The sequence below is a fragment of the Alteromonas sp. PRIM-21 genome (assembly GCF_027563165.1).
Classification (GTDB): Bacteria; Pseudomonadota; Gammaproteobacteria; order Enterobacterales; family Alteromonadaceae; genus Alteromonas; species Alteromonas macleodii_A.
Genome location: NZ_JADOEK010000002.1, coordinates 115,343 through 346,028 on the forward strand (window position 1 = coordinate 115,343; position 230,686 = coordinate 346,028).

The following is a 230,686-nucleotide window of genomic DNA, read 5'->3' on the forward strand; positions in this document are numbered from 1 at the left end:
GTTTATCAGTTTTTTTAGATTTTTTCATATTTGTTTAATCTCTTTTTGCGTTCGCTGCCATCTAATAAAACCGATAATAACGCTTGCTTTTACTGGTCGAAACAATGAGTAGTTTCTCCAAGTGCTGTGGTACTAGCACTGCTGTAGCGAGGCATTACGGGCAGCGAGTACGAGTTTTTACAAGTATTAATTCGTGCTCGCCAATTTAGTTACTTCATGTAGAAGTAAAAGAAGGCGTTGAATATGAAAAAAGTAAGAATGTCACTGACAGCAGTTGTCATTGCCATCAGTGCCTGTAGTTCTGATGAAAACAATGTTAATACACCCCCTGTAGTAGAAGCAGGGGAAAGGCAAATATTAGATGAAAGGTCTATGGTAGTGCTGCAAGGTAATGCTAGCGATACGCAAGGTAGCGTTAGCGTTCAATGGGAGCAAATCTCGGGAGAGGCGGTTGATATCGAAGACGCAAACACCTTAACGGCGAGCTTTCGTGCTCCATCTACTTCAGATGATGAGACCCTAGTATTTCGTCTTACCGCGACAGATGGCGAAGGAGTTACGGCTTCTGATGATGTAACCGTAGTGGTTAACGACCGAAGAGCATCGTCTCAGGGGATAAACGAAGATGCTAACGAGCGCAGAGAGCGGGTTAATAACAATAGGGATGACGACAACGACTTTGTTGATAACAGAGAAGTGAGAACCATAGATGGCTCTTTAAACAATAATGCAAATCCACTTTGGGGCGCAGCGTTTACCCAATTAAAACGTTGGGGTGAGCCAGACTATGAAGATGGCGTTTCTACTATGTCGGGAGAAAATAGACCTAGTGCTCGCTTAATTTCCAACAATATTCATCATCAGGAAACTGGCGAAGTTGTTCCCAACAATTTCGGTACGTCTGATTTTGTTTGGCAGTGGGGGCAGTTCATCGATCACGACTTCGGGTTAACTGATGGTCTTGAGGAAGTAGCAGATATCTCGGTTCCTATCGGAGACCCTTTTTTTGACCCGCAAAGTACCGGTTCCGCTACTATTTTGTTCTCAAGAGCTATTTTCGACCATGATACGGGCACGTCTACTCGAAACCCGAGAGAGCAAGAAAATGAGCTTTCCGCGTGGATCGATGGAAGCATGGTCTATGGCTCTGACGAAGAACGTGCGTCGGCGATAAGGGTGGGGGAAGATAGCCCTTACCTAGCGACAAGTGAAGGTAACTTATTGCCTTTCAATACCAGCGGTCAAACCAACGGTAACGCGTTTGGTGTGGAAGACAGCGAGCTATTTTTAGGTGGCGAAGTGCGCGCCAACGAGCAGGTTGGGCTTACCGTAATGCACACTTTGTGGGTAAGAGAACACAATCGACTTGCAGCTATATTGGAAGAGCAGTTGTCAGGAGCATCTGGTGAAGAGATCTTTCAAGCCGCTCGCCGTTTGGTTATCGCTGAAATTCAGGCTATCACTTACAATGAATACCTGCCCGCGCTTATTGGCGATAACGCGCTGTCTCGCTATCAAGGTTATGACAACACGGTAGACCCTGGGCTTTATAATGCGTTCTCTGTTGCAGCATTTCGTCACGGTCATTCAATGATAAACGACCAAATATTACGGCTCGATGCACAGGGAAATACGATTGACGAAGGTAATCTGTCAGTCCGTGAAGTGTTCTTTACTGCGCCTAGTATTCTTACCAATGAGCAAAGCATTGAGCCTATTTTAAGGGGCCTTGCAAGTCAGTTGCACCAAGCCATCGACGTGAAAATCACTAGTGAACTGCGTAACTTTTTATTTGGTTCACCCGGTCAAGGAGGCTTAGATTTGGTCGCGCTGAACATTCAACGGGGACGAGATCACGGTGTGCCTTCTTACAACGATATGCGGGAGCAGTTCGGTCTAGAGCGTAGGCAGTCATTTAGTGAAGTAACCTCTAATACTGAGTTACAACTTGCGCTTGAGGCGACCTACGACAGCGTTGACGATATTGACCTGTTTACTGGCGGTCTTGCAGAGGACCCAGTAGCGGAAGAAGGCTCCCAGTTAGGACCTTTGTTTCGCGCAATGGTCACGGAGCAATTTGAAGCCCTTCGAGATGGTGACAGGTTCTGGTACCAAAATTATCTAACAGATGAAGAGTTAGACATGATTGAGGGGGTGACGCTAGCCGATGTTATTCGTAACAACACAGGCATTGGAAATGAAAAACCAGACAATGTGTTTTACGTAAGTGACTCGACTAACTAGCTACAATTTCGATACCGCTATATGATTTGTGTAGCGGTATTTTCACTACCTATTTATCTTTTAGAATGGGGTTAGCATTTCTTAAAATAAGAAGTGGTGACTTTTCTTTCAGTTCAGCTTTTTGTTTTTCTTCTGTTCACTTCCGCATGTTTTCTATTCCATCCCTATGAATTAAGATCAGCAAGACGCGATGCAGCTTATCTTGCAGCACAAAGTAGGTGTTAACATTGAAGCGCCGATAATGCACAGCGTATTTCCAGAAGGCATGCATTGCGGTACAGAAAAGCAAACTTGGTTTATCCCTTTTGAGGTGCTATGCGTGTCTTCAACAGACGTACGAAAAGCGTTAGTGAAACTGACCAATGACGCACGGCATGCGCTTAATGTTCCCAAAGCGGTGTCGTAGCCTTTTCACTGCATAATGCGACATCCATACGGGGCTGCTTATAAAGTGGGGGGCTCTTGTAAAAAAGGTATAGGGTTGCAGCTGTCAACATGGTCCGTTTGTTATAGATAAAGCGTTGTTCTGCAGTAGTGAGCCAGCTAAGAGGTTCACTGTGTATAAACTTACGCCTCTCCTTCAACTATCGTTTTTTTAGCCATCAAAGCATCGGTTAAAAACTGCATTAGCAATTTTACTTTAGGCTGTTCATACAAATCAGGGTGGGTGAGAAGCCAAATATCGTATTTCAAAACGGGCGCGCTGCCCGGTAATCGTACTAGGTCCGGGTGTGGGTCTCCCATGAAACATGCAGCTCTTCCCATACCCACGCCGTTTAATATAGCGTGATATCGAGAGATGATGTCATCTATTGCTATTCCAATTGGTACCTCTGGGTAAGGCGATTGTGCTAGCCATTGGGGCCAAACTTCATTCTCTAACGGCGCAATCCATCGCCAGTCTTTACGGGGCGTATTTTCACAGTAATCTTTGTGTGCATAAAAGCACAAGCCTAGCTTGTAAAGTCGCCTTCCAATTAAATGTTCAGGTAATTTAGGTGCTCCCCGAATTACGACATCCGCTTCACCTTTTTCTAAATCGGCGAACGTTGTTGAGCTTTTCACTTTTAATTGGATAGACGGATAAAGTCGAGCGAACTCACCGAGTTCTTTGGCCAATAAAAACTGCGACATGGGCTCGCCCAGTGAGAGCGTTATTGGGCCTGCGAGTTTTTCATTGCTTGCGCAGTAAAGCCGTTCTGACTCGCGAACAACATTTTCAACCTGCATTGCGGTGGCGACAAGCTGCTCGCCAAAAGGGGTAGCGCGGTACCCGCCTGGAATACGCTCGAAAATACTGGCGCTATATTGTTTTTCCAATAATGCCAAGCGTCTTGCCACCGTGGTATGAGTGGTTCCCAAAGCTACAGCGGCCGCTCTTAAGGTTGTCGACCTGTGAAGGGCGAGAATTAATGCGTAATCGTTCCAATCTTTCATGGAACAATAATGCACCATTGTGAATAAAAAACAAACCGTGTTTTGGGGTGCTTCAGTTGCTAATGTATTTGCATAACCACAAAGTTAACTATCACAGAGAGAGTTTAAATGTCACTTAATTCGATGAAATTCATGGCTTTAAATTTTGGGTTGTTGAGTGTTTTGTTTGCATCACCCGTAATAGCTAATGAGAAAGAGAAAATGCTGCCGGTGCATTTTTATCCAGGTGCGGTGATGCAGCTTATCGCACCTGTGACTGAAGCGGAAAAACGGCCGCTGCGTGATAAGTATTTTGAATTAGGAGCATCAACAGCACGGGAATATGGATATACCCAAAATGGGGTGCTTGTCGTTGAAAAAACGCTAATAGGAACGTTTAGTCCTAATGTATTTGTGGTAAGTCAGTGGTCTTCACTTAACGCGCAAAAATCATTTCAATCGCTACCACTTTTTAGCGAAATAAAGGCGTTAAGAAGAGAGGCATGGGAAGCATTAAGGCTTTATGACTATGAGGTAACTAAGCCTACCACGCTGACATTTTCGACAGACAAGATATATTCAGTTTCATTGGCCTGGGTGAACCCAAAAGCACCTAACAACTATTATGATTTTATCGACAGTTTTGCGAAAAAAGCGCAAGCGTTGGGCGGTAAAGTGATATCCATAACTCAGGATATATCACTAAGTGATCATAACCCCTATGCTGTAGCGCCACAGCAGATTGTGATTCTAGAGTGGAATAGCGCGAATGATATTGAGGCGGTTCTTGCTTCATCAGAATATGCAGCGCAGCTCGAAAAGCTTAAAAATGGCACAGTAAATTTTGAACTGCATGCGGTGCGCCCACGGGTGTAGTAGTCTGCGTAACGCGGTAGCCCGAAATAGTTGCTTCGTTTTCATCATAGTGCAATGGTAGGTAGACCTTCGATAAAGCGCATAACCATGGAGCATCAAAGATGACAGATATAAAACGTAGACAGTTTGTAACGAGTGCTGGCGCACTGGCTTCTTTTGCTGTATTACCTGCTAGTGCCAGCTCTTCAAGTTCTTTACCTTCAGCCTCTGCTAAGCCTTCGAGCATGAAAAATAGTATGCTTCCCCCCATACTTCATATGGTTTATTTTTGGCTTAATAATCCGGGCTCTAATGAAGATAGAGCTAAATTGATAGCTGGCTTAGAGTCCTTAAAAGCTATACCGCAAATTCATTCCCTTCATATTGGTGTACCCGCCAATACTTTAAAGCGCGATGTTATCGATAATTCCTTTGATGTTTCTGAGCTCATGTTTTTTGAAAGTATCGAGGCGCAAAATGAATACCAATCTCATCCAATTCATAAAGAGTTTGTTGAGCAGTGTTCGGGCTTATGGCGCAAGGTCATAGTGCGAGATTCTGTTTCGGTGTAGGGCTTATTGATTGCTTCTTTTTGTCAATAAAAGTTAGGTTTTGTATTTTGTTGTCGATACCAAGGTGCTAAGTAAGATTATGTATTGAAGTGCCAATGATTGTTTTAAGAGTAACTTCCGAAATACATTTTTGAGGCTAGTTCTATCTTTTTGATACCTATAAACAGTGGCTGGAAAAATAGAAGCTGCGTAATGTAAAGTTTCATCATTAAGCATTGAATTTCGCTATACTCCCGTTTTTTTCCAAGGCACCTTTTATGTTTTTAACTCGTTTTCTAAAGCTATTTGTACTTGTTGCTGTTGGTCTTTTTTCTTATGAAGCTGCCGCAGGTGTATCTATTGAAAATCGAGAGCTTGTGTATGAAGGGCCCATTTCCGCAAAAAACAATGAGCGTGCAATTACGCTTTATGAAGCAGCGGAAGATAACCCATCGACCCTAGTGATTACTAGTGGGGGCGGCAATGTGGATTTAGGAATGGACTTAGGCGAGTTTATCCTGGAGCATGATTTAGATGTCAAAGTGAACACATTTTGCTTTTCCTCATGCGCAAACTACGTATTCACTGCGGGCAAAAACAAATGGCTAGGTGAGAATGCAATATTGGGCTGGCACGGAGATGCGGCTTCTGCGTATTGGCGGGATAGCGATATTGACGCAATGGTAAGTCATTTAGAAGGTGAAGAGAAAAGCAAAAAATGGCAAGAACTTCGACAACACTATGATGACATCACACGAAAATCTGTTGTCCGCGAAAAGCAATTCTTTAAGCGTATTTCAACCGACCATGCGTTGCTCACAATTGGTTTATCGAAAGATCTAGTCAAAGCAGCGGTTAAACAAAAGGCAAGAGGGTGGACGGTTACTCCCGCACTGTTAGAAAAAATGGGGGTTAGTAATATCAAGTTTATATCATCTCCTTGGCAGCCTAAGAACAATCCTCGTTTCCCACTTTTGATTCTCCAATAAAGAATGTAAAGATTTGAACTTGTTTCAAATGAGAATTGATATCATTCGTATTATTTATTAGTATGCGCTTCCTTTTTGTTGGAGTTGGCATACATGGCACTTAAGTTCGTTCAAAACAAAGAAAATAAAATAAGAATAAGTGGAAAACTGGCGTGTTTAGCTACGTCCGTTTTAGCGTTGTCTGCATGCGGTGGCGGAAGTGGCGGTAATAGCGCACCTAGCTTAAGCCAAGCTAGTCTATCCATAACTACCCTTGAAGATAATGCTGTAACAGGAACTGTGGTGGCGTCCGACTCAGACGGTGACACACTAGGCTATTCGGTTGGGGCAAGCCCGACTAATGGAAGTTTGACGGTAAACCAGGATGGAAGCTTTGTTTATACGCCGAGTGCCGACTTCTTTGGTGAAGATACAGCAAGTATTACAGTATCTGACAGTATCGAAGCAGTAACTGCAACACTTACTTTTAGCGTTTCCAATGTAAACGATTTACCTGTTATTCAAACCTCATCACTTGTTGTTGGTAGCAATGGTGAAACAACGGGCGTTATTGATGCCACAGACGTTGATGGCGATGCATTAACGTTTACTGTTCATACCCAGCCTGAACAAGGTCTGGTGGAAATTGATAGCGACACTGGGGCGTTTACTTTCGTCGCGAATGAACTTGCTACGGTTGACGATAGCTTTATAGTGAGTGTGTTTGATGGCATTGGTGAGCCAGTATTAGGCACTATCGATTTAGGCGCCTCTTATGTGAGTAATGAAGACAAACTGACTTACTATTACGCTTCCTCTCACTCACACATTGCCAACGCCGAAAGTTTGGTTGAAAGCGATAGCGCTGACGATGAAGTTGTTATTACCGACGCAGAAGTAGCAGAAGATTCTTATATCAATATTGCCGTTGGTTATGCACTCGCTGGCTTCGCAGACTTAAGTTTGCAAACCATCAACGAAAAAATTATCACCCGCCCAGGTAAAGCAGAAGCGTTTCGCTTAAGTGCAAACGAATTAGAAAGAATCGGTGAAAGCGATACTGCAAAAACTTTCAGAACCGAAGCCGTAGTTCAGCAAAATGCGTATGTTGCTGAGCTTGGTCTAGACAATCTAAGCTCAAGCGACGCTAACTTTTATAGAGAGCTTGTAGAAGACTATATAGCGGCGAATGATTTTGACTCTGCAAAGGTTGTGCTAAACATAACCCAGGCCTACGCCGATGAATTGTCAGATTTGACGCAAGAGCGTACCACCGCACACGGCAGGTTTGGAGTTCTAGCAACCGACTTGTTGGCAAGTCGCATTGAAGCCTATGCTGAAGAACAGTCTGACATAAACTACGAATCAGTTATTACCGCAATAGATTATGCTACGCATATTGCAGAGACCACAAGTTTTAATGAAGTAGGTGGAAACAACTACTTTACCAATCGAACCTACCTTCTAGTCGAGGCAACGCGTTTTGCCTACGCAGCTAGCTTGATTGGTGATGATAATCAGCAAATAGCACTTACTGACAAGGCAAAAACCTTATTAGCACAAGCCATATCCATGTATGTTACCGCTGATTACGACGATGATTACCGCGTTAACGTGGCCGATTATGCAGAAGAAACCTTGCGTCGTTACCCAACCGGCCTTAGCTTCCTCGCTGGTCCTTTTGCAGCACTGTATCCAGACTATATTGCGGCAAACTCTACCGAGACTACTATCGGCAATTTACCGTTAATGTTAGTTGAAGAGGAAGAAGGATCTACAGACCCTGACACTAAAAGAGCCTATCGCGATCACTATGCTTACAGCATTGTAACTAGTGCATTTAACGGCGAAGATATTGCCCCACTTATTGATGCACTTACTTACACCTTTACTGAAACCTACAGTGATACCGAATACGTGGTTGAAGCGTTAGTAGAGCAGGACGATGTTGGTTTTCTAGATAAGCGTGCAGCATGGTTTTTACACTATGCAGGTCTAAATGCCGAAGCTCAACAAGTTACCACAGCGGCTATCAACGTGCTATCTACACAAGCCTATTTTGACGATGTTGGTTTTAACGTAGACAAGCTAGTAGAAAACTACGGCTGTAGCCGATTCGTAGAGCTTTTTACAGAGTTTGGTGGTGATAGTGAGACAACAGACTCCCTTTACGGCACGTGTTTGAACATTGTGGATACGTATTTTGGTGAAGACAGTCAAGCCTCTGAATCGCAAAAAATGAACGCCTATATCAATGCTGCGTTAATTTATCGTACCTTGGGTGACGATGAAGGTATGCAAAGCGCTATGAATACCGCACAAGAGAATGTAGCGGCCCTAGCCGAAGGTGGCGAAGATATTGATAGTTTATTCGAATACCGAATATATATTGCCAATACTTTCGCGTCGGTAGGCGAGCTTGAAACCGCTGCTTCTCTATTTTCTACTGTCGCAAACCAAGCGCTAGATGCTGTAGCCAGCGCTGCCACAATTGAAGACAAAGTCGATGCGGTAGACGATATTCTTGGTGAACTTGAAGCGGTGTTCGAACCAGATGACAGCAACGCCTTTTTAAACATCGACCACCTACTACTTGCCACTAAAAAACATGCTGGAACAAATGAAGAATACGCACAGGCTATAGGTAGTATAAAAGCCACGAGCACTTCCTTACTAGAAAGTTTGCTGGCAACAACATCTGAGTTCGCAGACAGTGAAAACGTCGATTTTTACGAGTCATTCATTGAGCAATTTGCATGGTTAGGCAATTACGAAAATGCCCAGTCGCTGGCGCTTAACGAGATTTACACCACCGCAGATAGCGAAGCCTTATTTGCTGTTATAGCTGAAACAATGGCGACGCAAGATGACTTCCCGGCATCGACAATAGCCAATGTAGATACTGACTACGACGGTCTTCCTAACTTCTTCTTATTAAATGCAAGTGATGACGCTATCTCGCAGTCTGGACTTAGTACGGACAATGACGCTGATAACGATAGCATTGAAGATCCCAACGATCTTAACCCTTTAGATCAAGATTAAGCATAAGGTAACTTCCTATGAAATATGCAGCCCCTAGCGGGCTGCTGTTGTCGTTATTAGCAAACGCCCCGTTTGTTAATGCCCAACAGCAGCAAGATGTAGTTGCGCCTAAGAATGATGTTTGCATTTCTGAAGACGCGTTGAACAGGATGACCGATGCTGAACGTTTGGCGTGTGTGGAAGAAAAAGAACACGCTAAAAAAATGGAGCGTATTTTAGTTGAAGGACGTTTTATCGGCCTGCAAGTGCCAGAAGTGGAAGGACGTTTTACGCTCGATAGAAACTTCATAGAGTATACGCCGCGAACGGGCGGTGATTTTACCGAGTTACTTGGCTTATTGCCTGGCGTAGTGTTGGGCGGCGAACAATACGATGCATCAGAGCAAGGTGAAATTAAAGCGCAACGGGTATCTATTATGGGCGCTGAGGCATGGCAAACCGGTTTTTTTCTAGATGGTATGAACTTCAACAGCCGTCAAGATCCAAGCTCTTACCGTTCAAATACAACACTTATAAATGATGTTGAAGGTACAACGCAAACCTTCAACATTAATCAGCAAATTATAGATAATATTACGGTCTACACGAACAATGTGCCGGCTCAGTACGGCAGTTTTAGTGGAGGTGTGGTTGATGTCGAGACGCGCGAAAGCTACAAAGAAACGGAGTTTGGTTTTAACTACCGGACGTCTCGAAGCGACTGGAATAACTACGAAACTTTTTTAGCTGAAGATGTGATCGAAGGTAATGAAGAAGCGCCTGATGAGCCCGCTTTCGAAAAACAGATATTAAACGTTAATTTTGCCAAAGCGCTTAACGAATACTACCACTTGCTGGTGTCGGCAAATTACACAACCAGTGAAATATCAAAACTAAGTCTAAACCAACCGGTTGCCACTGAACGTGAAAATGCGAACGTTCTCGTTAAACTGACCCAACGAAACCTATGGGTGGACAAGCTTACGCTAACGGCTAATTATTCGCCGTATACAAGTAACGACATTATAGCCAATGCTATAGATAGCGACTTTGAAATAGAGGGCGGGGGCTTCAGCAGTAGTATTAAAGTAGAGCATGGTTTTGATAAATTTGCCCTTGAATCGAAGCTTAGCTTTGCAGAGAGTTACAATACGCGTTCTGCCAACCCACATTACTATCCATGGGCTAAAGCTATCGGAAGAGAGTGGGGGATAGGTGATCCCACCCAAGAAGCGGCAGTGTCTAACCAAGGTGGATACGGAGATTTAGATAAAACGCAACAAACCTTCTTTTTTGATAATTTAGTCAGGTTTAATGCGTTTAATTGGTTGGATATTGAACACAGCATAAAAGCTGGATTTCAATATAATAATGAGTCGCTTGAGCGTCAGCGATATTACGACACCTATGTGTATAACTCGCCGATTACAGGGGTGAGTAATCTAAACTGTAACGGCGGGGTATTTGACTGCGTAGCGCTAACCACATCAATGACTATAGAGGATTTAGAGGCACAGCTTGGCGAGTCTTTAGATTTTACAAACCCCGATCACGTATTGGCGTATTCAAATATTGTCACTGCGTCACCTCAGTATTTTGCGTTGCGAAGTGTTTACCCTGAAGAATACATAGATGTGAATGTGCAAAATATTTCATTTCACGTTACCGACAGTATGGATTTGGGTGATGTCACATTGAATGCTGCACTGCGGGCTGACTACGATGATTTTCTTCAAAACTTAAACATTGCTCCTCGAATTAGTGGTGGTTACCGATTGTTTGGCGATGGGGATAAACTTATTACCTTTGGTGCAAACCGCTACTACGATACCAATTTGCTTTCTTACGCAGTACGAGAAGCACAGTTGCCCTATCAACTGGAGCGCCGAAGCATTTCCTTAAATGGTGAGCTTCAAGGTTGGTCGCCTTTATCTGGAGGCAGCGACTATCGTTATCGTTTTGATAACTTAGATACGCCTTTTAACGATGAGATTGTACTTGGTTGGAAACAGGCTACCGATTGGGGTAACTATGCCATTGAGTATGTGAAACGCTGGCGTCGCGATCAGACTTCCGTTAGCGGTGACCCCGTTTATAACCCGGAAGACGGTTACTACTATCGTACTCAAACTAATAATGGTAAAGGTCAGAACGACCGTATTTCGCTTTCGTGGGCATGGCAATTTAATACCAGTAGTTTTTGGTTTAATACCACCTACCAAATAAGTGAAGAAGTTAGTTTCGATGAAGAAGACGTAGATGTTGCGCCTATCGATGAGCTTATCTTCTTACGTAGCGGAGATGAAGAAACCGGCTATACCTATGTCGAAACGACGCTTAACAACTTAAGTCTTGCTGAAACTGAGTTTTCACAGCCTTTGGCATTTAACGTTGGGTGGACCACAGGGTGGACAGACACGTTTACCACTAGCTTAACAGGTTCCTATCGCCAAGCGTTTGATGATTATGTGGCTACTGACGATGTACAGTCTAGCGGACAGCTTTTGCGTGTTTGCTCTATTTGTGACGGTGAAGAGGTGCTCAATGTTCCGGTGTATCAGTTGGTTAACGTTCCTAGCCGCTTCTTAGTTAATGCATCTGCTACTTGGGTGCCTGAGGTAATTGGGGACCATGCGCTTCGATTTAGAGTAGATGTTCAGAATCTTTTAGATTCGCGAACCTATTCAGTGGCGCCTGGTGAATCAGGTATTGAAACTGGTCGTTCAATTTGGTTTGAAGTAGGTTATCAATGGCATTAAGGGTTATCCCACTAATTATTTGTGCTCTTTTGGCGTTTTCGGCGTTCGCCAATGACAACTTAAGGCACATGTACGGAAAGCCGATAAAAAGTTGGCCAACAGCAGAAACCGCTGACGGGCAGCCCGCTGCTGCCCTAGCTCCATTAAAACCCAAAGCCCCTCTGGCCACCTCCCAGCAGATTGAATTGGGCGAAAGGTTATTCAACGACCCGCTGTTATCTCGTGATAACAGCGTAAGTTGTGCTAGTTGCCATTTTAGCGAGCGTCACTTTCAAGATGGCAGGCGAAGTGCCACTGGAGTTAGAAAGCAAGTAGGTAAACGGAATACACCACCTATTTTTGGTATTGACCACTGGGAAAGCTTTTTTTGGGATGGGCGGGCCCAGAGCGCCACTGAGCAAGCGTTAAAGCCTATTGAAAACCCCATAGAAATGGATTTACCTATTGCGGTCGCATTAAAGCGGTTAAATGAATCTCCAATATACCCAAGTTTGTTTAAAAACGCATATGGAAGAGAAGATATAACATCGCCTATGCTTGCAATGGCGTTAGTGGCGTTTGAAAGAACCATTCCACCGCCTAAAAGTAAATACCAGCACTTCATTACTTTGGCTGAAACGTCGCCAGAGAAAGCGCAAAGCATGCTCTCTGACTCCGAACTTCAAGGGTTACATCTTTTCAGAACCAAAGCGCAATGCATGACGTGCCATGAAGGTGCGTTACTTAGTGATAACGAGTTCCACGTTACAGGGTTTCATCTATATGGCAGGCGCTTTGAGGATTTAGGAAGAAGCGAATTTACCCAAGATGTTAAGGATATCGGAAAATTCAGAACACCTTCCTTACTTGGTGTTTCCAATACAGGGCCTTGGATGCACAACGGGTTATTCACACAGTTTCGCCCTATGATTGAGCAATATAATGCAGGCGGATTTAGACCGAAGGCTAGAGGAAGTAAAGCCAGCGATCCTTTTTTCCCTGTAACAACACCACTTATCGAACCACTTAACTTAACGGAAGAAGAAGTTACAGCATTAGTAGAGTTTTTAAATATTCTTTGACTTTAATTAGAGCAGATACTGGTATAAAAACACTTCGCAAAAGAAAAGCGATATAGCGAAAACCCTTACTCAAACACTCTGTTATCAGGTAGCAGTGGGTAAATAGGCGAGTTCTTACTACAAAAAACAGCGTTAAATTTAAACGTTCTTTACATTCACTTTATAGCTCCAGAAGCAATCTTTCACTATCATTCATATGTGAGCCTTCAAGTTTTCAACCCTCTTCTTTTCAAACATCAGTTGAACTAAAAATGACACTACCGACGTCTTTTAGCAAAGAAAAAGCAATACTAAATCTTCAGTGCCTGTGCGTAATTTTTGCCTTATTTATTGCATTTCCTGCATTCGCCCACCACGGAAGTAGCGGACAGTTCGATACCAATGCAACGGTCGAGTTTAGCGGCAATATCACTAGGGTTCGTCTTGTTAACCCTCACGCTTACGTGTATTTCGACTCAATTGATGAAGCAGGTAAGGTTACGAACAAAAGATGTGAATTACAGTCTGGTTCTTTGTTAAAGCGAAGGGGCTGGACCCAGTCGCTCTTTAAAACGGGTAGCTTCATTTCCATCAAAGGTTCACCTGACAGAACCGATCCTACTACCTGTTACATGAAAGAAATCACGTTTGAAAATGGTGTTGTCGCATTTCGAAACAGCGAGTTTGATGAAAATGGAAACGTTCTTGTAACAAGTGAAGGCGCTTTGGATGGCGAGCCCTCAAAAGAACATCACGCTGAAGAGCACGAAGAAGACTTCCATCATGACGACGAGCATCATGACGAGGACGACCATCTTAACACCGCGTCATTAGAACAGACCGTAGACCTGAGTTCGCGTGAGCGTCTTCACGAAGATGGTTCTTTGAATATGGCTGGAAACTGGGTAATGGTTCGTTCGGGAGAAGGCCCTCCTGGTGGAGGAGGCAGTAGAGCTATGCTTACACCTGCAGGGCAGAAAGCAGTGGAAGGCGCGACATCAGCCGATAACCCACGGTACCAATGTAAGCCGACTAACATCATTATGGATTGGTGGTTCGATATGATGGTCAATCATATTGAGCAAACAGATAAACGTATTACGTTGACTTATGGCTTTATGAATTTAAAGCGCACTATCTATCTAGATGGCACTACGATGCCCGCTAATTACCAGCCCAATCGTGCAGGTTTTTCGACAGGAAAATGGGAAGGTGATGAATTAGTTGTGACAACCACAGGGTTTGATGAAGGGTGGATCATGGCGCCTCTTGGAGGTAATCCAGGTGGGCCGCCGCCGGGGCAAGAAAGAGCAAAGCGACCACCTCGTCCGTCTGGTGAACAAGGTATGCCTAGAGCAGGAACAAGAGGCCCCGAGGGAAGACCAGGCCCTCCTTCTCCAGCTAAGAACAGTGCTCAAATGACGATTGTAGAGCGCTTTACATTAAGTGAAGACGGCACTGTTTTGTCCCGAAAATATACGATAACAGACCCACTGTATTTAGCGTCACCAATGGAAGGGCAAGACGAGGTAACCTTCACCAACGACAAGTACATTGATTATGAATGTGAAGATCTTACTGCTGAAAGAGGGTCTGACAGTTTAGGTGGGGTAGGCGTAACGCGAGCCACCAAAAATAACATTGAATCAGATGATGTTGCAAAAGGGTTTCTGTATTCGCTGGAAGATTCAACAATTGGAACAACCATATCTAGCACACAATGGGGCTATCCCATTGTGTTGTCGCTACACGCCATAGGTATGGCGATTATGGTGGGCGTTTCACTAATGTTGTGTGCGCGCGTTATAGGGTTTGCTTCAACCATACCTCTTTCGTCCTTTGCTCCCTATTGGTCGATAGGGCTTATAGGCCTCGTAATTAATTTTTTATCTGGAACCGCGCTATTCTTCGGTAACGCCTCTGAGCTTTATTTTAATCTGGCTTTTCGGATTAAAATTGGCCTAGTAGTTCTTGGCCTTGTTCTGACTAAAATGATGGTGAAAAGGGCAATTATTTCAGGAAACGACAGCGGAAAAGGCCATAAGCCCTTGGCTATTGCTACGCTATTGTGTTGGGTCGCCGCTATTATTGCTGGCCGATTAATTGGCTATATGAGTTAGAGGGCTAAAATGATGGAAGCTTTTTTATTTAGTGTCATCGACACACTTCAAACAAGCCAGCTAAACCATTTTGTTATGGATAACGCTGTAGTATTTCCAGTATTAGAAATGGCGCATTTTTTAGGCTTAAGCATGCTGTTTGGGGCCTTGCTCGTAGTTGATTTACGGCTTATAGGTGTTGCTAAAAAAATTCCAATAAACCATGTTGAATCATTTCTTCGCTTTGCCCTTATTGGGTTTGCTATTAATGCGATAACTGGCGTTTTATTTGTAATTGGCGACCCCGGACGGTACTTAGTTAACATCGCTTTTGGCCTTAAGATGCTAGTTATTGGGTTAGCAGGCGTCAACACACTTTATTTTGTAAAAAGGGTAAAACCGCAATTAGACAATGCTCACAAAGTGCAGACAGCGGGCGCTGAGGCAGCGATAGTTGCCTGGTTATCTATCGTGCTATGGTTGAGCGTTATCGTATTGGGGCGCTTCATTCCCTATGTAGAAACGCCTTAGTTTCCACTTATTCTTTCACCTTTTATTCTTGCACCTTACTGGATGGAGCATTGCGTAGCGGTTATTGATTTAAATCGCTATGCAATACTGGCTTTGCGTGTATCGTTAAGCAACTGAGGTAACACCTAACCTCAACGATCTTCAGCGTATACGACCTTACTAAGCTTGGTATTTACTCTCTACCTACCTCACTAGCCACCGAATTTACCAAGCAATGTGTAAAAACTACGGTAAAAAATGATGACTATGTAAAGCTCAATAAAAATAGCCCTCACTTTACATGGACTTGGCGGTTTTCATTATTGGCACTTCAGTTGCACAACTAATGGACTCTATTAGAGTCGTCGCTAATAACGCGATGCAATCCTCTTTTTTATTCATTCCTTCGCGTTGGAGCGCTAATAAAATGTGTGAGAATTCAATAGGCCCAGGTGTAGTAAAAACACAAACTGGGTATCGTTTTTCCGTATGGGCGCCTAATGCACAAAGCGTCTCACTAACCGGAGATTTTAATGACTGGAATCGCCCTGGTATCAGTATGCAGAGGCAAGATAACGGTGTGTGGTGGTGTGAAACTGATGATGCTAAATGTGGCCATGAATACAAGTATGACGTGACTAATGCTAAAGGTGATAGCGTTCTAAAAAACGACCCTAGGGCACGGTTGATGACCAATAGTGTAGGCAATAGCGTTATTTATGACGATGCCTTTAGATGGGAGGTAGAAGACTTTAAACCTGCTCCAATTCATCAACGAATAATCTATGAGCTTCATATTGGCACATTTCACCGCAAAAATGGCGAGCAAGGTACATTTGACTCGGCCATAGAGAAACTTGATTACTTAGCTTCGCTAGGCGTAAATATGATAGAGCTTATGCCAGTAAATGAATTTGCTGGCGATATCAGTTGGGGGTACAACCCTGCATGCCCATTTGCCGTTGAAGAAGCTTATGGTGGGCCTGATGGCCTAAAACGCTTTATCGACGCCGCGCATAAACACGGCATAGGCGTAATAATGGACGTTGTATATAACCATTTCGGTCCTAGCGACTTGGACATTTGGCAATTTGACGGCTGGAGCGAGAACGACAAGGGGGGAATTTATTTCTACAACGACGAACGCTCCGCTACCCCATGGGGAGACACGCGACCTGACTATGGCCGTCAAGAAGTACGAGATTATATTACCGACAATGCCTTGATGTGGCTTAAAGAGTTTAAAGCAGATGGGCTGCGTATGGATATGGTACCTTTCATGCGTACCGTCTCTGGTGCAGACTCAGGGGAAGATGATATTCCAGAAGCTTATGAGCTAATTAAGGGAATAAATGGGTTCATTCAACAAGCATGCGCTGAAAAAATGACAATTGCTGAAGACCTCCACCAGCACGATTACATTACAGATCCCTTAGAAGGTGGAGGCTGTGGTTACACTGCGCAATGGGACGCTGCATTTGTACACCCAGTACGTGAAGTGCTCACTCAATCTGATGATGAAAACGTCAATCTTGATGTACTCGTCGATGCGTTATGCAAACAATACAGCGCTAGCCCCTTTGCTAGAGTTGTCTATACCGAATCTCATGATGAAGTGGCTAACGGTAAAGCTCGTCTTGTCGAAGAAGTTGCGCCTGGAAATGTAGATGACGATTATTTTGCGCGTCAAAAAGGCATGTTAGCAGCCACCTTGGTGCTTACAAGCGCCGGTATTCCCATGTTGTTTCAAGGGCAAGAATTTAAAGAGACGGGGTGGTTTAACGATACAAAAGACCTAGATTGGTCACGGCGCAATAGTTTTGATGAATACTTAGGGGCAATCACGGAACTGGTTAACTTACGTAAAGGTGAAGATAAAGCTACCACCGGGCTAACTGGCGCAAATACAGAGGTTGTTCATCGAGACAGTAAAAACAAAGTCTTGGGTTATCGCCGTTTCAATGACATCGCCAATGAGTCGGTGTGGGTGTATCTGCATTTGGGGGGCGAAGACATAGATGATTATCAGTTATCAGGGTTGCCGGCCGACCCTCATTGTTTATTTGCATGGTCAGACGGGTTGTGTACGCAGTCTGTTCATATAAATAACGGGAAAGTAAGGCTTCCATCATTCGGTATTTTTATTTTGACCGAGCGGGGTAACCTAGACTAATTCTTAAAACAGGAAAGTAGTTTCATTCGCAGAGTGATAACGTTTTAGTTAGCACTTGATGGCAATATAAAAAGGCCTAACGGAGCATAAAATGTCCATTAGGCTTTTATTGTTGATAAGGAGCGTAAATAACAGCTAGTGGTCTAAGGTTTCTCTATTCTACGAACGACAGGAAAATTATTTCGACTCAAGAAGCCTTATCCAGTGGTCAAAAACGCCTAGATTTTCCAAAATGATTTTAACGCACATCAATATTGGCACTGCGAGTAAGACGCCCACCACGCCCCATAGCCAGCCTGTGATAGCTATCCAAATTATGATTATCAGCGGGTTGAGCTGCATACTGCGCCCCAATACGGCTGGGGTAATCAACTGAGACTCAATAATATTTAAAAACAAAAAGACACCGGCTGGCAGAAATGCGCTGCTGGTAAGTCCAAACTGAACAACCCCTACTACTAGCAACACCATGCTACTTGCGATACCGCCCAGGTAGGGAACAAAATTCATCAAAGCAACAAGGGCGCCCCACAAAAGCGCGTCTTCAATATTCAAATAGTAAAATGCACCAGCTGTAGCCAGCCCTAAACAGGTGTTTATGATACTGATTGTGACTATATATGCTGAAAGTTCTCGCTGAATTTGATCGACTAATACCAGTGCTCGTCTTTTGTCGGTAACCACCGGAAAATCTCTGATGAAAACGTGAAACAGATTAGGGCCAAAAACCAATAAGAAAAAAATCAACACAACACATGCCATGACTTGAGCCAATAAAAATGGCGCGTTGCTAAACAAGGTTATTCCCATATCAATACCGCTTTGTTTAATCTTGTCGGTAACCGAATTTGAGGTATCAGGTTGAGCTACGGGCAGCTTTGGGGAATCGTCGTCGCCAAACCAGTTGAAAATAGAGGGTTCCTCTTCAACTGGTTCAGCTGCAGGAGGTGTAGTATAGGCATCAATACTACTGCTAATTTCTTCTATTTCTTCGCTAATTTCGGCGGCTATTTTTGGCAGAGAATGCATCCAACGCTCTGCGGGTTCAGCAAGTTCTACAGTGAGCAATGTGAAAGGGGCTATCAATAAAACAATTAATGCGCCTGCCGAAATAGTCCGCGGTACAAATACTTTCCTAGCAATGGCGACGAGTGGGCTTAGCAGTAAGGCAATAAAAGCGGAAAAGAACAATGGGATAAGTAAAGATTTCGCCAAATACATGGTGTAAATAAAAGCAAAGATTACTAGGGTGTTCAGCAACTTAGTCTGCTTGGCTATTTTAGGGTATGCGCCAGTTAAATTCTTTTTTTGTTTTTCAGTAGTAGAGCCAGCGTTATCCATGTCTTAGCCTTGGGTGAGAAGCGAAATATACGCGATTATTCGTAAACGTGATGAATTATGAATACAAATATTACGAAAATTTCATATTTAAAGTTCAGTACTTAGTATTATGAAACGAAAGAACAAACTTCAACAGATAATGTTTTAAGGCAATAGCGAAGAACTAATTACCTTTTAAATATTCTTAGTCGAAATCCTGAGCTTTCTTATCCTTCTCGGTAATCTTTGTGTGATCTGTATAGACAAGTAAAGCACTATTAAAAGCATACATGGATTATTGTCTTATGGAGAGGGCTAATGCCTCGTATTACTCGTCGTCATTTTCTTCAAATAGCGGGTTCGGGTTTACTCGTTGCTCACAGCCCTTTTTTACTCGCTCAGCCTGCTAAAAAGAAACTAGGTATAGCTTTGCTTGGTTTGGGCAACTACAGCACCAATTTATTAGCGCCTGCGCTACAGCACACCGAACATTGCGAGCTGCGAGGTATCATCACAGGTAGCGAGGAAAAAATTCCTAAGTGGCAAAGAAAGTACGGCATTAAAGACGCCAACGTATATACATACGGCTCTATGGCTGAAATAGCCAATAACGACGATATTGACGTTATCTATGTGGTAACCCCCACAGGTACGCACAAGGACTTTGCAGTTCAGGCTGCAAATACAGGAAAGCACGTGTGGTGTGAAAAACCAATGGCCATGGATAGTGAGGAGTGCCAGGCAATCATTGATGCTTGCCATCGAAATAACGTCACTCTATCCATTGGTTATCGCATGCAGCACGAACCCAACACACGCACTTTTCATCAGTACCTTGAAACTAAACCCTATGGAGATATAACCGCGGTATCGAGCTTTGCGGGTTATGCCGGGCAAGGAAGGGCGGCAGACAACTGGCGTATGCAGAAACATATGGGAGGCGGAGCTCTTTATGACATGGGCGTTTATGCAATAAACAGTGCGCGCTTTCTAACGGGGCGAGAGCCTTTGTCTGTTACCGGCAGCCATCCTCCACAGCGCTTCCCAAACAAGTTTACTGAAGTCGATGAAACGACCTTATTCACCATGGACTTTGGTGACGGGCTGGTGGCAGATTGCGGCACAAGCGTAGTAAAAGGGTTTAATCATTTCAAAGCTGACTGTGAAGACGGTTGGTATCAGCTAAAACCAATGCAGAGCTACAACGGAGTAACGGGTACAACCTCTGATGGGAAAACACTGCCACCTATTAACGGTATGCAGCAAACACTTCAAATGGATAACGACGCTTTAGCCATAATAGCCGGGCGACAGCCAATGGTACCCGGTAGTGAAGGACTTGCTGATATCAAAATCGTGAACGCGATATTTGAAGCAGCGAAAACTGGTCAAACGGTTAGGCTGTAAGGTTTTACCACCAAGCTCAACAGGGGCAAAAGCGAAGCATCAACAATTAGTTGTTCATGTAATGCTACGTTTGGCGTTCGCTTCGTTTTGATTATACGAAGCTTCACATTACGAAGCTTTTCCCTTAAGTCATTCAACGCCTAGAGAATCGATTAGCGAGTTTAGCTTTTTCGAGTCGGTTAACTCGCTAAACCATGGGGTTATCTCTGCCCCGTGCATTAAACCTAATATGGCCCCTAAAACAAAACCGCGATGCACGTTGTCACCACCCACGTTGGCGTTTGCCATCAGTGCTTTTCTCGGGTTATCAGCATAGCGATAAGCGAAGTATAATACGGCGGGCCAGGCGTCTGAGATATAACAGGCTGGCGAATACATACGTCCAACAACTTCAATATCGCTTTTGTTCTTTGCCGTAAGCTTAGCCAAGTTCAGCCCTGCTGACTTACCCGCCACCTCTTCTAAAATATCCCTGGATAGTTCATCTTCGCGGTGAACCAATTTGTAAATCAACTCTACATAGTAATCGCATACTGAAGCTAACGACTCATCGGGATGAGTTAAATAAAGGTGCTCACGACACACACATTTTATATCTTCAAGCGCAGTGTTCTTAGCTGCTTCTACTACCGCTAATGGTGTTACTGATACAAAAGCCCCTATCGAAGCTGTATCGTGGGTAACCGCTCCACATTTATCCGCAGGACGGCCTTGCTCAAGGTTCGCGAAAAAACCTCTGTGATAAGACTCGGCATACGTGTCAGGGTGTTTTGGCACATCGGCGCGCATAAAGCTAATGTACTGGTTTAAAAACTCATTTTTTTCATAACCTTTAAGTGCGCAGGTCAGAACAATGCGGGCGCAATGGGCATTAAGCGTATTTTCACCAGCTTTCATTCCCTGATGGTAATGCACATTGTCTTTGCCCCAATACTGCCTTTTCCCTTTAAGAATGACCTCGCCCACTATTTCTTTTTGGCTAGCTGATGCTTTGTTTGCGCGGCCACCTTGTTGTGTGGAATGCAGCGACATTATTGAAGAGGGATGAAAGGATGGCGCATCCTCAAACTGCTCTATTCCTAACGGAAACGCCTTGTAGATATCAGCAGGGTTGTAAAACCAGTGCACCGGCATAGCGAGTGCGTCGCCGACAAATGCGTTTTTAAGTGCTGCTCTTGCGCGTTCTACGATTAATGAAGCCATCTTTCCTCTCGCCTGCCAACTAATTTATTTGGATGGGAATGCGTGTATTACCTCATTTAAATTACGCGTAAATGGCCAAAAATGATCGTTTTAATGCTCGTCAAACAGTGACTTGTTGCGGATATATTTTCGCATGTAGTGGTAGGTAATAGGGCGCAACAACCAACTTTGAAGCGACATAAAAAAGCGCTTATGTGTAGGTGTGTTTTCATATATTTTGTCGTCGTGCAGCCAAAGCATTTTACCTACGTGCCAAAAGTAAAAAGGAAAGGGCGGCATAAAGGTGATTACGTCAAGATCGCAACAAATACGGTAGGTCCTATGGTGTAGCGTGTAATGTTTGTACCACGAGCGCGTGCCTACCGCAGGTTGGCCAAAAGTCACCACTCTTTTTACTGACTTCGGGAATCGCCTTTGGAAATAATCGGCCATGAGCACAGCAACCGCTCCGCCTGATGAATGGCCGATAAACGAAAAGCGTTTACCTTGGGCGCGAAGAGGCTCTAGTACTTTAACGAGTAACTCTCTAAGCGGTAAGGCGTCCTCTGAGGTTTTTGTACTTGAATACATCGGCTGAGCAAGTAGTCTCGCAAAACCCCAGTGAACAAAAAAGCTTCTGTTCAATTGACGCAATCTATAGGGTATGAAAAACAAATTAGCGAACCAGTCTTTAAAACCCAACGAACCGCGAAAAACAATAATGACTTCTTTTTTGTTTTCTACCCACAATATTCTTACGCTCATTCTGCCGTATTTGTCGACCAGTTGGCGTTCATGAAATGGGTCTAATATTTTTTTGTATTGCGCGTCGGCATCGGGGTAGGCGAGTTGACAGAGGATGGCATATCGTTCGTATTGATAGCGTTTCAATTTCTTCATGAAAACTCATATCGGAGCAATGTGCATTTTGAAATAGTGCTTTTGACGGCACTTTCAGAGAACCTTATACGCTATAGGATATTTATTTCAGAGATATGACGGCGAGGAAAATTCGGATAAATTTATCATAGTTGGCTCTATGAATGACGGCATACCAATAACCATAGAGCCTAAAATCAGTTCTTGCTTTCTATACTTATTCTGCAATCTCAGCAGCAACAACAGAGATTTCTACAAGCAGAGCGTCGCGTGCCATATCGGCAGTAACGCAAGCTCGCGCGGGTGCGTAACCTTCTGGAACCCAGTTATCCCATACCTCATTCATCTTCGCAAAATCATCCATGGTTTTAAGATAAATGGTCGCTGAAAGCATATGCTTTCTATCGCTTCCCGCTTGAACAAGTAAGCTATCTACTTTATCAAGCATGGTTTGAGTTTGATGAGTAATATCTTGCGTGGCATCTGCGCATACTTGCCCGCATAAGTAGATGACGCCATTGTGCTTCACAATGCGGCTCATGCGCTGCTTGGTTTCCATTCGTTCAATGTTCATTAATTAAAGCCTTTTAGGAAGTGAGAAGAACTTGTGTTGAGCGACTTTAATTGGTTTGTTGGGCTACTTCAATTGTTAGTGTGTTGCGAAAAAGGCGACGCTGCACTTTTCCAATAAATTAAGGAAGGAAAGTGTAGTTTCATTGAAAACCACTACTTTTGACAGCTATTTTGCTTTTAACGTTCTAATAATCAAACTGCCGAGTTGCCTCGTATTAAAGGGGTTACCGTTACTATTTAAAATACTCAGATTGAGCTGCTCTGCCACTTCTCGAAGGATAGGCTTTGCGGGCGTTATGTGGTTAGCTCCTTTGTAGACTTCGATAGTACCGTTTTCAAGTTCCTTAATTGTGTAAGGTGCTTTGTGTACAGTATTAACAGTAGATACATCTTTCTTTAGTTTATTGGTATTAAGAAGTCTAGAGAGCGAAATGATTAACTTTCCACTATTTCCGCTAGATTCACGCATAAACGTTTTTGCTTTATCTGTTTCTTCGTTTAGCAATGTTTCTATTTGCATTTCTTCGGTATTAACTTTTAACACAATTACACGGTCTACGAATTGTAATGTGTTAGGGTTAAACGCGATGTGACCGCTGGCGCCCATCATAGCAGTGGTTTTTACTGATACCCGCTCACCATCTGCGCTAACAACATCATAACCTTGTTGATTTACTTCACTCGCCATTTGTCCATTGGTGATTAAAGCCGCGTATAATTCACCAATCCTTCCTATAAGATGACGCAACTCTGTAGGCGGAACGCCCCATGTGATTTCCCTTTCAAACCACGACATTGCTTCGCCTAGTGACTGAATGATTTGCATTTGTGTCAGGGCCATTTTAACTCCTGTAGTGCTCTCAAATTATTTTGTATTTAATTCAATAAGGAACGGTTGAAAATTCGAGCAAGACAAAAGCAACTCCTGTAATAAACTAATTGAACAAATAAATTCATTAAGCTGCTCTGGGGAATCATGTAATTCAGAGAAAAATGCATCCATGCGCATCAACACAGCGAAAGGATGATAAAGGTTAACTTCGGCATTTGTATCAGCGCTTAAATTATCAATCACTTTCCACTTATTATCATGGGGCGAATAACTAACGTTCGATGCATTTAACTCGTTAACTCTTTCTGCGATCTCGCTTCTAAGCCCTTTAAAAGTAGTGCTTGATTGGAGCGAGTTATGTAACGATTTTTGAAAGTCGAAGATTAATCCGACGTGCATGTGTTTGCCCGTTATGTGTTCAAATTTATGGTCAGCACCATCAGCCAAAAAGCCGCAGAAAATACTTGGCTTCCAATCAAACTTCTGCTCATTTCCAAAACTACAAAACTCTATTCCAATTCGACGCTCAACAGCGGAAAGTCGATCTTTTACAGTAGGCGCCAATAATTGGGCTAAAGGCCAAGTGATATGTTCAAGAGAGGCTTGCTTAATAAGCAAACGCATTTGTTCTTCAAGCTGTTTAGCTTCAAGGTAATGCGTAATAGCCAATTGATTGATAGGAGATATCTTACCCAATCCCTCTGCTTGAAGAAGCCCTTTGAAGGACTCCAAGTACCATTTGGCTATTTCATTTTTTAAAGGCTTAATTTTACCCAAAAGTTCGTGAATATCATGCCAACAAATAGCGCAGTCGGGGTTTTGTTTATGCTGATACTCTCGTGCAGTTATAAGAACAACGTAATGATAATTGAAATTTTCTTCAGCATAGGCTCTGTAATTATCGAGCTGAGAATAACTCAATTCAGAATAGACTTTATGCTCGAAAACTATTACCACATCGTCCCACTTGACCAGCATGTCAGGAAATTTCCCATCGAAGTTTGCTTGGGTTGAGACCTCATAACTACTGGCATTGAAAGCTTTTGGGAGCGCTGATTTTGAATTAATCTCTTCTAAGAGAGCTACCATAACCTCGCTGCTATTTTTCAATAAGTGCGCAAATGCCTCTGTTAAAAAGTTCTCTAATGGATCTGATTTATCTCTAGGTCGATACTTTCTTAAGTTTACGAGTAGGTTGTCTTCCATGCTCAGGTCTCTTCCACATTGATCGGTTTTATTTATTTAGTTATCAAGTAACTCACAGAAAACACCATTTTCATAAGTGCTTTCACCTCGCTCGCGAATACTTATTGCAACCTAACGATAGTAGTTAATGTATACAGTAAATTGATTATGCATCTGAAAGGTTAGATAAAAGTCATTAGTAAGCGATTCAAAAGACCGCATAGTGAGTATCTCTTTTCCATTTACATTTTTCGTCCTGTAATGAAAAAGTGTCGATAATGAGTTTTCTACTGCACTTATTTTTAATAATAGTGCTATCAGCAAAAATTTTAAACGTAGCACATCTCTTCTCAAAGAGAACTCGTCCACGAGGGAACATCTGATACTCAGAATTCATAAGTGCAGGAAATTCAGGAAGGTAAGCTTTTTCGGTTTCCCAAACACTTATATGGCTAAAACATGTGTCGGCAATACCCAGACTACTGTACTTTGCTTTCGACAATAATATAGACCTAGATATTAGCCTTTCATGGTAAACCCAAAAGATACCAATACGTGAATTCGATGCTGTCATTTAAGTTGTCTTAATTTAGTTTTACACCCCACTGACACTTTTCATTTTTAGAACCCTCTTTAGATGTTGCGTTTTGAAAGCCCCAAAAAATGTTAAAACCGATACCCCAACATAAAAGATGCGCTAGATTCATATTCATCGGCAACTTTCTGTATATTCACTTCAAAGTCTAACGCGATGTTTTCGAAACCATATTGGTGCAAGCTCAACGATACAGCATCGATTGGCTCATCACTTCCATATTGGTTGTAGGTCCTACTTAAGTTAACCGCCAACTTACTATTCAGTTTTGTATATGCATATAGCCCAACAACGGGTTTGGCGTACACAAATGCATCTTCCTTGTTAGCGCCTGCACCCACAATGATGTCGCTATACACCCCTAACCCCTGCATTACTTCACGTGTAAAGCCTAAACCAAACTCCGATTGCACAATGAGTTTGCGTTTTCGCTCGCCAGTTAGCACCCGATTTATTCCAATGTTAAATGATGATGACCAGTTGCTTATATTTTGTGTAACAGGTACTCGCGACACCATTTGGTAAAGCATGGCTTTATCCACATAGATATCACCTAAGTTGCTTTGCTCTAAACCGACTCTGAGCTCAACGTCGGCCAAGATAAGCTCGGTTTCACCAATCATGCTCCTGTTGTCATCGGCGAGCCTTCTTGCAACAGGAAAGGCACGAAACGCCATGAACGAACGGCTGTCTTGATGAGTGAAACCGGCAGCAACATAACCTTCCTGCTGGCGAGTGGAAGGAACAGGGAATTCAGATACGTCTAAAGAAAGGTGCTTATATTTAGCATCAAACGCTGCAATTTCAGCGGAGTTCTTTTGATATTGTTGTTCTGAAATTGTTTGAGCTGACCTAAAGTATTGATTAAGCGCCAATGCGTATTTGGTTTCAACAAACGAAAGTGATAATGAATCGAGCTGAGCATGGGCTAAATGCGATGATATGGCAGACGCGCGTTTACTGCCGATACTTTCTTCTAACGTCGTTATTTCCCACTTATTAGAAGGTACAAATTGGGTCGATGAAACGAGAGAGTTTGCTTGAGCAAACTTAACGACATCAAGAGGCGTTAGCCAGCTCGCAACCCGATTTAGATGAGCAGGGCGAGCAATATTTACCAATAACTGAGTTACGGTGGCGCAGTTGAAAATATGAAAAAAATAAGCGGGGCTCTGCTGTCCCAACTCCCATATGTAGTCTTGTACGAAGTGACGTTGTTGCTCGTTGAAATCTAGCGTGTATCGCCAAATGTTTCTTTGCTCTTCATAGAGATAAAACTGCTCAAATTCTTGGTAAGGAGCAACCTTAAATACGCCTTCTTTTCCTGTCATCAATGTTTCGTACATGATGTGAGGAACGTTTAAAGAGTCTAGTTCTGTGAAAAACGTAATACCGTGCTTAACGGGAATGCCTTTATCGTTAGTACCATCTAGACGAAGCATAATATGCCCCATCATAGAGCTCGCAGATGTAACGTTTTCTGAGGCGTAAATTAGCTTGATACTATCGGCCGGAACACTTTCTACAAATTTGCGATATTCTGTGCAGTGCTCGGCAGGGGAAATAGATTCAAATTCGGGAAAGTAGCGCTTGAGCAGCCGTAAACGGGCCGGGTAGTTGCAAATGTTTTGGGTATTACGCTGAAAAAGGTCTATGGTAGCTTGCGCTTCGGCCAACGGACTGAGAAACGACTTTGATATATAAATAGAGGTGTCGTTAGTAATTGGCTTCCCATTTTTAAGTTGTAACAATAGGTGCCACAAAGGGTCGTTAGCTATTTGCTGTAACGTTGCGCTATTAACTTTTGAATAGCTAGTTTGAGTAACGTCACTGGCCGTAGAATTAGCTGCGAAAATCAAAAAAAAGGAAGCAAGAATGCTTCCTTTTAGAATTCGTGTAAACATATCTTATTTACAAGGTACGCTTACTGAATCTTGGTATTTCCACATTTTGTCTGAGCCGTAATCGGTAGACGAACCGAATACACCGCCACTAATGATGTTGATGAAAAACGCAGATTCAACTTCTTTGTTCAGGTTAACGTCGGTACATTTTGCATCGTCAGCAACTAGCACTTTATCTTTGTTCTCTTTCTTAACAGTAACTACACCAGGCACTGTTTGAGACATGCCGTCAACAGTCACTGTAGTCGTTTCACCGCTAGTTGTTGTAACGTTTATTTTGTGTGTTTCTTCGGTAAGAATGGTGGCACAACCTGAGGTAAGAATAAGGCTTGCAGCAGCTAGTCCAATTATTTTTTTCATTATATTTCCCTTTCTGATTTTGAATGTCGAATTTTCGACGAGCGTTAATATAATCTTTACGCTATAAAAATCAAATAAAGATTGTTTCTAAATTGGTCTGCTGGTGGGAGAGGGCAAATATAAGTGAGCGTATGCGCCAAGATAATGAAGTTAGTGCCAAGTAACCCTGACACTAACTTTAAACGCGTTCCTATCACTTACCATAATCGAAGGCTTGGTTATTTGGCTTCCACAATTATTGCAGTAATTGTGGAGTCGCCGATGTTTTTAACTTGATGCTCCCATTCGTCATGCCACATGACATAACCATCAGGGATTTCCAAGGTCATTGCTTTGTCAGCTGTTTTGATGATAGCTTTTCCGCCATCTTCAAAATAGACGGTTTCAGCATTGTGTTTGTGCCAAGTGTCTTCCTCGCCAGGCTGAAGCGTCATCTTTAAAACGAGCACGTTTTCGTTTTCTAAAAGAAGAGTGTAGTGCTTTGGCGATACAATATGGGCGTGTCCTGTATTGTCATGGTTCGCCATAGCACACCCAGATAACATAGCACCCGTTGCCAAAAGGGCTGCTACGAAATTAGCCACTTTTTTCATAGAAGCTCCTATTTGTGCATACCGCGAATAGGGTAGTTGTTATCAGGATTACGAATCCAGCCCAAACCACTTACTAATGTCTCTAACTCAGGTCTAACAAATGGGTTGTTAGAAATATCAGCGACGTGCACATTACCTTCATTGTTAACAACAAACAGCGCTGGCTCAGAAAACGGGTGATCAGTTTCTTGAGGAGATCTTGGATCAGAGATATATACGCCTAATTCTTCCATCTGCTCCACCGTTAAGCCGTACGCAATTGGAAAGTTAATGTCCAACCTAGGAAGGTGACTTTCAAGCTGCGCTTTACTGTCGCCAGATACTGCAATAAGGTCTACGCCAGTTTCGGCAAGATAACCCCTAACACTCTCAAGTTGATTGAGGTATCGAGTGCAAAGTGGGCAATGTTGCCCTCGGTAAACCACTACCATTTTCCAATCAAGACCGTTCTCAGGTGTCGCTAGCTTTACAGTGTCGCCATTTAACAGCTTTGCTGAAATATCTGGAAAAGCAGAACCTGCATGTAACTTATTGGTGTATTCAGTACTCATGATAAATCCTTAAAAATGCTTGTTGATGTGGGCTTCAAAACGTTTGAAATCGTTTTCTACATCGGCGTTTTTCATTACGTCAAAGCTAGCGAAAGTTTCCATTGGCTTCATGCCAAAGAACTTGAAGTTCATATGCATTGGAAACAGTAAATCGTCTACAGATTTACCTTCGAAAAACTCTTCGCTGTCGTTAAATGACTCTTCTGGAGCATTGAAGGTTAAAGACATCATATATTTAACGTCGGTAAGGGTACCGCCTGTGCCGTAGTTTTTCTTCGGCGCTTCTTCAACGCGACCGTCGCCGGCACATAAGGCGCCACCCATACCTGCAGTGTAGATTTCATCCATATACTTCTTGAATGACCATGGCACACCCATCCAGTTAATTGGTGCCTGTAGAAATACGATGTCAGCCCACTGATGATGGGCCAACTGTTCTTCAACGTTGTGTTCTTCGGCCATTGTCACTACCCGAGTGTTGTAGCCTTTAGCTTCAAGCAGCGTTACTGCTTTATCGACGAAAGATGCGTTTAGCTTGCCTTCTGAGAAAGGGTAATACTGGTGTGCATTAATAATTAGTACATTGCCGGTTTTTGTCGTAGTCATCTCAAAACTCCAAAAGGTTTAAATAAAGCTCATTGGTTTGGGTGGTTTATTTTAGTAACCTTATAACTGTTTTCAACTAGTGGTGTTTTGGTGACCATGCTGATTTTTCTATTAATTTTATTGTGAACAAATAGTTAGATAATCAAAAAATTGATCTGACGTAACGGAGTTGATGACGCAAGTTACGAAGAGTTATTCATTAAAGAAAAAAGTTGTGCAGGAGGCTTATATTTAAGGCTTTACGCTAGATCGATGTTTGGTAGCGCAATACTTATAGAAAACACTTTCTTCCAGACACAAAAAAACCGACTCAAAGGTCGGTTTCAGTATCTACTTCTGTAACGAAGAAGATGGTACCAGTGGGCGGACTTGAACCGCCACGCTATCGCTAGCAGCGGATTTTGAATCCGCCATGTCTACCAATTCCATCACACTGGCATTGTGTATAGATATCAACGTGGTGTTGATGCTTGGCATTATAGCGATGCATCGCGCCTATACAACAATTTTTTGTGCTTTTTATGGTTAAGTGCCGAAAGATTGTCCAAAAGAAGGGGCGAATCTATTTATCACATTAGCAATAACGTATTTCTACCAACGTTAGGCTGTGTGTTTTATTGCTATAGCGGTGTCTATTAAAGCCGGCAATTCTTCAGCGTCATTCATACTTGCTTAAAAAAGCCGTCCTTGGCTTTACGGTTGACACTGGTTATGTGCTAACAAACTCCTGTTATTTGATGCGTGTTATTGGTCTATCAATAAGTCATCAAATGTAGAGTCGTCAGCATCTTGGGTGAACTCGCGCCCATTTATTGGTAATGGTTCATCCGTTGCTGCTTGATTGAAGGCGTCGCGGGTATAGCTAGAGAATGATACCTGCTGAGCTTCTATGGTTACGCTAACAGAGGCCGTGACTTCTGAATTCACACCATCAGATACGGTAAAGGTAAAGCTATCGCTTCCTGTTACCTGAGCGTTAGGTGTGTAAGTAAAGCTGCCATCTGCATTAACTTCAGCATTACCGAGACTACCGTTCTCACCAAGGCCAAAAGTCAGTGTGTCGCCATCTTCATCGGTTGCTGTTAACGTTCCATCAAATGCAATATCTGCTTGGGTTGTTAGCATTTGGTCAACGGCTACTGGCGCTGCATTTTCTTCAGGAGCTTGATAGTCGTTATCGTCGTCGCTATCGAAACAACCTGAGAGTGCTAACACCAATCCTGAAGCAATCCACATACGGTGCTGTTGACGTTTCACTGACGTTTGCTTTTTAGGCGCAGTGGTATCACTGCGCTCATTTGATAACCTAATCTTCATAGACATGATGGATCTCCTTATTCAGAGCCAGCAAGTGGGGTTTTTAGGTATGGAAATGACGTATCAATCATGCTTGCATCTACAGGCGCACCATCAGTGAAAGGTACATTACCCACGCTGGCGTCCTCTGGTGTACAAAGGCCAAGGTCTGTATCTTCACCTGCTACCGGGATGGGATAGCACAAACGGCCCATAACTACGCGAAGGGCTATATCAACTACGTCATCACCAGGGCGGCGGCCATTTGGGAAGCCCGCTAGGTCATCACCTGCTACACCAAATGCAGACTGTGATTCGGCAGGTGTCGCTGGAATACCCGTGTTTAGACGCAGCATTTCTGATGCAGTTACAGTGGCTTGCTGGTTAACGCCTGGGAAGCCAGTAAGGAAGGCTGTTACTAAGTCCATACGCGGGAAGTTAGTCGGCGCAAGGGTATCAATATCCGTACCCAGTGTAGTATTCACTGCATCTTTAAACAGAATGTTTAGTAGCTCTGGCAAAGAAGGGTGGGTGACATAATCTGCAAATTGGCCGTCAGCGCTTGGATGAGAGCTAGAGAATTTGTCTTTATCGCCAATACCAATAACAAGCTCGTTAACTAGCGGGCTACCTAAGCGAGAAACTTGCGTCATAGCGCCGCCATTGGTTTCTGGCTTCTCGAAAGTGGCATCCGGGTTTAGAATGCGAGCCTGAGGTAAACTTGCCGTGGTCCAGCTACCAATTACGCCATTGCCTTCACCGGTAACGCACGTTTTTGGTACTTCAATAGATAGGGCTGTTACGTTTTTGTCTACTAAGTCATCATTCATTGCGCTTTGCGTAATGCCGCCAGGGAAGCCCTCGCCGTCCCCTGCACCCGGTGCGCTGTCGCCTTCAACAGGTACATAGTTTACAAGATCGAAGGTTTTGCCAAGGTTAACCACGAAGGGGTCTTTACGCTGGCCAACAAACACTTTGGCCATGTCATCGCACCCAGGGATACTGAATGAGTAAATGAAGCTTTCAGCATAGCGAGCGTATTCTGTTTCACTGGTAAAAGTTTTATTACCAATGTAATCAAGGGGCTTTTTAAACATATCGCCCATTGCCGGGGTAAGCGTAGTGCGCGTGCCCGTTTGCATGTCGCCGCTAACCATAGTTAGGCTATACATCTCAGAGAAATTCGCTGCGCTTGAATCATCGGCGCTTATACCACCTACATTTTTAAGCGGTACTTTCACCATTTTCTGTTCGCCTTCAGGCCCAATTGGCAGGGCAATGCCTTCGTTCTCGGCAGCAAGCATATTGTTGAATTGGAAAACAAAGCTTAAGTCTTCAACCGCGTCGCCGTCGCTGTCGATATGAATGGCGTAGTGCGCGTTCGGATCCATCGCAAAATAATTAGGACCACCGTACGCATCTTGCAGTGGAATGTAGTTTGCGATGAAAGTCACATAGTCTTCACGACCTTCTTCATAACTGTTAAAAGCGTAAAAATCGGTGCTATCTAAAGCTGGGTGACGAGTAATATTCGGTGCTTCTCTGTGGCTTGATGCTATTGCGCCTGCGGTTACGGCTGCACATGTCACGGCAATTGCCAGTGACCAAGTTTTGCGTTTGAATTGGATCATGTTGGGTCTCTCTGTTTTTATGAGTTCAAAAGACCAAACGACTGAGCTTTCACCTTGGATGCAAAAATGTTTAAAAAACTAAAATAAAGTTTTTGTTAAGTGTTAAAAGTCGGCGGGGCGAAAAAGGAATACGAAAAAGCGGTAGCAGTTAAAGGAACGGAAGAGTAATTAGAGATTACAGATAAAACTATGATAGAAATGAGAGAGCACCAAGAGATAAACAAAAGGCCACGAATGGTGGCCTTATTACAAGAGATTAGATGTGTAAATTTACACAGACACAATTGGGGCTATATAAAGTACCTCGGTCGGTGCCCCCGTTACCGAGCCACCAGGCGCTTCCAAACTCACTGCCAATGCCATGATACTTTGGTCAAGCAATATATCCGGTGTTGCCCTTGTATCTCCATTCGCTTCTGGCATTAAGCCAAGTGATATTGGTGCTTCACCGTTAGCGGGCACCATCCAAAGCTCATAGTCTTTGCCTGCTAAAGCCACGAAAGCATCGGTGACCTTAACATTCATGGTTGTGTCAGACACCTCTATTACCCACAAGGGCGCGTTGTCCGCATTGTTGACGACGGCAATACGCGACACGTCTGGTGCCGGCACGGGTTGCATAACAAAAAGTAATACGGCTAACACCATTGCAGCAGCCGTAGATATGAACGATAAGCTTTTCCAGCGCTTCTGCTTCTCTTGTTCAAAATCGACGACATTTCCGCTAGCTGGGGTAGTATCGGTAACATTATTTGCGAATGCAGTATCATCGGCCGCCTTGTGACCTAGTTTTACTTGAATATTTTCCCATACGCCTTCGGGCGGTGCGACTGGAGGCAAGGTTTCTGCAAACCCCGTTAGGTATTGCTCCCACTGAGCGGTTGCGTCACTCACAGCTTGGTACTGCATCATTAACTTTTGATAGCGGGTTCGCGCTTTACCGCGAAGCGTTCCAACCACATACTCTGCGGCAAGTGCGTTTAATCTCTCTTCTTTTAAATAGTTCATAGTGATAGGCACCTCTGCAAACTTTGCAAGCCCCGTCTTATCCAGCTTTTTATGGTTCCAAGTGGTGATGCCAAATGAGTAACAACCTCTTGATGCGACATACCGTTGACATAGGCAAGATGAATAGCCTGACGCTGCGGGCCGTCTAATTCATCTAAACACGCAGCCAATTTCGCTTGTTCCGCACCTAGTTTTATTGTTTGAGTGCTTTCTTCTCCCGCTGGCGCGTCATCGTTTAGCTCAACTTCATTTCGTACGTTGTGATAGCGAATTAAATCGAGTGCGCGATAGCGAGCAATACTGACCATCCAAGTGAGGACGGTGCCTTTTCCTCGTTGATAATTGCCGGCGTTATGCCAAATTTTTATGTAGGCATCTTGGGTGGCTTCATCGGCTAACTCTGGCCTTTTCAAAAGCTTTAAAGCAACAGCGTAAAGCTGACCACTTGTTAGTTCATAAAGCTTTGCGAAAGCTTCTTTGTTTCCCTCTGCTGTTTTACACAGCAGTGGAAACAGGGTTTCATGTTCCATAGGTGCTCCTATTATTATCATTATGGCGCGGCCGTTTATGTGCTGCTTTTAAATATTAGGTGGCTACTTTTAAAGTAGCATGCTTTATGTACAACTGCCTGAATGGTCGCTCAATTGAGACCGAAGCTTTCTTAACAGTCATTAAACAAGAACGAGGTACCCTAGTATTTCACTGAAACAGTAAGGCGCACGTTTCTTGGTTCAACAGGGTGGTAATGTAAGTCCTCAACACCATCATCGGGTTCACCCGGTAGACGCGATGCATAGAAGTAGTCAATATCGTGATCGTCGCTATCCAGAACGTTGAGCACTTCTAATGTTACGTCCCATGAGGGCTGGCGATAGGCAATTTGCGCATTCAACAAAAATGTTGAAGGTGGTGAAATTTCATCGAAGCTTTCAACGGTACGAGAACTCAAATAGCGGCCACGTAAGGTATAGCTAAAACCTAACTGATTACTTTGTTGGTAATAGGTTAGACCTGCGCTGACTACTCCCGGTACTGTTCCGTCTATGTGGCGGCCTTCGCCTTCCACGCTGTCACTAAACCTTGCTTTCGTCCAAGCAGTTTCAATGTCTGTGGTTAGGTGATGGCTGATCCAGTAGTAGGCACTTACTTCGATACCGTGCCTTTCAGAGGGGCGGCTGGCCTCTGTAAAACCGGCGTCGCCCACGTATACCAGTTCGCTATCTAGCTCTAGGCGCCATAGCGCAGCAGATAGGTTGTACGTTTTATTATCGGTATAATTAACGCCCGCTTCATAGCCAAGACTTTTTACTAACAAGGGAGCAGCTTCGGTGGCGTCACCGCTTACTGGGTCTATGGTAATAGTTGCTCCTCGAGCGTCGTTAGAGTGAAAGCCCTGACCAATATTGGCAAACGCGGTAAGTTCGTCAGAAACGCTATATTTTAAGCCTGCCTTTAATGTAAATAAGCCATCGCTCTCATTACCTGAATTAGCATCAAGGTTACTCGTTACATCAACATCTAAGTAATCGTATCTACCACCCAATGACAGACTAAGTGCATCACTTAATACAATATTTGACTGAGCAAAAAGTGCATAGCTATTGCTGTCTATTTCGTCTTCTCGGACGGTGCCAAAACGGGTTAAGTTTTGGGTGCGATATAAGCCTACATTATCGATATCATCAAAACGCCACTGGCCGCCAAAGGTAATGCTACTACCATCGGTAATGGCTAAGGGCAGGGTAGTGAATATTTCGCCACCGTATATTTGTCTGTCGTCTGCTTGTTCAAACTGATCGCCTCGCTCAGGCTTATCAAGGAAATAGGTAAAATTTGAAAATAAACTTAGTTCAGTGTCTATGGCATAAAACGAAGCGTTCCATGTATCGCTAGTGTAGTTTGCAGATAAACTATAGCGAGAAGATTCGCCGCCAACTTGGGTATCGATAGAGCCAAGTCGGTCTATTAAGCCGCTTTGAATAGCGCGCTCGGGAACCTGGTCGGCGCCATTCCAGCTATTGTCGTAAGCCATCCCTGTTACAGTGAGTTGGCCGTCTAGTAAGGGCGTAATATAACGGATGTGAGCGTTTTTCTTTTTAACGTCTTCGTCTACGTCAGTCCACGGGCCATCATAGGTTTGATATTCTAATGCGGTAACGACTCGGCTCTCTCCAGCCTCAAAATGGTTTAATGCAACAGCGCGTTTGAATCCATATTCACCTAGGCCTAGGAACAATTGGTTCTGTTCAAGAGAGTCGCGCAAGTTGAAGAACGCACCACCAGCACTCGAAAAATCGCCAATGTTGGCGTAATAGGTGCCTTTAAAATAGCTAAGGTTGTCGACAAATTCAGGAATAATGAAGTTAAGGTCACTGTAGCCTTGGCCGTGCCCATGGCTTCGCATGTTTACTGGCATGCCATCTACGCTGACCGTGAAGTCAGTACCATGGTCAAGGTTAAACCCACGCAGGAAGTACTGATTAGCTTTACCCGAGCCGCTATGCTGGGTCACCATCATACCCGGAATAAATTCAAGTATTTCACCTGCGCGAAGCATAGGGCGCTCAATCAATGTGTCACCAGACACCCAGCCCTGCGAAGCAGAGATAAACTCTCCGTCTTTTACCGATGAATCGCCACGTACTCGAATGTGCTCAATATCACCCTCAGGGTCGTCTAATGCTAACGCAGGTGAAATGCTAAACGCGATTGAACTTGCTATAAGTGTTTTTGCTAAGGTTATTTTTGTCACCGTAAATTACTTCCATCATCCGTTTGTAATTGTAATAACGCTTAACTATGACGGTTAGATGCAAAAGCCAGGAAATTTTCTTGAAGGCAAATCGGGCTGTTACCACTTAATTAAAAGACAGTAAGTGTCATTTATGTTGTTTAAGCTACCTGCGGCTTGTGTCAAAATACGCATCGTTATTTATTGAAGCAAAGAGAAACCTGTGGCGCGTCACGATAAAAAAGCTAAGAAGAAGCCCTCATCACCTAACCGCCAAAATAGTAAGGATGAGTTAAGCACAAATAACACAGAATCTGATAGCTCGGCGCTTCAGCGAGCAGGATTCGTTAGACGTTTATTGGCAATGATTTACGATACGCTCGTGGCTACTGCCGTCGGCATGTGCGCAGCTATGGTGATGATAGTAACCTTGGTGGTTATGTTGAAAAATGGTGCCCTTGATTTGCAAGGTTATGCGGAACCCGCAGATTTAATTCAAGCTTCCCCTGGCTATAAACTGCTTATTCAAACTTGGGTAGGCTTGTGGATAGCGGGGTTCTTCTTGTGGTTTTGGCGCAGGGGCGGGCAAACGCTTGGTATGCGCGCTTGGCGGTTACGAATTTACAGCACAGTTGAAGAGCCTATGACATGGCCGCGCTTATTAATTCGCCTTGTCGCATCATTAGGCGGTTTAGGGACCTTGCTTGTTTTGTTTGATTTTAAAAATAAGCAATCACTACAGGACCGCTTAGCACAAACAGAAGTGTTGAAGCTGACCAAAGAAGCGAACGACCACAAAAGTTGGTGATGACGCATTCTAGGCCTTGCAGGGCGCTAAAAAAGTATAAAAAAAAGAGGCTGCAAAATGCCTCTTTTTTATATAACTTGACCGTGAAACTATTCGAACGCTGATAGCTTATTTATCGCTTAAGCATTACACCTGCGATAGCAGCAAACAGCAGACTAGGCAGTAAGGCGCCCAAAAACGGCGGCAGCTGATATACCAAACTGACTGGCCCAAACACTTCATTAAGTATAAAGAAACCAAAGCCTGTGAGTACGCCCATAATCACTCTTGCGCCCATAGTAACGCTACGTAGCGGGCCGAAGATGAAAGACAGAGCCATTAATAGCATCACACCTACCGAGATAGGCTGAAAGATTTTTCGCCACAGCGCTAGTTCATAGCGCGCGGGGTCTTGGTCGTTGTTTTCTAAATAATTTACGTAATCTAGCAAACCAGTGATGGATAAAGCCTCCGGCTTAACTGCAACAATGCCTAACTTATCGGGGGTTAGCGTTGAGTTCCATCGCATACGTTCGTTTTCTTCTACCGACACCTTGGTCTCTGAAAACTCGGTTACTTCAACGTCGCTTAACCACCAGCCATCGCCATCGAAAGCACTGTTTTTCGCGTAGGTAATACTTTCAAGAGATAAGTCTGGGTTAAAGCTAAAAATGCTTACGTCTTTAAGTGAATCTTGGCTAAGCACCTGACCGATGCTTACAAATCGGTCGCCATCTTTTGCCCACACCAACTTATCGGAAGAAAATAAACTACCGCCTGAAATGGCTTCGGTTCTTATCTGTTTGGCCTTGGTTTCGCTGTATGGAGTAACCCATTCACCAACGGCCATCACCAATAAAATCATGACAAGGGTGGATTTCATGGCCGAGTTGATAATGTTCCAACGGCTCATACCCGCGGCCTGCATTACTACCAGTTCGCTGTTACTGGCCAGTACGCCCATACCAATAAGGCCGCCAAGTAATGTGGCCATAGGGAAGAACTGCTCTAAGTCACGAGGTAAGCTCAGTAAAACGTAGATAAAGGCGACAAGCATGTCATAGTCACCTTCGCCAATTTTACGCAGCTGTTCTACAAACTTTATAAGTGCGCTTAAGCCAATAAGTACGCTAAGCGTAACGGTGATAGTACCTAACAGCGTACGGGCAATATATAAATCGAGGATTTTAAACATCTACTTTTTCCCCAATATCCAAGCACGAAGCTCAGTGCCGGTCTTTCTGTCCCGCACGATTAACATGACACCAATGATCAGCATGATGGTATGTACCCACCATAAGCCTAATTGTGGCGGCATTTTTCCATCTTCTAGTACGCGTCTACTTGCAAGCAGCAGCAAGAAGTAGCCTAGGTAAAGCAGAATGGCCGGAAACATTTTACCAAAGCGACCCTGACGTGGATCTACGGCGCTCAGCGGAACCGCAATCAGCACTAAAAAGGGTATCGATAGCGGTATGGCAATACGCCACTGAAGTTCGGCTCTGGCCTCAATACTGTCGTCTTCCCAAAGCTCGCTGGTGGGCAATACGCTCACCTTGCGTCGGGTTTCATCCGCCGGTTTATCGGCAATCTGAATTTGGTATTCGTCAAACTCTACTTTGCGATAAGCCTTTTCAGATTGTTTGCCTTCGTACTGCACACCTTCTTTTAATACAAGGTTTCGGGTTCCGTCGGGGTTGTTTGCCACTTCACCAGTTTGTGCATATACAACGCGAACATCGCCTTCGCTGTCGTCCGTTTGATTCTGGGATAAAAACACACGTTGCAGCTTATCGTTGCTGTCTACATCGTGCACAAATATTACCGCTTTTTCGTTACCCGTTTGCTGGAATCTACCTGGCATAAGGGCAGAAAGCCCAGCTTCGTTACGGGCTTTTTCTCGTAGTTGGTATTCGTTTTCAGCGGCCAGTGGCGCGAAATAAAGGGTAATTGCGCCTGTAACTATCATAATGATTACGGATAAAAACAGCATTACCCGTGTGACGTACCATTCACTGATCCCACAAGCCCGCATTACGGTCATTTCGCTGTCTACATACAGTCTGCCGTGTGCCAGCATGATGCCCAAATAAGCACTGATAGGCAGCACCAAAGATGAGAGAATAGGGGCGTATAAACCTAAGAAGCCAAGCACTAGCCCAGCGGGGATATCACCGTCTGATGCGTCGCCCAAAACGCGCACAAACCTTAGGGTGACAAAAATTGCCATTAGGATAAAGAAAATCGCTAACTGAGATTTCAGCGTTTCCTTAAGTAAATAGCGGAATATCAGCATCTCAGCCCTTCCGGAAAATTAGGAATTTTAGTGAAAGAAAGCACAATTTTGTTTAAACTTACCGTTTTTACAAGTTTTGCCTGCAATCATAAACCGTTTGCATGGTGTTTTGACGCAAATTTAACCTATATTCAATAGGTCTGTAAGCGTGAATTGCAGCGAACTAAAAAGTTATGCTGCGTATTAAAACATAAAGCAGCGCGAAACGTTACGTGATTTTAGTCATCGTGCAAACCATAAACGACGAAAAGCGAGGTGATATCGTGGAGTTTAGTGTAAAAAGTGGCAGTCCTGAAAAACAACGCAGCGCATGTATTGTTGTGGGTGTCTTCGAGCCGCGCCGCCTTACGGCAGTGGCTGAACAACTAGACGAAATCAGTGAAGGTTATATCAGCAACTTGTTGCGCCGTGGCGACCTTGAAGGTAAAGCGGGCCAAATGTTGTTGCTACACAACGTGCCAAATGTACTAAGTGAGCGCGTGCTTCTTGTCGGTTGTGGTAAAGAGCGCGAATTAGACGAGCGCCAGTACAAAAATATAATCGCCAAAACCATTCAAACATTGAATGAAACCGGCTCAATGGAAGCGGTGTGTTTCTTAACCGAGCTTCACGTTAAAGGTCGCGATACCTATTGGAAAGTGCGTCAGGCTGTAGAAGCAACTGAAGATACACTTTACACCTTCATGCAGCTTAAAACTAAGAAAGGTGAGCCTCGCCGCCCGTTACGTAAAATTGTATTCAACGTGCCTACTCGTCGCGAACTTACTGTTGGTGAGCGAGCAGTTGAGCATGGTTTAGCTGTAGCCCGTGGTTCGAAAGTAACCAAAGACGTAGCTAACATGCCGCCAAACATCTGTAACCCAGCGTATTTGTGGCAGCAAGCACAAGAATTAGCAAGCCAGTACGACAGCGTAACCGCTGAAGTGGTAGATGAAACACAAATGGCAGAGCTGGGTATGCAGTCTTACCTTGCCGTTGGTCGCGGTTCTGCAAATGAAAGCATGATGAGTATTATGCATCACCGCGGTGGTCCATCTGATCAAGCGCCAATCGTGCTTGTAGGCAAAGGCCTTACCTTCGATTCAGGTGGTATTTCAATAAAGCCTGGCGAAGCCATGGATGAAATGAAGTACGACATGGGTGGAGCAGCAGGTGTACTAGGTACAATGCACACTATCGCGGCGCTGAATCTGCCAATTAACGTTATTGGCGTATTGGCAGGCTGTGAAAACATGCCAGATGGTAAAGCTTACCGTCCGGGTGACATTCTTACGACTATGTCGGGCCAAACCGTTGAAGTACTAAATACTGATGCAGAAGGCCGTTTGGTATTGTGCGACGCGCTAACCTACGTTGAACGTTATGAGCCAGAGTTAGTGATTGATGTTGCTACCCTAACGGGGGCAGCTATCATCGCGCTTGGTCACCATGCAACTGCAGTAATGAGCACGCATAACCCACTAGCTCACGAGCTACTTAATGCATCAGAGCAAAGTTCAGATCGCGCATGGCGTTTACCGCTATGGGACGATTACCAAGAGCAGCTTGAAAGCCCGTTTGCAGATATGACAAACCTTGGTGGACGCCCAGCTGGGTCTATCACGGCGGGTTGTTTCTTGTCGCGCTTCACTAAGAAGTACAACTGGGCTCACCTTGATATTGCCGGTACGGCATGGCGCAGTGGTAAGAACAAAGGCGCAACAGGCCGTCCAGTGCCTATGCTGTCTCAGTTCTTAATGAACCGCGCTGATATTAAGTTAGAGGACTAATCATTCATGCCACAAGTGATATTTTATCAACTTACCAGCAGTGACAATGGTGTGGCAGGCCGCGCCAGCGAAGTCATTGCCTCAGCGTTTGCTAATAAGCAAAAAATTAGCGTGCTGTGTGATACACAGGCGCAAGCTGAAGACGTTGATGAATTGTTATGGCAACTGCCGGCAGACCGTTTTGTTCCCCATAACCTGTATGGTGAAGGGCCGCAATCGGGAACGCCGGTGGAAATTTGTTGGCAGCCAGAGCAGGTAGCCAGACGACAAATGGTGGTGAACGTGGGTTCCGGTATGGTGCCTTCACCCAATCAGCATCGTCAAATCATCGATTTTGTACCCGTGGACGAGAACGCCAAACAGGCTGCGCGGGTAAGATACAAAAACTATCAGCAAGCTGGATGCAACATGCAGTTTAAATCTGCATAAGTCATTCGCGTTTAGCTTCAATTTGAGAGTGTGTAATGGATAAAACCTTCGAACCGCAGTCCATCGAGCAGCAATGCTATAAGTCATGGGAAGAGGCGGGTTTATTTAAAGCTTCAGGCAGCGGCGACCCATATTGTATTCTGCTTCCGCCGCCGAACGTTACCGGTAGCCTTCATATGGGCCATGGTTTCCAGCAAACCATTATGGATGCCCTAACTCGCTATCACCGCATGAAGGGCGACAACACCCTTTGGCAAGTGGGTACCGACCACGCAGGTATAGCTACCCAAATGGTGGTAGAGCGTAAGCTTAACGCTGAAGGCAAGACGCGCCACGATTTAGGCCGTGAAGACTTCATCAAAAAAGTGTGGGAATGGAAAGAGCACAGCGGCGGTACTATTACCGGTCAAATGCGCCGTTTAGGTACTTCTCCTGACTGGTCTCGTGAAGTGTTCACCATGGATGAAGACCTATCCAAAGCCGTAACTGAAGTATTCGTGAAACTACACGAAGAAGGCCTTATTTACCGCGGTAAGCGTTTGGTTAACTGGGATCCAGTGCTTCACACTGCAGTATCTGATCTTGAAGTACTAAACGAAGAAGAAGACGGCCACATGTGGCACATGCGCTACCCGTTAGCTGACGGTAGCGGTGAGCTAGTGGTTGCGACAACGCGTCCTGAAACCATGCTAGGTGATACAGCGGTTGCGGTTCACCCAGATGACGAGCGTTATCAAAACTTCATCGGCAAAGAAATTAAACTGCCTATTACTGGTCGTTTAATTCCAGTTATTGCCGATGACTATGTCGATCAAGAGTTTGGTACAGGCTGCGTTAAAATTACGCCTGCTCACGACTTCAACGACTACGACATGGGTAAGCGTCACAACCTACCTATGATCAACATTCTTACCGACGATGCGAAAATAAACGATGAAGCGCCAGAAGCGTACCGTGGTTTGGATCGCTTCGACGCGCGTAAGCAAATTGTTGCTGACCTAGAAGCCCAAGGCTCTTTGGTTAAAATTGAGCCGCACAAGCTTAAAGTTCCGCGTGGCGATAGAACCAACGCGGTTATTGAGCCATACCTTACTGACCAATGGTATGTAGCGGTTGAGTCTCTTGCTAAGCCTGCTATTGAAGCTGTGGAAAGTGGTGAGATTCGTTTTGTGCCAGAGAACTGGAACAAAACCTATTACCAGTGGATGCACAACATTCAAGACTGGTGTATTTCTCGTCAGCTGTGGTGGGGACACCGCATTCCAGCGTGGTACGACGAAAACGGCAAGGTTTTTGTTGGCCGCACTGAAGAAGAAGTGCGTGAAAAGCATGGTCTTGGCAGTGATGTAACGCTTTCACAAGACGACGATGTATTAGATACCTGGTTCTCAAGTGCACTATGGCCGTTCGCGACCATGGGCTGGCCAGAAGAAACGCCAGATCTTGAAACCTTCGTACCGTCTTCGGTACTTGTAACTGGCTTTGACATCATCTTCTTCTGGGTTGCCAGAATGATCATGATGACCAAGAAGTTCACTGGCAAAATTCCGTTTAAAGATATCTACATCACTGGTCTTATCCGTGATGAAAACGGCGATAAAATGTCAAAGTCGAAGGGCAACGTGCTAGACCCAATCGATTTGATTGACGGTATCGATATTGAGTCGTTAGTTACTAAACGTACAGCTGGCATGATGCAGCCACAGTTGGCCGAGAAAATTGCTAAGCGTACCCGTAAACAATTCCCAGAGGGTATTCAGGCATACGGTACAGATGCACTGCGCTTTACGTTTGCAGCCATGGCGTCAACCAGCCGCGATATCAACTTTGATATGGCCCGTGTTGAAGGCTACCGCAACTTCTGTAATAAAATTTGGAACGCATCGCGTTTCGTATTGATGAACACAGAAGAGCACGATACAGGTCGTGACGGTGGCGAAATGGTACTTAGCATGGCCGATCGCTGGATTTGGGCGAAGTTCCAACAAACCCTGGTTGAGTTTGAAAAGGCCCTTGAAGACTACCGTTTCGATATTGCTGCGCAAACCGTATACGAGTTTACCTGGAACCAGTTCTGTGACTGGTATCTAGAACTTACTAAGCCAGTGCTTAATAATGACGCCAGCACTGAAGCTGAAAAGCGCGGTACCCGTCATACGCTTATTAACGTGCTTGAAAGCCTGCTTCGCTTGTTGCACCCGCTTATGCCATTTATCACCGACACTATTTGGCAGCGCGTTGTGCCACTAAGTGCGCTTAAGGTGGAAGAGGGCGCAAGCATTATGGTTCAGGCATTCCCTGAAGTAGATGCAGCGAAGCAAGACGACAAAGTGCTTGCTGATATCGAGTGGGTGAAGAAGTTTATCGTGGGTATTCGTAATATCCGTGGTGAAATGGATATCTCACCAAACAAACCGCTTAACGCACTGCTTAAGAACGTAAGCGACGAAGACGCTCGCCGTCTTGATGCCGCTAAAGCGTTCCTTGATAAGCTCTCTAAGCTTGAAACCGTCACTGTATTGAAAGACGGTGAAGAAGCGCCAGCCAGTGCAACAGCGCTTGTGGGTGAGATGGAAATTCTTATCCCAATGGCAGGGCTTATCGATAAAGACGCAGAGCTTGCTCGTATCACTAAAGCCATGGAGAAGATCGAGAAAGATGTTTCTCGCACTCGTGGCAAATTGGGTAATGAGAAGTTCGTAAGTAATGCGCCAGAAGCGGTAATTGAAAAAGAACGCGGTAAATTGGAAGAGGGTGAAAAAGCCCTAGCCAAACTTAAAGAGCAGTTCGAGACCATTAAAGCGCTTTAAGTGCAGCCCCTAAAACGGGATTTATCGATACAAATTAGAAGGGTTACCGAAAGGTAGCCCTTTTTATTAGCAATCAAACGAAGCGTCTTAATAAATTATCTATGCGGACTGGTATCACATGCGGGCTAATACATTAAAGCGCTAGCTCACATTAGAAACTAATTTAAATGAATACTGACTGACATTAGGACTTTGTGCTGTTGCCTTCTACCAAAAGCACGACTAAACATTTACCTCAACCGATTTCGCCCAATGGAACCTAGTCTTGCTTACCCAAGTATTGTCTTAGCATGCCTATCAACGACCTTTGCTTAATAGGTTTGGTCAAATAGTCGTTCATGCCAGATTTTATAGCGCTTTGCTTGTCTTCTTTCATCGCGTTTGCGGAAAGGCCGATAATGGGTAATGCTGTAAACCCCTTTTCTCGAAGCTGAGTTGTGGCTTCATATCCGTCCATAACTGGCATTTGTACATCCATCAGTACGAGGTCGTATTGAGGCGAGTTTTCTATTTTTTGTACGGCCTGTTTACCATCTTCTGCTATATCAAAGGTTAGCCCAAGGTTAGTGAGCATCTCGCCAGTAACAAGCTGATTTATATTATTGTCTTCAACCAGCAGTACGTGCCCCTCAAGTGCAGTAATTAGCGATTCGTCTTTAAAGTGCTGACCTTCAAAGCTGGCGTCTTTCGAGATAACCTGATTAACAAATCGCTCGAATTGGGCCGGTGTAAAGGGGTGCATAATTAATGGGCCCTTCCAAAGCGAATCATATTTAGATTGCAAAGCGCTGCCTGCGCTTTCCATCACCAAACCCACAGATTTTCCGCTTTCCAATAAGCTATTTAGCCAGCTAATATTCTTTCTAAAGAAGCTAAACTCATGAACATCGACAATAATGTGGTCTGGGAGCGACGAAGCATTTTTAGCTTCATCTATTGGCATGCCCGATATTGTCGAAAGCTGAATTTGGGTGCAATAAGCCTCAGGAAGCAATGGTGACTCGGTAATGTAAAGGCTATTACTCGGTAGCTGAGGCGAGTTCTCTAATACCCCAGGCTGGTTTTTAAAGGCTCGTAAGGGAAGTTCAACTTCAAACGTGCTACCTTTACCCATGGTCGAGGTCGCATCTAGTCGACCATTCATGAGTTCGGTAAGCTGGCTTACGATAGCAAGTCCTAAGCCCGTACCTCCGTATTTTCTGTTGGTTGAACCGTCAGCTTGAGTAAAAGGTTTGAATATTTTATCAAGCTGCGCAGGACTCATTCCAATGCCAGAATCGGTTATTCTCATGGAAAGATTAAGCAGGTTACCTTTTTCATTTAAACTACCGTCAAACTCAATTTCTATACGGCCTTGTTCTGTGAATTTTACGGCGTTATTGCCAATGTTCATGATAATTTGAGCTATACGAAGAGGGTCGCCAATGACCTGAGGCGGTATTTTGGGATTTACCGTAAAATGAACCGACAGGTTCTTCTCTTTTGCTCGTAACGCAATTACCGCAATCAAGTTGTCAAATAGCGAGTGTAGTGAAAAGCTCACTTCTTCTATCTTAAGCTTACCTGCTTCAATTTTGGAGAAGTCGAGGATATCGTTAATTACGCTTAGCAGAATCTGCCCAGAGTACGCCGCTTTGTCTAAGTAACCTCTAACCGTAGAAGAAAGCTCTTGCTGCTGAGCTAGTTCTATCAACCCAATAATGCCATTCATAGGCGTGCGTATTTCGTGGCTCATATTGGCCAGAAACATACTTTTCGATGCGGTAGCTTGCTCGGCTTTAACTTTAGATTCGGTGATAACTTTATTTAAGTCTTCCAACTGAGAGTTCATGGTTCGCGCTTCATTGAGCAGCTTTTCTGTCTCACGGTTTTTATCGCTAAATACAAGAGCGGCTTTCGCTAGCTTGCCTATTTCATCTTTTCGATTACTGCCTGGAATATTAGAGATTTGTATGCCTTGAGCGAGCTTATTGAAAACTTCAGTGATAGAGCGGATAGGCCCAAGAATACGCAAGGTGGAAAACAATGCCGCCGACAAAGCAAGTAAAATGGCAAACAGAGAAAAGAGCTCACCATTGCGTTGTGTACTTTCTGCTATTTGGTAAGTGCGCTGCGTTATAACCTCAGAGTCGGTACTGACCTTTTTCGCCAGTTCTCCACTTAGATAGAGAAATTCGTTTGCAGAGCCTGCCATAACAACATTAACCAGAAAAAGGTTGCCTTGTGTTATTTGCGTTAGCTTAAAGAAGTCGTTTTTTATCCTATCTGTGATGCGTTCAATACGCTGTTGCAATTTAGGGGGAGCAGAGGATGGTAAGCGTTTTAAAGCGTCTATGGCATCATTAAAAGACTGGATGAATTTCATATCAGGCTTCATCAAGTATTTCAGCATCGCATTTTCTGTACGTATAAGAATGACCTTGGCATCGTCTACGAAAGCAGCAGAAATCTGCCCTTGTGCTAAAGCCTTATCAAGCTCACTTCCTAGCAACGTAATGTCAGACATTGTGCCTTGATCGATAAGGTTATCTCTTTCTGAGCGAGCCTCAACAACTTGAGAGAAGTTTTCCTGGTAAGCGTGTAAATGCTCTCTCATTCTATCGAGGATTTGATTGCTGTCATCTTTTGAATCGGCAAGCTCATTTACCGCCGCTAGTTTATCTAGCTTGCCATTTATCGTAACCATTAGGCGGCTAAAGCGAGTTATGGCTGACTTACTTGCATTTTCCTTAAAAATTAGAACATTGCGCTGAAGGTCGACAACGTCGCGCTCAAGTTCTTTAACTGTACTAACATCAATGACGGCTTTCGAAGCAGATGCAATGCCTTCATTCAAAACCTCTTGGTTTTTTCGCGCTACAAAACCTTGGGCAAGGATCAGTGCGATTAGCGCAACTAACACTGTTATAAGCTGTATCCGTATTGACGATAACATATAAGCCTAAAGAACCTTCTTCCATTTAAGATGTGGTATTACACTGTTTTATGCGGTGATAAATTCGTACCACTTTTGTAAGCTATATTCATAGCTTGGCATAACCGTATTCCAAACTGCAACGTTACTAAAGCGCTCTTCATAACTGCCGCCGGTACGCTGGGCGCCTTTTTGTACACTCACCTTGCCATCTGGGCCTTTTAGCGGAGTGGAGGCAACTTTACCCTTATACCAATAGTCCCATTCAGCCTGCGATAAATAATCGGCAGAACGCTTAGGGTTTGAAATGTAATAGCCCTGTCTTGCTATAAATGCGCCAGGCCAGCCTGAAAGCCACCAGTTCATATATTCGTAAGCTACATCTTTCATTCTTCCTTGGGTAGCTGAAGAAAGGCACATTACGCCGTGCCATCCTCTATAACCTTCCTTGGGAGCTGCAAATGTGACGGGAATATTCTGGCCGTTAAGTGCTGAGACCGCAGGGGAGAACATACTTTCAATGGCAACTCGGCCGCTTTTCATAAATTCGACAGACTCGGGAACCGATGTCCAAAACCCGTTAAAATGATTCAACTGGGTTAATTCAATGAGCAGGTTGAACAAGTCATCTAGCTCGTACTCGGTGATGGCACCAATATCTTTAAAAGTAATGAACCCTTTTGCTTGTGCTGCTAATGCTAAATCGAATAGTCCGATTGTGGGGTCGTTCACAATACCTACTTTTCCAGAAAAATGACGATCTAACAGCCATCCCCAACTTTCTTCTTGCCCCTGCAGTTCAGCGGGTAGCTTTGAGGTGTCGTAACCAAAGGAGTCTACATTGTGTACATAGGGTAAAAAGCTAATGGTATCGGTGTGCTGTTCGCCTAAAGAGCCATCGCTTTGAACATTGAGGATCTTGTGGGGTGCATCACCCGCGCCCATGCGCGCATTCTCAGTGAGCGTACCGGTTTTACTTAAATTGTTTATTTCATCCCAATATTGAAGGCGCGTTTTCTGTATAGGTTGGATAGCTTTTGCTCGCCACAGAACGTTAATGCTATTTGACCATTGCTCGTATAAATCAAAAGAGTGGGGATTCATCGAGGCTTTTTGTAGCACAGTTGCGCTACCGCCAGGTTCAAACACAATATTGATACCTAAGTCTTCAATAGCCCGCTGCCGAATAGCCTCCTGTAAAGTCACGTGGGTTCCCATAACCCTAAGCGTCGGCTTAGATTTACCTATAGCAAAAGGTGTCACGCCCGCTGTTAGCCCAAACGCTAGTCCGCCTTTTAGTAAAGTTCGGCGTGATGCAGAAGAAACATTTTTCTTTGAAGGCTTAGTAGACATTGTGAAATTCCGTATAAAGGGATGTCCTCGTTACATTCTGGCACTTATTTCATAGTGTTACCAAAAAAATGTTAGAAGATTGTTGAAAAGGTGGTGGTGGAAGTTGAAGAAATTCAAACGTCGAAGAATGACGATTAATAAGGCTCACTAATAGGCCATTGCGTTAAGCAGCTCAAGCATGTTTAGGCTAAGCGGCGGGCTTTTTTTCTAAGTCAGTTAAAGCGCCTCCCGCGACTCATCGTCTAAAGGCTCTTGAGCTGAAATTGATGAAATTTTTGCACCTTCCTGAATGCACTCCACCGTATTTCGCCCATTGTTTTTGGCCTCGTAAAGCGCTTTGTCGGCATAGGTGAGGAGCTGTTTAGCGCTTTTGTGCTGAAGCTCCTTGGTTTGTACTGCACCAATGCTTACCGTAATTTTATGCCCTTTTAAACGCGGCTGGGTTTCATGTAATCTGCTCACTTTCAATCTTAGCCTATCCAGTATTTGGTGCGGGGAGACTTGGCTTAGAAGCACAATACAAAAAGCAAATTCTTCCCCTCCAATTCTGCCTATTGCGTCTTCGGCGCGAAAGAATCTCTGCATTGTTTGCGCAACGATAGTCAGTACTTCATCGCCAAACCCATGGCCGAAGTTATCGTTTATTGATTTAAAGTGATCAACATCTGCAATTCCTACCAGAACTTCATGGTTGTTGCGCTTGGCAAACATTAAAGATTTAGAGAACGCATCAATAAACGCTCGCCTGTTGGGAATATTGGTTAAGGCGTCAAAATATGCCAGCTTTTCTAATTTCAGGTTTGCATCTCGCAGCTCACTTGTACGTTCGTGAACCAAGTTTTCTAAATCTCGTTTTATTCTTTTTAGCTCTGAATTTCTTTTATCCAGTTGTTCAGACTGAAACTTCATCTCGCTTACATTGCGCTGAACCGCAGCAAAATGCGTAACTTCACCAAAATCGTTGGTTAGAGGGAATATATTCATTTGTACCCAGAACGGTGTACCGGTTTTTGTATAGTTCAGCAGTGTCTCAGTACACGGAATTTGTTCAACAAGGGCTTGGCGAATACGATCAGTGGGGGCTTTGTCTGTTAGGGTTCCTTGAAAAATCCTGGGTGTTTCGCCAATTAGCTCTTCGAAGTCATACTCAGTATGCTTACAGAGGGCTTCATTGGCGTAAATTATTTTAGGTGAGAGTGGGGCATTGATGTTTTTGGCTTCTGTCACCAAAATCATGTCTTGTGAATTCTGCACAATATCTCTATAGGAAAAGTCGTTTATTTTCGCTGTAATGTTTGTAAAGTAAACGACTGCAAAGGGCGGTGTAATTTCGTTCCCGCTAACTTTATCTGGGTAGGCATTAACACTAAACCAAGCGGTTTTTTCTGTTGTTTTGTCAATAATGCCTAAAATTTGATTAGTTACAGATTTGCCTGTCGATAGCACTCGAACTACAGGTAATTCATCGTAGGAAAGCCGCCTGTTTTGCCTATCTATGAACTCCCATGTCTCTGCATCTAAGCTTTTGTCCTTAAGCTCTTCAAGACTTAATTTAAGCATCAACAACGCAGCGGGGTTGGCGTACTCCACTGCGCCAGAAGCATTGTGAATAACCACACCAATTTCTGTGTTTTCTAAAAGATTGAACAAGTTAACATTGTTGAAGCTCATTGCACTACACCACTTGAAAGCGTCAGTATGTACTGTTTTTCCTTGTACATTGGCGAATCAACGTTAATTAAAGAAAGGGTTCAACCTATATATTAGACTTTAGTTTAAAAAATAGCCAAAAGCTGTGTTTAAAACAGCTTTTGGCGAAGATAAATTTAGAAGGAAAATTAATGGCGAGAAGATTTGCTCAAGCGTCTCGTAAGTACAATGCCTCCAAGTAGAAACAATGGAAGTAGCGACCAGGTACCGCCATGCTCTTCTACGATAACCACCGTATCTTCTACAACGTACTCATTGTTCTCACTTTCAAGAGGAAGATAGGCAAGTGCGTTGTCGTCATAAGCATCGGTAAATGCCACTAGCTCTTCAGTATCTGCATCGTAAAGTTCTAGCAGTATGTCGTATTCGCCAGGAGGAAAGCCAGATACTAATGAACTTTCGATGGTGAATGTATCGGTTGAATCTTCAGAATAAATATAAAATTCAGACGACACGTGAATTGCATCGTAGAGACCGTCTTTACCTAAATACAATACTGCGTAGACAGGCGCTCGTGTGAAAATTGTGTCAGTGTCAAACTCAATCGAGAATGTAGAGTGATATCCATCGTAGTCAATGTCTTGTAGCAGCGTTACCCAGCTTTCATAAATCCAAAATTCATTAACGCTGCTAACCACAATATCGCTTGATGACTTGTTTACACCTAGGTGTTGTTGATGCTTATTAGTCTGGCTGAGCGTGCTTTGTTGAGCGTTGGCCTTATCGGTAGATTGCTCGACAATACTGTCATTGGTCAGCCCTTTTGTGGTTTTCGGCTGTAGTGATCCAGTGGCTAAAAATGGTTTGTCGTAACGGAATTCAGTTGAGTTAACCTGTTTTACTTCTGAACTACTATCGGTATTTGCATGTACAGGTGACAAAAACGCAAGCTGTAATGCGGCGATAGCAGAATATGCTGTAAGTGCTGATACTAAGTTTTTCATCTGTCCACCCTTTTCCAATCGATAATGACAGAGTCATTGTTGACGAAAAAAGATGAACAAAAGCTGAAGAGTAACTTAATATCCCTTCAGCTTTATAGGAAAAATTAAGGGTTAGTCGTCGAAGTGATGGTCTTCTTCTTCGTACTCGCCTTCTTCGCGTGGCTCGAAATACGTGCCCCATCCGTCGTAGGTCACATCGTGTTTGTCAGCGATTTTTAAAAGAGCGTCTGAATCCGCATTAAGCTTTTCAATATTAAGCTTTCTTTCTACCACGGCGTCGAAGCAAAAAATGGTTTCGCCGTCATCAAGAATTAGCTCTTCGGCGTCAGTTACTTCAAAGCCAGCTTTAAACGCATCAACAGCGGCTTTTTCTAACACGTCAAAGTCGGTACTGGCGAAATGGTGCTCAATGGTATAGTCGGCATCTGCTTGACTGCCATCTTCTAGAAGGGCATCAATAGTTTCTTGGTTAAACTCGTACCACTCTTCTCTTTCATCGAACTGGGTCATAATAAACACTCGTTAGCAATTTAGGCGCAAGTTTACCTGCTTTTTTCCAGTTCATCGACCTGTGTATTAAGCACATCAAACTTTTGTTTCATTTCATCATTAAAGTGCACCATCCACTCTTTAATTGTGCGTTCTTCGGTCAGTGATTGAGGTGCTGCGATATCAATCAGCACAATCCCGTTATTCCAGCGGTTCCATTTAACCTTTTTATGCAGGTTGCTCGCTGTAACCATAACTACAGGTTCATTCGTGGTTTTGGCTAAACGAAAAGCCCCTTGCTTAAACGGTAGAATGCCTCTGCCGTAACTTCTGGTACCTTCAGGGAATAACCATACAGACGTTTTCTTTTTAGCTATGCGGTTAGCGGCAATATCTAAGGTGTTTCGCGCTTTTCCTGAATTTTTTCTATCGATCATGATATTCCCCGACAGCCAATAAATTTGGCCGAAAATGGGGATCCATTTCAAACTCTTTTTTCCAATTGTGACTACGCCGGGAAGCGCAGCCTTACAAATAGTAATAACGTCGAAGCTGTTTTGGTGATTTGCAATGAAAACATAAGGCTCGTTCGTTTTTACAGCGAGGTCTCTTTTTATGATAATTTTAAGGCCCACTATTTTAGCCATAAGTGAATACAAACTACCGGCAGCATGCACGTTGTCCTTGTGAAAAGGGCGCACAATACAAATGATCAGCAAAAGAATGTTGATTAATAAAAAGGCGATAAATAGTGCCGGTATGCGAAATAAAGCGATCAAAACAACTCCTAGATACAATTGACGCGCGCAGTATAGATGAAGTTTCAGCGTACACTTGTCCGATGAGTTTTTACAGTGTTTAGATTTAATCGGGTCATCACTTGTGAAAGTTCCTTCTTTATCACCTTTAGTATGAGGAAATTTTGCCGATACCGAATTACAATAATAGAAAGCTTAATAGAACCTAACTCGGTATTCATTACATGCAGACATTTACTCCAGACGACCTAGAAGAAGATATTCTTGCTGACCTTATGGAGGAAATTAACGAACTCTATGAATCAAGTGAGCAAACTTTGATTGAATTAGAGCTTCGGCCGGAAGACAACGAGTTGCAACGAGCCCTGTTTCGTTCAATCCACACTATTAAGGGCGATTTAGGCTTAGTTAATTTCTCTCCGATGATCCCCCTTTTACAGCATGTCGAAGATTTGCTCGATTACTTACGCAAAGGGCAGGTGGCATATACCAGCACTATGAGTGACTTGGTACTTCTTACTATGGACAGAGTAAAAGCCTTTGTCGAGGCTGTAATGGCTGACGGTAAGGCTGAGTATGATGACAACCTTCACAACCAGCTAGTGCTGGCTATCAGTCGTGTAACACCTGACAATTCTGCTGAACATGAAAAACGTCTTACTGAAGCTGTGTTGTTACTCAACCCTGCATTAGACATTGTCGCTGACGGCGACGACCCTGAAAACGTGCAAATAAAGCCGCCCACATTAGCTGCGACAGGTATACCTAAAGACATTAGCAGTGAGAAAAAACAAGACATTTTGTTTTTCCGCGATCTTATGCAAACCATTGAGCGGCGTTCTAACTATTGGGTTGGACGAGGTGATCGCATTGCTAAGTTGGCCATGTACATTAACGATGTGGCTGAAAATCCAATTGACGAAGACCAGCTAGCGGTAGCCAGTTACGTTCATGATTTTGGTATGGCGTTCATGCCGTTAAAGCTGTTGCATAAAGGCGATGAATTAAGTGATATTGAGTTCAATCTGATGCGGTCTCACGTTTACAAAAGCGCTCGTTTGTTAGAGCACCTAGACCAATGGGACATGGCGCGTAAAATTGTGATGCAACACCATGAGCGCACTGATGGAACTGGATATCCGCTAGGCATAAAAGAAGACGATATCTGTGAAGGCGCTAAGCTGCTTGCAATTGTTGACACTTACGACGCAATGACACACCCAAGAGCGCACAATGAAGACAATGTGCTTTCCAAAAAAGAAGCAGTGATCGAGATTAACCGCAGTGCCAAAGGCCAGTTCAGTATGAAGTGGGTAAGGCTGTTTAATCAGGCTATGACGGCGCTTTTAACTAAAGGGCAGTAAACACTGCCCTTTTCTTGCTATGTAGTGTTGGCTGAGAGCCTAATTCAGCTAAAGGCTTGCCAGCAACTTCAAAAAGCGAAACAGGTTTAATTCACACCTAATTCCTTTAGCTTACGGGTAAGCGTGTTTCTTCCCCAACCTAAGCGTTTAGCCGCATCTTGTTTGTGACCGTGTGTGTGCTGGAGTGCTCGCTCAAGCATTACGCGCTCGAAAGTTAGCATAGCGTCGTTAAGGATATTGTGGTGACCATCGCGTAGTTGTTTGTCGGTCCAACTTGCAAGTAAATCTGGCCAATCACCCGATTCGGCACTCGGTTTTTCAATACTGCTATCGCTGTGAATTTCTGGCGGCAGATCGCTCGGTAAGACTTCTTGTCCACTTGCCATCACTGTTAGCCAGCGGCATACGTTTTCTAACTGTCTTACGTTACCAGGCCATGGTAACTGAGACATAACGCGCTCAGCTTCTTTAGAAATGCTTTTTGCCTCCACATCAAGTTCTTTGGCTGCTCGGCGAAGGAAGTGGCGTGTTAACAACGGAATATCTTCACGACGTTCGTTGAGTGATGGAAGATGCACGCGAATAACGTTCAGGCGGTGAAATAAATCTTCCCTGAATTTTCCTTCAGCAACACGCTGCTCTAAGTTTTGGTGAGTGGCTGCAATAATGCGTACATCAACGCTTACCGACTGATGACCACCTACGCGATAAAACTGACCATCCGCGAGTACTCGCAATAGACGGGTTTGCACATCTAACGGCATATCGCCTATTTCATCTAAGAAAAGTGTACCGCCGTCAGCTTGCTCAAAACGCCCTTGGCGTGCTGCTTGTGCACCGGTAAAAGCGCCTTTTTCATGCCCGAACAGCTCAGACTCAACCAAGTCAGCCGGGATTGCCGCCATGTTAAGCGCAATAAAAGGCTTGCTCGCTCTAGGGCTGTGTCTGTGAAGTGCGTGCGCTACCAGCTCTTTACCGGTACCCGATTGGCCATTAATAAGCACGCTTATCGAAGAACGTGAAAGTCGACCTATAGCACGGAAAACTTCCTGCATAGCAGGCGCTTCACCAATTATCTCGGTTACAACGTCTTCAACTTGTGATTTGGATACCGTCGACTGCTCTCTTGCATGAGCAAGGGCGCGCTGAGTTAAGGTTACTGCTTCGTCAATATCAAAAGGTTTTGGCAAGTATTCAAATGCCCCTTTTTGATAAGCGTTTACCGCACTGTCTAAATCCGAATGCGCCGTCATAATAATAACGGGAAGCAGCGGATGAGAAGCGTGTACTTCGTTCAGTAATGTCATGCCGTCCATTTGTGGCATTCTTATGTCCGAAATGATGACTTCGGGGGCTTGACCGCTTTGAAGTTGAAGCAATAAATCTTCAGGGTTTTCAAAACTCAAACAGCTGATATCAGCGGCTTGTAAGGCCTTTTGCAGCACCCAACGAATAGAACTGTCATCATCGACAATCCACACAGACTCATTCGTCATCGTCTGTCTCCTTACGATCTATTGGTAGATAAATTACGAACTCAGTGTGACCAGGGTAGCTGTCTACATCTATTTTGCCGCCGTGGTGGTTAATAAGGGTTTGCGAAATAGACAAACCCAGCCCAGAGCCATTTTGCTTACTCGTGACCATGGGATAAAAAAGCGTGTCTTTTATTTCAGGGGGAATACCCGGGCCGTTATCTATAATTTTTATTTTTGCTACCAGCGCATGACGTTTCGTTTGAATCGTCATCTGGCGCTCTATTCGCGTAACTAGCCTAATCTCTGGGTTAGGGGTTTGGCTCTCGGTTAAAGCTTGAATGCTATTTCTGACAATATTAAGCACAGCCTGCTGAATCATGTCAGGGTCTAATAAAAGCGGCGGTATACTAGGATCATAGTCTCTAACTATGGCTATAGGGTTATCTGAATCAAAACGCATTAGGCTACGTATTTTTTCAAGAGCCTGATGCACATTGCTTTCTTCGAATCGAGGCAGTGAATTAGGGCCTAGCAAACGGTCCACCAGATTGCGCAGACGATCAGATTGCTCAATGATCATACGCGTGAATTCTTTGTGCTCTTCCGACAGCTCTTTTTCTAAAAGCTGGGCTGCGCCTCTAATGCCACCTAATGGGTTTTTTATCTCGTGCGCTAGGCCACGTACTAGCTCTCGAGCCGCATAATGTTGTGCATTTTGTAAATTCTCTCGAGAAATCCGTTTTTGTTGGTCAATTTTTTTGACTTCGAACAGCAGTCGAGGGCCATCGTCAAAGTGTAAGTTGGTAACGGTTAAATCTGCAGAAACATAGCGGTTGTCTCTGAACGCTAGCTTAATTTCGTTCTCGGTAAAGTCTTCACCTTTTCTAATCGCCGCTTTTAGTCTGGTAGTTTCTATTGTTCCCGGTAAGAAAAAGTCTTGAAGCGGGTGCCCGATAAGTTGCTTTAGCCCAGTCTCGAACAAGGCTTCACCCGCATGGTTAGCGTAAACAATGGTAAGTTTGTTATCTACCATTACCAATGCTGTGTTTAGGCTATTTATAAGCTGTTGTGTTTCTAACTCGGTGGAATGCATCCGAGCTCGTCTCCTTTGCACCATAATTGTGCATTGTAGCTTGCAATGATGCGATACGCGAATAAGAGGCTAAGCAAACATAGCTTACTGAACCTCGGTGGTGCGCTTACAGAACAATGGTTGCACGCTATTAGTTATTAATTAACGCCGATGCCTGATGTAGGTAAAGGGTTTGTTCTGGAGACGATGCAAGAGTCTTGCCCGTATTGTTAGTTAACTCAACTTTGTAAGTATGTGCTCCACGATGGACACCTGAGAGTTTAAATACGCCCGAACTATTGCTAGCAAATGGGGCGTTATCGAATATTAAGCGATAGATAGGTGCTTTGGGTGCACCAGTTTGCGCCGCAGAAATAGTTAGCTCACCTAAATTATTTCGGATTGTTGCTTCTGGTGCAGGGGACTTAATGACTACGCGATAATTTGGTTTGGGCGCATCAGGCTTAAGCGGTGGTGGGGGAGGTACTTTGGCTGCTGTGACTACATTTTGCGTTTTATCATCGAATGCCAGTGGTTCAGCATTTTTTTGCGGCTTATCGGTGAAAGTAATAGAGCCATCTTCTCCTACCACTTTATAGATTGTTGTAGTTGAAGAAGAAAGGGGAGTCGTTGCCTCGGCGTCACGCTCTGTCTCATTTATTTGTGTTTCTTGCTGCGAATTGTCTTGCTCTAGGCCAAGCATAGCGGCTTGCAGGGGTAACACCCCATTGCTGCTAATCAATAGCAGTGAAGTTAAGCAGATGTATCGCATCATGTTTTGCACGGTTTGTTACCTAATCATTATATTTGGAAAATGCCAGCATAATACTTTTGTCACGGGAGGCCTGTAGCTACATCTTTTAAGCGGTACTCAAATAAGGCGGCCCTTAGTTTACTGCCCAAGGTAAGCAAACGTATAAGCCACTTTTAGCGCAGACACAAAGACATAGTAGTTAAATTGCAAACATAAAAAAAGCCCGCAAAGCGGGCTTTAGTATATATCGCTATACAGTGTGTTATTACACGCTGTAGTACATGTCAAACTCAACTGGGTGAGTTGTCATGTTAAGTTTAGTTACTTCTTCTGACTTAAGGTCGATGTATGCATCGATCATGTCGTCAGTCATTACGCCACCCGCTTTAAGGAAGTCACGATCGTTATCAAGTGCTTCAAGTGCCATTTCAAGCGAGCTTGCAACAGTTGGAATTTCAGCCGCTTCTTCTGCAGGTAGGTCATACAAGTCTTTATCCATAGCATCGCCAGGGTGAATCTTGTTTTTGATACCGTCAAGGCCAGCCATTAGCATTGCAGAGAATGCAAGGTAAGGGTTAGCTGTTGGGTCAGGGAAACGTACTTCAATACGACGCGCTTTATCGCTTGTTACGTGAGGAATACGAATTGATGCAGAACGGTTACGCGCAGAGTATGCAAGCATTACCGGCGCTTCGAATCCAGGAACTAGACGCTTGTAAGAGTTAGTAGAAGCGTTAGCGAAGGCGTTGATTGCACGCGCGTGCTTGATGATACCACCGATGTAGTAAAGTGCTTCTTCAGAAAGACCTGCGTATTTGTCACCTGCGAAGATGTTAACGCCGTCTTTAGAGATAGACTGGTGACAGTGCATACCAGAACCGTTATCGCCAACAAGAGGCTTAGGCATAAAGGTAGCAGTTTGGCCGTATGCATGTGCAACATTATGTACAACATACTTATACACTTGAATTTCATCCGCTTTCTTAACTAGCGTGTTGAATTCACAAGCGATTTCGTTTTGACCCGCTGTCGCTACTTCGTGGTGGTGAGCTTCAATAACAAGGCCCATTTCTTCCATAACCATACACATAGCAGCACGAATGTCGTGAGCAGAATCTACCGGAGGTACTGGGAAGTAGCCGCCTTTAACGCCAGGGCGGTGAGCCATGTTGCCGCCTTCGAATTCTTCACCTGAGTTCCACTTTGCTTCTGAAGAGTCAATCTTGTAGAACGAACCTGCCATATCTGTATGGAAACGCACGTCGTCGAAAAGGAAGAACTCTGGCTCTGGGCCGAAGAAGCATGTGTCGCCGATACCTGTAGATTTCAAGTACTCTTCTGCGCGACGTGCAACAGAACGTGGGTCACGCTCGTAACCTTCCATTGTTGAAGGCTCAACAATGTCACAACGGATGTTTACTTGTGTTTCTTCTGCGAAAGGGTCTACTACGCAGCTGTCTGCGTCTGGAAGAAGAACCATATCTGATTCGTTGATGCCTTTCCAACCAGCAATTGAAGAACCGTCGAACATTTTACCTTCTTCGAAGAATTCTTCATCAACAACACTTGCAGGAATTGATACGTGTTGTTCTTTACCTTTAGTGTCGGTAAAACGTAAATCTACAAACTTCGCTTCACTTTCTTTAATCAGTTCTAATGCCTTATCTACTGACATCGTGTCCTCCAGGTTTAATGTAAAAATGCGGAATGATCAGCTTCACTCCAACAGTGGCAAAAGTGAAAGCGATTATCATGCCATTTACAAGCAAGCCGAATTTTGCGGCATGGACAGGCATCCATCACTTCCATTTGAATAGTGATGCACCAGTAAGGTGCGTTAATGCTCCATAGTGGTGCTTAATTGTTACTTTTATGTCATCTAGACTAGATCACTTTGTATCACACCACCACTGTATATGTTCAATTCGGTGCAAAAGGGATGGTTATTTTTTAAACTGAAGAGGTAATTCTAATAAAAGTGACTTCTTATCAAAAAAAGGTGCGCAAACGTCGTGGTTTTTCTGTACAATCCGCGCAAATTTCTCTATCTGCATTTTTTTGCAACAAATCTAATGCAGACTAATTCGATTCCCGAATTAAGTTGGCATCGATTTACACAGGCTCTATATAAGCATGAATACCACTGATATTAGTAAATTGCGTAACATCGCAATCATCGCCCACGTTGACCACGGAAAAACCACCCTGGTAGACAAACTGTTACAGCAGTCTGGCACCCTTGAATCTCGAGGCGAGCAAGAAGAGCGCGTAATGGACTCGAACGACATCGAGAAAGAACGTGGCATTACCATCCTAGCTAAAAACACAGCGATTAACTGGAAAGACTACCGTATCAACATCGTAGATACTCCAGGACACGCTGACTTCGGTGGTGAAGTAGAACGTGTAATGTCAATGGCCGACTCTGTACTTCTACTTGTAGATGCACAGGAAGGTCCAATGCCACAAACGCGTTTCGTAACGCAAAAAGCATTTGCCCAAGGCCTTAAGCCAATTGTTGTTATCAACAAAATCGACAAGCCTGGCGCACGCCCTGATTGGGTAATGGATCAAGTATTCGACCTTTTCGATAACCTAGGCGCAACTGACGAGCAGCTTGATTTCCAAGTTGTTTACGCTTCTGCCCTAAATGGCTGGGCATCACACGATGCAGACGAGCCTCAAGAAGACATGAATGCACTATTTGAAACTATCGTTGAGCAAGTTTCTGCACCTGATGCAGACGTAGACGGTCCTTTCCAAATGCAGATTTCTCAGCTTGATTACAACTCATACGTGGGTGTAATTGGTGTGGGTCGTGTTAAGCGCGGTTCAGTTAAGCCAAACCAACAAGTGACGGTTGTTACTGCTGATGGCGAAAAGCGCAACGGTAAAGTAGGCTTGGTTTACGGTTACCTTGGTCTTGCACGTCATGAAGTTGAATCAGCACATGCTGGCGACATCATTGCTATTACAGGTCTTGGCGAACTTAAGATTTCTGACACTATCTGTGACCAGAACACGGTTGAAGCGCTTCCTCCACTTACGGTTGATGAGCCTACTGTAACCATGACCTTCCAGGTAAACACGTCTCCGTTTGCGGGTAAAGAAGGTAAATATGTAACCTCACGTAACATCCTAGAGCGTCTTAACGACGAACTAGTGCACAACGTTGCGCTTCGCGTTGAAGAAACTCAAGACCCTGATAAGTTCCGCGTATCAGGTCGTGGTGAACTTCATCTAGGCATTCTTATTGAAAACATGCGTCGTGAAGGTTACGAGCTTGCTGTATCTCGTCCAGAAGTAATTCTTAAAGAAGTTGATGGCGAAACACAAGAACCTTACGAAACACTAACGATTGACTGTGAAGAAGAGCACCAAGGCTCAATCATGGAACAGCTTGGTCTTCGTAAAGCCGAAATGACCGATATGTCTCCAGATGGCAAAGGTCGTGTACGTATCGACTTCATTATTCCAAGCCGTGGCCTAATTGGTTTCCAAACAGACTTTATGACAATGACATCTGGTTCTGGCTTGCTTTACCACACGTTCGATCACTACGGTCCGTACAAGGGCGGTATCATCGGTAAGCGTAAAAACGGTGTACTTATCGCAAACGCAAACGGTAAAGCATTGACTAACGCCCTGTTTAACCTGCAAGAGCGTGGTCGCCTATTTATCGGTCACGGTGTTGAAGTTTACGAAGGTATGGTTATTGGTATTCACAGCCGTGACAATGACCTAACTGTAAACGCACTTAAAGGTAAGCAGCTTACAAACGTTCGTGCCTCTGGTACTGACGAAGCGCAAACCCTAGTTCCACCAATCAAGATGTCACTAGAGCAAGCGCTTGAGTTCATCGATGACGACGAACTAGTAGAAGTAACACCTGAGTCTATCCGTATTCGTAAGAAGCTTCTTACAGAAAACGAACGTAAGCGTGCATCACGCGCACCTAAGTCTTAATATCCTTTAAGACTACATCGATTTTAAAAATGCCAGCTTTTGCTGGCATTTTTTAATTAGTGATTGAACTTTGTTAACCTAATAGTTGCCGCCAGCCTTCCCTATTTTTTGTAGGTTTAAAGTTTTCCTTTCGAACTCTCCAACTTAGTTATTTAACTGTAATGGTTAAACACCCAAAAGCTTAAATATCGACCAAAGGTTAGTGGTCAAACATGCTTAGAACTTCTATGCTTAAGAAAGAAAAAGTTTACGCATTAACACGTAAGCTAAGTCGCTGTAATATAAACGACTAATGACCTAACTAAAGGGGAAGGGTAGTGTTTTCTGTAGCCGTTGTTGAAGATGATCCTATTACGCTAGACCTTATTACTGATGCGTTAGAGACGCAGTTAGACGCTACTGTTTTTCCATTTACGCGTAGTAAATTTGCGAGAGACTTTTTGCTACAACAAACTTCCGACACCATAAGCTTGATCATAAGTGACCAAGTAATGCCGGATTATGACGGGCTTAGCCTTTTAAAAACTTGTCAGTCATCTGGTTTAAACGTCCCTTTTTTGCTTATTACTGCCGACCCTAACAAAGAGCTCGTTATTGAAGCACGTAAGCTTCAAGTATCAGGCTTTTTAGCTAAACCCCTGAATATGGAGGAGCTGGTTCAAAAGTCGAAAGAAGCAGTAACACAAGCAAGTTAGCCTTAAAGCTTGTCTTACATGTTACGGTTTTATTGACGACGCCACTTTGTAATGAACACCTAGTAACGAAAGTAAGCAGGCTTTCACCGTAACAAGGTATAAAATGAAAAAGTCCACCTTGCCACTGCTTGTTTAACGCCTTAACTTTACCTCTATAAAAGTACATTTCGATATAGCAAATCTGAGTTAATTCATCTTAAGCCCCTAGTTTATGAGGCGCTAAAATTCTACACTGGTGCTATAAGTTTTTGAGCAACAGGATGTAATGTGAGCGCCTTATTCGATAATACCCCTTCTAGAAAAGATACGTTTTCGTTCAAATGGCAAAAGTACAAAGGAAAAGACATCATTCCTGCCTGGGTGGCTGATACAGAGTTTCGTTGTGCTCAGCCAATCTTAGATGCCATCTCTGGTCAAGTTGAACATGGAAATATGGGGTATATACTGCCTGCCCATCACAACGGTGCTATTCAGGCTGTAGTGCGATGGCTTAAAGATAAGCACAATTGGGAAATCCAGCCCGAGTGGTTAGTGTGGACACCAGGCGTTGTACCTGCGTTCAACGTAGCATGCAAAGCGTATTGTGAACCCGGCGATAAAGTTCTTATTCAAACGCCAAATTATCCGCCACTGCTGGCAGCACCAAAGCTTAACGGCCTAGAGCGAGTAGATATAGGTACGGTTGTTGAAAGCGCGAACGGTGAACGTTTAGATAGTATCAGTGAAGTCGATGGAGCGCGCTATACACTGGATTTTGACGCGTTAGAAAAAGAAGCTGCGGACCCTAAGTGCAAGCTGTTTATTCTTTGTAACCCAATGAACCCTGTAGGTTCGGTACTTTCTAAAGCGGAGCTGGACCGCATTGCTGAAATCTGTAGTGCGAACAACGTTAAGCTTTGCTCTGATGAAATACACTGTGACCTTATTTTAGAAGACGGAAAGCAGCATATCCCAGCAGGCCGCGAGGCTAACCTTGCTGAAAATAGTGTAACGCTTATGGCTGCCAGCAAAACATTTAATATTGCGGGTTTAGGTACGTCTTTTGCCATTATTCCTAATCGTCAACTACGTCAGGCGTTTACTAATGCCGCAGCAGGCATAGTGCCGTGGGTAACCGTACTTGGCTTAGCCGCAACAGAAGCGGCATTCACTCAGTGTGACGATTGGCATCAGCAGCAGCTTAGCTACTTACGTGAAAACAGAGACATGGTGTTTAACACCATCAACAGTATTGACGGGCTTAAAATGCTAAAAGCCGATGCAACGTTTCTTGCATGGGTAGATGCCAGTGGGCTAGGCGTAGAAAACGTTCAACAGTGGGCGGAAGAGAAGGGCGTTGGGCCATCTCCGGGTATTGATTTCCACAAAGCGGATCATTTCAGAATCAACTTTGGCTGCAGCAAATCTATGCTTCAAGACATACTCCAACGTCTCGCCAGCTAAAAAAATCTGTGGGGTCAGAGTACTTTTTGTTACTACGCTCTTTATTAAAAAGGGCCAAAGTATTACTTTGGCCCTTTTCATATAGTTAATTTGTTAGTCACTTAGTTTCTTTGCTATCTGTTATCTGCGATTACACACTACAACGGCATACAAAGGGAGCAAATTACTCTGCCATCATTTTTAACGCTAGCTAAACACACCGATAAGTTTGTATAAGCCCAAACCAATCACTGTGCCTACTACCACAAAGCCTGCCAGATTACTTTTCCACGTATTTCTAAACTCACCTAGCGCTGTGCTTTTGTTCATAACGACCAGCAAAAATATCGCGATAATAGGTAGCAGTAGGGCATTAGTTGCCTGCGCAAATAAAATAGCAGGTAGGGGCTTAAAGCCAAGTGCAGCAACACTTACACCTACAACAATGATAATGAGCCAAACAGCTTTAAAGCTTTTACTTTGCATATCATCAGATAGTCCAAGCGCGCCGGTTACAGCATAAGCAGCGGCTAGGGGAGCGGTAATGGCACTGGTCAAACCGGCTGCGAACAATCCTAATGCAAAGAACCACTGCGCCTTGTCACCTAACACCGGTTTTAGCTGCTCGCCCATATTGGACGCGTCCATGGTGGCTGCTTGGTTGAAAAACGCCATCATAGCTGTGGCCATAACAATTAGCGTAATAAGCCCTCCCATACTGATTGCTCTAGCCGACTGGTTTCGACAGGCTATTACAGCGTTTTGTTTATCCTGTCCTTTTGATGACTTCGCAACAAGGCTGGCGTGGAGGAATAGGTTGTATGGCACTATGGTTGTGCCAATAAGGGCTAGCACGGTGGTAATGGCATCGGCATCTAATCGCGGTGACATTAATTGGCTAAACATTGCAGTAATATCAGGTTTGGCTACTAGCAGCGTCACTAAAAATACCCCCGCCATGATAAATACAAGATACACCAATACTGTTTCTATCCACTTGTAGCTACCTGACCATAGCAACACAATTGCGATAGTGCCTAATATGCTGGCCCACGGACCAATGCCTATATTGATAAACGCGTCTAGTCCGATTGCTGCGCCGGTTAGGTTGCCCGACTCATAGGCTGCGTTACCAATGCCAATAGCGCTAACAATGAGTACAATGAAGGCGTTTTTAAGCCATGGCTTATACGCCATGCTTTTCATTGCGCTTGCCAGGCCTTGGCCACTTGCTACACCAAGACGTGCCGCCATGTCTTGCAATACTATGGTTGCGAATATGGAAAAAAGTAGCGCCCATACTAAGTGAAAACCAAAGTTTGCACCCGCCAAGCTTGCTGTAGTTACTGTTCCAGGGCCAATGAAGGCGGCCGCGATGATATATCCTGATTTATCTTTTGCCATTGCAACGACTCTTAGTTAAGTTTTGCTATCATGACAATAGGTGGGCGAGCACGCAACAGTACCGCTAAACCAATACAGTAACAGATTGGTTTTAAACCTATTGTCGCGTACCCAGTGCAAAGGACCTATTTTTCTGTGTGCCCAACCCCATCTATGTGGGAGAGGTATAGTGTTAGAAAACATGCCCTCTGCAAAGTGGCCGCGCAGACTACCGTTTCGAGAAAGAGAACGCAAATTAAAAAAGGAAGGTAATGATGAAAGACGGGTTTCCAGTACACATCATCAGCGATATCGTTTCGCATCCCAATTTCAAAAATGTACTTCCGAATGCTTATCAGGTTGATGGGATGATCTTTGCGGTTGCGGCCGCACCAGAAATCCCCATGCCCGAGCAGTGGATGCCTTGGCTCATTCAATCTCGTGACAGCAAGTTAGTAGATAAAGATGTCGATAAGCTTGCAGATACCTTGATGAACGGCTTGCGCGCCCATTTAGATTTAATGCGCCAGAGTAAATCACCTTTATCTAGTGAACTCACCGAAGCGATAGAAGTGAAAAGAGTGATGAGGCCTTCAAAGGAATTAGAAAGCTGGCTGAACGGGCTTTTACAAGTACATAAACAATTAGAGCCAGTGTGGCAAAATGCTTGGAACCATCTTGATAAGCGCTCTGCTCAAAATACAAATGACGACGAGGAGCATTTAGAAGAGGATAAACTACCTGAACCTGCGGAGGCGAGGTTGTCCCGTTGTTTAAAACTTTTTTCAACGCTTGCCAACATAGAATTGGCTTTGTCCTACAGAAACGAAACGCAAGTTGCCCAGCTGGAAAGTAATATACGCATGCTTGTTAAGCAGTTGCCATCTGTACTCGCAGATTACACAAAGTTATCCGGAGAGTTGGCGCAGGCATTACCCAATCAATTCGAAACCTTTAGCAAAGTTACTTAGGGCTTTATTCAATCGACTTCACTGTATTTGGTTAACGTTGCCGTTGCTGCTGGTGACGTTGGTTTAACGTATGTTTAAGCGAAGCCGTGTAGCTATCTAGCTCAAGCTTCGCTTTTTCATATTGCTCGTTTAATAGTGTTGAGGCAGGCTCTCTCATTAGAGCCTTAAACGCAATATCCGTCTGCTTTAGTAGGTATTTGAGGTGTTGATTACTGTCATCCATGGTAAACATTCCGATAAAAACAATTCAATAAACCCTATACATGGTGAGTTTCGGGCGGCTATGTGTGATGTTTACAACACGCTCTACATTAAGTTTTAAAAACTTTTTACATCACACTGTAGTACTGATTCCTTGAGTACTGACTTCCTTACTGTCTATAAATGCCAACGCGTGTAGTTAAACCTAAAAGGGTTTAACTACAGCTAAGCATACAATTGCGAGAATAATTAACACTGGGGCTTCATTCAAAAAGCGATAAAAGCGGGGAGTGTGCCTATTTTCATCTCGTGCGAACTGCTTCATCAACTTAAACAAATAGAAGTGGTAGCCATAAATAGCAAGTAGCAACAATAATTTTATATGGAGCCACCCGGACATTTTAAACCAGGTGCCACCATAGCTGACAATAAGCGCTACGCCGAATGCCAGAGTTAATAAGGCGAATGGAGTAACGAAGAGCCACAATCGGCGCTCCATGACTTTAAATTCATCTTTAACTATTTGAGACTTAGTTGTGGCGTGATAAACGAAAAGTCGTGGTAAATAGAAAAGTCCTGCCATCCATGCCAGCATGAAAAAGATGTGCAGTGCTTTAAACCATAAAATGTACATATTAGTAATGTGCCTTTTGTAAGAAGCTTTGCAAGATATTCCAGGTTACTACGCCAATGATATCGTTAAGCTCCTGATCGTAAATATAAACTGCGCCAGAGCGCGAATTTTTAAGATGTTCGTATACTTCGTGCAGCGTAGACTGCGCGCTAATGCCTTCCATTTCATAATAGTTTAACGCGGATGCATCGTGTTCCAAACTTACATTGTATTGGACCAGTTTATACTGCACATCTATTTCAAATTTTGATTTCTGAATGACAATTTTTGTCGGATCGCCTTCTAAATAGTTGATTAGCGCTTGTTCTGGGGCATCGTGAAAAAGCTTATAATCTGTATTCATTGCCGCTAGCACCCCCGTCTTTTCAAGGGCCTCTCGGATAGATGAAATAGCGTATGGAAGATTTTGATAGTCAAGCTGGCGTATAAAAATAGAGCGGTTGCCAAAAAACTGGGTGGAAGTTACGTAAGCAGGCACTATCACCAGCATGGCTGGCAGAATAATTTGAGGGCTATAAGAAAGCTCCATAACCGCAGAAAGTGCAGCGAGAGGCGCGTGTAATACCGCCGTCAGCATTCCCGCAATACCTAGCAATGCAAAGCTGTTAGTGAATTCAGGCACGTTGATAAAGTACGACAGCGGCAATAAAAGCACGGCTCCGGCGAGCATACCAATAACCATTACCGGGCCTATGATCCCCCCAGGAATACCAAGGCCAATAGCGAATACCGCTAAGATAACTTTAAATACAAGGGTAGATACCAACAATAGCGCGCCAGGGGAGCTATCGAATAAGTGCTCTACATCGATAAAATTCGCCCCAAGTGCCTCAGGTATAAACATACCTATAGTACCTGTAATTAGCGCTGCAAGTATTAAGCGCCACACCATAGAAACCGGTCTAAACCAAGTCATAACACGCATAAGCTGGCTATTAAAAAGCACGGCCAACATACCCAGTAAAATGCCTAATAGCACAAGATAGAAATACATCCATTGGCTAAACGCATTAAACGATAAGAAGGAAAGTTCATTGACCTCTCCAAATACAATACGGGTAAGAACAGAGCCACAGGCTGCGGCCAGCATGATAGGTACAAATATGTGAATTTTGTATTCTCGAAGCACGACTTCCATTACAAAGATAACGGCAGCGAAGGGAGTATTAAACGATGCAGAAATGCCTGCCGCAATGCCACAGCCAGCAAGAATTCGAATACTGTTATAGGGTAAACGAAGCCATTGCCCGAGAAGACTACTGCCCGATGCTCCCATATGGACAGAAGGGCCCTCTCGCCCTACGACAAAACCACCAGCTAATGCCAGCATGCCACCAAAAAATTGGTTTATGGTTGTTCTGAAAGGCACATAACCGTAATAGTATTTTACCCGGTGAATAACGAAAGGAATACCCAAGCGGTAGTGTTTAAAGCCGGTGAGAAAAGCAATGAATAGTATTAAGCCAACACTAATAAGCGGCATAATCAGCCACACTAACCAGTCGTAAGCAAGAACTGACTTAAGCGACGATACTCCTGTTTCTTGAAGCCATTCAACGCATAGCCGAAACAAAATGATAATAAGCGCCGCGCAGGTTCCCCCTACAATGCCCAGCATGCACAACTGAATAGTAGTGCGTGGATGAGCTAACTCCTCTCTTAAAGCCTGCAAGCGCATGTTGTGGTACAGTAGATTAACGTAGCTAGCAGCTTACCATAAACACTTAAAATTCATAATATTTAGAACGCGTTAGCGTTTTGTAGTTTTTTAATGAAGAAATTATGACAACAGACCAATTAAAAGAATTATTAGGCAACTATAAATGGACCTTGATGGTAGCGTTCATCATGTTCGTCATGATTGGATTCGGTTACAAGCTAGCGCGAATTGTTGACGAAGGCGACAGCAAGAAAGTGCAGGCTCAAAAAGAAACTATTGCTATTTTGTCTGAAGAAAATAATGCGCTAACGACGAAAGTAAATCAGCTTGAAGTAGCCGTGGAGCTCGCCACACTAGAGTCTGAAAATATCGCAAAAACGTTAAGTGAACAGAAGAAAGAGCTAGAAGCACAACAAGAGCTGTTAAGCTTTTATGAGCGTGTTATGGCGCCCGAGAAAACCGATGACGGCTTTGCTATTGAAGGGGTAGAAGTCTTTAAATTAAGTGATACATCATATCAACTCAGGTTAGTTTTACTGCAATCTAAACAAAGAAAGGCAGTGATAAATGGCAACATAGACATTGCTATTGTGGGCAAAAGAGATGGAAAGCCTGTTAGGTTAGAATCCGGCAAATCAAGCTTACTTGATGAAGACGTTAAGTATCGTTTTCGTTTTTTCCAGGCGGTTAACGTAACACTTACTATCGAAGAAGATATAGACGTAGAATCTATTGTTTTCACTACTCGGGTTTATCAGTATAAGACTCGCAAAGGCAACTATGAGGTAAGCGTGCCGTGGAGCGAAGCGCTTTCAGTTGACGTAGAATAAGCCCCTGAAAACTATGGTTTAGCCACGCCCGTGGTTTTGATGTGTAAAACCTTAATAGTTTTTAGGATTATGGCCTTGTTATTTCATTCAAAGAGATACCAGTAGCCATAGCCTACAAGAAAAGCTGGAATGGCAGAGTATACCGTAGCGATAAGGGCTGCCTTTGGCGAAAGCGCGATAGCGGGAAACAAGGCGTCGCCATCGTTACTAATCGCGTTGCCTAATTGAGCTGAAAAAGGAACTGCGCCATTTAAATACAAACTGGTGACCAATATTTGAGGGCCGCAGCCGGGTAAAAAACCTATAACAATAGCCAAGCCGACCAAGCCAGGTCCCATAGCTTCAAGCATTCCAGCTATGTCTAGTCCAAAGAAGACAACAGAAAGCTCGAATATCAAAAATGCGAGTATCACCCATGCCAATACAAATTGCGTATCTAACGCGGCTTTTTCCTGCCACTTAGGAGGGGGAGGGATAACGTCTTCTTTGGTGACTGAGGCGTATCCGCTTCCCGAACCACACAGTGACCAAAGCACCAAACTTGCTATACACAAACAGGCGCCAATTAGTGTTAGTGTATTCTCACTAATAGCCAAGTAACTGTGAACGGGGAGTTGAAACGCCAGAGCTAGGGCAATTGCTAGAGACGGTAAGCTCACAATCATCCAGAATACTTTAGATAGTGATGCGGCTTTATGGCTTAGTGCTTTTGGTTTATCGGTGTTCTGGAGCTCTTCATTCGAATCAACCGTTTCAGGTGCTCGATAATTATGGAATTTATTAACCACTAATCCCGTCGCGGCACCTACAGTGACACTAACCGCCATAACGGTTAACGCATCTAATGGCGCCTGAGCTAGCAACAAAAAGGCGGCATCTCCCATGGTGCTGGTTAATACCGCTACCACCGCGCCAAAGCTGGTAACACCTCGTGTGTACTGGGTCACTACAATAATTGCACCACCGCAGCCGGGTAAAGCACCAAGCAGTGCCGAAAGGCCTACCTCGTGGACGGGGTGCGTTTTCATGTAGTTGCCAATAGCATCAGCTGAGACCCGCAATGTGGCCAAGTAATAAAGTGCGAGCGATGCATAAACAAATGCTGCTACTTGGAAGTATGCGTCTGATAAAACTGAAAGCGTCACCGAGCGGGTACTGTTATAAGTGAGTAGAGTGATAACTAAAAGCGGCATAAGCAGCCGCTTGTTAGCTAGCAGCGGGTAAAGAGTGCTTTGAATTAAACCTTGAGTAAAGCCACCAAGAAAACGTGGTCGATAGTTATCGCGCTCCAACGCTTTTGCATTTTTCGATGTGTGGGACGCTGTACTCATTACAACTTCACTCTCAGATTACTGAACACTTATTTGGAGGCACACGATTGAATGTGCGCCTGTCGTTTGCCTATCGGCAAATTGCATACGCTTAGCTAGAAAGGGTAACCGTACCTTGCATAACTCCGATATGACCGGGGAATGAGCAGAAGAACATATATTCTTTGTCTTTACTTAGACCTTCAACAGAAAACGTAGTAGAAGTTTGTTCGCCACCACCAATTATCTCTGTAGCGCCAATAACACGCTCATCACCAGGCTTAATATAGTCATTATCGAGTCCAGCACTCATGCCGTCTGTTGCTACCGCTTGCCCATTAGCCTTGGTGGTCATTACCCAGTTATGACCCATAGATTGCTTTGGTAGTTGACCTGTATGCTTAAGCGTTACGGTAAATTCGCTGCAGCTTGCAGGAATCGTTACGTTTTTCGTATTGAACTGCATCGCGTCATTTGATTCCACAGTCGTTTCACACTCGTTAGCAAATGCACTGGAAGCTAAAAGGAAAAGCGCTGTGCCGCCAAGTAGTTTCTTGATCATAAATAATATCCTTTGAATATAGATTAATCGCACCTTTCGGTGGAATTAGGAGATTCTATTTTCAATACGAAAAAGCATAACACTGGATCATTATAAATGCTAATAATTATCATTTGAGTTTTTGTGGTGAGTTTGCTATCAATAGTTCTCGCCTATTCACTGCGTTATTTTTTGATGCACTCTTGATAAACGATAAAAGCTAATGTCATTGATACGAAATGCACGTAAACAAATTCGTTTTGGACACAACGGTGGTGAACTGGATGTATTGGTTAACTATTTAGATAGTGTGACCTGCATCGCTAATTTACTACCACAAAAAAGCGACAAGTTTGCGATTTATAAAAATGCAGTTGAATTGCTGTATGAAGTCATTTGCGACCCGCTAGTTAGTAAGCAGTGGCGTTATGCCTGTTTAGACCACTTATACAAGCCTTTACTTAACGCTGAGCGCTACGCCTGTACCGAGAGTGATCGAATTACGCTTGCAAGATTAAAAATAGATATGCATGTGCTAGTCCCACATTTTTTATGAGCGGCTAACGAGGGAGATACCTACTGAGTACTCTTAGTTTGCACTTAGTAGCCCGAGTAGACCTTTGATGACAGCGTGATAAACACGCCAAAAATTCAGTTACATCAACGCAAGGATACGAGTTATGACAGCAACACGCACAGAACGCGACAGCATGGGTGAGTTACAAGTGCCTGAAGATGCACTTTACGGCGCACAAACTCAACGTGCTATTCAAAACTTTCCGGTGAGTGGGCAGCGCATGCCTGAAGCTTTTATACGCGCGTTGCTCACTGTAAAAAAAGCCGCAGCGCAAGCAAATATGAAGCTGAAAGCACTAGATAGCGATCGCGGTTTGGCGATAGTCAAAGCCTGCGATGAACTATTAGCCCTTGAAGATGTTATGCAGCACTTTCCGGTAGATGTCTTTCAAACGGGGTCCGGTACCAGCACAAACATGAATGCTAACGAAGTAGTAGCCCGTTTGGCGTCTCGTTATTCAAGTGAAGAGGTTCATCCGAACGATCATGTAAATTATGGGCAAAGTTCAAATGATGTAATACCAACAACCATTCACGTAAGCGCGGCTATTGCCTTATCAAATGAGCTAGTGCCTGCTGTGGAAGGTTTGGTTAGCATTATTGAAACAAAAGCAAAGTCTGTCGCGCAATATTGTAAAACGGGGCGCACTCACCTGATGGATGCGATGCCAGTAAGAATGGATCAAAGTCTACTAGCTTGGGCATCTCAGCTTAAGCAGCAGTTAAAAAATCTTCGTGCTGTGCAACCTGCTATCCAAACCCTTGCTCAGGGAGGTACAGCAGTGGGTACGGGTGTAAACGCCCATGCTGACTTTGCAACAACATTTTCAGATACGCTAGGAGAGTTGACTGATATCGCGTTTAAACCAGCAGATAATTTCTTTGCGCTCATTGGCTCTCAAGACATCGCGGTAACGCTTTCAGGTGCGACGAAAAACTTGGCCGTAACCTTAATGAAAATTGCCAATGACCTGCGCTGGATGAATTCCGGCCCGCTAGCTGGTTTGGGCGAAATAGCTTTGCCAGCATTACAGCCCGGCTCATCGATAATGCCGGGCAAGGTTAACCCAGTTATTCCTGAAGCGGTGGCAATGGCGTCAGCACAGGTAATAGGCAACGACGCGGCAATTACCGTAGGCGGGCAGTCTGGAAACTTCGAGCTCAACGTCATGCTGCCTATGATTGCCAGTAATTTGTTATCAAGCTTGTCGCTAATGACCAACAGTGCGACGCTTATCGGCGAACAGGCAATTGAAGGATTCACGGTCAACAAAGATAACATTGAAGCGCCTCTTTACAGAAACCCTGTCCTCGTTACCGCGCTCAACCCTGTCATTGGCTATGCAAAAGCTGCGGAAATTGCCAAAGCAGCTTATAAAGAAAATAAGCCTGTTATCGATGTGGCTGAAGCAATGACAGATATCCCTAGAGACGAGCTGGAAGCCCTACTAGATCCTAGAAATCTCACTTAGCTGTAAAGGGCTTACCCAAGGCCTAAACTATTTGTTAGAAACAGATGTGGACTGAAAAAAGTGCGACTTACCATCGCACTTTTTTTGTGGTTTGGCTCGAAGGATGTTGAGTAAAAAAATCGCAGAGCAGCTGCTTGCCTAAAAACTATGCGATGGTTGGCACGTTCCTAGCTAATAGCTTAGGTAAAACCTGTTTTAACCGGTATACAGTTGCTGTATGTGAACAGGAATTTTGGTACAGTGATGATATAAATAATTTGTATAGCTGCGTAAGACAGCGACAGACATTAGCGCTAATAGGTTTTACTTATTTTGATGGCGAATTGCTAGGAAAAAAGTAACGCCTTTTCGGGATGAAAAAATGACAGAAACTTGCTTTCGCATGAAGGGCACTACGCTCACCAGTATTGTGTTAGAAGTAATAGATTTTGAGCCAGATAACTTCGAAGCTCAGTTATCTAAGAAAGTGGCGAGCGCGCCGCAGTTCTTTACCCGTTCCTCACTGATTTTGCATTTGATAAAGCCTTTGTCTGCTACCGAGTTCGAACTGCTAGTGGCACTTTGCCGTCGTTTGCAATTGCAGCCTATGGCGGTGAAAGGTGAAGTGGCAGAGCTGAAACCGACTATTAATGATTTGGGATTAGCTGATGTAAGCCAAAGTAAATTTACAGATAGCGCACTTCGTTCACAAAAAGAGAGCGCTAATAACGGCACTGAAAGCGGCAGCAACAAAGCCCATAGCAACGAGCGCGCGTCGCAAGCACAGCAGCAAGCACCTGCAGAGCCTCCTAAAAGCGAGCCTGCTCCTACAGTAGCTCCAGCACTTAAGCCAGCTAAAGTCATCAATCGTCCTGTACGTTCTGGCCAGCAAGTTTATGCTGAAGGCAGTGACTTAGTAGTCACTGCGTCGGTGAGCGAAGGTGCTGAGCTTTTGGCTGATGGCAACATTCATGTTTACGGTACGTTGCGCGGACGCGCGTTAGCTGGCGTTAAAGGCAACACGGGGGCTCGTGTATTTTGTCAGTCATTAGACGCAGAACTCATTTCAATTGCTGGGCAATTCATTATGCACGACACCGTAAAGGGTGATTGCTGGAAGAAGCCTGCACAAGTGTATTTAGAAGAAGAAACATTACGTATAGAGCCGTTAGCTTAATGCTTTGTACGCACTAATAGGAAAGAATAGATGGCAAAGATTATCGTAGTAACCTCAGGAAAAGGTGGTGTAGGTAAAACTACATCGAGTGCAGCAATAAGTACGGGGCTTGCGTTAGCAGGTCATAAAACGGTAGTGATAGATTTCGATGTTGGCTTGCGAAACCTTGACCTTATCATGGGTTGTGAGCGCCGCGTTGTTTACGATTTTGTTAACGTTATCAACAAAGAAGCGTCACTAAAACAAGCGCTAATTAAAGATAAGAGAACGGAAAATCTTTTCATTCTTCCCGCTTCTCAAACTCGCGATAAAGATGCACTCACTGTAGAGGGTGTGCAAGCCGTATTAGACGAGCTTAAGAAAGACTTCGAGTATATCATTTGTGATTCGCCAGCAGGTATCGAACAAGGTGCTCAAATGGCGCTTTATTTTGCTGATGAAGCCATTGTAGTAACCAATCCGGAAGTATCGTCGGTACGCGACTCAGATCGTATTTTAGGTATTTTACAAAGCAAATCGATGCGCGCAGAAAAAGGCGAACCGGTTAAAGAGCATCTGCTTCTTACGCGCTACAACCCAATGCGTGTAGAAAGTGCGGAAATGTTGAGTGTTGCCGATGTGGAAGAAATTTTGGCGATCCCACTTTTAGGGGTAATTCCAGAATCAGAATCAGTGCTTAAAGCGTCAAACCAAGGGCAGCCAGTTATTCTTGACGAAGAAGCTAATGCGGGACAAGCTTATGCTGACGCCGTTAAACGTCTGCTAGGCGAAACTGTTCCACATCGTTTCCTTGAAGCAGAAAAGAAAGGGTTCTTTAAGCGTCTTCTAGGAGGGAAGTAATGGGAATTTTCGACCTGCTCAAAAAGAAGCAAAAGCCGAGCACTGCCGCTGTAGCTAAAGAGCGGTTACAAATTATCGTCGCACATGAACGTAAAAAGCGTACCGAACCTGATTACTTGCCCATGATGCAGCAAGAAATTATCCAAGTGATTAGAAAATACGTTTCTATCGCGGATGATCAGGTTTCAGTTCAGCTTGATAATAATGACGAATGCAGCGTACTAGAGCTAAACGTAACGCTTCCGGAAAACTAGTTGGTAATTGCTGATAAAAAATAGTGACACATTATTCTTTATCAGTGCTTCTTAGTTTTTCCTCATTAACGTCTAGCTGTTTTGAAGCCATAGCGATGAGCTTCTCATCTAAAGGGGGAGGGGTAATATCTACCCCTTCACTTAATGCTTGAACGAGGGTTTCGAGTACGTCAACTCTCGCCTGCCATTTATACTCTCCATTTATAATATGCCATGGAGCGTAATCAGTATGAGTCTTCTCGAACATATCGTTAATAGCTTCAACGTAATGTTCGCGCATGCGACGATTGTGTAAATCCTCTTCAGTGAGCTTCCAACGCTTAAAAGGGTTGTGTAAGCGCTCTTCAAATCTTTCGCGCTGCTCGTCTGCGGAGATATGCATAAACAACTTTATGATGCGAACGCCATTATCGCTAAGCGTTTTTTCAAATTCGTTTATCTCTTGATAACTACGCTGCCAGTCAGTGGCGGGAGTTAGCCCGTCAACCCGCTCAACCAGCACTCGTCCATAGTGGGAACGGTCAAAAATTGTGAGCTTTCCAGGTGAAGGGATCTGTTTCCAAAAGCGATAAAGAAAGTGTTTTTCACGTTCTTCTTGTGTCGGCGCAGATACCGGAAACACGTTTACGGAGCGAGGATCTAATTTTTCTGTGATACGTCGTATGGCTCCACCTTTGCCTGATGCATCCCAGCCTTCAAAAACGATAAGCGCGCGTCTTTTTTGGTGATAGTAGGACTGCTGAACATGAAAAAGAGATTCTTGGCATGCACTTAACTGATTTTTGTATTCTTCTTTCTCATTAAATCGAGAGCGACCGAAATCGTCAAACAAGGTAACGATAGTTTTTTGATGAGAAGAGCTCATATAAATAACCTATATTTCAAATAGATATCAGTATGTTAACCGCGAATTATTAATTTTTAAGAAATCTCATGCAGAATTGAAAAGAGCGTCTACACTTACCTGTCAAATTACGCTAACAGGATTTAAGTATGCAGTTCAACGTTTATTCGTTGGTTCTTTTGACGGCAATTTTTCTTTTTTCTTTTAATACCCGTAGTGCCACATGGAGTGAAAACGAGCTCCATATCCAGCACGGGAAGCTCAATCAGCCTTTTGCCGAGGCCTCGGGTACTGAACTTACTACGACAATTTTTACATTCCAGCACGCCAGCGGGTGGGAGTATGGCGGAAACTTCTTTTTTGCTGACTATTCAAGCACCTCCGCCGGTGATGAACTATATGCAGAGTGGTACCCCACTTTCAGCTCTAAAGCTCTATTTAATGCTAATTACAGCGGCGTTTTAAGCGATATCAGTTTTGTCATGGGCGTAAATATGGCGCCAGAGTCAGACGTTTTAAAATATCTGCCAGGCATTCAACTTCATCTCAACGTTGAAGGCTTCCAGTTTTTGAATGTACTTGTCACCGCGTATTTAGATGATAGCGAGGGGCTCAGTGCTGGTGGAGCACCTAAAGAAGACGACAGCTGGATGGTCGATATTGCTTGGCGGTACCCCTTAAGTCTTTCTTCACAACAATTTTATATAGAAGGACATGCAGAGTACATCGATGAAAGAACCTCTGAAATACCTGGCGCTGTAGTCGAGTCGTGGGTGTTGGCGCAAATCCAAGCGCGATGGGACGCTGGTCAGGCTTTCTTCAATGTGAAGGACAGATTATTTCTTGGGGTAGAGTATCAGTATTGGAACAACAAGCTAGGAACGCAAGAAGAAGACAGCGTTGTTCAAGCGCTGGCAGTATGGCGTTTTTAAGCCACACTTAGTGTTGATAGTTATTTAATTAATTTGGAGTAAATAAATATGCAATTAAAGCGTCTGCTTTTCATTGCGTTAATTTCCGCGCTTATTGTACCTGTGGTTATCACCACGGCCGTATTTGCAACGTCTATTTTAAGCTTTCTTACTAATAAGGTAGAGACATCAGACCTACCTACCGCCCTTGAAGAGGTCAAGAATGCTGTTGAATTAGATTTGCAGAGTACAATACTCCCAAGCCGTTCATTGGCTAACAATATGTACATAAAGCGTTGGATGCAAAATGGTGAGCCTTCAGAAGGCGTCAACGTACTTACTAGCCACCTTGCTGAAATAAAGCGAGAAAGTAATGCTATTAGTGCTTATGTTGTGTCGAGAAACTCTAATAATTACTATACCCATGATGGTATAGATCGCCAGATCACACCTCAAGGCGACACGTGGTTTCAAACCTTTATTAATAGTAGCCAGCCTTTTGAAATAGCTATTGATATCGACAAGTCGAACGGCATTGCTTCGGCGTTTATTAATTATGCGATAAAAATTGAAGGTGAGCGCGTAGCGCTGGCTGGCGTGGGTTTATCGTTAGATGCCATGTCTAAGCTGATAGCTTCCTATAAAGTTGCTGAGAGTGGCATTGTTTATCTAGTTGACGACACTGGCAGTATTGCTTTGCACCCAGATATGTCGAAGCGTGGCGAAAAATTGAATGCAAGTGCATTTGTGAACAATCCCAGTGAACTAGAAGTGTCTGGCAATGATGTAACACGTCTTGCAGTGAAACTGAATTCCTTGGATTGGTATTTGGTTACAGAAGTTCCAACCGATGAGCTTTACGGTGCCATTAACACGGCTGTTTTAACTAACATACTCATCGCTCTTGTTATCATAGCGCTAGGTTTGGTGGGAATGAGATTCTTGTCGAACAAAATATTTGCGCCTATTGATACTATTACCGCCGCTGTTACTTCGTTAAACGAACGAGATGGCGATCTTACTGCTCGCTTGAATATCAATGAAGATAACGAGGTTGGCGCTTTATCCGCTCAAATAGATTTATTTTTAGAGAAGCTTCACGCTATGTTCCTCCAGGTTTCGGAAAGTGCACAGCACGTTAAAGGCATAGCTGCACAAGTTTATGAACAAATAGAGCTTTCTCAAAGTTATTCTTCAAGACAAACCGACAGCACAAACTCGGTAGCCGCAGCAATTGAAGAAATGGACCTGACCGTACGAGAAATATCAAACAGCGCTCAGGGTGCATCTGAAGTAGCAAATACTACCGAAGAAAACGTCAGTGCTAGTGCTAACACGATAGACAAGGCTATGCAAAACATGAGTGAGCTTAGCGGTGTTATGACGAAGTCGGTAAACTCAGTTAACGAGCTCTCTAGCAGTATTAATTCTATTTCTTCTATTTTGGATGAGATCAGAGGCATTTCTGAGCAGACTAATCTACTTGCGTTAAATGCAGCTATTGAAGCGGCACGAGCAGGAGAGCAGGGACGAGGTTTTGCTGTAGTGGCTGACGAGGTTAGAAACCTTGCAAGTAGAACAAACGAGTCTACGACAGAAATCAGCCAGCTTATGGATGAACTAAATAAGCGCACGTCAGACACAGTAGCGGATATTCTGCGGGGTAACGAAAGTACGCAAGCCACGTCTGAGTTCTTATCAACCTGCGTGCAGGCTCTCTCTAACATATCGGCAGAGGTTAGTAAGCTAACCGAAGCTAATACCCATGTAGCTTCAGCAACAAGGGAGCAATCTGCGGCTACCGGTGAGATCAGCGAGAATATTTCTGTCATCTCGCAAACGGCAGAAGAAACTTCTCGCAGTATGGAAAGAAGCTATAGCTTGGTAAATGAGCTAGATGATGAGGCGAAAGCGCTGGATAAAACTATCAGTAAATTTACGCTTTAAGGCGGGTTAGCCACAGTCGTTGTTTAATAGTTCAGTGCCTACTACATGGTTCAAGTGCTGTCACATGGTTTGATTGTTATCTCTTGGCCCAATTTTTACCTCCTGGCTCAAGGCCGAGGTTGATTCGTTAAGTTTTGCCCCAATAATTGCTAACTATCCGCAAGTATTAGATAATTGCGGTTAAGCAGAAAGTGCGCTAGCACGAGATTATTGTAGAGGTGGGTATGTCTGTAGAAACGGCGTTGCCGATTGAGTTTTCAGACGCTGCAGCAGCGAAAGTGAAAGCCCTTGTTTCAGAAGAAGAAAATCCTGATTTGAAATTACGTGTATACGTAACAGGTGGTGGTTGTTCAGGCTTTCAATATGGTTTCACATTCGATGAGAAGGTGAACGAAGGCGATATGACTATTGAAAAAGACACAGTGACTATGGTTGTCGACCCAATGAGCCTACAATATCTAGTAGGTGGTATTGTTGATTACGTGGATGGCCTGGAAGGGTCACGCTTTTTAGTTCAAAACCCTAATGCCACGACTACCTGTGGCTGTGGCGCAAGCTTTAGCGTTTGAGTAACTTCGTTTGAAGACAAGCTAAACGCCGTGCGCTTTAAACGTTAAAGTCTGCATTTTTAACCATTTGCAGCTGAAGCGATAGGCATACATCGCATCATTTTGTATGCCTGTCGGTTGTTCTGCTTACGGTACTTCCTTTTAATTTCAAATTCTGGCTACACTGATTTCAACAAACGACCATAGTTTAGGACAGCGTTTATGAAATTATATGGCTCTACCACGTCTCCCTATGTACGCCGCATTCGCATTGTATTAGCGTCTACAGAACACGAATTTTTAAATCTTCAAATCTTTTCAGGTGAAGATCGCGAACTGCTAGCTTCGCGCAACCCAACTTTAAAAGTACCTTGCCTTGAAGATGATGGACAAATGATTTTCGATTCTCGCATTATCTATAATTATCTTGCCGACAAGCTTGACCATGATGGGTTAAGTTGGGAAGAAGAGAATCAGCTAACGCTAATTGACGCCGCTAATGATTCCTTTGTTCAGCTTATGCTTCTAAAGCGTTCAGATTTTGATATCAGCGAAGATAAAATGTATTACCGACTTCAAAATGAGCGGATTGAAGCAGTATTGGATGCGTTGTCAGAACAACTAGATGCGGGTGGCTTTAGTGGATGGACTTACCCGGAAATCTGTTTGTATAGCATGATCGACTGGGTGCTTTTCCGCGAATTACACAGCATGAAAGACTACCCACAATTATTAGCGTTCCATGAAAAGCACCATAACAGAATTGAAGTAACCGCAACTGACCCGCGTAGTTAGATGTAGTCAGATATCATGGCCAGGTAAATATAGGTAAATTAGGTATAGATAGGTAGTGTTGTCCTAACTAAGAATTAACACTCTATATTTAAGCTCAACCAAGTTTTCGACTTTGCTAAAGAAAGGGCTGCGAAAATAAGGGCTGTTAAACAATTAATAGCCCTTATCAAAATCAAACTGGTATTTGAGCGGTTCGCCTTTAATATAGCGCAGCGCATTGTCTAAAAATACATCTGCCACATCGCTTGGTTGAGATTCTGCGGCCGTGTGAGCAGTTACTGAAATATTAGGGTGCTGCCAAAACGGGTGAACGGGGTCGAGGGGTTCGCTGCGAAACACATCTAAAACCGCATGAGCCAACGCACCGCTGTTTAAAGCCTGTATAAGAGCATCATCGTCAACAGCACTACCTCGGCCAGCGTTAATGAACACACTATGAGGTTTAAGAGCGTTGAAAAAGCCGTGAGATAGTAAGTTTTGTGTTGTAGGAGTATCAGGCATTAAATTCACTACGTGGTCACATGCACTGGCAAACCCTTCGATGTCATCAGGAGTATAAACAGCATTAGCGCCTTCCACTTCTTTCCCGCTTCTCGTTAGACCTACAACCTGCATACCAAACGCGTGAGCAACTGGAATAAGTGCTTGCCCGATACTGCCAAGTCCGACTATGCCCAGCGTTTGGCCATTTAACGGTACCCGTTTTGATGCCTCCCACTTTGGCTGAGCGGCTCGCTGATTTTGCTCAAATGCTTTTGTATTTCTGGCATGCCCTAATAAGTAGGCAAAAACGTATTCCCGCATTAACTTACCAAAAATTCCTTTTAATCCAGTAAGCGTGTAGTTTGTTTTATTCGCGTTCAACAGTGGGGCATTGCCTGCCCACGTTGATTGACACCAAGTAATCGCAGCACAGTTATTGATGATACTAGAAGCGAGATCAGGGTCTGCGAGCATCACGCTGACGTCTTTGGTATCTACATCTTCTGAACGTGTAGTTATTTGTTTAAGCGTTATAAGTGGGCAGCCATCCGCTCCGATAAAGCTATCGCTATCTGCTATTTTTTCTCGAAGTGCGTCTGCAATATCGTTAGCTTCATTGCTTAAAATAGTAAGTTCAATCACCTTCGAACTCCTTACTGTCATTGGCCTAACACTCCTAAAGTAAACTTTTCTTTCCTCTGCCTGAATGCATTATCGTTAAGCTGATTGTTCTAAAAATGTGATTTAGGTTTTACATTTTTGTAAACAGTGTCGGTGTTATGTATTTGCACCTGAAGTTAAATTGCAACGGAATCGCTATGCAGTCAGAAAACAAATTCCAAAATTCAATAGATGTCGATGTAACGCACGCAAAAGTGCTATCACCTAAGCGTAACACGACCCAAGCCGAAACATCGCAGGCTTTAGTTGAGGAGCAACTTTCACATTTCGGCATAAGCGCCGAAAGCGACTATGGCAAGGCACTCGCCAATACGGCTCATCACTTGTATGGCGCTCAGGCCAGCGTTATGCAGCTTTGGGATATTACTAGTAACACGTTGCAAGAACTTGATAAAGAAGACAGGCTTGCCTATTTCAATGCTAAAAAGTTTTTGTCTTTTCAAATTGCTAAAATATTAGATACGCTGCAAAACCCGTTTAGAGCCACATACCAAAGCTTGTCGAGCGGCAACGGCTCACAAGGGCACTATCCGCTATTCGACAACGTCACAGCACTTTTTTCAGCAACGCCCGTGGTCGTAAGAACTGCAACCTATGTGTATGCCTGTACTGAATGGGTAGACGATGCTTTTCAAGGAAAAGAGTTCACCCATCAAATTTATTCGCGATTATTGAACCCTACCAACATCTCCCTTGCTAACGCAATTGTAGATATGGAAGCGGGCCCTTACGCCGCTGAATACTTGGCTTGGAATTTCAATTCGGGCATGGCGGCAATAGATGCCTGTTTATCGAACGTGCTGAGTCATGGCGATGTGCTCATTGTTTCTAGAAATGTATATGGTGGGGTGTATCAGCTGCTGCATGACTACTTTGCTCGCAGCAACCGCATGGATATTCAAATTGCATGGTTTGATGGTTATGACGCGCAAAGCTTTGCGTCATTTATGCAGCAAACAAAGGCCGAGCATGCCTCACGCTTAAACAATGGCGCAAGAATGCATGTGTATCTAGAGTCTCCATGTAACCCACATGGTTACGTACTGGACGTACCCGGAATATGTGAGTTAGCACACGCACAAAATGCGTTAGTTATGTTGGACTCTACGCTGGCTACGCCTGTGTTGCACCAACCGCTACAGCATAAAAACAAAGCCGCACGGCCCGATTATGTAATCCACAGCTATACCAAAGATTTGTGTGGTAGTGGCGCAACCACAGCGGGCGTTGTAATAGGCGAGGGGCATCGCATGTTCCAGCCAAAAGGCAGTGCAGCAAACGGTGTGGACTGGTCCGAAACCATGTTCTGGGATGTGTACTACATCAAAGGTGCATTCCTAGATTCTGAAAAGGCGTTTGATGTATTGAACGGTATGAAGACCTTGGAACAGCGCATGATGACTAAGGTTATCAACACTCAAGTTTTTACCTCATTTCTAAATGCCCACGACCAAATTCGCGTTAACTGTCATGCGTTGCCTGAACACAGCAATGCAGGTTTGCGCGAGAAACAGCATACGCACGGCTGGCCTTGTACCTTATTCACCGTAGATATGGCGCCTGCGAATTTACCTCGCGACGTGTTTGTGCGCTTTTTCGATGCCCTAGAGCCGGCCTTTAGCCACCAGGTAAGCATAGGTCAAAACAATACGATTGTTTTGTGCCCCGCGTTGACGTCTCATTCAGAACTCAGTGGCGACGAACAGAAAAAAGCCGGAATAGAATTAACGACTATGCGTATTGCAATGGGTACAGACAATGTTAAGCAGCTTATTGCTCACTTTATGCTGGCCGCCAAGCATTTTATAGAGCCTCATGCGCCAGGTTTTTGTGAGAAGTTTATGGCACACGCAGACATAGATAACTTGTATTTATCAGTAAGTGAGAGAGTAAGCTCACAGCATTTTGGCAGCAAGGCCAGTATGGATTCACTGATGAAAAGGGGGTAGGTGCACTTTTAGTTTAAGAAATTGTCTTGAACTGTCGATAAAACATATTGAGGATGTTCTCCTTCTCCCGGGCCTTTCCTTACGCGGGCTCGGGATTTTTTATTTTTGGCGAAGCTTATTAGTGATGATGAGCGATTCTCTTTGCTATAAAGTAAAAAGACACTAAAACCCTTACCTTCACAAAATAACTAAGGCGGCTTTATGCACGAGTTTAAAATTGATGTAACGCTAGATGCATCATTGCCCTTTATTTTTGCAGCATTTCACGAACCTGAGTATCTTTCTGAGTGGTTTGCACCTGGCGATTGTTCAGTGACACAAATTATGAGTGATTTCAAAGAGGGCGGGCGCTATCGGATAAAAATGATGGATCCAAGTGGCATTGAAATGTCATTGACCGGTGAATACGTAAAGATTTTAGCTAACGAACAGTTATCGTTCTCTTGGGCGTGGGAAGATGATATGGAAGAGTCGGTGATGACATCCGTAGACATTCACTTCGAAAAAACTGAAGAAGACAACGTAAGACTAGTTCTTATCCAACAGGGCTTTTTAAACAAGCAAGAATGCGATCAGCACAACTTCGCGTGGATGTCGTGCTTGGAAAAACTTGCTGTTTTCGCCGCTAGAACAAAATCGTTTAATTAACCACACCTCTGCTTTCACCAGCTTTTTGCAAGTTGGGAACAAGTTAGGCATAGGGTTAGGCAAAGTTTAGGCCTGGTTTGGGAATAGTACCAAGAGCGACGCGAATACATGGAGCACACTGTTTGATAAGAATTCAGTGGGCGCCAGACAAGGGCAGAGTGGTTCGCTCTGCCCAGAGCCAATCTAGGTCAGTGATGTCATCGCGTCTTTTCCGCTTTTTTCTCGGTACGTGTCAAAGTCGTTATAGCCTTCTTCGCCCCCGCCGTACCATGCCGACGGATCGTCAAACGACGCCAGTGGGTAATCGTGCTTAAAACGAGTAGGTAGATCTGGGTTGGTGATCCAAGGTCTTCCAAAAGCAATCATGTCACCATCACCATCAGATAAGCGCTGTTCCGCTTCTTCTTTTGTATAGCCGCAGTTACCTATTAGCATACCGTCAAAAAGGGCTCTGAATTCTGCTAACGTCATGGCTTCACCACGCTCATGAAAGCCGAATGCTAGGCCATCCATTACATGTAAATAGCCTATCTCTAGCTTATTTAGCTGCTGCGCCACATAAGTAAAGGTTTCTCGAAAATCGTCGGCACCCATGTCGTTAAATGCGCCATTTGGCGATAACCTTACACCGACATGCTCTTTTTCCCATACGCTCAATACGGCGTCCATCACCTCGCTTAAGAAGCGATATCGGTTGTCTAGGCTACCACCGTAATTATCGTCACGTTGGTTGCTACGGCTATCTAAGAATTGGTTTATAAGGTAGCCATTTGCCGCATGGACTTCCACGCCATCAAACCCTGCAGCTTTGGCGTTAATAGCTGCCTTCTTGAAGTCTTCAACAGTGCGCTTTATATCATCAAATGTCATGGCTTTAGGCACTTCGTAGGGCTTTTTGCCCTTAGGCGTGTGAATCTCATCGCCTTCAATTTTGATAGCAGATGCTGAAAGAGGTAAATTACTGTTGTGAAAGTCGCTATGTGATGCACGCCCTGTATGCCAAAGCTGTAGAACAATTTTTCCGCCGGCTTCGTGCACACGGTTGACCACCGAGCGCCAGCCTTCAACCATCTCGTCAGTATAAATTCCAGGAGTATCAACCCAACCAATGCCTTCTTCTGATATGGTCGTTGCTTCAGTGATAATAAGCCCTGCATCTGCGCGCTGAACATAGTGATCGCCCATGATTTTATTAGGTATGCGATCAGCGCCCGCTCTACCTCTTGTCATCGGTGCTAATACCATGCGGTTTTGCAATGTGTTACCTGCCCAATCGAACGAGCTGAAAAGTACTGAGTCTGTCATTCGTAATCCTTGTCCTGGTTTAATTAAACTATGATGGAGACGGGTAAATTTTCTAGCCTTAATAATTCAACAAACAATTAATAGGGCTTTTTAAACACCGAACTCATCAATGGTTTTGAATAGTAGTGAATACAGGTATGGTAGGGATTTGGTTTGATCAACTAATCGCTTTTAGAGGCGTTTTTGTATCAATTGGCGCGCTCTGTATTATTGCCCTTTGTAAAGCGCGCCTAAAATTGTTGCTTTTGAAGCACCAGTCACCTCAGGCACATTACCCGGAATGTCATTTAAAAATGCATACGCAAACCAGGCAAACGCGGCGCCTTCTACATGCTGTGGATGTATGCCTAGCGCATAACTGTCTGCTACGGCATAGTCGCTCAAAGCGCTGTTCAAATAAGACATTAACGCTTTATTGAACGCGCCGCCGCCGCACACAATTACTTCGCTTTGTAAGTTGGCATCACTCATTTTAGGTAGGTGTTTAATGATTTCTTGAGCGATACTGCTGCCGGTAAGTGTGAGCAAAGTGGCTTGAACATCTTCTGGATCTAAATTGTTGTTTTCTTCTTCGCTTTGCAAGTCTGCACTAGAGGGAAAGTAATCAGCAAGGGCGTTGCTTAACCAATCAATATTGAAATGCTCTCTACCTGTACTTTTGGGCGCGGGTAAAGAAAAGTAATTATCTAATAAAAACCTGCCTAGTAAGCCGTTATGGCATTGCCCGGACGCGGCCCATTTCCCATCTTTATCGAAACTTTCATTTAAATGCAGGCTTATCCATTGGTCCATCAAGGTGTTACCTGGCCCGGTATCAAACCCTCTAGGTGGTATTTTATCTTGCTTTGGCGCAAGCAATGAAATGTTTGCGATGCCGCCAATATTTACCAGTGCTCGATGTTTATTTTCAGTGGCGAAGACCGCATTGTGAAAAGCGGGCACCAGCGGCGCACCTTGTCCGCCCAACGCAATATCTTTACGCCTAAAATCGGCGATAACATCAATGCCGGTTAGCACGGCGATAGTGTTAGGGTCGCCAATCTGACAAGTGAAGCCCCGGATAGAAGGGCTGGAAAAATGGGCAGACATCACATCAGAGTTGGGGTAATGACGTACTGTTTGACCATGGGAGCCAATGGCAGTGATATCTGACGCTTCAAGATTGTTTTTATCAAGTAACGCTAAAGTAACTTCTGAAAAGGCTTCAGCAACGAGTCTATCTGCAATGCCAAGCGTGTTGAGTTCGTCAGGGCCTTCATTACACAAATCATTAAGCGCGTGAAGTAGTTCGCTAGGGTAGGGGATTGTATGTGCTGAAAGCGTTTCACATGAAGTTGCAGTGATGTCGCATAGAACGGCGTCAACGCCGTCCATGCTTGTACCTGACATCAAGCCAATATATTTTGCCATAGCGCAACTATTTCATCGCGAGCATAATACGTTTGTTGTTATTGAGTTGCTGCTGACGAAGTTTTGCAATTTCCATAAATCTTTCTCGCTCTTCCTTTGCTATTGGTAAAGCTTTTGGCAGCTCTACAGTGCGTGGATTTCTATGCACGCCGTCTACCAAAAATTCATAGTGAAGATGTGCACCTGTCACCATGCCAGAACTTCCAAGGTAACCTACCGTTTGGCCCTGTTTAACGATGTCGCCCACTTTGACCGCACGTTTTTTAAAGTGAAGGTACTTAGTGGTGTATTTCTCGCCGTGCTGGATAAATACATGATGACCGTTATATTTATCATAGCCTGCTTTGATAACTTTTCCATCACCGGCGGCCATAATCGGTGTACCAACGGCTGCTACGTAGTCGGTACCTCGGTGCGCTTTCCAGCGTTTTTGTACGGGGTGAAAGCGTGCCTTAGTGAAATTAGAGCTGACGTATCTGAAATTAACTGGCGCACGTAAAAAGCTCTTACGCATGCTACGCCCTTCCGGGGTGTAGTAAGTACCATCCTCGTGAAGGATCGCACTAAACTGTTCGCCCTGGTTAGTAAACTCCGCTGCTACGATATCGCCGTAGCCCACGAACTCCCCATCAATGTATTGCTCTTCAAAAACAACGTTGAACGTATCGCCGGAGCGTATTTCCATTGCGAAATCTATGTCCCAGCCAAAGATACCTGCCAAATTCATAATTTGGTTGCTGGTAAGCCCAGCATCTCTCGCGGCATTCCAAAAGCTTGAGTGAATTTCACCTTGCGCAAAGTTGTAGCGAATATCTACATCGCGTTTTTCTAATTCAGCGACAAGACTACTGTTCTCGTCAGTCGAATCCGGACGAACGAAAAGAGTTTCCGTTGAAGATAGCTTGTACTTTAACTCGCCGAAGCTACCGTCTTTGTTCGCTTTAAACGATAATTCGTCGCCAGGCAATAAAGTAACAAGTGTTTTTGTTAGTTCACCAGCCTGAGTCACATTGTAAACATCGCGCGATGTGAACCCTGCACGCTTGAACAGCTTTGCTAGGGTATCGCCACTTCGCACTTTATACGTTTGCCAAGTAGACTCTTCTTCATTCGAAAAAACGTCGGTTGACGGTGTAATGTTAAGATCTACAGGGTAGCGGACACCTGCGTCTAAAATATGTGCCTCTTGATGACGGCTAGCCTCTACAGACTCCGACGGCAAAAGGATAAGCCCGCCAAGAAACAAGCTTGCGATAGCAATGCCGGTTCTATGTTGCTTAGGTAAATTTTTATATAAATGTAGCGCTTTTGAAGCGTCTAATTTCTTTCTCATACTACAGCCCACCTGAGAAATGTTATGTGCACAACACTATTTCACATACGTTGCTTAAAAATGCAACTTTTCTCATTTTTTTGTTAGCGCAAATTGTTACACCCAATAGCTCTTAAACTCGCAATTACATAATGCGCTATCTAAATATCTCTGAATGTGAGGGGGAGGGATGGAGCAAACCCTCCACCGCAGGGAAGCGGTGGCGGAGCGCCCATGGATGGGTTTACCGCGTGTTTGCGAAAGCCCTCTCCCCTCACATCCAGTTCAGCTTTATTCAATACACTAATTTCGCGTTCAAAGCTGTTGGGTTTAACAACATGACTGTTTGTAATCCGTTTTTTGACGCGCAAAGCTTTTAATGGTTCCGTTGTACGCGTAAAATGCCCGCCAATATTGAATGTACTGTTATGTAGAGTGTGATTAACAAATGAAAGATTGGCAAACAGCGCTAGCTGAGATTAAACGGGGCGTCGATGAAATACTCCCCGAAGAGGATTTAATTGAAAAACTAAAATCCGGCAAAACCCTAACCATTAAAGCGGGTTTTGATCCAACTGCGCCTGATCTACATCTTGGTCACACTGTGTTGATCAACAAGTTGCGTACATTCCAGCAACTAGGCCATAAAGTTGTTTTTCTTATTGGTGATTTTACTGGCCTAATTGGCGATCCTACAGGTAAAAATGTCACACGCAAGCCTTTAAGTAAAGAACAGGTATTAGAAAACGCTAAAACGTATCAAGAACAAGTGTTCAAGATCCTAGATGAAGATAAAACAGAAATTCGTTTTAACTCAGAATGGATGGACGGTCTTGGTGCGGCGGGCATGATCAAACTGGCGGCAAGCCAAACCGTGGCTCGTATGCTAGAGCGCGATGATTTTAAAAAGCGCTACAACAACGGTCAGCCTATCGCTATCCACGAATTCCTTTATCCGTTGGTGCAAGGTTGGGACTCTGTAGCCCTTGAGTCAGATGTTGAACTAGGCGGTACTGACCAGCGCTTTAACCTGCTAATGGGCCGTGAGCTTCAAAAAGAGCAGGGACAAAAGCAACAGTCAATTGTGATGGTTCCGTTACTTGAAGGTTTAGACGGCGTTCAAAAGATGTCAAAGTCTTTGAACAACTACATTGGTATCACAGACGCGCCAAACGATATGTTTGGTAAAGTGATGTCTATCTCTGATGACTTGATGTGGCGTTACTACGACCTTATCAGCTTCCGTCCGTTAGAAGAGATAGCAGAGCTTAAAGCGCGCGTTGAAGGCGGTGAAAATCCGCGTGATATCAAAATCATGTTGGCAAAAGAAATTATCGCTCGTTTCCACGACGATGCTGCCGCTGAAGGCGCGCACCAAGACTTTATTCAGCGCTTCCAGAAAAATGCTATCCCTGATGACATGCCAGAGCTTGAAATAGCGCTAGGCGAGGAAGGCATCGCTATCGGCAATTTATTAAAAGAAGCAAAGCTTGTTGGTTCAACGTCAGATGCCATGCGCATGATCAAACAAGGCGCAGTTAAAATAAACGGCGACAAAGTAGAAGACACCCGTCTAGTAATTACTGAAAAAGGTGAAAACGTTTATCAAGTAGGTAAGCGCAAATTTGCCCGTATTACGCTATCTTAACGCTTCACTAAGCTAGTTTTGGAAAGCCCGCTTATTTAAGCGGGCTTTTTTGCTTACAATTCCAACATAGGAACGAAGCCCCCATAAATAAGGCGCTTACCGTCAAATGGCATGGGGTTTTCGCTTTCCTGCATTCTGGGGTCTTCCATCACTTTTTGCCATGCGGTATCACGTACTTCTTTTGATGGCCAAAACGCAATGGAAAACACCACGGTTTCATTTTCTTTGGCTTTTACCGCTAAAGGAAAAGAGGTTATCTCACCATCGGGTACATCGTCACCCCAAGCTTCAAGAATTTTAGTGGCGCCATACTCTTTAAAAATATCGCCAGCGAGTTTGGCGTGTTCAATGTATAAGGCTTTATTTTCTGTGGGAACGGCTACGGCAAAGGCATCAATGTATGACATGAGGTGGCTCCGTCAGTGATTAGAATACTAACATAGCCTAAATAATGAACAGTGTGCAATGGTGAATACGGTAGACTTCCGTAAAAACTGAATAAGACTAACGCTCTGCAATTTTAGCCCACTGATATAAACCGTGCAGCGCTAGTCTTCTTGCCTTGGAAAACGGGTATGTTTTAAGTGGCGATTGATAAATAGGAAGAGATAAATCGACCTCGCTTGTGCCCATCATTCGTTGAGCGAGGCGCTGGCCGGCAAAGGCGGCAAAGGAAACCCCTGAACCACAATAGCCCATAGCATAACCGATAGAATAAGCAGAACGGTTTGCGTTATTACTGCTCGCTTCACTGTTTACGAATATACGTGGCATGCTATCCAGCGACACGCTCACCCAACCACTCCAAAAATAATCCATGGCTATACCGCTAAGTGAAGGGAAGCTTTTTACCATAGCGCGGTATAAGCGCTTTTTCTCTGAAGTTTTATCTGCATCTTTGCCTTTTACTGCCCCACGACCGCCAAATAACAACCTGCCATCTGGTAATACCCGATAGTAGTATTTCATCATCCGCGTATCCATAAAGCTCATGGGGATGGTCAACCCGGTCGAAGCGCGTTGTTCCTTATTTAAAGGAGCGGTAACAAAAATGCTCGACTGTACTGGGAATTGCTTATTGTCTACGCTGTCGTGAAAGCGTTTGGGAGTATAGGCGTTAGTAGCAATGAGTATATGCTTAGCTGATACTGAGCCGCTTGGCGTGGTGACAAGGAACCCTGTTTTTTGCTTTTCGATGCGAATGGCAGGTGAGTCGTAGAAAAGCGTGGCACCAAGTTCTTTAGCTACTCTTGCATATTCACTTGCCAGCTTTAAAGGGTGTAAACATGCACCTTCAAGTTCAACGCCACCGTAAGCCCCGTTTATACCAAAACGGGCGGCAAGGTCTTTTGAAGAGAGGGTAGTACTTGGTACATTGAAGTTTGATGCTAGATGATTAGCACTGGTGCATAGTTGCTCGGCTTGCTTTACATTATGGGCCAATTTTAAATAAGGCCCTTCTACTAAATCGACCTGCATATCAAAGTCTGTAATACGCGTTTTAAGCAAATCCACGGCGCCGTCAAACTCGGCCTGCATGCCCGTGGCAACTGTATGACCCCATTTATCTTCTATAGCGCTTAATGACAGTCTACCGCTTCCCGAAAGGATAAAACCGCCATTGCGGCCTGCACAGCCAAATCCAAGTGAGTTTGCGTCAAGTAGCGTAACGTCCTGCTTAGCTTGAGCAAGCGTAATTGCAGCAGACAAGCCGGTATAGCCACCACCGATAACCAGGTATTCGGTATTTACCTTCTTGTTTAAAGGCGGCAGGGTTGGCACCTTATGCGTAGCATGCCAGTAGCTTTTGGGCGCGGGAAGCATTGATGAAACGCCGCGGGAAATAAGAGGATCGTAGGTCATAGAATAAGATGGCTGTAAGCGTTTAGGTCAAGTTGGGCATTAGAATTGTAGTAGCATTTCCGCACCTTCGCATTCACAGTAGCCCTCACAAACTGGGCAATCATAGCCCTCGTGAATAGATGCGTAACGCCATTTGTTGGCGTGTTTCTTTATCAATTGGCCACCATTTTTGGTGAAGTATTTAAATGCACTATTGCCCGGGCTTGCCAACCAAATATGCGCTAGACCCGCTTCTGCACCTTGCGCTTTCGCACATTCTATAGACTTGCTCAATAGCATACTGCCAATGCCACAACCCTGCATAGCGGGGTCTACGGTATTGCATTTGAAATAGCAAACTGTATTTGAATCTACCGGCCACAAAGAAGGGCTGCACCATTCATCTGCTTTCAATTGAGTATGTGCAAAGGTCAGTCTGAAACCTACTACCTTATTTTGGTATAGCGCTACCCAACTAGCATTAATGTCGCCAATAAAGCTTTTAGCATAGTAGTCAGCGAGTAACTCGTTAGTGAGGTAGTTGTCACCATGTACGTAATTACCAAGAGAAATCACGCCTTGAAAAAACTCAGGCGCTAACTGCTCGTAAGTTATATCGCTTTGAACTAAATGATTCATGTGCGTGGTGGGCGTCATGTTTTTTCTTTATGAGGGGTATTTTTCATCCCATCAAGGTGAACATCTAACGCTTCTACAGAAATCAAAATCTCTCTTACCGACATCCACAATGAATACAGTAGTGACACTAAACTTGCCGCGAAAACCCAGTTTCCCACTTGTTGATAGGTGAGATAAATGGCCAACATTGAGACCACACAAAGAAAAAAGCTGCCCACCCCGGCTATCTGCATACGCTTAATTAGTTGAATGCGCAACCGGAGGTTTTTTATTTGCGCTTGAGTATTGTCATCTCTCTCTTCTTTTGAAAAGTTTCGGATGATGGTCGCGAGAGTTAAAAAGCGATTGGTATAGGCTAGAAGCAATAAAGAAATTGCCGGAAATAACATAGCCGGAGTAGCAATATCTATTTTCATAGGTGTTTCATGCAATCGTCGAATAAAAGAAGTGTATCACAGGGGATGAGTTACACACAGTTATCAGCTAAGCCCTTGGTTTATAGAACATTGCGTAGTTTCTAGGGGCAAACTGCTAGGCTACATTCTGTCTACTGTCATGCCTGCTGCGCTCCAGCCTAACATGTCGCCTTCTAAATGCATGACTTCAGAGAAGTCGAGTTCTTCTAATACTTTCATGGCGAGTTTAGCTCTTCTGCCAGAACGGCAATAAATAATGATAGGTTTGTTTTTATGGTCTTCCAACTCACTAAGATATTCATTGATGTTCTCGTGGGGCATATTTACCGCGCCAGGAATGTGACCATCGGCAAACTCTTTAGGTGAGCGAACATCAATAAGCAGCCAGTCGTTGTTAGCGACCCGTTCAATAAGATAAGGAGAAGCGGCAACAGAAGCTTGTGCCGTCGCTTTCGCTGTGCACTGAAGCGAAACAAATAATGCAACACTAACAACAACTAGAAAACCCGCAACAACAATCCGCATGAAAAGATGCTCTTACCTTCTTACTGATATTTTAGACTTAAGTATAACGCTTATGCGTTTTATTTTATACCTTCACATAATGATTTTAGTTCATTTATTAATCGTAGTGAAAAGCGGCTAGTGACATCCGGGTCGACCACAATAAGCGGAGCATCAAGAAACCCGCGATGAGCGCGCCAGAATACTTCTAGGTTTTCGTGTGAACTCTTGGAGGCGGCAATGAGTGCATGAGGTTGGCGAACTAGCACGTCTTTAACCGCTACTTGAGGGTAATCTATCGGGCTATCGTGAAATAGCGTTTGCGCCCCGCAAACATTTAATAGTTTATTGCCCCAGGCATTAGGGCCAATAGTCATAAGTGGCGCCGTCCATGAATAGTAAAACACCGGTTTACGTGGCTCGGTATCGTATTTTAGTCTTAGATTTTTTAACTCGCTGAGAAAATCATTGGTGAGCTGGGTAGCTTTTTTTTGCGTGTTAGTAAGTGCGCCAAGCCTTTTTATTTCACCAGCAATATCTGTGATATTTCTGACCTTGCTGGTAAATACATTAAGCCCCATTGAAGAAAGTTTATGTATATCTTGAGGTTTGTTACCTCCATCCCAAGCAAGTATTAAATCTGGTTCTAACGCCACTATTGCCGCAATATCAGCACCTTGAAAATCGGCTATGCGTTGAATATTCTTGGCAGCTTCTGGATAGTCACTGTAGTCGCTTACACCTACAAGGTTTGAACCTAAACCTAAACTAAATACCCATTCTGTAAGGTGTGGAGCAAGGCTAATTATTTTTAAGTCAGTAGTATTCGCCTTTGAATGTGCTGTTAAATCGGTAGAAGAAAGTTGATCTTCGTTGGTTACTTTTTTTAGCTCAGGGGTAGGCTCTGCTGCTGTGTTAGCATGCGTGAAAATAGGCGTTGAGCACAGCAATAAAAAGGAAAAAGCGCTTAGTGCGCGTAATGTATTCATAGCGCAACGGCCATAGCTAACAGGGTTAATGATGCAAGTGCACTAGTTGCTATCATAGCTAATGTAACCGTGCTTTTAGCTTTTAACATATGGGAATACTTAACCTCATTTGCGCCTCCTACGCGGGCATGTCGAATTTTCTTATTGGCATAAATTGCTGGTCCACCCAATTTTACATCTAACACACCACCCATAAGCGCCAGAAGTAGTGACGTTTTATCTTTTACTGGTGAGCGTTTTATAGCGCTAATGCCTTTTACGGGATGGCTAATTAACAAAGTTATAAGGCCACCAATAGCAGCGGGTGGAAAGGAAAGTAAATAAATCAGTTTACGAACGGGTTTGGCAAAGAGTGCCATACCAGGCGTGCGGTAGTGCCATTGCCACGATGTAAGCAAAAGTAACCGATAGATCAGTGCGCCTATTGGCCCTGCAACCACAAAGTAAAAAATAACGCCGCAATACAGGTAAAGAAATTTAAGCCAAAGCGACTCAATCGCTGCTTTAGCAATACCAATATCTGTCAGAGAGTCACATTGTCGTGCGGTAATGGTCTGAACCATTTCTCGTGCGAGAGACTTTTTATTTCTGCCAACACTTGCCAGCACTTTTTTATACTGCTGACGCTGGTAGCCAAAATCGAGCAGCACGACAAGAATAATGGCTTCAAAGAAAACGGGGTACTGGGCCATGTATACTAAAATGGCGATACAAACTACTAAAGGCGCAAGTAAGACTAGTGCGGCTAACGAACCCGAAATATAGTGCTGAGATGGACCGAAATCCCGGGATGGCACTACCTTACGCCCCATTTGTAAAACGAGGTAGCGCATAAGTGTTAAGGGATGAGTACTTTGGGGCCAGCGCCACAAGGCATCTACGGCAGTAGCCAGCCAAAGTACCAATAGCGACTGATATTGCGGGTCGCTAATTACCTCTGTCATATTATTTTGCGAGGGCCTTGATCATTGCCATAACTAGCTGTGCAGAATGCTTAGCAGCAGTGTCTAAATATTCTTTGAAGCTTACTGACGATGTTTTTCCAGCAATATCTGATAACGAGCGAATGACAAGAAACGGTGTATCAAGCATATGACAGGTTTGACCGATAGCTGCGCCTTCCATTTCCACCGCTTTCATATCTGGGAAATTTTCACGTAATTCCGCTACCGCTTCATCGCTGCCGATAAAAGCATCACCGGTGCAAATCAAGCCCGTTGTAGATTGCAATGAGGAAATCTCTGCAGCTGCACTACGCGCAGTTTCCATTAACGCGGTATCACAGCGAAAATCTTCGGGCATACCTGCACATTGACCAAGCTTGTAACCAAAATGAGTTAAATCGGCGTCGTGGTGAATAACGTGACTTGCAATAACTAAGTCACCAATATTCAAATTTTTGTCGAAACCACCGGCAGAACCTGTATTCACGACAGCATCAGGGGCGTACTGTTCAATCAATACTGTGGTAGCGATAGCAGCTGCCACTTTACCAATGCCGCACTTAACTAACACCACTTCCATGTCGTTAAGTGTGCCTTCATAAAATGTAAGGTGTTTCCACTTTGTTTCTTTTACATTCCAAAGCGATGCTTTAAGTAGCGCAACTTCTTCATCCATTGCGCCTAAAATACCAATTTTGTTCATAACTCTACCGACGGTGTTGAGGGAATTTAACGCGTGAATACGCTGTTGAATGCACTAATTGTATAAGGAAAATAGAGAAACTGACAGAAAAATGCCTTTGTTACCGCCATTTGAGAGTAAGAAAACAGCAAAGTAACAAAGGCTAGGGGAAGCTCGAGCTAAACGTATCAGGCAGCAGCTGGTCTGCTTGAACGCACTGGGCGGGTTGGGCGCTTAGGTGGTTCTGGGTTGTGCGTAGGTAGCTGAGCCATTTTATTTTGTAAACGGCGATAAGGAATAAGTTTGTTTTCTAAGCACTCGCGAATATCGTCAACCGTGTAGCCAGATTTAACTTTAATCCTTGCGTGCGGAAGGCCAGCAGCATCTAAAGCGCCCGTTACAAACCAATCTTTTTGCGTTTTATAGCCTTCTTTCCCTTGGCTGTGAACCAAATCGATTGCCATAACAGGGCTCATATCTTGTTTATCGACCAGTACAAAGTCGAGTTGTCTGCTAGATGCTCTGCTAAGCGCTTGGCTTGCTGTCTTCTTGTTGGTTGATTGACGTACTGATACAAGGTCATTAAGACGTACGCGGCACACTATTCTAAATTCTCGACCCATGGCCTGTTCAATAAGGTTTAAAAAAGTATGCTCTACCGGAGTAAAGAGTTGTGCTTTCCGCCTAAATGGAAATGCCACTCCACCGTCTGACAACTTTATGGCACCTAGTGCAACGACTATAAGTAACATCATTAAAATAATTGCCAATTCCATCGTAACCCTCGCAAATATCAATAGAAAAAGTCATGACATGAGTAACTGAAGGTCAGCCTAGCCCGGTATATATAGCTTAGCGGTATGAGCTTCGTTTACGGCATAGGCGTCATAAAAATGACGCTTGCTGCTGTCATGAAGTAGTTATTGAAGAAATTGCAAAGCGGGTGCCAACATGAATTATTTTGCTAGCAAACTTAACCTAGTTTCTAGTGGGTTTTTGAGGTGACCAGAATATCGACTTGAGAGCCCGCGTTATCAGGACTTATTATGACTCTTATTGTTTTATCCTCTGACGAAAGTAGAGTACGGCCCCTAACAGGGGAATGAGGCTTTAACGATGGATGGGCTGTTTCATAAACGCCGAGTATTTCGTTAGGCGTGCGTGGTGAGTGGTAAACCATCACAGCTGACGTGTCTTTTTCAAAGGCTTGGCACTGTCTTGCATCATTAGAGATTTTCACCTGCTGAAACTCGGCTGGGCACGACACAATAGTAGGTCGGCTTAAAGACGGCATCGCATCCTGGTTATTTTTTTTCTCATTAATTTGGGCTTTCAACGAAGAATCTACGGAAAGGGTGTCTGCAAAACAGGCACTTCCAGCGGCTGAGGCTAATGCTAAACAAAGTGAAAATGTCCAAGTGTTTACGTGCTTCATAGGTAGGTTCTTCATCCAGTGGGCGATATTCTTTATTTATTATTACGATACTAGAGGCGTTGTTCTTTTGCTTCAACTAAACCTTGGTCTATTAAGGTATGTAAGAAGAACTTTTCGTATCTTCTGGGGCGTGTAAAACAAAAAAGCTCGATAGCGAGACTATCGAGCTTTTAATCACAGAGAATATTCGCGAAGGTTAAACGCCAATATAATCCATGATACCTTCGGCAGCCTTACGGCCTTCGTCGATAGCGGTAACAACCAGGTCACTACCACGCACCATATCACCACCGGCAAAAACTTGAGGGTGTGAAGTTTGGAAGGCAAACTTACCAGCAGAAGGGGCGCGTACACGACCTTTCTCATCAAGCATAATGCCGAAATCGGCAAACCATGGAGCAGGGCTTGGTTGGAAACCAAATGCGATGATAACTGCATCTGCTTCAAGTACGTGTTCAGAACCTTCTATTTCAACAGGACGGCGACGACCATTTACATCTGGCGGCCCCATTTCGGTTTTAACAAACTTAACGCCACAGGCTTTTCCGTTTTCATCAACGGCTATATCAAGAGGCTGTAGGTTGAATTTAAACTCAACGCCCTCTTCTTTAGCGTTAACCACTTCGCGGCGTGAACCAGGCATACTTTCTTCGTCACGACGATATGCACAGGTTACTTGTGCAGCTTCTTGACGAATTGAAGTGCGTACACAGTCCATGGTGGTATCACCACCACCTAGCACAACAACACGCTTGCCTTTCATGTCAACAAAATCAGCGGGGTCCTTTTCAAGGCCCATTACGCGGTTGGTGTTGGCGATAAGGAAAGGAAGTGCATCATATACGCCTTCAACGTGTTCGTTATCGAAACCACCTTGCATCGACTTGTACGTACCCATGCCCAGAAATACTGCATCGTATTTATCAAGCAAATCCTGGAACTGGATGTCTTTACCAATTTCAGTATTAAGTACGAATTCAACACCCATCTCGGTAAAGATTTGGCGACGTAGCTTGATTACATCTTTCTCTAATTTGAAAGACGGAATACCAAATGTAAGTAGGCCACCAATTTCTTCGTATTTGTCGTAAACAACAGGTTTAACACCGTTACGAACTAGAATATCTGCACATGCAAGACCCGCAGGGCCGGCACCTACGATCGCCACTTTCTTATCGGTCCATACCACGTCAGACATATCTGGGCGCCAGCCCATTTTGAATGCCGTATCGGTAATGTATTTTTCAATACTACCAATGGTAACAGCGCCAAAATCATCATTCAGCGTACATGCACCTTCGCACAGTCTGTCTTGTGGGCATACACGGCCACATACTTCAGGCAAACTGTTGGTTTTATGAGAAAGTTCCGCTGCTTCTAAAATACGGCCCTCATTCGCCAAGCTTAACCACTGAGGAATGTAGTTGTGCACGGGGCACTTCCATTCACAATACGGGTTACCGCAGTCCAAGCAGCGATCTGCTTGGCCTTCGGTTTGAGATTGGCTTAGCGGCTGGTAAATTTCCGCGAATTCATGTTTACGTACCATGATCGGCTTTTTAGGCGGATCAATACGTTCAACATCGACAAATTGATATACGTTCTTTGCCATAAACTAAATCCTCCTACTGAGCCTGAATGCGTAATTCAGCACTTGAACGACTGATGTGACCAAGCAGGTTTTTCACATCACTGGTTTTTGGCTTAATAAGCTTAAAGCGTTTCAGCGTTGCGGCGAAATCAGTAAGCAGTGACAACGAGTGCTCGCTTCCTGTTTCTTCGTAATGCTGATTAATTAAGCCACGTAAATGCTCAGCAAGAATCGCTTTGTCTTCAATAGGCATAACATCAACAAGCTCGCCGTTTACACGATTATCAAGGTCGTCGCCATCATCCATAAGATAAGCAAAACCACCTGTCATACCTGCGCCGAAGTTCACGCCAACCGGACCAAGTACGGCAATAATACCGCCAGTCATATATTCACAGCCGTTATCGCCAATGCCTTCCACTACTGCAATAGCACCTGAGTTACGTACCCCAAAACGTTCACCAGCGCGGCCAGCAGCAAGCAATTTACCGCCTGTCGCGCCATAAAGGCAGGTGTTACCCATAATGGCGCTATCGTGGGCGTCATACGAGATATCGCGCGGCGGGTGGATAACAAGCTTACCGCCAGTCATCCCTTTACCTACGTAATCGTTGGCATCGCCTTCAAGGTGCATATGTAGGCCGCCAGCGTTCCATACGCCAAAGCTCTGGCCCGCTGTACCGGTAAGTTCAACCTTAATAGGTGTATCTTCAAAGTCGTGATTACCGTGATGTTTAGCAATTTCACCTGATAGCAGAGCACCTACAGAGCGGTCAGTATTGCGTATAGGGTATTTAAGGGTAATTGACTCACCATCTACCACAGCTTGCTGAGCATCTTTAAGCATCTGAGCATTTAACTCGCCTTTATCGACAGGCGCGTTAGTGGTTTGCGAGCAGAATAGGCGAGTGTGGTCGCCCGCTTTAGGCTGCGCAAGTAGTGGCGACAGATCCAAGCGATTCTGTTTAGCAGTAATGCCGTCTAGTACTTTAAGTAGCTCTGTGCGGCCAACAAGGTCGTCGAACTTAGCAACACCCATAGACGCCATGATTTCACGTACTTCCTGAGCGATAAACTTAAAGTAGTTCATCACCATGTCAGGTAAGCCAATAAAGTGATCATCGCGCAGCTTTTGATCTTGCGTTGCTACACCGGTCGCACAGTTGTTTAGGTGGCAAATACGTAGGTATTTACAACCAAGCGCTACCATTGGGCCTGTACCAAAACCAAAGCTTTCTGCGCCTAAAATACCTGCCTTAACTACGTCAAGACCGGTCTTCAAACCACCGTCGGTTTGAACGCGTACTTTATGACGCAAGCCATTTTCAATCAGTGCTTGTTGCGTTTCAGACAAGCCCAGTTCGAACGGACTACCTGCATACTTAACAGAGGTTAATGGGCTTGCTCCTGTACCGCCGTCGTAGCCTGAAACGGTAATAAGGTCGGCATAAGCTTTTGCTACACCTGTTGCAATCGTACCTACACCAGGCTCAGATACAAGCTTAACCGATATAAGCGCCGTTGGATTAACCTGCTTCAAATCAAAAATTAGCTGAGCCAAATCTTCAATTGAATAGATATCGTGGTGCGGTGGTGGTGAAATAAGGGTTACACCTGGCACAGAGAAACGAAGCTGTGCGATGTACTTATTCACTTTATCACCAGGTAGCTGGCCACCTTCACCTGGTTTAGCACCTTGCGCTACTTTAATCTGAATAACGTTAGCGTTAACCAAATAGTGAGGTGTTACACCGAAGCGACCTGACGCAACCTGCTTAATTTTAGAATTCTTTTCAGTACCAAAACGAGAAGGGTGTTCGCCACCTTCACCCGAGTTAGACTGACCGCCCAAGCGATTCATTGCAATCGCTAGCGCTTCATGGGCTTCTGGGCTTAGCGCGCCGATTGACATGGCTGCAGTATCGAAGCGTGGGAATAAATTCTCAGGCCCTTCAACATCATCAATATCAATAGGATCGCAATCTGGGTTAAGTGCCAGTAAATCTCGAATATGCGATGGCGCACGGTCGTTCACAAGCTTGGCGTATTGCTGGTAATCGTCGTAGTTACCCGACACCACCGCTTTTTGAAGCGTGCTGACTACGTCTGGGTTATAGGCGTGATATTCGCCACCGTGAACGTATTTAAGTAAACCGCCATGGTCTACAGATTTGCGTTTAAGCCAAGCAATTCGGTTAAGGTTCACAAGGTCCTGATGGAAATCATCAAAGCCCGCACCTTGAATGCGTGAAGTCACACCTTTAAAGCAAAGGTTCATTACTTCATTGTTTACGCCCACCGCTTCAAACAGCTTAGAGCTACGGTAGCTTGCAACTGTGCTAATACCCATCTTAGACATAATCTTATACAAGCCTTTGTTGATACCCTTACGGTAGTTCAACGTGGCCTGCATAGGAGAAATATCCAGTTCACCTTTTTCGCAAAGCTGCTCGATAGTTTCGTAGGCTAGGAATGGGTAAACCGCAGTGGCACCTAAGCCGATAAGGACCGCAAAGTGATGCGGATCGCGGGCACTTGCTGTTTCAACAACAACGTTCGCGTCACAGCGCAATGACTTTTCAACAAGACGGCGCTGTACCGCACCCACCGCCATTGCTGCTGGAATAACCAAACGGTTTTGTTTAATGTTTCTGTCAGACAGAATAACAAACGCAGCACGTTTATTCTTAACTAGCATTTCTACTTCGTTACACACGCGTTCAATGGCTTTCTTCAAGCCTTCTTGCGGTGCGTATTGAAGCTCAACAACCTCTGAATAGTAGTTGTCAGGATTAAATTCACGTAGCTGCTTAAGATCGGTATACATTAATATAGGCGAGTCGAACAACACGCGGTCAGCGTAACCAGAAGTTTCGCTAAAGACGTTCTGCTCGCGGCCAATACAGGTTGCCAACGACATAACGTGGTTTTCACGTAGCGGGTCGATAGGCGGGTTAGTAACCTGCGCAAACTGCTGACGGAAGTAATCGTAAACGGTACGCTGGCGCGATGACATAACCGCCATTGGCGTGTCGTCACCCATTGAACCAACGGCTTCTTGACCGTCTTTTGCAAGTACTTTAACCACTTGCTGGATTTCTTCGTAGCTGTAGGCGTGTAGCTTGTGATATACCGCCATGGCATCATCGTCAAACACGCGTTTGCCAATTAGCGAGGCATCAAGCTGCTCGATAGGAGTCAAACGACGAATGTGTTTTTCTAGCCACTCTTTATATGGATGACGCGCTTTCAAGTCGTCATCAATTTCCGTAGAACGCCAGATTTTGCCAGTGTAAGTATCTACAGCAAGCATTTCACCTGGACCTACACGGCCTTTCTCAATAACGTCAGCTTGCTCGTAATCCCAAATACCCACTTCTGAGGCAAGAGTAATAAACCCATTTTTGGTAATAACATAGCGAGCTGGGCGTAGGCCATTTCTATCTAGGTTACAGGCAACATGACGGCCATTCGTTAATACGATGCCGGCAGGGCCATCCCATGGTTCCATGTGCATCGAGTTAAACTCGTAGAATGCACGAAGGTCATCATCCATGGTTTTGTTATTTTGATATGCAGGTGGAACAAGCAAGCGCATGGCACGGAATAAATCCATACCACCGGCTAGGAATAGCTCCAGCATGTTATCCAGTGACGATGAGTCTGAACCTTCAGTATTTACAAAAGGTGCAGCATCTTTAAGGTCGGGGATAAGCGGCGTTGAAAACTTAGCGGCACGTGCCATCGCCCAGTCGCGGTTACCTTTAATAGTGTTAATTTCACCATTATGCGCAAGGAAACGGAAAGGTTGGGCTAGCGGCCAGCGTGGTAAAGTATTCGTTGAAAAGCGTTGGTGGAAAACGCAAATAGCGCTTTGCATACGCTCATCGGCAAGATCGTGATAAAAGGCGGGTAAATCTTTTGGCATTACCAAGCCTTTATAGATCGTTACTAAGCCTGACAAGCATGCTACGTAAAAATCTGGATCTGCTTCTAGTCGCTTTTCAGCACGGCGTCGGATCATATACAAACGACGCTCTAGGTCGCGTTTTCTCCAGCCTGCTGGAGCGTTCACAAAAACCTGTTCGATTTGTGGAACGCCTGTAAGCGCTAATTCACCCAGTACTGAGCGGTCGACAGGCACTTCGCGCCAACCCACTACTGAAAGTGTTTCTTTTTCAAGTTCTTCATTAAGTACTTCACGCGCAGTTTGCGCAAGTACCGGGTCCTGACTTAAGAAAATCATGCCCACGCCGTATTTTTTGCTGAGTTTCCAGCCATTTTCTTCGGCGATTGCATGGAAGAACGCATCCGGTTTCTGCAGTAATAAACCACAGCCGTCACCGGTTTTCCCGTCGGCGGCGATACCGCCACGATGCTGCATACGGTCAAGACCGTGTATAGCAGTAGTTACCAATTCGTGACTGGCTTCCCCATGAGTGTGAGCGATTAAGCCAAACCCACAGTTGTCCCGGGAATCATTGGGATTATATAAACTCATCTCTTAACTCCTTCAACCTTTTGACTGGGCAAGGTATGCGTTGCGTGTAGATGCGCCTAGGTTTGCGTATCACAACATTATTAGACGTCTTTTAAACCTGCGAGCGGTATTGCTCGCGGCATGCGCCTTTCTTGTCGTTATTTATTATTAGAGGATTCCAGTCGTTTCCGCATTTTTATGCATTATTGCTGTGCGGGCCGTACAAAATACCCACATTGAAAAATAAAATCAAACGCTAAAAATTTAAGGTTTATAGAGAATTGGTATAAATACAAATAAATGTATTAAATTCATTTGCTTATGGTGTGTCTTTTAGGTTTGTAACAAAAATGTTATCAGCAGATAAAAATGATAAGTTTCAACGTAGCAAATGGTATTGGTTCTCATTCGCTTTTTTAAAGTGAATAATTATGCTTTAAGGTTGTTGATTTATGTTGTCAAATGCCTTTTGTCTGTATTTTTATTAAATCGTAAAGTTACGGTTCCACTCATATAAGTAGTTTGTTATATTGGTTAAAAATTATTCGTATGTAAGGTTGTGCCTCACTTGATAGGACATTCGTGTAATTTTCACGAGCGCATTAGCGTTAGTTAGAGAATAAAAATTCACTGAAAGCACATGCTACCAAGTCAGTGAGGACTATCGAATGACAGCATTACAGGCAAGCCCCAACAGCACCTTCATTATTAACGACCATATAATAACCGGCGAAGGCGTGAGTTTTACGCCTTCACCCAATACCTCAGGGCTTTTTAAGCAGGGCTTTCCTGACACTATCGTCATACACTTCACCGCAGGCAGTAGTCTAGCGTCGTCAGTTAATGTATTAACCAGGCCAGATAGCGGCGTGTCTGCTCATTTCGCCGTGGGACGCAATGGTAATATCGTACAAATGCTGCCAACCAATAAGATTGCATGGCACGCAGGCGAGAGCCACTTCCAAGGGCGTAGTGGATTAAACCAATATTCAATAGGTATTGAACTAGATAATGCAGGCCAGCTTAAAGAAAGAAGCGATGGCACTTATGAGAGTTGGTTTGGCAAAGTGTTCGAAAAAAGCGAAGTATTCGAAGCTAAAAGGGAAAACCAGCATGCCACTGGCTATTGGCACAAGTATTCTGAGATTCAAATTGCGCGAACCCTCGCCTTGTGTAAAGCACTGTGTGAGCACTACCAGATTTCTACCATTGTTGGGCATGAAGAGATTTCGCCTTCGCGCAAAGTAGATCCCGGCCCCGCCTTTCCCTTACGAAAGTTTAAAGAGCTCGCATTACACCCCAGCAATAACGAGTGGGTAACAGACTCAAAAGACACTAGTTCGCAGCGCGAAGCCCACGACCAATTTCGACGTGACATAACTAGCCCTATAAAGAAAATTGCGAATGTAAGTGCAAATGCGCTTAATGTTAGAAAAGGGCCTGGTACTTCATTTCCCACTCTTGATAATGGTTTAAATAAAGGGGAAATATTAAAAGTACTCGAGAAACAGGGCGAATGGGCGAAAGTTTCATTCACTAAAGTTGGCTGGGTTAACACTGCGTTTATTCACGAAGTTACGGAAAAGTCGCCGTTTAAATCGTGAATGTGAAGTGGTGTCATCGCTTTGCTTCAACAAACCGCATTCCCGAAGTGGGTAAAGCCTGATAGGATACAGGCAAAATAAGACTAGATTAGACGTACATGCATTCAGATTCACCAAACGATTCTTGGGCAATCCGCTTTGCTCAATTTGTTCAGCGTTTTGGCACTCTCAAACTCAGTATTTTGTTTGTTGTTCTTTCGCTCGTGTTCACGCTAGGCGGTTCCTATGTGATACGCGTTAGTATGGGGAGCCAAGTACAGCCAGACGATTTTATAAGCGCTGTTATTCTTACCATGTTATCGGCCCCATGGGTGCTCTATTTCTTTAGTGAGTTAATAAAGCAGCTAGAGAATTCCCGTACTAACTTAAAAGAAGTCGTTAGCCAATTAGAAAGCTTACGTGAAGAAGATGTATTTCTTAACCGAGAACTACAGAGCAATATTCGTCAACTTAACCACGAAATTGAGCAACGTAAGCAGGCACAAGAAGAGCGAGAAGCGCTTTTCAAAGATTTAGAGAAAGAAATTCAGGATAAATCTGAGCAAGAGGCCCAAGCGCGTCGTTTGTCTACGCTATTACGCTCTATTATTGATGCGTCGCCTGACTTAATTTACTACCGCAATGAAGAGGGGAGATTTGCAGGCTGCAACCGCATTGCCGAGTTAATGACGGGCAAAACCGAGCAAGAGTTGCTTGGGTTGACGCCAAAAGATGTATACGAAGAAGAGCTAGCCCGCCAAATTGTAGCAAGCGATCACGAAGTATTGGAAACCAATGCGAGTATTACAGAAGAACTGTGGCTTCGCTTTGCTGACGGACGTCGTCGTTACTTCGAAATGAAACGCGTGCCTTTCTTCGACAAAGAAGGTAATCGTTTGGGTCTGCTGTCATTCGGTCGAGATATGACAGAGCGTAAACAAGCTGAAAATGCTGCAGCGAAAGCAAGCACAGATAAGACGCGCTTTATAGCGACCATCAGTCATGAACTTCGTACCCCATTAAACGGTATTGTAGGCTTAAGCCGCATGCTACGTGATACCGAGCTAAGCGATGAGCAATTTAGCTGGGTTAGTACGATTTACGCTAGTGCTATTACATTAGGTAACATCTTCAACGATATTATTGACCTCGACAAATTAGACAGAGATAAACTAGAGCTAAGCCTTAAAACGATTTCGCTAAAAGATTTCACAGAAGAATTAAGCAGTATTATTCGCCTGCTAGCAGCGGATAAACAGCTTGAACTGAAAACGACTATTAATGAGCCACTACCGCGCTTAGTGGAAATTGACGGTACCCGTCTTCGCCAAATTTTGTGGAATATCTTGTTTAACGCAGTGAAGTTCACACAAAAGGGGCATGTAAGTTTGTCAGTATCATCAACTAAACCTGATGGTGATAAAGCTTACGTTACCTTCATTATTGAAGATACCGGTGTGGGTATTCCTGAAAGTGAAATCGATAAGATTTTTGCTATGTATTACCAGGTTGACCACCCCGATCACCAGTCGGCGACAGGCACAGGTATCGGTTTGGCTATTTGTAAGCAAATGGTCGATTTGATGAAAGGTGAAATTCACGTAACCAGTAACGTAGGTAAAGGCACTCGCTTTGAAATTGTGCTACCGGTTCAAATCTCTAATAGCCCAATGAAGGTTGCTCAGCTTCAAGTGACGGGGCTTAATATCTTGTTGGTAGAAGATATTGAGCTAAACGTGATGGTTGCCAAAGCCTTGCTTGAAAAGCTTGGACAGAAGGTCGATGTGGCGATGACAGGGCAAGAAGCTATTGATAAAGCTCGAGAGACGCAGTACGACCTAATTTTGTTAGATATTCAGCTGCCTGATATGACAGGATTCGACGTGGCGAGTACCTTGATTGAAGAAGACTTGGTCATGCAGACGCCTATTGTGGCGCTAACGGCAAACGTGATTAAAAAACGCGATGAATACTTAGAAAATGGTATGGACGATGTAATCGCGAAGCCAATTAAGAAGTCGCGGGTTATTGAAGTGTTCAACGAGCTGTTCCATGCGCCGCCTGCCCCGTTAGAGGTAGACGGCGAAGTAGAGCGCCCTGAACCTAATAAAATATTAAGTAACATTTTAGATATGGACTTACTACAGATGTTAGTTGATACCATAGGGGATGAAATGGTGCGCGCTAGCGTTAAAGTATTCCAAGAGAAAATGCCTGAATACATGGAAATACTGCAGCTTAGCTTAAGTGCCGATGAAAAGTCTGAAGTGTGCTCACAGGCTCATAAAATTAAAGGTGCAGCTGGCTCTGTTGGCTTAGCTCGCGTACAGCGTATCGCTAATCAAATCCAACAAGGTGATCATCCAACTTGGTGGGAGAACGTGCACGATTGGGTTGAAGAGCTGCAAATGGCGGTTCAGCACGATATGAAAGCGCTGCATGATTGGTTAAACGAACAGCAGGTTGATGACTAGTCAGCGCAACGCGCTCTTTGATTTGTAATGTTAAAAAGAGGGCTTGCCCTCTTTTTTGTTATAAAAACTGCGGTAGAGTAAACATTAGGTGCGGTGTTGCCAATTAGTCAAATTGCGCTTTAAACGCGGCAGGCTTATCTTATTTATATAGTGGTAAAAGGAATTAATGTGATGACAATAAGCGCACAACAAGAGACCGTATTTTCAAATAATCAGCTAAGTGTTGAGGAAATTCCCTCACTTCAAACGCTCACATTGCTTCCTATTTCTAAAAAGTACCGAGCGCTAAATATTTTCTCAATTGGATTGATAGCTTTAGTGCTTATAGGTATTGCCACCGCATTACGATTACAAAGCTTCTGGTCATTGCCTGAAGGACTACTGCAAGCTTATACGTATGTGGTTGCAGGTATCGTCGCTTTAGGTTCCGTATGGGCGCTATACCACTTCTTTGCTGATGTTCGCATATTTTATGCAATACGAGAGCAAGACATCAGCAAGCAGTCTGGGCTCATTTTTAGAAAGCTTTCGTGTCAGCCTATATTGCGTGTTCAGCACGTTGAAGTTAACCGCGGGCCGTTCGATAGATGGGCGGGTATTGCTTCTCTTCAGGTGTTTTCGGCCGGCGGAGAAATGCATACCTTTGAAATACCCGGGCTAAGTATTGAGAGGGCTGAGCAGTTACGTGAATTTATACTTGCTCACAAAGATATTGGTGCTCGCTAATGACTGCGCCTGAATCGTTTTCAAACCAGACGCCTGAAGTTGCTAGAGCAGGTGACTGTGAGGTCAAAGTAGATGTGGATGTGTGGCCTCAAACTAATGAAACAGGTATTACTGAGCCACAGCTAAAAGTAGAGACTGGCGGAGAGTGGCAGCGCCTCTCTCTTATTTCTATTTTGTATTTTACCGTTCGTAATTTTACCGCCTCTGCACAAGCACTTATTTACACCATTCCCGCCTTAGCCATATCGTTTAATGTTTGGGATAACCTGCTGTCGCCTGAAGTGCTCATCGGTGCCGGTATCCTCTTCTTATCTACGAGTGGCAGCGGTGTAATAAGCTTTTTAATGTACAAATTTCGCGTGCACAACCAACACGTTGAGATTCACCACGGCGTGTTTCAGCGCCGCTATACCAACTTGCCTTTGTGGCGCATTCAAAACGTAAAAATAGAACGTCCTTTTTACTATCGCCCGTTTGGGTATGCGTTGGTGGTTCTTGATACGGCAGGCAGCGGTAAAGAAGAAGCTAAGATAGTGGCCGTGCCGGAAGACTATGCTGAAGCGCTAAAAAAACAGGTGTTGTATGAAAAAGCTCATCACGACGTGGGCGATATAGATGAGCTAGCCGATGAGGACCTTTTTAATAGTAAATTGGCTAATGGAAGTTCGACTTCACGCATACAAAGCACGAGTGATAAAGCTGCAAGTAACGCCCATACAAGTGAAGAAGTATTAAATCGCCGGTCTGTCAAAGACATTATTATTCACGGTATCACTAACAATCGCGTGTGGATCATACTGGGTGCCGCTGCGCCTTTTTATGATGATGTGTTTGGGGTTGTGTCAGAGTGGTTAGCCGATAAGGGCTTACAGCTTAATCAGCTGGTCGGTGAACAAACGGTAGCCTGGTGGCAATTTGGACTGTATGCCTTCGTCATACTAATGATGCTAATGGCGTTAGTGGCGCTACTTAGCGTAGGCGGTGCTCTTTTCACGTTTTATGGCTATACGCTTTCCAGAGCGGGAGACCGCTATATTCGTCGCAGCGGCTTGCTCAATAAGCTGGAAGTCAGCATGCGAGCATCACGCATTCAAATGATTACGGCGAAGCAAGATTGGCTGGATAAAATACTAAAGCGGGTTAATTTGTATTTTGAGCAAAACTCTACGGCTGGGCAGCAAATGCAAGAGTTGATGTCGCCAAATAAACTCATTGTGCCATCGGTTACTGAAAATGAAGCCTTTGAACTTAGCCAAGAAGTGATGGCGGGATGTGACCTAAGAGGCCAAAGTTATCAAACTATCAGTAAGCGGTTTATTAGCTTTTGGTTACTTGCCGTTTGGACGTTGCCAGTTGTTGCTTTTTTCACATTGGGAGCCGTCACTTCCCATTTAGACATTATGATTGGCGCAGTTACTACTTTTATCTCTGTAGCGCTTATACTTACACTCAGGTGGTGGCGATGGGGGATAGCCTACGATAATAAGTACGTTTACATAAGAAAAGGTCGAATAGGTATCGACTATCAGTGTTTCGAACCCTATAAAGTACAACAAGTAATTATTAAGCAAAGCGTGTTTATGAAGCGTAATAAGCATGCCACGATAAAATTTGTGCTGGCTTCAGGTGCGGTGACTGTACCGTTTTTACCAGAGGAATACGTCGATAAACTAGCAGATAGTGTGCTGTTTGAAGTGGAATCTACCAGAAGGTCTTGGATGTAAATGGGGTTATGTTGTTAAAGTTTAAATGGAAATAAGAAGTGCCGCATCAAAGTTAAGCGGCACTTCTAATAGCTCTGTTTCGGTTAGCTTTGGTAAAAGCTTAATGCATCCATTACGTCGTAGCAGGCGCCCATAGTATGGTAGTCTGTTTTACCTACGGGGCTTTTGGTTTCTTCAAGCTTTTCGTTATTCGCAGACAAAATCCTGAACCAGGCGCCGAATTGGTGGTCAACCATGTGTTTCCACGAATAACCCCAAATCCTGTCATACCACTGCCAATATTCATCGTTACCAGTAGCGAGGGCTAAGCGCGCAGCACAGGCAAAAGATTCAGCTTGAACCCAAAAGTATTTTTCGTCATCACAGATACTATTGTCTGGTGCAAAGCCGTAGTATAAACCACCGTTTGTGTCGTCCCAGCTTAACTCAATTACGGAGTCAAATAACGAGCGGGCGCGTTCAATTAACCAATCTTGTGGTTCATATTGGTGAATTTGTAACAAAAGCTTTGACCACTCAGTATGATGGCCTGGTTGAAAACCCCATGGACGAAATAGGTTTTTAGGATCATCTTTGTTGTAATCCCAATCTACTTCCCACGTCTTCGTATAGTGCTCCCAAATTCGGCCATCAGCTTTATTCGCCTGTCGAATAGTGATGTTTTTAGCGAGTTCTAAAGCGCGTGTAAGAAACGGTTTATGACTGGTTGCTTCGTAAGCTGCAATTAGCGCCTCGCAACTATGCATGTTTGCATTTTGCCCACGATAGTCACTGCATTGTGAAAAATCAGCATTAAATTCGTCTCTGTATAATCCGAATTCGCTATCCCAGAAGTGCCTTTCCATGAGAGAAAATGTATCGTGGATATACTGCTCCGCCTCTTTTACCCCAGCGCGAAGTGCCCAGCTATAGGCTAAGATGACAAACGCTAAACCGTAACAATGGTTGGTAGCATCAGTAATTGTGCTTTCCATTTCATCAACAGAGAGCGTCCATGCATATCCCTTTGTGTCTTTTTGCAAATGATGGTCGCGTAAAAACTGAATGCCAGATTCGACGCGTTTCTTATGTTCGCTATCGCCATAGGCTAAGTAAGCTCTTGCATAATTAAATACAAATCGGGTTGAGCTTACCAAGTGGCGAGTTTGTTTGTCATAAACACTGCCATCATCCATAAAGTTTTGGTGAAAACCACCCGATGGGGCGTCAACATTTGGCTCATAAAATGCCAGTATGCTTTTTATGTGTGAATTTAAAAATTCTTTGGACGAAAAATTGGGTTGAGAAAGCATGATATTACTCCTTAACCTTTTTTCACTGTGTTAGGTAAAAGCCAGTACAGCGCCATAGCCGCAGTCCAAGAAAAATCAGCTCCGCCACTGCGCGCGCCAGTTTCTGCATGGAACGATTCGTTGAACCCGCTTGTATAAATACAAGCACGACTACCTTCTGTGATTCGCTGCGCTTGTTGCGAGAAACCATAGTCTTCTAATCCTAACACTATCATCCAATTTATATGAATCCAGATAGGGCCGCGCCAGTAGCGTTGAGGCTCGTAGTTAGGATCTTCGGGGTGGGTCGATGAAATAGCGTATTCGCTATGCTTAAGCCACTTATCTATCTCATTAATTAGTAAGTCAGTTTGATGCTCGCCAACAAGACCTGCGAAAAATGGCAATAGTCCGGCAGATGTACGTGCTTTACACATTGAATTGCTTCGGGTGTCAAAACTATGAAACATATTAGTTTCGGCGCACCAAAGCTTGTTAATTGCACCTTCAGTTAGGTTGAGTCTTTTCTCAAGATAAGCCGTTTGTTCGTTACTCACGCCTATCTTTTCACATATAGAGAGCAAATCTTTCGTTGCGCGGTGCAGAATCGAGATGATGCTTACATCATTTACGCGATAAGGGCAGTCTTGATAAATTAATGTATCGTCAAAATTCATCTTGCGGAAAAAGTCGACAAGGTATAAGAAGCGATCATATTCTTTTTTGTGTGGGCGCTCAGAGGCATCAATATGACTTGTGTCGCGACGCGTATATTCCCAGTCAACACAGGGCACTGCCTCTAAAGCGGCATCCCACGCGGGGCTGTTGTCCATTCCTGATTCCCAGGGGTGATAGCTTACTACTAAACCAGTATTTTCCGGATCTCGTTGTTTGTACCACCACAAGTGGTAATTAATAAGCTGTGGAACCACTTCCTTAATTTGGTCTTCTGCTAGTTCACGGTCTTTAGTTTCTTCAAAAAGTAATTTGATTACGGTAGCTAGGACAGGGGGTTGCGTTATAGATGTACTATCAGGCGTGTTTTTTACACCCCAAATGTCCGGGCCAGGAAAATAGGTATTAGAGTGTTTATGAAAAACAACATGAGGCACCATCCCTGATTTCCATTGTGCACTGAGTAATGACGTTGTTTCTTCCCAAGCTCTAGGCTCGTCAAAGGGAAGCCAGCCTAACGCTACTATAGCTGAGTCCCAATTCCACTGAAAAGGATACAACCCGTGCGTAGGCACAGTATAGCCTCCAAGGTCGTTCTTAATTAGCGTTGCTTTCGCTTCCTCAATGAGTTGCTCATCACGTTTATCTATATTTGTCATTGCTTGTTACCCAGTATGAGTTTTTGATTTGGCAATTATTACACAAAAATTTAAAAATAAAACCCATTTTGGGTTGAAAGTGATAATTTTGTGTTTTATTGTAAATGGGAAGTTAATCGGAAGGTGCCATGTTCGGCAGTGTGTTAAGCCCTACTACAGCACTTAATAAAATTACAAACGGTTGGAGATACACAGTGAAAAAGTTACTTCTTGCAACGACGATTTCGTCGTTATTAGCTGGAAATGCAATCGCTCAGGACGCCGCAGAAACTGATAGTGATCAAGGCGCAAAAGCTGAGAAAGATTATGAACAAATCGTTGTTACGGGCACCAGTCGTGCTCGCTTGGTAGCAGAGACACCGCAATCAACTACATCTATGGGCGCGCAAGAAGTAGCGAAACTATCAATGAGCAGTCAAGCCGATGTACTTCGATATGTGCCAGGGATAAAAGTAGAAGGCGGCGGCGGTGAAGTTGCAACTAACTTGCAGGTACGAGGTTTGCCGTCATCAGGACAGTTTCAATTTACGCCTTTACTTTATGATGGCTCACCCACTTTGAGTGCGTTTGGTCTGAACTCATCTGCATACGATGTGTACTTTAGAAACGATTTAGGTATTGAGCGAGTTGAGTTTGTACGCGGTGGTGTATCCAACCTATTTGGTCAAGGTTCTGTTGCAGGAGTTATTAACTACCTTTCTAAGAAAGGGTCCGAACTTTCGGAGAGTACAGTTCAGCTAGAACTGTCTGACAACAATCGCAAGCGTTTAGATTTCGCGACAAGTGGTCCTCTGAACGAAAAAGGCATGTATTACGCTATGTCTGGTTTTTATCGTTATGATGAAGGTCCTATTGATACGGGGTTGCCTACTGAAGGCTACCAGGTTCGCGGCAACATCCATAAAGAATTTGACGATGGCAGTGGCTACTTCACTATTTACGGGCAAGCGATAAACGATGAAGTACAGTTTTTTCTACCCATCCCGCTAGATGCCCAAAGCCGTGAGCGTGTTGCAGGAAATGACGGCAGAGAAGTCGAGTCTACGCAAACGTTTTATGCTTCTGGATTGTCTTACGAGACTGCAGATGGACGCTATCGTACGCCTATCGAAGAAGGTGTAGCAACAAAAGGGGGCTCTATTTCAATGGAGTTCTCAAAAGATCTAGGTAACGATTATAGCGTTCTTGCCCGTGCAAAATATGCTAGTTACGACCATCAGTTCAACTTATTCCTAGACGGTGACGGCATCATCAATGTGCCGGAAACACAAAGCGAATATTTAGCAAACCGCGGGCTTGATGAGCTTGGGAGTGCAGCATTTACCTATGCTGGCACCGATGTCGCTCTTCCAGAAGGCGACTTATTATTTGCAAACCGTATTCTAGATAGAGATAGACCCGCTACAGATTTCTCATCTGAACTTAATATTGTTAAGTACCTCGATATTGGTGACTTTTCTCACAGCATTACGGTAGGTACGTTTTTCTCAAGTAGTGAAGCTGAAGATAATAACGTTATCACGCGCTATCTAGGCGAGTTTAATAACCAAGCACGTCTAGTCGATTTATCGATTACCGATGCAGACAATAATAGCGTAATAGTCAGTCAAAACGGCGTAACAGGCCCGGGTATCAGTTTCTCTGATACTACTATCTCTGCTCGAAGAAATGCTTTTTATATTGCTGATCAAATGCAAAGTGACGACTGGATCATTGACGTTGGTTTACGCTGGGAAGAGATAGACGGCACAATTACACGAGAAGGCAGTCAAACCGTCGTCGTAAATGACGACCCTGCGCTTTACGAAGACTTGCAGCTAAACGTTACAGGAAACGGTGCGTTAACTCACGGTAAGGTAGATAACTCAGAATTAGCCTTCTCAATAGCAGCACTCTATAAGCTTACTGATAACGTTAACGTATATGCTAACTATTCTAGAGGGTTTTTCTTCCCTGAACTACGCGGCGTTGCATTTGACCCGAACGGTCAACCTGGAAGTTATGAAAGCGAAATTGTTAAGCAGGCTGAAGTAGGTACTAAATTCTTCCTAGATGATTTTATCGGTACTGTAGCATTGTTCAAAACAGATCTTGAAGATAGACGTTCTGTTGACTTCGTTAACGATGAAAATGGCGTAGCAGTTGAAGTGCCAGTTTTTCAGTCGACAGAAGCTTATGGTGTTGAAATTGTTGGTAGTTACAACATCACCGATGACTTAATTTTTGACGCTAACTTTACCTACACTGATCATGAATTTACTGAATACGATTCAGATCCTTCTGTGATTGGTAACGAGTTAAGAAGAAAGCCGAACGTGATGTTTAACTCTGCTTTGCGCTACACGTTAGACGACTGGGATATTTCTTTTTACCACAACTACCACGGTAAAAACTTCACTAATGACGCAAATTCTGTTGAGTTAGACGATTTTCACGTATTTCGCTTAGACACAGGCTATACATGGGAACTAGGCCAAGGTGAGCAACTTCGTGCAAGTATTGCTGTGTGGAATCTATTCGATTCAGATGGTATTACTGAAGGGTCTCCTCGTCTGGGTAACAGTCAAACGGCAGGTGAATCATATTTTGTAGGTCGCCCTATATTACCGCGCCGTGTGTCTTTACGTTTGCGTTATGATTTCTAGTCGACGTTGACACTCCCCCTCGCTGATGGCTCTTAACGGGGCTGTCAGCTTTTTATTTCGCGACTTGAATAATAAGAACAGCATATGAATTTTTTAGATTATATTGTAGTGATAGGTTACCTTGGCGCTTTGCTGTATATGGGGTTTGCCTTAAGGCAGCAAGAAGACAAGGGTGATTATTTTCTTGGTGGCAGAACGTTAGGGTGGAAACCTCTAACACTTTCAGTAATGGCCACACAGCTCTCTGCAATTAGCTTTATTTCTGCTCCCGCTTTCGTTGGTTTGAGAGATGGAGGCGGAATGATTTGGCTGTCTTATGAGTTAGGCATTCCTATTGCCATGATCCTACTGCTAGGTACTATCCTCCCATCCCTATACAAGTCAGGCGTAGTCAGCATATATGATTACTTAGAGCAAAGGTTTGGACGTTTAACTCGCGTCTTAATAAGTATTGTTTTCCAATTTAGCCGTGCATTTGCGACGGGTATCATGATTTATGCAGTATCGATCATTTTGCAGGGCACTATGGGCATTGAAGCGTGGCAGGCCGTGGTGCTTACAGGCATTATTACGGTGCTTTATTCGCTACAAGGCGGTATGAAAGCGGTGGTTTATGCTGATGCCATACAAATGGTTATAATTGTGCTGGGCACCATAGCGTGTATCGTCATCGGGCTTCATGCACTTGGCGGCTTTGACGCACTGGTAGAACAGGCTCCAAAAGAGCGGCTAACCGCAATAGATTTTTCTTCGCTGGGTTTTAGCGGCGATGGCTTCGGCTTCTTCCCGATGCTGTTTGGTGGAATTGTTCTCTATGCATCCTATTATGGCTGCGACCAGACCCAGGCACAGCGTGCGTTATCAGCAAGAAACGAGAATGACCTTCGAAAAATGATTGTCGCCAACGGAATTATTCGTTTTCCGATAACATTGTTGTATTGTTTTTCTGGATTAATTGTTGGCACACTTGCACTTACCAACACCGATTTTTTCAGTAAAATTCCTGCTGATAACCCTGACTGGTTGATGCCGACTTTTATCCTAAATTACCTACCGCATGGGTTAATAGGGCTATTAATTGTCGCTATCCTATCTGCCGCTATGTCCTCCTTAAGCTCAGCTATCAATTCTTTATCGGCGGTTACCGTTGAAGATTATTGTCGTATAACTGATACAGAACTTGAGCACAAAAGCTATCTACGTGTTGCTAAAATAACAGGTTTGATATGGGGTGGCGTAACGCTTGTTCTTTCTCTGTTTGCAGGAAATATTGCGCCCACAATAATTGAAGCTATCAATAAAGTTGGCTCTGTCTTTTACGGGCCTATACTTGCGCTCTTCTTACTTGCCGTAGCAAGTAAAACGCTAAGCGGACGGCACGTTAATTTAGGTCTCATTGCAGGCGTGGGCACAAACATTATTATTTGGCTATTTGTTCCAGACATCTTTTGGTTCTGGTGGAATGTCATCGGCTTTGTTATTACCTGCGTGGTATCAATGGTAGCGTGTACTGCATGGCCCTCATCAGTATCTTCAAATGATACTAAAGCGCTTGTTTTCCACTCTATTCTCACTAAGAGCGACATTTTCATACTGTTGGGCTTTTTTGTCCTGATGCTAAGTGTGTGCTTACTTCTTCCTTCACTATTTTCATAAGGGTCCTTTGGACCCTTTCAGAGGTTTCTAATGAGTAAAACATTTCTTTTATCTTTGTATGAAGAAGCGGTAAGAGTCAGTAAACCTAGACACTGTTTGCCCGATTATTTTTCATCATTTGATAGGAATCAGCGAGTATGTATTTTGGGCGCAGGTAAAGCGGCAGCAGATATGGCCGTTGAGGCCTACAATTACTTCGGCGATAACGCTTATGGTTTGGTGGTGACCCGCTATGGCTATGAAAACACAAAACCCACAGGTAATATCGAGGTTCACCTTGCTGCACATCCAGTTCCCGATGAACATAGCGTAGAAGGTGCTAAAGCATTATTGTCTTTGGCATCTAAGGTAGAGCCTTCCGAAGACGTTATTTTCCTTATTTCCGGCGGCGGGTCGGCACTTGCTTGTGCTCCACCAGAGGGCATCTCGCTGGATGAGAAACTCGCACTACACAAGTTCTTGTTGCGAAGTGGTGCAAGCATAGAGGAAATGAATACAGTAAGAAAACATGTTTCCGTCATTAAAGGGGGAAGGCTTGCCGCAGCGTCAAAAGGGAAAAATACCAGCTTAGTTATTTCAGATGTTGTGGGTGATGACCCTGCTTTTATTGCCTCTGGATTAACGGTTCAAGACAACACAACGCCTGAAGACGCACTGGCTATTCTCGATAAATATGGGTTTAGCGAAACATCTTGTATTCGCAATTACCTAAATCAGGCTTTGCCGCTTCCGAAAGTTTCAGGTGATTACAAATTGGTGGCTAATGCGCAAAGTGCAATTGATGCAGCTGTTGAGAAAGCGAAAGCGGCAGGTTGGGACACCGAGGTTATTAGCTACACAGAAAGAGGTGAGGCGCAAACAGTCGCCGAACGTCACGCAGAGGTTGCGCTTGAATACAAGAAAAGAGGCAAACCAATTCTATTATTTTCAGGCGGAGAACTTACCGTGACCCTAGGTGACTCGCAAGGTGAGGGCGGGCCAAACCAAGAATATCTCATGGCACTCGCTCGTGCGCTTAATGGCGAGGTAGGCATAAGCGCACTGGCGGCCGATACTGATGGTGTTGATGGTAGTAAAGACGTTGCTGGTGGCTACATAGATGAAAATACACTAGCGATGGCGTTACAAGAAAAGTTAGATATTGATGAATTGCTAAAAGAACACGACAGCTTTGGATTCTTTGACCGTTTAAATTCGCATATTGAAATAGGCCCAACACGAACAAACGTAAACGATTTCAGAGTAATTTCTGTTTTATCTTAGTGGGATCTCATACATCAGTTACGTATAATAAGCCTAGCTTACCTTGGAAATGTTGAAACTAATATCTATGCTGACATCGGCGAAAAACAATCATATGTTACGTGGTGCTTTTGCGCTAGGTAAGGGCGATAAACTTCTTCAAGACAATCCAAAAGCGATAGTAAAAGAAGTGTTTTGGACCCACGGTATTACGCAGCGCGCAATTTCCAATACCACAAAAATACCTCAGCAAACCGTCTCTCGTTTGGTTAATACACTTATTGAAGACGATCTTATTAGAAGCGTTGGTGGTTCAGGTAAAGCGTCGGCAGGTTTAGAGCCAAACCCTGCTTACGCATATTGCTACGGCTTATCAATATTGCTTGATGCGATATCCATTGCCTTGATGAATTTCAAAGGTGAAGTGGTCGCTACCCGACATATTGAGTTAGACGATATGGGTATTGCCTCTGTTCTCTCTAAAGCCGAATCAGAAGTTCAAGCAATGTCAGTTGAGCATAATATTGACAGCGGTCGAGTACTCGGCATTGGTGTTGGAATTTCTGGTTTCTTTAGTTCAAATGATGGAAAGATGAATACGCACCATGCAATTGAAGAATGGGCTGACATCAATATTGCAGATACCGTAGCAGATACATTTAATTTACCTACTTGGGTAGTAAACGATGGAACAGGTGCGGCAGCTGGAGAGGGTATTGCGGGTGTAGGAAGGAAGTATAAAAATTTTGTCTATTTCTTCGTATCCAGTGCCTTTGGAGGTGGCTTGATTAATAACGGTGACATGATTCGAGGCACCCACGGTAATGCTGGGGAGTTAGGCGATATGCTACCAGCTAAACTGTATAGCCACCCAAATCTACAGTTACTTGAGCGTATATTGTTAAAGCACGGTGTAGAAGTACCATCCATGTATCGCTTAAACGAAACGTTCGATCCAGAATGGCCAGGTGTTGATGAATGGATCTATAAGGTACAAGACTCCTTCGACTTAGTTGCTACGGCGAGCTCTGCGTTACTTGATAGCCAAGCCATTATCATTGGTGGTCATATACCTACTAAATTGGCACAAAAAGTCATTCCCAGAATTGATGTGTATGCACAATTTAGGCGAGGCGCTAAGCGCCCAATGCCGGAAATTGTTTGTGCTGGAGTAACTGACTGCCCGGTTGCAGTGGGAGCGGCGACGCTACCAATAAGAGATTGGTTTCTTTAATGCCCCGCGGGTTTTCAAGAGACTTTTTGCTGTAAATCCCTCAAAATAATCTGATCTTTGCCCGCGTGCTTAGCTTCATATAAGCGCGCGTCGGCTTTTTCTAACTGCGACTCTAAACATTTGTGCTCTTCAGTACTCACACCGATACTGCACGTAATGTTAAATTTGTGACTGGTAAACAGCGTAGTGCGAACTGCATCCATAAATGCTGAAAGCGCCGATAAATACACCTTGGGCGGCCTCACTGATACCACCGTAAATTCTTCGCCACCGTAGCGCACAATTAGGTCATCAGGGAAGTAATCTTTCAGTAGCGCAGCGAATTCCTGCAATAACATATCGCCAGTTTTGTGACCGTACGTATCATTCACGCTTTTGAAATTGTCGGCGTCAATCATAGATACAATAACGTCTTTTCTAGACGTACTATTGGCGAAAAGCTCCTCCGCTTTTTCGTGTAGAAAACGTCGGTTATACACTTTGGTCAATGCGTCTAAGTTCGCCGAGTCACGAATGGTTTGAATCATTTCTTGGGATTCAAGGTTTTGCATTACGCGGCAGTAAAATTCTTCGTGATAAAACGGCTTGGACAAAAAGTCATTAGCGCCGCTTTTAATAAATTTAGAAGTAAGTACGCTGTCGCCGGTGGCAGAAAGCCCAATAAAGACTAAATCTTGCATCCGCCGTTCGTGGCGAATAGTTTTAACAAGCTCATAGCCATCCATATTGGGCATTCTATGATCTGCTATCACCATTTTGATATCGCGATGATTTTCAAGCACATCTAGGGCTTCTAAGCCGTCAGTGGCTTCATGTACTTGAAACTGGAATTTGCGAAGTAATGAGCAAATATGGTTTCGACTGGTTTTTGAGTCTTCAACAACAAGTACTTTTGTGGTTAGGTTTTTTCTTAAGCGGTCGACTAATTTAGAAACTTGTAGGTAGGAGTAACGAGATTCTTTTGTAATGTAGTCCAGTACGCCTTGATCTAATAACTGAGCTCTAGTGAACTCGTCAAAGTTGCCGGTCAGAACGATTGTTGGAACGTTGTGTGAAAGTGCAAGTTCTACACTTTCTCCGTTTGGTGCATCGGGGAGGTTCAAGTCAACGATGGCGGCTAAGTAGTCGTTGTCACTATCAAGAGCACTTCGCGCTTCGGCAAGGTCCTCACATAAGTCACAGGTAAAATGAGGGTTATCCTCAATAAGTTTATTAACGATCTTACGGACAGTTAAGCTGTCTTCTACTACAAGAACTTTATACATGTGAACTACTCTAGGCACTTAAGTCTTGATAATAACTAACTGAAAAAGAAAAAGCCCTCTGTTAGAGGGCTTTTTAGACTTATGTCTAAATAAGGTGTGTCTTATATTATGTACGGTTAATCAGCTTTGTTCACACGGAATACGAACATTGCCTTCCATTAAAACACGGGCACTTCTGCTCATCACCGCTTGCTCGATTTTCCACCTGTCGTTTTCAAAAGTAGCTTTAGCGCCTACACGAAGTGTTCCCGATGGGTGCCCAAAAGTAACCGATTCTCTGTCTTTACCACCTGCGGCAAGATTCACTAAGGTTCCTGGAATGGCGGCAGCGGCGGCAATAGCTACTGCTGCTGTGCCCATCATTGCATGGTGAAGTTTCCCCATAGATAATGCACGTACTAGTACGTCTATGTCGGAACCCAAAATATCTTTGCCGCTTGACGCTTTATAACCTCTTGGAGGAGCGACGAAAGCGACCTTAGGAGTATGTTGCCTGTTTGCAGCTTCACCCACGTCTTTGATTAGCCCCATTTGAACCGCGCCGTATGCACGAATGGCTTCGAACTTGGAAAGCGCCTCTGCATCACTGTTAATGTCGTCCTGCAGCTCTGTACCTGTGTAACCAACATCTTCCGCATTAATGAAAATCGTTGGAATACCCGCATTGATCATAGTCGCCTGAAGTGACCCTACACCCGGTACTTCAAGCGTGTCGACTAAGCGTCCAGTAGGGAAAATAGCGCCTTCACCGTCGGCTGGGTCAACAAAAGCTACTTCTACTTCTGCGGCAGGGAAAGTAACACCGTCTAGCTCAAAGTCGCCAGTTTCTTGAACTTCACCATTAGTCATTGGTACTTTTGCAATTATGGCTTTGTTGATATTCGCCTGCCAAATGTTGACGGTGGCAATGCCGTTTCCCGGAATCTTACTTTCATCAACTAAGCCATTGCTAATAGCAAACGCGCCAACGGCTGCGGTTAGATTTCCACAGTTTCCGCTCCAGTCTACGAAAGGCTTGTCGATAGCTACTTGTCCAAACAGGTAGTCGACATCAAAACCTTCACGTTCACTCTTGCTTAAGATCACTGTCTTGCTAGTACTTGAGGTAGCACCGCCCATACCGTCAGTCTGTTTACCGTATGGATCTGGGCTTCCGATAACACGAAGAAGCAGGGCATCGCGCGCCGGCCCCGGCTTTTGCGCGGCTTCTGGCAAATCGGTTAAATTGAAAAACACACCCTTACTGGTACCGCCACGCATGTAGGTAGCCGGCACTCGAAGTTGTGGCGCATACTTTGTCATGTTTTTTCCCCTCAGCTAGCTTCCGCTTCTAAGAAGTCTTTGGCGAAGCGTTGTAATACGCCACCTGCGCTGTAAATAGAGACTTCTTCACCTGTATCTAAGCGACAGGTCACTGGCACTTCTAGCTGCTCACCGTTTTGACGGTTTACTACCAGAGTAAGTGTTGCGCCCGGTGAAGGTTCGCCGCTTACGTCGTAGGTTTCCGTACCGTCTAGCTCAAGGGTTTTACGTGTTGTGCCTGGTTTAAATTCAAGCGGTAATACGCCCATACCAATCAGGTTGGTGCGGTGAATACGCTCAAAGCCTTCTGCCACAATTACCTCAACACCAGCAAGACGCACGCCTTTAGCTGCCCAGTCACGTGATGAACCCTGACCATAATCAGCGCCAGCAACTATGATCAGCGGCTGTTTACGGTTCATGTAAGTTTCGATAGCTTCCCACATGCGTACTACTTTACCCTCGGGCTCAATGCGGGCGAGTGAACCTTGCTTGACTTCACCGTTTTCCGTCACCATTTCATTGAACACTTTCGGATTCGCAAGGGTAGCGCGCTGTGCGGTTAAGTGGTCACCACGGTGAGTGGCGTACGAGTTAAAGTCTTCTTCAGGTAAGCCCATCTTGTGAAGGTATTCACCGGCTGCACTGCTCGCTAAGATAGCGTTTGAAGGCGACAAGTGATCGGTGGTGATGTTATCGCCCAAAATAGCCAGCGGACGCATACCTTTCATGGTGCGCTCGGCATCCATTGCGCCTTCCCAGTAGGGTGGGCGGCGAATATAGGTGCTCATTTCACGCCAGTCATAAAGCGGGTTAATGTCTTTGCCGTAGTCCACGCTTAAATCGAACATTGGCTCGTACACTTTTCTGAAGTGCTCTGGCTTCACCGACTTCGCTACAATAGCGTCAATTTCTTCGTCGCTTGGCCAAATGTCTTTAAGGGTTACCGGGTTACCGTCTTTGTCCGTGCCCAGTACATCTTTTTCAATATCAAAGCGAATGGTACCGGCGATAGCGTACGCTACTACTAGTGGCGGCGATGCCAAGAATGCTTGTTTAGCATAAGGGTGAATACGGCCGTCGAAGTTACGGTTACCCGACAATACTGCTGTAGAGTAAAGGTCGCGGTCTATGATCTCTTGCTGAACTTTAGGGTCTAGCGCGCCGCTCATACCGTTACAAGTAGTGCACGCAAAGGCAACGACGCCAAAGCCTAAATCTTCAAGTTCGCTCATTAAGTTGGCTTCTTCAAGATATAACTTAACGGCTTTAGAGCCTGGTGCTAGTGAGCTTTTCACCCACGGCTTGCGAGTCAAGCCACGTTGGTTAGCGTTGCGCGCAAGCAAACCTGCCGCAATTACATTGCGCGGGTTCGAGGTATTAGTACAACTGGTGATAGCTGCGATAATAACCGCGCCATCAGGCATTTTGCCTTCTTCCTCGTCCCACTTAGCAGCAATACCACGACTTTCTAGGTCGCTGGTAGGCAAACGTGCGTGAGGGTTAGACGGGCCCGCCATGCTACGACCTACAGAGGACAGGTCGAAAGTAAGCACGCGCTCGTACTCGGCAGTCTCTAAATCATCGGCCCATAAACCTGTGTGCTTGGCATATTGTTCAACTAGGGCAATTTGCTTTTCTTCACGCCCCGTTAGGCGCAAGTAATCAATGGTTTGCTGGTCAATGTAGAACATGGCTGCAGTGGCGCCATATTCTGGTGTCATGTTCGAAATGGTAGCACGGTCGCCAAGCGTTAGATGTGATGCACCTTCACCGTAAAATTCTAGATACGCAGATACTACACGCTCTTTACGCAAGAATTCAGTTAATGCTAATACGATGTCGGTCGCGGTAATTCCAGGCTGTGGTTTACCCGTTAGCTCAACACCTACAATATCAGGTAATCGCATATATGACGCACGGCCCAGCATAACGCTTTCCGCTTCAAGACCGCCCACACCTACAGCAATAACGCCAAGTGCATCAACATGCGGCGTATGGCTGTCTGTACCTACTAGGGTATCAGGGAAGGCTACGCCGTCTCGCGCCTGAATAACGGGAGACATACGCTCCAAATTAATTTGGTGCATAATGCCGTTACCCGGAGGGATAACATCTACGTTTTTAAACGCGGTTTTTGTCCAGTTGATAAAGTGGAAACGGTCGTCGTTGCGTCTGTCTTCGATAGCACGGTTCTTTTCAAATGCGTCTTTTTCAAAACCCGCGTGTTCAACGGCAAGGGAGTGATCCACAATTAGCTGAGTAGGCACAACCGGGTTAACTTTCGCCGGGTCGCCGCCTTTTGCTGCAATAGCATCGCGAAGCCCCGCTAAGTCGACAAGTGCCGTTTGACCCAAGATATCGTGACACACTACGCGAGCGGGAAACCACGGAAAGTCCAAGTCGCGCTTGCGATAAATCAGCTGTTTAAGCGAATCAGTAAGCATGTCAGGAGCGCATTTGCGCACCAAGTTCTCAGCCAGTACACGTGAGGTGTAAGGCAGCTTGGCGTAGGCGCCAGGCTCAATAGCATCTACCGCTTCACGGGTATCGAAAAAATCGATCCCCGCGTTTGGAAGCGGTTTACGGTAATCAATATTCATAAAACTCAACCTCAGCCTTACGCGCGTTCGCTGATAGCAGGCACTGGGCGAAGTTCTTCGCCTGTGTATTCTGCTGACGGACGAATAATACGGTTGTCAGCGCGCTGTTCCATAACGTGTGCCGCCCAGCCAGTTAGGCGAGACATTACGAAGATTGGTGTGAACAACGGTGTAGGAATGCCCATGAAGTTATACGCAGAGGCATGGAAGAAATCGGCGTTACAGAAAAGCTTCTTCTCGCGCCACATCACTTCTTCACAGCGAACCGATACAGGATAAAGCACTTCGTCTCCCACATCGGCAGCTAGCTTTTCAGACCATTGCTTGATAATTTCGTTACGCGGATCTGACTCTGAGTAAATCGCGTGACCAAAGCCCATGATTTTCTCTTTACGCTCAAGCATGCCCATCATTTTTTCCTCTGCGTCATCGGCAGAGGTAAAACCTTCAATCATTTCCATTGCTGCTTCGTTAGCACCACCATGAAGCGGGCCGCGAAGTGAGCCGATAGCACCGGTCACGCAAGAATGCATATCAGACAGAGTTGATGCACAAACACGAGCGGTAAAAGTAGACGCGTTGAATTCATGCTCTGCATAAAGAATTAACGATACATGCATAACTTGCTCGTGAAGTTCACGTGGCTTTTCGCCGTGAAGCATATGTAGGAAGTGACCACCGATTGAATCGTCATCGGTTTCAACGTCTACGCGCACGCCATCGTGCGAGAAGCGGTACCAGTAACATATGATGCTTGGGAAACACGCCAACATGCGGTCTGTCACGTCTTGTTGCTGGTCGAAGCTGGTTTCCATCTCAAGGTTACCCAGCATTGAACAACCCGTACGAAGTACGTCCATTGGATGAGCATTTTTTGGAATGCGCTCTAGCACTTCTTTAAGTTCTGTAGGAAGGCCGCGCATGCCGCGAAGCTTAGTTTTATATGCGTCTAGCTCAGACTGGTTAGGTAACTTGCCCTTGAGAATGAGGTACGCCACTTCTTCAAATTGACAGTTTTGCGCTAAGTCTTTTACGTCGTAACCACGATACGTTAAACCAGAACCTGATTTACCTACGGTTGATAATGCCGTTTTACCTGCAACTTGGCCGCGTAAACCCGCGCCACTTAACTGTTTAGCCATCTTGTTGTCTCCGGTCTTGTATAATTTGTAAGGTACTTTTAATTGACAATAGTGAGTAATTTGGACGCTTGAAGTTGGCGGGCACATTGGCTGCAGGGGCAAAGCACAGCCCCCTGCCACGCCGTGAACCCATCCCTGGGGGCTCCGTCTCGGCATCCATGCCTCAAAGGGGCAGGGAGCTGTACTTCACCCCCACATCTTCGCGCCCGCCAACTTCAAGCTGAATTTATTTACTAATTTTTGCCTTCTGCGAATAGGGCATCTAGCTTTTGTTCGTACTCGTGGTAGCCAAGATAATCGTACAGTTCCATACGTGTTTGCATGCTGTCGACAACGGCTTTTTGGTCGCCGTTTTCAAGTATAGATTTGTACACCATTTCTGCCGCTTTATTCATTGCACGGAATGCACTTAGTGGGTAAAGCACCATGTCGGCACCCCATTCACCAAGCTCTTCTTTGTTCCACAGTTCGGTTTTGCCGAACTCAGTAATGTTGGCCAGAATAGGTACGTCCAATGCTTCAGCAAATGCACGGTAGTGCTCTTCGGTTTGCACTGCTTCTGCAAATATGCCGTCTGCGCCTGCTGCAACATAGGCTTTTGCACGTTCAATGGCTTTGTCTAAACCTTCTTGTGCGAACGCGTCGGTGCGCGCCATAATAAAAAAGTCTGGGTCAGTTCTGGCGTCAACTGCAGCTTTTATGCGGTCTACCATTTCTTCTGTGCTAACAATTTCTTTGTTAGGACGGTGACCACAGCGTTTTTGGGCTACCTGGTCTTCCATATGCACCGCTGCTGCGCCTGCTTTTTCCATATCGCGAATGGTTTTAGCAATGTTAAATGCGCCGCCCCAGCCCGTGTCGATGTCCACCATTAGCGGTAGGTCACAAGCGCTGGTAATGCGCTGAACGTCTGCAATTACGTCGTTAAGTGATGTCATACCCAAATCAGGTAGGCCGTATGATGCATTGGCTACGCCGCCGCCTGAAAGGTAAATGGCTTGATGACCAATGGCCTTTGCCATCATGGCGGTATAGGCATTTATAGTGCCTACAATTTGTAGCGGTTTATTGTTCTCTAACGCGGTTCTGAATTTCTTTCCTGCACTCATGATAATCACTCGCTTATTTGAAAGTAGGGTAGAGGTGAATTAGGTATGAAGAAGATTGAGTGGTGTTAACCATGATTAAGCTTCTTCTCAATATTGTTTTTTGAATAAAGAATATGGCGACGCATAAGCATTTCCGCTAATTCTTCGTCGCGATTAGCGATGGCGTTAACGATGTGTCTGTGCTCATCAAACGCAGTGCTAACGCGAGGGCCAGCCATACCGAGCTGTACGCGATACATACGAACAAGATGGTAAAGCCCGTCTACAAGTACGCTGATGAGATGATCGTTTTTACTGCCGGTTACAATTCTGTAGTGAAAGTCTACATCGCCGGCTTCTTGATAATAGCTCTGACCGTCTTTTACTTTATCGAAGTGGCTATCGAGCAATGCCTGCATATCGGCAATTTCTTCATCGCTCATGTAGCGTGCGGCTAAGCGCGCCGCCATACCTTCTAATGCTTCGCGCACTTGATAAAGCTGAATAAGGCCTTCGGGGGACAGTGCAACCACGCGAGCACCTACGTTAGCTTTACGTTCTACTAGGTGACAGGTGGCTAGACGGTTTATGGCTTCACGTATAACAGCGCGACTAACTTCATACTTTGTCGACAATTCCATTTCGCTTAGCTTACTGCCTGCGGGAATGACGCCTTCGACAATATCTTTCCTCAATTGAAAGAAAGTGCGGTCGGCGTTGGTTATAGCTTGTTCGCTTTTTACTAACACAATAATGAGTCTTTGTTTAACTAATGTCGACAATATATGCCTGTTTAGGTGGTTTTTCAACAGTAATGTAGTTTAATTGTCGACAAAAGGGTTGAGGAGGCGGTTTTATAGTGACGCTGCAAGGTTGTGTTCGACATGGCTTTAGCAAGATAGATAGGTATGAACGAGTAACCTCTGAATTAACCCTATTAATTGAACTAAGCATGGGTAGTTTTATGTCGCTTAGCGAAATACGGAGATAGTCCATTGACCAAGCTGCAAAGTCGAACGCCATTGTACAGAGGCAAAATTAACTTCTATTAAGTTGGTGAAAGTTTGTCCGTTTGGTCTAGGTGTTAAATGAATTTTTGGAGTAAATTTTTTAGCTGAGAGAGTTAATTATCTATTTGATATTTAGATTTTTTTAATGGGTTTTGGTGTTCTTATTTTCGGATGCTCAATTTAACCAATTAGTCTAATTTTGAAATGTTATTATAGTAAAAGTGTAATATTTTACTTTGCAAGATCGCAATCTAACGGTAACATATCGTTCCAGTCTTCAAGCCTAAATTCTTCTACTGAGTTTTAGAGGACTGGGAAAGTATTCACTACTTTTAAAGCAGAGTTTTATTGAAAGTAAGTTTGTAATGTTTTATTGCGACTTACTTTTTTATTGCCTGTAATCCAGTATTAGCACAAGGTTATGTGTGCCTCTTAGTTCAGTGAGTTTAGTCTTTCAAGGTTCCAAAGAAGAACTTGAAGCAGCCTATAACAACAAATTTATACCTAACACTCACGCAAAAGGGGTTACACCATGAAATCCAATACTGACGTGTCTAAGACACTCGCCAGTAAGCTTTCACCTGTCGCACTAGCAGTAGCGATGACCGTTCCAGCTCTTTCAAACATTGCCGTTGCTCAAGAGGCTGAAGCAACTGAAGAACAACAGTTTGAAGCCATTACCGTTACCGCGACAAAACGCCCTCAAGTTATTTATGAAGTGCCAATTGCTATCAGTGCTTTCGACGGCGATAAGCTAGCTGACCAAGGTATAACAGATCTAACAGACGTTGGTAAGTTCGTACCAAACCTAAACGTAACAGGTTTCTCTGCTGGGCACACATCGTCAGTTAACCCGTTTATTCGTGGTATCGGTCTTCAAGATCACCTTATTACTACCGACCCTGGTGTTAGTGTTTATGTTGATGGTGTTTACCTAGGCCGCCAAGTTGGTCAAAACTGGAGCCTTAACAACATCGAACGTATCGAGGTACTTCGTGGTCCTCAAGGTACCCTGTACGGTCGTAACTCTATTGGTGGTGCAATTAACATTATCACCAAAGAGCCAGACCAAGGCGATGTAACTAAAATCAATACTGAATTTGGTACACGCGGTCGCGTTAAAGCTGACCTTTTTGTTAATCATGCTTTATCAGAAACTGTTGCGTTCAACATGAATTTGGCATTCAACAAGCGCGATGGTCTTGGCGAATTCATTAACGTGCCAAATGCTGAATACGATGTAGGTGAGACTGAAGATATTTCAGGTCGTGTTTCACTTAAGTGGGAGCCTTCAAATGACTTCCGTATGGTATTAACTGCAGACGCTAACAATGGCGATGGCGGCCTTCGTCCGTACACTGTGCTTATTGATGAAGTGGGCTCAGCACGTTACTTTGGTGGTGGTAATGGCCTTGGTATAGAGCTGCGTAATAGTGATGTGACCCCTGAAGGCGCAGATATCTACGATAACGCAACAGGTACTGAAGCAGTAACGGGCGTATCGAACGAAGCGCGCGGTCTTTCATTAACTACCGAATGGGATATTAACGACGACTACACGGCGAAAGTGGTAGCAAGCCAGCGTACATCAAAGTACAAGGCTGGTCTTGACGACGACGGCACGGTTTTCTCACTAGACCAATTCCCTGAGCGCGGTGAAGCTGATCAAACATCGATTGAGCTTCAGCTTAACGGCTACATCAATGAGTACACGGACTTCGTAGCAGGTCTTTACTACTTTAATGAAGAAGGTAGTAACCGCCAAGGCGACGACTCTAACTTTGATGGCGGACCTAACTTGCTTGCGCTAGACCAAGAAACCACCTCTAAAGCTGTATATGTAAATGTGCGTCACGACTTAACTGACGAGCTAAGCGTATCCGGTGGTCTTCGCTACACCAAAGACGAAAAAGACGCGTCTGCGAACGTATTCTCAGCACTTGGAACTATCTATGATTCAAACGATTGGGATGAAGTAACGTGGGAACTAGCTACAAACTACACGTTTGAAAATGGCATGACAGGTTATGCAACTATTCAGTCTGGTTATCAGTCAGGTCAGTTCCCTGCACGTCCATACTGCCTGATAGGTGAGTTCTTTGGCGCAGGTGGCTTTGATGATATCGAAGGTGCGCAAGCAGCCGTTCGTGCAAATAACTGTTTTACAGCGTCTGACAACATTACTGCGACTAACTATGAAGTGGGTATTAAAGGTCGTGTTAACGATTACTTCGATATCAGTGTTGCCGTATTTAACACTGAGTTTGAAGACTTACCTTACCAAGTAAGTCGCGTGAGCGAGGGTGGTTTCGACACTGCAAACCTTGTTGTTGAACAAACATCTCGTGGTGTTGAAGCCGATGCAACGTTTACCTACGGCAACTTTAGCATGATGACCAGTATTGGTTATATGGATGTAGATGTTGAAGAGCAAGACGGTTTCAACCCTGTTGCACCGCTTACTCCAGATCTTACGCTAGCGATTGGCCCGCAATATACCTTCGAGCTTGATGGTGGTGATTCAATTCGCGTACGTGCTGATTACTCGTACCGCGCAGAAATGTATGGCGAGCCAACTTCAGCGCCTGAACGCATGACTGAGCTAGACAGCCGTGAGCTAGTGAACTTTGACATTGCTTACACACCGGCGAATGATGCGTATACCGTAGCACTTTACGGTCGCAACATTTTCGATGAGCGTTACGACAACGCGCGCTTGAATACAGGTGACTATATCCTGCAAATTCTAAGTAACGATGCGAGCGAGTTTGGTGTTAGGTTCTCAACTGAATTCTAATATCAACAAAGAGTTATAATAATAAAGCCAGTCTTATGACTGGCTTTTTTTTGCTTATTTTTTCTTGTTTTATCTTCATTATTAGCATAGTTTTAAAATTGTCTTAAAAATAATCGACCAATAACAATGAAGCTAAAGTTAATTTCTCGTTTAAGCACCATTATTGCGATAAGTCTACTTTTTAGCTGCACATACACTGTGTATCTACCGGATGATGAAGCAGGTAATACCACTCGCAGCGAAAGGGCTGCATCAGCTAACGCTGAGTTTGGTAACCAGTGCCGCTATGGTAGCAACGGCGAGTACGGCAAATGCCCCACGTCGAACGGTGAAATGGTTGGAACGTCTTGTTCTTGTCCTACTCCTTCAGGGCAAATTATGGGAACGGTGTCGAAATACTAGAAATGCTTTTGCACGTAAAGCTTTTCAATCATACGGAGATGGAGCGTGGGTTTTTTTACCAGTTTCAAAAAATCGCGGTTAGAAAGAAAGTTTAAGAAAAATGAATGGGTAATCATTCAGCCTATTCCGTTCTCTCAATTCGAACAACTTATCGTAGATCATGTTGACGCAGGATGGGAAATTGAGGATGACTATGAACGACTTGCTGAAACCACAGCTAAATGGCAGTGTGAGTTACGCAAAGGTACCAGCATTTTAACTTGCGTATGGACTGCAAAGCAGCAAGGAATTATCTACGGTCCCGAGCGAGTACTTACCGGTTTGTCTGAAAAGCTAAACATACCGACCTCTACCACAGTTGCTACTACCTGGTTTTGAGTTACTGCTAAAGCCAGCCTTTTTGCTTCGCAATGCGGGCTGCGTCAACGCGGTTCGTTGCATCAAGCTTTGATATCGCTTCGGAAAGATAGTTTCTTACTGTACCTTCTGATAAAAACAACGATTGCGCGATGTCTTGGGTCTTCAGTCCGTCAGAAGCGAGCTTAAGTGCCGCCATTTCTTTTTGCGAAAGTGGGTTGTTGTCGTCGAGGGCCATGATAGCCAGCTCCGTCGAAATCACTTTTTCCCCCGCAGATACTTTATGTATGGCATCTATCAAGTAGTCGCTGTCAGACTCTTTTAAAATAAAACCTTTAACCCCTAAGCTTAATGCACGTTTAATATATCCCGGTTTCGAAAATGTAGTCATTAAAACTACCTTGCTACTAAGGCATTGTTCTGTCACGTGGGCGGCTAAATCTAGTCCTGAGACCAGCGGCATTTCGATATCACTTAGTATAATGTCTGGCGCAGGGTGATCGCTTAAATACTCAATCGCTTCTTGCCCATTACTGCATTTAGCTGCGATGGTTAGGTCGTCCTCTAGTGACAGAAGCATGGCTATGGCATCTCGAATAAGCGATTGGTCTTCAACAATTAAAATGGTTGTTTTCGCTTTTACATTCATAACGCCACCTTTTCAGACGATGGGTTTTCCAAAATAAGCTGCACGTTTACAGAAGGGTAAAAAGAAATGCTCAGATTTGCATTTATAGATGCTGCACGTTCTCTAATACCCATTAATCCGTTTCCTTCTTTAATTGACACGCTGTCCTCAACTACACCGTCATCTTGATAGGTCATGACCAAAGTATTCGGATTAACGTTAAGGTCAAAATTAATAGATACCGTCTTTCCCTTTGAATAGCGCAAGGTATTGGTGGTTAGTTCCTTTACTATAAGCGCAAGCTGGCTTTCTTGCTTTGAAGTCAGCTTCATCAAAGCGCTGTCATCAATAGTGGTTGAAACGTTAAAGCCGTTTTCTTCTAGCAGTGCTTTATCTTTCGCAATTTCATCGCCAAGCGAAAGTTGTTTAATATCTGATACTGCCTGACGAATATCGCTTAATAATGCTTGCGATAGTTGCGCCAACGCCTTTACTTCCCTATGCGCATCGGCAATTTTATCCTTACTAATAAGCTTATCAGCCAGTTGAGCTTTTAACGAAATTGAGCTTAATGCGTGACCTGCAACATCGTGTAAGTCTCTGCCAATACGTTCTCTCTCAGCTATCGCGGATAATACGCGCAAGGCTTCAGCTTGCTGGCTTTCTTTAAGGCCATGAAGGGTTTCCTTACGCTCCATAACGCCAAAACCAAACAATACCAAACTGTTAATGATTGAAGCGCCTAAGAGAAAGTGTGCATTTTCAAACATAGTAATGTTTAGAGTGAAAAGCACGATCATCATTATGCTTATGCTAGCAAAACCCGTTTTGAACGAGTTGTAATAGCCAATGATAAATGCAATGAAACCTATAATCGTCGCGCCACCTGGATTTTGAAAGCTGCAGGCGACAGACAGTAAAAACATAGATAATAAATAGGAAGGTAGAGCTTTGACAGGCTGACTTATCGCTTTGATGTACAGAACAATAAAGCTAATGTATCCCAAGATTTGAATTACCCATACCTCGATGGGAAGAGGGCGGGAGATTATAAGGGGCACAAAAAAGAACAGCGAAAAAAATAAGCTGGCATGAGACCAGCGCTTTTTTCTACCACTTCCCAGCAATGGCATGACTGGCGCCATATCGCTTCTGCCTACATTGTTTATTGAGCCATCCACTGTCGCAGTGCCTTCATTTAAATGAGCTGTAGGCACTGCGTTGTTGTTATTTTGCATGCTGTTATGGCTGCGCATTGTGAGTACTTCGTCCTTACTGAAATACAACGGCTGACTTGCTAGTAATGAGCAAGGTACCAGAGATAATTAACATAATACCCAGCACGGCATAAATGTCGAAAGTTTGTTTCCAAAATATCACTGATGCAGCAGTGATTAGCGCGATACCCATCCCTGACCATATTGCATAGGCAACGCCAATACCCATGTTTTTTAGGACCATGGCAAACAACATTCCTGACACCGTATAGAAAAATATAGCGCCGTAGCCAAAGGCCCATTTCTCCCAACCGTTCGACATTTTAAGCAGCATGGTAGCTGTAACTTCGGTGATAACTGCAACCGCTAATAGTAAGTAAGTCATCGTATGTTCCTTCTTGTTAAAGTGAAATTAGTTAGATTTGATTGTTTGAAAACGGCGTTCAAGAGTAATGAGCGACACAATATAGACAGCCACAATGACAGCCGAAATTGCTTCTACTCGTGCTTCGGGAAACAGGTACCAAGCTACAACAATGCCGAAGGTTCTTGCGATAGTGTGAAAATAGCCAACCCAATGCTCTATTGCCCACGATAGAGGCATCCACATTAGTCCAGCAAGAATGCCAATACTCAAGGGCACGGTTGTGTGGTCAATAGCGGCAACCGGAAGGGCGATGGCAAAGACCAGTAGGCTCATAAACATACCAACAAAGAAAAGCCGGTCGAAGCTGTTCTTTACTGCGCTTTTCGCAAAAAATCTTTCACCAGTAAGATAAGACAAGCCTGCGCCTAGATAGAAAATTGCCCCTGTGCCGATATAAAGCATCCAGGTTATGGTGAGCTCAGATACAAAAGGAGCACTCATACCAAGTAAGGCCCAAACAAGGGTGCCTGCAAGCGGCATTGCAATAAACCTTTTCTTTTTGAAGTCTTCGCGCTGTTGTTCTAGTGAAAGAGGGGAGCTTTGAATACTAGTTGTAGAAGCGTGGTCTAATATATGTTCCATGTGCTTTACCTAATGTTGTAACGTCGATAGGTAAAGTATGAAAAAGTATCTCAGATTGCGTTAGTCACAAACGTCATCAATAGCATGTGACATTTGTCATTAGATTTACAAATAATAGGTTTGGGCTAGCTTTGTCGCGCTTTTTTCGCCTTGCGCTTGTTTAACACAGAGTCACCATCTTCTTTCGAAAGCATTAGGCTGTCGTAAATACTCACTAGCGCCACCGCACCCATAAACATCATAGATAGCGTGAAGGTTTGTAGGTTTGGCGCGTCGGGGCTTTGACCAAGAATTAAGGCTGCAGCAGCGATTGCAAGCGCTGATAAGGTAATACCAAGGCCGCGATTCATTTGCATTAGAATAGCGCCTAGCGTATTCGCATCTCGCATTTTATTAGGCGGTACGTCGGCAAAAGCAATAGTATTTATTAATGTTAAGTGCATTGAGCGAGTCACACCGTTAGCAAACAAGATAGCGGCAATGGTAAACGACGATGTAGTGTGATTTATCATAGCTAGCGCGACAAAACCAAGAGCGATGAGCACGCCGTTTACTACAAGTACACGTTTGAAACCAAACGTATTCATGATCCACGTGGTTGCGGGCTTAATCGCCAAGTTTCCTGCAAATAGCCACAGCAAAAGGGAACCAGCCTCTACAGGCGAGTAACCTAGCCCTAGCTGAAGCATGAGCGGCACAAGAAAAGGTGCACTTCCAAGTGCCACTCTCACTACAGAGCCTCCATAGACCGAGAGTCTGAAGGTTTTATGCTGCATGGCGTCGAATGAAAATAGGGGATTTTTTGCTTTTTTAACATGCCGTATTGCGAGAATCATGAGTGTTAAGCCAACGGCAATGACGCCAAGAGACTGAAGAAGTTTGTCGCTGGTACTGGCAAGAAACTCGATACCAGCCATAAAAAGCGCAAAGCCTACGCCGGTAAGCAAAAAGCCTTTAATATCAAACTTGCCCACATCACCTTTGGTGTTTCGCAATAAGTAAAGAGAGGCGAGGATCGCGATAATACCCAGCGGAATATTCATATAAAAAATCCACTGCCAGCTAAAATGTGTGGCTATGTAGCCGCCAAGTACTGGACCTAATAGCGGTGCACTCAAGGCGGGCCATGTAATAATCGCTACGGTTTTTACTAGTTTTTCTTTGGGCAAATCCCGCAATACTACTAATCTTCCAACCGGCACCATCATAGCACCGCCTAAACCTTGAAGAATACGGGATAAGGTAAATTCGAATAAACTGGTACTTAAGCCACATAGGACCGAGGCAAAAGTAAAAACGGCAATCGCCGCTATAAATATTGTGCGAGCCCCAAATTTGTCAGCAGCGTAACCGCTTAAAGGGATAAAGAGCGTAACGGCTACCAAATAAGCCGACACGCCAATAGAAAGGTGAGCTGCCGGCACGTTAAAGTCAGCAGCAATAACAGGGAGCGCCGTGGTAATTACCGTGGCGTCCAGAATTTCCATAAAGAGTGCCCCTGCTACCAAAAGGGCAGTGGCAAGCTCTTTATTGAACAATTTCAAAGGCTCTAACGACGCGAGCTACACCCGTAATATTACGAGCAATATCGACCGCTGCTGTAGCTTCAAGGTTAGTTAATCGACCCATTAAAAATACCTCTGAGTCTTGCACAACCACTTTAATCTGAAGAGCCGGAACGCGCTCATCAGCGACTATCTTAGTGCGTACTTTTGACGCGAGCCACAGGTCGTTGGCTTGTGTGCCAGCACCTATCGGTTCACCAATGCGTATTTGGTTGTGAATCTTTTTAATGTAGCTCACTTCTTGAGCACGGCTAACTGCCTCGTCTATAAGCCCTTGGTTGGGGGCTTGGCCAGTTAGCAGAGCGACACCGTTATAAACATCAACCTGAAGGTTAGTCTGCTCTTTAAGTGCGTCACTTTTCGACCATTGATAAGACACCGCTGCGTCGGCATTTTGATCGTCAAGTTGTGTACCTACCGTACGTCTATCATTAGCCACTTTTGCGGCCATGGCTCCGGCTGCACCGACTGCCACTACGCAACCTTGTAATGTTAAAATTAGGGCTAATACAGAACCCAGCAGGCTCAATTTTTTTATTTGTCTACTCATAGTTAATTTGATTAATCGTCACCGTGATCAGCAGGGAATAAGCTGTCGTCAATGCATTCACATAGGTTGTGAATAACTAGCAGATGCACTTCTTGAATACGGGCGGTACGGTTAGAAGGAACGCGAATTTCGACGTCATGCTCACTCAAAAAACCAGCCATTTCGCCGCCGTCTTTACCGGTAAGCGCGACAATAGTCATATCGCGAGATAATGCAGCTTCCATTGCCGCGATAACATTACGTGAATTGCCACTAGTGGAAATAGCCAAAAGTATATCGCCAGGCTGGCCTAACGCTCGTACCTGTTTGGCAAATATTTCGTCGTAGCTGTAGTCATTAGCGATAGACGTGATGGTCGACGTGTCTGTGCTTAACGCAATAGCAGGCAGGCTAGGACGGTCACGTTCGTAGCGGTTTAACATTTCTGATGAAAAGTGCTGGGCATCGCCAGCAGAGCCGCCATTACCACAGCTCAGTACTTTATTGCCTCTTATTAAGGCTTCAACCATCATGTACGCCGCTTTTTCAATATATTCCGGCAATATTTCCGATGCTGCAATTTTTGTCTGAATGCTCTCGGTAAAGTTCGATTTTATCTGTTCAATCATCTGTCATCTCTTTGTTTTCAACAGCCTACTGATCTCTTTTAGTGGTTGTAGCACTAAGTTACAACGCACGGCTAAACATAATGATCAGTATCTGAAAAATATTTGCTTATGCTTTGCATTATTAATATCAAATACCAGGTGGTATTAACCTTTACTGCAATGCCAAGGTGTTATTTATTGAAGCGTTCGAAAAAACTCGACTAAGTTTCTTGCTTCATCTTCAACCTTGAAGTTTTTTACAATGTGTTCGCGTCCGGCTTTGCCCATTTCTGCAAGTTTGTCCATATCTGAAAGAAGTAAATCCATCTTCTCTGTGACAGCTTGCTGGTCTCTGGTAGGTACTATATATCCGTCAATACCTGGTCTAACGATATCTTCCCATGCGCCCGCTTGTGTTGCTAGTACAGCCGCACCTGCGCTCATGGCTTCAGGTACAGTTAAACCAAAGCCCTCGTTGTAGCTAAGCGCACTTACTAGAGACAATGCACTGAATATGCTAGGAATCTGTTCAAAGGGCAACTCACCAGTGAAAATAATGCGATCAGTTAAACCTGCTTCAGACACCTTTTCTTTGAGTTGATTTACAAACGCTTGGTTGCTTGGAGAAATGGCGCCCACCACCACCGCATTCACATCAGGGTATTTAGGTAATATTTTGATGCAGGCCTCCACAAAAAGGTGAACTCCTTTTTGCTCTCTTACTCTACCTAAAATTCCTATTCCGTATTTTCCACCGTAACCCAATGACTGCCAAGCTTTTTGCTTATTTTCTGCTGGCGTGTAGTTATCAATCTGCACACCGTGAAGATTAATTTTGGCAGGAGGCTTATTTAAGTACTGTGCGGAACGGTTACTCATCGCAATAATTGCGTCCATCCTATTGCTTAACCATACCGTGGAAGCGGAACGCTCTCGTTGAGCTGCCGAGCTAAATACGAGTTTTATTTTTGCGCGAAAAATGTATTTCAGCAGCACTCCCTGAATCATTTCGTCAACACGGCGTGCGTGAAAAATACGCCACTTACCATTACTAAGCGGGCGTCGATACATTTTAACGACTTCCCAGAATGTTATTGTCATCGAAGGGTCCGGGACAAAGTGTTTACCCATGATCCGCAAATTGATCATGCGCTTTTGTATCGATGTCACTTGCAACATAGTAGACGTTACACCAGAAAAGTTGGCACTAGAGTTACCGACTATTAATTCTATTTCTTGGTTATCAAGGTTACAGGGCGACATCTTGTTGTTGGGGTGACTCATTATTTGTAGGAACCTAAGACACTTTCGTCAAATAGAAGAAAGCTTGTAAAACTAAGATAAAAAAATGGAATAGCGCTTACTTAAAGACCTTGCCATTTATTCTTGAACGCGTTCACATCCAACACTTATATTCTTCCATTTAAGTGAACATAAACTATAAAACTATATGTTGTGAGCCTCTATCCAACGTTCTTTAACCACTGAAGATTGCTTCCATCTATGGCAATAACGTCTATCCGTAAAGGCGTAGATGCTGGATTCAGGTTATTATCTAACAAATAGAAACCAAACGCAGCATGAATTCGGTTTAGCTTTTTAGCCGTTACAAATTCTATTGCACTGCCAAAATGATTCCGTTTCCGGTATTTGACTTCAATACACACAATAGTATTGCCGTCTTGCATTACAATATCTAACTCACCACGTCGCGTACGGTAGTTTCTACACAGAAGCCTAAGACCTTGTTCCTCAAGATATTGACAGGCTTTGTCTTCTGCTGCATTCCCTTGCAGTTTCGACATATCTTACTCCGACAGCATCTGTACTTTTTCGTTACGGATCATAGCTTGAGGCTGCTGGCGAATGACTTCGCCTTTCTCATTAAGCGAAAGGGTTCCGGTCAAGCCTTCATGTGAAAGGTACTTCAGCGTGTTGAGCATACCTAGCTGTGGAAGTAGCTGGTAGGCATCAAAGCCAAACGCAAACAAACGTTTTTGCATGGTATTTTGATTTTGCCAAGCCTGCTCCACCTCTTGCTGAAGAGGTTGCCAATTGTGTGAAGGCATTAACCATGGCATATCGATAAAATGCACATTTTGTAAATCACGCCATTGGTTTTTTCCGCTGTCGTAATCCATCGAACGAGATGTAGCATACACAGGAACTTGCTTACCGTCGTAAGGGTTTAAGCTCGCTTCAATTATTGGATTTAGCAGCTCTGTGTCTTGCGGAGACGCAAACGCGACTATGGCATCAATATCCCGCCTGCTGCGAGGCATATTGTATACTTCATCGTTGGTCATGTACTCAATTTGATTAATGCGATCATTGCTTTGGGCGACATCGAGTGCTTGAGTGATACCTTCGCGAAGCGAGTTGCTATCGTTAAAGGTAACCGATGTTATGTTGGTGCGACGCTTGTTCTCTTTACTGTTAAGCGCTCTCCAATGCGTTTTAAACGTGGTGTCCATTCGCTGATACAAATTGCTTTGGGCCGCAATCACAATAGGTGCACGGTAGCCTTTGTTGAAGATATATTCAGCAAGCTGCTTGGCTTCATCTTCTGGGGCAAGACCGAAATAGTTCAACGAAGTGGCTAGATCCAGTGCGTGCAACTCTCCTTTGGTCTCTGTATCCGTCAGTATGCTTCCCGCCGAATCAGTGCCACTATCTAGCGTAGAATTTGATGATGTCGTTAATCTACTTTTGGTCGGAGTTTCGTTTGCATTTACTTGTTCTATCAGTTCTTCTGGACGATTCAATGCTAGTACGTTCACCCCAACTGGCAAGCTGGGGATCAAATTCTCTACGGTATCTTTCAGCAGCGGTCCGACAATAAATTTGGTGTCGCCAATTTCATCAAGGAGGTGCTGCGTATCCACACCATTTGTGTCAATAAAACGCAGGCGTGGCAGTAAGTGTTCATCTTGGCGTTTTTCAACATCAGTGTAATAGGCCGACATTATACCATTTTTAACTACTTGCCCCGTACGCCCTAAACGTCCAGAAAGTGGCAGCAATACTGCAATATCATTGGCGCCTGCATCGGTAAGCTGTGTTGCTTTAAGCACATTGTCAGGCAAGGTCGTTTCTAAAATGTGGCCACGATAAACTTGCTGAAAATTTTGAAGTTCTGTTGCCAATGTCGCGGGAGATGAAGCATTCGCTTCAGTCAACTCGCGAAGCGTGATGAAAGGGGAAAGAGAGGGGTACGTTTTTCCTACTGTTGAAAGCGTTTCCGTCGGTATGGAAGTGAGCCACTGCCACACCTGCTGTACTTTATCTTCGTCTGACAAATTGGTTTGTAGCACGCTATTGGCTGCGGCTGCAAAATTACCTTGCTGTGAGTACAGCTGAGTTTGAAGTTCTGCTTTTTGAAATGCAGTTTCACCTGTACCCATTACTCCGTCCAGCATTGCCAGCAATTCATCTGCTGACGCATCAGGCATTCCTGCATAGGCTTTGGTAACTAAAAGGGAATAGTACGAGTGGTTGCGTTCTGACACACCATCTTCTTTAACTTCAAACAACACCTGCTGCGCAAATACAGGTTGTTGGTTTTGAAGGTATAAGTCAGCAGCTTGCAGTAATAAGCTATTACGCTGTTCTTTATCGCGGGTGCGTTCCCATACCTTCTTAGCTTCTAGAAGTTTGTGCTCAGGCGTGACATTCTCTTCAACCTGGGTGGTTTCAATTGGAGTCGGTTCCACTACCACCGGTTTCGACTGAGTTTTTGGCGTGCTCCCACAACCCGATAATACTAATACCGAAGCAATGGCTGATAGCGTAAAGATTTTTCCAGATTGTCCGATATGACGCACAGTTTCATTCCTTTTACATCGTTATAGGTCAAGTTTATCTTAACCAGTGTGAAAATCTACGCTTGCCAGCATAATCTGGACTAATGGCGTGATACACTTATCGCATAACCTTTCAATTTAACGTAAGACTTAACCACTGTTATGACAGACACCGCCACTCTATATATTGTTCCTACGCCTATTGGCAACTTAGATGACATCAGTGCTAGAGCAATTCGCGTATTAAGTGAAGTTAACTGGATTGCTGCTGAGGACACCCGTCATAGCGCACGACTTCTACAGCACTTTAGTATTGGAACTAAAACCCTTTCACTTCACGAACATAATGAAGATAAACGTACAGCTATGCTTTGCGAACGTTTGAAAGGCGGTGAATCTGTTGCTTTGATAAGTGATGCGGGCACACCACTTATCAGCGACCCTGGTTTTGTTTTAGTGCGTAAATGCCGTGAGCAAGGTATTCCAGTTAGTGCTTTGCCGGGACCATGTGCCGCAATTACTGCATTAAGCGCATCTGGACTGCCTACAGATAAATTCACTTTTGAAGGCTTTTTGCCGGTTAAAACCCAAGCGCGGGAGGGTGTACTATCAGCGCTATTAGATAGAACTTTCACGACAGTTTACTATGAAGCCCCACGAAGGATTCTAGATACGGTTACTGACATTCAGCGTGTATTAGGCGAACGCCACATTGTTGTAGCTAAAGAGTTGACCAAAACTTTTGAAACCTATACGAGCGGCAGCGCTCAAGATGTGATTGATTATCTCAACGCCGATCCAGCACATCAAAAAGGCGAATTTGTTGTGATGATAGGCCCTGCCAAGGTAAATGAACAGGCGATACCTAGTGAAGCAATGTCCTTACTGCAAACATTGTGCGAGTACATGCCGTTGAAGAAAGCCGCGGCTGTAGTAGCAAGTCATTATGATTTGAAAAAGAATGCATTATATCAAGCAGGACTAGATGCAAAAGGGTAGCTTGCGTTAAGAAAGATTGATCTTAAGCGTCATCGGCGAAATACAAAGTATTTTGTATGGTAGTCCAAGATAAAGAGACTGGTTACTAAAGGAGACGCAGATGACAAAGACACTTAAAATCACCATGTCTGATGGCAAATGGCTTGTAGATATATTCTCTCAAGCGAATGACTCTGGCGTTTACGATTTAATTCACCCAAATGATGTGACGGACGTTTCATTAAACGAGGGTGAGATGTACGGCTTTCGCTACAGCCTGCAGGGGAAGCCAGGCACAACTTTTAAAATAGAACTCGGTGATGACGTCCTAGCTGAAGGAGAGATTGATAAATCTGAAGCTACTTCGGGTAGTGGTGTGGTATAGCTATAATACGTTACTAGTATCAATAGTATTGAGAGCCGAAGCCGCAATTTGCGGCTTCGGTTAAAACGTATTAAAAACTAAATACCCTCTGGGAACAGACTTTCTTTTGTTACGACCTGTATACTTTCGATAACGTTGCGAACGTCGTCATCAAGCTTTTCATTACGAAGGGCCAAGGCTCTGTTGCGCTCAAAAAGTTCAGTGTGGCTTTCTAAGCGTTTTCCCATTTTTCTCCATGCTTGAACTCTGGCTTCATAAGGCCATGCTTCAAGTTCAATACGGTGAGAATCTAACTGAGTTAGAAGCATGGTAGCGGCTGCCGCTACAGACATTCCACCCGGCCAATTAGGGTTATTATTCTCGGGGTCGAAAGAAACAAACGCAGTCATCATTGGGCCATAGGTTTTAAGCCAGTCATAGTACTTGTTAAAGGCTTTTTCATCATATTCTTCTACATCAAAGTTGTAAGACCTGCGATCTGAGACGGTGACCCTAGAGGGAGTATTGTCAACATAAACGGCAGTGGTTGTTGTTGAGGTGGTTATCGCCGGTGCGTCGGTAGCCTCTGGCATGGCATCATCTGCACCACCCACAGTTAACTTTCCACCTTTACCTAAACCACCTTCAACTTCTTGGGCTTTGTAAGAGCGAAGTGCAACTACCATCTGATTAAAAGAATCAGCAAATGCAGTTACTAGCATTTTGCCTTCAGGTGTCTTCGAGAAGCCCCCAGCGCCGCCTGCGGCTGCGCCAGCAAACATGCCACCAAATAAGCTAAAGTCGTGATTAGCGGCACTGCCTGTTGCAGCAGAAACCTGTACACCCGAGCGGTTATCTATAAGCAGTAACGAGGTAGCCGCTTCATTCTTGCTAAAACCTCCACCAACGATAGAGCCTAATGTACCAAATAGTGCACCTGCTATGGCTTTACCCCCCTGCGTTTTTTCGGCAAACAGTACAGATGGGCTGAGCGTGTAATCAGCTGCTACCATTTGACCGCCCCCAATGTTAGAACCAGAGCGAAGTTGTCCTGATTGCATTAGCTGACGCTCGGTGTTCATTGCATTCATAGCACGACCACGCTCAACAATAACAAAACAGTTAGACTGTTGAATCATTAACCTGATAACAGGGATGGTACTGCCGAGTTTTGGGTAAGTTCTGCGATACTCTGACCACCAGGGCAAACTCGTATCTTCAAAAACACTTAATGTACCGAGTGTTTCGTCACAACTCTCTAGTTGCGCATTATTATTAGAAGCCGTAGCGCCGCCGGCGCCACCACTTACTGCACCAGAACTTCCGCCTCCCATAGAAGGAGTTGTCGACATACAGGCCGTAGTTAAAAGTAGCGCACTAAGCGCAGATACAATAGGTTTGGCATATGTGTGTACTTGAGTTGCACAGTTTGAGCCTAGATTATTCCTTCTCACGATCAATTCCTCTGATAAAGATAAGATATAACCGAGACAGGCAATTATTGATGGTTTGATACAACACCTGAATTCGGTGTTGAACAAAAGACGACGGAGATTAGAGACTCACCTTGAATAGGGCGGTAGGTCGAAATTCCCTTTTGACGACTCAACACCCACAAAATAGCACTAGAGCAGATTGGGAACAAGCTAATTGATCAAATAATGATCAATTAGCTTTTGGTATACTTTTTTAATGAAGGGCTACGTTTAAGACAAACGGCCCTTAAAGTCTTCGTAGCTGAACTCACGAACGAGTTCGAAGTCGCCATTAGCGCGTAAAATACCAATAGCAGGGTGCTCTACACCGTTGAAGAAGGTGGTTTTTACCATGGTATAGTGCATCATATCTTCGAACTGCAAACGAGCGCCTGCTTTTAACGGTGTGTCGAAGGAATAGACATCTATGACGTCACCAGCAAGGCAGGAATTACCGCCAAGCTTCACGTTATGTGCTTTTTCATCTGGCATACCTGCACCTAAAATAGCCGGGCGATAGGGCATTTCTAATACATCAGGCATGTGAGCAGTGGCTGAAATATCTAAAATAGCGATATCCCCGTCATTTTCCACCATATCAACCACTTCGCAAATTAGAGGACCTGTTTGCCACGCAACCGCAGAGCCTGGCTCCAAGATAACGTCTAGGTGTGGGTAACGGGCTTTAAAGTCTTTTAGTGTTTTAATAAGGTGCTCAACATCATAGCCGTCTCGGGTCATAAGATGACCGCCACCTAGGTTCAACCATTTTAATTGACCAAGCCATTTGCCAAAGCGCTTTTCGATAGCTTCAAGGGTGCGTGCAGTAGCAAAAGAATCACACTCACAAAGGTTGTGGCAGTGAAAACCCTCGATACCTGTCAGATCTACGCCTTCTAGGTCACTGGCGCGTATGCCTAAGCGCGAGCCTGGCGCTGCTGGATCGTACAGTGGCGTATCAGCCTCTTGATGCTCAGGGTTTATGCGAAGGCCTAACGAAACGTTAGATAAGGTTTCTTTATGCGTATTCCACTGAGACAAACTATTGAAAGACAGATGATTAACAAGGCTCGCTAGTTCCTTAGCGTCATTAACTTTGTACGCTGGAGAATAAGCATGAACTTCTTTACCCATCTCTGCCGCGAGTTTAGCTTCCCAAACCGAGCTTGCTGTTGCACCGTGTAAATACTGTTTAATAATGTCGAAGCATGACCACATTGAAAAGCCTTTCAGCGCCAGAATGATGCGGGCACCTGATTCGTCTTGAACCCGTTTCATCAGCTCAAGGTTTTTAATTAACTTTTCTTCTTCCAGCACATAGCAAGGAGAGGGAATATCAGTGCGTTGAGTTAAATCGGTCAATGGGTAAAGCTCCAAAAAATAAAACTGCTTACAGCATTAATGAGGTGACTAATGTATTACAGAACAGGTCTTAGCTCAAAAAGGGGCTGACTTGTGCAGTTTAGCAACCTAGGATAATTTGAATGATTTCTAATGCGGTTATAGCACTAACTAAAAAGGGCGCTAAATAAAGCGCCCTTGGGTATCGTTTATTTAGTGAAAGGGCTGCTTTCACATTCAAGAACGTGCCATGGTAGGCCGTGCTCATTGAGCATATCCATGAATGGGTCTGGGTCGAATTGTTCCATGTTCCAAACGCCCGACTCTTTCCACGTACCATTAAGCATAAGCGCCGCGCCAATCATCGCCGGAACACCTGTGGTGTAAGATACGGCTTGCGCGCCTACTTCTTCGTTACATTTCGCGTGGTCACAGTTGTTGTAAATAAAGATAGTTTTTTCTTTGCCATCTTTAATACCTGTAATGTAAGTACCAATGCACGTCATGCCGCTATAACCTTCAGCAAGTGAGCCTGGGTTAGGCAGTACTGCTTTCAAGAACTCTAGTGGTACAATCTTCTGGCCTTGGAATTCAACTGGCTCAATGCTAGTCATGCCAATACCTTCAAGTACACGCAGGTGGTTAAGATAAGCATCGCCAAAGGTCATCCAGAAGCGTGCGCGCTTCAACGTAGGGAAGTGCTTAACAATAGACTCTAGTTCTTCATGGAACATCAAGTAAGACGCACGAACACCAATGTTTTGGTAATCTAAGTCTTCACGTACGCTTAGTGGATCCGTTTCTTTCCACTCACCGTTTTCCCAAAAACGACCGCGCTGAGTAATTTCGCGAATATTGATTTCTGGGTTGAAGTTAGTCGCGAAAGCCTGGCCGTGATCACCGCCATTACAATCCACGATATCAAGGTAGTGAATTTCGTCGAAGTAATGCTTTGCTGCATACGCTGTGTATACGTTTGTTACACCTGGATCGAAGCCACTGCCAAGAAGGGCCATAATGCCTGCGTCTTTGAATTTGTCTTGGTAAGCCCACTGCCATGAGTATTCGAATTTCGCTTCGTCTTTTGGCTCGTAATTGGCTGTGTCTAGGTAATCTGTGTTAGTGGCAAGACATGCATCCATAATAGGCAGGTCTTGATATGGCAACGCTAGGTTGATTACTAGGTCTGGTTTTACTTCGTTAATAAGTGCTTCAACTTCTTTTGCGTTGTCGGCATCAACAGCGAAAACACCCTTAACGCGATCTGCACCTACTTCTTGTTGTAGTGCTTCACACTTAGATACCGTGCGGCTTGCTAAGTAAATTTCGTCGAAATGTTGCGGTAAACGTGCACATTTTTTCACAGTTACCGACGCAACACCGCCAGCACCAATAATTAAAACGCGAGACATAATAACTAATCCCTAATTTTGCTAATGAATTTTGGGCTGAATGCTAGCAGACCAATGGGATTTGGCAAGCAAAGACAGCCTATAAAAGGACAAAAAATTTCAATCGTAATAACGATTGTAAAAGGTAGTGCACACACTGGTAGGCACTACCTCAAAAGACTACTTTAATAACTGATACCGGTCTGTACTAGGTGATTTAAAAAATAACATTTTCCCTACCGCTGTTTCCCTAACGGGTTACAGTATCGATAGGCGGAGAAATTACTACTTTATTGTCTACTTTGTAGTAAGGGTAAAGAATAAGTCGTTCTTCGTGATTTGGTGTTGCAGTTGCAATGGCAATAGCATCAACCGTTTTACTGTCTTGAGTGTTAACTGCCGCAGCATACACTAAGACACTGTAACTGTTTGTATCTGTGGTGGTATCGATTATACGCCACTGAAGCTGTTCAATAAGCTGTGACTCGCGCTTTTTTGTTCCGGTCTCGTCGGCAAATATACAGCCGATGCGACCATTTTCATAAATAGCAGCAAAAGGATAAAACACATCACACACGGGTAACATAAGCTCACATAGATTTAGTGACTTTGATACGAGTGCATTTAACTGCGTTGGCAATGTAACTGGACGGTCGATCATAGCGTATCTCCTGTGAGTTAGCGTTGCTGTACACCTGATAATACCTACGCGTTCCCAGTCACATTAGTTTAATAATCATAATTTTGATAGTAAAAAAATGCCTATTCAGACTAAAAGCTTATAAGGCAGGCATCTTTTCTCGAACCAAAAATAGCGCCTGCGCCGAGGGTTAATAGCGAGACATGGCTACTCTTTTGATATTAGCTGTTTTTGATACTTAAGCGGTGTGGTGGAAAACCACTTTTTAAACACGTGGGTAAAGGATGATTGCTCTTGAAACCCCAGTAAATCTGCGGTGTCGGCAATAGAGTATTGTTTAAGAAGATCGTCTAAACGAGATTTGCGCTCACGATCAAGAATTTGCTGAAAGCTGGTGTTACTTTGCTTCAACTTCCGCTGCAGTGTGCGTGAGCTTATGAACAGCGCTTCAGCCATACGCTTTTGATTACAGCCCTTTAGCGTAGGGTTAGCGTTTAAAAGCGAAACGACTTTGTGGGCGATATCTTCATGAGAATTAAGGTTAAAATGGCGTCTATTGGTTTGAGCAAACCTTTCCTCTTTGCATTCGTTCATCTCTTTTTCTGTCACTTCTATAAGCGCGCTGAACATAGCCTTATTTTCACTGGTAAACGGAACATGCAGTAAGTGTAGGGGAAAAATAATGGCGTTAGTGCGGGCACAATCAATCACCTCGCAGTTAAACCACTGGGCTAACGTATTCTTTTCCAATGTACTTAAAGAGAAAGTAAAGGAAATCGCATTTAATTGGCAGGCCGAACCCAATATTTTATAAACGGTCGCTACCCACGCGGTGGTATTGCGCAATACCATTTGTTTGCAATCTAAGTTTTTAGGCACCCATTCAACACGGGCATTATCAGTCTCAAAAAATACGTTTGTTGTGCCGATGTCCGCGACTAGCGCATCAAACCGAGTAAGCGCCCCTATGGCTTGAGCTAAATTTTCGCAACTTTCAACGAGGTAACCCAACACCCCATAATCTTTTGCCTGAATATGTTTGCCTAACTCAAACCCAAATAATGAATTATTGGTGAGCGATGCACCTTGGTTTAACAACTCGATATAGGCTTCCATGCAAACACGGGGAGAACCTGAAAGTGAGCTATGCTTTTTTGTGAGTCGCGACAGTTCTTTTGTATCAACTTCTAAGCTAGTTAAATAGCTTTCTATACTTTGAATATAGGCAAAAGAAACTGATGGCATAGGTATGTCGCAAAATAACAAAAATCATGACGTATTAACGCAAGATCAAATATGAATGTCAATTTATGCTAATAGCCATGAGAAGAGGACATATCGTAAATGGTTGACGTTCACTACCAAAGAATTATTAATGCAACGCCACAAGAGCTTCGCGATACGCTGCTTGACCACCAGGATTTAAGCGACTTCTTTAACGCTTCGTTTAAGGTATTAAGGGCAGCAAATAATAGTGAAGTAAGTGGCGGAGTGGGCTGCGTGAGAGAAGTGAATATTCTAGGCGTCAGCTTTAAAGAAGAGATTGTGAAAGCAGACACAGGCGGTATTGAATATCGTGTTGTTGATAACTTTCCAGTAAAAGATCATCGGGGAGTTATCAGATTTTTTGCACAGGGTAGCCTAACCAAAGTTTCTTATCGCATTAGCTGTTGCGCGCCTTGGTATATACCCAACTGGCTACTAACACGCCTTTTACAACACGACATAGAGCAATGTTTGAATAAGTTAGGAGCACGTTTTGATCCCCGTTGAACTTATTTTGCTTGGCTTGAGCCCGGTTTTCTTACTATGTGTTTTTGTGGAGTTCAAAAAGGCACGCCAGTTTTATAATGTAAAAGACAGCGTGAATAATGCCTTACTTGCACTGCTTCATCAGGGCTCTGATGCTTTGGTCCTATTACTACTAATGCCTTTGTTTCTATGGCTGCACCAGTTTTCTCTATTTAACATAGAGCTTACGGCAGTATCGCTTTTTGCAGGGTTTATCCTACAAGACTTTTTATACTACTGGTTTCATCGGGCTTCACACAACATACACTGGTTTTGGCTGGCCCATGTGGTGCATCACAGCTCAACAAAAATGAATTTCACCACAGCATTTAGACAAAGTATTTTGTACCCAGTCGTGGGCATGTGGCTGTTCTGGGTGCCAATGATACTTATTGGTTTTTCTCCCAGCCTTGTCTTTGCCATTGTCGCAATAAATCTTGCTTATCAGTTTTTTGTACATACACAAACGATTGGTCATTTAGGCTGGGCAGAGCATATCTTCAACACACCCACTCATCACCGCATTCACCATGCAACCAATAAGCCTTATATCGATAAAAACTACGGTGGGGTGCTTATTATCTGGGATAAGTTATTCGGCACATTTGTTAAAGAAGACAAAACGATATCGATAAAATACGGCATCGTTGGAAAGATGCCTGATGATAACCCCCTAAGCGCTAACTTCAGTCAATTATGTGTGCTTCGTGAACAGCTTCAGCAGGCAAAAGGAATAAAAGCAAAGTTGAAAAGGTTGTTTGGCTATCCTGTTGCAGATTGATGCAATGTCTTTAGTACATCAAAGGTATGACGCAACCAAAACTTTCAGTTTGCACGATTTAATATTCGCTAACGCACCAAGTTAAAGCATGAAGCCGCGCTAGATACAGCGAAGCGGAAATAGAACGTTAACTAAACCCCGTGAATGCTGAGCAAAAGTGAAGTGCCCAGGTTGGTACTTCTCCGGGCGCATTTTTTGCAGTTTGATTCTTTCTAGTTGACAAAATCATGCTCGCCAAGTTTTTACAGAAATTGAAAAGGCGCTCAGTAGTAGTGGAGTTAAAATGAAAGAATTTATAGAAAAAATGCCAAAAGCCGAGCTTCACGTTCATATCGAAGGTACGTTAGAGCCCGAACTAAGTTTTGCTTTGGCACAGAAAAATAAGGTTGCACTAAAAGCAAAAACACCTGAAGAAATGATAAATGCGTATGATTTTTACGATTTACCGTCTTTCCTTGATATTTACTATGCCGGTATGAGCGTACTCATAGAAGAGGACGACTTCTACCAACTCACTATGGCATACCTCAAGAGAGCAGCAGCGCAGAACATAGTTTATGTAGAGCTCTTCTTTGACCCACAGGCTCATACAGTACGAGGTGTGCATTTCGATACCGTTATCAACGGTATACATGCAGCGCAGAAAGATGCGCTTTCTGAATTAGGCATAGAAAGCCAGCTTATCTTATGTTTTTTACGAGACATGTCCGCAGAATCAGCAATGAAGCACTTAAATATGGCTGAGCCTCATCTTGATAAACTAATAGGAGTAGGCCTTGATTCTGATGAGAAAAATAACCCACCATTGAAGTTTGCCGAGGTGTTTTCAAAGGCGCGTGCATGGGGCCTTAAACTGACAATGCACTGTGATGTTAATCAAGACAATACGCTAGAGCACATTCGCCAGGTAATAGAGGATATTAAGGTCGACAGGATTGATCATGGTGTAAATATTCTCGAATCTGATGCTTTATGCGAGCTTGCAAAATCAAAAAAATTGGGGCTAACGGTTTGTCCTGTTTCGAACAAATTTGTAGTTCAATCACTCACCTCTAGTGAATTGAAACAGATGCTGCAAAAAGGGTTACTGCCTAGTATCAATTCGGATGACCCTTCTTATTTTAGAGCTTACTTAAATGAAAACTTGGTAGCGTTACAAGAAGAAGGGCAGTTTAGTAAAGAGGACTTGGTGACGCTCGTTGAGAACAGCTTTAAAACCAGTTGGCTTCCTGAAAATCGTAAACTGGAATATTTAGATACACTAACACGTTATACGGAGACGGTTGAAGCAGCGTGATTTTTAGCTTCAGGTAATTCTTTTATTACTAAGGGTACTGCGTAAAGCAGCACCCTTACTAGGAGATAAAGTTACTCTTTATTCGCAATTTTTTGAAGATTGCTGTGAATTTTGAAGAGAACGATAAGTAGTTCACACCAGATTCTTGCGCCAATACAGCCAGACACGATAATAAATAGGCCGTATACAAAACTCGCGTCGTACCCCACAAACATTGTTGTTACGCCACTTACAACCGACGCTAGAAGCAATAGCCAGTACACGAAAGTGATAATTTTAGGGGTTAGCATTGAGTCGAAGAAGAAAATATCTTTCATAATCATTCCTTGATGAAGTTTGCAGGTAGCAAGCTTTAGTTTATATGCCGCATCCTGCGACAAACTTCTTGTTGTTATCGTTAGTTTATTATTTATGAGTATTGTGAGCATGCTCACAAATTTAGTTGTATCACTCATATGTAGTTAAAACAATGTTTTGTTATAACAAAGTCTTACCTTGCACCTTGTAAACCACCTGTGTGCAGTACGACGATGCGTGAACCGTCTTCAAACTTACTTTTAGCCAGCATATCTTTAACGGCCCAGAAAGCTTTGCCCGAGTAAACTGGCTCTATTTCAAATTCCATAGTGTTATTGAAATCGTTGCAAAAGGTTTGAAGCTCACTTGGCGCTTTGGCGTAGCCACCAAAATGGTAGCTATGATCAATATGCCAATTTGCTTGGTTAGTTATTGGAAGAAATTGCTCAACCAACCCCTCTAGATAGCCTTCACCTTTTAGTACGCCTATGCCAATGGCTTTGCTGCGAGAACGAAAGTCAGTAGCCATTAAACTATTACGTTTATTTAATGCATTTACAATTCCCGCCAATGTGGCGCCGCTTGCGACAGGGGCAACGATAAAATCGAAGTCTACCTCGATTTCATCGACCATATCTTTTATCCCCTGAAGCGCTAGGGCCTGGCTTCCACCTTCAGGAATGATAATCGCATTGGGGAACTCCAGCTTTAGTTCATCTAAATAAGTATTATCGTTACGCTTTTTGTAGGTAATTCTGTTTACATATTCGATGCGAGTCTTCCACTGCATCAAATCCTTAATCATTGGCGATGGTGCAGCACTGTAGTCGCCGCGAATAATGGCGGTAAAGGGAATACCAAGTTTGTAACAAGCAAACCCTAACGCATGAAGGTGGTTAGAAAAGCCGCCGCCGAAACTGATGACGTGGTTTGGCAAAGGGCTAGTTAGTGCATGGCTTAGCTTTCGCCATTTGTTTCCTGACATCACAGCGTGAATAGCATCGTCACGCTTAACATAAAGCGATACCTTGCTTGCACCCTCCCAGTTCGGTTTGAAAGGAATAAGAGGCGAGGGGAGAGTGAGTGACGTTTTAAATTCATCAAGGGAAAGCACGATGAGAGCCTAGGGACAGTTGATCAATTGGACATTGGCAAGAGTATAACCAGATAGAAATTCAATAAAAGACCTGTAATTTTTATTACGCTTTATAAGAGCATTTTTATGGTTACTAAGAAAAACGGTTTTCTACGAAAACCTGTTATTTATACCCCATCATGGTTTCTTCATTACGTAAAAAACGCTAGCGCTTTTTCTACGTCTCACGTTAATAAAACAGCCGCGGCATTCACCTTTGCTATGTTTGTTTCCATATCACTGAGCGGTCTAACCATGTCAAATAACGCCTCTGCGCAAGAGTATGATTCAGAAAACATTAATGAATATGTTCCCAATGCGAAACTAGTGGGGAAAGGCATGTTTTCTTACTACTTTTGGGACGTATATACCGGTGAGCTTTTTGCTTCTGAAGGTAAATACGCTGATAAGCCTCCTTTTGCACTTCGTTTGACCTACCAACGGGATCTTGAAGGAAAAAAGATTGCCGAGCGCTCTATTGATGAAATGAAAAAACAAGGAGATATCGCTGCCGAAGATGCTGATAAATGGCTATCGCTAATGGAGCGTATCTTTCCTGACGTTAGTGAAGGCGATGTCATTACGGGGATCGCAACGAAAGAAGGCACAAGCGTGTTTTACGTAAACGGCGAAAAAGCTGATGAGATAAGTGACAAAACTTTTACGCAGCGTTTTTTTGATATCTGGTTAAGTGATGAAACGTCGGAACCTAAGTTTAGAAAAAAGTTACTCGGAAAAGATTAGCTTAGTGATTTTATAGAAATAAAACCAAGCAGGGTTAGTTGAGCAGGATAAGTAAAATGATAAAAAATATGATGAAGTTATGTTTAGGAGTAGGGTTTGCAGCATTGACCATGGTAGGGCTATCTGGATGTTCTGTGTCAGTCGATGGTGAAGACTATCAGTCGGTATCTCCGGTTTTCGATATTGAGCAGTTTTTCGATGGAAACGTTAAGGCGTGGGGCATAGTACAAAACCGCTCAGGTGAGGTGGTACAAAGGTTTGTGGTAAACATTGATGGCTCAATAGAGGGCGATACCCTGACACTTGATGAAAGCTTTGAATATGGGGTTGGCGAAGGTCCAAAATCCCGCACATGGACTATTGTAAAGCAGAGCGATGGCACCTTTGTAGGCAAAGCGAGTGATATTGAAGGGCCTGCAAAAGGCACCAGCTACGGCAATGCATTTAATTTTCACTACGAGATGGATTTACCGGTAGACGATACGACCTATTCAGTAACGTTTGATGACTGGTTTTGGGCTTTCGATGACACTACCATGATGAACCGTTCGTACATTCGTAAGTTCGGTATTGTGATGGCCGAAGTTACTATTTTTATGCAGAAGCAAACTGATTGATAATTTGCAATTATAGCTCTGGAATGCTCGCCGATCTGGAAATTTTGCTGACCTGTATTATCTATAGGTCAGCATTCGGAAAAAGAAAAAGAAGAGTAAATTTGACGAGTACAACTTAGCGCACTTGGTATCTAGATAGTACCTATTTTTTACTGAGTCAGACTAGCTAATTTTGACGCAGACTAATGGGAAAACAAAAAACAACACCCAGCCCGTTTCCGTGCATTAACGGGTCGTGTACAAACCAAGTTTGACCATCGTGCAGCTTCACTATTGCCGAGACAAGCGATAAGCCTAACCCATTCCCTTTGCTTGTTCTGCTGCCATCAGCGCGATAAAAACGACGCTCTAAATTTAAAATTTCGTGCTCGCCAACGCCTATTCCTGCGTCATTAACGGCAATAACAATATGGCGAGGTGTAGTCGTTAGCTGTACAGTAACCATACTATCCTCATTCGAGTACTTGATAGCATTGTCTAATACGTTGGCTACGGCTTGGAAAAGTAAGTTAGGGTCGGCAAGCATAGTAACGCTTTCAAGCTGACTGGACAGCTGAATGTTACGCTCCTCGGCTAGGGGATGATAAAGGTCGACCACGTCTTCTACAATAGCTCTGGCATCGGTACTACAGAAACCCTCTTTCTTATTCGTGGTTTCAAGACCGCTTATGCGCAATAAACTATTAAACATATTCAGAAGGTTATCTGCTTCTTGTGTAGTGTCTTCTCGAAGCTGATCGTCTTCAATTCTTTCTAGCGTGTTACGAAGCCTTGAAAGCGGTGTGCGCAGGTCGTGAGCAATACTGTCTGTGACTGACTTGATGTTATTGACCGAGCTTTCAATGGTGTCCAGCATTTGATTGAAAACGAAAGAAAGACTGCTGAGGTCGTCCCAATTGCTATCAATCTCTAGCCGTTCTTCAAGGTTGCCAGTCTTTATAATCTTATCGGCAGTTTGAGACATGCGGTTAATTCGATTGACCACATACACGGCAATAGCGAAGCTTAGAATACTTAAGGCACAAAGCAACACGACAATGATCCAGCTAAAGGTTTTGCCAAACCACTGCGCGCTATATAAGTCATCGATACCACGCCCAACATAGAGGGTATAGTCCCCAAGTACATCTTCCCTCATCAATGCTTGGCGCAAGGTTTTCCTTGATGAGCTGTTAGGTCGAGTAATAACAATTTCTGCAGTATCAAAGTTGGCCCCTTTGTGCCGCTCTAATACCAGTGGGATAGATGCTAAGTTCCCCGCAACTACTTGCTCATCTTTGCTCAGTACGACAAATGACCGCAAATTTTCGAATGAAGAAGAGGGTGTTTTCGCGCCAGAAGGAGGTTGGTTATTGTCGCTTATAATGGCCGACTTAACGGCATCAATACCTAGGTTTTCATAAAGCGTTACAAGCGCGTTCGCTTTGGCATTAACGGCAGCATTAGACTCAGAAATGAACAAGTCGCTGCTCGTTAATCGCCAAAAATAAACAATTAAAACAATGGCAATACAAGCAAGAGTGGTGAGCAATACGCCTACGCGAAAACTAGAACTACGCGTAAAGTCGCGTATTGCTATCATGCAAGCCCGTCCGCTATGCGGTAGCCCGTTCCTCTTACCGTTTCAATAAGTGGCACATTGAACGCTTTATCCACTTTCTGACGCAGGCGGCTAATGTGAACATCAATCACGTTAGTTTGGGGGTCGAAATGATAATTCCAAACCTGTTCAAGCAACATGCTTCGCGTCACAACTTTACCTTTATGACGAAGTAGACATTCAAGCAGTTGGAATTCCTTTGATTGAAGGTCAATTTCTTGATCGCCACGCAATACTTTACGGTTAACCAAGTCTAGCGTTAGATCGCCAACTTTTATCAAGGTTTTGTCTTCGCTTTCTTTATTGCGACCAGCCAAACCTTCTACGCGAGCAAGTAGTTCCTCAAAGGCGAACGGTTTGGTTAGGTAGTCGTTAGCGCCGGTGCGAAGGCCTTTGACCTTATCTTCAACTTGGCTCTTGGCGCTTAGTAATAAAACAGGTGTCGTGTTACCTTCTTCGCGAAGCTTCTCAAGCACAGTGAAACCATCGAGTTCGGGTAACATTACGTCTAGGATTACCGCGTCTAGTTCGTTACTAGCGGCTTGCTGGTAGCCTGATGTTCCATCACCTACAGTAATACATTCATGCCCTTCGCCCAATAGTCCATTTGCAATGTGCGAGGCAACCTTTGGATCATCTTCTACAAGTAGCACTTTCATTATCAGGATTCTTCTGTTTATCTATATTCACACACTTGTCTGGCGTTGCTGATACCTATATGCGGTATTTAACAAGCAGCAGGCGAGAGCAAGCAGTCAAAAAGCAATATCGCTTTGCCTCTTTTACGAGCTATATGTCTTAAAACGATCACTTTTAAGCTTTTTCGCATGTAGCTAAAATTTGTCCTTGTATATAAAGCTCTTTGTCCCCTCGAACGTTGGGTTAAGGTGATAGGAAAGATGCTATTTATTCGCGCTTTCAACCTATTCACCTTTGTCAAAACGCATGCTTGGGTTATAAGGGGTAAAATGCTGCACATCTCCACGGGCACACTTCTTTTGTACGCCGTGCCAGTACTCAGGTGTCATTAAGTCGCCGTGCAATGACTTAAGTATATCTTTGAACTTTCGCTTACCAACGATGAAGTGCTCAAATTGTTCAGGAAATACGTCGTTAGGTGCTACTGAGAGTGTATCAATAGCATAGGGGTCATCGGATTTTGGCAACTCCCTGAAATTACGCTCGTTCATTAAACAAATTTCATCATAGTCATAGAAGATCACGCGGCCGTGACGGGTAATACCAAAGTTTTTATGCAGCATATCGCCGGGAAAGATATTTGCCATGGCAATTTGCTTAATACATAAACCCAGCTCATCAAGCGCACGGGTTATTTTTTCATCGTCGGTTTCTTCTTGAAGGTATATATTTAGCGGCGTCATTTTCCGCTCAATGTACATGTGCTTGATGATAAGTTCTGTCTCAGTAAATTCTAAACTCGATGCACAAGTTTCCTTTAGTTCTTCAATAAGCTCGGGTTCAATTCTATCTAATGGGAACCTAAAATTAACGTATTCATGGGTGTCAGCCATTCGGCCAACACGATCTGACATCTTCACTAACTTGTAGCATTCTTTTACGTGCTCACGAGTGATTTTCTTACTTTCTGCAAATTCATCTTTGATAATTTTAAAAACAACACCGTAAGAGGGGAGATGGAAAACCATCATCACCAACCCTCGGATGCCCGGCGCAGCTTCGAACTTGTCACTCGATTCGTCCATATGCTGTAAGAAATTCCGATAAAACACCGTTTTACCGTGTTTGTAATGCCCCATAGACATATACAGTTCAAAGTGTTTTTTATTCGGCAATAACTCTTGTAAAAAAGCGGCAACCTCGGCCGGGTTTTGTGTGTCGGCCATAAAATAGCTACGGGCAAAACCAAAAATGACGCTTAGATCTTTGCGGTCGGTCAGAAGGGCATCAACGAACATATGTGGCTCGTTGTATCTTCGCATGGCGATGACAAACGGCAGGGTTTCGTCAGGCATACAAATGCGACCAATCAAATAAGCCGCTTTACCACGAAAAAAAGTAGGCTTAAGGATCTCAACGGCTTGTACACTGGCTAGTTGCTCTTTGTTTAATCGTGCGCGCAAGGCCGTCTCGAGGTTTTGTAAGTCCCGTTCAAAGTTTTCAAACGGAATATTGTATCGATAAATTTTGAATATCGACTCGTACATCTCACGTACGGTAGTGGTGGTGTCAAAGCTGTTGACTACTTTGTCTCTGTCTTGCCCAGGCAAAAAGCAGCGGCTAGGCAGCACAAACATCATGTCGTTGTCTATTTTTCTGTGCTTAAACAAGCGGCCAATCACTGAGTTATAAAAGGTTTCGGCCAATTCAAACTGCGGGTGGCCTTCAAGCTGTAGCGCAAACACTTTTTTAAGCTCTTGCCAGAAAGCATCATCTTTTTGGTGGACCTGAGTAAGCTGATAAATTTCGGCAACAGCATCTGAAAGGCTTTGTTCATAAATAGTAATGCGCTCTTTAGAGGCTAGCTGAGTTTCTTTCCAATTACCCTTTTCAAATCTTTCTTGAGCGCCCCGTGTAATTCGGGTGAACCACCGGTAACTCTTATCGAAATGAGACAGAATCTGATAGGCAACTTTTCTCACCAAGTTTTTGTCCTGGCTTGCAGCTAACTCTTGCATAGGGATGTTTTCCTTTTTTATTACGCCTTATATCTACCACAAAACATGCTATTAAGAGAGGGGAGTTTGGTGTAGTTATCGAGTAAGTAGCCAATAATTCTATGTTTTTATTATTTTCTTATACTTTCGTTTAATGTATTCTAATGGTGGATTAGTAACCAATTATAAGATTGTAGTTGATGGGTTTTAATATTCTAATTTGTGACGATTCAGCGCTTGCACGGAAAATGGCTAGAAGTAACTTGCCTAGTGGGTTCGCTGAAGCTATTTATGAAGTGTCAAATGGTATGGACGCTCTAGAAGTATTAGCACATCATACTATTGACCTTGTATTATTAGATTTAACAATGCCTGTGCTGGGCGGTCTCAGCGTGTTGAGCGAAATTAAACGCCGCAAACTTGAGACTTTTGTCATTGTTATTTCAGGTGATATTCAGCCATTGATGCAAGAGAAAGTGATGTCATTGGGCGCATTAGGTTTTATTGAAAAGCCAATTAAGCGCGACGAACTTACGTCGGTTCTACAACGCTTTGGTTTCATTCTTCCCGATACTTATAAAACGCCAATTGCGGTTTAAGAATTTAAAAAATGAAAAGGGCGAGCCATAGGCTCGCCTTTTTTATTTCCGCGATTTCACCGGTACAGGTTTTTAAAAATACTGTTTAGTCAAACCAGTGGCGAGTTTTGTTGGCAAACCATACTAGCGAAAGCATAACGGGCACTTCAACTAATACACCCACCACAGTGGCAAGTGCAGCGCCGCTGTGTAAACCAAATAGTGAAATGGCTACGGCTACCGCCAACTCGAAAAAGTTCGATGTACCAATCATACATGCCGGTGCAGCTACATTGTGCGGCAGCTTCATACGCTTTGCGGCAAAGTAGGCAATAGCAAAAATACCGTAAGTTTGTATCAGCAGGGGGATCGCAATAAGCACGATATCCTGGGGCTGCGATAATATAGTTTCTGCTTGAAGGCCAAACAAAATAACAATAGTAAGCAGCAAGCCAATTACTGAAAACGGTTTAAATTTACTTACTAGCGCGTCGACCGCGTCATTTCCTGAACCTAGTTTCTGCGTGCTGTTGTTTTTGTTTTCCAAGTGGCGGCGCGTGATATAACCCGCTACCAATGGCAATACTACATAGAGGGCTACAGACAGTAGCAGCGTGTCCCACGGAACCGTGATGTCTGTTACACCCAACAGCATAGCGGTAAGCGGGGCAAAGGCAACGACCATAATCAAGTCGTTAATTGATACCTGAACTAGGGTGTAGTTAGCATCTCCTTTGGTAAGGTGGCTCCATACAAAAACCATGGCAGTACAAGGAGCGACGCCAAGTAAAATCATACCTGCAATGTATTCAGTGGCAGTTTGCGGGTCTACCCAGTCGGCAAAAATACCTTTAAAGAATAGCCAGCCTAATAGCGCCATAGTGAAAGGCTTGATAAGCCAGTTAACCACAAGGGTTAGCACCAGGCCTTTTGGCTTTTTACCCACATCTTTAATAGAGCCAAAGTCTATTTGCACCATCATTGGGTATATCATTAGCCAAATAAGTACAGCCACTACAAGGTTTACGTGTGCATATTCAAGCGCTGCAATAGACTCGAATAGGCCAGGCAAAGCATAGCCTAGGCCCACACCTGCAATAATGCAAAGGCCAACCCACACTGATAAATAACGTTCAAAGAAACCCATTTCTGCTTACCTTGTCTCAGTTTTACAACGATTTTTGATTAACACGTTTGCTTACTTCCTCTGCGCTTTCAACGCGCTCAGAGTAGCGATCAACAAGAAAGTCTTTGTTGTCGCGGGTAAGCAATGTGAATTTCACCAGTTCTTCAACTACATCCACAATGCGGTTGTAGTAAGGTGACGGCTTCATGCGACCATCGTCTTCAAATTCTAAAAACGCTTTTGCCACAGAAGACTGGTTAGGGATGGTTAGCATGCGCATCCAGCGTCCTAAAATACGCATTTGATTTACCGCATTGAATGATTGTGAACCGCCTGATACCTGCATAATGGCCAGCGTTTTGCCTTGAGTAGGGCGCACGCCACCAAGACTAAGCGGTACCCAGTCGATCATACTTTTCATAATGCCGGTCATGCTGCCGTGACGCTCAGGTGAGCACCAAATTTGACCTTCAGACCACATCATAAGCTCGCGTAGCTCCTTAACTTTCGGATGTGAATCATCTTCAGTATCTGGCTGCGGCAAACCGCGAGGGTCAAAAATTTTGGCCTCTGCGCCAAAGTATTCAAGCAAACGCGCTGACTCTTCTATAACTAGACGGCTGTAAGAGCGCTCTCTAAGCGAACCGTAAAGTAACAAAATGCGCGGCTTGTGATCTGAAAACCTTGATGCAAAGTTAGCCATAATCGGCTTGTGCATTTGCTCCATTACTGCGTTATCAGAGGGGCTTTCAGCTGTTGATATTTTCTGTTCCATTGATTTACCTTTACTCTTTACTGGGCGCCTAGTTTTGATAGCGCCTCTTTAAACGCTGTTTTATCTAAGTTTTTCTCAGCAAGCTCTGCTAATGCCGCCACACGCTTTTCAATAATATCGATGGTGTTGTTGAATGCTTCGGCTTTTTCTTGTTCGCTACCTTCTAACTTAGATGGGTCTTCTAAGCCCCAGTGCACCTTAAGTGATTTGCCGAAATAAACGGGGCATGATTCACCCGCCGCTGAATCACAAACGGTGACGACAAGATCAGCGTCATAATCTTCAAATTCATCCCATGACTGGCTTTGAAGTCCGTTTGTATCAAATCCGCGCTCTGCAAGGTATTTAAGAGAAAGAGGGTGTACTTCACCGACAGGCTGGCTGCCAGCACTACGCGCTTCTACATTACCGTTAGAAGCGTTAGTGATGGCTTCGCAAAGAATACTGCGGCAACGGTTGTGCGTACAAATGTATAAAATTTTCATATAAAAACCTTATTTAAATGGCTGACGCTATTTTGAATAGCTATCAAAAAGTTGAAAAAATATTGAAAAATAGAAAACTGGCGGCTTACCAAGATGCAATCATCACTATTGATTTGCACCACACTACGTAGGAGTTAGCAATTCTCGCAGGACAAATTCGCTAATGCCTCTTCGATGTATGCACTATTATTCGACGCCGTGTTTTTGATAACGTCTAGTGCCCAAGCAGGTAAGTCAGGATGAAGTTGGTAATACACCCATTTGCCCTTACGGGTATCGAGCACTAAACCGCATTTACGTAAATCTGCAAGGTGTCGCGAAATTTTCGGCTGGCTTAGTTGAAGCGCATCGGTGAGGTCGCACACGCATAGCTCGCCTTTTACGCTAAGCATGAGTAGCGTCTTCAAGCGAGTGTCTTCTGACAGGCATTTAAAAAATGCTAGGGGCGCTAATTGCGCGGGTTCACAACAATTCGACATAAAAATCATCACATATGAAATTTCGTATGTGATGCATCGTATATGAAATTCCGTATGTGTCAATAACGCATCTGAAATTTCATATATGTGTAATAGGAATGAAGTGGTTTAAAAGCTAACTAAGGGATCGCTTAAATTCATTGGCTTTCAGGAACGGCGGCCTCAAATGACATCGCTACTTGTTTGCCGTTTACCCCATTGTAGTGGGTGATAACTTCGTTCATAAAGGCGTACCATGTAGGGTTGGGGTGCCAAATGGCCATAAGGTCTGTTTTTGCGGTTTGTTCACTTTCACCCAGTACGTTAATTCTATAAAGGTAGGTAAAAGCAGCCCCCCGCCAATTCAGTTTACAGTGAGTGAGTACCTTGTCCTTCTTAACATCTACGCTTTGCATAAATGCCGCGTAATTTAAAAAGTTAGCCAACGTAGGAGCTTCCCAATCAACGGGCACATTAAAGTAGTCGAGGCCTAATTCTGAGGTAGTTAAAATCTCACTCGATCGATTTCCTGGGATCAAATCTATAACGTGTGTCACCCCTTCCTCTTTTAGCAAAGAAAGGTGAGAGGCATCAGGCAAGCCTGAAGAGTACATAAAGGGCGCGTTTTTTTGGTAGTTGGTGAGCGTTGCAAGTGTGGGGGTGGTATTCATTTGCACTTGGTCACTGGTTTGCGGTGTTGAATTGTCTTCATGATATGCGTTCGCATGTGCACTTAAACCTAGCCCTAAGCTAATACAGGCCGCACTAACAGCGAGACTGCGCTTAGACGTTTGAAATGATGATGTGCCTTTCAATATTTTAAGTGCTGCTGATTGGTGCTTTTTCATAATTTAGTGCTCGATGTTCACACTGGTTAGTGGTGGCGTTATTGCCATTTCTTACGTTACACATTTGATTGTGTGTTGTCCAAACGGTAAAGCCTCAGTTTTGCATTTAGCGCCCGTTGAGCTTTGATATACAGCAAAGGTCAACAGGCCCAAGATTAGCATTGATAACAGCCGTTAAATTTTGGGTTAAGCCCTCAGCTTTTTACCGCCTTAGGCTTCAAAGAAGGCGACTTATTAATAGACGACTTTGGTTTGTACTTACAGCTAAGCCAGATTGAAAAAGGAACGCCTATAAGAGCAGGTAGAATCCAACTGACAATTTGCAGTGACGGCGAGCCTTCAAATAATGCGCGTCCTCCAAAGGCAAAAAATGCGGTATATGCACCAATACCAGAGCCGATGATATGCCCAATGTGTTCAGTCACCCACGAACCTGCAACGATGTCTTTTTGATAAACATAGCGCCCAATACCAATGGCATTTAACAGCGCAATAGGGGCAAAGATACAAGTTAGCGTGATGCCGTACGTAATGCCCTGATACAACGCAATAGAAGCGACGACAAAAAGCAGTACGGGTAGCCATAGATACTCGATAGTACGCAGCTGCTCAAGATTTTGCTTCGCTTTAAGCACCGCTACGGAATGCTTTATGTTGTTCCATACCAACAGGCTTAACATCAGCAAAAAGAGATATTGACCTCTAAGGTATGCAGTGAAATATGCAACAGACTCAAAGTGCTCAGGTATTGTTGGGTAGATGACTAGTGGAAAAAACAACACCATGGTAGAACTGATAACGCCACTAATAGACGTAATTAGCATCGCTTTTATGTAGTAACCGCCAAATTGCTTGTGGGCTTTTCCGCCCTTTTTCGTAAGACTAGGCACCCAAAACAGTATAAGTGACAGAGCACCCGTTAAAATATGAAGCGTTACTATAAAGCCGTGAATTGTTTGCATCTTGCTTTCCTTTGGCAATGAACAAAATTGTAGGTTTATAGTGATAACTTCACGAGATTGACAACAGTGCCAGAAGTCATGAATTAAAAAGTGACTTCTGGCCCATGCATTGAACTGTGTTTTTTGTCAAAGTAGCGCTATAAGAACGAAAAGATATAGGTAGTCAGACACGAATGGACATCTCAGTCTCTGCTCACAAGCAGGTGAAAATGGATATAGAGCACGCCTCAGCATGTATTACTTGGTTGGTGGTAAGCTGCTCTGCGCTTTATTTTCTCATAAACCAATTCTCGTTAGTGCATTGGCGTACACTATCCGCAGCAATTATTTTTATTACACTAGCGATTTGCTTTACCGTCATTAGTAAGCATCGAATGAACAATAGCTCAAGCCTTTATATTTTGGGTCTTATGTATTTCATTGCGGTTGTTAGCCAATTGGTTGTTCCTTATGTTTACCTCGCTATTTTCGTAGTGATCTGTTGCGCCATACTCCCTTATTACATGCCGTGGAAGCAGTGCGTTACCCTTTCCATTCCAATCTCTTTACCTACCGTTATTATTCAAAGCGCAGTATGGAATGAACAGTATGCGTTGTTAACTGGAGCGCTTTTTTGGACATTCAATGTATTCGCTATGATCATGTCTAACACGGCCATTAAAGAATCGAAAGCGCGAGAAGAAGCCGATGCGCTCAATCGACAATTACTGAGTACTCAGCAGCTAATGAAGCAGGCGCTTACTCAAGATGAACGCCTGCGTATAGCGCGAAACATTCACGATGTTTTAGGGCATCATTTGACGGCGCTTACCATCAACCTTCAAGTCGCGTCGAGAAAGGCGGATTTATTAGAGAGCACTGAATCGCAAGCCATAAAGCAACACGTTGAGCAGTCCCACAGTATTGCAAAGCTTTTACTCTCTGATGTCAGAGAAGCGATATCTGACATCAGAGAAAATGCGGCTATTGATTTTTCATTAGCGGTAAACGCACTGATTAAAGACTTGCCTAGGCCGGCGGTAAATCTACACATAGACGATAATTTAACGTTAACTAACGTGCGAATTGCCGATTGCCTGTTGCGAAATATGCAGGAGGCGCTAACTAACGTGGTCCGCCATACACAGGCGCATTATTTTTCCATATCACTAACGCAACACAACGGGGCTTACAAACTACTAATGCAGGATAGTATGGTGCCGCATACTGCTGATAAGAAACTAAGTGGCGAACAGCCAAGTAGCATAAAATTTTTCGACAAAGCACCATGTAGCTATACAGAAGGCGCTTATGAAGAAGGCGTTCAAGAGGAGGCGGGGCCAAGCGGATCAGACACTTCAAGTCATGTGGTGGCTGGCAATGGGCTCAAAGGAATGCAGGAACGGGTTCATGAGCTAAATGGAACTATCAGCTGGCAACAAACCGAGCAGGGTTTTCGCATCGCAATTCACATTCCGGAGGGCGAATGAAAACACGCCTTATTTTAGTTGAAGATCAAATGCTGGTGCGAGAGGGCATTAAATCGCTTTTAGGGCTTGATGACAGTGTTGAGGTTGTTGGGGAATATGAAAACGGTCAGCAGCTTATTGACAGTGAAAACGCTTCAAATTGTGATGTGATATTGATGGATATACGCATGCCCAAATTATCGGGTATTGATACTCTACTTGCGCTAAGTGATAAGGGGGTTAATACGCCGGTGCTAATGCTTACAACGTTTGACGATCATGAGTTGGTAAATGGCGCTATGCGCGCTGGTGCAAAAGGGTACCTGCTTAAAGATGTATCGCTAGAAACCCTGGTTGACACTATTACACAAATAAAAAATGGTAAAACGCTGATTCAGCCCGCGGTAACCGAAAAAGTGTTGCAAGGCTTGAAAGGACTGAACGTAGAATTTGAGTCGTTTGAAAATCCGGAGCCCCTTTCTGAGAGGGAAGTCGACATTCTTCGGTTAGTTGCCGCAGGTTATAGCAACAAGGAAATTGCGGATGCGATGTTTAAATCTACAGGCACGATTAAGAATCAAGTTTCATCGATCATGGCCAAGCTTGGCGTAAGAGATAGAACAAGGGCCGTGCTCAAAGCGTTAGAGCAAGGGATATTATAAGAAAAGGAGAAGCAGAGCTTCTCCTGAAATGTATAGCGCTAGTACAACTTAGCTTATTTATCCATATGCACAACTGAGCGGATGCTTTCACCTTTATGCATTAAATCAAACGCTTCGTTTATTTCATCAAGGCCCATGGTATGAGTGATAAACTCTTGAAGGCCAAAATCACCGTTTAGGTATTGTTCAACAATTCCTGGTAGCTCTGAGCGACCTTTAACACCACCAAAAGCAGAACCGCGCCATACACGACCTGTTACCAACTGGAATGGACGCGTTGAAATTTCTTGTCCTGCGCCCGCAACACCAATAATCACAGATTCGCCCCAACCCTTGTGACAGCACTCAAGTGCAGAACGCATGACGTTGACGTTGCCGATACATTCAAACGAGTAGTCAACGCCGCCGTCCGTCATTTCAACAATCACTTCCTGAATAGGCTTATCGAAATTCTGTGGGTTTACCACGTCAGTTGCGCCAAGCTGTTTTGCTAGGTCAAACTTACTTTCATTAATATCGATACCAATGATGCGACCTGCGCCTGCCATACGTGCACCAATGATGGCTGATAGACCGATTCCGCCTAGTCCAAAAATAGCAACCGTGTCGCCTTCCTGTACTTTTGCAGTTTTAAGTACTGCACCCATACCCGTAGTTACACCACAACCAAGCAGGCAAACTTCGTCTAGCGGCGCATTTTTGTTTACTTTCGCTAGCGATATTTCAGGTAAAACCGTGTACTCAGAAAACGTTGAGCAGCCCATGTAATGATAAATTGGCTCACCATCTTTAGAAAAACGACTTGTGCCATCCGGCATTAGGCCTTTACCTTGCGTCTCACGCACTGCTTGGCAAAGGTTAGTTTTACCTGATTTACAGAACTTACATTCGCCGCACTCTGCTGTATAAAGAGGGATCACGTGATCACCCACTTCTACACTAGTAACGCCTTCGCCCACCATTTCAACAATACCACCACCTTCGTGGCCTAGAATTGAAGGGAATACGCCTTCAGGATCATCACCGGACAGCGTAAATGCATCAGTGTGGCATACGCCAGTTGCAACGATGCGTACAAGTACCTCACCTTTCTTAGGAAGCTCTACGTCAACTTCTTCCATTTTTAACGGCTCACCCGGGCCCCAAGCCACCGCAGCTTTTGACTTGATGTGCGTTTGACCTTCTTGCAACGAATCTTTAAACGATGTCATGTGATGACTCCTTTATCATGAATATACGATGATGCTTTATAGGCCAAAGTATAGGAGACGGATTACTAATGATAAATACGTTTTTAGTAAATCACTATTTCATATTTGTAATAATTAATTTTGCCAAATAGAATGTAATAAGAAATAAGTACTGCGTTGAAGAACGTATCGATAGCGAGTGGCAATAATGAAATATCTTGAGGGAATAGCAGAATTTTGTGCTGTGGCCGATGTTGGCAATTTTACCGGAGCTGCGAACAAGCTAGATACGTCAGTGGCGCAGATAAGCCGCAAAGTCGCATCACTTGAAAAGCAGCTAGGCGTAAAATTATTACAGCGTACAACGCGCAGCGTATCGCTTACTGAAGCGGGTACGCAGTATTTTCAGCAAGTCTTACCCGCGTTAAAAGCGCTTGAAGATGCCCAGCTATCTGTAAGCGCACTTCAAGCATCGCCGCAAGGGCTCATTAAACTTACCGCTCCCGTCGCTTTCGGCGAAGCATTCATCGCGCCTCTGCTCAATACCTTTATGCAAAAGTATTCCGGCATTAGCGTGCAATGCACCTTTTCAAACGAAAAGCTCGATATTGTAGAGCAGGGGCTCGACCTGGCCATCCGCATTGGCAAATTAGAAGACTCGACCTTAGTTGCCAAAAAGCTGGCTACCCGACATTTATTTGTATGCGGAAGTAGGGATTATTTTAAAGAGCAAGGTCAGCCTAAAAGCATAGAAGAGTTAAAAGAGCACTCGCTGCTGGTGGGGTCACAGCCCTATTGGCGTTTACTTATCGATAATAAAATTCAATCAATTCCTGTACAGGGGAGAGTACGGTATAACAGCGGGAATGCCCTATGCAGCGCTGCGATTGCTGGTTTAGGTATTGCACAACTACCTGGGTTTTACGTGCGCAAAGCACTAGCCTCAGGTCAACTAATAGAACTGTTCCCTGAGTATAAAGACAAGCAAGAGGCTATTTGGGCGGTATTTCCTTCAAACCGAAATGTCGCACCTAAAATTAGATTGCTGGTGGATTTTTTAGCTCAACACCTCATATCAGACAGCTGACATGCTTGTTTAAAAATAGTGATCGAAATACAGCGCCTGTATCTAAATATTCTTTAATAAAGGTGATATGCAGGTGATGAAGTGCACAATGATAAGGGGAAAATTCACGTACGCGGCGCCCGTGTACACAACTTAAAAAATATCAGTATCGATATACCGCGAAATGAAGTGGTGGTGTTTACCGGTGTATCTGGCTCAGGAAAATCTTCTTTGGCTTTCGGTACGCTTTACGCAGAAGCTCAGCACCGTTATTTAGATTCAATATCACCTTATGCCAGACGGTTAATCGAGCAGGTGGAAAAACCTGACGTCGACGCAATAGAAGACTTACCGCCTGCCGTGGGGCTACACCAGCGCCGGGGGGCACCTTCAGTACGTTCTTCCGTTGGCAGTATCACCACGCTTTCTAATAGTCTGCGAATGCTTTATTCCCGGGCAGGCGATTACCCCGAGGGCCACAGCATTGTATATGCAGACGGTTTTTCCCCCAACACGCCTGAAGGAGCATGTGAACACTGTGACGGTATTGGAAAAGTTTTTGACACACAAGCGCATCGCCTTGTTCCCGACGACAGCCTCACTATACGTGAGGGCGCTGTGGCAGCGTGGCCTGGCGCTTGGCAGGGCAAAAATCTTGTAAGGGTACTGTTATCGTTAGGTATAGATGTTGATATTCCATGGCGTGAACTACCTCAAAAAACGCGTGACTGGATTTTATTCACTGATGAAATGCCTCAGTTACCCGTCTATCGAAACTATAATTTAGCGCAAACCCGAAAAGCACAACAAGAAGGTGAATCTGCCAGCTACAATGGCAAGTTTATCAGCGCGCGGCGTCATGTGCTCGATACTTTCAAAACGTCTCAAAAAGAGAAAATGAAGCAGCGAATTGCTCCCTTCATATCTGTTGAAGCATGTCCGGTTTGCAGTGGAAAAAAGCTCAAGCAAAATGCGCTAGCAGTGAAAGTTGACGGTTTAGATATTATTGATTTTTCAAGGCTGCCACTACAGCAAGTTCACGAAAAGCTTCAGGCGTTAAGAAATTCAGTTGACGGCGATACGTCGGAGCGTGGTCAGGTAATACGCAATATTACGGGCGACATTATTGAAAGGGTGAAACCCATAATAGCGCTTGGGCTTCATTACCTGTCATTAGATAGAAGTACAACAAGTATCTCAGTAGGCGAACTACAGCGATTACGTCTGGCAACTCAGCTTAAATCAAACTTATTTGGCGTTGTCTTTGTGATGGATGAACCCTCATCAGGTCTTCACCCTCGCGACGTAGAAGGGCTTATTCGCGCGCTTCACAATATTACCGAAACGGGAAATTCACTGCTTGTTGTCGAGCACAATCCTTACGTTATCAAAGGCGCTGACTGGGTTGTAGACGTAGGTCCGAGAGCTGGAGTGAACGGCGGTGAGCTTGTTTACAGTGGGCCGGTTAAGAAGCTGGCAAGCATAAAAAACTCCCCAACGGCAGACTATGTTTTTAACAATAAAGCCCTAAGCCAGCGTATCAAACGTAATTCGTCAGGGGTATTACGGTTAAAAGACGTGTCTAGAAATAATGTCAGCCATGTTGATATTGATATTCCTCTTGGTGTGATGACCTGCGTCACAGGCGTTTCGGGCTCTGGAAAGTCGAGTTTGATTAGCCAAGCATTGGTTGAGTTGGTCAAAGATGGTTTAAGTACAACCGAGAAAGAAGGAAAGCGAGCGCAAGAAACAAGAGAAACGAAGGAACTGCTTACTGATGCCAATTCGCTTCTTGCTCATGACGCTTTTTCTAATGAAAGTGAGCTGCAGCAAGGCCGCATTGAAAGCGGGCTTGAAGAGTTAAGCCGTATAGTTGTGGTAGATCAGTCTCCCATCGGCAGGACACCTCGTTCAACATTGGCAACCTATACCGGTATATTTGATCAAATCAGAAGTTTATTTGCTTCAACCGAAGCAGCAAAATCCCGTGGGTACGATGCGGGTCATTTTTCGTTTAACGTCGCAAAAGGGCGATGCCCACATTGTGAAGGTTTGGGTGTGGTATCGGTAGAACTACTGTTTATGCCGAGTGTTTATTCCCCCTGTACCGTTTGCAACGGTAAGCGTTTTAACGAAAACGTACTGGAAGTCGGTTACAACGAACACTCTATTGCTGATGTACTATCGCTTACGGTTGAAGAAGCGCTATCTGTATTTGATAGTAATCAAGTCATTACGCGGGGGCTTCAAATACTAATGAATGTAGGGCTTGGCTATTTAACCCTGGGGCAAAGTGCTACTGAATTATCAGGCGGCGAGGCGCAGCGCATTAAATTAGCGTCAGAACTTAAACGTGCTCAAAATGCTAATACCCTTTATGTGCTCGATGAACCTACAACAGGTTTACACCTTTCAGACACCTCGCTACTTATGCAGCATTTAACCACACTAGTTGAAGCGGGGAATACGGTGGTGATGGTTGAGCACAATATGCAGGTGGCTGGGGCTTGCGATCACATTATAGATATGGGGCCAGGCGCAGGTGATGAGGGAGGAGAAATCGTTGCAGAAGGTAGCCCAGAGGAGGTTGCTGAGGTCCAACAAAGTGCAACAGCCCCATTTTTAAAGGCGAGTTTGGCCTAAAGAAAGGTTTTCACTGGATGAGTTCTGTTTTAATGATCTTAGAAATAAGCAGGTTTTAAAGCTATCAGAGTACTAGTAAGTCGACTAAGAAACAGCTTGAACTCGTATTTGTACCTTAAAAAGAAATATTAATTAAAGAGTGTTTCATATTTTGCAATACAGTGTGGTGAAAACTGCGGTTGACTTATAGACGTCTATACGGCAAATTGCTTGTATGAAAAAGATTCTACTTACTCGCACCACCATTATGTTAATTACCACCTTAACAAGGGCGGTCGCTGACTAGTGCAAGTAAGCAAAAGACAACGAAAGCCCGCCTAACACAGAGCGGGCTTTTTTTTACACACGTTTTAGCATGCGTAACCTTAAGGAGCAGCATATGAAAGTCTTAAAGTTTGGGGGTTCTTCTCTAGCCGATGCACCGCGATACATGCGCGTTATGGAAATTAGCACGGCAACCCACCAAACCGACGGTGCTGCGGTTGTACTTTCTGCCCCCAAAGGGGTGACGAACGCGCTTTCACTACTTTGTGAACAAGCAGCCGCGGGTGAAGATTTCCAGCCATTATTTGATAAGTTGAACGACACGGTTACCGGCATTGCCAATGACCTAAACGATGAGTTCGACGGGTTTGAGCACGCAAGCGTGGTGGAATTTATCAATAGTCACTTATCAGTATTAAAACAGCATCTTGAAGGCATTAAGCTGCTCGGCGTTGCGCCAGATAATGTTGCTGCTGGTATTCTTAGCATTGGCGAATACATCTCGGTGACGCTTTTTAGCGCTATGCTATCGGCTAAAGGGATCGCAAATCGCGTTATCGACCCAGTTAAATATGTACTTGCCGAGGGCGATTACCTAGACAGTATTGCCGACGTATCGCTAAGTAAAGCACGTTTTACAGATGTACCTACTGATGGCAGTGAGTTTTTGGTTATGCCTGGTTTTGTCGCTGTTAATGAAGCAGGCGAAAAAGTAACCCTAGGACGTAACGGCTCTGACTATTCAGCAGCTATCTTGGCGGCCTGTATCGACGCAAGCTGCTGTGAAATTTGGACTGACGTAGACGGTGTCTACAACGCTGATCCAAATCAAGTTGAAGGCGCGGTACTGCTTGATAAGCTTACTTATCAAGAAGCGATGGAGTTGTCTTACTTCGGCGCAAAAGTGCTTCACCCCAAAACTATTGGGCCTATCGCTCAGCACCACATTCCTTGCTTAATCAGAAATACGTTAAACCCGGCAGCGCCTGGTACGCTAATCAGTAATGAAAAAAGCGAAGTGTGGACGTCGGTTAAAGGTATTTCACAGCTTGATAATGTCACTATGTTCAACGTGGCCGGCCCAGGCCTTAAAGGCATGGTGGGTATGGCGAGTCGTGTGTTTGAGGTGATGTCTAACGCTAATATTTCAATTAGCCTTATTACTCAGTCATCTTCGGAATACTCAATTAGTTTCTGCATTCAAAGCAAAGACGCCAGCCGTGCATTAACGCTACTTGAAGATGCATTTGCGCTAGAACTACAAAACCAGCTGCTGGACCCTATTGAAGTGCGTCACGACTTGGCCATTGTTACTTTGGTTGGTGACGGTATGCGTCAAACTAAAGGCTTGGCAGCGCGCTTCTTTAACTCGCTTGCTCAAGCGCGAGTAAACAATGTTGCTATCGCACAGGGCTCTTCAGAGCGTTCTATTTCCACCGTAATCGAAAGTAAGCGTGCTAAGAAAGCAGTAAAGGTTATTCACCAGAATTTTTTCTCTGATCGCCATACCATAGACGTATTTCTAGTAGGGTGTGGCAATGTAGGAACCGAACTGCTTGGCCAAATTCAAAAGCAGCAGCCAGCACTTTTAAAACGCAATATTCAACTGCGCGTTTATGGTATAGCCAATAGCCGTAAATTGCTGTTGAACAGCCAAGGTATTGATTTGAGCAGCGATTGGAATGCGGCACTTGATTCTGCAAGTGAAGGCTTGAGTGTAGAGCGTCTGCATCAGTTTGCGAACGATAACAGTTTGGTCAACCCGGTCATTGTTGATTGTACTAGCCATGAAGCCATCGCTAATCAGTACGTCGATATGATGGAAAGCGGCTTTCACGTAGTAACGCCTAACAAAAAGGCGAATACTTCCGCTATGGCTTATTATCGTAAGCTGCGTAAAACGGCACTTACTACAAATCGTCAGTACCTTTATGAGACGACAGTAGGTGCGGGTCTTCCTGTTATCGACAACCTACAAAAACTGTTCAGCGCAGGTGATGTGCTGCATCGTTTTGAAGGTATTCTTTCAGGCAGTTTATCTTACGTATTCGGTAAGCTTGAAGAAGGAATGAGTTTGTCTCAAGCTACACAAACTGCCAAAGATAATGGTTTTACCGAGCCAGATTCTCGCGACGATTTAAGCGGTATGGACGTAGCGCGTAAGTTACTTATTATGGCCCGTGAAGCCGATTTAGAGCTTGAGCTTTCTGATATAGAAATTGAGTCAGTGCTGCCTGCGGGATTTGCAGAAGACTGTTCTATCGACGAATTTATGCAGCAGCTACCTGAGTTAGATGCTGCGATGAATGAAAAAGTTGAGGCGGCTAAAGCGGAAGGCAAAGTGCTTCGCTATATTGGCAGCATTGAAGATGGAAAGTGCAAAGTTAGTGTACAGGCCGTACCTGCTAGCAATCCGCTTTCTCAGGTGAAAGACGGCGAGAATGCGCTGGCGATTAATAGCGACTACTACAGCCCAATTCCTTACGTAATCAGAGGATACGGTGCAGGTGGTACGGTTACCGCGGCAGGGGTATTTGCCGACATTTTACGTACTATGCCGTGGAAACAGATGGCTCATTAATGGCTAATTTAGTTAGCTATGTGCAAGCGAAGTAAGAGAAATTATATGAAAGCATTCAAGGCCTTTGCGCCGGCATCAATTGGAAATGTAAGCTTAGGCTTCGACGTACTTGGCGCGGCGCTTGCGCCAGTAGACGGCACCAAGCTAGGTGACGAGGTAGAAATAAAAGCGGCTGAATCATTTTCATTGGAAACAGTGGGTCGCTTTGCCCACAAACTTCCGGGTGATGCAGATAGCAATATTGTCACTAAGTGCTACCACTATTTTTGTGAGCAGATGGAAAAAGCGGGAAAGCTAACGTCTCCTGTTGCACTAACGCTACATAAAAACCTACCTATTGGTAGTGGTCTAGGTTCAAGCGCAAGTTCTATTGTGGCAGCGTTTTCGGCACTCAATGCTTACTTCGATACGCCATTTGATGAAGATACGCTACTTATTATGATGGGTGAGCTAGAAGGTCAAATAAGCGGTAGTATTCACTACGATAACGTTGCGCCATGTTACTTAGGTGGTATGACTTTGATGACAGGTAGCGACGCGCCGGTCACACTGTCTTTACCTCTTAACGATGACTGGTACTATGCAGTGTGCTATTCGGGGATTAGCGTATCGACGGCGGCAGCGCGTGACATCTTGCCTAAGCAGGTGGATATGTCGACGGCGCTTACCTTTGGCCGACAACTTGGCGTGTTTGTTCATGCCTTACACGCGGGTAACTTTGACTTGGCGGCGTCGGTAATGAAAGATGTTATTGCCGAGCCTTACAGAAAATCGCTACTGCCAGGTTTTGATGAAGCTCGCGCGTTTAGCGAGCAAGCCGGAGCATTAGCTTTTGGTATTTCGGGCTCGGGGCCCACGGTGTTTGCTGTATGTCCAAGCAAGGCGCAAGCGGAAGAAGTCGCAGCATATTTAACCGCGAACTACATTCAAAACGAAGATGGCTTTAGCCATGTGTGCCAAATACCAAGCCAAGGTACTATTATTTCTTAAAAGACATGATTTCTTAAAGGCATATGATTTCGCAAAGGTACATGACTTCTTAAAAGCACATGATTTCTTAAAGTCATAGTAATTTATAAAAGCACTGTGATTTTTTAAAAGATTAAAAGGGCAATCTATCTGCCCAACTATAAAGGTAACAGCAAGTGGAATTGGTAAATTTAAAAGATTCATCGGACACAGCAAATTTTGCCGAAGCCGTTAAGCGGGGCTTAGGTAAAAACCAGGGGCTTTATTTTCCAGAGCATATTCCCACTCTAGATAATATTGACGAACTGTTAGAAAAACCGTTTGTCGAGCGAAGTATTGACGTGCTTCGCGCACTTATTGGCGATGAGCTGAATAACGGCGAGTTAGAAGAGATTGTTCAAACCGCGTTTGCGTTTGGTGCGCCGGTTGAGCAGGTTAATGATAATGTCTACAGCCTAGAGTTATTCCACGGTCCAACGCTAGCGTTTAAAGATTTCGGCGGCCGTTTCATGGCGCAAACGCTTTCACGCATCAGCGAAGGCAAGCCAATAACTATTTTAACCGCAACATCAGGTGATACAGGGGCCGCGGTTGCTCACGCGTTTCATGGTATCGATAACATCAACGTGGTTATCTTGTTCCCGAAAGGAAAGATTAGCGCGCTGCAAGAAAAGTTATTCACCACGCTAGGCGGCAATATTCATACTGTTGCAGTAGAGTCTGACTTTGATGCATGCCAATCCTTGGTTAAAACAGCATTTGACGATCCTGATGTACGCGAGGGGCTTCACTTAAACTCAGCAAACTCAATTAATATCAGCCGTTTGTTGGCGCAAGTGTGTTACTACTTTGAAGCGGTAAGTCAGCTGCCTAAAGAGAAGCGCGAACAGCTTGTTATTTCAGTACCTAGCGGTAACTTTGGTAACCTGACTGCTGGTATGATTGCTAAATCCTTAGGTCTACCTATTAAGCGTTTTATCGCGGCAACTAACCTAAACGACACTGTGCCTCGCTACCTTAAAACAGGTGAGTGGGACCCTAAAGCGACTGTGGCAACCATGTCTAACGCGATGGATGTTAGTCAGCCAAATAACTGGCCTCGTATTGAGGCGCTTATAGAGCGTGGTTACATCGACAAGTCGTGTCTTAAAGGTGAAATGGTAGACGAAGAGTATACCCAGCTTGCAATGCGTCAATTAGCCCAACAAGGCTATACCAGCGAGCCTCATGCCGCTATTGCCTATCGCGCGGTAAGCCATGACTTAGAAGACGGTGAAATAGGTTTGTTCTTAGGAACGGCACACCCAGCTAAGTTCAGAGAGACGGTAGAAAACGTATTAGGTAATCCTATTAGTCTACCTAAAGCGTTGGCCGACGTAGCGGGAGAAGACAGCTTAGCGGTTGACTTACCCGCGTCTTACGATGCACTTAAACAGCACATGATGGACTTACTTAAGTAATGTCATCATCGGAGTTGACTTGGCAAAGCACGCTAGGTGATGAAAAGCAAAAAGACTATTTTGTTGAATTGCTTGAGCGGGTGAAAAACGCTCGTGAAGCGGGTAGTGTTATTTACCCGCCTCAGTCTGACGTATTTAATGCATTTAAATACACCCCGCTTGATAAGGTTAAAGTCGTGATCTTGGGGCAAGATCCCTATCACGGACCTAATCAGGCACACGGGCTATGTTTTTCAGTAAAAGCGGGCGTTAAGACACCTCCATCTCTGAAAAACATGTACAAAGAATTGTCAGCCGATATAGACGGTTTTAGCGAGCCTAAACATGGTACGCTTACGTCTTGGGCAGAACAAGGCGTACTCTTACTTAACACCGTGCTAACGGTGGAGCAAGGGAAAGCGCATAGCCATGCTAAATGGGGATGGGAAACCTTCACCGACAAGGTTATCGATGTGGTCAATACGCACTGCCACAACGTTGTATTTCTTTTGTGGGGAAGTCACGCGCAAAAAAAAGGTAAGCACATAGACCGTGAAAAACACCACGTTTTACATGCACCTCATCCATCTCCGCTTTCAGCGCACAGAGGCTTTTTAGGTTGTAAACACTTCAGCCAAACCAACCAATATCTGGTCGACAAAGGTAAAACGCCGATCACCTGGCAGGTATAGCGTTAGCTTTTGCGCTAAGCATTTACACCATGCTAGAAAGTAAAAAGGCCGCCTGTGTCACAGGCGGCCTTAAATTTATCTTTCCAGTGTTTCTAGCTCGTACTCGAAACCACAGTCGAGTTCGGCCAGTTCTTTTTCTAATTTGTAGCGATCTTGTAGCGCTTCGATTTCTCTCCACTTACGTTTTTTACTTTTGGTTTTTGCTGGGCTTGCTTCGATGTCTAACATGGCAAATAGATCTGATTTATCCACTGGGATCTCCTTTTTATACCACTACAACTAATACAGAGTTTTTTGTTTTTAATTCCCTCTGTACAATTTTGTATCACAGCCGCCACTAAAATAAAATAGTTTAATTTACCTTTTATTAACAAATTGTGACGATATGATGACAAGGGCAAGGAAAGTTCAGTGTGTTCAAAGCGTAAACAAAAACTGTATCTAATTGAATCTATTTGTTTTATTAGTAATCAAAAATACAGCGCTACGGATATCAAAAATGTCTGTCGTATGCTTGATAAGCACCGCAACAAAAAACGGCTAGCTTCCGAAAAAGCTAGCCGTTCAGTTTGTTATTTGCACCAGGTGGGTGATTTTAAATCACCTCGCATTCCTTATTTTGGTGCATTCGCTGCTCTGAATTTAGCAATCAATTGTTGTGTTGAAGCGTCGAAATTATCTTTGTCTGCTTCGCCTTGAATGCCAGCAAGTACTTGGTTTCCTAGTACTTTACCTAACTCTACGCCCCATTGGTCGAATGAGTTAAGGTTCCAGATAACACCCTGAACGAATACCTTATGCTCATACATTGCAACCAGCGCGCCAAGTGTTTTAGGTGTAAGGCTATCGAATAAGAAAGTGTTGCTAGGCTTATTACCAGGCATGGTCTTATGGGCAGCTAAACGCTTGCGTTCTGCGTCGTCTAGGCCTTTACCGTCTAGATCTGCATAACATTCTTCAAAAGTTTTACCCTGCATTAGTGCTTGTGTTTGACCAAAGCAGTTAGACGCGAGCATAGCGTGATGCGTGTCGTCTTGGTTAGGAACGTTAAGTGGCAGCATGAAGTCTGCTGGTATCACGCCAGAGCCTTGGTGAATAAGCTGGTGGAAGCTGTGCTGACCGTTTGTTCCTTCGCTACCCCATATAATAGGACCAGTAGGATAGTCTACATTTTCACCTTCTTGCGTGACTTCCTTACCATTACTTTCCATATCTAACTGCTGTACATAAGCAGGTAAACCGCGAAGATAGTGGTAATAAGGCAGTAGTACATGAGATTGTGCATCGAAGAAGTTTCTGTACCATACGCCTAACAACGCAAGCAATACAGGCATGTTTTCTTCAAGCGGGGCCGTCGTGAAATGTGTATCCATTTCAAATGCACCTTCAAGCAAGCCTTTAAAGTTTTCAAAGCCAAGAGCAAGTGAAATAGGCAGGCCGATAGCTGACCATAGCGAGTAACGACCGCCAACCCAATCCCACATAGGGAAAATGTTGTCGGCGCTGATACCAAATTCGGTCGCTGCCTTAACGTTTGAAGATACTGCTACAAAGTGCTTAGCGATATCTTCTTGTGTACCGCCAGACCTTAAGAACCAGTCTTTAGCCGTTAGCGTGTTCTGCAGCGTCTCTTGGGTAGAGAAAGACTTTGATGACATTACCACCAAGGTCTCTTCAAAATCTACGCTAGATAGCACATCGTGAATGTGGCAACCATCAACGTTGGCAACGAAGTGAACCTTAACCGCTTCAACCGTGTGCGGTTTTAACGCCTCGGTCATGATTTTAGGGCCAAGGAACGAACCACCAATACCAATCGCTACAATGTGCTTGATAGGTTTGCCTGTATAGCCTTTGTGTTCACCATTGTGGATTGAGGCAGTAAAGGTTTCAATTTTTTCAAGGGTGGCGTGTACTTCAGGCATGACGTCTTCGCCGTCTACCACTACTTTACGGTCAGAGAAGTTACGAAGTGCGGTGTGAAGCACAGCACGACCTTCTGTTGAGTTAATTTGCTCACCAGAAAACATTGCGTCGCGCAGGGGCTCTAATTTACAAGCACGAGCTAGGTCAAAAAGCCCTTTAAGCGCATCGTCATTTACACGGTTTTTTGAGTAATCAAGAAAGATACCGCAGGCTTCAAGCTGCATCTTTTCTGCGCGATTTGCATCTTGTGCAAACCAGTCGCGCATATGGGCATCTTTCACCGCTGATGCAAGTTCAGACAGCTTTTTCCATTCGGGAAGAGAAGTTAAAACACTCATTGTCCAGTCAGTTCCTTATGCACTTAGTTTTTCGCGAAGCATGGTTTCAAGCTTCTCTTGGTCAGCTGCGAAGTTGCGAATGCCTTCAGATAGCTTTTCCGTTGCCATCGCATCTTCGTTCATTGCCCAGCGGAACTCACTTTCTGTTAGACGGTCGCCTGGCGTTTTTGTCGCGCCATTGTCTTTAAGCTTAACTTCTAGTTCACCTGGCTCGTTGGCTAGTTCTTCAAGTAGTGCAGGGCTGATAGTTAAGCGGTCACAGCCAGCTAGTGCCTGAATTTCGCCAATGTTGCGGAAGCTTGCGCCCATTACAACCGTGTTGTAGCCGTGCTCTTTGTAGTAGTTATAAATTTTGGTCACTGACACCACGCCTGGATCTTCATCTGGAGCGTAAGACTCAGTGCCAGTCGCTTTTTTGTACCAGTCTAGAATACGGCCTACAAATGGAGAGATAAGGTAAACGCCTGCCTCTGCACATGCTTGCGCTTGGGCGAAACTAAATAGCAGGGTTAGGTTGCACTGAATACCTTTTTTCTCTAGTGCTTCAGCAGCTTGAATACCTTCCCACGTAGACGCAATTTTAATAAGAATGCGTGACTTATCGATACCTGCATCTTCGTATAATTGTACCAAACGCTCTGCTTTTTCAATCGTTGCGGCAGTATCAAACGATAGGCGGGCGTCAACTTCTGTTGAAATACGGCCTGGGATGGTTGCAGAAATTTCTTTACCAATGGCTACTGCTAACTTGTCAGAGGCATCAGTTAACTGCTGGTCAGCATCGTTTGACTGAAGTTTTGCCCACGCTACAGCGTCATCGATTAGGCTTGCATACTGAGGAAGACCTGCTGCTTTTAGCAGTAGCGACGGGTTGGTAGTAGCGTCAACCGGCTGATATTTTTTGATGGCATCGATGTCGCCGGTATCGGCAACTACGGTAGTGATATCACGTAATGAAGCTAACTGATTGCTCATAATTCTCTCTGTACTTTATCAATAATAAATTTGGACAACTCGCTAGAATAGCCAGTTGAATAAAACGATACGCTTGCGCGTTTTTGTAGGATATTGCGCTTGCGTTTTCTCTTTGTTTACTTAGCTTGTAAAAAAACAAACTAAGCTAAGTCGAAAATAGCGCTTTGGTTTTCAAGAGGCACCCATAAGCCGTGCATCAAGGTTATTGTTTGAATATTTTTTGTAATGCTATTTATATCAAACCCGTGTGACAATTCATACATTGAATAATGACAAATTCGCTAATCGGATTTCTCTGTTAAGCCAATTTGTGTCTTTCTTATGCCATTTTGCTTTTTAATAGGTATCAGGTGGTACAATAGTGATGTAAAAATTTAAGGAGTCGAAATGTTAGTTGTAGTATCCCCAGCAAAAAACCTAGATTTTGAAAGTGAAGTTCCAGTAAGTCAGTTTACTCAGCCCGAGATGCTTGAAGACACTGAACGTTTGATGGAAGTGTGCCGCACTTTATCTCCGGCAGACTTATCATCGCTAATGAAAATAAGCGATAAACTGGCAACCTTAAATGCTAACCGTTTTGCTGAGTTTTCTACACCGTTCACACCAGAGAATGCGCGTCAGGCAATGTATGCATTTAACGGTGATGTCTATACTGGGCTTGATGCTTATTCGCTAGACAGCGACACCGTAGAATACGCACAAAAACATCTTCGTATTTTGTCTGGTCTATATGGACTGCTAAGACCACTAGATTTAATGCAGGCCTATCGTCTAGAAATGGGGACTAAACTGGCTAACCCTGAGGGTAAAGACTTGTACGCGTTTTGGGATGACCGCATTACCTACGTCTTAAATAAGGCGTTGGAAGCGCAGGGGGATAACGTATTAATTAACCTTGCGTCCAATGAATACTTTAAAGCAGTAAAGAAGAAGTCTTTAGACGGCATGATCATTACGCCAACTTTCAAAGATTGCAAAAATGGTCAGTATAAAATTATCAGCTTTTTCGCAAAGAAAGCCCGCGGCTTAATGGCGCGCTACATTCTTGAAAATCGTGTTGAAGACGTAGAAGGCTTGAAAAACTTCGATGTAGACGGCTATCAATTTAGCGAAGAGCAAAGCTCATCAACAGAATTGGTATTTCTGCGTAATCAAGAAAGTTAACAGCTTTTTCGGTAAATATAACTGATAGTTGAACGGGGCTCAGCAGCTTCACTCTGGGTCAGCTACAGAATCTTCACCTTCGATACATAGCCATCGCATTTGCGCGATGGCTATTCTATATCTGGGTTTAATCACACGCTTGCAATAGTTGAAGTCAAATCTTTTCACTTCTTTGTAAGAAAAACGAATCGCCGTAACACGGCAAGATTAGCTATCATACTAACTGCTGCATGCTACACTATAAACAGTACTTTTCAGCCACAAAGTAAGGCAAAAACTTGAGCATATTAGTTCGTAATCTACCCAAATCATTCACCCAAGAAAATCTTGAAGAGTTGTTTTTTGAGTTTGGCACTATAACGTCATGCGACTTAGTGATGGATGATAACTCGGGTTTATCTAAAGGCTTCGGCTTCGTTGAAATGAGTTCCCAAGAATAAACCGACAAAGCCATTGAAACGCTTAACGCCAAAGTTATCGAAGGTAAAAAGATTCGTGTTAAGTGGTCAAATCAAGAGAAGAAGCAAGCAGCAATAGACGATGCTCCCGCGCCTAAAAGAGACATCCCCGAAGATGTATGGGGAATTGCTTCTCGTAATAATTCTGAAATTGAAAATGATGCCGAGCAATAGCTAGGGAAACGTAATTGACTAGCGCCGACCACGAAGGTTGTCAGCGCTAGACATTCATTTAACCAGATACGGTTGCTGTCTTTACTTGGGTATTGCGTGTAGTCATAACAATAGCTAGCCATACCAACACACCACCTCCGGCTAACGCTAAACCTACCCAGCCCGTGGATGTATAACCAAATCCTGCTGAAAGAGCCATACCTGCCAACCACGGGCCTAGCGCATTAGCGGTATTGAATGCTGCATGATTCATAGCACCCGCTAAGGTTTGTGCTTCGCCAGCTACATCCATTAAACGAGTTTGAAGTGGTACTACCATACCGCCGCCTATACCAATGAAAAACAGTGAGGCCGCCATCAGGTACGGGTTGCCCATAGACGCGGCGTAAGCCGCTGCAGATAAACCTAGTAGAACTTGAAAGACGATAGCTGAGGTTAGAAGCCTGCCTTCAGAATAGCGCCCAGCAATAATGTTGCCCAGGGTTACGCCGATGCCGTAAATAAGCAGGGTTGCTGAAATTCCCCATTCAGGTGCTGAAGTCGTGTTTAAGTATGAGGCGCTGAAATAAGAGTACACAGAGAACATTCCACCAAAACCTATAGCGCCCATAAGTAGAACTAGCAGCACATCTTTGTTTTTTAGCGCTTTAAGCTCAGTTAACGGTTTGGCATCCGGGTTTGGCCCGCGATACGGTGCCGTTTTCCACACCATTAATGCGGTGACTAAGGCAAAGGCTGAAATAATAAAGAAGCCTGTTCTCCATCCGAACATTTGACCTATACCACTAATGGAAGGCACACCAATAATATTGGCAATAGCTAAGCCTAAAATGACATTACTGACAGCTTGCGCCCGTTTATTCTTACCGGCAATGTCAGCAGCAAAAAGCATGGCAATACCGAAGTAAGCACCATGTGGAAGCCCTGCAATAAAACGGGCTATATTCATTGTCCATTCTGACCATGCTAGTGCTGTTAGCAAATTCCCCCCAGCATAAAATACCATCATTGAGATAAGCATGGTGCGCCTGGCAAGGCGAGAAAAGAAAATAGTGATAAGCGGCGCGCCTACTACAACGCCAATGGCATAGGCACTAATCGCATGGCCAGCAACGTTTTCAGTTATACCAAAATCTTCAGCGAAGTAGGGTAGTAAGCCCATAGCAGCGAATTCGCTGCAACCTATTACAAAAGTACCGAAAGCTAGCCAGAATGTAATAGTCGCTAGTGAATATTCTCCCGCCGCTAATTGTTCTTCCGAACGGGCTCCCTTATACGCTGCCTGAGTAGAAGTGATATCGTCAGTTTGATTCGCCATAAACTATCTGTGTTCCTTCATATCGTACCATTCAGTCGCTTGCTTGCTGCTTGAGCACGGCGCACTTGCACAAGGTTAAAATACAAAAACCGGCAACTGGTATGTTTGCCGGCTTTCTATTTTTAAAAGCTATTACTTTGGCTATTCAAAAAAGGCCAAAAGCCTCAAGCTTGTGCTACGTTCATTCATTAATAAGCTGAGATCTTAGCAGCGAATGATCCTTTAGTAACGGTAGCTGATAAGATTTCTTAATCTTTTCAGCGCTTTAAATGTAGTGTGTTTGTTAATGATTTGATTCACGTTATTTTCTCAGTAATGCACATGAGTGCTAACTCAATACTAAAGTGATTGTTTTCTGAGCGTTAAAGCTCGCAACATCTGCCGTTTTTACTCAAGTAACTATTAACATTTTATGCAGGGCTAGCTGGCATAGCCGGTTTTATCTTTTAACGATTATTCGTGTCAAAAAACAAATTTCTTGACTTTACTTCGTTCTATATATAGAACGTTCTGTAAATGGAACAAATTGGTTTGGCGGCGAGTGAATCAATCTACCCTCAATATTCTAGGTAGGCATCTGCAGAAACTTAGGCAGGATAAAGGTGTCTCTCTGTCTCAATTAGCCGCAGGTGCAGGGATTGCAAAATCTAACCTCTCTAGGCTAGAGCAGGGCAATGGCAATCCGACGTTAGATACTATTTGGCGATTGGCCAAACAACTAGACGTGCCCTTTGGTCAGCTTGTTCAGCCCCTTAGCACAAGTGTAGGAGAGAATGGGGTGGAAGTGCGACTCATTGAACAAGGACAGGGTATACCTAATGTTGATGCTTACTGGATGTCGGTCGCACCTAATACATTGCGAGAAGCCGAGTCACACGCGGCTGGAACAAAGGAAACCATTACAGTAATAAGCGGTTCGTTAGAAGCTGGAAATATTGGCAGTACTCAACTCTTGCTCCCCGGCCAAACTACCGACTTTAGGGCTGATTTACCTCACGTCTACAAAACTCAAGATGACTGGGCAACCTGTCTTATCACTATCGTTTATCACAAAGAGGCAATGGAATGAGCCAAATTTCTTCAAAAAGTGGGCTTAAGCAGGGGATCATAGATGGATTACCTTTGTTAGGCGGGTATATTCCAGTTGCTATTTCATTCGGCGTTATCGCTATTCAAGCTGGCTTTTCTACGTTGGAAGCAACACTCATTTCTGTGTTCATTTACGCCGGCGCGTCGCAATTTCTTTTAGTTGCCATGGTGGCTTCAGGTGCTCCCCTATGGTTAGCGGTGTGTATGACATTACTAGTCAACATACGCCATGTGGTTTACGCGCCTAACTTAGTCCCTTATTTACCACAAAGTAGGGCGTGGCCCTACTTAATGCATGGTCTTACCGATCAAATTTTTGCGCTAGCCCATACACGTTTACCCTCTATGGAAGACGCAAAGAAAGTTGATTGGTTTAAAGGTGTTTCCATGGTGGCGTGGTTTAGTTGGATTCTGGGGACTGCACTGGGCGGGTTAGCTGGAGATTCGCTTACACAGAAATGGCCTGTCTTAGATAGTGTAATGCCGTTTGCCTTACCAGCTTTGTTTCTCGTTCTTTTAGCGCCAAAGTTCACCAGTAAACAATGGGTGGTTACCTTATTGGTCACTATCTCTATCGCCCTTTTCATTGCACTTAGTAGTTTTAAAAATGCGGCTATTCCTTTAGCTGCACTGTTTGGGGCGCTTACATTTTATGTTCTTACTTCCCATGTCGGAAGGAAACCGTCTCATGCAAACTGATATATGGGTGGCAATTATCGTAGCTGCTATAGGCACCTATGCATTACGGGTTGCACCATTGTTATGGACACAGCGTCATTTCAATAAACACAAAGCCAACAATTCCGAAGCGCGCTTGCCTACCTGGTTGAGCGTGTTGGGACCATTAATGATAGCCGCTATGTTGGGAGCTTCTCTTGTTCCTAAAGTGCCATCACCGTCTAGTTGGATAGCCACTGGTGTTGCAACAGCCATAACAATACTCGTTTGGCGTAAAACCAGAACATTGGGCCTACCCGTCTTTTTGGGCGTCGCCGTTTTTGGCGTAATATATTGGTGCGCTTTACATTTTCTATAGATATAACGCAGGTTAAGTGAAAAAGTTAAATGATAGTTAGCCTTTTACGCTTTTCGTACCCTCTAACAAGGCTTCTGAGCAGTGCTCGCCATGTAGCACCGAAATGTCGCCTGTTGTTTCCAGGACTACAGCCCTAACTTCATCCAGATTCAATACGTTAGCTTCCCGTAGCTTGGCTAACAGATCACTGCGTGCCACTCGGGTTTCTTCAAGGGCACCATCAATAATTTCGCCATTTCTCATTAGAACAACCGGCGTGTTTTGCATTATCGCTTCAATCTTATCGGATTTTCTACGAAGCTTGGCGGTGATCGACTGCACGATAAACAAGGCTGCCATTGCTATCATGGCTTGAATGAAAGCAATCCAATTAGTTGTTTGTGATGCACTGGCGAGCAATGAACCCACTGCTACCGTCATAACAAAGTCGAAGTTTGTCATCTTCGAAAAAGAACGTAAGCCGTTAATACGAACCAGTAATACTACCCATACCATTGCCATCGAGGTAAGAAAAAGACCTCTACATATCAAATCAAGCGTTGGGCTAGCGCTAAACATACACATCTCCTAATATTGCTATGGCATCAATATCCATTTGTTTACATAGAATATTAACAATACGCAGAGCTGAAGCGTTGAGATTTATGCTTAGCCAAACTCGCTATATACTATTTTATTTTCCCATGGCTTTGTCGCCCCAAATTTCTTTTAAGCGCTGGTCGCGACCACAGTTCCAACGGTAGAATTTATAGCGAACAGGACTCTTCTTATAGAAATCTTGGTGACCTATTTCATCACCTTTAATTGGATAAAAAGTAGAGGCGTCAAGTATTGGCGTCACCACGTCTTTATTCGGAAACTGGGAGATTACGTCAGCTTTTGTTTTTTCGGCGATAGCGCGTTCTTTATCGTTCGCAACAAAAATAGCGCTAAGGTAGCTGGGGCCTTTATCGCAAAACTGCCCTCTGTCGTCAAAAGGATCAATGTTTACCCAAAAATGATCGAGGATATCTTCATAAGAAAGCACATCGCCGTCATAAGTAATTTTGACCGCTTCATAATGCCCTTTGTGATTGCCGTTGTAGGTAGGGTTTGGTGCGCTTCCACCAGTAAACCCAGAAACTACGTCGGTTACACCTTTTAACTTTTCAAAGTCAGATTCCATACACCAAAAGCAGCCTCCCGCTAAAATAGCTTCATCGGCTTTTGTAGATGGTATAAATACCGCGGCACTCAAAGTTGCACCGAATAATACTGCGGTGATTGTAGATTTCATTTTGTACCTTTTACGTTTTGACAGAGTCATATAGCTATGCGCTATGGCTCAGTTTTCCTTCTAAGCTTTTCGACTTATAAAGTAAGGCTATGTTAGTGAACATATACGAGTATTAGATAAAGAACGGTTTAGGCTGCAATTTATTTCACCGCAGTTTGAAGCATCACTTTTTCCTCGCTTATAAAAGAAAAAGCTTAGCCAGCGATTAATAGCATCGCACTAGAATCAAAAAACAATTAATACCAAAAGAGGGTAAGTAAAATTTTCATCAGACTCTGTAGCCTGCGTTCATCGGTAGCAAAGTGAACGTCATATTATTTCGCGCCACTGCTCTGTAGCCCTTCAATGACAGGGGGTGAAGTAAGAGACTTTTGGTCGGCAGAGCACTTGCATCTCAGCCATTACGTGTGAGTCAAAATACGCGACAACTCGTGATTTCACTTAGTGAGGTAGTTCAGCTTTGCTTAACGCTATTAAAACACTGCTTCACTTCGTACAGCCGGTTGTCGTTTGTTTATATCTCTAAAAAGGGCTTGGCTCAGGTTTTATTAAGTAGAAGGTAAGGAAGATAATATGTCTATAGTCAAATCAGGTAGTGCAACATACAAGCCGTTAGGTAAAAAAGGGAAGGGCAGCATTTCTACGGAAACAGGCACTTTGTCCAATCAACCTTATGGTTTTAATACGCGGTTTGAAGATGAAAAAGGAACAAATCCTGAAGAGTTAATTGGCGCAGCCCATGCGAGCTGCTTCACTATGGCACTTTCTTTTGCATTATCCGATGCAGGGTATGAAGACGGCGAATTAAATACAACGGCCAAAATTAGCCTAGACAAAAGCGATGACGGGTTTGAAATTACTCAGTCGGCATTGACGTTAGATGCTGAAGTTGACGGTATTACCGAAGACGAATTTGAAAAGATAGCCCAAGAAGCGAAGGATAATTGCCCCGTCTCTCAACTGCTGAATGCCAACATTACCTTGGAATACCGGTTGAATAAGGGCTAAATATTTCAGCCAATAAAGCAGAACAAAAAAGAGCGGCTTAACAAAGCCGCTCTTTTGTATTAATTGTGGTTTATTTGCTAATTACACCACACGCCACACGTTTTCCACCGCCGCCGAGCTTTTTAGGTGAATCAGAATAGTTGTCACCACCGGCGTGAATCATCAGTGCACGACCTTCAATATCTTCCAGTTCAAGTTCTGGCGCGAAAATTGGCTGAGTAGCCTCACCTTCTTCATTAACATACAGCACAGGAAGATCGCCTTCATGACCGCGCTCAGACCATGGAGCTCTATGTTTATCGGTATTTTCTGGGTCAAAGTGACCGCCAGCTGCGCCACCTAGCACCTTTTTTCCATCCTTTATTGCTGAGGAGCAATCTCCATTTTGATGAACGTGGAAGCCATGGACTCCTGGCGTTAACCCTGACAGCTTAGGTGTGAATACCACGCCGTCATCATCGTGACTACTCACCATAACTGTACCAATAGCATTGCCAGTTTCTAAGTTTTTCATCATCACTTCTTTTCCTTCTTCATGATGACCGGCAAAACTCCCAGCACTTAGCACTAAAGAAATTGAGCCTGCTAAAGTAGTAAGTAAACGTTTCTTCATAGTATTCTCCTTCACTAAATTAATGATTCGTTTTCGAGCAACTACAAAGTAAACCAGCATAAAACAAACCAGTTCGAGCGAAGTAAAAGAAAAGGTGCTGAAGTCTTTATCAGTGTAAGCCTTAGGCCATACATAGCTCTCAGCTCTTTAAAAAATCCCTTACGTTGGGTGCAAGACTTATAGCGTCCTATGAAAAAGTTACCGAATGCTTTTCTATGTTTTATGAAATGAAGGCGGGTAAGTTTGTAGTAGTGTGGTAAAACTCAGTAACAATATGGTAGTGGCACTTTTCTCATATTCGACTTACAGTTAGCCCACTTTCAGTTTTTAAAGGATATTGTTATGTATACACTTTACGGTTATCCGAAAACCCGCTCGGTTCGCGTGGCATGGGCGTTGGAAGAGCTCGGCTTGCCTTTTGATTACAAGTTGATTGACCTAAAACAAGGGCAGCACCTGTCAGAGGAATATAAAGCCATAAGCCCGGCTGCAAAAGTTCCAGCGCTAGCGACACCCGAAGGCACCTTGACTGAGTCTGCTGCTATTGTCACCTTTTTAGCTGAAAGACACGGCATGCATGAATTTATCCCAGAGGCAGGCAGTTTTGAGCGTGCAAAATATGAAGAGATGATGCTGTTTCTTACCAGTGAGTTAGAGCAGCCCATTTGGAATTTGGCAAAACACACCTTTGCCCTGCCAAAAGAGCAGAGGCTTGAGCAGATGCGCGAAGTAGCGATGTGGGAATTTAAGCGAGTGCTGCCTGTGTTCTCCTTTATGCTTGGCGATAAAGAGTTTGTTTGCGGCGGCATGTTTACCATGGCCGATGTGATAGCAGGCCATATTTTGGCGTGGGCGAAAGGCAGTAAACTTGATATTACGCTTGACGGTAAAACAGATAATGTAGGGGCTTACGCGAAACGAGTATTGGGCCGTGAAGCCTATGAAAGAGCATGGCGACAAGAGATGGCTCATTTACCTGAATAGTTTTTTACAGCGTTGAAACAGCCTTGGGCTGGTTTAACGTGGTGCAAATTAAAAGCCTTGCTAAGTGTTCAATAGATAACAATTCATCAGATGTGAATTTTATATTAGGGATCCAGTTCAGGTCTCAGTAATTAAAGCCGTTTGCTACGTCATTGTAGGGCAATAACAAATAACGACAGTGCCGCTGGTTTAGAAGCTAATTTAAAAGCTGAAATTAAAGCTGATACTAAAGCTTACGTTAGATTAACGGCGAGATAATAAAACAAGAAGGTAATCACAAATGAAATCATTTAAAACACTACTCGTCAGTAGTGCAGTAACCATGGCACTGGGCCTTAGCTCAGCGGTAGCATATGCACACAATCACGCAGGTATGCAGAGTTCATCAAAAAGTGAATCAGTATCAAAAGAAGTGTCTGAGCACGATAAGCTTTTTGCACTATTTGCGGCTGCAGACCAGCGTGATATCGAGCTTAATCCGATTATGGCCATTTTCCGCGGTGATATGCGTTATGCCGACAGAATGGGCGACTTCTTAACAGACTCCCATGCTATAGCGGGAAAAACGGCAACATTGCTTAACTTGTCAGAACTTAAACAAATTGATCGCAGTAAGTTAAGCGATACCGACAAGCTTGCTTACGATGTATTTAAGTACAATGAAGAACGCTCGGTAAAAATGTCGAGCGATGAGATTGAAGCGCTCACAGAAGTGCGCCCTATAAACCACTTTAGCGGGTTTCACACTTTTTACCCAACCTTTGCTAGCGGAAAAGGCGCAGCGCCATTTAAAACAGTAGAAGATTACGAAAACAACCTATCTCGCCATAAAGATTACATTGCTATTTCTGACCGTGCTATCGGCAAGTTCCGCGAGGGCATGGAAAGTGGTGTACTTGAAACTAAGCTAACTATCGACCGTGTGATAAAGCAGTTTGATACTCAACTGGCCATCCCTATCAAAGAGTCACAATTTTGGGGGCCAATTACCATGTTCCCAGAAAGCTTCTCTGACGAAGAAAAAGCCCGTTTGACCGCTGAATATGAAAAAGCGACGCAAGAAATTTACGATGCAACCACGCGTATGCGCGACTTCCTGCGCGACGAGTATTTACCTGTTGCTCGTGAAAGCATTGGCCTTAGCGATATGAAAGGCGGTGCAAAGCTTTATCAATTGATGGTGGAAGGTTCAACGACACTGCCATTGACCCCTGATGAGCTGCATAATCTTGGTTTAAAAGAAGTTAAGCGTATCAAAAATGATATGCTTGAAATTAAAGACGAAGTAAAGTTTGAAGGAACATTAAACGAGTTCTTCGACTATGTACGCACCGATCCTAAATTCAAGCCTGAAAGCCGTGAGGCACTCACCCAGAGCTATTATGATATTGGTCGTGAAGTGGATGAAAAAATTGACCAGTACTTTTCTCTACTGCCAAAATCTGAATTAGAAATAAAACCTTACGACCCTGCTATCGAGCAATTCAGTGCGGGTGGTTCCTATCAACCAGGCACGCCAGACGGCTCTCGCCCTGGTACTTTTTACTTTAATGCCTACGACTTGCCTAGTCGCTTAACTACGGGCAACGTTACCTTGTACCTTCATGAAGGTGCGCCGGGCCACCATTTCCAAGTAAGCCTTGCTCAAGAAAATGAAGCGCTGCCGTCTTTCATGCGCTTTAGTTTCTTACCTGCCTTTGGTGAAGGGTGGGCGCTATATTCAGAAACCTTGGGCTATGAAATGGGCTTTTTTGATGACCCATGGAACCGTTACGGCACGCTTCAGGATGAACAGCTGCGCGCTATGCGTTTGGTAGTAGATACGGGGATTCACGCTAAAGGTTGGAGCCGTGAACAAGCTATCGATTTTATGCTCGAAAACTCAGGCATGACTCGCACGGAAGTCGTGGCAGAAGTAGAGCGTTATATTGCTATACCATCGCAAGCGCTGTCTTACAAAGTTGGCGCGCTTAAAATTCAAGAGCTGCGCGCTCGCGCGGAAAAAGCATTAGGTGACGATTTCGACATTCGAGAGTTCCACGCACAAGTGTTGAATACGGGCGGAATTCCACTTGCTATTCTTGAACAGAAAATTGACCGCTGGATTGCTAGCCAACAAAGTTAGTGAATAGCGGTAAATTAAGTAGAGCTTAAAACACTATAAAGCCAGTAAGTTTCAGACCTTACTGGCTTTTTTCGTTTTTGCGACCAATAGCAGTGATATTGACGAATAGCTTCACTAGAGTAGTAATTGTACAATTTTTCTAAAGGTTTAAAGGAGCGGAAGGTGGAGTTAGGGTTATTTTCATTGAGTTTAGCGGTCAAGGATATTAATAAATCGAAAGCCTTTTACGAAGCATTAGGTTTTGAAGCTATGCCTTCATGTGGCTCGGTAGAAGACAAATGGTTGATGATGAAAAACGGCAACACCATGATTGGCTTATTCGAAGGTATGTTTGAAGACAACATTATGACCTTTAACCCCAGCGATGTTAGAGCGCTTCAGGCTAGCTTAGTTGAACAAGACATTGCATTAGATGTACCTGTGAAAAGCGATAGCGGCCCTGGTCATTTTATTGTTAAAGACCCCGACGGCAACACTATTATGTTTGACCAATTTTAAGAAGAATTTCTTTTATTGCCATCGGAAGCTAACTACCCAAGTTTTTTGAGCTATTACTCTTAACCAAAAGGAAGTGAGGGAAGGCAGGTTGAAAACCAAATCGTTATTTCTAGCTATAGCGTTGATGACAACGGTAGCGTGTCAGAGTACCAAAAATACTACCATCCAGAGCAATAGTGAATTAACACCATTTGATTGGCAGGTTAAGGAGTTCGCAAGGGTTGATGTGGAAGAGCCTGCGTCATTATTTGCGTTGTCTGACCAGCAAAAGCAACACTTTCTTTCTTACTATAACTCGCCGACTAAAGCACATATATCACCTAATTTTCGCCTCGCTTACTACTTAAACGATCTGGTCTCAAATTTTAGCTACGCTGGAGACACCCTAAAAGCACAAGATGTTTTAAACAAACGTTACGGGAACTGTATGTCGCTTGCGTTGCTAACTACAGCTCTTGCCCGACTCGTTAATCTAGATGTGGTTTATCAACAAGTACATACCCCACCACTGTACCGAAGGTTTGGAAAGACACTCACTACGTCTACACATGTTAGAAGTATAATTTTAGGGCCAGAACCTGAAAAAACAGGCGATAGCATTGTTTTTCGAGGTAGAGCCGTCATCGATTATTTTCCATCAAGCCGTGATGACAGGGGAGTTTATATCTCAGAGGCCGATTTTATCTCTATGTATTACCAAAACAAGTCTGCTGAAGTGATGAGTGATGACCCTAATTTGGCTTACAGTTACTTGTATCGTGCTATGCAGTTAACTACAACAAATGCTTCAACACTAAATTCTCTCGCCGTACTATATCGCTCGAATGGCTACGAAAAAGAAGCTCGAAAGTTGTATGAGTTCGCTATCGAAAACCATATCCAGTCGGTACATACGTTATCAAATTTCGCCGTGTTGCTTAAAAAGGTAGGCGATGTAGAAACGCTATCGCGTATTGGGGATATGTATTTAAAAACAGACGACGACAACCCTTATCGTTGGATAGATTTAGGTAATGAATTTTTAGCGAAAGGCAAGCTTTCGGAGGCAGAAATGTTTTTCAACAAAGCCATCGCTACAGGTCCTTATTTAGGAGAAAGTTACTTGGCTATGGCTAAGACTTATTTTTTACAGGGTAAGGTGCTTAAAGCTGAAAATATGATGGAAAAAGCGCTCTCTCTTTCACTGCCTTCACAGAATAGAGCGCTTTACACCGCCAAGCTAAAGGCTATTCAAAATAGCCATTAATAACTTAGTTTCCATAGCTCGCTGAGCCCTTAAATTCGCGCTGCCAGTTCTGCGCCTTGGCGAATAGCACGCTTGGCATCGAGTTCTGCCGCGACGTCAGCACCACCGATAATATGTACGGTAAAGCCTGCATCTTCTAGAGGTTGCTGCAAAGGCTTAAACGGCTCTTGGCCTGCACACACAATAACATTATCGACAGGCAGCACCTTAGGCGTGTCGTTAATGAGTACGTGAAGGCCTTCATCATCCACTTTCTCGTAGGAAACGCCATTTATCATTTGAACGTTGTGGTGCTTCAACGACTGCCTGTGGATCCAGCCCGTTGTTTTACCTAGACCTTTGCCCACCTTCGAGGTCTTGCGTTGTAGCAAATACACCTCGCGTTCAGAAGGCTCTATCGCCTTTTCTTTAAGTGCCCCTGGTGCTGAGTAATTTTTGTCGATACCCCAGTGAGCTAGCCATTTTTCTTTATCTTTAGCTAAATGTTCGTGCTCAACTAAGAACTCTGCTACGTCAAAGCCAATACCGCCAGCCCCAACAATTGCCACTTTTTTGCCCACCGGTTTTTGGTCGCGTAATACCTCTAAATAACTCATCACTTTAGGGTGGTCGTGACCTTCAATAGAAAGTTTACGTGGATTGATGCCTGTTGCTAACACCACTTCATCGAAACCCTCATTTGACAAGCTTTCTGCATTAACTTCGGTGTTAAGGTGAATGGATACGCCAACCCGTGCTAGCTGATTGTCAAAATAACGCAGGGTTTCATAAAACTCCTCTTTTCCTGGCACTTGTTTGGCATAATTGAACTGACCGCCAATCTCAGCGGCTTTATCGAATAAATGCACGTCGTGCCCTCGCTCAGCAGCATACATTGAAAACGCCAATCCAGCTGGACCGGCACCTACAACGGCTAGCTTTTTCTTGTTTTGCGTAGGTGTAAAGGTAAGTTCGGTTTCATAGCACGCTTGTGGATTTACCAAACAGCTTGCCCGCTTTTGCTCAAAAGCATGGTCAAGGCAGGCCTGGTTGCAGGCAATACAGGTATTGATAAGTTTAGATTCATTGCGCATGGCCTTAGCCACAAAATGGGCGTCAGCCAGGAAAGGGCGGGCCATCGATACCATGTCAGCATGCCCTTGGGCCAATACCGATTCCGCCACCTCTGGAGTATTGATACGGTTAGTGGTGATAAGAGGAATATTCACCTCTTTTTTCATGCGTTCAGTTATCCAGGTAAACGCTGCACGTGGCACAGAGGTCGAGATCGTGGGAACGCGGGCCTCGTGCCATCCGATACCGGTATTAATAAGCGTAGCACCTGCTTTTTCAATTTCTTTAGCCAAGTACACGACTTCATCCCACTTTGCGCCGCCTTCTACTAAGTCCAGCATAGACAGACGATAGATAATAATGAAGTTAGTACCTACTTTCTCGCGCACACCTTTAACTATCTCAATTGCTAAGCGGGCTCGGTTTTCTAAACTGCCGCCCCATTCATCGTTTCTGTGGTTAGTGCGTTCGCAAAAGAATTGATTAATGAGGTAACCTTCTGAACCCATTATTTCCACACCGTCGTAACCTGCTTGTTGGGCAAGGGCAGCACATTTAACATAGTCTTTAATGGTGCTTCTCACGCCGCGCGAGGAAAGTTCGCGAGGCTTAAACGGAGTAATGGGCGACTTCATAGGTGAAGCGGAAACAGCAAGCGGGTGATAACCATAGCGACCCGAATGCAGTATTTGCATGCAAATTTTACCCTCTTCTTTATGTACAGCATCGGTAATAACACGGTGCTTCTTGGCATGACGAGAGCGTGTCATTCTGCCGGCGAAGGGCGCAACCCAACCTGAGATGTTAGGACTAATGCCGCCAGTCACAATAAGCCCAGCACCGCCTTTTGCTCGCTCGGCATAGAAAGCTGCTAGTTTATCAAAGCCGCCTTTTTCCTCCTCTAAACCTAAATGCATCGAGCCCATCAGGGTACGGTTACGAAGTGTAGTAAAACCCAAATCTAATGGGGCTAATAGGTTAGGGTAAAAAGGTGACTGCTGTTCTGACGTATTTACAGAATGGGTAGCGGCGGTCTGAGGTGCAGACTGTGACGAGGGCGTATTCATATTTATTCTCTATTTTTTACTATGAAGGCATCTAGCATGTTGTTTAGTAATTAAAGTACGTAGAAACTAATTTTAATTGCGCTTCAGCAGGCTTCAGTAACTAATGCTTTAATCTTTACGAGCCAACTTGCCCGACCAGTTGTCTTGATTATTTACTACTGCATCAAATTGGTAAAGGGGAGTTATCAATTTTTTAACATAATAAAAAAGCGAGATACCAATTATTGGCCATCTCGCTTAATAGTTTTAAAATTATGTTTAGTAAAAAGAGGTTACAAATTACTAGGGTTGGCATGGTTTAACGCGTAAACAATATTTCCCTTAGAAAGTAATCTGCAGTTGCCTATTCATCCACATACATTTTTTGTTGGAATTTCAGCGTCTGTTTACTTGCACCCTTTTGTACGTCTATTTCAAACCTGAACGTTTCTTGATCGCGAAACGGTAGTACGGCGAGATAATAGATGGCATCGCCTTCTTCCACTTTCTTGAAGGTAAGTTTGCGAGCATTGCCTAAGAGGTTCTTTGCCGTACCCGTTACGTCTGCACGCTGCGCTTCACCTGAAGCTTTGTCGAGTACGGAAATGTTGACCAGCGCGTTAAACTTGCTTCTTACAATGCCGTAATTAGCTGCAACTTCAGGCGTTAAAAAAGGCGTACTTACTACCATATAGTGTACATCCCATTCACCAAGCGTTTTCTTCTGTTCGGCAAATGCAGAGAAGCTTAAGCAAGCTATAGCTATTGCAAGAAGAGCTGCGTACCCTTTCTTAATTTGTTTTATTTTACTCATGATAGACCTTACTTTGCCTTCATATTTTTCTTTTACAAAACAGCGGGCTTACCCGCTGCCTAATGCTGTATGACCTAAGGTTTCACCTTTAATGCCTGTAGTAAACATTGTTTACATAGGGAAAGTGTCTTGGATCAGAAGCTGTAAAAACTGTAATGCGATGATGGCAATCAGTACCGACAAGTCAAGGCCACCTAGCGGAGGAATGACTTTGCGAATAGGCGCTAAAAAGGGTTCAGTTAGTTGATACAGCACATAGTCTACCGGAGATTGACCTTGCGATACCCAGCTTAAAATTGCACGTAACAGCAATACCCAGAACATCAGCGATAGGGTTTCTTTTACCACGCCAATTACCGATAAAATGGCTATGCCTACGGGGTTTAGCGTACCGCCAAACATAAGCCCAAGAGTAACGAGTTTAAGCGCGCATACCGCTATCGCCAATACAAAGGTAGCGGTGTCGAATCTGCCGATTGACGGGATAACACGGCGCAACGGCCCCACGATAGGGTGGGTTGCTTTTACTACAAATTGACTCATTGGGTTATAAAAGTCTGCTTGAACCATTTGTAACCAAAGGCGCAGAATAACCACCATCAAATAAAGGCTAAATAAGGTATCAACCAAAAATACCGTTGCATTCATGTTGTGTTTTTCCTAAAACGTTATAGCTGTTTTGCCATTTCTTCAGCACGCGCTACGGCTGCCCGCATCGACTTGCTGACAATATCTTTTAAGCCTTCATCAATGAAGGTATTTACGGCTTCGGCTGTAGTGCCGCCCTTCGACGTAACTTGGGCACGAAGCTCACTTAATTCAAGGTCTGGGTTGTTACAAACCATTTCAGCTGCACCCAACATAGCCTGCTGCACCATAAGGCGTGACTGGGCTTGATCAAACCCCATGTTCATGGCTTCTTCTTGCATGTTTTGTAGGAACAAGAAGAAATAGGCTGGACTGCTACCTGCTGCGGCAATAACACCGTTAATACCATCTTCTTTGTCTACCCAAACGGTTTCGCCCACGCTGTTCATCACATCGTCTACGTACTGTCTGTCAGACTCAGACACTGTATCGTCGGCGTACATTCCTGACATGCCTTTGCCTAACAAGCTTGGTGTATTTGGCATAATGCGAACCACAGGGTATTCGCCGCCTAACATCTCTTGTAATCTGGCAACGGGTAGACCGGCTGCGATACTCATAAACAACTTACCCGATAGGTCGTTATTTTTTTGCAGTTCGCCGCACATATCACCCATAATTTGTGGTTTTACCGCAAGCACAATGGCGTCAGCGAATTGGCAAGCTTCATCGTTAGATTGCGTGGTGTGAATACCAAACTCGGCTTTAAGGCCGTCTAACTTTGGAGTGGACGGGTTTGCCGCAAGAATATTTTCTTTCGCATACCCAGATTTGATAAGACCACTGATGATGCTGCGGCTCATGTTACCCGCGCCAATAAATGCTAATTTTTTCTGTTGCATGTAAATCCTATTTGTTGATTGCATTTAAGTCTGTGTAGTAAAGCTGTTCACTAAAAGCTAAGCACTATAGGTATGGCTAAGTACGTTTTCCGAAAATAGCGGTACCTATTCGAACCATGGTAGAGCCATGTTGAATTGCTTCTGCCATATCACTACTCATTCCTACGGATAGGGTATCAAAATTGCTCAGTGATGTATGGTAGTGGTCAAATAATTCTTTTAGCTTGGTTAGCGTAGCGCGCTGTTGTTCTTCACTGGGGTTGGCCTTGGGAATAGCCATCAAACCGCGTAAGCAAAGGCGCTCCTGTGACGCTACGAACTCAACTAAAGACGCTAATTCGTTGAGCGCTACGCCAGACTTACTGCCTTCATCATCAATGTTCACCTGAATGCATACGTTTAATGGCGGCATTGAGGCTGGGCGTTGCTCATTAAGGCGGCGGGCTATTTTCTCTCTGTCTACTGACTGAACCCAGTCAAAATGTTCGGCTACTATTTTAGTTTTATTTGACTGAATAGGGCCAATCATATGCCACTCAATATCTTCGAGTCTTGAAAGTTCCTGAACCTTTTCAACACCTTCCTGCACGTAGTTTTCGCCAAACATTCGTTGTCCCGCTTCATACGCTTCAATGATATCTGATACGGGTTTTGTTTTGCTAACCGCTAGCAATTTAACGGTTTTTGGTGGACGATGTGCACTGGTAGCGGCTTGGTCTATTCCTTTTCGTGCGGAATCTAGTCTTTCTGCTATTGTTTGCATTATTCACCTTGTTTTGGAGAAGTGGTTGTGGATATTACCGAACTTTTGGCTTTCAGTGTTAAGAATAACGCCTCAGATTTACACTTATCAGCGGGCCTACCACCAATTATTCGTGTAGATGGCGAGATGCGTAAACTTAACGTGCCTGCCCTCGATCACAAGCAAGTTCATGGTCTTGTTTACGAGATTATGAATGACATGCAGCGCAAAGAGTACGAAGAAAACTTAGAAACCGATTTTTCATTTGAAGTAAATGGTTTGTCCCGTTTTCGTGTTAATGCCTTTGTTCAAAATCGCGGTGCGGCGGCGGTGCTACGTACCATTCCTAGCAAGGTGTTAACCTTAGACGACCTTGGCGCGCCCGAAATTTTTAAAGACATCATTAATCAGCCTACCGGAATAGTGCTAGTCACTGGCGCTACAGGTTCGGGTAAAAGTACCACCCTAGCAGCCATGGTTGACCATATTAATACGCATAAACGCGAACATATTCTTACTATAGAAGACCCGATTGAATTTGTTCACGACAATAAACTTAGTTTGGTAAACCAGCGTGAAGTACACCGCGATACGCACTCGTTTAATAACGCTCTGCGCTCAGCGCTTCGTGAAGACCCTGATGTTATTCTGGTTGGTGAGCTTCGTGACTTAGAAACCATTCGCCTTGCGATTTCAGCTGCAGAAACAGGCCACCTGGTGTTTGGTACGCTACACACCAACTCAGCACCTAAAACAATTGACCGTATTATTGATGTGTTCCCAGCAGAAGAAAAAGCCATGGTGCGCTCAATGTTATCGGAATCGCTACGCGCGGTTATATCGCAAACTCTGCTTAAGAAAGTAGGCGGAGGTCGTGTGGCTGCTCACGAAATTATGGTGGGCATCCCAGCTATTAGAAACCTTATTCGTGAAGATAAAGTGCCGCAGATGTACTCGGTTATTCAAACCGGGCAAGCGCATGGTATGCAAACCATGGATCAATGCTTACAGCGACTGGTAGCTATGGGGGTTATAAGCAAAGAAGATGCGGCAGCAAAGTCAGTGGATAAACAGTCGATGAACAACTTCTAGAGGCCATTATGCTAGATTCACTATTACAAAAAATGGTCGATACCAATGCCTCTGATTTGTTTATAACCGCAGAGTTTCCGGTAAGCGCCAAAATTAACGGTAAACTGACACCTGTGACAGAAAGTGCCACATCGGAAGAGGCATCTCTCGCGCTGGTTCACGAAGCGATGACCGAAAAGCAGCGAGACGAGTTTCATACATCGAAAGAGTGCAATTTCGCTATCGTTCGCGATGGCATTGGTCGTTTCCGCTGCTCTGCATTTTGGCAGCGTGACCAAGCGGGCATGGTGATTCGCCGCATCGTTACTCAAATTCCCAAAGCGGATGATTTGGGTCTGCCGCGAGTATTAAAAGAAATTATTATGTCTAAACGCGGTCTTGTTCTATTTGTAGGCGGAACAGGCACGGGTAAATCCACGTCATTGGCTGCGCTCATTGGGCACAGAAATGAAAACACTCATGGGCATATATTAACCATTGAAGATCCTATCGAATTTGTTCATGAGCATAAAAACTGTGTTATCACGCAGCGAGAGGTGGGCATTGATACTCAGTCCTTCGACGACGCACTTAAAAGCTCGCTTCGTCAGGCTCCTGATGTGATTCTTATTGGTGAAATTCGCTCAATGGAAACCATGGAATATGCCATGTCGTTTGCCGATACAGGGCATTTATGTGTAGCCACGCTACACGCCAATAACGCGAACCAAGCTATTGAGCGCATTATGCACTTGGCGCCTAAAGATCAGCACGATAAGCTGCGCTTTGATTTAAGCCTGAACATACGCGCTATTGTTGCTCAACAACTTGTGCCAACACCAGACGGTAAGGGCAGGGTAGCGGCTATAGAAATACTGCTTAACTCGCCGTTAGTGCGCGATCTTATTCAGCGCAACGAAATAGGCGCATTAAAAGAAGCTATGAAAAAGGGTAAAGAGCAAGGCATGCAAAGCTTTGATATGGCGCTATATGATTTGTATAAAGCCGGTAAGATAGACATGGACCAAGCGCTTCACCATGCTGACTCGCCTAATGATCTGCGCTTAATGATCAAGCTTGATACTAGCGACGGTTCTAGCTTAGGCACCTTGTCTAATGTGTCTATTGATATGGATGACTAGGCACTGCTTCTTCAGTACTGCAGTTACACTTTGAAAAAGCGGTACCTGGATAATTACTCAAAAAGCAGCCCAAGGGCTGCTTTTTCGTATAAGCTCTACGCGGTATGCATTATTTTTTTGCAATAGGATAGTCATTGAAAAAACTTTTCTCCTCACAAGACGCTTTTGAAATGCAAGCAGTTCGCAGCGAACTTGATGCGCTGTCTATTCCCTATATGGTAAAAAATGAATTTGCTGGTGGTGCTATAGGCGAGCTGCCTTGGCAGGATTCTCAGCAGGAGGTGTGGCTCGTCGACGATAGCTGGTATGCACGGGCGTCGAAAGTTATCGATGCCATCATTCACAAATCACGTAATACGAATAACAGCAGTGAAGACTGGCGATGTGACGCGTGTGGTGAGGAAAACGGCAGCGCATTCGATGTATGCTGGCAGTGCGGCGCGGAAAAGTAAAAGTACAGGAACTTAAAATTAACTACAAAGAGTAGCGCAAAGGCGGCTACTCGTACTGGCTTTCGCTCCAGCTGGTGAAGATCACACAAGCTGATACGCTATCAACTTTATCCTTAGTAAGCTTTTTATAGCCACCTAACTCAAACAGCATAGCTTTAGCGTCGGTAGTAGTAAGACGCTCGTCACAGGTTTCCACTGCAACACGAAAACGTCCGTGGAGTCGATTGGCGAACTTGCGAGCTCGTTGGGTCATTTCCTGCTCTGTGCCGTCCATATTTAGCGGTAAACCAACAACGACAACATGGGGTTGCCATTCTTCATAAAGCTTTTCTATCAATGCCCAATCTGGAATGCCGTCTCGTGCCTTAAGCGCTGCAAGCGGTGAAGCAGTGCCAGTAATTTCTTGGCCTACCGCTACGCCAATACTCTTGGTACCAAAGTCAAACGCAAGTACAGTACGGTTTCCTATATCAGGCATGCCCGGCTCCTGGAGCTAGCTGCCATACGTCAACACCGAGTTTATTTACCGTTGCTTGCCATTTTTTATGCATAGGAGTGTTAAACAGAATTTCTTCGTCCGCTTCTATGGTTAGCCACGCATTTTCCTGCATTTCCTTTTCAAGTTGCCCTGGTGTCCATCCGGCGTAACCTAAAGCAATAAGCACGTCCTCTGGGCCCTCATCGTTGGCGATAGCCGTCAAAATGTCCTTTGATGTGGTAACCATGATCCCCGGCGCGAGCTTAAGACTCGACGCCCAGGATTTCTGCGACGAATGCAAAACAAACCCACGTTCTTGGTTGACGGGTCCGCCCGCAAGTACGATTTGTTCTGCCTTGTCTTCAGAAACTGTCAACTCTTTATCAGTTTGTTCAAGAAGTTGTTTGACGTTCATAGTAGAGGGCTGATTCACCACAATGCCCATAGCGCCTTCAGCATTGTGCTCACAAACATAAATGAGTGAACGTGAAAAGTAGGGATCGTCTAAGCTAGGCATTGCGACCAAAAAGTGATTTTGTAGGCTTTTTAATTCCGTCATAGTTTGCTTTTTACTACTATATTTTACTAACGTCTTTTACTTTAGGGGGCCATTTAACATTAAGTATAAAAGGCCCTGTATTCACCCATGCTGAGCTTTATCTGAGCTACTCGCGCCGGTGACTAGTGCAAAGTACGTTTATCTGTTGGCTAAGCGCTTTTCAATTGCGTCAAACAGTGCGCCCATAATGTCTACGTCGTACGCGGCTTCTATTTCTCTTACGCACGTTGGGCTGGTAATGTTTATTTCTGTAATTTTATTGCCAATTACATCAAGCCCTACAAACAAAATATTATTTTCTTTAAGCGTAGGAGCTATGGCTTCAGCCAATGCGCGGTCTGAATCAGAAATTGGCTGAGGGCGGCCAGTGCCACCGGCGGCCAAGTTCCCTCTTGTTTCCCCTTTGGTTGGCAGTCGCGCTAAGCAGTATGGCATTACTTCACCATCTACAATCAATACACGCTTGTCACCGTCTTTAATCTCTGGAAGGTACTCCTGTACCATCATATAGCGCGTGCCCAAATGAGTCAGAGTTTCAATAATTACGCCTAAATTATTACCGTCAGGCTTTACCCTGAATATAGAGGCGCCACCCATACCGTCTAAGGGCTTACAAATAATATCTTGATGCTTGGCATGAAACTCACGAATAATCGTTTGGTTGTTTGATACGAGAGTATTCGGGATATGCTCTGGGAAATACGATGTAAACAATTTTTCGTTGTAGTCACGTAGGGCCTGAGGATTATTTACAACCAGTGCTCCAGCGTCTTGCGCTAGCGACAATATCTGGGTGGCGTACAGAAATTCGCTGTCAAAAGGCGGATCTTTACGCATAAGTAAAACATCAATATCCCCTAAATGCAGGGTCGCTTCGTCTTCAATCGCGTAGAAATCTGTCGCTTGGTCTTTAACCGACACGGTTTTGCCCAAACCCATAGGCTTACCATTGTCTAAATACAGGTCTTTTAGTTCGAAATAAACAACCTTTGCACCGCGGCGCTGAGCTTCAAGCATCATCGCAAAGCTTGTGTCTTTATGTGGCTTAACGCTTGCGATGGGGTCCATAATTACGCCAACGGTATATTGCATAATGTTCTCACCTTGAATGTTTATAAAATGCCGGCTCATATAGCCCTGCTGATAATCTTTGTATATTGGGTCACACCCTAATACTTCAAGTTATTGGTCTAGCATAGGCCTGTAAAAAAAAGGGTATAAAATAATATCCTCAAAAGTCGCCGTGTTGTGCCTGGAGAATACTTAAACTCGTAATTGCCGCCGTTTCGGTACGTAAAATACGTGGGCCTAAACTTACCGATTGATAACCGTTTTCGTTAGCTTGATGGATTTCTGTGTCTGATAACCCGCCTTCTGGACCTATGAGTAGTCGAAAGCCTTGAGTATTATAAGGTTGCCTCGCTAAGCTTTGTTCTGCGCCGGGTGCTAAAACCAACTGCGTAGTATTGGTTGATGAGGACAGCCACTGACTTAAGTTTACCGGGGCATTGAGCACAGGAATAATGTTGCGACCACTTTGTTCACAGGCACCAATGATAATTTTCTGCCATTGCTGAATTTTCTTTTCCCAGCGTGCTTCGTCAAGTTTTACTGTGCATCGTTCGGTAATAACAGGCGTTATCTCTGTTACGCCAAGCTCTACGCTTTTTTGTAGCACAGTGTCCATTCTATCGCCCTTAGAAACACCCTGACCTAAGTGAAGGTGGAGGGGGGACTCTTTTGCTAAAGAAAGACATGCGTCGGCTTCAACCGTTACTTTCTTTCTTTGAACACTTATGACTTGTGCACTGTATTCGTTGCCATCGCCGTTAAATAGCACAATAGGGCGATTGGGCTTTATGCGCAGCACAGTAGCGATGTGATGACCCGCATCTTCGGTTAATTCAAATTCTTGTTCTAAAGGAATGGGGTTGGGGTAATAAACTCTTGGTATACGCATAAGGAATCAGGTGTTTGGTTTTGATGCGTATGATACGTGTCTGTATATGCAGGTTGCAATGCTGTCGACGGCATCATGTAAATAATTGGAGAAAAACTTACACAAACGGCAACACGCGACCTATCTTTAATAATCACCTGACTCGTAGGTTTACTCTATGCCGCAGAGGGCGAAGAGTTGCTCGAAGAGTTTTCCAACACTGTGGAAGAAGGCTTCGATTTTTGCGCTGGGCGGTATTCCGCTCTTGCATACTTAGTGTGTTTTCCTTTATCGGTGCGAAGTGAATATAAAAATAAACACAAAACAACCGAAAATAGGGTTATGAGAAGCAACATGCGTTAATCCTTTAAGTGACATAGTTTGCTAAAGCTCGTTCATAAAAATTAGCGGAAAAAGGACCGAAACCCACATTCTGCGTTAATCTTTATGAGACTTTAGTCTAAAACTTTAAGGCTAAAAAATCATCAAAAAAAATGTCTTAAAACTCGGTAACTTCCGAAAAAGTTAAAAAGACAACAAAGCGCATTCAAGCTTCGGTGTAAAATAGTGCCTTTGTTGAGTGACATGTGTGTGACAATAAAAAAAAATACTTAAACTTTGGTATACGTTGTACCTAAGAGTAGCGTTATTTATCGCTACTTTTGGATAATGCTAACACTATCAAGGGCCTATGAGGCTTAGACTTTAGGGCGAATTTACGCTGTTTGGACCTATTGTGTATTGGTGATAATACGAATAGCTGCTACCGTATGTATGCAAATTACAACTAACCATGACAAGGACCATATTATGGAAGAAAAACTCTCACTTTTTTCAGCAAGTGATGTTGAAAGGTACATAAACGACTACGCCATTCCATGGGGCATCAATATCCTAATGGCGATTGCGATTTATGTAGTCGGTAAAATCGTAGTTGGATTTATTCTGTCTGTATTTAGACGCCTAATGGCTAAATCTAAATACGATGACATGTTGGTCGATTTTCTAGAAGCGATACTTAGTGCCATCTTGATGCTATTTGTTATCGTCGCGTCACTAGATCAACTAGGTGTGGATACTACTTCACTTGTAGCCATATTAGGTGCGGCTGGTTTAGCCATTGGTCTGTCATTACAAGATTCACTTAAAAACTTTGCAGCAGGCGTAATGCTACTAGTATTTAAGCCGTTCAAAGCGGGTGATTTTGTTGAAGCTGCGGGTACTGCTGGTTCAATCAAAAAGATTGGTATTTTCACAACTACAATGAATACGCCTGATAACAAAGAAATTATCGTTCCGAACGGCAATATCTATAGCGGTAACATCACTAACTACTCTGCGAAAGATACTCGTCGTGTAGATATGGTTGTTGGTATTGGTTATGACGCTGACTTACTTAAAGCTAAGCAAGTGTTGCAAGAAATGATTGAAGCGGATGATCGAATTCTAGCTGAACCTGCTCCGACTGTAGCGGTTTCTGAACTTGCTGATAGCAGTGTTAACTTCGTAGTACGCCCTTGGGTAAATGCTGCAGATTTCTGGGCAGTTAAGTTCGACTTTACAGAGCAAGTTAAACTTCGCTTTGACAAAGAAGGTATTTCAATTCCATTCCCGCAAATGGATGTGCACCTACACAAACAAGACGGCGAGTAACCGTTATCTTGGAAACAAAAAACGCTGCTAAATGCAGCGTTTTTTTTGCTTTAAAAGCAAGCGAATTAATTAGACGCTAAACAAAGTATACCTCTATAAAACTGTACTTTTATTTACAGTTAGGTCGATAGGCCGTGGCCTGATAGTCAGCATAGGCGGCGGGCATATTAGCTTGCAAGTTATCGATTCTTGTCTGTGGTGCAGGGTGGGTAGATAGCAGCTCCATAGGACGTTCACCACCACTCGCTGCATCCATATTTTGCCACAAGTTTACAGACTGTCTTGGGTCAAACCCAGATTTTGCCATTAGCTGAAGGCCAATGACGTCGGCTTCTGATTCGTGAGTTCTGCTAAAAGGAAGCTGAACGCCTACTTGAACACCTAAACCAATCGCTGCCATGATAGGACCTGATTGAGGCACTTCGTTCGCGGCCAATACTTGACCTACCGCTTGACTGCCTACATTAATTAACGTTGACTGAGACATACGCTCGTTACCGTGCTCTGCGATAACGTGACCTACCTCGTGACCAATAACAGCCGCTAGCTGATGTTGGTTTTCCGCTACGTTGAGTAAACCGGTATACACGCCTATCTTCCCGCCAGGTAGCGCGAAAGCATTAACCTGTTCATCGTCAAACACTACCACCTCCCATTGACCACTAAAAACGCTCTCGGGAACTTGGGCAGTGATAGCGTTTGCAACGCATTCCACATAGGTATTTTGTACTGCTTTACGCGATATTTTTAACTCTTCTTTCATACCTGAAAAAGCTTGATCACCCATTTGTGCTAGCTGGGCTTCTGAATAAAGTAATACTTGATTTCTGCCGGTAGGAGATGTCGCACATGCGGTTAGTGTGAGCGCAGCAGCAATAACCGCTGAGGCAGTGAATTTCAATTTCATAGTTAATCCTTTTGATTGCTGAGTACACCCATTTTCGTGACCCAGTCACAAAAAATGATATGCCATTCAGTTTATACATCTTTTAGGCAGTATTAGTATCAGATACAACGGACAAATAAAACTAGACCTTCGCGCTAAAGATACTGCTTTGTGCTTACGAGCGTTTCTATTGAAATCAATAACTAATAAAAGACGTTGAAATATGCACTTACAATTGACGTAAAGTAAGCTAGATGCGTACTTTTTATAGAAAAATGACACGCCTTTGCCTTCTTAATATTTGTGTCATAAACTGATTTTAATTTATACATAGAAGTTGAATAAATTTTCTGGTGTACTAAGAGCAGGAATCCCAGATTTCTCGGACCTCGCAACGTACGACAAAAAACAATTAAAAAGGAAATCAAATGGCAGTGCGTAACAAGTTTAAATATGGATTAATTGCATTTTTAGTTTCAGCTGCGCTCACAGGATGCGGCCTTGATGGTGACGATGGTGCTCAGGGTGAAACAGGGGCACAAGGACCACAGGGCGAACAGGGTGATCCAGGCTCTGATGGCAGCGACGGCACCGATGCTTCTATCGGTATCGCGATGGATGTGGTTGGTCGTGCTTTCTTAGGCAATCAAACCGCAGCTGAAATCGTTCAATATCATTCTGATACCAGCACTATTTACGCCACTAACGGCGAAACAAATACAATTGCAGTTATTGATGCCTCAGGCGTTAGTACGGCAACAATGTCGGATCCAATTAATACGACCACGCTAACACCCACCACAATCGCGTTACCTGCTGACATTAACGGTGTGGCGCTAGGCAGTTTAACGAGTATTGCAATAAGCGGTGACCTAATGGCCGTTGCAGTACCAGCGGATGTTAAAACTGATAATGGTTACGTGTTGTTTTACAACGGACTTGATAGCTCTGCTCCCGTATTTTTAGACTCGGTAGAGGTAGGCGCACTACCTGATATGGTCACTTTCACCCCTGATGGTGGTAAAGTGTTAGTAGCCAACGAGGGCGAACCGTCTGATGACTATACTGTTGACCCTGAAGGTTCTATTACGGTTATCAATATTCTTGCCAGTGGCGAGCCTGAAGAAACAGGTACTACTGTAGGCTTCAGTGCGCTTAACGGCAGTGAAGCTGAGCTTATGGCACAAGGCATGATGTTCCCAAACCCAGCAGGGCGTACAATTAACGGAACCGCTATCACCTCGACTGTAGCGAAGGACCTAGAGCCTGAATATATTACAGCGACTAATGATGTTGCCTATGTAAGCCTTCAGGAAAACAATGGCCTAGCAGTTTTAGATTTGGAAGAGTTAACCGTGGACGTTGTTGGCTTAGGAGCCAAGTCTTGGGCTGGACTTAACATTGATATTCAAGAGAATGATGCGGTCAGCTTTGGTCAATATAGTGGCCTATATGGGGTTTATCAGCCAGATACCATTGCTAACTTTACGTGGAAAGACGCAACTTTCATCGTGACTGCGAATGAAGGTGACGCTCGTGAGTACTTCTTTGAGGCTGCTGATGAAGCTGCTTGTACTGCCGCTGGTGGTGTTGATTTTGACGAAGACGATGGTTGCCTTGCGTATACCGACGAAGTGAAAGTAGAAGACCTAACGGCTGCGGCAAACTCTGAGTTGGCGATGCTACAGGCAACAGGTGAAGCTGACGATTTACGCGTAACTTCGGCCATGGGTGATGCTGATGGAGACGGTGAATATGACGCTGCATATGCCTACGGTGCGCGTTCATTTACCATTTGGGATCAAAATGGTTTAGTGGTTTATGATTCTGGTGACGATTTTGAGCGCATTACCGCTTCAGTTCACGGTGCACAGTTCAACAACGGTGACGACGAAAACGCTAGCGATTCACGCTCTGAGAACAAAGGACCAGAACCAGAGGCATTAACCGTGGGGCAAGTGGGTGACCGCACTTACGCATTTATCGGCACAGAGCGCATGGGTGGTATTTTCGTTTACGATGTAACGAATCCTTACGATGTTCAATTCGCCGAGTATGTGATCAACCGCGATCTGACTGAAGGTTTAACCAGCGATGACGTGATTGGTGACCTTGCGCCAGAAAGTTTGGTATTTGTTAGCGCTGAAGACAGCCCAAGCGGTGTTCCTCTACTTGTAGTAGGTAACGAAGTAAGTGGGACAGTGTCGGTATGGCAAATCAACCAGCTGTAGTTTAACGTTCAATAGTTAGTCAAAAACCCGCTTAACTAAGCGGGTTTTTTATTGTCTAATAAAAAAGCCCTAGCTTGAACTAGGGCCTTAGGGAGTCGCGTAATGCCTTGCTTTTGCTAAGGCATTACGAGTTGCGATTGGAAGTGCTTAGTACTTAACCGTTACACCTGCAAACAGGCGAGGACCATAGTCATTAACTTCGCCAAGATTGCCTTGAACGTAGTAGTCTTGAGACTTAGGTGCACTGAATAGGTTAATTGCTTCAACCTTAACGCGTACGTGGTCATTAACCTTGTACGATGCGCGTGCTTCCCAAACACCTACTTCGTCTACGTAACGCAAGCGCGTACCGTTGCTGGTGTAAGGTTGGAAATATTCGCTTCTGTACTTATAGATAAGCGCTGTATCTAGGTCGCCAATTTGGTAATAAACCTGACCGCTAAATACATGCTCAGAGAAGCCAGGTACTGAACCTGGAGGAATGATACCTTGGGTTAACTGAGTAGTATTACCGTCAAGGTCGGTAATAAAGGTATCACCGTAATTACTGTCCTCGAATTCATAATCAGTGTCAGCATAGTTATAACCAAACTTAACACCAATACCACTATCCCAACGATAAGCGATTGAGGTTTCGATACCGATGATGCTGCTGCTTTCGTCTGTCGTTACAGAGTTAGTAATAGGCAAGTCATAATCGTCACCTTCAATCTCAAAGGTTTCTAGGACTGTTTGCTGTTGGAAGCCACCGTTGAACTGCTTGTAGTAAACACCGAAAGCAAAAATTGAGTCTTCATTCGGATACCACTCAATGGCAACGTCATAGTTCCAAGACATAAGAGGCTTAGTACTTGGGTTACCAGACCCGTTTACACCAACAATTAGGTCTGAAATCGTCGTAGGAGCAACTTCATCATCAGTTTGGAACGTACGGCTATAGCCTAGGTCTGATGGGTCTGCGCGAGACATACCGCGATAGATACCAGCACGTAGCAAAATGTCGTCGCTATAATCCATTACAAAGTTAGCGCTAGGCAGTACTTCAGTGTAGCTACCACCACCTTCGATACGCTCAACCACTGAGTCATCTTCAACAAGTGTTAGTGTACCCAGTTCACCTTCAATAACTTCAAATGAATTTCTGAAGCCAATTGACGTAACTTCAGTGTTTACAACACGAACACCAAAGTTACCGCGAATGAATTTACCCCACATTTCTGTGTCATAGTTCGCCATCAAATAACCGGCATAAGTGCGCTCAGTGACATCTATTGTTCCCGAGTTTTCATATTCCAGCTCAGGGTAAGCGAAATCATCGCCGTTAGATGCAGCTACGGCACGGGCGAAGCAGTTATTGTCATACGTTGCCCATGAAGAACCAGTGCCGCTAGCTACTGTGTTTCCGTCTGAATCAACATGAGTAATGATGTCACCGTCTGACACAGAAGATAAGAAGTCACTTTCTGGGAAGTCAATTTGACAGCCTTGCATAAGTGCAATTGCTTGGGCGATTTCTTCTTCGTCAGATGAGCCTTCAGTAGGAGAGAACGTCCACTGTGTTCTAGAACCATTGCCTTGTGACCCGCCTAGCTGAACGAATGTCATTTCAGACGCACGTAAGCCACCTTCGATGCTTACGAAAACGTCGTGGTCAAGAATGTAGCTGAAATCTACTTTAGCCGACTTAACTTCGTTTTCGCGCGTATTTTCTCTATCAGCACGTGTACGTAAGCTATCGTAAAAGTTTGTGATATCAGTCACGTCAAAGTTCTGTACCGTGAAATGAGGAATGTCATCACCCATATCCCACGAGAAGAATTGTCTGTCTTCGGTGCGGGCACGGTTTGAAATTTGTAGTTCTTCACGCTCGGTTTTTGAGTAGGCAAGGTCGAAGCTTAACGTTAATGCATCAGTGGCAAAGTGTTCAACATTGATACCAAAACCGTGGTAAGTCTCGTCACGCGAGAACTGTTCACCAGAGCTTTCAATACGATCTTGGCCTTCCCAGTGTAGAATGCCGCCCACATCATTGGTTACCAACGTAGGGCCGGTCAAACCAGGTATCGCACGCTTTTGCAAGAAGATTAAGTCGTGCCTTGCTTCTTGTTGCAAGCGATTTGAGTACTGGAAGTCAGTGTTAATATCCCAGGCGTCATTAGGCTGAAACTGTAGTGCTAGGAAGAATGCATCACGCTCATCAGATGTTTCGTTTTGACGATAGCTACGAGAGCTACCTGTCCACGCATAGGGTGAACCTGCACTGATTGCCTCACCAGTTTCTGGGTCAATTTCCGTGTTGTAGCCTTGGTTAGAGCTACCGCTAACCTGGTCTTCACAGTCGCCAGCGCTGCTGCGGAAAAAGCCTTCATTAGTGTTGGTAGGATCGTTCAAACACGCCCATAGTGAAGAACCCGTTGGGCTAGAGCTTCTGTACTCGGCTTCAGGTTGAGTTATATCCTGGCGCTGTGCACCGATAGAGATACCTAACGCAGAGCCGTTATTGAACTCAAACTGATCAACATAGCTTATCGTTCCACGATAGCCTAAGTCACTGTGAAGTGAGTTATCTACATTGCCTTCGTCAGGGTTATAGTTGCCTTTAACTTCACCCTGAATACGCTGCTTGCCGTAATCAAGAGGGGCAACGGTTTCGAGGGCGATAACACCAGCCACACCACCTTCAATCATAGAGGCGTCTTGGGTTTTATAAATAGCAATTTTCTTAACCAGTTCGCTTGGGAACTGTGAGAAGTTAACCGAACGGTCACCGCTACCGTTAGTCGCTTCACGACCGTTAATGTGCGTCGCACTTAAGAACGGACCAAGACCACGAATAGTAATTTCGGTGGCACCACCATTTTCACGGTGCGAAGCAGCACCTGTGATTGATTCTAGCGCTTCACCAATGGAAAGCGCTGGCAGGTCACCAATATCTTCAGCTGATAGACCGTCAACAACGGTAGTAGATTCACGTTTAATTGAAATCTGATCTTGTATGGTACGACGTGAACCAACAACGTCGATAACTTCTACGTCCTCCGCCGCGGTCTGCTCTTGCGTTTCTTGCGCTTGTACTGAAAAAGCGGCAGTGCTGGCTACACCAGCGATGAATGCGGCTCTTACCCAACGCGCAGTTGGGTTTAGGGTAAAGGGTGTGCTTCTTTTCAACGACATTACAATTTCTCCGTTGTGTTATCGATGCACTAACGCCCCGAAGGGCGCAGTGACTTAATGTGTAGGGTATTTGTGTTTTATGTATTAGTTATCTGCTGTCCATGTAGAGCCAGCACCTACATCAGTAGACTGAATGTAGTAAAGCCCTTTAGCTCCAGCGACTGCTTGTGCACCGTTCGGGTCGGTTTCAATTAGACCGTTGGTAGCGGTAACAAACTCTGGCACTTCCTTGCCATTGTCTGCGGGGTTTTGGTCAATAGCGCCGTCGGTATCAAATTCGCCGTTGCCGTTAAGGTTGCGAATGTCTACCCAAGACTCATCTTCAACATCGCCCGATGCATAGCTATCGGTAAAGCCGAAGTTGTTAGAAAGAAGTGATTCTTCGTGATTGATAAGGTCACAGTCATACTCGAAAGCGTGGTCACTACTAATCGCTTCAGAATCAAATGCGAGCCCAAGCGTGCTTTCTTTATCTGCTTCGTTAAAGCCATTTGCAATTGCATTAGCATCGAAGTCGATTACAAAGAAGTTTTTGGTAAGACCATAAAGAATTGGCGCGTTATCCGCTGTTAACTCATCGCAATCACCCACTGGTGCTCTACTGCCAATTTCTGTGCTGAACACGATGGGTTGAAGTGAGTTTAGAACGGTATTGTTAGTAACAGTCAGTGTTAGGTCACCGCTGCCGTCTAGCACTGCTTGGTTACCTGCGTTGGGTACACCGCCGTCAGCTTGAGAAAATGGGTTAGCCGTGAATACTAAGCCGCCAGCTTCTTTATTGCCTGAACGAATACCTGCAATATAGTTATTAGTTACCGTATGGCCGAGCGGTGTCATCAATACACCACTTGGGCGTTCGTCTGAACCAGAAATATCAGTGGTCCGAATAATGATATTGTCAGCAACGGTGTTAAACCCACCGTCTTCTAAGGAAATACCGCCTTTCGGGTCAATAATCGTGTTACCTTGAATAGTAGCGCCAGACGTTTGAACGCGCATTAGGCGACGGCCTGAAGTGAAGTTATCAATACGGTTGTACTGAACAACAAAGTTAGCGTCTTCTGCCGCATCTGCTCCCGTAGTGCTTCCAACGTTAAGAAGCAGTAGGCTTGATTGGTTGAAGTTCGGGTTTACCGCATTTTCAAACAAATTGTACTGAATTGTATGGTTTAGACCCGAAGAAGAGAGCTTGATCACTGAACCTTTAACCGCGTTGTTTCTATTGCGGAAGGTATTACGCTCAATCATTGCGCCTTCACCATTAACAACAAGCCAATGATGAGTTTCTTCATTCAATGTGGTCTGGTCACCATCCATTGTGTTTTCAGCAAAAGTGAAGTTATCGCCTTCTGAATAAATAACTGCGGCTGCTTCGCTTTCACAGTAAGAATCTAATGCTGTATCAATGCTTTCAAAACGCATGCCCTTTATTGCTGCGCCGTCTACAGTACTGGCAACATTTATACATGCTTCGCCAGATATGACCGGCGTTTCACCTTCTACTGCAGTCATGGTTACAGCACTGGTTAACAAAATTGGTGCTAAGTCAGCATAAACGTTGGTGTTTAGACCTAAGACATCGCCGTCGGCAAGACCGCTATTAAGGGCACTTTCAAGACCGGCTTTATCGTTAACTACTGTAGTGTAAACAATAGTGTCTACCGCATCTGATGCTGAACCTTCAAAACCATCATTATCCGTATATGAGGCTTCTACAGAAATGATTGCGCCAGCATTAGCACTTGGTATGTAAGTGCTGCTGTTGCTATCAGCAATGGCTACGCCATCAGCAAACCATGTATATTCAACGTTCGCTTCGTCAAACCCATTGTTGTCTGTCAGTGTTGCCGTTAAAACTCCGTCTACTAAATAAGGGACGGTACCTGTTATCTCAATTGAGCCAGCCTCGTCTACGGCTTGCTCGTTAACCGGTATAGTAGGTTCAGAAGTGATAACTTCTTCAAAACCGTTATCATCGGTATAAGATGCTTCGACAGTGATCACTTGGCCAACAAGACTTGCGTCAACGACGTAAGTGCTCTGAGTAGCTCCTGAGATCGCAGCGTCATCGCCATACCATTGGTATGCCACTTCACCGGTAGCGCCATCTTCATCACTAATTTCTGTAGAAAGGGTGTTGCCAACAGTAGGCGTGCCTACAATAGCGATTGCACCTTCTGAATTTACGCGACCTACAGGGTCTGTTGGTTCAGACATAGGCGCTTCATCAAAGCCGCGGTTATCAGTAAAAGCCGCTGATACGGTAATAACCTTACCAAACTCATTTTCTGTAAGCGTAATTGTAGATGTAACTTCATTTTCAATAGCTACATCATCTGCATACCACGTATAGACAATGCTTTCTGGTTCTACACCGTTTTCATCTGAAACAGTGGCAGTAAGCATGCCGCCTACTACAACATCGCCAGAGATGACGATACTTGACTCAAACGCTATTGCCATTACATCACTTGTTGGTTCACTTACGTGAGATTCGTTAATACCACCATCGTCAGTGTAAGAGCCTTGCACCGTTATAGCCGAACCAATTTGATCGTCAGTAAGAGTAAAACTTGCACCGCTTGCGTCAGCAATAAGTTGATTGTCAGCGTACCAAAAGTAGTTTACGTCTGATGAAATACCATCTGGGTCGCTGACTGAAGCAGTTAGCGTTTCGCCAGAGGTTGGCGTACCAGATAGCGTGATACTACCTAGGGTATTAGGGTTGTTATCAGAATCTACATCACATCCCGTAATGGCTGCGGCTATGGCGCAAAGTGCAAATGCTTTAATCTTCATGATGGCATCGTGCTCCAAGTTTAATTATAGGGTGGTAAAGTTTTTATTGTGTTTTGGTGTTACCAATATGTGTATTTGTTTTTACCAAATTGGTAATAAGGCTAATAAAAACACAATTTATTAACATTTGCTAGCAAATTTACTAAATTTCTTAAAAATTAAGACGTTTAAAATGAGCTTGATAAGAGGGATTAGCAGAATTGGTCAGATAGGTCTGGGGTCAGAGTACTTTTTAGGCCCGAAGTCAGTGCACTTTTCACTGTGACAACCAGATGAGTTTTAGGTTAGGGGGGCAGGTTACAGGTACCAGTTAGTTACGTTTAAGTTATGGGTACAAAATGCGCTACCAGACATCTAATAATTCTGATAGCGCATCAATTTACTAACGCTTAGGCTTAAGCATTTCTATTTTTGGGATAAGAAGCCAAATGGCTGCAATTGCAATGATAGCTAACGACGCTCCGATGACGAAGGCAGGCGTATAGTTACCATCTGCAGTAAGCCATGGAACTAACGATGTTAAGCCCACCGCACCCAGCTTCGCCGCCATACCTGAAAAACCAGATAACGTACCCACGGCTTTTTTACCAAACAAATCACTCGGAAGGGTTTGAACGTTACCTATTGCTGTTTGGAAACCGAACAGGATAACCGCCATAATAAGCACCGCTACCGTTGGCGCGCCAGGGTCTGACATTGCGATAAGAGCGGGAAGCATTATTAGACAACCCAGGGTGATAACTAGCTTCCTTGTTTTATTCGGCGTCCAGCCAGCAGCTATACGATTTTGCGCCAACAAGCCGCCAAACCATGCGCCAAGCATTGCGCCCACATAAGGCACCCAGCCGTATATACCTATCTCGGTAACGTTCATGCCGTACACTTCGTTAAGGTAGATAGGGATCCAGAATACAAATAACCACCAAATAGGGTCGATTGCCGCCGAAGCGATAATTACGCCCCAGCTTTCTTTGCGAGAAAGCAGTTCACCTGTTGAAGGGCTGTATTCCTCCATTTCCTTGGCATTACCATTTTCATCTTTATCTTCGCTCATGGTGCGCTGACCAGAAAGGATATAGTGCTTTTCTTCCTCGGTAATCCATGCGTGCATCGCTGGTGGAGCTTTAACTATAATAACCCAAGGCAATAGCCATAAAAGACCGATGGCACCTACGATAATAAATACCGCCTGCCAGCTAAAATGCAGAGTTAAAAAGCCGATAATTGGAAAGGCTATGATGCCACCAATAGCAGCTCCAGAGTTAAAGATGCCCTGGGCTAGCGCACGCTCTTTCGTAGGAAACCATTCGGCGTTACCTTTGGTTGCACCAGGCCAGTTTCCAGCTTCAGCAATACCTAGAATCGATCTAAAGATACTGAAACTCAACATGCCTTGCGCAAATGCATGAGCAATAGTGGCGAGTGACCAAACACCGATAGAAAGAACGAAGCCAATTCGCGTTCCAATCCAGTCGAAAATCTTACCGAAAATCGCCTGTCCAAACGCGTAAGAGAAAACAAACACGATGGAGATATTAGCGTAAATCTGTTTCCTTTCTAACGCTGATTCATCGGGAAACAAGTCTTCTACAATAGCAGGCCATAATACGCTTAAAGCTTGTCTATCGATGTAATTTATAATTGTTGCGAGAGCAATAAGTGTAATTACCCACCAACGTAGACCTTGAATTTTCACGGCATCACTTCTCTTTTAGGTTGTGTATAGTTTCGCCAGAGCGTTCGTTTACTACTTATCTAATTTGACAAAATAGTCGTAGATTTCAGGTACGTTGCCGTCACCCAAGCCGGCGTCAAAGGCTGCTTGTAAATTAGCTGATGAACCTTCAGCAATTTTCGACTCAGTACCTAAGTCTTCTACCATCTTCAAGAAGTAGCCTAAATCCTTGTTGGCGTTAGCGATAGAAAATCCTAAGTCACTGTTGTTATCCACTGCATAGTTTTTGCAAAACTGCATAAATGGTGAGTTAGATGGGCCTGCAGACATAATGTCGAAAAGCTGTTGGCGGTCAACGCCAGCGCGCTCTGCTACAGCAAAAGCTTGTGACATTGCACATACGGTGGTCATACCCATGAAGTTATTAATCAGTTTTGTAGTGTGACCTGCACCAAGTTGACCAAGGTAAAAGACGTTTTCACCTTGTTCATCAAGAACAGGTTTCACTTTTTCAAAAGTTTCTTTGTCGCCAGACGCCATAATATTAAGTAGGCCATCTTTCGCATGTGCAGGAGTTCGGCCTAGTGGTGCATCTACCATACCTACGCCTTTCGCTGCTAAGTCCGCACCAATTTTTCGTGTTGAAGAAGGAATAGAGGTTCCAAAGTCAATAACCACGGCACCTTCTTTTAGCCCCGCCATAATGCCGTCTTCAGCGTACATTACTGATTCGACAATATTCGATGTCGTTAAGCAAAGCATAACGATATCCGCGCTTTCAGCTAATTCCTTACCTGTTTTTGCGACCTTTGCGCCGCGTTCTGTGCACTTAGCCACTGCATCAGGGTTTAAGTCCATAACTGTGGTTGGAAAGCCTTTGTTTAAAAGGTTTTCAACCATGTTGCCGCCCATTAGACCAAGTCCGATGAAACCAATTGATGGTTTAGACATTATCTTTTCCTCATAAGTAAAATTTCGAAGGTTAGATACAACCTCGTCACCTTTGGTATCACCTAGTCTTAAACAGATTATTGCCGAAAAGACGGCACTTAATAATCGAGAGACTATTGTTATTACCAATTTAATGTCTAAACCCTATTTCTATCTTGCCAATTTGTCAACCAATATCGAGTTGGAGGTCATTATTTTGTAAATAAATTGTAGAAGTGTAAGGGCGTCTATTTGCTAGTTATTGTGATTTATAGTCTTTTTAAATTTCTAACACGTTAATATGTCTAGGTTTTTGTTTGCTTTCTTAAGCTGTGGATGTAAAAAAGAAAGACGTTAATTTTGTTTCTTTGAATAAACAATTCTTTTTAATGTAGCTCAATGCGTGTTGTTTTATTGGTCAAGTCAATTCCCTTTCTGTAGCGATTTAGGCGGTTGAGAGGGAACGGTGGCTTCCACCATAGTTACAGTGACCACGGATTAAGGTAAGCTATAGCTCATAAAACGCAGTCGTATTGCTAATAAAAGGTACGATTAGGCTTAATTGCACTGGTATTGTTGCGTGAAGGACACGAAGTAACGCGGCATTTTAAAAGCCAGAAGTGTTAACAGATAATAGAGAATGCTTATGTCTCAACAAATAGTGATTAGCGGTGTGGGTGTTTGGCACCCAAAAGATAGTATTACCAATGAAGAGCTAGTAGAAAGCTATAACGCATACGCCGACGCGTTTAACGCTGAAAACAAAACTAAAATTGAAGCAGGTGAGCTAGCTGCCGTGCCTTACTCAAGTGCAGAGTTTATTGAAAAGGCGTCGGGAATTAAAAGTCGCTATATTTATCAAAAAGAGGGCGCGCTAGACATCACTCGCATGAAGCCAAAAATTGCGCCGCGAGCAGATGATGAACTTTCTCATCAGGCAGAAATTGCCGTTGAAGCAGCTAAGTTAGCTATGGCTTCAGCGAACGTGAGTTCGGATGAAATTGATGCCGTCATTGTATCGTGTGCCTATACACAACGCGCCTATCCCGCTATCGCTATTGAAGTGCAAGAAGCACTGAGCATCGAGGGCTTTGGCTTTGATATGTTAGTCGCCTGCTCAGCAGCAACTTTCGGCATGCATCGCGCTTATGAGATGCTAAGCGCTAGAAATGCTACTCGCGTACTTGTTATCAACCCTGAATTAGTGTCTCCTCAAATTAACTACGCAGACCGAGACAGCCACTTTATCTTTGGTGACGTAGCAACAGCGACTGTGTTAGAACTTGCTGAAACGGCTAAAAGTGAACACGTCTACGACGTGCTTAGCACTAAGGCACTGACGAAGTATTCAAATAATATTCGTTCGAATTTTGGTTATATGACCCGTGCGGAAGATGTCGACCCTTACGGTCCTGACAAACTTTTCCACCAAGCTGGGCGCAAAGTATTTAAAGAGGTATGCCCAATGGCTGCGGCTCATATAGAAGCACACCTAGCAAGTCATGACATAACTCCAGAGGACGTGAAGCGTTGGTGGCTACATCAGGCTAATATAAATATGAATACTTTGATTTGTAAGCGCTTATTGGGGCGCGGTGCAGACAGAACAGAAGCGCCCATCGTACTCGATGAATACGCAAACACCGCTTCTGCGGGGTCTGTCATTGCTTTTGGTTTGAATCATGAAGACTTAGTCTCTGGCGATATCGGTGTGCTTTGCTCTTTCGGAGCGGGCTATTCAATTGGTTCCTTGGTAATTCAAAAGCGATAAAGGATTAATCGGTAAAAGCTCACAGCGCAGGCTTGGCCTGCGCATCATAAAGGGCGTAAGTTAAATATTTATTTTGTAGGCCCGTTTTACCAACTCGTTGCTTTATCTAATGCGGCAATAGGACCAAGTTAACAGCATAAATGCGGCTCTTGCTCCTATGTAGAAGCAATACAAAAAACGAGATGGAATTTTGCAGCATCTAACATGGTCGGTATATATCGAGTATTATCAATGTAATGATCTGCTAGCATGCAGATCTATGCCTTCTAATAATGATAATAAAGGTGAGATAAAAGGATGATTTCAGATGTAGGCTACGGGCTAAATAGTCTTGCGCACCTAGCCCTTTTATTGTTGTTGCTAACAGTAAGAAAGCCAGGAGTTGCCAAGCACCTGCTTGTCGTTGCGACCGCTGCCACTTTTTTATGGTCGACAAGTTTAATTACCTCGCTGTTCGGCCCCATTTCCCTTAGCTGGCTGTTAAGCGTTGACGTTGTAAAGCAATTGGCTTGGCTTCTGTTTTTGTCCGCTTGTATTCAGACTAACTTCAGTAATATTGCTGCTGTATTAAAGCGTCCTATTACGCTGATTATCGTCGCTCCCGCGCTTATCGCGCTTCTTGCACCTTATTTGTTGGCAGTTAATCCTGCGTGGAGTTTTCTCGTTTTAATCGTACTTTCTTTAGAAGTTCTTGTACTTTTAGAGGTTGTCTATCGGCAAGCAGGAAGAGAGCAGTGGGCCTTCAAACCGCTTATTATTTATCTTGGCGCAACAAATTTGTTCGAATTTGTAACCTACGCTAACGCGACCATGGTTAACCAAGTGGAAATTGGTTATATCGCTGCACGGGGTTATATCTACTTTCTGCTTATGCCTTTACTGGTGATATCAATTCGCCGTATCCATCACTGGGGGATAGATATATTTATATCCCGCGATGTAGTTTTACATAGTTCATTATTGCTTGTAGCGGGCGGTTACTTATTTGTAATGGCTGTGGTTGGCTATGCCATCAACTATGTCGGGGGTAACTGGGGCGCTACCGTACAAATTATCCTCGTAGTGATGTCATTCGCGTTGTTAGCCACCGTATTTTTATCGAATGCCTTTCGTACTAAGATAAAAGTTTTTATTACGAAGCATTTCTTCGCCAATCAGTTCGACTATCGCGTTGAATGGGTGAAATTAACCCAGTGGCTAACTAGGGCTGGGGACACGTCATCAGATGTTTATCACGCAGGGCTAACGGGCATGCTAAACGCTATTCAGTATGAATCGGGCCTGCTCTTTAAAGTAAATGCAAATGGTTATGAGCGGGTGGCTGAGGCATCCCCTATCAAAGACATATCAAGCGAAGCGAAAGGCAGTGCCACCTACGCCACATTAGAAACTTTAGCGCAATACAGTGGTAAAAACGGTTGGATTATTGATACGGATGCTTATCTAGTTAAGCCCTTTGATTACGAAGGGTTAAAGCTGGACCGCAATGCTTTAAAAGAGTGGGGGTACCAGCTCTTTGTACCTTTCTTGAAAGACGGAGGGCTATGGGGGTTTGCCTTAGTCGCGCCGGGAGACAAGGAAAAAATCAGTCTCAATTGGGAAGTTAAAGACTATCTTACCGCGGTTTCAGAGCAAGTGGGAACATATATGCAGCACCATGAGGCGGCACAAGTAGTGGCTGAAAATGCCCAGTTTGCTGCGTTTAACAGAATGTCTGCCTTTGTACTACACGATCTAAAAAATGTGCTTGCCCAGGTGGACCTTATTTTGGCAAACGCGCAACAACATAAGCACAACCCCGAGTTTATCGACGATACATTCGAAACTTTAGAACATACTAAAGCTAGAATGGAGAAAATGCTAAAGCAACTCACAGACAAAAAGGCGGTACAGGAAGGGGTTGACGCTGAGCTTTTACTCTCGGAAGTTGCTAAGGATGTGGTAAGTAGTCGTTGTTCAGGTTTAAGCCCTATACCGAAAGTGCATGTGCTTAAAGAAACGGCTGTTATGATTGATAAAGAAAAAGTAGCCAATGTCTTTTACCATTTAATCAGTAACGCGCAACAAGCAACAGGCGATGACGGTGAGGTTGATGTGGTGATAACTGCAAATTCCGACAGCGATACCCAGCTTGTCATGATAGAAGATACCGGCGTGGGGATGGAAAAAAGCTTTATTGAAGAACGTTTATTTAAACCCTTTGATACCACAAAAGGGAATGCAGGTATGGGAATAGGCGCTTACGATGCAAAAACCTATATCGAGTCTATCGGTGGTAAACTAACGGTCCAAAGTGAACCGGGACGCGGTAGCTGTTTTACGCTGCATTTTCCGATAGGATAGACAAATAATTAGAAAGTGGATCCGTACGCGACAAAAATCCACATTCCTTGGATGGATGAAGTAGATTAATAGGATGATGAAATGACCGATACCATTTTGGTAGTAGATGATGATTTAGGCATTCAAAAGCAGCTTAAATGGAGCCTTACGGATTACAATGTTGTTTTTGCTGACGATCATACTTCTGCCATTGCGCAGCTGCGTCGTTTTGAACCTAAAGTTGTTACGCTAGATTTAGGGCTTCCACCAGACCCTGCCAATGCTTCTGAGGGCTTACGAATTCTTCACGACATCATTAAGCTGGCGCCAAGAACAAAAGTCATCGTGGTCACGGGTAACAGTGATAAGCAAAACGCGCTTAAAGCAATTGACTTCGGGGCGTACGATTTTTATCAAAAGCCTATCGACTCAGACACTATTAAATTATTGGTCAATCGCGCGTTAAACCTGTCGAAATTAGAACACGAGAACAGCATTTTAGCGCGGACTCGTTCAGGTATGTCGAGGATAGTTGGCAATAGTGAAGCTATTCAAAAAGTGGTTCGCCGCGCCGAAAAAATTGCTAATACCGATATCAGTACTCTATTGCTTGGTGAAAGTGGTACTGGTAAAGAAGTGTTTGCACGCAGCATTCATGAACATAGCCTTAGAAAAGATAAACCCTTTGTGGCGATTAACTGTGCATCGATACCCGAAAACTTACTAGAAAGTGAGTTGTTTGGGTATGAAAAAGGAGCATTTACAGGCGCTAATAAAACCACAGTAGGTAAAATTGAAACGGCACAGGGCGGTACGCTATTTTTAGATGAAATTGGCGATATGCCTATTGGTTTGCAAGCTAAGATGCTGCGTTTCTTGCAAGAAAGAGTGATTGAGCGGGTTGGTGGACGCAATGAAATTCCGGTTGATATACGCGTAATCTGTGCGACTCACCGAGATTTACAAGCCATGGTCGCGCAAGAAACCTTTAGAGAAGATTTATATTATCGAGTGGGCGAAATGCCCATTATGATCCCGCCGCTGCGAGAGAGGGATCAAGATATTATTCTGCTCGCTCGTACCTTTTTAAATATTTATCGTGAAGAGTTTAAAGCCAAAGCCAAGAGCTTTTCAGAAACGGCAGTCAATGCCATGTTAGCTCACAAATGGCCGGGCAACATTCGCGAGATGCAAAACAAGCTCAAGTCAGCGGTGATCATGGCTGAAGGGACGGTAATACAGCCTGATGATCTGGGGTTAATGCCAGTAGATGCCCATGATGAGCCTGAAACATTAAACTTGCGTGAAGTACGAGAAATAGCAGAAAGTCGCGCCATACGACGAGCATATCAAAAAGCGGACAAAAACATGTCGAAAACTGCCGAACTGCTTGGCGTTACCCGACCAACACTTTATTCGTTAATTGATAAGTACCACATGGAAGATATTAAAAACAGTGACTAAAACGTTGTCATCATAGCTTTAGGTACTAACGCGAAAAGGGTGAGATGCTTCTCACCTTTTTTAATGGCGTCATTGAACAAGGGATAGGCTTTGCTATATCGCTTGTTTTTATTTAACTGAGCTCAACTAAACACGACCGTTCTATAAGATAAATTGGCGGTGAGGCTCAGCTAAAGCGTCGTGACCGCTAAACGCGACATCAAGTAGCACTTTATTTGGGCTCACCTCTATACATATTACGCTTCCACACACGTTACATACATGGTGCGTTTCACCGTTTGCTTGATGTAACTCGGCTAACGCGGAAGGCGCGCAGTCAATGACAAGCCTTTCTTTTTCAACTGCCATACGCAGTTTACTGGTGTCTGTCTGAGTGAGTGTTTCATCGTCGGCTTCGAACTCATCAATATGTTCAATTTCATATTGAATGGCTTGGCAGCTGCAACTTCCTCTATACATATCTCATTTCCTCTACTGCTATTTATCGAGGGTATCTGGCCATTTAATACTGGCTACGTTATTAAAAGACGTGGCAATTCTAGAACCAGGAAAGTTGAACTTAGTATCTAACAAAGTTGGGTGCGCTCTCGGTGTTTCAAGAGTTTCTATAACTCCCACCCAGCCGTTTCTACCGGACAGCTTTGTTGCGTACAGCGCATAATCTACAACGGCAAACGTGCGCTTCCACGCGGTATCAAAATCATCTTCTTTATCTGGAGGAAGAAGAGAGAAGCCAATGCTACAGGTAATGTAGATAGGTTCTTCTAGGCCGATATCAAAAGAAGTGCGAGCCACCATTTCCCGACAACGCTCAGCCAGCTCTGGTAATTCTTCTCTGTTTGATTGTCGACACACTACCAAGAATTCTTCGCCACCCCATCGAATAATTAGGTCGGTTTGCCGGAATACCTCTTTTAGAACGCCAGCAAATGCCGACAACACTTTGTCTCCTGCTATATGCCCATAGTCATCGTTAATTCGCTTGAAGTGATCAATATCAATCAGAAGGCAAAGTAAGTCTTGTTTAGACTTATTGTTATTAGGGTTTTGCTTTGCTGAAAACTGACTGCGCCTAATTTCGCCTGGAAGCTGGGACTCGAGATAGTGCCTGTTGTACAAGCCGGTTAATGGGTCGCGTAAGCTTACTTCCTCTAGGGTTTTGTAAGCGCGTTCTAGTTCTTGGTTTTTCTCTTGTAGCGTTAGCGTTTGCTGTCTAACCTCGCGACGCAGAATAATAGTTTGTTGGCGCTGTTTATAACGACTCCAAACTAAAAATGTGAGCAATAGTGCTGCTAGAGATACACTCCAAAATAAGGTGGTTTGTAAGTTTTCACGCTCAGCTTGGGCAAGCACAAGTTGCTTCGACTCTTCCAGCTTTTCAAGCGTACGGGACTGACGCACAAGCTCAATTTCAGCCTGAAGCCCCTCAATGGCTGATTTGTTTTCTGAGTCGAGCAATACTTCGCGCAACTGTTGAATGACAGATTGCACATCCAAGGCTTTTTTAAACTCACCTAGAGATACAAAAGCACTAAGCTGCAATGAAAGGAAGCTCAACTGCCCGCGAATATCTCTGTTCTTACGCGCATCAATAGTACCCGTTCTCGCTTCTGTAAGTGCCAGTTCGAAATCTTGTTCTTTCATATAGGCTTGACCAAGGGCGAGTCGACCTTCTTTCATTAATTTTGTCTGCCCCGATGAACTTGCGAACTGCATGGCTTCTTGCAGAAGTGCTCTACCTTTAGCAACCTCGCCACTTTCAACGAAGGCTTTACCCATTAGCATCTTTGCCTGTGCAATGGCACCGACGTCGTTAGTTGAAAGCAAAAGAGTAAGGCCCTCATTTATGGTTTGTATGGCTTGTTTGGTGGCGCCAGACTTTAATGACAGCTCGCCCATACGTGTCTTTATTGAACCGAGAAGTTTAGGCGTCCCTGAGCTTTGAATACTATCAAATGCATCTTGGTAGTAGGTGTGGGCTAACGTGGACTGATTAAGTAAACTATAAATTTCGCCAATGCGAAGAAGGGAAAGGCTCATTTCGTTAGCCATGTTATTTTCCCGAAAGTAACGTAGCGCGTTTTTCAGTGGCTCTAACGCCGCTTCTATTTCGCCTTGTTCTTGTTGAATTATACCTAGCTCGAGATTTAAACGGGCTTTTAAAAGATCATCGCGATCAATTTGTGCGATAGACATTGCGCGTCTGACATAGGTTACGGCATTCGTATAATTAGAGAGGTGTCGCTCGGAGGTGGCGAGTTGTAGGAGCGTTACTCCCATTTGATTGAGGCGACCTTCAAGAGTATAACGCTCTAACGCAGCATTAAAAATGGCTTTTGCTACTTCAAAGCGAGAAGCGTTTTGCAGTAGCTGACCCAGTGATGAAAAGGTATCAGCAGGCATTTCCTGTTGTTGCAACGCTTGTTCTAATAGCAAGAGCGCTGTGCTGTCCGCTTCGGCATATTTTTTAGTGTTAAGCAGGTTTTCAATCTGCCTGACTTCTGTATGAAACAGTTCGAACGCTTTTACTGACTTGCTTGATGTAAGATATACAGCAATCATCAGGGCACACACCAGCACGCGCGCTGTGTCTAATCCTCCACGGCCCATTCTATTGTATCTCCTATACGCTGTCAGAATACGCTAAATACTAAGTATCTCAATAGGCCTTCGGCCTAGCAACTTTATTATTTTGAAGGATAAAACGAATCTTATACGTATTTGGATTTATACTTTAGTTTTAATTTTGCTATTTTCTTCAATCCACTCGCGAATAAGCGCTGACTTTGCTTTTCCTGTTCTATGAGCAATATCTGCAAGCTTTTCAATACACTGCGGCGTTAAGGTAAAGGTAGCGTGACGCATACCTTCCGTTTTCGCCGGTTTTCTTATTGGTGCAACGCTCTGCCTGTTTACGGTTTCAACGCAACCTTTTCTTCCTTGTTCTTCTTGTTTATCAACTTTGCCTTGCGCATAAAGCAGCGCATCATCGATAAAATCTTCTATCGAACGAAGATTGGGTTTAGCTAACGGCTTCGACTTTTTGAGGTTGAGCAAACTCATAAGCATCCTCCGATTTGCCAGCTAATAGCTCTTCAAACAGTGTTCTTATTTCCGTAGCGGCTTTGCCTTCAGGTTCACTCTCAATCACCGATTGCCCTGACTCTTCAGAGTCGTCATACATGTTTCTACTGAAAGTGACAGCGTTTAAAACAGGGATGCCGAATGAACGACACACTTCTTTTGCCTCTAAAATGCGGTTAGCTAGGCTAGGAAGCGAAGGGCATTGTGTAATGACAAAAGCCGCGTTCATTTTTGGGTTGACCATTTTACAAGTCGACAATATATCTTCCATATGAGGCACGGTTTTAAGGTCACGACGCTTAGGTCTAAGTGGAATCAGTATGTGATCAGCAACCGCCATTGATGAGCGCAAGGCAAGGTTATCTTGACCACCACAATCGATCACTACGTAATCATAATACTGTCGTAGACTGAGTAATTCGTTACGTATTTTGCCGTATAATTGAACGCAGTTAATTTCAGCAAGACGAGGGTTTGCTTTTCGCTCTTGGATCCAGTCTGAGGTCGTTCGCTGCGGGTCACAATCTACCATCAATACCTTGGCACCTTTTTCAGTGCGAAGATACACTGCAATGTTCTGTGCCAAGCAGCTTTTTCCGCTACCGCCTTTTTCTCCACCAACTAAAATAATCATGGTGATAACCCTCGAATATCGCTTACGTTAAAATGTTGAGCGTTGAGGAAGCCGTCATTGATAACATGACTCTCCCAAACCTCGACTAAAAGCATAGGCAGGCTAGAAGCGAGCTTCAGCATCAAAATCGATATTAACGAATGTAAGATAATACCTATTGATTTGTGACTGGACTCATTCTAGTCTTCTACTCTTAAATGAACATTTACAGTAGAAATTACCGATAAGAGGTTGTTATGTCAGAAAGTCGCTTCACTTCCAAAGAAGGCCAACAAGTACCAAGTGTATCGTTTCCATGTCGGGAGGGTGATGCATGGGTGACGAAAACGACAGATGAATTATTTTCTGGCAAAAACGTAGTGGTATTCTCTTTACCTGGTGCATTTACACCAACTTGCTCGTCCACGCATTTACCGCGTTATAACGCATTAGCAAAAAAATTCGCTAAGCACGGTATCGACAACATAGTGTGCATTTCAGTAAACGATACTTTTGTTATGAACGCATGGGCAGCTGACCAAGAAGCCTCAAACATAACGGTAATCCCAGATGGCAATGGTGAATTTACCCACGGCATGGGCATGCTGGTAGATAAAGCGGAGCTAGGCTTTGGAAAAAGAAGCTGGCGTTACTCGATGCTTGTGAAAGATGGCGTTGTGGACAAGATGTTTATCGAGCCAGATGTTCCAGGTGACCCGTTTGAAGTGTCAGATGCAGATACTATGCTGGCTTACATCGCGCCAGAAGAGCAAACTAATGCGCCTGTGTCTGTTATCACAAAACCTGGCTGCCCTTTCTGCGCTAAAGCTAAACAGTTGCTAGATGAAAAGGGCTATGAATACGAAGAAATTGTGTTGGGCAAAGATGCCTCTCTAACAAGCTTAACAGCGATTAGTGGTCGCGAAACCGTTCCACAGGTGTTTATTGGCGGTAAGCACATCGGTGGTTCTGACGATCTAGAGGCGTACTTTAGCTAATACGTCGTAGGTTTTAATCGATACAAAAAACGGGAGCATGGTAAACTGCTCCCGTTTTTTATTAATTATCCGTAGCGGAGAATAATGGTGTCATCGAAGTTTTTTGTAAAAATGCTTGTAGGTATTGTTGCGCTTTTAGGTGCAAATATGGCTATAGCCGCTAATTTATCTATACCCGATACTAGCGAAATGAAAAGCAGAAGTTTTTCAGATCTTCAAAATCAGTTCAAAGCATTTTACGAAAAAGAATGGGGTCAAACCCAGCCGTGTAGAGAAACAGCACTCAATCGCTTTTCTGTTTGCAGCAACGTATTGCGTAATGAAGGCAATGCCCCTTTTATGCTGAATAACAAATCAAGCAGCAAGGTGGCAGTTCTTATCCACGGCCTAAGCGATTCGCCTTTCTTCATGCGTGAAATCGCCAACATATTATTTGAACAGGGTTTTACCGTAGTCGTGCCGCTCCTACCTGGGCATGGTAAACGCGACGCCAATGATGATATGTCTGACTGGAATTTAGCAGAGCGCTGGCAGTCACACGTTGATGAAGTCATTAAATTGGCTGATAGCATGGGTGACACTCTACTTGTGGGCGGTTTTTCTACAGGTGGTGCACTGGCGGTTGAGCACTATCTTGATGGAGCTAATAATGATGTAAACAACATCGACGGTTTAATGTTGTTTTCTGGCGCGCTGGCATTGTCTGACAATGCAGAGAGCATGTCTCGCATTTGGGGAATTAAACTTTTAGCTAGAATCATTGATGGAAGTTATCAAACCCATGGTCCTAACCCTTATAAATACCCTAACGTGGCGGGATTAGCTGGGTTGGAATTGATGGACTTAATTAACACCATTCGCGACAAAGTCGAAGAAGGGCAGCAGGTGGAAGTGCCCCTGTTTGCCGCTCATTCTCAAGCTGATGTAACCACGCCAATTCTCGGAATAGAGCAGTTAATGGAAGCAAGTAAAGGTCCGAATACCTTTTTTGTTATCGATGAGTCGTACAATTTGTGTCACGCCGACCTTGTGGTAAATACGAGTTTACTGAATAAAATGAATTTCAATGCAAACATGGTGAATCAGCAGGAAGAATGTGCAGTACCAAAAGCAAACCCGCTATTCTCCACTATGAGCTTAATGCTGCGGGATTACCTGTCGCAATTTAAATAACTAAGTAAGCGTGATGTACACGCCGTTGGCTTTACTGCTCGGTAACATCACGCTATTATTTGAGCGAATTTTAAGTCGATACAGCAACGGCTAGAGTATAGTAATTGATCAGGTTCCAACTTCGATTCACCCACAAACGGTATAGACCTACCAACATGAGTACGTTGGCTTTTATACTGTTTTTAATGATGGCTCTAGTGTCATCAGGTAACGCTGTGTCTGTTGGTCATACATCAACGCATGATCACTCAATGACCGACGTTGCCATGAAGTCTGTATCACGTAATACTGCTCAATTATCTGGTGTGAATTACAACGCCGCGACTAGCACATCTGTTGCTATACACTCAGACTCCGAAAATCCGACAGCATCACCTGAGCTTGAAAACACGCACTGCCAACATCACGATATGTCACCACACAATGCACGCATAGGTACTGAAAATGCCGAGCACACGGTTCGTGTTGAAAGTGCTGTTATCGCTATGATCGCAGTGACTGCAAAGAATACAGAGAGCGCAAAAAGCGCTGAAATCCATTCAAGTACAATGGAGGGCGTTGCATCCCATAGTGGCCATAGCGGTGAAATGACCGACATGTCTTGCTGCATGGATGAATGTAATTGCCCTACCGACCATTGCTTTAACCTTAGCGCAACTGCGCTTATACAGCCTACCGTCGAGACTGAAATAACGGTAGCGAGAATGGCTGCAGCTGCACCTGTTACAGGGCAGCGTACCTTCCTTCATTTTGGGCAGTTTCGCCCACCCAAATCACTTTTCACAGCATAGATCTATCTAGCGGACGTGTTTCGCTGAACAGGTGTACTTTATCTAAGACGTCATTGCTTCGATTGAAAGTGCCTTTGAGTTTTGTCTATGTGATACGTACTAAGCCTGAAACACCGCAAAAGTTCAGCTGCTTGAGCGCGTATTACAACCGAAAAGTGATGTAAACCATGACCTACTATCTGGTATCTAATAATGAAAGTGAACGTGGTAAGACGCTTTATAAAATAAGCGCTGCTTTCGCCTTAATGTTCATACTTTCTTTTGTCTTTTTGTTTGTTAAGCCTGCCAAAGCGCAGTCTTTGAGTCTTGAACAAGCGCTCGAGCTAGCTATTCAGCACGATCCTTTACTTAAAGGGAACGAACTTCGTAAACAAGGCTTTCACGCAGAAGCTGAGGCTTCGACATATTGGGAAAACCCACAAATTTCGGCGTCAGTACAAAATCTTCCTACCGATGGTTTTGCGCTAGACCAGGAGCCTATGACGCAATTTAAAGTAGGTTTGAAACAGCAACTGCCAAGAGGCAATGAAAATAAGTACAGCCAGAAAAAATATCGGGTTATGGCCAGCAAAATGTCGATAGAGAGCCAAGCCAGAAAGGCGTGGCTTGAACGTGAAGTCACTCTTGCTTGGTTAGATTGGGTTTACGCTGCTCGTCGCATCGTATTATTAGACCAAGAAAGAGCCCTACTAACACAGCTTCTCGATTTTACTGACTCCAGATACAGCCAAGGTGTCGTTGCGGCGGCTCAGAAGGACGTACTTCAGGTACGCTTAGCTCTGTTATCGTTAGACGATAAATACATGCAGGCTTATCAGCAAGAGAATGAAGCAAAAGCAGTACTTTCAAAATGGTTGGGTGCGCCTTTAGATGAAGCCGTTAGTGTGCCACTGGCGCTATCAAAGTCAGAACCAAAGTCACTGTCAGTTAAGCCGTTTTTAGAACTAGATGTTATTTTAAATCGCAGCAGCACAAGCCTTGATGCACTTTTAGTCTTCATTGACAGCAGCGAGCCTTTTTCAATATTACAGCATCACCCCGAGGCTATGCTACTTCAGTTTCAAACCGAAATAGAAACGCAAAATTTAAATATAGCTAGAGAGCAAACTAAATCTCAGTGGGCCTTCGAAGCTAGTTATGGATACAGGCAAGATGCTCAAAACGGTGCAAGCCGCGCTGATTTTGTGTCTTTGGGTGTTCAGGTCGATCTTCCGTTTTTCAATAAATCCCGCCAAGACGCTTCAATTTCAGCGGCGGCTTCTAGGATGAATGCGTCTGAGACCGACTTTAGATTAAAAGTAAATGAGCTTGCGGCAAAGGCAGAAATGCTTAAATCACGGCTATCGGGATTAAGTGAGAGGAAAGCATTTTACGAAACAGCGTTAATTGGCGAAGTACAACAGCTTTCTGAAGCTGAGCTGACAGCTTATACCACAGACACTGGCGATATCGATGATGTTGTTAATGCCAACCTGAAGCAAGTAGAAGTGCAAGAAGGTCTGCTTAAAATTGAGGTCGAGCGGGCCAAAACCCTGACTTCGCTTGCTTATTTGTACTTGCCATCTAACGCCTACCTTTCGCAGAGAGAGCAGTAAATATGACGACTTCATCAAACTCCAACACCCAAACAAAAAGCGCTGTTTTTAATAGTCCGCTTGCGAAAGGTTTGCTAATAGGCTTGCTAGTTGGCGGCCTGTTTGCTTTTGGCCTAGCCAGGCTATTGCCGTCTAGCGCGTCTATTTCTGCGGCGTTAGACAATAAAGACAGCGCCGTTAGCGACGAGGAAAAACCTTTATATTGGGTAGCGCCCATGGATGACAGCTATCGCCGGGATGAACCGGGAAAGTCACCGATGGGAATGGATTTAGTGCCGGTATACGCTTCTGACACGAAAACCTCTATGCAAGCAGATGCTCGTACGCCGGGTATGGTAATGATCCCACCAAATGTACAGCACAATATGGGGGTTAAAGTTGCCTCTGTTAGCATTGGCTCGCTTCAACAGACCGTAACAGCGGTAGGCAATGTAGCTTATGATGAAGATAGTATTGTGCACATTCACCCCAGGGTATCGGGTTGGGTCGATAGGCTGTTTATTAAGTCTCAAGGCGAGCAAGTCGAAAAAGGCCAGGCGCTTTACACTTTATACTCCCCAGAACTGGTAAGTGCACAAGAAGAATACGTTTTAGCATTAAAACGAGGAGCCTCCCGCTTAATATCTGGGGCCGCTGAACGTCTTAAAACATTAGGTATGTCGCAGCGCACCATCGATGACCTGAAAAAAAGCAGGCAGGTTGCGCAAACGGTAACCTTTAATGCGCCACAAAGTGGTGTTGTGGAGGCGCTAAATATTCGTGAAGGTTTTTACGTTCAGCCCGGGACGACGCTAATGAGCATCGCACAGCTAGATACTGTGTGGGTCATTGCTGAGGTACCTGAAAAGTATGCGCGAATCATTGCGCCACATGACCGCGCTGTGGTCACCCTT

General features: G+C 44.1%; 195 protein-coding genes, 1 tRNA gene and 1 pseudogene (1 of these 197 only partly in view). 84 read left to right on the plus strand and 113 right to left on the minus strand.

The annotated features are described in order from the left end of the window. Positions 1-243 precede the first annotated feature (243 nt). Together IW644_RS04910 and IW644_RS04915 are read left to right on the plus strand one after the other, a co-directional pair. Complete coding sequence (locus tag IW644_RS04910; protein WP_269916657.1) at positions 244-2,244, plus strand: peroxidase family protein; 2,001 nt, start codon at positions 244-246, stop codon at positions 2,242-2,244. 187 nt (positions 2,245-2,431) lie between these two features. After that, positions 2,432-2,650: pseudogene (locus IW644_RS04915) on the plus strand (DUF2470 domain-containing protein); the annotation flags it as partial. Positions 2,651-2,811: 161 nt separating this feature from the next. Here IW644_RS04915 and IW644_RS04920 read toward each other — a convergent pair. Next, on the minus strand, positions 2,812-3,681 hold the full coding sequence (locus IW644_RS04920) for a LysR family transcriptional regulator (protein WP_269916659.1): 870 nt from the start codon (positions 3,679-3,681) through the stop codon (positions 2,812-2,814). A gap of 108 nt (positions 3,682-3,789) precedes the next feature. On the opposite strand from IW644_RS04920, the gene IW644_RS04925 reads away from it, so the two are divergent. From IW644_RS04925 to IW644_RS04965, 9 genes are all read left to right on the plus strand, one after another. Then, positions 3,790-4,536 (plus strand): hypothetical protein, encoded by a 747-nt coding sequence (locus tag IW644_RS04925; protein ID WP_269916660.1) that lies wholly within the window; start codon positions 3,790-3,792, stop codon positions 4,534-4,536. 101 nt (positions 4,537-4,637) lie between these two features. Next, positions 4,638-5,087: a Dabb family protein gene (locus tag IW644_RS04930; protein ID WP_269916661.1), complete on the plus strand. Its 450-nt coding sequence runs from the start codon at positions 4,638-4,640 to the stop codon at positions 5,085-5,087. A gap of 257 nt (positions 5,088-5,344) precedes the next feature. Next, positions 5,345-6,055, plus strand: coding sequence for a hypothetical protein (locus IW644_RS04935; protein WP_269916662.1), 711 nt, complete (start codon positions 5,345-5,347; stop codon positions 6,053-6,055). Between the two features lie 93 nt (positions 6,056-6,148). Further along, positions 6,149-9,079: a cadherin-like domain-containing protein gene (locus IW644_RS04940; RefSeq protein ID WP_269916663.1), complete on the plus strand. Its 2,931-nt coding sequence runs from the start codon at positions 6,149-6,151 to the stop codon at positions 9,077-9,079. A gap of 17 nt (positions 9,080-9,096) precedes the next feature. Continuing rightward, the gene (locus tag IW644_RS04945) at positions 9,097-11,817 is read left to right on the plus strand and encodes a TonB-dependent receptor plug domain-containing protein (protein ID WP_269916664.1); all 2,721 of its coding nucleotides are present in this window, start codon (positions 9,097-9,099) and stop codon (positions 11,815-11,817) included. Further along, positions 11,808-12,878 carry a cytochrome-c peroxidase gene (locus tag IW644_RS04950; protein ID WP_269916665.1) on the plus strand — a complete coding sequence of 357 codons (1,071 nt, stop codon included), beginning with the start codon at positions 11,808-11,810 and terminating at the stop codon, positions 12,876-12,878. Before IW644_RS04945 ends, IW644_RS04950 begins: the two co-directional genes overlap by 10 nt. A gap of 251 nt (positions 12,879-13,129) precedes the next feature. After that, positions 13,130-14,977, plus strand: a complete 1,848-nt coding sequence (locus IW644_RS04955) for a DUF6152 family protein (protein WP_269916666.1) — start codon at positions 13,130-13,132, stop codon at positions 14,975-14,977. 9 nt (positions 14,978-14,986) lie between these two features. Continuing rightward, positions 14,987-15,487 (plus strand): DUF6644 family protein, encoded by a 501-nt coding sequence (locus IW644_RS04960; protein ID WP_269916667.1) that lies wholly within the window; start codon positions 14,987-14,989, stop codon positions 15,485-15,487. Between the two features lie 406 nt (positions 15,488-15,893). Further along, complete coding sequence (locus tag IW644_RS04965) at positions 15,894-17,639, plus strand: alpha-amylase family glycosyl hydrolase (RefSeq protein ID WP_269916668.1); 1,746 nt, start codon at positions 15,894-15,896, stop codon at positions 17,637-17,639. A 177-nt stretch (positions 17,640-17,816) separates the two neighbouring features. On the opposite strand, the gene IW644_RS04970 is transcribed toward IW644_RS04965, so the two are convergent. Then, the gene (locus IW644_RS04970) at positions 17,817-18,980 is read right to left on the minus strand and encodes an AI-2E family transporter (protein WP_269916669.1); all 1,164 of its coding nucleotides are present in this window, start codon (positions 18,978-18,980) and stop codon (positions 17,817-17,819) included. Between the two features lie 297 nt (positions 18,981-19,277). Between IW644_RS04970 and IW644_RS04975 the strand changes: the two genes are divergently transcribed. Next, positions 19,278-20,366, plus strand: coding sequence for a Gfo/Idh/MocA family protein (locus tag IW644_RS04975; RefSeq protein WP_269916670.1), 1,089 nt, complete (start codon positions 19,278-19,280; stop codon positions 20,364-20,366). A 129-nt stretch (positions 20,367-20,495) separates the two neighbouring features. Here IW644_RS04975 and IW644_RS04980 read toward each other — a convergent pair whose 3' ends face one another. From IW644_RS04980 to IW644_RS05055, 16 genes are all read right to left on the minus strand, one after another. Next, on the minus strand, positions 20,496-21,569 hold the full coding sequence (locus IW644_RS04980; RefSeq protein ID WP_269916671.1) for an ADP-ribosylglycohydrolase family protein: 1,074 nt from the start codon (positions 21,567-21,569) through the stop codon (positions 20,496-20,498). Between the two features lie 90 nt (positions 21,570-21,659). After that, positions 21,660-22,448 carry a lipase family protein gene (locus IW644_RS04985; protein WP_269916672.1) on the minus strand — a complete coding sequence of 263 codons (789 nt, stop codon included), beginning with the start codon at positions 22,446-22,448 and terminating at the stop codon, positions 21,660-21,662. A 196-nt stretch (positions 22,449-22,644) separates the two neighbouring features. Continuing rightward, positions 22,645-23,001: a RidA family protein gene (locus tag IW644_RS04990; protein WP_269916673.1), complete on the minus strand. Its 357-nt coding sequence runs from the start codon at positions 22,999-23,001 to the stop codon at positions 22,645-22,647. 165 nt (positions 23,002-23,166) lie between these two features. Beyond that, positions 23,167-23,841 carry a DUF6998 domain-containing protein gene (locus IW644_RS04995; protein WP_269916674.1) on the minus strand — a complete coding sequence of 225 codons (675 nt, stop codon included), beginning with the start codon at positions 23,839-23,841 and terminating at the stop codon, positions 23,167-23,169. Between the two features lie 24 nt (positions 23,842-23,865). Next, positions 23,866-25,038 carry a PD-(D/E)XK nuclease family protein gene (locus IW644_RS05000; RefSeq protein ID WP_269916675.1) on the minus strand — a complete coding sequence of 391 codons (1,173 nt, stop codon included), beginning with the start codon at positions 25,036-25,038 and terminating at the stop codon, positions 23,866-23,868. Between the two features lie 645 nt (positions 25,039-25,683). Continuing rightward, positions 25,684-27,516 carry a lipoprotein N-acyltransferase Lnb domain-containing protein gene (locus IW644_RS05005; protein WP_269916676.1) on the minus strand — a complete coding sequence of 611 codons (1,833 nt, stop codon included), beginning with the start codon at positions 27,514-27,516 and terminating at the stop codon, positions 25,684-25,686. Positions 27,517-27,519: 3 nt separating this feature from the next. After that, positions 27,520-27,876, minus strand: a complete 357-nt coding sequence (locus IW644_RS05010) for a hypothetical protein (protein ID WP_039223413.1) — start codon at positions 27,874-27,876, stop codon at positions 27,520-27,522. Positions 27,877-28,094: 218 nt separating this feature from the next. Then, positions 28,095-28,469 (minus strand): hypothetical protein, encoded by a 375-nt coding sequence (locus IW644_RS05015; RefSeq protein ID WP_269916677.1) that lies wholly within the window; start codon positions 28,467-28,469, stop codon positions 28,095-28,097. Positions 28,470-28,477: 8 nt separating this feature from the next. Further along, positions 28,478-29,020: a redoxin domain-containing protein gene (locus IW644_RS05020; RefSeq protein WP_269916678.1), complete on the minus strand. Its 543-nt coding sequence runs from the start codon at positions 29,018-29,020 to the stop codon at positions 28,478-28,480. 9 nt (positions 29,021-29,029) lie between these two features. Then, entirely contained in the window at positions 29,030-29,626 is a 597-nt protein-coding gene (locus tag IW644_RS05025) for an NAD(P)H-dependent oxidoreductase (RefSeq protein ID WP_269916679.1), read from the minus strand. A 351-nt stretch (positions 29,627-29,977) separates the two neighbouring features. Beyond that, a tRNA-Leu gene (locus IW644_RS05030) sits at positions 29,978-30,064 on the minus strand. A gap of 306 nt (positions 30,065-30,370) precedes the next feature. Further along, positions 30,371-30,949 (minus strand): Ig-like domain-containing protein, encoded by a 579-nt coding sequence (locus IW644_RS05035; RefSeq protein ID WP_269916680.1) that lies wholly within the window; start codon positions 30,947-30,949, stop codon positions 30,371-30,373. Between the two features lie 11 nt (positions 30,950-30,960). Next, the gene (locus IW644_RS05040; RefSeq protein WP_269916681.1) at positions 30,961-32,553 is read right to left on the minus strand and encodes a DUF4331 domain-containing protein; all 1,593 of its coding nucleotides are present in this window, start codon (positions 32,551-32,553) and stop codon (positions 30,961-30,963) included. Positions 32,554-32,823: 270 nt separating this feature from the next. Next, positions 32,824-33,561, minus strand: coding sequence for an anti-sigma factor (locus IW644_RS05045; protein WP_269916682.1), 738 nt, complete (start codon positions 33,559-33,561; stop codon positions 32,824-32,826). Further along, a complete protein-coding gene (locus tag IW644_RS05050) occupies positions 33,558-34,091 on the minus strand; it encodes a sigma-70 family RNA polymerase sigma factor (RefSeq protein WP_269916683.1) in 534 nt (177 codons plus the stop codon). The genes IW644_RS05045 and IW644_RS05050 overlap by 4 nt, the downstream gene beginning before the upstream one ends. Positions 34,092-34,252: 161 nt before the next feature. Continuing rightward, entirely contained in the window at positions 34,253-36,313 is a 2,061-nt protein-coding gene (locus tag IW644_RS05055) for a TonB-dependent receptor (RefSeq protein ID WP_269916684.1), read from the minus strand. A 202-nt stretch (positions 36,314-36,515) separates the two neighbouring features. On the opposite strand from IW644_RS05055, the gene IW644_RS05060 reads away from it, so the two are divergent. Continuing rightward, positions 36,516-37,100 carry an RDD family protein gene (locus tag IW644_RS05060; protein ID WP_269916685.1) on the plus strand — a complete coding sequence of 195 codons (585 nt, stop codon included), beginning with the start codon at positions 36,516-36,518 and terminating at the stop codon, positions 37,098-37,100. A 112-nt stretch (positions 37,101-37,212) separates the two neighbouring features. Here the strand turns inward: IW644_RS05060 and lptG are convergent, their stop codons facing one another. Continuing rightward, a complete protein-coding gene (gene lptG / locus IW644_RS05065; protein WP_269916686.1) occupies positions 37,213-38,274 on the minus strand; it encodes an LPS export ABC transporter permease LptG in 1,062 nt (353 codons plus the stop codon). Further along, the gene (gene lptF / locus IW644_RS05070) at positions 38,275-39,375 is read right to left on the minus strand and encodes an LPS export ABC transporter permease LptF (RefSeq protein WP_269916687.1); all 1,101 of its coding nucleotides are present in this window, start codon (positions 39,373-39,375) and stop codon (positions 38,275-38,277) included. It abuts the gene before it with no gap. Between the two features lie 263 nt (positions 39,376-39,638). On the opposite strand from lptF, the gene pepA reads away from it, so the two are divergent. The 3 genes from pepA to IW644_RS05085 are packed head-to-tail and all read left to right on the plus strand — an operon-like array spanning position 39,639 to position 44,383. Beyond that, positions 39,639-41,144 carry a leucyl aminopeptidase gene (pepA, locus tag IW644_RS05075; protein WP_269916948.1) on the plus strand — a complete coding sequence of 502 codons (1,506 nt, stop codon included), beginning with the start codon at positions 39,639-39,641 and terminating at the stop codon, positions 41,142-41,144. A 6-nt stretch (positions 41,145-41,150) separates the two neighbouring features. Next, entirely contained in the window at positions 41,151-41,573 is a 423-nt protein-coding gene (locus tag IW644_RS05080; protein WP_269916688.1) for a DNA polymerase III subunit chi, read from the plus strand. 35 nt (positions 41,574-41,608) lie between these two features. Continuing rightward, on the plus strand, positions 41,609-44,383 hold the full coding sequence (locus IW644_RS05085; RefSeq protein ID WP_269916689.1) for a valine--tRNA ligase: 2,775 nt from the start codon (positions 41,609-41,611) through the stop codon (positions 44,381-44,383). Positions 44,384-44,642: 259 nt separating this feature from the next. On the opposite strand, the gene IW644_RS05090 is transcribed toward IW644_RS05085, so the two are convergent. The 6 genes from IW644_RS05090 to IW644_RS05115 form a co-directional block, all read right to left on the minus strand. Next, a complete protein-coding gene (locus tag IW644_RS05090; protein WP_269916690.1) occupies positions 44,643-47,318 on the minus strand; it encodes a hybrid sensor histidine kinase/response regulator in 2,676 nt (891 codons plus the stop codon). A 48-nt stretch (positions 47,319-47,366) separates the two neighbouring features. After that, on the minus strand, positions 47,367-48,650 hold the full coding sequence (locus IW644_RS05095) for an ABC transporter substrate-binding protein (protein ID WP_269916691.1): 1,284 nt from the start codon (positions 48,648-48,650) through the stop codon (positions 47,367-47,369). 216 nt (positions 48,651-48,866) lie between these two features. Beyond that, on the minus strand, positions 48,867-50,321 hold the full coding sequence (locus IW644_RS05100) for a diguanylate cyclase (RefSeq protein ID WP_269916692.1): 1,455 nt from the start codon (positions 50,319-50,321) through the stop codon (positions 48,867-48,869). A gap of 167 nt (positions 50,322-50,488) precedes the next feature. Continuing rightward, positions 50,489-51,304 carry a choice-of-anchor H family protein gene (locus IW644_RS05105; RefSeq protein ID WP_269916693.1) on the minus strand — a complete coding sequence of 272 codons (816 nt, stop codon included), beginning with the start codon at positions 51,302-51,304 and terminating at the stop codon, positions 50,489-50,491. A 111-nt stretch (positions 51,305-51,415) separates the two neighbouring features. After that, the gene (rraB, locus tag IW644_RS05110) at positions 51,416-51,814 is read right to left on the minus strand and encodes a ribonuclease E inhibitor RraB (protein WP_118492491.1); all 399 of its coding nucleotides are present in this window, start codon (positions 51,812-51,814) and stop codon (positions 51,416-51,418) included. A gap of 32 nt (positions 51,815-51,846) precedes the next feature. Next, a complete protein-coding gene (locus tag IW644_RS05115) occupies positions 51,847-52,572 on the minus strand; it encodes a 1-acylglycerol-3-phosphate O-acyltransferase (protein ID WP_269916694.1) in 726 nt (241 codons plus the stop codon). Positions 52,573-52,775: 203 nt separating this feature from the next. Here IW644_RS05115 and IW644_RS05120 point away from each other — a divergent pair, with 203 nt between their 5' ends. Then, the gene (locus IW644_RS05120; RefSeq protein WP_269916695.1) at positions 52,776-53,915 is read left to right on the plus strand and encodes an HD-GYP domain-containing protein; all 1,140 of its coding nucleotides are present in this window, start codon (positions 52,776-52,778) and stop codon (positions 53,913-53,915) included. Between the two features lie 86 nt (positions 53,916-54,001). Here IW644_RS05120 and glnG read toward each other — a convergent pair whose 3' ends face one another. From glnG to glnA, 4 genes are all read right to left on the minus strand, one after another. Beyond that, positions 54,002-55,411, minus strand: coding sequence for a nitrogen regulation protein NR(I) (glnG, locus tag IW644_RS05125; protein ID WP_269916696.1), 1,410 nt, complete (start codon positions 55,409-55,411; stop codon positions 54,002-54,004). Continuing rightward, entirely contained in the window at positions 55,401-56,486 is a 1,086-nt protein-coding gene (gene glnL, locus IW644_RS05130) for a nitrogen regulation protein NR(II) (protein WP_269916697.1), read from the minus strand. The genes glnG and glnL overlap by 11 nt, the downstream gene beginning before the upstream one ends. 130 nt (positions 56,487-56,616) lie before the next feature. Continuing rightward, positions 56,617-57,240, minus strand: a complete 624-nt coding sequence (locus IW644_RS05135) for a DUF4124 domain-containing protein (RefSeq protein WP_269916949.1) — start codon at positions 57,238-57,240, stop codon at positions 56,617-56,619. A 244-nt stretch (positions 57,241-57,484) separates the two neighbouring features. Next, positions 57,485-58,894: a glutamate--ammonia ligase gene (gene glnA / locus IW644_RS05140; RefSeq protein ID WP_020746516.1), complete on the minus strand. Its 1,410-nt coding sequence runs from the start codon at positions 58,892-58,894 to the stop codon at positions 57,485-57,487. Between the two features lie 458 nt (positions 58,895-59,352). Between glnA and typA the strand changes: the two genes are divergently transcribed. The 3 genes from typA (at position 59,353) to IW644_RS05155 (ending at position 63,323) form a co-directional block, all read left to right on the plus strand. Beyond that, positions 59,353-61,185 (plus strand): translational GTPase TypA, encoded by a 1,833-nt coding sequence (gene typA / locus IW644_RS05145; RefSeq protein ID WP_269916698.1) that lies wholly within the window; start codon positions 59,353-59,355, stop codon positions 61,183-61,185. Between the two features lie 317 nt (positions 61,186-61,502). Then, on the plus strand, positions 61,503-61,880 hold the full coding sequence (locus tag IW644_RS05150; protein ID WP_179984409.1) for a response regulator: 378 nt from the start codon (positions 61,503-61,505) through the stop codon (positions 61,878-61,880). A gap of 267 nt (positions 61,881-62,147) precedes the next feature. Continuing rightward, positions 62,148-63,323, plus strand: coding sequence for a MalY/PatB family protein (locus IW644_RS05155; RefSeq protein ID WP_269916699.1), 1,176 nt, complete (start codon positions 62,148-62,150; stop codon positions 63,321-63,323). A 186-nt stretch (positions 63,324-63,509) separates the two neighbouring features. On the opposite strand, the gene IW644_RS05160 is transcribed toward IW644_RS05155, so the two are convergent. Then, positions 63,510-64,706 (minus strand): Nramp family divalent metal transporter, encoded by a 1,197-nt coding sequence (locus IW644_RS05160; RefSeq protein ID WP_269916700.1) that lies wholly within the window; start codon positions 64,704-64,706, stop codon positions 63,510-63,512. A gap of 251 nt (positions 64,707-64,957) precedes the next feature. Between IW644_RS05160 and IW644_RS05165 the strand changes: the two genes are divergently transcribed. Continuing rightward, positions 64,958-65,656 carry a UPF0149 family protein gene (locus IW644_RS05165; RefSeq protein WP_269916701.1) on the plus strand — a complete coding sequence of 233 codons (699 nt, stop codon included), beginning with the start codon at positions 64,958-64,960 and terminating at the stop codon, positions 65,654-65,656. A 31-nt stretch (positions 65,657-65,687) separates the two neighbouring features. Here IW644_RS05165 and IW644_RS05170 read toward each other — a convergent pair whose 3' ends face one another. From IW644_RS05170 to IW644_RS05180, 3 genes are all read right to left on the minus strand, one after another. Further along, positions 65,688-65,879, minus strand: a complete 192-nt coding sequence (locus tag IW644_RS05170) for a hypothetical protein (protein WP_179984405.1) — start codon at positions 65,877-65,879, stop codon at positions 65,688-65,690. 183 nt (positions 65,880-66,062) lie between these two features. Then, entirely contained in the window at positions 66,063-66,491 is a 429-nt protein-coding gene (locus IW644_RS05175; RefSeq protein ID WP_179984404.1) for a CopD family protein, read from the minus strand. A gap of 1 nt (position 66,492) precedes the next feature. Further along, the gene (locus tag IW644_RS05180) at positions 66,493-68,169 is read right to left on the minus strand and encodes a chloride channel protein (protein ID WP_269916702.1); all 1,677 of its coding nucleotides are present in this window, start codon (positions 68,167-68,169) and stop codon (positions 66,493-66,495) included. A gap of 104 nt (positions 68,170-68,273) precedes the next feature. Between IW644_RS05180 and IW644_RS05185 the strand changes: the two genes are divergently transcribed. Next, a complete protein-coding gene (locus IW644_RS05185; protein ID WP_269916703.1) occupies positions 68,274-68,981 on the plus strand; it encodes a DUF6776 family protein in 708 nt (235 codons plus the stop codon). An 83-nt stretch (positions 68,982-69,064) separates the two neighbouring features. Here IW644_RS05185 and IW644_RS05190 read toward each other — a convergent pair whose 3' ends face one another. Then, the gene (locus tag IW644_RS05190; RefSeq protein WP_269916704.1) at positions 69,065-70,312 is read right to left on the minus strand and encodes a putative manganese transporter; all 1,248 of its coding nucleotides are present in this window, start codon (positions 70,310-70,312) and stop codon (positions 69,065-69,067) included. Positions 70,313-70,403: 91 nt separating this feature from the next. After that, a complete protein-coding gene (gene azu / locus IW644_RS05195; protein ID WP_269916705.1) occupies positions 70,404-70,853 on the minus strand; it encodes an azurin in 450 nt (149 codons plus the stop codon). 202 nt (positions 70,854-71,055) lie between these two features. Between azu and IW644_RS05200 the strand changes: the two genes are divergently transcribed. The 5 genes from IW644_RS05200 (at position 71,056) to minE (ending at position 75,130) form a co-directional block, all read left to right on the plus strand. Beyond that, positions 71,056-71,388: a hypothetical protein gene (locus IW644_RS05200; RefSeq protein ID WP_269916706.1), complete on the plus strand. Its 333-nt coding sequence runs from the start codon at positions 71,056-71,058 to the stop codon at positions 71,386-71,388. A 124-nt stretch (positions 71,389-71,512) separates the two neighbouring features. Beyond that, entirely contained in the window at positions 71,513-72,880 is a 1,368-nt protein-coding gene (locus IW644_RS05205; RefSeq protein WP_269916707.1) for a class II fumarate hydratase, read from the plus strand. 361 nt (positions 72,881-73,241) lie between these two features. Further along, entirely contained in the window at positions 73,242-74,036 is a 795-nt protein-coding gene (minC, locus tag IW644_RS05210) for a septum site-determining protein MinC (RefSeq protein ID WP_269916708.1), read from the plus strand. Positions 74,037-74,066: 30 nt separating this feature from the next. Beyond that, positions 74,067-74,876: a septum site-determining protein MinD gene (minD, locus tag IW644_RS05215; protein ID WP_269916709.1), complete on the plus strand. Its 810-nt coding sequence runs from the start codon at positions 74,067-74,069 to the stop codon at positions 74,874-74,876. Then, positions 74,876-75,130, plus strand: coding sequence for a cell division topological specificity factor MinE (minE, locus tag IW644_RS05220; protein WP_118492536.1), 255 nt, complete (start codon positions 74,876-74,878; stop codon positions 75,128-75,130). The genes minD and minE overlap by 1 nt, the downstream gene beginning before the upstream one ends. A 31-nt stretch (positions 75,131-75,161) precedes the next feature. On the opposite strand, the gene IW644_RS05225 is transcribed toward minE, so the two are convergent. Then, entirely contained in the window at positions 75,162-75,995 is an 834-nt protein-coding gene (locus IW644_RS05225; protein WP_269916710.1) for a polyphosphate kinase 2 family protein, read from the minus strand. 128 nt (positions 75,996-76,123) lie between these two features. Between IW644_RS05225 and IW644_RS05230 the strand changes: the two genes are divergently transcribed. From IW644_RS05230 to IW644_RS05245, 4 genes are all read left to right on the plus strand, one after another. Then, a complete protein-coding gene (locus IW644_RS05230; RefSeq protein WP_269916711.1) occupies positions 76,124-76,906 on the plus strand; it encodes a hypothetical protein in 783 nt (260 codons plus the stop codon). 48 nt (positions 76,907-76,954) lie between these two features. Next, complete coding sequence (locus tag IW644_RS05235; RefSeq protein WP_269916712.1) at positions 76,955-78,832, plus strand: methyl-accepting chemotaxis protein; 1,878 nt, start codon at positions 76,955-76,957, stop codon at positions 78,830-78,832. A 224-nt stretch (positions 78,833-79,056) separates the two neighbouring features. Further along, on the plus strand, positions 79,057-79,401 hold the full coding sequence (gene erpA / locus IW644_RS05240) for an iron-sulfur cluster insertion protein ErpA (protein ID WP_025256292.1): 345 nt from the start codon (positions 79,057-79,059) through the stop codon (positions 79,399-79,401). A 201-nt stretch (positions 79,402-79,602) separates the two neighbouring features. After that, positions 79,603-80,175: a glutathione S-transferase family protein gene (locus IW644_RS05245; protein WP_269916713.1), complete on the plus strand. Its 573-nt coding sequence runs from the start codon at positions 79,603-79,605 to the stop codon at positions 80,173-80,175. A 153-nt stretch (positions 80,176-80,328) separates the two neighbouring features. Here the strand turns inward: IW644_RS05245 and IW644_RS05250 are convergent, their stop codons facing one another. Continuing rightward, entirely contained in the window at positions 80,329-81,321 is a 993-nt protein-coding gene (locus IW644_RS05250) for a D-2-hydroxyacid dehydrogenase (RefSeq protein WP_269916714.1), read from the minus strand. Positions 81,322-81,476: 155 nt separating this feature from the next. Here IW644_RS05250 and IW644_RS05255 point away from each other — a divergent pair, with 155 nt between their 5' ends. Both IW644_RS05255 and IW644_RS05260 read left to right on the plus strand, forming a co-directional pair. After that, positions 81,477-83,288, plus strand: coding sequence for a trans-sulfuration enzyme family protein (locus tag IW644_RS05255; protein ID WP_269916715.1), 1,812 nt, complete (start codon positions 81,477-81,479; stop codon positions 83,286-83,288). 201 nt (positions 83,289-83,489) lie between these two features. After that, the gene (locus tag IW644_RS05260) at positions 83,490-83,936 is read left to right on the plus strand and encodes an SRPBCC family protein (RefSeq protein ID WP_269916716.1); all 447 of its coding nucleotides are present in this window, start codon (positions 83,490-83,492) and stop codon (positions 83,934-83,936) included. A gap of 183 nt (positions 83,937-84,119) precedes the next feature. On the opposite strand, the gene IW644_RS05265 is transcribed toward IW644_RS05260, so the two are convergent. The 3 genes from IW644_RS05265 to IW644_RS05275 all read right to left on the minus strand — a co-directional run bounded on the left by IW644_RS05265 (position 84,120) and on the right by IW644_RS05275 (position 87,984). After that, entirely contained in the window at positions 84,120-85,241 is a 1,122-nt protein-coding gene (locus tag IW644_RS05265) for an alkene reductase (RefSeq protein WP_269916717.1), read from the minus strand. Positions 85,242-85,448: 207 nt separating this feature from the next. Beyond that, complete coding sequence (locus IW644_RS05270) at positions 85,449-86,651, minus strand: anhydro-N-acetylmuramic acid kinase (RefSeq protein ID WP_269916718.1); 1,203 nt, start codon at positions 86,649-86,651, stop codon at positions 85,449-85,451. 7 nt (positions 86,652-86,658) lie between these two features. Further along, positions 86,659-87,984 carry an OapA family protein gene (locus IW644_RS05275; RefSeq protein WP_269916719.1) on the minus strand — a complete coding sequence of 442 codons (1,326 nt, stop codon included), beginning with the start codon at positions 87,982-87,984 and terminating at the stop codon, positions 86,659-86,661. Positions 87,985-88,411: 427 nt separating this feature from the next. Here IW644_RS05275 and tyrS point away from each other — a divergent pair, with 427 nt between their 5' ends. Beyond that, positions 88,412-89,611, plus strand: coding sequence for a tyrosine--tRNA ligase (gene tyrS, locus IW644_RS05280; RefSeq protein WP_269916720.1), 1,200 nt, complete (start codon positions 88,412-88,414; stop codon positions 89,609-89,611). Positions 89,612-89,664: 53 nt separating this feature from the next. Here the strand turns inward: tyrS and IW644_RS05285 are convergent, their stop codons facing one another. The 12 genes from IW644_RS05285 to gltB form a co-directional block, all read right to left on the minus strand. After that, positions 89,665-90,018 (minus strand): DUF1428 domain-containing protein, encoded by a 354-nt coding sequence (locus IW644_RS05285; RefSeq protein WP_071969533.1) that lies wholly within the window; start codon positions 90,016-90,018, stop codon positions 89,665-89,667. Positions 90,019-90,115: 97 nt separating this feature from the next. After that, positions 90,116-91,474 carry an NAD(P)/FAD-dependent oxidoreductase gene (locus IW644_RS05290; protein ID WP_269916721.1) on the minus strand — a complete coding sequence of 453 codons (1,359 nt, stop codon included), beginning with the start codon at positions 91,472-91,474 and terminating at the stop codon, positions 90,116-90,118. Between the two features lie 39 nt (positions 91,475-91,513). After that, positions 91,514-92,110, minus strand: coding sequence for a GNAT family N-acetyltransferase (locus IW644_RS05295; RefSeq protein WP_269916722.1), 597 nt, complete (start codon positions 92,108-92,110; stop codon positions 91,514-91,516). Then, entirely contained in the window at positions 92,107-92,508 is a 402-nt protein-coding gene (locus tag IW644_RS05300) for a DUF2721 domain-containing protein (RefSeq protein ID WP_269916723.1), read from the minus strand. Before IW644_RS05300 ends, IW644_RS05295 begins: the two co-directional genes overlap by 4 nt. Positions 92,509-92,628: 120 nt before the next feature. Next, entirely contained in the window at positions 92,629-93,033 is a 405-nt protein-coding gene (locus IW644_RS05305) for a rhodanese-like domain-containing protein (protein ID WP_179984381.1), read from the minus strand. 59 nt (positions 93,034-93,092) lie between these two features. Then, on the minus strand, positions 93,093-94,001 hold the full coding sequence (locus tag IW644_RS05310) for a cobalamin-binding protein (RefSeq protein ID WP_269916724.1): 909 nt from the start codon (positions 93,999-94,001) through the stop codon (positions 93,093-93,095). Then, on the minus strand, positions 93,998-94,945 hold the full coding sequence (locus IW644_RS05315) for a cobalamin biosynthesis protein CobD/CbiB (protein WP_269916725.1): 948 nt from the start codon (positions 94,943-94,945) through the stop codon (positions 93,998-94,000). Before IW644_RS05315 ends, IW644_RS05310 begins: the two co-directional genes overlap by 4 nt. Before the next feature lies 1 nt (position 94,946). Continuing rightward, positions 94,947-95,648 carry a 5'-methylthioadenosine/adenosylhomocysteine nucleosidase gene (locus tag IW644_RS05320; protein WP_179984378.1) on the minus strand — a complete coding sequence of 234 codons (702 nt, stop codon included), beginning with the start codon at positions 95,646-95,648 and terminating at the stop codon, positions 94,947-94,949. Positions 95,649-95,815: 167 nt separating this feature from the next. Further along, a complete protein-coding gene (locus IW644_RS05325; protein WP_269916726.1) occupies positions 95,816-96,403 on the minus strand; it encodes a DUF2726 domain-containing protein in 588 nt (195 codons plus the stop codon). Between the two features lie 209 nt (positions 96,404-96,612). Further along, positions 96,613-97,062, minus strand: coding sequence for a hypothetical protein (locus IW644_RS05330; protein ID WP_269916727.1), 450 nt, complete (start codon positions 97,060-97,062; stop codon positions 96,613-96,615). 196 nt (positions 97,063-97,258) lie between these two features. Then, on the minus strand, positions 97,259-98,674 hold the full coding sequence (locus tag IW644_RS05335; RefSeq protein WP_269916728.1) for an FAD-dependent oxidoreductase: 1,416 nt from the start codon (positions 98,672-98,674) through the stop codon (positions 97,259-97,261). 13 nt (positions 98,675-98,687) lie between these two features. Next, on the minus strand, positions 98,688-103,154 hold the full coding sequence (gene gltB, locus IW644_RS05340; protein ID WP_269916729.1) for a glutamate synthase large subunit: 4,467 nt from the start codon (positions 103,152-103,154) through the stop codon (positions 98,688-98,690). Between the two features lie 647 nt (positions 103,155-103,801). On the opposite strand from gltB, the gene IW644_RS05345 reads away from it, so the two are divergent. From IW644_RS05345 to IW644_RS05360, 4 genes are all read left to right on the plus strand, one after another. Then, the gene (locus tag IW644_RS05345; protein WP_269916730.1) at positions 103,802-104,737 is read left to right on the plus strand and encodes an N-acetylmuramoyl-L-alanine amidase; all 936 of its coding nucleotides are present in this window, start codon (positions 103,802-103,804) and stop codon (positions 104,735-104,737) included. A gap of 98 nt (positions 104,738-104,835) precedes the next feature. Next, the gene (gene arcB / locus IW644_RS05350; RefSeq protein ID WP_179984373.1) at positions 104,836-107,190 is read left to right on the plus strand and encodes an aerobic respiration two-component sensor histidine kinase ArcB; all 2,355 of its coding nucleotides are present in this window, start codon (positions 104,836-104,838) and stop codon (positions 107,188-107,190) included. A 171-nt stretch (positions 107,191-107,361) separates the two neighbouring features. Next, positions 107,362-107,916: a PH domain-containing protein gene (locus IW644_RS05355; RefSeq protein WP_269916950.1), complete on the plus strand. Its 555-nt coding sequence runs from the start codon at positions 107,362-107,364 to the stop codon at positions 107,914-107,916. Beyond that, positions 107,916-109,640 carry a PH domain-containing protein gene (locus tag IW644_RS05360; RefSeq protein ID WP_269916731.1) on the plus strand — a complete coding sequence of 575 codons (1,725 nt, stop codon included), beginning with the start codon at positions 107,916-107,918 and terminating at the stop codon, positions 109,638-109,640. The genes IW644_RS05355 and IW644_RS05360 overlap by 1 nt, the downstream gene beginning before the upstream one ends. 83 nt (positions 109,641-109,723) lie before the next feature. Here the strand turns inward: IW644_RS05360 and IW644_RS05365 are convergent, their stop codons facing one another. Beyond that, a complete protein-coding gene (locus IW644_RS05365; protein WP_269916732.1) occupies positions 109,724-110,932 on the minus strand; it encodes an AGE family epimerase/isomerase in 1,209 nt (402 codons plus the stop codon). An 11-nt stretch (positions 110,933-110,943) separates the two neighbouring features. Further along, positions 110,944-112,245, minus strand: coding sequence for an MGH1-like glycoside hydrolase domain-containing protein (locus tag IW644_RS05370; RefSeq protein WP_269916733.1), 1,302 nt, complete (start codon positions 112,243-112,245; stop codon positions 110,944-110,946). A 194-nt stretch (positions 112,246-112,439) separates the two neighbouring features. Between IW644_RS05370 and IW644_RS05375 the strand changes: the two genes are divergently transcribed. From IW644_RS05375 to IW644_RS05390, 4 genes are all read left to right on the plus strand, one after another. Next, on the plus strand, positions 112,440-114,890 hold the full coding sequence (locus IW644_RS05375) for a TonB-dependent receptor (protein WP_269916734.1): 2,451 nt from the start codon (positions 112,440-112,442) through the stop codon (positions 114,888-114,890). Between the two features lie 84 nt (positions 114,891-114,974). Further along, entirely contained in the window at positions 114,975-116,546 is a 1,572-nt protein-coding gene (locus tag IW644_RS05380) for a sodium:solute symporter (RefSeq protein WP_269916735.1), read from the plus strand. A gap of 30 nt (positions 116,547-116,576) precedes the next feature. Further along, on the plus strand, positions 116,577-117,809 hold the full coding sequence (locus IW644_RS05385) for a glycerate kinase type-2 family protein (RefSeq protein ID WP_269916736.1): 1,233 nt from the start codon (positions 116,577-116,579) through the stop codon (positions 117,807-117,809). Between the two features lie 70 nt (positions 117,810-117,879). After that, a complete protein-coding gene (locus IW644_RS05390) occupies positions 117,880-119,022 on the plus strand; it encodes an ROK family transcriptional regulator (protein ID WP_333473841.1) in 1,143 nt (380 codons plus the stop codon). A gap of 14 nt (positions 119,023-119,036) precedes the next feature. Here IW644_RS05390 and IW644_RS05395 read toward each other — a convergent pair whose 3' ends face one another. The 6 genes from IW644_RS05395 to IW644_RS05420 all read right to left on the minus strand — a co-directional run bounded on the left by IW644_RS05395 (position 119,037) and on the right by IW644_RS05420 (position 127,171). Then, positions 119,037-120,287 carry a response regulator gene (locus IW644_RS05395; RefSeq protein WP_269916738.1) on the minus strand — a complete coding sequence of 417 codons (1,251 nt, stop codon included), beginning with the start codon at positions 120,285-120,287 and terminating at the stop codon, positions 119,037-119,039. A 120-nt stretch (positions 120,288-120,407) separates the two neighbouring features. Continuing rightward, positions 120,408-121,589, minus strand: a complete 1,182-nt coding sequence (prpF, locus tag IW644_RS05400) for a 2-methylaconitate cis-trans isomerase PrpF (RefSeq protein ID WP_269916739.1) — start codon at positions 121,587-121,589, stop codon at positions 120,408-120,410. 11 nt (positions 121,590-121,600) lie between these two features. Continuing rightward, positions 121,601-124,192, minus strand: coding sequence for a Fe/S-dependent 2-methylisocitrate dehydratase AcnD (gene acnD / locus IW644_RS05405; RefSeq protein ID WP_269916740.1), 2,592 nt, complete (start codon positions 124,190-124,192; stop codon positions 121,601-121,603). 17 nt (positions 124,193-124,209) lie between these two features. Beyond that, on the minus strand, positions 124,210-125,334 hold the full coding sequence (gene prpC, locus IW644_RS05410; RefSeq protein ID WP_269916741.1) for a bifunctional 2-methylcitrate synthase/citrate synthase: 1,125 nt from the start codon (positions 125,332-125,334) through the stop codon (positions 124,210-124,212). Between the two features lie 233 nt (positions 125,335-125,567). Continuing rightward, complete coding sequence (gene prpB, locus IW644_RS05415) at positions 125,568-126,443, minus strand: methylisocitrate lyase (protein WP_014950533.1); 876 nt, start codon at positions 126,441-126,443, stop codon at positions 125,568-125,570. A 65-nt stretch (positions 126,444-126,508) separates the two neighbouring features. Further along, positions 126,509-127,171: a GntR family transcriptional regulator gene (locus IW644_RS05420; protein WP_269916742.1), complete on the minus strand. Its 663-nt coding sequence runs from the start codon at positions 127,169-127,171 to the stop codon at positions 126,509-126,511. A gap of 793 nt (positions 127,172-127,964) precedes the next feature. On the opposite strand from IW644_RS05420, the gene IW644_RS05425 reads away from it, so the two are divergent. The 3 genes from IW644_RS05425 to IW644_RS05435 all read left to right on the plus strand — a co-directional run bounded on the left by IW644_RS05425 (position 127,965) and on the right by IW644_RS05435 (position 131,009). After that, entirely contained in the window at positions 127,965-130,229 is a 2,265-nt protein-coding gene (locus IW644_RS05425; RefSeq protein ID WP_269916743.1) for a TonB-dependent receptor, read from the plus strand. Between the two features lie 126 nt (positions 130,230-130,355). Further along, the gene (locus IW644_RS05430; RefSeq protein ID WP_269916744.1) at positions 130,356-130,631 is read left to right on the plus strand and encodes a hypothetical protein; all 276 of its coding nucleotides are present in this window, start codon (positions 130,356-130,358) and stop codon (positions 130,629-130,631) included. 45 nt (positions 130,632-130,676) lie between these two features. Beyond that, positions 130,677-131,009 carry a hypothetical protein gene (locus IW644_RS05435; protein WP_269916745.1) on the plus strand — a complete coding sequence of 111 codons (333 nt, stop codon included), beginning with the start codon at positions 130,677-130,679 and terminating at the stop codon, positions 131,007-131,009. A 7-nt stretch (positions 131,010-131,016) separates the two neighbouring features. Here IW644_RS05435 and IW644_RS05440 read toward each other — a convergent pair whose 3' ends face one another. The 10 genes from IW644_RS05440 to IW644_RS05485 all read right to left on the minus strand — a co-directional run bounded on the left by IW644_RS05440 (position 131,017) and on the right by IW644_RS05485 (position 140,368). Next, positions 131,017-131,637 carry a response regulator transcription factor gene (locus IW644_RS05440; protein WP_269916746.1) on the minus strand — a complete coding sequence of 207 codons (621 nt, stop codon included), beginning with the start codon at positions 131,635-131,637 and terminating at the stop codon, positions 131,017-131,019. Beyond that, positions 131,634-132,872 carry a sensor histidine kinase gene (locus IW644_RS05445; protein WP_269916747.1) on the minus strand — a complete coding sequence of 413 codons (1,239 nt, stop codon included), beginning with the start codon at positions 132,870-132,872 and terminating at the stop codon, positions 131,634-131,636. The genes IW644_RS05440 and IW644_RS05445 overlap by 4 nt, the downstream gene beginning before the upstream one ends. A gap of 16 nt (positions 132,873-132,888) precedes the next feature. After that, complete coding sequence (locus IW644_RS05450) at positions 132,889-133,218, minus strand: DMT family transporter (RefSeq protein ID WP_179984356.1); 330 nt, start codon at positions 133,216-133,218, stop codon at positions 132,889-132,891. Positions 133,219-133,245: 27 nt separating this feature from the next. Continuing rightward, complete coding sequence (locus tag IW644_RS05455; RefSeq protein ID WP_179984355.1) at positions 133,246-133,842, minus strand: DUF7010 family protein; 597 nt, start codon at positions 133,840-133,842, stop codon at positions 133,246-133,248. Between the two features lie 125 nt (positions 133,843-133,967). Next, positions 133,968-135,386: an MFS transporter gene (locus IW644_RS05460; protein WP_232091226.1), complete on the minus strand. Its 1,419-nt coding sequence runs from the start codon at positions 135,384-135,386 to the stop codon at positions 133,968-133,970. Then, positions 135,370-135,945 carry a BON domain-containing protein gene (locus tag IW644_RS05465; RefSeq protein ID WP_179985253.1) on the minus strand — a complete coding sequence of 192 codons (576 nt, stop codon included), beginning with the start codon at positions 135,943-135,945 and terminating at the stop codon, positions 135,370-135,372. The genes IW644_RS05460 and IW644_RS05465 overlap by 17 nt, the downstream gene beginning before the upstream one ends. 23 nt (positions 135,946-135,968) lie before the next feature. Then, positions 135,969-136,565 (minus strand): phosphoheptose isomerase, encoded by a 597-nt coding sequence (locus IW644_RS05470; protein ID WP_179984354.1) that lies wholly within the window; start codon positions 136,563-136,565, stop codon positions 135,969-135,971. A 174-nt stretch (positions 136,566-136,739) separates the two neighbouring features. Further along, positions 136,740-137,828 carry a glycosyltransferase family 4 protein gene (locus IW644_RS05475; protein ID WP_269916748.1) on the minus strand — a complete coding sequence of 363 codons (1,089 nt, stop codon included), beginning with the start codon at positions 137,826-137,828 and terminating at the stop codon, positions 136,740-136,742. Between the two features lie 179 nt (positions 137,829-138,007). Next, complete coding sequence (locus tag IW644_RS05480) at positions 138,008-138,349, minus strand: YraN family protein (protein WP_269916749.1); 342 nt, start codon at positions 138,347-138,349, stop codon at positions 138,008-138,010. A gap of 3 nt (positions 138,350-138,352) precedes the next feature. After that, positions 138,353-140,368, minus strand: a complete 2,016-nt coding sequence (locus IW644_RS05485) for a penicillin-binding protein activator (protein ID WP_269916750.1) — start codon at positions 140,366-140,368, stop codon at positions 138,353-138,355. 141 nt (positions 140,369-140,509) lie between these two features. Between IW644_RS05485 and rsmI the strand changes: the two genes are divergently transcribed. Together rsmI and IW644_RS05495 are read left to right on the plus strand one after the other, a co-directional pair. Then, positions 140,510-141,346 (plus strand): 16S rRNA (cytidine(1402)-2'-O)-methyltransferase, encoded by an 837-nt coding sequence (rsmI, locus tag IW644_RS05490; RefSeq protein WP_269916751.1) that lies wholly within the window; start codon positions 140,510-140,512, stop codon positions 141,344-141,346. A gap of 100 nt (positions 141,347-141,446) precedes the next feature. Then, positions 141,447-141,710: a hypothetical protein gene (locus IW644_RS05495; protein WP_179984349.1), complete on the plus strand. Its 264-nt coding sequence runs from the start codon at positions 141,447-141,449 to the stop codon at positions 141,708-141,710. Positions 141,711-141,787: 77 nt separating this feature from the next. Here IW644_RS05495 and IW644_RS05500 read toward each other — a convergent pair whose 3' ends face one another. The 5 genes from IW644_RS05500 to IW644_RS05520 form a co-directional block, all read right to left on the minus strand. After that, positions 141,788-143,143, minus strand: coding sequence for a CsgG/HfaB family protein (locus IW644_RS05500; protein ID WP_269916752.1), 1,356 nt, complete (start codon positions 143,141-143,143; stop codon positions 141,788-141,790). 252 nt (positions 143,144-143,395) lie between these two features. After that, a complete protein-coding gene (gene nspC / locus IW644_RS05505) occupies positions 143,396-144,526 on the minus strand; it encodes a carboxynorspermidine decarboxylase (RefSeq protein WP_269916753.1) in 1,131 nt (376 codons plus the stop codon). A 188-nt stretch (positions 144,527-144,714) separates the two neighbouring features. After that, positions 144,715-145,917, minus strand: coding sequence for a saccharopine dehydrogenase family protein (locus IW644_RS05510; protein ID WP_269916754.1), 1,203 nt, complete (start codon positions 145,915-145,917; stop codon positions 144,715-144,717). Between the two features lie 229 nt (positions 145,918-146,146). Beyond that, positions 146,147-146,557 (minus strand): hypothetical protein, encoded by a 411-nt coding sequence (locus IW644_RS05515; protein ID WP_269916755.1) that lies wholly within the window; start codon positions 146,555-146,557, stop codon positions 146,147-146,149. 186 nt (positions 146,558-146,743) lie between these two features. Continuing rightward, entirely contained in the window at positions 146,744-147,781 is a 1,038-nt protein-coding gene (locus IW644_RS05520; protein ID WP_269916756.1) for an AraC family transcriptional regulator, read from the minus strand. A gap of 99 nt (positions 147,782-147,880) precedes the next feature. Here IW644_RS05520 and IW644_RS05525 point away from each other — a divergent pair, with 99 nt between their 5' ends. From IW644_RS05525 to add, 3 genes are all read left to right on the plus strand, one after another. Beyond that, positions 147,881-148,309 carry an SRPBCC family protein gene (locus IW644_RS05525; RefSeq protein ID WP_269916757.1) on the plus strand — a complete coding sequence of 143 codons (429 nt, stop codon included), beginning with the start codon at positions 147,881-147,883 and terminating at the stop codon, positions 148,307-148,309. Further along, positions 148,296-149,108 carry a sterol desaturase family protein gene (locus tag IW644_RS05530; RefSeq protein ID WP_269916758.1) on the plus strand — a complete coding sequence of 271 codons (813 nt, stop codon included), beginning with the start codon at positions 148,296-148,298 and terminating at the stop codon, positions 149,106-149,108. Before IW644_RS05525 ends, IW644_RS05530 begins: the two co-directional genes overlap by 14 nt. 283 nt (positions 149,109-149,391) lie before the next feature. Then, positions 149,392-150,405, plus strand: coding sequence for an adenosine deaminase (add, locus tag IW644_RS05535; RefSeq protein ID WP_269916759.1), 1,014 nt, complete (start codon positions 149,392-149,394; stop codon positions 150,403-150,405). Between the two features lie 71 nt (positions 150,406-150,476). Here add and IW644_RS05540 read toward each other — a convergent pair whose 3' ends face one another. Together IW644_RS05540 and IW644_RS05545 are read right to left on the minus strand one after the other, a co-directional pair. After that, positions 150,477-150,722: a DUF4282 domain-containing protein gene (locus tag IW644_RS05540; RefSeq protein WP_118492654.1), complete on the minus strand. Its 246-nt coding sequence runs from the start codon at positions 150,720-150,722 to the stop codon at positions 150,477-150,479. A gap of 173 nt (positions 150,723-150,895) precedes the next feature. Beyond that, the gene (locus tag IW644_RS05545; protein WP_269916760.1) at positions 150,896-151,816 is read right to left on the minus strand and encodes a 1-aminocyclopropane-1-carboxylate deaminase/D-cysteine desulfhydrase; all 921 of its coding nucleotides are present in this window, start codon (positions 151,814-151,816) and stop codon (positions 150,896-150,898) included. 108 nt (positions 151,817-151,924) lie between these two features. On the opposite strand from IW644_RS05545, the gene IW644_RS05550 reads away from it, so the two are divergent. Further along, positions 151,925-152,581 (plus strand): chalcone isomerase family protein, encoded by a 657-nt coding sequence (locus tag IW644_RS05550; protein ID WP_269916761.1) that lies wholly within the window; start codon positions 151,925-151,927, stop codon positions 152,579-152,581. Between the two features lie 56 nt (positions 152,582-152,637). Next, positions 152,638-153,198, plus strand: a complete 561-nt coding sequence (locus tag IW644_RS05555) for a DUF3833 domain-containing protein (RefSeq protein ID WP_269916762.1) — start codon at positions 152,638-152,640, stop codon at positions 153,196-153,198. 166 nt (positions 153,199-153,364) lie between these two features. Here IW644_RS05555 and IW644_RS05560 read toward each other — a convergent pair whose 3' ends face one another. The 3 genes from IW644_RS05560 to aceK form a co-directional block, all read right to left on the minus strand. Continuing rightward, positions 153,365-154,780, minus strand: a complete 1,416-nt coding sequence (locus tag IW644_RS05560) for a HAMP domain-containing sensor histidine kinase (protein ID WP_269916763.1) — start codon at positions 154,778-154,780, stop codon at positions 153,365-153,367. Beyond that, positions 154,777-155,457 (minus strand): response regulator transcription factor, encoded by a 681-nt coding sequence (locus tag IW644_RS05565; protein ID WP_269916764.1) that lies wholly within the window; start codon positions 155,455-155,457, stop codon positions 154,777-154,779. Before IW644_RS05565 ends, IW644_RS05560 begins: the two co-directional genes overlap by 4 nt. Positions 155,458-155,721: 264 nt before the next feature. Continuing rightward, positions 155,722-157,455 (minus strand): bifunctional isocitrate dehydrogenase kinase/phosphatase, encoded by a 1,734-nt coding sequence (gene aceK, locus IW644_RS05570; RefSeq protein WP_269916765.1) that lies wholly within the window; start codon positions 157,453-157,455, stop codon positions 155,722-155,724. 179 nt (positions 157,456-157,634) lie between these two features. On the opposite strand from aceK, the gene IW644_RS05575 reads away from it, so the two are divergent. Continuing rightward, on the plus strand, positions 157,635-158,033 hold the full coding sequence (locus IW644_RS05575; protein WP_118492666.1) for a response regulator: 399 nt from the start codon (positions 157,635-157,637) through the stop codon (positions 158,031-158,033). An 85-nt stretch (positions 158,034-158,118) separates the two neighbouring features. On the opposite strand, the gene arsB is transcribed toward IW644_RS05575, so the two are convergent. From arsB to IW644_RS05605, 6 genes are all read right to left on the minus strand, one after another. Continuing rightward, positions 158,119-159,159 carry an ACR3 family arsenite efflux transporter gene (gene arsB, locus IW644_RS05580; protein WP_269916766.1) on the minus strand — a complete coding sequence of 347 codons (1,041 nt, stop codon included), beginning with the start codon at positions 159,157-159,159 and terminating at the stop codon, positions 158,119-158,121. A 22-nt stretch (positions 159,160-159,181) separates the two neighbouring features. Next, entirely contained in the window at positions 159,182-159,856 is a 675-nt protein-coding gene (gene arsH / locus IW644_RS05585; protein ID WP_442864428.1) for an arsenical resistance protein ArsH, read from the minus strand. 74 nt (positions 159,857-159,930) lie between these two features. Beyond that, a complete protein-coding gene (locus IW644_RS05590; protein ID WP_269916767.1) occupies positions 159,931-160,398 on the minus strand; it encodes an arsenate reductase ArsC in 468 nt (155 codons plus the stop codon). A 134-nt stretch (positions 160,399-160,532) separates the two neighbouring features. Further along, positions 160,533-160,886, minus strand: a complete 354-nt coding sequence (locus IW644_RS05595; RefSeq protein WP_269916952.1) for a metalloregulator ArsR/SmtB family transcription factor — start codon at positions 160,884-160,886, stop codon at positions 160,533-160,535. A 128-nt stretch (positions 160,887-161,014) separates the two neighbouring features. Further along, a complete protein-coding gene (locus tag IW644_RS05600; RefSeq protein WP_269916768.1) occupies positions 161,015-161,704 on the minus strand; it encodes a hypothetical protein in 690 nt (229 codons plus the stop codon). A 194-nt stretch (positions 161,705-161,898) separates the two neighbouring features. Beyond that, positions 161,899-162,666 carry a hypothetical protein gene (locus tag IW644_RS05605; protein ID WP_269916769.1) on the minus strand — a complete coding sequence of 256 codons (768 nt, stop codon included), beginning with the start codon at positions 162,664-162,666 and terminating at the stop codon, positions 161,899-161,901. Between the two features lie 173 nt (positions 162,667-162,839). Here IW644_RS05605 and IW644_RS05610 point away from each other — a divergent pair, with 173 nt between their 5' ends. Together IW644_RS05610 and IW644_RS05615 are read left to right on the plus strand one after the other, a co-directional pair. Then, the gene (locus tag IW644_RS05610) at positions 162,840-164,135 is read left to right on the plus strand and encodes a sensor histidine kinase (RefSeq protein ID WP_269916770.1); all 1,296 of its coding nucleotides are present in this window, start codon (positions 162,840-162,842) and stop codon (positions 164,133-164,135) included. Continuing rightward, positions 164,132-164,776, plus strand: coding sequence for a response regulator (locus IW644_RS05615; protein WP_269916771.1), 645 nt, complete (start codon positions 164,132-164,134; stop codon positions 164,774-164,776). Before IW644_RS05610 ends, IW644_RS05615 begins: the two co-directional genes overlap by 4 nt. A 53-nt stretch (positions 164,777-164,829) precedes the next feature. Here IW644_RS05615 and IW644_RS05620 read toward each other — a convergent pair whose 3' ends face one another. Next, positions 164,830-165,987, minus strand: a complete 1,158-nt coding sequence (locus IW644_RS05620; RefSeq protein WP_269916772.1) for an S-(hydroxymethyl)glutathione dehydrogenase/class III alcohol dehydrogenase — start codon at positions 165,985-165,987, stop codon at positions 164,830-164,832. Between the two features lie 187 nt (positions 165,988-166,174). Here IW644_RS05620 and IW644_RS05625 point away from each other — a divergent pair, with 187 nt between their 5' ends. The 6 genes from IW644_RS05625 to ung all read left to right on the plus strand — a co-directional run bounded on the left by IW644_RS05625 (position 166,175) and on the right by ung (position 175,620). Beyond that, positions 166,175-167,053 carry a LysR substrate-binding domain-containing protein gene (locus IW644_RS05625; RefSeq protein ID WP_269916773.1) on the plus strand — a complete coding sequence of 293 codons (879 nt, stop codon included), beginning with the start codon at positions 166,175-166,177 and terminating at the stop codon, positions 167,051-167,053. An 81-nt stretch (positions 167,054-167,134) separates the two neighbouring features. Then, positions 167,135-169,675, plus strand: coding sequence for an excinuclease ABC subunit UvrA (locus tag IW644_RS05630; RefSeq protein ID WP_269916774.1), 2,541 nt, complete (start codon positions 167,135-167,137; stop codon positions 169,673-169,675). A 379-nt stretch (positions 169,676-170,054) separates the two neighbouring features. Further along, the gene (thrA, locus tag IW644_RS05635) at positions 170,055-172,520 is read left to right on the plus strand and encodes a bifunctional aspartate kinase/homoserine dehydrogenase I (protein WP_269916775.1); all 2,466 of its coding nucleotides are present in this window, start codon (positions 170,055-170,057) and stop codon (positions 172,518-172,520) included. 45 nt (positions 172,521-172,565) lie between these two features. Further along, positions 172,566-173,510 carry a homoserine kinase gene (gene thrB / locus IW644_RS05640; RefSeq protein ID WP_269916776.1) on the plus strand — a complete coding sequence of 315 codons (945 nt, stop codon included), beginning with the start codon at positions 172,566-172,568 and terminating at the stop codon, positions 173,508-173,510. 155 nt (positions 173,511-173,665) lie between these two features. Further along, positions 173,666-174,949 carry a threonine synthase gene (gene thrC / locus IW644_RS05645; protein ID WP_269916777.1) on the plus strand — a complete coding sequence of 428 codons (1,284 nt, stop codon included), beginning with the start codon at positions 173,666-173,668 and terminating at the stop codon, positions 174,947-174,949. Next, entirely contained in the window at positions 174,949-175,620 is a 672-nt protein-coding gene (gene ung / locus IW644_RS05650; protein ID WP_269916778.1) for a uracil-DNA glycosylase, read from the plus strand. The genes thrC and ung overlap by 1 nt, the downstream gene beginning before the upstream one ends. Positions 175,621-175,695: 75 nt before the next feature. Here ung and IW644_RS05655 read toward each other — a convergent pair whose 3' ends face one another. The 3 genes from IW644_RS05655 to tal form a co-directional block, all read right to left on the minus strand. After that, complete coding sequence (locus IW644_RS05655) at positions 175,696-175,872, minus strand: DUF3545 family protein (protein WP_012519516.1); 177 nt, start codon at positions 175,870-175,872, stop codon at positions 175,696-175,698. A gap of 362 nt (positions 175,873-176,234) precedes the next feature. After that, positions 176,235-177,884, minus strand: coding sequence for a glucose-6-phosphate isomerase (gene pgi, locus IW644_RS05660; RefSeq protein WP_269916779.1), 1,650 nt, complete (start codon positions 177,882-177,884; stop codon positions 176,235-176,237). Between the two features lie 15 nt (positions 177,885-177,899). After that, positions 177,900-178,859, minus strand: coding sequence for a transaldolase (gene tal, locus IW644_RS05665; protein ID WP_269916780.1), 960 nt, complete (start codon positions 178,857-178,859; stop codon positions 177,900-177,902). A gap of 387 nt (positions 178,860-179,246) precedes the next feature. Between tal and yaaA the strand changes: the two genes are divergently transcribed. Continuing rightward, a complete protein-coding gene (gene yaaA / locus IW644_RS05670; protein ID WP_269916781.1) occupies positions 179,247-180,023 on the plus strand; it encodes a peroxide stress protein YaaA in 777 nt (258 codons plus the stop codon). Positions 180,024-180,301: 278 nt separating this feature from the next. Further along, positions 180,302-180,463, plus strand: coding sequence for an RNA recognition motif domain-containing protein (locus IW644_RS05675; RefSeq protein ID WP_269916782.1), 162 nt, complete (start codon positions 180,302-180,304; stop codon positions 180,461-180,463). A gap of 250 nt (positions 180,464-180,713) precedes the next feature. Here IW644_RS05675 and IW644_RS05680 read toward each other — a convergent pair whose 3' ends face one another. Next, positions 180,714-181,973: an MFS transporter gene (locus IW644_RS05680; RefSeq protein WP_269916783.1), complete on the minus strand. Its 1,260-nt coding sequence runs from the start codon at positions 181,971-181,973 to the stop codon at positions 180,714-180,716. A 541-nt stretch (positions 181,974-182,514) separates the two neighbouring features. Here IW644_RS05680 and IW644_RS05685 point away from each other — a divergent pair. From IW644_RS05685 to IW644_RS05695, 3 genes are read left to right on the plus strand one after another with little or no spacing between them, the layout of a single operon-like run. Further along, complete coding sequence (locus IW644_RS05685) at positions 182,515-183,042, plus strand: helix-turn-helix transcriptional regulator (protein ID WP_269916784.1); 528 nt, start codon at positions 182,515-182,517, stop codon at positions 183,040-183,042. Continuing rightward, the gene (locus IW644_RS05690) at positions 183,039-183,761 is read left to right on the plus strand and encodes an AzlC family ABC transporter permease (protein ID WP_269916785.1); all 723 of its coding nucleotides are present in this window, start codon (positions 183,039-183,041) and stop codon (positions 183,759-183,761) included. The genes IW644_RS05685 and IW644_RS05690 overlap by 4 nt, the downstream gene beginning before the upstream one ends. Next, positions 183,751-184,098 (plus strand): AzlD domain-containing protein, encoded by a 348-nt coding sequence (locus tag IW644_RS05695; protein WP_269916786.1) that lies wholly within the window; start codon positions 183,751-183,753, stop codon positions 184,096-184,098. Before IW644_RS05690 ends, IW644_RS05695 begins: the two co-directional genes overlap by 11 nt. Positions 184,099-184,134: 36 nt before the next feature. Here IW644_RS05695 and IW644_RS05700 read toward each other — a convergent pair whose 3' ends face one another. Continuing rightward, positions 184,135-184,656: a DUF421 domain-containing protein gene (locus tag IW644_RS05700; protein ID WP_269916787.1), complete on the minus strand. Its 522-nt coding sequence runs from the start codon at positions 184,654-184,656 to the stop codon at positions 184,135-184,137. 115 nt (positions 184,657-184,771) lie between these two features. After that, positions 184,772-185,374: a peptide-methionine (S)-S-oxide reductase MsrA gene (msrA, locus tag IW644_RS05705; protein ID WP_269916788.1), complete on the minus strand. Its 603-nt coding sequence runs from the start codon at positions 185,372-185,374 to the stop codon at positions 184,772-184,774. Positions 185,375-185,947: 573 nt separating this feature from the next. On the opposite strand from msrA, the gene IW644_RS05710 reads away from it, so the two are divergent. Continuing rightward, positions 185,948-186,382, plus strand: coding sequence for an OsmC family protein (locus IW644_RS05710; RefSeq protein WP_269916789.1), 435 nt, complete (start codon positions 185,948-185,950; stop codon positions 186,380-186,382). A gap of 70 nt (positions 186,383-186,452) precedes the next feature. Here IW644_RS05710 and sodC read toward each other — a convergent pair whose 3' ends face one another. After that, positions 186,453-186,995 (minus strand): superoxide dismutase [Cu-Zn] SodC, encoded by a 543-nt coding sequence (sodC, locus tag IW644_RS05715; RefSeq protein WP_269916790.1) that lies wholly within the window; start codon positions 186,993-186,995, stop codon positions 186,453-186,455. A gap of 342 nt (positions 186,996-187,337) precedes the next feature. Here sodC and IW644_RS05720 point away from each other — a divergent pair, with 342 nt between their 5' ends. The 4 genes from IW644_RS05720 (at position 187,338) to IW644_RS05735 (ending at position 191,848) form a co-directional block, all read left to right on the plus strand. Next, positions 187,338-187,979: a glutathione S-transferase family protein gene (locus tag IW644_RS05720; RefSeq protein ID WP_269916791.1), complete on the plus strand. Its 642-nt coding sequence runs from the start codon at positions 187,338-187,340 to the stop codon at positions 187,977-187,979. A gap of 280 nt (positions 187,980-188,259) precedes the next feature. Further along, positions 188,260-190,104 carry a DUF885 domain-containing protein gene (locus IW644_RS05725; protein WP_269916792.1) on the plus strand — a complete coding sequence of 615 codons (1,845 nt, stop codon included), beginning with the start codon at positions 188,260-188,262 and terminating at the stop codon, positions 190,102-190,104. Positions 190,105-190,266: 162 nt separating this feature from the next. Then, the gene (locus IW644_RS05730) at positions 190,267-190,602 is read left to right on the plus strand and encodes a VOC family protein (RefSeq protein WP_269916793.1); all 336 of its coding nucleotides are present in this window, start codon (positions 190,267-190,269) and stop codon (positions 190,600-190,602) included. 88 nt (positions 190,603-190,690) lie between these two features. Beyond that, positions 190,691-191,848, plus strand: coding sequence for a tetratricopeptide repeat protein (locus tag IW644_RS05735; RefSeq protein ID WP_269916794.1), 1,158 nt, complete (start codon positions 190,691-190,693; stop codon positions 191,846-191,848). 29 nt (positions 191,849-191,877) lie between these two features. Here IW644_RS05735 and IW644_RS05740 read toward each other — a convergent pair whose 3' ends face one another. The 5 genes from IW644_RS05740 to IW644_RS05760 form a co-directional block, all read right to left on the minus strand. Then, entirely contained in the window at positions 191,878-193,968 is a 2,091-nt protein-coding gene (locus tag IW644_RS05740) for an NADPH-dependent 2,4-dienoyl-CoA reductase (RefSeq protein WP_269916795.1), read from the minus strand. A gap of 343 nt (positions 193,969-194,311) precedes the next feature. Next, a complete protein-coding gene (locus IW644_RS05745; RefSeq protein ID WP_269916796.1) occupies positions 194,312-194,761 on the minus strand; it encodes a DUF4426 domain-containing protein in 450 nt (149 codons plus the stop codon). Between the two features lie 111 nt (positions 194,762-194,872). Then, positions 194,873-195,409: a YggT family protein gene (locus IW644_RS05750; RefSeq protein ID WP_269916797.1), complete on the minus strand. Its 537-nt coding sequence runs from the start codon at positions 195,407-195,409 to the stop codon at positions 194,873-194,875. Between the two features lie 20 nt (positions 195,410-195,429). Continuing rightward, entirely contained in the window at positions 195,430-196,251 is an 822-nt protein-coding gene (gene proC / locus IW644_RS05755; RefSeq protein ID WP_269916798.1) for a pyrroline-5-carboxylate reductase, read from the minus strand. A gap of 76 nt (positions 196,252-196,327) precedes the next feature. Further along, complete coding sequence (locus IW644_RS05760; RefSeq protein WP_269916799.1) at positions 196,328-197,014, minus strand: YggS family pyridoxal phosphate-dependent enzyme; 687 nt, start codon at positions 197,012-197,014, stop codon at positions 196,328-196,330. A 27-nt stretch (positions 197,015-197,041) separates the two neighbouring features. Between IW644_RS05760 and IW644_RS05765 the strand changes: the two genes are divergently transcribed. The 3 genes from IW644_RS05765 (at position 197,042) to IW644_RS05775 (ending at position 199,658) form a co-directional block, all read left to right on the plus strand. Then, a complete protein-coding gene (locus tag IW644_RS05765) occupies positions 197,042-198,085 on the plus strand; it encodes a type IV pilus twitching motility protein PilT (protein ID WP_179984303.1) in 1,044 nt (347 codons plus the stop codon). Between the two features lie 8 nt (positions 198,086-198,093). Next, the gene (locus tag IW644_RS05770; protein ID WP_269916800.1) at positions 198,094-199,206 is read left to right on the plus strand and encodes a PilT/PilU family type 4a pilus ATPase; all 1,113 of its coding nucleotides are present in this window, start codon (positions 198,094-198,096) and stop codon (positions 199,204-199,206) included. Between the two features lie 134 nt (positions 199,207-199,340). Beyond that, positions 199,341-199,658 (plus strand): putative signal transducing protein, encoded by a 318-nt coding sequence (locus tag IW644_RS05775; protein ID WP_269916801.1) that lies wholly within the window; start codon positions 199,341-199,343, stop codon positions 199,656-199,658. Between the two features lie 46 nt (positions 199,659-199,704). Here the strand turns inward: IW644_RS05775 and ruvX are convergent, their stop codons facing one another. From ruvX to IW644_RS05795, 4 genes are all read right to left on the minus strand, one after another. Continuing rightward, entirely contained in the window at positions 199,705-200,136 is a 432-nt protein-coding gene (gene ruvX / locus IW644_RS05780) for a Holliday junction resolvase RuvX (RefSeq protein ID WP_179984300.1), read from the minus strand. Then, entirely contained in the window at positions 200,129-200,695 is a 567-nt protein-coding gene (locus IW644_RS05785; protein WP_179984299.1) for a YqgE/AlgH family protein, read from the minus strand. Before IW644_RS05785 ends, ruvX begins: the two co-directional genes overlap by 8 nt. Before the next feature lie 138 nt (positions 200,696-200,833). Continuing rightward, positions 200,834-201,787, minus strand: coding sequence for a glutathione synthase (gene gshB, locus IW644_RS05790; protein WP_269916953.1), 954 nt, complete (start codon positions 201,785-201,787; stop codon positions 200,834-200,836). Between the two features lie 139 nt (positions 201,788-201,926). Then, positions 201,927-202,655, minus strand: a complete 729-nt coding sequence (locus IW644_RS05795; RefSeq protein WP_269916802.1) for a 16S rRNA (uracil(1498)-N(3))-methyltransferase — start codon at positions 202,653-202,655, stop codon at positions 201,927-201,929. Positions 202,656-203,444: 789 nt separating this feature from the next. On the opposite strand from IW644_RS05795, the gene IW644_RS05800 reads away from it, so the two are divergent. Continuing rightward, positions 203,445-204,287, plus strand: a complete 843-nt coding sequence (locus tag IW644_RS05800; protein WP_118492753.1) for a mechanosensitive ion channel family protein — start codon at positions 203,445-203,447, stop codon at positions 204,285-204,287. Between the two features lie 109 nt (positions 204,288-204,396). On the opposite strand, the gene IW644_RS05805 is transcribed toward IW644_RS05800, so the two are convergent. Then, positions 204,397-205,194, minus strand: coding sequence for a M48 family metallopeptidase (locus IW644_RS05805; protein WP_269916803.1), 798 nt, complete (start codon positions 205,192-205,194; stop codon positions 204,397-204,399). Between the two features lie 407 nt (positions 205,195-205,601). Between IW644_RS05805 and IW644_RS05810 the strand changes: the two genes are divergently transcribed. Next, complete coding sequence (locus tag IW644_RS05810) at positions 205,602-207,404, plus strand: choice-of-anchor I family protein (RefSeq protein ID WP_269916804.1); 1,803 nt, start codon at positions 205,602-205,604, stop codon at positions 207,402-207,404. Between the two features lie 147 nt (positions 207,405-207,551). On the opposite strand, the gene IW644_RS05815 is transcribed toward IW644_RS05810, so the two are convergent. The 4 genes from IW644_RS05815 to IW644_RS05830 form a co-directional block, all read right to left on the minus strand. Continuing rightward, the gene (locus IW644_RS05815; protein WP_269916805.1) at positions 207,552-210,578 is read right to left on the minus strand and encodes a TonB-dependent receptor; all 3,027 of its coding nucleotides are present in this window, start codon (positions 210,576-210,578) and stop codon (positions 207,552-207,554) included. 84 nt (positions 210,579-210,662) lie between these two features. Further along, entirely contained in the window at positions 210,663-213,377 is a 2,715-nt protein-coding gene (locus tag IW644_RS05820) for a poly(beta-D-mannuronate) lyase (protein WP_269916806.1), read from the minus strand. Positions 213,378-213,759: 382 nt separating this feature from the next. Next, a complete protein-coding gene (locus tag IW644_RS05825; RefSeq protein ID WP_179984293.1) occupies positions 213,760-215,073 on the minus strand; it encodes an MFS transporter in 1,314 nt (437 codons plus the stop codon). Positions 215,074-215,124: 51 nt separating this feature from the next. Continuing rightward, positions 215,125-216,003: an NAD(P)-dependent oxidoreductase gene (locus IW644_RS05830; RefSeq protein WP_269916807.1), complete on the minus strand. Its 879-nt coding sequence runs from the start codon at positions 216,001-216,003 to the stop codon at positions 215,125-215,127. Between the two features lie 625 nt (positions 216,004-216,628). On the opposite strand from IW644_RS05830, the gene IW644_RS05835 reads away from it, so the two are divergent. The 3 genes from IW644_RS05835 to prsR all read left to right on the plus strand — a co-directional run bounded on the left by IW644_RS05835 (position 216,629) and on the right by prsR (position 221,539). After that, positions 216,629-217,753: a beta-ketoacyl-ACP synthase III gene (locus tag IW644_RS05835; protein WP_269916808.1), complete on the plus strand. Its 1,125-nt coding sequence runs from the start codon at positions 216,629-216,631 to the stop codon at positions 217,751-217,753. 297 nt (positions 217,754-218,050) lie between these two features. Continuing rightward, the gene (gene prsK, locus IW644_RS05840) at positions 218,051-220,096 is read left to right on the plus strand and encodes an XrtA/PEP-CTERM system histidine kinase PrsK (protein ID WP_269916809.1); all 2,046 of its coding nucleotides are present in this window, start codon (positions 218,051-218,053) and stop codon (positions 220,094-220,096) included. A gap of 81 nt (positions 220,097-220,177) precedes the next feature. After that, entirely contained in the window at positions 220,178-221,539 is a 1,362-nt protein-coding gene (gene prsR, locus IW644_RS05845; protein ID WP_269916810.1) for a PEP-CTERM-box response regulator transcription factor, read from the plus strand. 141 nt (positions 221,540-221,680) lie between these two features. On the opposite strand, the gene IW644_RS05850 is transcribed toward prsR, so the two are convergent. The 4 genes from IW644_RS05850 to IW644_RS05865 all read right to left on the minus strand — a co-directional run bounded on the left by IW644_RS05850 (position 221,681) and on the right by IW644_RS05865 (position 225,257). After that, positions 221,681-221,998: a GFA family protein gene (locus tag IW644_RS05850; protein WP_179984288.1), complete on the minus strand. Its 318-nt coding sequence runs from the start codon at positions 221,996-221,998 to the stop codon at positions 221,681-221,683. A gap of 18 nt (positions 221,999-222,016) precedes the next feature. Next, a complete protein-coding gene (locus tag IW644_RS05855; RefSeq protein WP_269916811.1) occupies positions 222,017-224,149 on the minus strand; it encodes a tetratricopeptide repeat-containing diguanylate cyclase in 2,133 nt (710 codons plus the stop codon). 117 nt (positions 224,150-224,266) lie between these two features. Beyond that, positions 224,267-224,602 carry a replication protein RepA gene (locus tag IW644_RS05860; protein ID WP_269916812.1) on the minus strand — a complete coding sequence of 112 codons (336 nt, stop codon included), beginning with the start codon at positions 224,600-224,602 and terminating at the stop codon, positions 224,267-224,269. Then, on the minus strand, positions 224,562-225,257 hold the full coding sequence (locus IW644_RS05865; RefSeq protein WP_269916813.1) for an AAA family ATPase: 696 nt from the start codon (positions 225,255-225,257) through the stop codon (positions 224,562-224,564). The genes IW644_RS05860 and IW644_RS05865 overlap by 41 nt, the downstream gene beginning before the upstream one ends. Positions 225,258-225,493: 236 nt before the next feature. Between IW644_RS05865 and IW644_RS05870 the strand changes: the two genes are divergently transcribed. From IW644_RS05870 to IW644_RS05890, 5 genes are all read left to right on the plus strand, one after another. Then, entirely contained in the window at positions 225,494-226,234 is a 741-nt protein-coding gene (locus IW644_RS05870; RefSeq protein ID WP_269916814.1) for a glutathione peroxidase, read from the plus strand. An 84-nt stretch (positions 226,235-226,318) separates the two neighbouring features. Beyond that, complete coding sequence (locus tag IW644_RS05875; RefSeq protein WP_269916815.1) at positions 226,319-227,407, plus strand: alpha/beta hydrolase; 1,089 nt, start codon at positions 226,319-226,321, stop codon at positions 227,405-227,407. Positions 227,408-227,562: 155 nt separating this feature from the next. Then, positions 227,563-228,198: a hypothetical protein gene (locus IW644_RS05880; RefSeq protein ID WP_269916816.1), complete on the plus strand. Its 636-nt coding sequence runs from the start codon at positions 227,563-227,565 to the stop codon at positions 228,196-228,198. Between the two features lie 167 nt (positions 228,199-228,365). Continuing rightward, complete coding sequence (locus tag IW644_RS05885) at positions 228,366-229,793, plus strand: TolC family protein (protein WP_269916817.1); 1,428 nt, start codon at positions 228,366-228,368, stop codon at positions 229,791-229,793. 2 nt (positions 229,794-229,795) lie between these two features. Beyond that, a protein-coding gene (locus tag IW644_RS05890; RefSeq protein WP_269916818.1) for an efflux RND transporter periplasmic adaptor subunit crosses the window boundary here: on the plus strand, positions 229,796-230,686 show its 5' portion. It continues 912 nt past the right edge of the window; the window shows 891 of its 1,803 coding nt (coding positions 1-891); its start codon is at positions 229,796-229,798; its stop codon lies beyond the right edge, outside the window.

Bases quoted from the DNA above. Each gene is read 5' to 3' on its own strand.
- IW644_RS05720 (WP_269916791.1), top strand. From the start codon at position 187,338: ATGTATACACTTTACGGTTATCCGAAAACCCGCTCGGTTCGCGTGGCA.
- IW644_RS05270 (WP_269916718.1), bottom strand. From the start codon at position 86,651: ATGGCAAAATATATTGGCTTGATGTCAGGTACAAGCATGGACGGCGTT.
- msrA (WP_269916788.1), bottom strand. From the start codon at position 185,374: ATGAAATCTACAATCACCGCAGTATTATTCGGTGCAACTTTGAGTGCC.
- proC (WP_269916798.1), bottom strand. From the start codon at position 196,251: ATGCAACAGAAAAAATTAGCATTTATTGGCGCGGGTAACATGAGCCGC.
- IW644_RS05865 (WP_269916813.1), bottom strand. From the start codon at position 225,257: ATGATTATTTTAGTTGGTGGAGAAAAAGGCGGTAGCGGAAAAAGCTGC.
- IW644_RS05015 (WP_269916677.1), bottom strand. From the start codon at position 28,469: ATGAAAAAAGTGGCTAATTTCGTAGCAGCCCTTTTGGCAACGGGTGCT.
- IW644_RS05440 (WP_269916746.1), bottom strand. From the start codon at position 131,637: ATGAATGTAAAAGCGAAAACAACCATTTTAATTGTTGAAGACCAATCG.
- IW644_RS05200 (WP_269916706.1), top strand. From the start codon at position 71,056: ATGTCATTGATACGAAATGCACGTAAACAAATTCGTTTTGGACACAAC.
- IW644_RS05875 (WP_269916815.1), top strand. From the start codon at position 226,319: ATGGTGTCATCGAAGTTTTTTGTAAAAATGCTTGTAGGTATTGTTGCG.
- IW644_RS05085 (WP_269916689.1), top strand. From the start codon at position 41,609: ATGGATAAAACCTTCGAACCGCAGTCCATCGAGCAGCAATGCTATAAG.
- minE (WP_118492536.1), top strand. From the start codon at position 74,876: ATGGGAATTTTCGACCTGCTCAAAAAGAAGCAAAAGCCGAGCACTGCC.
- arsH (WP_442864428.1), bottom strand. From the start codon at position 159,856: ATGCACAAGCCGATTATGGCTAACTTTGCATCAAGGTTTTCAGATCAC.
- minC (WP_269916708.1), top strand. From the start codon at position 73,242: ATGACAGAAACTTGCTTTCGCATGAAGGGCACTACGCTCACCAGTATT.
- rsmI (WP_269916751.1), top strand. From the start codon at position 140,510: ATGACAGACACCGCCACTCTATATATTGTTCCTACGCCTATTGGCAAC.
- IW644_RS05760 (WP_269916799.1), bottom strand. From the start codon at position 197,014: ATGCAAACAATAGCAGAAAGACTAGATTCCGCACGAAAAGGAATAGAC.
- IW644_RS05860 (WP_269916812.1), bottom strand. From the start codon at position 224,602: ATGAGTTTGCTCAACCTCAAAAAGTCGAAGCCGTTAGCTAAACCCAAT.
- tyrS (WP_269916720.1), top strand. From the start codon at position 88,412: ATGAAAGATTGGCAAACAGCGCTAGCTGAGATTAAACGGGGCGTCGAT.
- IW644_RS05515 (WP_269916755.1), bottom strand. From the start codon at position 146,557: ATGATCGACCGTCCAGTTACATTGCCAACGCAGTTAAATGCACTCGTA.
- IW644_RS05300 (WP_269916723.1), bottom strand. From the start codon at position 92,508: ATGAAAATAGATATTGCTACTCCGGCTATGTTATTTCCGGCAATTTCT.
- IW644_RS05035 (WP_269916680.1), bottom strand. From the start codon at position 30,949: ATGTCTATGAAGATTAGGTTATCAAATGAGCGCAGTGATACCACTGCG.
- IW644_RS05305 (WP_179984381.1), bottom strand. From the start codon at position 93,033: ATGCGGATTGTTGTTGCGGGTTTTCTAGTTGTTGTTAGTGTTGCATTA.
- IW644_RS05695 (WP_269916786.1), top strand. From the start codon at position 183,751: ATGCAAACTGATATATGGGTGGCAATTATCGTAGCTGCTATAGGCACC.
- IW644_RS05805 (WP_269916803.1), bottom strand. From the start codon at position 205,194: ATGAAATTGAAATTCACTGCCTCAGCGGTTATTGCTGCTGCGCTCACA.
- aceK (WP_269916765.1), bottom strand. From the start codon at position 157,455: ATGCAAGAGTTAGCTGCAAGCCAGGACAAAAACTTGGTGAGAAAAGTT.
- IW644_RS05225 (WP_269916710.1), bottom strand. From the start codon at position 75,995: ATGAGCTCTTCTCATCAAAAAACTATCGTTACCTTGTTTGACGATTTC.
- IW644_RS04975 (WP_269916670.1), top strand. From the start codon at position 19,278: ATGCCTCGTATTACTCGTCGTCATTTTCTTCAAATAGCGGGTTCGGGT.
- erpA (WP_025256292.1), top strand. From the start codon at position 79,057: ATGTCTGTAGAAACGGCGTTGCCGATTGAGTTTTCAGACGCTGCAGCA.
- glnG (WP_269916696.1), bottom strand. From the start codon at position 55,411: ATGACGAATGAGTCTGTGTGGATTGTCGATGATGACAGTTCTATTCGT.
- IW644_RS05360 (WP_269916731.1), top strand. From the start codon at position 107,916: ATGACTGCGCCTGAATCGTTTTCAAACCAGACGCCTGAAGTTGCTAGA.
- IW644_RS05425 (WP_269916743.1), top strand. From the start codon at position 127,965: ATGAAATCCAATACTGACGTGTCTAAGACACTCGCCAGTAAGCTTTCA.
- IW644_RS04970 (WP_269916669.1), bottom strand. From the start codon at position 18,980: ATGGATAACGCTGGCTCTACTACTGAAAAACAAAAAAAGAATTTAACT.
- IW644_RS04990 (WP_269916673.1), bottom strand. From the start codon at position 23,001: ATGAACATTGAACGAATGGAAACCAAGCAGCGCATGAGCCGCATTGTG.
- IW644_RS05275 (WP_269916719.1), bottom strand. From the start codon at position 87,984: ATGAGAAAGAAATTAGACGCTTCAAAAGCGCTACATTTATATAAAAAT.
- IW644_RS05395 (WP_269916738.1), bottom strand. From the start codon at position 120,287: ATGTATAAAGTTCTTGTAGTAGAAGACAGCTTAACTGTCCGTAAGATC.
- gltB (WP_269916729.1), bottom strand. From the start codon at position 103,154: ATGAGTTTATATAATCCCAATGATTCCCGGGACAACTGTGGGTTTGGC.
- lptF (WP_269916687.1), bottom strand. From the start codon at position 39,375: ATGCTGATATTCCGCTATTTACTTAAGGAAACGCTGAAATCTCAGTTA.
- IW644_RS05040 (WP_269916681.1), bottom strand. From the start codon at position 32,553: ATGATCCAATTCAAACGCAAAACTTGGTCACTGGCAATTGCCGTGACA.
- ung (WP_269916778.1), top strand. From the start codon at position 174,949: ATGTCATCATCGGAGTTGACTTGGCAAAGCACGCTAGGTGATGAAAAG.
- IW644_RS05265 (WP_269916717.1), bottom strand. From the start codon at position 85,241: ATGACAGACTCAGTACTTTTCAGCTCGTTCGATTGGGCAGGTAACACA.
- IW644_RS05010 (WP_039223413.1), bottom strand. From the start codon at position 27,876: ATGAAAAAAATAATTGGACTAGCTGCTGCAAGCCTTATTCTTACCTCA.
- IW644_RS05600 (WP_269916768.1), bottom strand. From the start codon at position 161,704: ATGAAAAAGCACCAATCAGCAGCACTTAAAATATTGAAAGGCACATCA.
- add (WP_269916759.1), top strand. From the start codon at position 149,392: ATGAAAGAATTTATAGAAAAAATGCCAAAAGCCGAGCTTCACGTTCAT.
- IW644_RS05230 (WP_269916711.1), top strand. From the start codon at position 76,124: ATGCAGTTCAACGTTTATTCGTTGGTTCTTTTGACGGCAATTTTTCTT.
- IW644_RS04940 (WP_269916663.1), top strand. From the start codon at position 6,149: ATGGCACTTAAGTTCGTTCAAAACAAAGAAAATAAAATAAGAATAAGT.
- prpB (WP_014950533.1), bottom strand. From the start codon at position 126,443: ATGAGTGCAGGAAAGAAATTCAGAACCGCGTTAGAGAACAATAAACCG.
- IW644_RS05330 (WP_269916727.1), bottom strand. From the start codon at position 97,062: ATGAAGCACGTAAACACTTGGACATTTTCACTTTGTTTAGCATTAGCC.
- IW644_RS05325 (WP_269916726.1), bottom strand. From the start codon at position 96,403: ATGGAATTGGCAATTATTTTAATGATGTTACTTATAGTCGTTGCACTA.
- IW644_RS05090 (WP_269916690.1), bottom strand. From the start codon at position 47,318: ATGTTATCGTCAATACGGATACAGCTTATAACAGTGTTAGTTGCGCTA.
- prpC (WP_269916741.1), bottom strand. From the start codon at position 125,334: ATGGCTAAACAGTTAAGTGGCGCGGGTTTACGCGGCCAAGTTGCAGGT.
- IW644_RS05385 (WP_269916736.1), top strand. From the start codon at position 116,577: ATGAGTAAAACATTTCTTTTATCTTTGTATGAAGAAGCGGTAAGAGTC.
- IW644_RS05750 (WP_269916797.1), bottom strand. From the start codon at position 195,409: ATGAATGCAACGGTATTTTTGGTTGATACCTTATTTAGCCTTTATTTG.
- IW644_RS05610 (WP_269916770.1), top strand. From the start codon at position 162,840: ATGGACATCTCAGTCTCTGCTCACAAGCAGGTGAAAATGGATATAGAG.
- sodC (WP_269916790.1), bottom strand. From the start codon at position 186,995: ATGAAGAAACGTTTACTTACTACTTTAGCAGGCTCAATTTCTTTAGTG.
- IW644_RS05455 (WP_179984355.1), bottom strand. From the start codon at position 133,842: ATGGAACATATATTAGACCACGCTTCTACAACTAGTATTCAAAGCTCC.
- IW644_RS05345 (WP_269916730.1), top strand. From the start codon at position 103,802: ATGACAGCATTACAGGCAAGCCCCAACAGCACCTTCATTATTAACGAC.
- IW644_RS05575 (WP_118492666.1), top strand. From the start codon at position 157,635: ATGGGTTTTAATATTCTAATTTGTGACGATTCAGCGCTTGCACGGAAA.
- IW644_RS05295 (WP_269916722.1), bottom strand. From the start codon at position 92,110: ATGACGCCCACCACGCACATGAATCATTTAGTTCAAAGCGATATAACT.
- IW644_RS05870 (WP_269916814.1), top strand. From the start codon at position 225,494: ATGTCAGAAAGTCGCTTCACTTCCAAAGAAGGCCAACAAGTACCAAGT.
- IW644_RS05310 (WP_269916724.1), bottom strand. From the start codon at position 94,001: ATGAATACATTACGCGCACTAAGCGCTTTTTCCTTTTTATTGCTGTGC.
- IW644_RS04920 (WP_269916659.1), bottom strand. From the start codon at position 3,681: ATGAAAGATTGGAACGATTACGCATTAATTCTCGCCCTTCACAGGTCG.
- IW644_RS05445 (WP_269916747.1), bottom strand. From the start codon at position 132,872: ATGCGCAGCCATAACAGCATGCAAAATAACAACAACGCAGTGCCTACA.
- IW644_RS05810 (WP_269916804.1), top strand. From the start codon at position 205,602: ATGGCAGTGCGTAACAAGTTTAAATATGGATTAATTGCATTTTTAGTT.
- IW644_RS05800 (WP_118492753.1), top strand. From the start codon at position 203,445: ATGGAAGAAAAACTCTCACTTTTTTCAGCAAGTGATGTTGAAAGGTAC.
- IW644_RS05710 (WP_269916789.1), top strand. From the start codon at position 185,948: ATGTCTATAGTCAAATCAGGTAGTGCAACATACAAGCCGTTAGGTAAA.
- thrA (WP_269916775.1), top strand. From the start codon at position 170,055: ATGAAAGTCTTAAAGTTTGGGGGTTCTTCTCTAGCCGATGCACCGCGA.
- IW644_RS04910 (WP_269916657.1), top strand. From the start codon at position 244: ATGAAAAAAGTAAGAATGTCACTGACAGCAGTTGTCATTGCCATCAGT.
- IW644_RS05335 (WP_269916728.1), bottom strand. From the start codon at position 98,674: ATGGCAAAGAACGTATATCAATTTGTCGATGTTGAACGTATTGATCCG.
- IW644_RS05680 (WP_269916783.1), bottom strand. From the start codon at position 181,973: ATGGCGAATCAAACTGACGATATCACTTCTACTCAGGCAGCGTATAAG.
- IW644_RS05020 (WP_269916678.1), bottom strand. From the start codon at position 29,020: ATGAGTACTGAATACACCAATAAGTTACATGCAGGTTCTGCTTTTCCA.
- IW644_RS05625 (WP_269916773.1), top strand. From the start codon at position 166,175: ATGAAATATCTTGAGGGAATAGCAGAATTTTGTGCTGTGGCCGATGTT.
- IW644_RS04980 (WP_269916671.1), bottom strand. From the start codon at position 21,569: ATGGCTTCATTAATCGTAGAACGCGCAAGAGCAGCACTTAAAAACGCA.
- IW644_RS05770 (WP_269916800.1), top strand. From the start codon at position 198,094: ATGCTAGATTCACTATTACAAAAAATGGTCGATACCAATGCCTCTGAT.
- IW644_RS05160 (WP_269916700.1), bottom strand. From the start codon at position 64,706: ATGGCAAAAGATAAATCAGGATATATCATCGCGGCCGCCTTCATTGGC.
- IW644_RS05830 (WP_269916807.1), bottom strand. From the start codon at position 216,003: ATGTCTAAACCATCAATTGGTTTCATCGGACTTGGTCTAATGGGCGGC.
- IW644_RS05135 (WP_269916949.1), bottom strand. From the start codon at position 57,240: ATGATGCGATACATCTGCTTAACTTCACTGCTATTGATTAGCAGCAAT.
- IW644_RS05100 (WP_269916692.1), bottom strand. From the start codon at position 50,321: ATGAGCTTCAACAATGTTAACTTGTTCAATCTTTTAGAAAACACAGAA.
- IW644_RS05880 (WP_269916816.1), top strand. From the start codon at position 227,563: ATGAGTACGTTGGCTTTTATACTGTTTTTAATGATGGCTCTAGTGTCA.
- IW644_RS05050 (WP_269916683.1), bottom strand. From the start codon at position 34,091: ATGGAACATGAAACCCTGTTTCCACTGCTGTGTAAAACAGCAGAGGGA.
- IW644_RS05565 (WP_269916764.1), bottom strand. From the start codon at position 155,457: ATGAAAGTGCTACTTGTAGAAGATGATCCAAAGGTTGCCTCGCACATT.
- IW644_RS05795 (WP_269916802.1), bottom strand. From the start codon at position 202,655: ATGCGTATACCAAGAGTTTATTACCCCAACCCCATTCCTTTAGAACAA.
- prpF (WP_269916739.1), bottom strand. From the start codon at position 121,589: ATGACAAAGTATGCGCCACAACTTCGAGTGCCGGCTACCTACATGCGT.
- IW644_RS05205 (WP_269916707.1), top strand. From the start codon at position 71,513: ATGACAGCAACACGCACAGAACGCGACAGCATGGGTGAGTTACAAGTG.
- IW644_RS05175 (WP_179984404.1), bottom strand. From the start codon at position 66,491: ATGTACATTTTATGGTTTAAAGCACTGCACATCTTTTTCATGCTGGCA.
- ruvX (WP_179984300.1), bottom strand. From the start codon at position 200,136: ATGCCTGATATAGGAAACCGTACTGTACTTGCGTTTGACTTTGGTACC.
- IW644_RS05235 (WP_269916712.1), top strand. From the start codon at position 76,955: ATGCAATTAAAGCGTCTGCTTTTCATTGCGTTAATTTCCGCGCTTATT.
- IW644_RS05000 (WP_269916675.1), bottom strand. From the start codon at position 25,038: ATGGAAGACAACCTACTCGTAAACTTAAGAAAGTATCGACCTAGAGAT.
- IW644_RS05855 (WP_269916811.1), bottom strand. From the start codon at position 224,149: ATGGGCCGTGGAGGATTAGACACAGCGCGCGTGCTGGTGTGTGCCCTG.
- IW644_RS05510 (WP_269916754.1), bottom strand. From the start codon at position 145,917: ATGTCTCGCGTTTTAATTATTGGTGCTGGCGGTGTTGCGTCGGTAACT.
- IW644_RS05355 (WP_269916950.1), top strand. From the start codon at position 107,362: ATGACAATAAGCGCACAACAAGAGACCGTATTTTCAAATAATCAGCTA.
- IW644_RS05480 (WP_269916749.1), bottom strand. From the start codon at position 138,349: ATGTCGAAACTGCAAGGGAATGCAGCAGAAGACAAAGCCTGTCAATAT.
- prsK (WP_269916809.1), top strand. From the start codon at position 218,051: ATGATTTCAGATGTAGGCTACGGGCTAAATAGTCTTGCGCACCTAGCC.
- IW644_RS04930 (WP_269916661.1), top strand. From the start codon at position 4,638: ATGACAGATATAAAACGTAGACAGTTTGTAACGAGTGCTGGCGCACTG.
- pgi (WP_269916779.1), bottom strand. From the start codon at position 177,884: ATGAGTGTTTTAACTTCTCTTCCCGAATGGAAAAAGCTGTCTGAACTT.
- IW644_RS04955 (WP_269916666.1), top strand. From the start codon at position 13,130: ATGACACTACCGACGTCTTTTAGCAAAGAAAAAGCAATACTAAATCTT.
- IW644_RS05550 (WP_269916761.1), top strand. From the start codon at position 151,925: ATGGTTACTAAGAAAAACGGTTTTCTACGAAAACCTGTTATTTATACC.
- IW644_RS05475 (WP_269916748.1), bottom strand. From the start codon at position 137,828: ATGAGTCACCCCAACAACAAGATGTCGCCCTGTAACCTTGATAACCAA.
- arsB (WP_269916766.1), bottom strand. From the start codon at position 159,159: ATGGGTTTCTTTGAACGTTATTTATCAGTGTGGGTTGGCCTTTGCATT.
- IW644_RS05365 (WP_269916732.1), bottom strand. From the start codon at position 110,932: ATGCTTTCTCAACCCAATTTTTCGTCCAAAGAATTTTTAAATTCACAC.
- rraB (WP_118492491.1), bottom strand. From the start codon at position 51,814: ATGACCCAGTTCGATGAAAGAGAAGAGTGGTACGAGTTTAACCAAGAA.
- IW644_RS05450 (WP_179984356.1), bottom strand. From the start codon at position 133,218: ATGACTTACTTACTATTAGCGGTTGCAGTTATCACCGAAGTTACAGCT.
- IW644_RS05165 (WP_269916701.1), top strand. From the start codon at position 64,958: ATGATGAAAGACGGGTTTCCAGTACACATCATCAGCGATATCGTTTCG.
- IW644_RS05520 (WP_269916756.1), bottom strand. From the start codon at position 147,781: ATGCCATCAGTTTCTTTTGCCTATATTCAAAGTATAGAAAGCTATTTA.
- IW644_RS05560 (WP_269916763.1), bottom strand. From the start codon at position 154,780: ATGATAGCAATACGCGACTTTACGCGTAGTTCTAGTTTTCGCGTAGGC.
- IW644_RS05700 (WP_269916787.1), bottom strand. From the start codon at position 184,656: ATGTTTAGCGCTAGCCCAACGCTTGATTTGATATGTAGAGGTCTTTTT.
- lptG (WP_269916686.1), bottom strand. From the start codon at position 38,274: ATGTTTAAAATCCTCGATTTATATATTGCCCGTACGCTGTTAGGTACT.
- IW644_RS05495 (WP_179984349.1), top strand. From the start codon at position 141,447: ATGACAAAGACACTTAAAATCACCATGTCTGATGGCAAATGGCTTGTA.
- IW644_RS05815 (WP_269916805.1), bottom strand. From the start codon at position 210,578: ATGTCGTTGAAAAGAAGCACACCCTTTACCCTAAACCCAACTGCGCGT.
- IW644_RS05850 (WP_179984288.1), bottom strand. From the start codon at position 221,998: ATGTATAGAGGAAGTTGCAGCTGCCAAGCCATTCAATATGAAATTGAA.
- gshB (WP_269916953.1), bottom strand. From the start codon at position 201,787: ATGCAATATACCGTTGGCGTAATTATGGACCCCATCGCAAGCGTTAAG.
- IW644_RS05430 (WP_269916744.1), top strand. From the start codon at position 130,356: ATGAAGCTAAAGTTAATTTCTCGTTTAAGCACCATTATTGCGATAAGT.
- IW644_RS04950 (WP_269916665.1), top strand. From the start codon at position 11,808: ATGGCATTAAGGGTTATCCCACTAATTATTTGTGCTCTTTTGGCGTTT.
- IW644_RS05320 (WP_179984378.1), bottom strand. From the start codon at position 95,648: ATGAACAAAATTGGTATTTTAGGCGCAATGGATGAAGAAGTTGCGCTA.
- IW644_RS05315 (WP_269916725.1), bottom strand. From the start codon at position 94,945: ATGACAGAGGTAATTAGCGACCCGCAATATCAGTCGCTATTGGTACTT.
- IW644_RS05620 (WP_269916772.1), bottom strand. From the start codon at position 165,987: ATGACATCGTTTAAAGATTCGTTGCAAGAAGGTCAAACGCACATCAAG.
- IW644_RS05885 (WP_269916817.1), top strand. From the start codon at position 228,366: ATGACCTACTATCTGGTATCTAATAATGAAAGTGAACGTGGTAAGACG.
- thrB (WP_269916776.1), top strand. From the start codon at position 172,566: ATGAAAGCATTCAAGGCCTTTGCGCCGGCATCAATTGGAAATGTAAGC.
- glnL (WP_269916697.1), bottom strand. From the start codon at position 56,486: ATGCATTCCACCGAGTTAGAAACACAACAGCTTATAAATAGCCTAAAC.
- IW644_RS04995 (WP_269916674.1), bottom strand. From the start codon at position 23,841: ATGGCCCTGACACAAATGCAAATCATTCAGTCACTAGGCGAAGCAATG.
- IW644_RS05250 (WP_269916714.1), bottom strand. From the start codon at position 81,321: ATGACAGTAAGGAGTTCGAAGGTGATTGAACTTACTATTTTAAGCAAT.
- IW644_RS05190 (WP_269916704.1), bottom strand. From the start codon at position 70,312: ATGAGTACAGCGTCCCACACATCGAAAAATGCAAAAGCGTTGGAGCGC.
- IW644_RS05025 (WP_269916679.1), bottom strand. From the start codon at position 29,626: ATGACTACGACAAAAACCGGCAATGTACTAATTATTAATGCACACCAG.
- IW644_RS04945 (WP_269916664.1), top strand. From the start codon at position 9,097: ATGAAATATGCAGCCCCTAGCGGGCTGCTGTTGTCGTTATTAGCAAAC.
- IW644_RS05725 (WP_269916792.1), top strand. From the start codon at position 188,260: ATGAAATCATTTAAAACACTACTCGTCAGTAGTGCAGTAACCATGGCA.
- IW644_RS05690 (WP_269916785.1), top strand. From the start codon at position 183,039: ATGAGCCAAATTTCTTCAAAAAGTGGGCTTAAGCAGGGGATCATAGAT.
- tal (WP_269916780.1), bottom strand. From the start codon at position 178,859: ATGAGCAATCAGTTAGCTTCATTACGTGATATCACTACCGTAGTTGCC.
- IW644_RS04935 (WP_269916662.1), top strand. From the start codon at position 5,345: ATGTTTTTAACTCGTTTTCTAAAGCTATTTGTACTTGTTGCTGTTGGT.
- IW644_RS05785 (WP_179984299.1), bottom strand. From the start codon at position 200,695: ATGACGGAATTAAAAAGCCTACAAAATCACTTTTTGGTCGCAATGCCT.
- IW644_RS05820 (WP_269916806.1), bottom strand. From the start codon at position 213,377: ATGAAGATTAAAGCATTTGCACTTTGCGCCATAGCCGCAGCCATTACG.
- yaaA (WP_269916781.1), top strand. From the start codon at position 179,247: ATGTTAGTTGTAGTATCCCCAGCAAAAAACCTAGATTTTGAAAGTGAA.
- IW644_RS05255 (WP_269916715.1), top strand. From the start codon at position 81,477: ATGCAGTCAGAAAACAAATTCCAAAATTCAATAGATGTCGATGTAACG.
- IW644_RS05540 (WP_118492654.1), bottom strand. From the start codon at position 150,722: ATGAAAGATATTTTCTTCTTCGACTCAATGCTAACCCCTAAAATTATC.
- glnA (WP_020746516.1), bottom strand. From the start codon at position 58,894: ATGTCAGTAGATAAGGCATTAGAACTGATTAAAGAAAGTGAAGCGAAG.
- IW644_RS05120 (WP_269916695.1), top strand. From the start codon at position 52,776: ATGCAGACATTTACTCCAGACGACCTAGAAGAAGATATTCTTGCTGAC.
- IW644_RS05525 (WP_269916757.1), top strand. From the start codon at position 147,881: ATGGTTGACGTTCACTACCAAAGAATTATTAATGCAACGCCACAAGAG.
- IW644_RS05615 (WP_269916771.1), top strand. From the start codon at position 164,132: ATGAAAACACGCCTTATTTTAGTTGAAGATCAAATGCTGGTGCGAGAG.
- IW644_RS04965 (WP_269916668.1), top strand. From the start codon at position 15,894: ATGTGTGAGAATTCAATAGGCCCAGGTGTAGTAAAAACACAAACTGGG.
- IW644_RS04960 (WP_269916667.1), top strand. From the start codon at position 14,987: ATGATGGAAGCTTTTTTATTTAGTGTCATCGACACACTTCAAACAAGC.
- IW644_RS05835 (WP_269916808.1), top strand. From the start codon at position 216,629: ATGTCTCAACAAATAGTGATTAGCGGTGTGGGTGTTTGGCACCCAAAA.
- IW644_RS05290 (WP_269916721.1), bottom strand. From the start codon at position 91,474: ATGACCTACGATCCTCTTATTTCCCGCGGCGTTTCATCAATGCTTCCC.
- IW644_RS05470 (WP_179984354.1), bottom strand. From the start codon at position 136,565: ATGATTGAACAGATAAAATCGAACTTTACCGAGAGCATTCAGACAAAA.
- IW644_RS05740 (WP_269916795.1), bottom strand. From the start codon at position 193,968: ATGAATACGCCCTCGTCACAGTCTGCACCTCAGACCGCCGCTACCCAT.
- IW644_RS04925 (WP_269916660.1), top strand. From the start codon at position 3,790: ATGTCACTTAATTCGATGAAATTCATGGCTTTAAATTTTGGGTTGTTG.
- IW644_RS05370 (WP_269916733.1), bottom strand. From the start codon at position 112,245: ATGACAAATATAGATAAACGTGATGAGCAACTCATTGAGGAAGCGAAA.
- IW644_RS05185 (WP_269916703.1), top strand. From the start codon at position 68,274: ATGACAACAGACCAATTAAAAGAATTATTAGGCAACTATAAATGGACC.
- IW644_RS05045 (WP_269916682.1), bottom strand. From the start codon at position 33,561: ATGAACTATTTAAAAGAAGAGAGATTAAACGCACTTGCCGCAGAGTAT.
- IW644_RS05005 (WP_269916676.1), bottom strand. From the start codon at position 27,516: ATGTTTACACGAATTCTAAAAGGAAGCATTCTTGCTTCCTTTTTTTTG.
- IW644_RS05605 (WP_269916769.1), bottom strand. From the start codon at position 162,666: ATGCAAACAATTCACGGCTTTATAGTAACGCTTCATATTTTAACGGGT.
- arcB (WP_179984373.1), top strand. From the start codon at position 104,836: ATGCATTCAGATTCACCAAACGATTCTTGGGCAATCCGCTTTGCTCAA.
- acnD (WP_269916740.1), bottom strand. From the start codon at position 124,192: ATGAATATTGATTACCGTAAACCGCTTCCAAACGCGGGGATCGATTTT.
- IW644_RS05745 (WP_269916796.1), bottom strand. From the start codon at position 194,761: ATGAGTAAAATAAAACAAATTAAGAAAGGGTACGCAGCTCTTCTTGCA.
- IW644_RS05380 (WP_269916735.1), top strand. From the start codon at position 114,975: ATGAATTTTTTAGATTATATTGTAGTGATAGGTTACCTTGGCGCTTTG.
- typA (WP_269916698.1), top strand. From the start codon at position 59,353: ATGAATACCACTGATATTAGTAAATTGCGTAACATCGCAATCATCGCC.
- IW644_RS05095 (WP_269916691.1), bottom strand. From the start codon at position 48,650: ATGTCTACTAAGCCTTCAAAGAAAAATGTTTCTTCTGCATCACGCCGA.
- IW644_RS05285 (WP_071969533.1), bottom strand. From the start codon at position 90,018: ATGTCATACATTGATGCCTTTGCCGTAGCCGTTCCCACAGAAAATAAA.
- azu (WP_269916705.1), bottom strand. From the start codon at position 70,853: ATGATCAAGAAACTACTTGGCGGCACAGCGCTTTTCCTTTTAGCTTCC.
- IW644_RS05595 (WP_269916952.1), bottom strand. From the start codon at position 160,886: ATGATTTTTATGTCGAATTGTTGTGAACCCGCGCAATTAGCGCCCCTA.
- IW644_RS05080 (WP_269916688.1), top strand. From the start codon at position 41,151: ATGCCACAAGTGATATTTTATCAACTTACCAGCAGTGACAATGGTGTG.
- IW644_RS05555 (WP_269916762.1), top strand. From the start codon at position 152,638: ATGATAAAAAATATGATGAAGTTATGTTTAGGAGTAGGGTTTGCAGCA.
- prsR (WP_269916810.1), top strand. From the start codon at position 220,178: ATGACCGATACCATTTTGGTAGTAGATGATGATTTAGGCATTCAAAAG.
- IW644_RS05260 (WP_269916716.1), top strand. From the start codon at position 83,490: ATGCACGAGTTTAAAATTGATGTAACGCTAGATGCATCATTGCCCTTT.
- IW644_RS04985 (WP_269916672.1), bottom strand. From the start codon at position 22,448: ATGAAGAAATTGAAACGCTATCAATACGAACGATATGCCATCCTCTGT.
- IW644_RS05105 (WP_269916693.1), bottom strand. From the start codon at position 51,304: ATGAAAAACTTAGTATCAGCACTTACAGCATATTCTGCTATCGCCGCA.
- minD (WP_269916709.1), top strand. From the start codon at position 74,067: ATGGCAAAGATTATCGTAGTAACCTCAGGAAAAGGTGGTGTAGGTAAA.
- IW644_RS05245 (WP_269916713.1), top strand. From the start codon at position 79,603: ATGAAATTATATGGCTCTACCACGTCTCCCTATGTACGCCGCATTCGC.
- IW644_RS05170 (WP_179984405.1), bottom strand. From the start codon at position 65,879: ATGGATGACAGTAATCAACACCTCAAATACCTACTAAAGCAGACGGAT.
- IW644_RS05590 (WP_269916767.1), bottom strand. From the start codon at position 160,398: ATGAAAATTTTATACATTTGTACGCACAACCGTTGCCGCAGTATTCTT.
- IW644_RS05180 (WP_269916702.1), bottom strand. From the start codon at position 68,169: ATGCGCTTGCAGGCTTTAAGAGAGGAGTTAGCTCATCCACGCACTACT.